The organism is Tropicibacter naphthalenivorans (assembly GCF_900176475.1).
Taxonomy (GTDB): domain Bacteria; phylum Pseudomonadota; class Alphaproteobacteria; order Rhodobacterales; family Rhodobacteraceae; genus Tropicibacter; species Tropicibacter naphthalenivorans.
In genome coordinates, this window is record NZ_FWXX01000002.1 from 541,523 (window position 1) to 767,798 (window position 226,276).

A 226,276-nucleotide genomic window follows, 5' to 3' on the forward strand; every position below is an offset into this window, starting at 1 on the left:
GACGGCACCCACGCGCAGCGCCGCCTTGACGCGCGCTCGGCCCTCACCCGCAAGGCCGCCGGCCACGTGGCCTACACCCAGCGCATCGCCGCCAATGTGGACACGCTCGGCATCGTCACCAGCTGCAACCACGATTTCAGCGTCGCGCGGGTGGAACGTTACCTGACGCTGGCCGCGCAGGCTGGCTGCCGTCCGCTCTTGATCCTCACCAAACCGGACAAGGTCGAGGATCATGAGACCGCCGAAGATTACCTCACCCAGGCGCATGCCATCGACCCCGACCTGACCGCGATCATGATCAACGCCAAGGACGCCGAACAGGTGGCGCGGCTGCACCCTTGGTGCGGGAACGGGCAGACGCTGGCTTTGCTCGGCTCCTCCGGGGTGGGCAAAACCACCCTGCGCAACGCCCTGACCGGAGAGAACGCCCCGACCCAGAAAATCCGTCAGGACGATTCAAAGGGCCGCCACACCACGACTTACCGCAGCCTCGTGCAGACCAACCTGGGCGGTTGGCTGATCGACACGCCGGGGATGCGCGAGCTGCAATTGGCGGACGCGCAGGAGGGCATCGAAGAGGTCTTTGACGATCTGGTCGAGTTGGAAACCCAGTGCAAGTTCCGCAACTGCGGCCACGGCGCCGAGCCGGGCTGCGCGATCCAGGCGGCGATTGCTTCGGGCGATCTGGATGCCGCCCGTCTTGAGCGCTGGCGCAAGCTGATCGAAGAGGACGCGCGCAACTCCGAAAGCGTCGCCCGCCAGCGCGAGCGTCAAAAGGCGTTTGGCAAGATGGTCAAAGGCGCAAAAAAGGCGAAAAAGCAGGCCAAGAAACAAGCCCGCCGCCCTATTCAGCATGGGCCGGAGGATTGAGGGGTTGGCCGGCCTAAACTGAAATTAGGTCCACTGTCCGTTTTTTGAGCCCGATCCTACCGATGCAGCAAGTATTGTGAAGGTCAGCTCCCTTCGATCCCAGAAACACAAGCATAGATTAACTCGAAGTATTGACATTCCTCACGGAGCCGAGCGCTCTAACGAGTAGGAGGCTGGATTTGTGCGCAGAATAGGACTGCTCGCGCGTGGATGCCTCTTCACCGTATCGAACCGCAGCTGAGCACTGGATATCATTTAGGAGGCGGTCCAAATCCAATCCCATGATGGAACTTGCCAACTTTTTGTGGAGCTTTTTCAGGTCATGAGTATGAGGAATGGGCGATACATCACCGATCACCTCAATCAAGCCCTTCATGAACTTCTCAGCAAGTTGGAGTGATGCCCATCTTGCCTGCCCATGGTTCGGCTTCTGGCTAGTCATGTGCATCACAGCAGTCATCCAATCGCTCTGTGCTTCTGCGAAGAAGTGGCTCGATTTCGAAAATCGGTCGAATGCGGCTCGAACGTCCATGCCTACCATGAACATACCATAGACCTCGGCGAGATCATTGTCGCTGAAGTGATTTAGTCGCGCGGCGGTTATTCCCGACAACTGCTTACAGGCGTTCAATCTAGGGGCGCCAACAACTGCGTCATGGTCATCATACAACTCTCGTTCAACTACCGGCGTGAAACGCCCATAGATGATTGGCAGCTTGAGTTCCCATAGATCACCATCAGCTTGCACCGCGACCTTTGCGTTTGCAGATGGATCGAGCTTGATACCGTCTCCATAGACTTGCCCATACCAATCCCGAATTTTTGCTGCGTACTTCCAACTGCTAATCAGATGATCAGGGACCCCAGGCTGAGGCTCCGTGAACGGCATCGACATATTGAAACGTTGTCCGAACTTGATAATCGCATTCATTGGACGACCCAACGGAGGCACGCCTGCCGCTTTTAATTCATTGTCGATTTCAAGGATGACTGGGGTGATGTCATTTGGAATGCGTGACATGATAGCCCTTCAGGTATTGCCCGGTAAATCTGGTATCCCGCGTCGGTTGGTCGACGCTCATTTCTGAGAAGTATCTATGTCTTCCGGAACTGAAAAGCAGTCATTCGAGAAGACACAGCGAAAGTCGGCTTCGTCCGCATCCCACCCCGCCAGTCCCGGCGGGGGCGCTTATTTTCCCTAACCCGTTACGCCGCAGGCATCCGGCGTTCCACGATCTCGGCCCACCACGAACAGCCCGCGGGGATCGCTTCGTCGTTGAAGTTGTATTCGGGGTTGTGCACGTCCGCCGTGTCCCCGTTCCCCACAAGGATATACGCGCCGGGGCGCTCTTCGAGCATATAGGCAAAGTCTTCGCCGCCCATGGTGATCGGCGCGTCACGCTCGCAGGCTCCGGACACGGCCTCGGCCACGTCGGCGGCAAAGGCGGTCTGCGCCTCGGAGTTCACCATCGACGGGTAGCCGGGAATCCAGCGCACCTCGGCGGTGCCGCCAAAGGCCGATGCCGTCGCGGGGGCGATGGCCTTGATGCGCTCTTCGCCAAGGGCGCGGTTTTCCTTGGACATGGTGCGCATGGTGCCGCGCAGGGTCACCCGCGCCGGGATCACGTTGAACGCCTTGGACGAGCTTTCGATCGAGGTCACCGACACCACGATCTGGTCGGCCGGGTCCGAGTTGCGCGAGGCAATGGTCTGCATCGCCTGCACCACCTGGGCGGCGATGATCACCGGGTCGATGGTCTGGTGGGGCTTGGCCCCGTGGCCGCCCTTGCCGTGGATGGTGATCTCGAACTGGTCGGTGGCGGCAAAGAAGGCACCGGGGCGGATGGCAAAGCTGCCCACAGGCTGGCCGGGCCAGTTGTGCATCCCGTAGACCTCTTGGATGTTCCAGCGGTCCATCATGCCGTCTTCGCACATCTCACGGCCACCGCCGCCGCCCTCTTCGGCGGGCTGAAAGATCACCACAACCGTGCCGTCGAAATTGCGCGTCTCGGACAGGTACTTGGCCGCGCCCAGCAGCATGGCGGTGTGGCCGTCGTGGCCGCAGGCGTGCATGGCACCCGGCGTCTTGGAGGCGTATTCCAGCCCCGTCTGTTCGTGGATCGGCAGGGCGTCCATATCGGCGCGCAGGCCGATCACCTTGCCGCTCGAGTCGGTCTTGCCCTTGATGACGCCGACAACGCCGGTGCGGCCAATGCCGGTGACGATCTCGTCGCAGCCGAACTCGGCCAGTTTGTCGGCCACCACCTGCGCGGTGCGGTGCGTTTCAAAGAGGATTTCGGGGTTTTCATGCAAGTCACGTCGCCAAGCGGTGATCTCTGGTTGCAACTCGGCAAAGCGGTTCTTGACGGGCATTTTCGGCTCCTGTTGCGCGGGTGTTAGCGCTTTTGAAGGTGAGTTTGGCGGGGGCATACGCCCACCGCGATGGGGCTAAGCCTAGACAGATACATGACAAGTGCAAGCATTCTTGCGCAGGTTTTTGACCCTTTGGTCAGGGCTTGCTTCGGGATGCCTGCGTTTGCGGCAGCCCTTAGATATTCGGTCCGGGGACCAGCCGCGACCCATCGGAAAAGCGGCTCAGGCGAAAGCGGGTCAGGTCGATACCGGGGTCTTTGCCCGAGGCCAGATCGGCCATGATCCGGCCAAAGCCCGGCCCCGCGCCGAACCCATGCCCGCACATCCCGGTGCAGACCATCAACCCCGGCAAGGCGCTGACGTGATCCACCACCGGCACCACATCGGGCAGCACGTCGATCATTCCCGCCCAGAGCGCCTGTACCGGGATCTCGCCCACCTGGGGATAGAGCTGGGCAAAGCGGCGTGTCAGATCGGCGGCCTTCTTGCGGTTTGGCTCGGGGGTCAGGATGCGCATCGCCTCGAACGGGCTGGGCGCGTCCTCGGCCCAGCGGCGCGGCGTGGTAAAGGCATCCGGGTAGCCACGCGGCGCGGCGGCGCGCAGGCGCACGTCGAACTCTCCCGAGACGGCAAGGCGCGCATAGACCGGCAGGTGGCGGATCGCGTCCGGCCCGATGAACAGCTCGGAAAAGGCAGAGGGCGCAAGGGTATAGCCCCCGTCCTCGCGCGGGCGAAAGGCGATGCGGTCATCGACGCCTGCGCTGGCCACGACCTGCGGCAAAGGCCCGGTGGCCAAAGCGGTCGAGCGCACCGACAGCTGCGGGATCGACACCCCGTGCCGCCGCAAGAACAGCGAAGACCACGCGCCCCCGGCCAGCATCACCCGCTCGGCCCTGATGCGCCCGGCCTCGGTGATGACCCCGGTGACCTTGCCCCCTTGGATGTCCAGCGCCCGCACGGCACAGCCTTCGCGGATCAACGCCCCGCTGTCGCGCGCCAGCCGCGCCAGTTCGGGAACGGCGACCCAAGGCTCGGCCTTCATGTCGCTGGGCGTGTGCAACGCCCCGACCCAGTCGGAATTCGGCGTGCCCGTGATCTGGGCCGTCTCGGCGCGCGACAGCATCTGCGCCCCCGCCCCCAGCGGATTGGCCTCGTCGCGCCACGCCTCAAAGGCGGCCAAGTCCTTGGCGGTCTTGGCCAGATAGGAAATCCCCACGGTACGCAGGCCCAAACGGCCTTGGCATTCGGCGTCCAGCCCCTGCCACAGCCGCTGCGACTCTCGCGCCACGGGGATCTCGGCCATGTCGCGCCCCTGCACCCGGATCCAGCCCCAGTTGCGGCTCGATTGCTCGGCGGCGACGCGGCCCTTTTCGAGGATCAAGACCTTCAGCCCCGCCCGCGCCGCATAAAGCGCCGTGCATATGCCAATGACCCCGCCGCCGATGACGATCAGATCAACCGCATCGGGCAAAGGCGCGCCATGTTCGGGCGTGGCGGGCAATGAAAACGGAAACGTCATGGCCTAACCCAACCGGTCCAAAAGCCGCTCCATAAAGCGCTGCCCCTCGGCCAGTTGCGCCAGAGACAGATACTCATCCGGCTGATGCGCCACGGTGATCGACCCCGGCCCGCAGACCGCCGCCTTGTAGCCCGCCGCCTGAAAGTGGCTCGCCTCGGTGCCATAGCTGACCATGTTGTCGCCATTGTCCCCGGTGATCTGCCGGACGAGGCTTTCGGCAGTGTTCTCCGCCTCGGGCGCAAAGGGCGGCAAAGCGAATTCCTCGGTGATTTCGATCCACGCCTCGGGGCGGATCGCCTGCATCTGGGCGGTCAACTCATCGACCTTCTGCTGCAGCAACGCACGCCATTGATCAAGGCTCTCCCCCGGCACCACGCGAAAGCCAAAGCCGAACTCACAGTCCTTGGCGGCGATGTTATGCGCGGTCCCGCCGCGGATCTGCCCAACATGGGCGTTGGTGTAGGGCGGGTCAAACAGCGCCGCCATGCCACTCGGCTCAGCCGCCATCAGAGAGGCGTTCAACTGGTTCGCCCAGTCGATCAACTTGGCCCCCCACATGATCGCCGACACCCCGGTGTGCAGCAGCGAGGAATGCACCTCAAAGCCATGCACATGCACCCACCAGGTGATGCCGCCCTTGTGGCCCGTCACTGCCTTCATCATGGTCGGCTCGCCAATGATGGCATCCGAAGCCCGCGGCAAATGCCCCATGGCCTCGATCAACGGCGGCGCCCCGGCACAGCCAATCTCTTCGTCATAGGACAACGCCAACTGCAAAGGCCGCCGCACCCCGCGATACCGCGCCTCAACCAAAGCCCAAATGGCCAGCGCGTCGAACCCCTTCATGTCGCAAGTGCCGCGCCCATGCAGCCGCCCGTCCCGCTCGGTCACCACAAAGGGATCGCTGGACCAATCCTGCCCCTCAACCGGCACCACGTCCGTGTGCCCAGACAACAGCACGCCCTCGGCAACCTCTGGCCCCACATGGGCAAACAACGCCGCCTTCACCTCGGGCTCCTCGGGCTTCAAAAACCGCTCAGCACCAATCCCATGAGACGCCAAATACCCCTCAACCCAGTCAATCAAAGGCAAGTTCGTCTCCCGACTGACCGTCGGAAACCCCACCAAAATCTCCAGAATCTCTCTGGGACCGAGCCGCTCAACCATGCCCACCGCCTGCCTTCCTCTCTTTTCAAATATCCTGGGGGAATTCGGCCAAAGGCCGAAGGGGGCAACGCCCCCAAAGAATTTTAGATAAAATTCTTAGCCACCCAGCCTCACCCGAAGGTCAATATCCGCTCTCGGACACCAGGACGAAATGGCCCGGGCTGACCTCGCGATACTCCGACGGGCCCGGTGCATAGCCGACAGGGTGGATCGGCGAGGGGATCGGCTTGAAGTTCAAATCCTTCTCGGACTTGCGCCGGCGCGGATCCGCGATAGGGACCGCCTTCATCAGCGCGCGGGTATAGGCGTGCTGCGGGTCTTCGAACACCGCGCGGCGCGGGCCGATCTCGACGATCCGGCCGAGGTACATCACACCCACGTTGTGGCTGACACGTTCGACCACCGCCATGTCGTGGCTGATAAACAGGTAGCCAAGACCCAGATCCGCCTGCAATTCCATCATCAGGTTCACCACCTGCGCCTGCACCGACACGTCCAGCGCGCTGACGGCCTCATCGGCGACGATCAGCTTGGGGTTCAGCGCCAAGGCCCGCGCGATGGCGATCCGCTGGCGTTGCCCCCCCGACAGCTCGTGCGGGAAGCGGCGCATGAAGCTGCGCGGCAACTCGACCCGGTCAAACAGGTTCGCCACCTTGTCCATCACCGCGCTGCCGGTCTCTGTCTTGTAGTTGTGGATCGGCTCGGCCACCTGATCGGCCAGCGGCAACTGCGGGTTCAGCGAGGCAAAGGGATCCTGAAAGATCATCTGCATCTCGCGCCGCTCTTCGCGCAGCTGCGCCGCCGACAGGGCCATCACGTCCTTGCCGTCCAGCTCAACCTTGCCCATCAGCGGCTCGACCAGCCGCAGGATCGACCGGCCCGCCGTGGATTTGCCGCAGCCCGATTCGCCCACCAAACTCAGCGTTTGGCCCTTGTTGAGGGTAAAGGACACGTCCTCGACCGCGTGGACATTGGCCACGGTGCGGCGGAAGAACCCGCCCTTGACCGGAAAGCGCGTGGTCAGCCCTTCGACCTTCAGCAGCACGTCGTCTGTGCCTTTGATCGGCTCGGGCGCGTGATCGCCCTGCCCCACCAGACGCATGGGTTCGGGCAAATCCTTGCCTGTCATCTCGCCCAGCTTCGGCACCGCCGCCAGCAACGCTTGGGTATAAGGATGCTGCGGGCGCTCAAAGATCTCTTCGACCGTGCCCTCTTCAACCTTGTTGCCGCGGAACATGACCACCACCCGGTCGGCCATCTGCGCCACCACCGCCATGTCGTGGGTGATGAACATCACCGCCGTGCCGGTTTCGCGCTTCAAACGGTCCATCAACGCGAGGATCTCGGCCTGAATGGTCACGTCCAGCGCGGTCGTCGGCTCATCCGCGATCAGCAGGCGCGGCTTGCAGGCGAGCGCCATGGCGATCACCACCCGCTGGCGCATCCCGCCCGACAGCTCGTGCGGATACTGGTGCAAGCGGCGTTCCGGCTCGGGGATGCGCACCTCTTTGAGCAGCTTCAACGCCTCGGCCATCGCCTCGGCCTTGGACATGCCGCGATGGATGCGCAGGCCTTCGGTCAGCTGGCGGCCCACGGTGAACACCGGGTTCAGGGCCGTCATCGGCTCTTGAAAGATCATCCCGATCTCGTTGCCGCGAATGGTCCGCATGAGCGACTGGTCCGCCTCGGCCAGATCAATCTCTCCGCCGTCTTTTCGATCAAAAATCAGGCGACCGCCCGCAATATCACCGCCGCCGTACTCGATCAGCCGCATCAGCGACAGCGAGGACACCGATTTGCCCGACCCTGATTCCCCCACGACACAGACGGTTTCCCCCGGCCCGATCTCAAAGGAAACATCCTCGACACCCACAACGGTGCCGTTCTTTGTCTCGAACTCGACGCGCAGATTTTCAATCTTGGCGATGGGTCCGGTGGGGGTGCTGTCCAGCATGGGCGCGCTCCGTCGTCTAAGTTTCCAACAGGCTAGGTCCAGCCCGAGCAAAGTGTAAAGGCCCCGTCTGCCTTTCCTTTAGGCAATGCTTGCAATTTGATCATTTACCGTCTTGGGTAGAGGCAGAGTCGGGAATTTATCGGTGTAACGAGGTTTATGGTTGCACATTTGTGTGGCCTCGTCAGATTAATTCCCTACCAACCGGTAAAAAACTGGGAACGGCGCGCAGAAGCCGTCCCGCAACAAGGAGAAACGCATGAAACTCAAGGCTATGATGCTGGGTGCAGTGGCGGCGGCGGCATTTGCCCCGGCGGCCTTCGCCGAGCGCGGCGCGGACGGTGAAGTCAAGATCATCTACTGGCAGGCGCCCTCGATTCTGAACCCCTTCCTGTCGGGCGGCACCAAGGACGTCGAATCGGCCTCGATGATCGTCGAGCCTCTGGCGCGCTTTAACGCGGCGGGCGAGATCGTGCCGTGGCTGGTGGACGAGATCCCCACCGTGGCCAACGGCGGCATCACCGAAGACCTCAAGCAGATCACGTGGAAGATCACCCCGGGCCTGAAATGGTCGGACGGCAGCGACTTCACCTCTGAGGACGTCAAGTTTACCTATGAATATTGCTCGCACCCCGAAGGCGGCTGCGCGCAGCTGACCAAGTTCGACCCGATTGAAAGCGTCGAAACCCCCGATGCGCTGACCGTGGTGGTCAACTTCAAGGAACCGACCCCCTATCCCTATACGGCCTTTGTTGGCGGCGAGAGCCCGATCCTGCAAAAGGCACAGTTCGAAGCCTGCGTGGGCGCTGCGGCCTCCACCTGCACCGAGCAGAACTTCAACCCCATCGGCACCGGTCCGTTTGTGGTGGATGAGTTCAAGCCCAACGACGTGATCACCATGTCCGCCAACCCCAACTACCGCGACCCGGCCAAGCCCGCCTTTGCCAAGGTCACCTTTAAGGGTGGCGGCGACGCGGCCGCGGCAGGCACCGCGGTCATGGAAACCGGCGAGTTCGACTATGCGTGGAACCTGCAGCTGGCGCCCGACGTCATCGCGGAAATGGAAGCGGGCGGCAAAGGCAAGCCGGTCGCAGGCTTTGGCCCGCTGCTGGAACGCATCGAGATCAACAACACCAACCCTGACCCGGCGCTTGGCCCGGATGAGCGGTCTGTCGTGCGCCCGCACCCCTTCCTGGGCGATCCGGCGGTCTACAAGGCGATGTCCATGGCCATCGACCGCGCGCTGCTGGTCGAAGTGGGCTATGGTCAGGCGGGCCGTGTGACCTGTTCGTGGGTCCCCGCGCCCGAGGCGTTCGCCTACAACGATGCGCCGGGCTGTGACGTTCAGGACATCGAAGGTGCCAAGAAGATGCTGGATGATGCGGGCATCGTCGACACCGACGGCGACGGCATCCGCGAAAAAGACGGCGTGCCGCTGTCGATCCTCTACCAGACCTCAACCAACGCCGTCCGTCAGGACTTCCAGGCGCTGATCAAGGATTGGTGGGAACAGATCGGCATGGAAGTCGAGCTGCGCAACATCGACGGCTCGGTCTTCTTTGGGGGCGATCCCGGCTCGCCGGACACCTTCCAGAAGTTCTACGCCGACGTGGAAATGTACGCCAACACCTTTAACGGCACCGACCCGCAGTCCTACCTGGGCAACCGCCTGTGCGACAAGGCACCGACCCCCGCCAGCCAGTGGCAGGGCGAGAACGTCAGCCGCTTCTGCGATCCGGAGTATGACGCGCTGCACGCCGAGCTGACCAAGACCTCGGACATCGCCGAGCGTCAGCGCATTGGCCGCGAGCTGTCCAAGATGGCGTTCGAGCGTGGTTCGATCATCCCGATCGTGCACCGTGGCCGCCTGTCGGCACATTCCAACACCCTTGGCGGCGTTGACCTGAACGTCTGGGATTCGGAACTGTGGAACGTCGCGGACTGGTACCGCATCAAGTAAATCCCTTTGGGGGCGCGTCCGATGCGGCGCGCCCCTGCCCTTGCCCGTGATGGGATGCAAACTCACCCCAGCGTGGTTTTTCACCCCGCCACAGGCCGCAAGGCCGACGACCCAAGAATAGAGGGGCCCGATGCTCGCATTCGCCACGCGACGGTTGATCCTGTCGATCCCGACGCTGATTTTCATCAGCTTTATCATATTCATGCTGCTGCAACTGGCGCCGGGCGATCCCATGGCGCAGGTGCCGCTGACCGTCCCGCCAGAGGTCAAGGAAAAGATGCGTCAGGCGCTTGGCCTCGGCGAGCCGCCCTTGGTGCAATACTGGAAGTGGCTGGTTCAGGTGTTCTGGATCGAACCCCAAGTTTTGATCGACCACATCTTTGGCACCTCCTTTGCCGCCGGAGACCTGCGGGTGATTTCGTGGCAGACGCGCTCGCCGGTGATGGAGATCGTGATCCAGCGTATCCCCCAGACCCTGTGGGTGGTGGGCGTGGCCTATGTGGTGGCGATCCTGATCGCCCTGCCCATCGGCGTCTATTCGGCCTATCGCCAGTATTCGGTCTTTGACCAAGCGGGCACCTTTGTGACCATGATCGGCTTTTCGATCCCGCCGTTCTTTACCGGCCCGCTGCTGATCGTGATCTTTTCGGTGCAGCTGGGGTGGTTCCCGTCGATCTATGACACCACCCACGTGGTGAACGACTGGGAAAGCTTCAAGGTCCAGCTGCAACAGATGGTCATGCCGGTGATGGTGCTGGCTTTTCAGATCACCGCGCAGCTGTCGCGTTACATGCGCGCGTCCATGCTGGACAACCTGAACCAAGACTACGTGCGCACCGCCCGCGCCAAGGGTCTGTCCGAGGCGGTGGTGGTCAATGTCCACGTGCTGCGCAACTCGATGATCCCGGTGGTCACGGTGATCGCCCTTGGCATCCCGTCGATCTTTGGCGGCGCGATCATCACCGAAAGCGTGTTCAAGGTGAACGGCATTGGCCAGCTCTTGCTGACCGCGCTTTTCGCCAACGACCTGCCGATGGTGATGACGCTGACCTTTATCTTTGCGGTGCTGATCGTGCTGTTCAACCTGATCGCAGACGTCCTGTACGGCCTGCTCGACCCGAGAATTCGCTATGACTAACAGCCCCCAAGACGACGTGATCGTGGCCTCGACCGCCACCCCGACCGCCATCGAAGCGCTTCAGGACAAGGAACCGCTGGCCCCGCCCTCCTCGCGCAGCCGCGACATCTGGGACCAGTTCCGCAAGCACAAGGGCGCGATGTTTGGCCTGTGGTTCCTGACCTTTATCACGCTGGCCGTGCTGATCGGCCCTTATATCTGGCAGGTGGACCCGCAAAAGCTGGACATCCGCAACAAGGACATGCGCCCGATCTACACCGCGCTCTGGGACAGCGGCGCCAAGGTGGGCTGGAACAAGCCCCTTGGCTCTGACCAGTTGGGCCGCGACAACCTCGCGCAGATCCTCGCCGGGGGGCGCGCGTCCATGGCCGTGGGCTGGGCGGCGATGCTGCTGTCGCTGCTGATCGGCACCGCCGTGGGTGTGGTCGCGGGCTATTTCCGCAAGCTCGACAGCCTGCTGATGCGCACCACCGACCTGTTCCTTGCGCTGCCGATCCTGCCGCTGCTGCTGCTGGCCGTGACGCTCTTCCGCCAGCCATTGAGAGTGGCTTTCGGCCCCGAAGGCGGCATGTTCGTGCTGATCGTCACCATCATCGCTATCACGTCGTGGATGCCCACGGCGCGCATCGTGCGCGGCGATGTTCTGGCCATCAAGGAACGCGAGTTCGTGCTGGCCGCGCGCTCGATCGGCACCACCAACGGCAAGATCATCCGGCGGCACCTGCTGCCCAACGTGCTGTCCCCGATCATGGTCTCGGCAGCCTTGGGTCTGGCCACGGCGATCATCACCGAAAGCGCGCTGTCTTTCCTCGGGGTCGGCTTTCCGTCGGACTTCCCCACATGGGGCAAGATGCTGGCCGATGCGGTGGTGCGGATGGAACGCTTCCCTGAACGCGTGCTGCTGCCGGGCGTTGCGATTTCGCTGACGGTGCTGTCGGTGAACTACCTCGGCGACGGCCTGCGCGACGCGCTCGACCCGCGCATTCGAGGACGGTAAAGCCGGGAAAGGCAAAAAATGGGGCGGGCCGCTGGGTCCGCCCTTTTTCGTTTCGCTCTGCCATGCGGATCAGCGGCGCGCTTTGGCGACGCGCGCGCCACCGACTCAGCCTCTGCTTTGGCCCGGCACATGCGCCCGAACCTGACGCTTTTAAGTAAAATGCCCGGTTTTTGGGCGCCCCGTGAAATAAGGACCACGCCCCACCGCCCCCTGCGCCCGTGCAACAACGGTTCCAGCGGCGCAGGCCGGATCGGAATGCCCCTCCCGCAACATGGTTAAGATTGGAACGCTGTTCCAGCCCCAACCTTGCAACACCTTATATATACCCTTGCCAGACGCAAAATCCCCGGCCATTTGGAACAACATTCCAAAACCCGGAGGCACACCATGTACGAGACATTCGGCTTCGAAGAGCTTACCGCCCCCCAAGCAGCGGTCTATTTCGCCCTCATCGTCGGCGCGCTGTTCGGCATCCTCGCCGAACGCACCAAGTTCTGCCTCCGCCGCAGCCTGATCGGCACCGACCGCCGCGCCGCCTCCGGCGTCTGGCTGACCGCGCTGGCGGTAGCCCTGCTTGGCACCCAAGCCTCGGTCTACGCGGGGTGGATCACATTTGACGAGCACCGCTTTCTGGTCTCCGACCTGCCTATCGCGGCGATCGTTATCGGCGGCCTGATGTTTGGCTCTGGCATGGTGCTGACCCGCGGCTGCGCCTCGCGCCTGACGGTGCTGGCGGCGACCGGCAACCTGCGCGCGCTGACCGTGCTGGTGATCTTTGCCATCACCGCCCACGCCCTGCTCAAAGGCGTGCTGGCCCCGGTGCGCACCACCCTCGGCAGCGTCACCGTCCAACTGGGCGAGGCCACCTCTCTGGCCGCCCTGCCCGGCGGTGCGCTGGTCTGGAGCGCGCTGATCGCCCTGCTCGCGCTTGGCCTCGCGCTGCGCTCCGGCAACCGCGTGAGCACGCTGGTCCAGGCTGCCGTGCTCGGCGCGCTGGTCCCGCTGGCATGGGTCGGCACCGGCTTCATCCTCTATGACGACTTTGACCCGATCGCGCTCCAAGGCCTCGCCTTCACCTCGACCTGGGCCGACAGCCTGTTCTGGACCATCGCCTCGACCTCGATCCCCGCAGGCTTTGGCACCGGGCTGGTGGGCGGCGTCCTGATCGGCAGCTTCCTCTCCGCCGCCGCCTCCAAGCGCCTCTCCTGGACCAGCTTCACATCCCCGCGCGAGACTGGCCGCTACATGACCGGCGCGCTGCTCATGGGCGCAGGCGGCACGCTGGCCGGCGGCTGCACCGTGGGCGCAGGGCTCGCGGGCATCCCGACCCTCGGCACCGCCGCGATCCTCGCCACAGCGGCCATCGCCACCGGCGCGCTCACCCTGAACGCCCTCCTGCAAGCAGGCCAAAGCAACGCCACCCTGCACCCGGCAGAGTAACCCTGCGCTCTTCTTCTCTTTGAAAATATCCCGGGGGGACGCCGCTCTGCGGCTGGGGGGCAGCGCCCCCCTTTTCCTTTTGTGGCGCAGCTGTTGCAAGCCGGGAATAACGCCGCAGCCGAAGCTTTACATATCCGGACCGTCATGCGCGCCCGCGTGCAGCTTGATGCGGCGGATCATCCACCACACCACCAGCACAACAGGCAAGGTCACCAGCGCCGTCAACTCGCCCTTGGAAATGCCCAGCAAACCGGTCAGCGGGTACAGCAAGTACCCCGCCAGCGACACCGCGTAATAGCTGATCGCCACCACCGACAGCCCCTCGACCGTCTCTTGCAGACGCAGCTGCAACTCGGCGCGCTTGTTCATGCTCTCCAGCAACTGCTGGTTCTGCGCAGACCGCCCCACCTCGACCCGCGTGCGCAGCAAATCCGCCGCCCGCGTGGCGCGCTGCACCATGCTTTCCAAGCGCCGCTCGGACGACTTGACCGTCCGCATCGCCGGATCATAGCGGCGGGTCATGAACTCTCGGAACGTCTGCCGCCCCTTGAACCGCTCTTCCCGCAGCACCTTGATCCGCTGCGCTACAAGCGCCTCATAAGCCCCCGTCGCCCCCAGCCGGAACGACGTCTCGGCGGACAGCTTTTCCAACTCGGCCGAGATCGCCAAAAGCGCTTTCAGCGTCGCCTCTTCGCCTCCGTCGTTCAGCGTCATCGCCTGCATGAGGCCGGTCAGCTCATTGTCGATCTCGCCCATCAAGGGGCTGACCTCGTTCATGCGGGTAAAGCCCAGCATCGACATGGCCTTGTAGGTCTCAATCTCGCACAGGCGTTGCACGATGCGGCCCACGCGGCGCTCGCCCACGCCCTGTTTGACAAAGACGCCAAAGCGTTGGTGCCCCGCCGGGTCGATCCGAAAATCCGCCGCCACCACCGCGTCGCCGTCCAGCACTTCGGACACGGCGACGCTCTCGGGGACAAGCCAATCGTCGATCTGCCGGTTGATGTCGCCATCCGCGGGCCGCTCGCAGATTCGCAGCATGGCAGAGGTCACCCGCATCCCCGGTGCCTCCTCCAGCCAATCCTCGGGGAACACTTCGAAGTCCGCCGGATCGAACGCCCGCTCGCCAAGGCCCGACAGGAACACCGTGTAGGTCACGAATTCCGTGTGCTGTTCCCATTTCAGCGTGTGCTGCCCGATCCGGCCCGAAAAATGCGTCGCGCCGGGCTGCGGGTGCTGGGTGCCGTAACGGTCGAGCAGCGCGATCAGATGCGCCATATCCTTGGACCGATCGCGCGAGGCCGCATCAAAGGGCTGTTTGATCGCCAGATAGACGGCGCGCACAGGCGCGGTCAGCGCAGGAAAAGGGCGCGCGTGCAGCTCATTGGCAAGCCGGTAGCGCAAGGGGTGGTCTTGAATCGGGGGCATGGGTCGGCTCCGGTTATTGGGCTCAAAATGCCGCGCGACCGCCCCCGTGTAAACAGGATAATCCCCGCATTTTCAAAGTGTTAGCCGGATGCAACGGTATACACTTGTGGTCAGTCGCTTACCACCCCGCTCAGGCGCGCAGGTAACGGCTTGTCATCATGTAGTTTTTTCGCGGCCCGCGCACCTGCCAGCGGCACGACCACGCGGGCCAATCGGTAAACATATATGTCACATCATATTGGTCCGGGTCACACCAATGCCCCGTCTCGCCGCCCCCAGCCGGGACCGAGTGAAAGAACCGCCCATCCTCGAAATAGACCGACAGGTCGTCCCCCCAGCGATAGCTGCGCTCGGCGGCAAAGCGCCCCTGCGGCATGATCAAAGCGCCTTTTTCCAAGTAAAGCGCCCCGCCCTCATCGGCTGTCCACGACGCCACCCCTTCGAACCGGCCCGTGGTGCCGTCGGCATGGGTGATCTCACGCAGTAGCGTCCAGTCCCCGAGGAAGTCAGTTAAGGTCAGATCTCTCATGCCCTTCTCAAACGCCAAGCGATGCTGCGCGTCAAGTCATGCCCCAAGCGTGCGCAAAAACGTCACCGGGACCCAAGCGGCGCAACGTCACCTTGAGATACGCGGCGATCAACGCTAAAGGGCGCGCAACCCTCCACAGACGTAGGACGGATGGCGATTCCGTTCCTACCGCTGAACACAAAGGACGCTGCCGATGATCCCCCGCTATTCCCGCCCCGAGATGGTCTCGATCTGGTCCCCGGAAACCAAGTTCAAGATCTGGTACGAGATCGAGGCGCACGCCTGCGACGCCATGGCTGATCTGGGTGTCATCCCGAAGGAAAACGCCGAGGCCGTCTGGAAAGCCAAGGACGTGGAATTTGACGTGGCGCGCATCGACGAAATCGAAGCGGTTACCAAGCATGACGTCATCGCCTTTTTGACCCACCTCGCAGAACACGTGGGCAGCGAAGAGGCGCGTTTTGTCCATCAGGGCATGACCTCGTCGGACGTGCTGGACACCTGTTTCAACGTGCAGCTGGTGCGCGCCGCCGACATCCTTATCAAAGACCTCGAAGACCTGCTGGTGGCGCTGAAAAAGCGCGCCTACGAGCACAAGATGACCGTCCGCATTGGCCGCAGCCACGGCATCCACGCAGAGCCCACCACCATGGGTCTGACCTTTGCCCGCTTTTACGCCGAGATGGACCGCAACCTGTCGCGGATGCGCGATGCGCGCGCCGAAATCGCCACCGGCGCGATCTCTGGCGCGGTGGGCACCTTTGCCAACATCGACCCGCGCGTCGAAGAGCACGTCTGCGATCAGCTGGGTCTGGTGCCCGAACCGATCTCCACGCAGGTCATCCCGCGTGACCGTCACGCGGCGTTCTTTGCAACCCTCGGCGTGATCGCCTCGTCGATCGAAAACGTCGCGATCGAGATTCGCCACATGCAGCGCACCGAGGTGCTGGAAGCGGCTGAATTCTTCTCCATGGGCCAGAAAGGCTCCTCGGCGATGCCGCACAAGAAGAACCCCGTGCTGACCGAGAACCTCACGGGTCTGGCGCGTCTGGTGCGCATGGCCGTGATCCCCGCGATGGAAAACGTGGCGCTCTGGCACGAGCGTGACATCTCGCACTCCTCGGTAGAGCGCAACATCGGCCCCGACACCACCATCACGCTGGACTTTGCCCTGTCGCGTCTGACCGGCGTCATCGACAAGCTGCTGGTCTATCCGCAGAACATGCTGGACAACATGAACAAATTCCCCGGTCTGGTGATGTCGCAGCGGGTGCTGCTGGCCCTGACCCAAGCGGGCGTGTCGCGCGAAGACGCCTACCGTCTGGTGCAGCGCAACGCCATGAAGGTCTGGGATCACCGCACCGACTTCCGCGAAGAGCTGCTGGCCGACGAAGAGGTCCGCGCGGCGCTGTCCGAAGAAGAGATCAACGAAAAGTTCGATCTGGGCTATCATACCAAGCACGTGGACACGATCTTTGCCCGCGTGTTCGGCGAGGACTAAGGCCCCTTCAGGCAGAGTTTTGAGATAACGGCGTTTCGTGGTAGGCTGCGCAGGCATTCCCCACGAAAGGACGACCAGAATGATCAAGACTCTGCTTGTCGCCACCGCGTTGACCGTGGCGCCCATGATGGCCTTTGCACAATGTTCGGGCCACAAGGACCAAGCGATGACCTGCGCGGCAGGCACCGTTTATGACGCGGACAGCAACAGCTGCAAAACCGTCACCGGCTAAGAGTTTCAAGCGGGCTGCCTCAGGCAAAGGGCGGCCCGTTTTTCTTGGGGCCACCCGATTGATCCACAAAATTTTCTGCGATTGCACAGGCTTCGGACAATCAAGATTAACGGGGCAGAAACCTTGAGACGCTAACCATGACTCGAAAGTTCATGGAGCGTCTGAAATGTCATCACTGCCTGCCCTTGCTGGCCTGCCCGGCCCTGCTGCCCGTCTGGGGAAGGCGCCGCTGTCGCGGAAGGCCAAAGCGGCGATCATCGTCCAGTTTCTGGTGAACGAGGGGTCTGATGTCCCCCTGTCGTCCTTGTCCGAGGACACGCAGGCCGAACTGACCCTGCTGATGGGCAACATGCGCTATGTTGACCGCGACACGCTGAACACCGTGGTGCAGGAATTCGCCGACGAGCTGGAGGCGGTGGGCCTGTCCTTTCCCGGCGATATGGCCGGGGCGCTGAACGCCCTTGATGGCAAGATCAGCGCCCGCACCGCGCAGCGCCTGCGCAAAGAGGCCGGGGTGCGCCAGACCGGCGATCCCTGGGATCGGATCAACGCGCTAGAGGTCGAGCGCATCGAAAAGCTGGTGCTTGGGGAGAGCATCGAGGTGGCCGCCGTCATGATGTCCAAGATCGACGTGGCCAAGGCGGCAACCGTGCTGTCCAAGCTGCCCGGCGACAAGGCGCGGCGCATTTCCTTTGCGGTGTCGATGACCACCGGGGTGACCCCCGACGCGGTGGACCGCATTGGCCTGAGCCTTGCGGCGCAGCTGGACGCCGAGCCGGACAAAGCCTTTGTCGCGCGGCCCGACGAGCGGCTTGGCGCGATCCTCAACTATTCCAACGCCGCCGTGCGGGACGAGCTGCTGCAACAGCTCGAAGAGGATGACGCCGAATTCGCCGAGGCCGTGCGCCGCTCGATCTTTACCTTTGCCAACATCCCCGAGCGTCTCAACGCCATCGACGTGCCCAAGATCACCCGCGACGTCGAGGCCGATGTGCTGGCCACCGCCATCGCTGCCTCCGAGAACGACGACGACAAGGCTGCGGCGGATTTCCTGCTGGCGAACATGTCGAAACGCATGTCCGAAAGCCTGCGCGAAGAGGCCGACGCCAAGGGCGCGGTCAAACCCAAGGTCGGGGAAAAGGCCATGGGCGCGGTGGTCGGCGCGATTCGCGATCTGGTCAACGTCGGCGAGATCGAGCTGCTCGACCCGAACGCCGACGAGTAACGCGGTCTTGCCGCCCTGCGCCCGCCCGCGTAAAACGGCCCCTGTTCACTGACAAAGGGCCGTTCCTTTCATGGCACAGAAAAAGCGCAAACACGGCGGCTGGCAGGATCGGCTGGTGGATTACGTGATCCGCGCCCTGATCTGGTCGGCCCTGCGCCTGCCGGTGAAACGCCGCCTGCGGGCGGTGGGCTGGCTGGTGCGCCGGGTGATTGGTCCGGCGGTCAAATGGGATGACCGGGTGCGCGCCAACCTGGATCACGTCTGGCCCGGCCTGCCCGAAGCGCGCATCCGCGAGATCACGAATCAAGTGCTCGACAACGTGGGCCGCGCCTTTATCGAGAATTACGATGTGCCGGAAATGCTGGCGCGCGGCGCGCGCTATCAGGTGTCCGGCCCCGGTCTGGCGGCGGTGGAACAGGCGCGGCGCGACGGCACCCCGGTCTTGTTCGTCTCTGGCCACTACGGCAGCGCCGAATGCGCCCGCTGTGCCATGGTCGCGCGCGGCTACCAGATCGGCGGGCTGATCCGCCCCATGTCCAACCCGTTCTTTAACGAACATTACACCAAGAACATGCACGACATCTGCGAGCCGGTCTTTGAACAGGGCCGCCGCGGCACCATGGGTCTGATCAAGCATATCAAGTCCGGCGGCATGGCGGTCTTGCTGTTCGACATCTACGACAGCAGCGGCGTTCCCATTGATTTCCTTGGACAACCCGCGCCGACGGTGACGTCTATCGCGGACATCGCGCTGAAAACCGGCGCGCTGGTGGTGCCGTTTTTCGGGGTGCGCCACCCCGACCGCTACGGCTTTGACGCGATTTTCGAAGAGCCGATTCCCCACGGCGATCCCGTCGAGATGATGCAAGAGGCGACCCGCCGCCTGGAGGCGCGCATCAACGCCGATCCCGGCCAATGGATGTGGATTCACCGCCGGTGGAAGCCCGAACGGCAGGCCCGCAATCAGCGCAAACGCGCGGCGGCAAAAATCTCGCCATAACGCTGGCCTTGCACCAACACGACCAAGGGGGCATCACCGGTTACCGGCACCGACACCTCATAGACGCCCTTCCCGTCCCACTGGTCCGCCACGTCCCACGCCTGAACGATGTTGGAGTAGCGCACCGTCTTACCGGCGTTTTCGCCGCGCTCGATCATCACCTCTTCGCCCGCGTCATACCGCACGATCTGGATATCGCACGGTTTTAGGGCAGTCAGCGCCTCTGCGCGGATGTGCAGCACGTCGCCCTCGCGGCGCAGATCAAGGTCCACACGGCGCGGTTCGGACAACTCGCGCTGGATCTGATCGACCACCTTCATCGGGCGGTTGCCCACCACGTCATGCTCGCCGTTGACGATCATCTGCGGCGTGTAAATCATTTTCCAGCCGCCCGCGCGGGCATAGCCCTTTTGCCGTTTGGTGAACCGGGGATCGGCAAAGTTATCCTTCCACCCGATGTAGTCCCAGTAATCTACGTGCAAAGCCAAGGGGATAACGTCATCGCGCCCGCCCAATTCGTCCAGCAGAGCATCCGCCGGCGGACAAGAGGAACAGCCCTGCGAGGTAAACAACTCGACCACCACGGCGGCCTGCTGGGCCTGCGCCCACCCCACCATGGTCGTGCATAAAAAGGCTGTTCCAAGCAAAAGCTTACGCATGTGATCCATCATTCCTGTGCGATACCATGCTGAGATAAAGAACCCGTTTGCAACATTCCAATCAATCATTCGCGACATGTGCGTCATTCGCGCAAATTTTCGGTATACTATTGCATACGGCGCTGACAGCCCTAACTCATTTTTAACAGGGCTTGATGCTTCAACCCCATGAGTTACTTTCTTAATCGACATTCAATCGGAGGTTTCTATGACCGTTATCGTAGGCCATGACAGCGCCAAAACGCGCAAGACGCTGAAAGCGGGCGGCGCGAGCGTCGCTTATTACTCGATCCCCGCTGCCGAGGCGGCTGGTCTGGGCGATTTCTCGCGCCTGCCTGCCGCGCTCAAGGTGGTGCTGGAAAACATGCTGCGGTTCGAGGACGGCAAGACCGTCACGCTGGACGACATCAAGGCGTTCTCCGACTGGGCCAAGAACGGCGGCAAGGGTGACCGAGAGCTGGCCTACCGCCCCGCGCGCGTGTTGATGCAGGACTTTACCGGCGTGCCGGCGGTGGTGGATCTGGCGGCGATGCGCGACGGGATCAAGGCGCTGGGGGGCGATCCGCAAAAGATCAACCCGCTCAACCCCGTGGATCTGGTCATCGACCACAGCGTGATGATCGACGAATTCGGCAACCCGCGCGCCTTCCAGATGAACGTCGACCGCGAGTATGAGCGCAATATGGAGCGTTACGAGTTCCTCAAGTGGGGCCAGACCGCGTTCCAGAACTTCCGCGTTGTGCCGCCGGGCACCGGGATTTGCCATCAGGTGAACCTTGAATATCTGGCCCAGACCGTCTGGACCGACGAGGACCAGAACGGCGAAACCGTCGCCTATCCCGATACGCTGGTGGGCACCGACTCGCACACCACGATGGTCAACGGCGCGGCGGTCCTTGGCTGGGGCGTCGGCGGGATCGAGGCAGAGGCCGCCATGCTCGGCCAGCCGATTTCCATGCTGATCCCCGAGGTTGTCGGCTTTAAACTGACCGGCGAGATGGTCGAAGGCACCACCGGCACCGACCTTGTGCTCAAGGTGGTCGAGATGCTGCGCGAACACGGCGTGGTGTCCAAATTCGTCGAATTCTACGGCGACGGGCTGGACAATCTGCCGCTGGCGCAGCGCGCCACCATCGCCAACATGGCGCCCGAATACGGCGCGACCTGCGGCTTCTTCCCCATCGACGACGAGACCCTGCGCTACCTGCGCAACACCGGCCGCGACGAAGACCGCATCGCGCTGGTCGAAGCTTACGCTAAGGAAAACGGCTTCTGGCGCGGGGCGGATTACGATCCGGTCTACTCCTCGACGCTGGAGCTGGACATGGGCACCATCGTCCCGGCGATCTCCGGCCCCAAGCGCCCGCAGGATTACATCGCCCTGACCGAGGCCGCCCCGGCCTTTGCCAAGTACATCGAAGGCGTGCGCGACGGTCAGGATGTCCCGGCCAAGGACGACATCCGCTGGGAAGGCGAAGGCGGCCAGCCCGAACCGCGCGACATCCCCGGCGACGTGGGCCGTCACAAGCGCGGCTACGTGGAAACCGCCGATGGCAACTATCAGCTGCATGACGGGTCCATCGTGATCGCCTCGATCACGTCGTGTACCAACACCTCGAACCCCTACGTGATGATCGGCGCGGGTCTGGTGGCGAAAAAGGCGCATGAGCTGGGCCTGAACCGCAAGCCGTGGGTGAAAACCTCGCTGGCGCCGGGCTCTCAGGTCGTGTCCGAATACCTCGAGGCCGCGGGCCTGCAAGAGCATCTGGACGCGGTGGGCTTTAACCTTGTGGGGTATGGCTGCACCACCTGTATCGGCAACTCGGGTCCGCTGGATGCGCCGATCTCGGCGGCGATCAACAAGTATGACCTCGTGGCGACCTCGGTGCTGTCGGGCAACCGGAACTTCGAAGGCCGGATCAGCCCGGACGTGCGCGCCAACTATCTGGCGTCGCCGCCGCTGGTGGTGGTCTACGCGCTGGTGGGCGACATGAACGTCGACATCACCAAAGACCCGCTGGGTCAGGACAAGGACGGCAATGACGTCTACCTCAAGGACATCTGGCCCTCGTCCGCCGAGATCGCCGAGCTGGTGGAAAAGACCGTCACGCGCGACGCCTTCCAGTCGAAATACGCCGATGTGTTCAAGGGCGACGAGAAATGGCAGGGCGTGCAGGTGTCCGGCGGCGAGACCTACGATTGGCCCGCCTCGTCCACCTACATCCAGAACCCGCCGTACTTTCAGGGCATGGGCAAGGAACCCGGCACCATTTCCAACATCGAAGGGGCGCGTGTGCTGGCCGTCCTTGGCGACATGGTGACCACCGACCACATCAGCCCGGCGGGCTCGTTCAAGGACACCACCCCGGCGGGCAAATACCTGCTGGAGCGGCAAGTTCCGGTGCGCGAGTTCAACTCTTACGGCTCGCGCCGGGGCAACCACGAGGTCATGATGCGCGGCACCTTTGCCAACATCCGCATCAAGAACGAGATGCTGGACGGCGTCGAGGGCGGCTATACCAAAGGCCCCGATGGCGAGCAGACTTCGATCTATGACGCGGCGATGGCCTATCAGGAACAGGGCACCCCGCTGGTGATCTTTGGCGGCGAACAGTACGGCGCGGGCTCTTCGCGCGACTGGGCGGCCAAGGGGACGAACCTCTTGGGCGTCAAGGCGGTGATCGCCGAAAACTTTGAGCGTATCCACCGCTCTAACCTTGTGGGCATGGGTGTGATCCCGTTTGAGTTCACCGGCGGCGACACCCGTTTGACGCTGGGCCTGACCGGCGATGAGACCATCGACATCAAGGGCTTGGACGACGTGAAGCCGGGGCAGATGACGCCTTGCACCATCACTTCGCCCGACGGCACGGTCAAAGAGATCGAGCTGAAATGCCGGATCGATACCGCGATCGAGGTGGAATACATCGAACATGGCGGCGTCTTGCACTACGTGCTGCGCAACCTTGCGGCGGCGTAAGCTGCGCTTTGAACGATTGGAGACCCCGGCAGAAATGTCGGGGTTTTCCTTTGCGCAAAAGCGGCTAAGCTGCTGGGATGAAAGTTTTTGCCCCGCTGATTTTGTGCCTGTTGCCCCTTGGGGCCTTTGCCAACACCGATGACATGCCCGACTGCCTCGCGCTGGATGCGCAAGACCGCCCGCAAGCGGTGGTCAGCGCCTGTGACGCCCTGCTGCCGACGGTGACGGGGGATGCCTCGCTGCACGCGGCGGGCTTGCAGGCGCGCGGGGTGGCCTATCGCGCCTTGGGGGATCTAACCGCCAGCGCCCGCGATCTAGAGGCGTCCGTGGCAGAGTTCGAGGACGCCGCCGCCCTGCGGATGCTGGGCTGGACCTACCGGCAGATGGGCCGCTATCGTGAGGCGGTGGACGTCTACACGCAATCCTTGCGGCTCGAAGATCACTGGCAGGCGTGGCTGTCGCGCTGCGTCGTGCGCCAAGACCTCGGCCACGATTGGCGCGCGCTGCGCGACTGCCGCAAGGCCTTGCAGCGCACCACAGACAACACCGACGTGCTGTATTTCACCGCCCGCGCCCTGAACGAGATGCGCCGCCCCCACGAGGCCAAGCAACTGGCGTTGGAGGCGATGCAACTGGCCCCCAGCGACCCGCGCCACGTCACCCAATACGTGCTGGCGCTGCACTTGCAGGGGGACGCGCGCAAGGCGTCGAACGTGGCGCGTCTGGGGCTGGAACGCTTTCCCGCCGAGAAAAGCTTTGAAAGTTTTATCCAAGACTAAGCCGCGCCTGCGGGTATTCCAGACCTGACGCGTGGGGGATTTCCCCCTACCCTTTCCCCATCTTTAACAGACGCGCCAAACGTATAGTGGCGTGAACCCGCGCAATCCGGCCCCCTTCGGCGGGGCTTTGCGCAAGTTTGGACAATTGATTGTAACGAATGCTTCGCGGTCCGGCGTCTTGGGTTTAATTTGAAACGAGGGGCCACAGGTATGGATAGCAAGTTTAAAAGGGCGAGAAAGATGAAAGCGGTCACCATCCTTCAGGCAGCGGCGTTGTTGGCTTTGGCCATGTTGGGCGCTTATGCCAGCGCGCATGAGCCCAAGGCAGAGCCGCCGCAACTGTGTGTGCCGGCCCTGTCGCAGACGGATTGCACGCTGTAAGAACAGCAAAAGCCGCGACTATTGCGCGGCTTTCAAAGCGTTTTCCAAGGCGGGCATAAACCGCTGTTCATAATCCGACCCGACAAGCGGGCCGACGAATTTGAACAGCACCACCCCGTCGCCATCCAGGATAAAGGTCTCGGGCGGGCCGGTGACGCCCCACTCAATCGCCGTGCGCCCCGCCGGGTCAAAGGCAACCGCCTTGAACGGGTTGCCATCCTCGGACAGGTATTTCTGCGCCTGCGCCTCTTGGTCCTTGAAGTTGACGCCGATGATGTCCAGCCCCTCGGCCTGCATTTCCAGCAGACGCGGGTGTTCAGCCCGGCACGGCGGGCACCACGACGCCCAAAAGTTCACCAAGGTCACATTGCCAGAGGCCAACATATCCGGCGTCACGGCGTCATACCCCGGCAGAGCCATATCGGTCATGGCCGGATGCGGCTTGCCCTCGAACACCGATTCCAGATCGTTTGCGCCTTCGCGCCCGAGGCCGACAAAGGCCAGGATGCCAAAGGCCGCAAAGATCAGCGGCGGCAGCACCATCAGCGGAGAGATCTTAGTCGCCACGTTTGATCCTTTCCTCGATACGTTCCAGCTCGGCGCGGACCTTGCGGGCGCGCAGGATGGACGCCCCCACCAGCACGGCAATCAGGCCGATGGACACGGCATAAGACGACAGGACAACCCCTGCATATTTCCCAAGCTCCGGCATCATGCGGCGCGCTCCCTTGCCAGCAGCGCGCGGGCGCGGCGCGCGCGGATTTCCGTTTGAGTGCGCAGGAACACCAGCGCGATGAACAGCAACACAAAGCCCGCGATGCAGACCAGCGCCGGATACCAGAACACGTCGGCGACGTTTTCCTCGGCGTCGAGCGACATGGACGCGCCCTGATGCAGGCCCTGGTTCCAGAAGTTCACGGCATAGCGCGAAAGCAACGCAAAGACCGACCCCACAAGGCACAGGATCGAGGTCAGATCCGCCGCCGTGTCGTCGTTTTCAATGGCCGACCACAGCGCCATGTAGCCGAGGTAGAACAGGAACAGGATCAGGAAGGACGTCAGGCGCGGATCCCACGCCCACCACGTCCCCCACATGGGCTGGCCCCACAGCGCGCCGGTGGCCAGTGCAATTAACGTCATCACCGCGCCCACCGGGGCGGCGGCGCGGGCGGCAAGCGCGCTGACGTGGTGGCGGCGCACGATCCAGATCAGCGAGGCCACCAGCATCATCATCCACGCATTGATCGCCATCAGCGCGGACGGCACATGGAGGTAGAAAATCTTGACGGTCGAGCCTTGGCGATAGTCGGCGGGGGTGAAAAAGAACCCCCAGACCAGACCGCCCACAAGGCAGACCACAGCCGCAATCGACACCCACGGCAGGATCTTGTCCGTGGTGCGGATGAACTTGACCGGATTGGCGTATTCCCAGATCGACATGTTTCCTCCCGGCTGTCGGTTGCAGCGGTTACACCCCAAATATCCGCGCGGTGCAATATGTAGGGGCTTCACAGTTGCGTCGAAAGGGGGACCTTTTGCCACAAGCCCCTAGCGCAGGTTCACCCGAAGCACCCCGGCGCTGGCAAAGGGCAGCAGCGCCAGCGCGCCAAAGCTGATCCCCGCGAGCATCAGCAGCGGCGTCTGGACGGTCAGCCCTTCGGCCCCTCGGCGGGCGACTTCGGCGCCAAAGATCAGCGTCGGCACGTACATCGGCAGCACCAGCAGCGACATCAGCAGGCCGCCGCGTTTCAGCCCGACGGTCAGCGCCGCGCCAAAGGTGCCGATCACCGACAGCGCGGGCGTGCCGACGGCGAGGCTGACCACCAGCCACAGGTAGCCCTCGGTCGGCAGCGACAGCAGCACCCCCAAGGCGGGCGCGGCCAGCACCAGAGGCAGGCCGGTGGTGATCCAATGGGCCAGCGCCTTGATGGTGACGATGCCTTCCATCGGCAAGGGGGCGGTGGCCAGCAGATCGAGGCTCCCGTCCTCCCAATCGAGGGCAAGGATCCGGTCGAGCGACAGCAGGCAGGCGAGCAAAGCGCCGATCCACAGGATGCCCGGCGCAATCTTGGTCAGCAGCGCGGTTTCGGGGCCAACGCCAAAGGGCACCAGCACCGTGACGATCAGGAAAAACGCCAGCCCAAGGCCAAAGCCCCCGCCCGCGCGCACCGCCAGCCGCAAATCGCGTGTGAGCAGCGCAATCATAGGAAGGCCTCGTCTTGCGCCGCGACGCCTGGTTTGGCGCGGTAGGGGGTGACGTCGAACACGTCGGCTTCGGGGATGCCAAGGTCGATGTGGGTGGCCATGAGCGCCGCGCCGCCCGCCTTCAGATGCCCGCGCACGGCGTCGGCGAACAGCGCGACCGAGGCGGCGTCGAGCGATACCGTCGGCTCGTCCAGCACCCAGACCGGGCGGCCCGTCACCATCAGCCGTGCAAGGCCAAGGCGGCGTTTTTGCCCTGCGGACAGCGTGCCTGCGAGGCGATCGGTGAGTTTGTCCAGATCAAAGGCGGTGATGGCAGAGGAAATGTCATTGGTGCCAAAGACTTGCGCCCAAAAGCTCAGGTTCTCGGTGACCGTCAGCATGGCCTTGAGCCCGTCGGCGTGGGCGGCATAGGCGATGCGTTCGCCCGCGCCTTGGATGTCGCCTGTCAAAGGTGGTTGAAGGCCGGCGATGGTGCGCAAGAGCGTGGTCTTGCCCGCGCCATTGGGGCCACGCAGCACCAGCGCGCGGCCATCTTGCAGGGAGAAGTTCACCCCGCTTAGCACCGGCACGCCGCCCCGGGCCACCGTCAGATCAGATACCGTCAGTTCCATGGCTTTGGCTTACCCCACCGCGCCTTCGCGCAAAAGCGGCAAAACGCCCTAGACGGGCAGCACGGCGATGGCGACGCGGCGGCCTTCGCTGAGCAGGACGTTGTAGGTGCGGCAGGCGGCGGGCGAGTTCATGACCTCGACGCCGAGGCCCGCGGCCTCTAGATCGGCGCGCAGGTCGGCGGGCAGATGGGCGATTTCCGCGCCCATGCCAACGAACAGCACGTCCACCTGCCCCGCCAAAGCGAGCAGCGCGTCCCGCTCATCCAGCCCGCCCCAGCGCGCTGGCTTCGCTCCGGCCATGATCATCGCACCTTCGATGGCTTCGCCCGCGACGCGAAAGAACCCCGGCCCGTAGCCGTCGACCGGCACCGCGTCAGAGAAAGAGACTTCGTTCAGGTTCATGGCGCTCTCCTGTGGTTCAAAGGATTACCAGATCGGCAGGCCCGACAGGGCCGACACCGCGATCAAGCCGTAGGCCACCCCGCGATACAGCCGTTCCTTTTCGGGGTCAAACAGCCGTCCGCCCAGCCAGTTCCCCGCAATCGCAGGCGCAGCCATGGCCAACCCCAGCGCGACCCACGCAAGTTCCAGGCGGCCAAAGACGCCCATCCAGCCAAGGATCACCACGTCAAAGACGAACAGGAACAAAAGGATGGTGGCGCGGATGACCGTCGTGGGCAAAGGGCGCGCCATGTAGAACAGGATCACCGGCGGCCCGGGCAGGCCCGCCACGCCGCCAAGGAAGCCCGCCGCGCCACCAATGCCCAGCACCGCACGCGGGCGAATGTCGCCCTGATAGCGCAGGCCCAGCGACAAGATGCCCAGCATCGCCAGCGACAGCAGGCTGATGGCGGTGCGGTAGATGTCCGGGGACACCTGCCCCAGCACCCACAGCCCCAGCGGCAGCGCCAAACCCATGGCCAGCGACAGGCGCAACAGATCGGGGCGCGCCGCCTGCCCCCACGCTCGGCGCAGCAGCGGCAGAGGCCCGAGAATATCCATGGATGTCAGACAGATGATCGCCGCGAAGGGCGGCAGGAACTGCGCGGTCACCGGCAGGAACACCAGCGCCGTGCCAAACCCCGAAAAGCCCCGCACCAGCCCGCCGACAAAGGCCGCGAGGGCGATCCAGCCCAGCCCCACGGGGGACAGGCTGGACCAGATTTCAGGCATCAATGTTGCCGTATTGGTTGCCCGTGGTGTCGGTGGGCTTGGACCAGTCGCGCTTGACGCCCAGTTTCATCAGCACCGCCGAGGCCACAAAGATCGAAGAGTACGTCCCGACCACAACACCCCAGATCATCGCAAAGACAAAGCCGCGGATCACGTCCCCGCCCAGCACGAACAGCGCGATCAGCGCCAGCAGCGTGGTGACAGAGGTCATGAAGGTCCGGGACAGGGTCTCGTTGATGGACAGGTTCAGCACCTCTTTAAGGTCCTTGGACTTGTACTTGATCAGGTTCTCGCGCACGCGGTCGAACACCACCACCGTGTCGTTCAGCGAATAGCCAACGATGGTGAGCAGCGCCGCAATGATCGACAGGTCAAACCGGATGCCCACCTCGGAGAAGACACCGATGGTCAGCACCACGTCGTGGACCAAGGCAATCACCGCGCCAAGCGCGAACTGCCATTCAAAGCGCAGCCAGATGTAGAACAGCACCGCGCCAATGGCCAAGGCCACGGCAATCGCCGCCGTCTGGATCAACTCGCCCGAGACCTTGGGGCCCACGGATTCGACCGAGACAAACTTGATGTCCGGGCTGACGGTTTGCAGCGCCGTGCGCGCCGTGTCGATCAGGTCCGAGGTGACAGCCTCTTGGCCGTCTTGTGCCTCGATCCGGACCATGGCGACGTGCTGGTCTTCGCGAAAGTTCGGGTCGAACACTTCGGAAATGACCACATCGCCCAAGTCCAGCGCGCCCAGGGCGTCGCGGTACTGCGCCACGTCGATGGCCTGCGTGCTTTCGGTCCGGATGGTGGTGCCGCCCTTGAAGTCGATGCCGTAGTTCAGGCCACGCACGCCAAAGCTGACCAAGGCCAGAACGATCATCACCGCCGAGATGCCCAGCCACAGGGTCGGACGGGAAAAGAAATCCCACGCGGTATTTTCAGGAACCAGTCGGAGTCTCATGTCACACCTCGATCTGCTTGGGGCGGCGGCGTTCGTACCACATGACGATCAGCAGCCGGGTGACGAAGATGGCGGTAAAGACCGACGTCAGGATGCCGATCCCCAGCGTCACGGCGAACCCGCGCACCGGGCCAGAGCCCATGACATAAAGGATCACAGCGGTGATAAACGTGGTGATATTGGCGTCGACAATCGCCGACAGCGCCTTTTCATAGCCCAGCTCGATGGCGCGGGCGGGCTTTTTCCCGGCTTTGAGTTCCTCACGGATCCGCTCAAAGATCAGCACGTTGGCGTCCACCGCCATACCGACGGTCAGAACGATGCCCGCAATGCCCGGCAGGGTCAGCGTCGCGCCGATCAGGCTGAGCAGGCCAAAGATCAGGCCGATGTTGATGATCAGCGCGATATTGGCGAACGCCCCGAACAGACCGTAGCTGAGCAGCATAAAGATCAGCACCGCGGCAAAGGCGACGATGGTCGCGATCTTGCCTGCGTCGATGCTGTCCTGGCCCAGTTCCGGCCCGATGGTGCGCTCTTCGAGGAACTCCATCCCGGCGGGCAAGGCCCCTGCGCGCAGCAGCACGGCCAGGTTGGTCGATTCCTCGACGGTGAAGTTGCCGGTGATGATGCCAGAGCCGCCAGAGATATGGGTTTGAATCACCGGGGCGCTGATGACCTCGTCGTCCAGCACGATGGCAAAGGGCGAGCCGATGTTCGCCGCCGTATAGTCACCGAACTTGACCGCGCCCTGCGGGTTAAAGCGGAAGTTCACCGCCGGGCGGCCGTTCTGGTCAAAAGCAGGCTGCGCGTCCACCAGCTCTTCGCCGGTGACTACGGGGGCCTGTTCGAGGATGTAGAACACGCCCTCTTGGTCGAGCGAGGGCAGCACCTCGTTGCCCACCCCCGCCGAGGCGTCGGCGCTGGCGGCGCGGCCCACAACCGGCTGAAAGGTCAGCTGGGCGGTGGTGCCGATGATGTCCTTGAGCTCCTGCGCAGAGCCAAGCCCCGGCACCTGGATCAGGATACGGTCCGCCCCCTGACGCTGGATCGTGGGTTCGCGCGTGCCCACCGCGTCGATGCGGCGGCGAATGATTTCAAGGCTTTGCTGGATGGTGCGTTCATCCGTGGCGCGCTGTTCGGCCTCGGACAGGGTGACGACCAGCACATTGCCTTCGCCGCGCACCTCCAGGTCGGTGGTCCCCGCCCCGGTCAGCGACACGACAGGCCGCGCCAGACCGCGCACCAGTTCCAGCGCGCGGGTCATGCCCGCCTCTTCGGAAATGCGCACGCGCAGTTCCCCAGCCGGGGACGGTTGCAGACGGATGGTGCCGACGGTGGCGCGCTCGGGGCGCAGGATGTCGCGCACCTCGGGCCACAGCGCTTCCATGCGCGAGGCGTAGACGTCCTGCACCTGCACTTCGGCCAGCAGATGCGCACCGCCCCGCAGGTCAAGCCCAAGGTTCACCAGCCCAGACGGCAGGTAATCGGGCCAAACGCTTGCGGCGTCCCGGTTTTCCGAGGTATCCGCCCCGGCCTCGATCAGCTTGACCGCGTCATTATGTTGCTCAACGCGCGTATAAAACCCGTTGGGCATGGCAAGCAGCAGACCGACCACCACAGTGGCCCAGATCAGTACCCGCTTCCAGAGATCGATCTGCAACATGTGTTAGCCGTTCGCCGGTTCGGTCTTGGACAGCACCTGGGCGATGGTCGACTTGATCACGCGGACCTTGACGCCCTCGGCGATTTCCACTTCGATTTCAGCACCTTCCAGAACGCGGCTCACCTTGCCGACGATGCCGCCCTGGGTGACGACCTTGTCGCCCTTGCGGACGGCTTCGACCATGGCCTGATGCTCTTTCATCTTCTTTTGCTGCGGACGGATCAGCAGGAAGTACATGATCGCGAAGATCAGGATAAGCGGAAGGAATTGGCCGATTGCTGCGGGGTCCATGGGATGCTCCTATAGAAGTTCTGCGGGGCACCCCCGCGTTATCGCGCGGAACCTATGAGTTGCGTGGACCAAGTGCAAGGCACGGGCGCGCCGGGATCGCCTGTTTGCTTGGGAAAATCGGCGGTTCGCGCGATTGCGGAGGCTTTGCTTCGCCCCTAAGGTGCATGAGCCTTCCTGTAGGAGCCTTCATGCAAGACGTCACGACCCTGCCGATTTCGCCCGACGTGTTTTGGCCCGCGTTGGGTTTGGTTCTGGTCGCGCTGGCCGTTTTGGCGGTCTTTGGCCTGCTGGCGGGCTTTGGCCGCGTGGCGCAGGACGGCCCGAGCCATCTGCAAAAGCGCATGGGCCTGACCGAGCTGCCCCCCGCCCTGTTCCGCCTTGGCGCGGTCCTGTGGGCGGGGCTGGCGACAGTTTTGGTGGCGGGGCTGTTCTACATGCTGCTGGACGTGATCCTGCACGCCTTTCCGGCGTCGGATAGCGTGATTGGCAAGCTCTGGGATCAGATCACCGGCAGCACCGCCGAGACCTGGGACTTTCGCTTTCGCTTGGCGCAACTGACGGTGCTGACGACGGTCTTGGGGGCGGTGATTGCGCTGCCGGTGACGCTCAATCGGCTGCGGCTGGCGAGTGAAACCCTCTTCAACACCAAGATTTCCGAAGCGGCAGCGGACCTTTATGCCCAACGGCAGGTGACGCGCCGCTATGCGAATGGTCTGACGCAAGACGAATACGAAGACGACATCGTCCGCCGCAACGCCGCGATCAACCGCCTTGAAGACCTCGTCCGCGAGCGCCCCGCCGAAGCGGGCCGGGTTAGTCGGCTGTTGTCGACGTATGTGAGGGAGTTGAGCAGGCAGTTTCCACCGGTCGAGCTTCCTGCAAAAATGGTCGTGGGTGACGTCGCCGAATGGGCGTCCGACTTGCGCCCAGCTCGATCAGATATGGAAAAAGCAGTGCAAACGCTGGGCCGATTGACAGAAATCCCTAGCGTCGCGCCGAAAGATCGGCCAATCGACCTGACCGGGGCTAATCTCCAAGGAATGTTCTTTCGGAAATCTCATTTTCAAAAAGCAATTTTGACAAATGCAAACCTGCAAGGCACCCGCTTTTCTTCGTGCCAACTGCAGGGCGCTAAATTTGACGGCGCTATTGCCCACGGCTCAAAATTTGAAAATTGCACAATGTTGGAGCGGGTCAATTTCCATGGTTCGAATTTCAGTGGCTCGGAATTCGCGCGAACCGATATGACAAGCGCGGAAGCTTACGAGGCGACATTTTTCTATGTAAAGTTTTACGAATCCTGCTTGAACGACGCGAGGTTCATAAAGTGCCATATGAGAGAAAGTGTGTTCATGGGCGCATCCCTGAAGGGAACCCTTCTAAAAGCCAGCGGCTTGGAATACACCCTGTTTGACGAAGTCAAGTTCTCGCACCGCACCTATTTCACTAGAGTCAATATGGATTTTTCAGCGCTGTCCGATCTGGCTGTATTTCAATCGAACGGAATATTGGAACATTTGGAAAAGGTGATTGGAAACGGTTCGGTGGCTCTCCCTGAGAGCACGGCGACACCGAGACATTGGCCAAGTAACGTATTGCCGATTTGGACATTCGAAGAAGAATGGAAAAAATGGTGCAAAGACCCCGATAACTACGAATACAAGCCCCCCGCCTGACCCCTCTTGCCCCAGCCTCAACCGCCGCCTACCTTTCTCCTGCCCCCTCAGGAAAGGCCCGTGATGCTGCGCCTCCTCGCCCTTCTCCTCCTTCCCCTCCCTGCCCTCGCTGATCCGGCGGTCGGCAGGCTGAACCTTTCGGGCTACAAACACCGCGAGATGTGTTCGGGGACGCTCATTGCGCCGGACAAAGTCCTCACCGCCGCGCATTGTGTCGCCACCGTGCAGGACGGGTATCTGAAACGCTTGGGGGATATGACCTTTGTCGCCGATTGGAACGGCGAGAGCCACAAGGGCGCGGCCAAGCTGCGCGCCGTGCAGGTGCACCCCAAGGCCTTTACCGACGGGCGCTTTGATCTGTCCCATGACATCGCCGTGGTCGAGCTGGCCCAGCCGCTACAGCCCACGCCGCACCCGCTTGGGGACAAGGGCTTGCCGGGGCCGCTGACCCTGATCGGCTATCAGCGCAGCGCGCCGCATCGGCAGGCCGAGACGGGCTATTGTTATGGCGCGCCCGAAGGCCCTCTCTGGCGCATCGCTTGCCGGGTGGAGCCGGGCCAATCGGGCGGCCCGGTTCTGAATGACGCAGGCGAAATCGTCGCCGTGATCAGCGCCGTCCAAGAGGAACAGGCGCTGGTGGTGCCGGTGGACGAATGGCTGCGCGAGCAGCTCAGGCGGTAGCCGCGTCGCCGGAATAGTCGTACAGATCCACCGTGATATACGCCCCGGCGTTGCCAAGCACCCGCACCAGCTCGACGCCGTTGGCCTGCACCGAGGCATAGTCGCCCAGGTCCACCACTTCGACCACGTCACTTCCGTCGTTCAGCAGCAAAGTCGGGTCGTAGTTGAAGACCTCGATGACCTCGCCAGTCTCATAATCAAGGATCTCGACCGGGGTTTCATCGTCGCCGAAATACTCGACCCCGAAGGCGTCATAACCCTCGCCGCCGTCCATCACGTCGCCGTCATGGCCCAGCAGGTAGTCGTTGCCATAGCCGCCGGACAGGGTGTCGGGAGTCTCGGTGCCAAAGTCGTCGACGGACACGAGGTAGTCGCCCCCGGTGCCGCCCAGCAGCACGTCAAAGCCGTCGTTCACGGCGATAAAGTCATCGCCCGCCCCGCCGTAGAAGGTGTCATTGCCCGAAGCGCTCTCGGTCGCATCGTCCTGGTCGTCGATGATGGCGTCATCACCCGCGCCGCCGCGCACGTAGTCGTCACCGTCCATGCCGTAAACAAGGTCGTCGCCGTCACCGCTGTAGACGACGTCGTCGCCGTCGCTGCCAAGGATCGTATCGTCGCCGTCGGTGCCTTGGGTCCGGGTCAGGTCGTCGTCGCCGCTGTCACCGGGGGCCAAAGCGCCGATCGCCAGCGCGCCAAAGAGCAAAAGTAAAAGACCGCCCATGTTGTTCCTTTCCATAGGGGCCGTGCGCCCCCACCGGGCCACGGGTCGTTAGAGTCAGGCCGTGACGTCGATCAGCTCGAAGGTCAGGCTGGCGTGGTCCGGGCCTTCGACGCGGGCCAGCTCGATGCCGTTGGCGTAGATCGCCGTGCTGTCGTCGTGCTCCACCGCCTCGACCACATCGGTGCCGTCATTGGCCAGCAGGCCGGACTGGTAGACATAGACGAGGATCGTGTCCGAGGCTTCATAATCAGCGATCTGCACCGGGTCGTCCGCATCGTCAAAGCGGCTCACCACGAACAGATCGTCCCCTTCGCCGCCCAGCAGCACGTCGCCGCTGTCGCCCACCAGCGTGTCATTGCCATAGCCGCCGGATACCCAGTCGGGCTGGACGTCTACATCTACGTCGATGGCCACCAGCTCGTCATTGCCCAGACCGCCATACAGGCTGTCTGCCCCGTCCAGCGCGGTCAGCGTGTCGTCACCGCTGCCGCCGTAGAATGCGTCATCGCCAGAGGCCACGCCCTCGTAAAAGTCGTCGTAGATCTCGTCGTTGCCGTCCCCGGCGCGGATCGTGTCATTGCCCGCCCCGCCGGACATGCTGTCGTCGTCATCCGTGCCGGTCAGGCGCTCGTCCGCGTCGCCGCCATCGACCTCGTAGCCGAGGGTGTCGATGTTCTCGGGATAGTTTTCGTCCTCGTCATAGACGATTTCTTCGTCGTCCAGATACTCGTCCTCGGCGTCCTCGATGCGGTCGTTGATCTCATCCTCGACCGAAGAGACGACCATCGATCCGATGGCAAGCGAGCCGAACAAAATGAGCAAAAGGGCAGTCATGGCGATTCCCGAGTGTTTTTTGGTTAACTTCTTCAACTTATACCAAAACTGTCACAATCTGTGTCAGGTCAATTTACACACTGCGTTTCCGATTTAGCATCAATCCGCCGCCCTGCCTTCTTGCGCCTCGCGCGCTTTGGCCCACTACCAGCGCGTGACGGAATGGGGCATAAGACACGCGACTCAAACGAACCCTTGGAGGATACGATGCACGACATCCGAGCGATCCGCGAAAACCCGGCAGCATTCGACGCGGCGATGGCCCGCCGCGGGGTGGAAAACGCATCCTCAGAGATCCTCAAGATCGACGAGGCGCGCCGCGCTGCGATCCACGCCGCCGAGACCGCGCAGGCCGATCAGAAAAAGGCCGCCAAAGAGGTGGGCGCCGCCAAGGCCAAGGGCGACGAGGCCGAATTCGAACGCCTGCGCGCTCTGGTCGCCGAGAAAAAGTCCGAAGTCGCCGCCATGCAGGACAAGGCCAAGGAGCTGGACAAGGCGCTGGAGGATGCCTTGATGGGCATTCCGAACCTGCCGTTTGACGATGTGCCGGACGGGGCAGATGAAGACGACAACGTCGAGGTGCGCCGCTGGGGCACGCCCGGCGAATTTTCCTTTGCGCCCAAGGAACATTACGATCTGGCCGGGGTTATCCCGGGGATGGATTTCGAAGTGGCGGCCAAGCTGTCGGGCTCTCGGTTCGTGGTGCTGCGCGGCGCTGTCGCCCGCATTCACCGCGCGCTGGCTCAGTTCATGCTGGACACCCACGTCGAGGAAAACGGTCTGACCGAGGCATGGACCCCGGTTCTGGTGAAAGAAGACATGATGTACGGCACGGGCCAACTGCCCAAATTCGGCGAGGACAGCTATCAGACCACCAATGGCTGGTGGCTGGTGCCGACCGCCGAAGTGCCGCTGACCAACTTTGTGAATGGCGAAACGGTGGACGAGGCGTCCTTGCCGCATCGCTACGCCGCGCACACGCAGTGCTTCCGCTCCGAGGCGGGCAGCGCGGGGCGTGACACCTCTGGGATGCTGCGCCAGCACCAGTTCGAGAAAGTGGAAATGGTCTCGATCACCCACCCCGACGCCTCGCGCGCGGAACTCGACCGCATGACCGACTGCGCGCAGGGCATTCTGGAAAAGCTGGGTCTGCCCTATCGCACCGTGGTGCTGTGCACCGGCGACATGGGCTTTGGCGCGCGCCGCACCCATGACATCGAGGTCTGGCTGCCGGGGCAGAACACCTACCGCGAGATTTCCTCGGTGTCGGTCTGCGGCGACTTTCAGGCCCGCCGGATGAACGCCCGTTTCAAGGCACCGGGCGGCAAGCCCGAGTTCGTGCATACTTTGAACGGCTCTGGCTTGGCCGTGGGCCGGACCTTGATCGCCGTGCTGGAGAATGGCCAGCAAGAGGACGGCAGCGTTGTGCTGCCCGAGGTGCTGCACCCCTACCTGCGCGGCAAGACCACCCTAACGGCGGAGGGCACGCTGGTATGACACGCCTCTGGGCGATCATGTGTTTCGTGGCGGCGGTGGCTTTTGCGGCCTCGCCGCTGCTGTTCCCCGGTTTCGCGGGCTATGCGCCCGAGCAATTCCCGGTGCAGATCGACGAGCCGCCGGTGCAGCCCGCGGGCTATGCCTTTGCGATCTGGGGGCTGATCTACGCGTGGCTGATCGTCGGCACCGGTTTCGGGATGCTCAAGCGCGCCGATGACCCGGATTGGGCCGAGATGCGCAAGCCGCTGTTTGTCAGTCTGCTGATTGGCTTTGCGTGGATTCCCATGGCGCAGGTGTCGCCGGTGGCGGCGACGGTGATGATCTGGGGGATGCTGGCGTCTGCCTTGGTGGCATTGTTCCGCGTGGGTGACACCGACCGCTGGCTGCAACAAGCCCCTGTGGCGATCTATGCCGGCTGGCTGTCGGCGGCGGCCTGCGTCGGCACCGGCGTGGTGATTGGCGGCTACGGCTGGCTGCCCCCCACCCCGGCGGCGCTGCTGTGCCTGTTGGTGGCGGTGGTCATCTCGGTCACGGCGCAGTACCGCCTGCACCGCGCGCCGGAATACGGCATCACGGTGATCTGGGCGCTGGTGGCGGTGATCGTGCAGAACGCCTCGCCGTTCAACGCCGCCGTCACGGGCTTGGCGGTGATCGGCATCGGCGTGATCCTGTCGCTGCGGGCCACGGACACCGAATAGAGTTTCTGTTCAGTTTCAAAGCGAAAGAGCGGGCCGCTAGGACCCGCTCTTTTTTGTTGTTCTAGAGGCGCTTACTGGCGCTCGCCGCCCTGCTTGGACTGCAAGGACCGCTTGTGCTTTTTCAGCGCCCCGGCATTTTTCTTGCGTCGCCCTTTGAACGGGTTCTGGTCGCTCTGCCCGCGCATGTGCAGCCGGATCGGCGTGCCGGGCATGTCAAAGTCCTCGCGCAAGCCATTGACAAGATACCGAGAATAGCTCTCGGGCAGCTTGTCCGGGTGGCTACACATCACCACAAAGCCCGGCGGACGGGTCTTGGCCTGCGTCATGTAGCGCAGCTTGATGCGCTTGCCCTGCGGCGCGGGGGGCGGATGGCGCGAGATCATGCCCTCGAGCCAGCGGTTCAGCTGGCCGGTCGGAATGCGGCGGTTCCACGTGGTATAGGCCTGCATGATCGCCTTTTGCAGACGGTCCATGCCGCGCCCGGTGCGGGCCGAAATGGTGACAAGGGGCGCGCCGCGCAGCTGCGGCAGAACATGCTCGAACTCATCCTTGAGCCACTTGAGCTTTTCTTGCTTTTCGTCCTCGATGTCCCACTTGTTGACGGCAACGACCACGGCGCGGCCTTCACGCTCGGCCAGGTCAGCGATCTTGAGATCCTGGGTCTCGAACGGGATGGCGGCGTCCAGCAGGACCACCACAACCTCGGCGAATTTGATCGCGCGAATACCGTCAGAGACAGAGAGTTTTTCCAGCTTTTCCTGCACCTTGGCGCGCTTGCGCATCCCGGCGGTGTCAAAGATCCGCATGGGCACGCCGTCCCAGGTCTTTTGCACGGAAATGGCGTCGCGGGTGATGCCCGCCTCGGGGCCCGTCAGCATCCGGTCTTCGCCGATGATCTGGTTCACAAGGGTGGATTTGCCCGCGTTGGGACGGCCAATGATGGCGATCTGAAGCGGCTTGGCCTCGGTGGGCATGGGCACGTCTTCGGCGAGAACCTCGTCCTCTTCGTCGTGGACAGTGACCTCGACCTCGGGGGCGTCTTGTACAGCGCGCTCTTCGAACTCCTCCGAGATCGGCAGAAGCACAGAATAAAGATCCGGCATCCCCTCGCCGTGTTCGGCAGACAGGCGCATGGGCTCGCCGATGCCCAGCTCAAAGGCCTCGAAGTACCCCGCATCGGCGGCAGCGCCCTCGGCCTTGTTGGCGGCGAGGATCACACGCTTGGCACGGCGGCGCAGAATCTCGGCAAAGACGCGGTCGTCCGGCAAAATCCCGGCGCGGGCGTCGATCATGAACAGACAGACGTCGGCCATGTCCACGGCACGCTCGGTCAAACGGCGCATCCGCGCGGGCAGAGAATCATCGGTCTCGTTTTCCAGACCGGCGGTGTCGATCACGGTAAAGCGCAGATCGCCCAGCTTGGCCTCGCCCTCGCGCAAATCGCGCGTCACGCCCGGTTGGTCATCGACCAAGGCCAGACGTTTGCCCACAAGGCGGTTGAACAGCGTCGACTTGCCCACGTTGGGACGGCCGACAATGGCGAGAGTAAAGGACATGACTCGGGGCTCCGCAGATCAAGGCGCGGGCTTAGCGCATTTTTTTGGATAACGAAAGAGGCTCGCGCGGGTCAAATTCCTTAAGCAAGGAATTTGCAAAACTCTTGATCAAGAGTTTTGGCCACCGCGCCCCTGCCCCGGACGCTGATTAACGATAGGCGTGCAGCATGCCTTTGGCCGAAACCACGTACATCACGCCGCCCGCCACGATGGGCCGGGTGGTTGCGCCGCCCGCGATCTCGAGCGAGGACACCAGCGCGCCATCCTCGGGCGCAAAGCTGCGGATCAGCCCGTCGGACCCTGCAACGATCAAGCGCCCGCCGGCCAGCACCGGACCACTGTTCACAAAGGCCGCATCGCGGCGGCGGTTGGGATTGCGCGAGGGCTCATACCCCGGCAGGTCCACCGCCCAGACCTGGCTGCCGTCTTCAGCGTTCAGGCGCACCAGCTGATTGCGGTCAGACACAAAGAACAGCGCGTTCCCGGCCACCGCCGCGGGGCCAAGCGCGCCTTGCTGCGCGGTCCATTTCCGCTCGCCGTCGTACAGCGACAGGCCGACCATTCGGCCCGAGTGGGTGCCCGCGTAAAGCATCCCGCCCGACACCACCGGATCGCCGGTGATGTCCTGCACATTGGCCAGCGCCACGCCGTTGCGGCGGCCCAGGATATCCGCGCTCCATAGGCGCAGGCCGCCTTGGCGGAACACCGTCGCCACCGAGCTGGAGCCAAACGAGAAGGTCACGAACTTGTCGCTGATCGCAGGGGCCGGTCCGCCCGCCACGTTGTTTACATCGGACGGCACGTCGAACTGCCAGCGCACCCGGCCATCGTCGTCTTCGATCGCCCAGCCGGTGGTGTCGCCGGACACCACGTAGACCACGCCGTCGCGCCAGCTGGGCTTGCCCGTGGCGGTTGCGCCCAGACGTTGCGTCCAGTTTTCAGCTCCCGTCGCCGGGTCCAGCGCGGTCAGCGTGCCAAAGCCAGAGGACACGAACAGCTGTCCGCCGCCCACGGCCAAGCCGCCGCCCTGCGCCTGATAGTTCTGGTCGCGCAGCGGGGTCAGGTCGTAGGTCCACAGCACCTCGCCGGAGGTCGCCGTCGCCTGCACCATGTTGTTGCTGTCGACGGTAAAGATGCGGCCATCCGCCATCACCGGGTCCACCACAACGCGCGCCCGGCGGCCATCGCCTGCGCCAATGCTCGTGGCCCAGATCGGAGACAAATTCGCCCCAAGCGCCGCATGGGCCACCCGCGCGTGCGGCGAGACGTAGCTTTGCGGCCACGCGCCATTGCTGGTCATAGCAGGCAAGGACACCGCCACAGAGGCATTTTCCGGCGCGGGCGCCTCTGCCTGAGAGCGCGTCTGAAGCACCTCGCGCACGTTCAGCCGCTCACCCTGCAAAGGCGCGTCCGTGTCCGTACAGCCCGCAAGGGCCAGTGCCGCCACCGTTGTCAGAAAACTCGCCTTGCGCAGCATATTCTTGCCCTCTTGTGCCTTTAGCCTTTCGCGGTCGGCCCCCGAGGTGTCCCCAGGGGCGGCCCGGCGTTTTACGCCTGATCCAGCTCTCCGCCCAGTGCCACAATCAACTGACTTGCGCGGCGGCGCAAGCCTGCCGTCACTTCGCTGTCCGCCACAAGCGCCTGAAGACGGCTCAGCGCCGCATCCACATTGCCGGTCTCGATGTCGATCAGGGCCAGTTGTTCCTCGGCCAGCAGGCGCAGCGGTTGGCCCGGAACGGCCAGCGCCTCGAAACCTGCGCGACGCGCGTCGGCGTCCAGCACCTCGGTGCCGCGGCTCAGCGCCTTGTAGCTGGCGATCTGGCGGTAAATCTGCGGCAGCTCGGCGTTGTTCGCCAAGGCTTGCAGGCGTTCGACCGCCAGAGCGTCGTCGCCCTCGCCGCCCGCGTCCGCTGCGATCAGCAGGCCCAGAATGGCGTCGGCACCGGGCTGCGACGGCTCGATCCCTTCCAGCGCGGCAATCCGTGCGGCGCTGTCCTCGGCTTGCAAGGCGCTCAGGATGCTGTCGCCAAAGGCCTGCGCCTGCGTCTCAGCTGCGGAAATCTGGTACTCGCGATAGGCGGTGCCGCCCACGATCCCCAGCACAATCACCACGCCGATCCAGCCATAGCGCTTGAGCGCCTTGAACAGACGGTCGCGTTTGACCTCTTCGGTCACCTCGTCGATGAAACTGTCGGTGTCGCTCACCTGTGCCCCCCGGGGTTAACTTTTCCCCCTCTTACCCTGCCCTTTGGCCCGTGCCAAGGGACCGGATTTGACCTTTATTCCCACCAAAAGACCGAAATTATGCCCCATGTTTGCACCAAAGCCCTAGTTTACCTTGATGCAAGGCGGGGGAGCGCCTAAAAACTGAACCAAATAGTTTAGGCGGCGGGCCTCTGGCCATCCCCCTATGCAGACGACAACGGGACGGCCCGCGCGAGGGGGCCAATGGATACGGACGGGCGCGAGACATGCGATTTGTTTCACTTATCACGGCACTGGTCGTGGCAGCGGTGCTTTTTGGGTTGGTCATGAAGCGCGAAGAGATGTTGGCCTTTGCCGGGGTGGCCGCGCAGGACGCACCCGCCCCCGAAGAGGTCGCAGAACCGCCCGCCACTGACGCTCTGCCAGAGGGCACCGTGCGCGTGATGGCCAAGCATTCGGTGGCGCAGGAAATCGACAGCGCCGTGGTGCTGCGCGGCGAGACCGAGGCGGTCCGTCAGGTCGAGGTGCGCGCTGAAACCGCGGGCAAGATCATCTCGCCGCCTTTGCGCGCGGGCCAAATGGTCGAAGCAGGCCAGCTTTTGTGCGAGATCGACCCCGGCACCCGTCAGGTGCAACTGCGCGAGGCCGAGGCGGCGCTGGCCACCGCGCGTGCAGGCCTTCCCGAATCCATCGCCCGTCTGGCCGAGGCGCGCGCGCAATTGCCCGCCGCAGAGGCCGCGATTGCCCAGGCCGAAGCCGCCATCCCCGCCGCAGAAGCGCAACTGGCGCAGGCGCGCGCCGGTCTTCCTGCTGCTGAGGCATCCTTGAAAGAGGCGCAGGCCGCCGTGCCCGCCGCAGAGGCCGCCTTGGCCGAAGCCGAATCCCGCTTGCCCGAAACCGAGGCCCGTCTGGCAGAGGCGCAATCGCGTCTGAAAGAGGCCGAAATCAACCTGACCGCCGCGCAGAAACTGGCGCAGGGGGGCTTTGCCGCCCAGACCCGTCTTGCCGGGGCCGAGGCCGATTATGAAAGCGCCAAGGCCGGGGTGCAGACCGCGCTGACCGGGCAGAAAACCGCCGCCACCGGGGTGGAAACCGCCCGCAGCCAGCTGGAAGGCGCGCATGCCCGCGTCGAAAGCGCCCGGTCCCAAGTGGAAACCGCCCGCGCCGCCGTGGAAACCGCCACCAGCGGGATCGCCAATGCCAAGGCGGGGCTCGCCTCTGCCAAGGCGCAAAAGGAAAGCGCCGCCGCCGCCGTGCAGGCTGCCATGACCGGCGAGGAAAGCGCCCGCAGCGCGATCCAATCGGCAGAGGCCGCCGTTGCCTCGGGTCAGAATGAGCTGGACCGGCTGGCGATCCACGCGCCCTTTGGCGGGCTGCTGGAAACCGATACGGCAGAGCTTGGGGCCCTGATGCAGACCGGCAGCGCCTGCGCCACGGTGATCCAGCTGGACCCGATCAAGCTGGTGGGCTTTGCCCCCGAAACCGAAATTGCCCGGGTCAAGGATGGCGCCCGCGCAGGCGCGCGCATGGTTGACGGGCGCGAGATCACCGGCACCGTCAGCTTTGTCTCACGCAGCGCCGATCCGGTGACGCGCACCTTCCGCGTGGAAATCACCCTGCCCAACGCCGACCTGTCGATCCGCGACGGCCAGACGGTGGAAATCGCCATCGAGGCCGACGGCGCGCCCGCCCATCTGCTGGCGCAATCGACCCTGACCCTGAATGACGAGGGCGAGCTGGGCGTGCGCACCATCTCTGACGCCAGCGAGGCGCTGTTCATGCCCGTCACCCTCTTGCGCGACACGCGGCAAGGCGTCTGGGTTACCGGCCTGCCGGACGCGGTCGACGTCATCACTGTCGGCCAAGAGTACGTCACCGACGGCGTGCCCGTTGCGCCCAGCTTTGAGGAGATCCTCCAGTGACCGGGATCATCGACTGGGCCGCCGCGCGCGCGCGGATGGTCATCGCCTTTATCGTGCTGTCGCTGGTGGTGGGGGGCTTTGCCTATGCCACCCTGCCCAAGGAGGGCGAGCCAGACATCGAAATCCCGGCGCTGTTCGTGTCGGTCAACTTCCCCGGCATTTCCGCCGCCGACAGCGAGACCTTGCTGATCAAGCCGATGGAAACGGAAATGGCCGATCTGGACGGGCTGAAATCCATGTCCGCCACCGCCGCCGAAGGCTATGCCGGCGTCGCGCTGGAATTCGAATTCGGCTGGGACAAGACCCAGATCATGGCCGATGTGCGCGACGGGATGAACAACGCTCAGGCCGAGTTCCCCGAGGGTGCGGATCAATACACCATCACGGAAATCAACTTTTCCGAGTTCCCGATCCTGATCGTGAACCTGTCCGGCCCGGTGCCGGAACGCACGCTGAACCAAGTGGCCAAGGATTTGCAGGACCGCGTCGAAGGGCTGGATTCCGTTTTGGAGGCCGGGATCGCAGGCAACCGCGACGAGATGCTCGAGGTGGAAATCGACCCGCTGCGGCTCGAGGCGTATAACGTCACCGCCATGGACCTGATCAACGTGGTCCAGAACAACAACCAGCTGATCGCCGCCGGTGAGGTCGAGACCGAGCAAGGCACATTTGCGGTCAAGATCCCGTCTTCGTTCGATGAATCGCAGGACGTCTACAACCTGCCGGTCAAGGTCAACGGCGACCGCGTGGTGACGCTGGGCGATCTGGCGACGATCAACCTGACCTTCGAGGACCGCAAGGGCACGGCGCGGTTCAATGGCGTCAACACCGTCGCCTTGCAGGTGGTCAAGCGCAAGGGGTTCAACATCATCGACACCGTGGCGCAGGTCCAGGAAGTGCTGGGCGTGGCGCGTCAAAGCTGGCCCGATGGGTTGCAGGCGGTGCTGGACGTGGGCACGTCGAACGACCAGTCGCGGCAGGTCGAATCGATGGTTTCGCAGCTTGAAGGGTCCGTCCTGACGGCCATCGCGCTGGTGATGATCGTGGTGCTGGCCTCGCTTGGCCTGCGGCCCGCGCTGCTGGTGGGCTTTGCGATCCCCACGTCTTTCCTGCTGTGTTTCGTGCTGCTGGCGCTAATGGGGGTGACCATTTCCAACATCGTGATGTTCGGCCTGATCCTTGCGGTGGGGATGCTGGTGGATGGCGCGATCGTGGTGGTGGAATACGCCGACAAGCGCATCGAAGAGGGCTCTGGCCCCATGCACGCCTATGTCGAGGCGGCGCACCGCATGTTCTGGCCGGTGGTGTCGTCCACCGCGACGACGCTGTGCGCGTTCCTGCCGATGCTGTTCTGGCCGGGCGTGGCGGGGCAGTTCATGGGCATGTTGCCGGTGACGTTGATCTTTGTTCTGTCCGCGTCCCTCGTGGTGGCGCTGGTCTACCTGCCAGTGATGGGCGGCGTCTCGGGGCGGTTTAGCCGCAACGTCGGCCGCGCTGGCGACGCGTTGCGCGGCAGCCTGCCTTGGGCGGTGCGCGCGCTGCTGGTCTTGGTCGGCATGTTCGGCATGTTCGTGGGCGCCATGATGGTGCTGAACCCCGGCTACCTGTCGGGCGAAGCGGTTCAGGGCGGCTTTGCCACCCGCCTGCCGGGGATCATCCTGTTCCTGATCATGGCGGCGTTTTCGGCGGTGGCCATGGCCTCGGCCGAGATCCGCCGCAAACCGAAAAAGATCGACGCCGGCTATCGCCGCTCGCTCTTTGGCGGGTTCATCCACCTTGTGGCGGGCAACCCGGTCATGCCGCTGGTGACCGTCGGGGCCATCGTCTTTTTCGTGGTCAACGTCTTTAGCTACTACGGCGAGAACAACAACGGGTTCGAATTCTTTGTCGACAGCGAGCCCGAGCAGGCCATCGTCTACGTGCGCGCCCGCGGCAACCTTTCGCTGGCGGAAAAGGACGCGCTGGTCAAACGCGCCGAAGCCATCGTGCTGGCCGATCCCGGCGTGGAAAACGCCTTTGCCTTTGCGGGCGAAGGCGGGCTGAACAACAACACCGGCGGCGCGCAGGCCCCCAAGGACACCATCGGGCAGGTCCAGATGGAAACCATCCCCTGGGAGGACCGCCCCGCCTATGCCGCCAGCCACCAAGGCGAGATCACGCTGGAGGAACTGGACGGCGATGTGATCATCGACCGGCTGACCGCGCAGCTGGAACAGATCCCCGGCATCGAGGTCGAAATCCTCGCGCAGGCGCGCGGCCCTGCCTCGGGAAAACCGGTGCACCTGCGGCTCAAGGGCGACGACTGGGACGACCTGATGGCGGCCACCGCCACCGCCCGCGCGCAATATGACGCGACCGCCGGTCTGACCCTGATCGAGGACACGCGCCCCCTGCCCGGCATCGACTGGCAGATCGACGTGGACGTGGAAAAGGCCGGGCGCTTTGGTGCGGATGTGGCCAGCGTCGGCGCGATGGTGCAGCTGCTCACGCGCGGCAACCTGCTGGACACCATGCCGGTCGACACCTCGGACGAGGAAATCGAGATCCGCGTGCGCCTGCCCGAGGAGTATCGCGTGCTGTCCACCTTGGACACGCTCAAGGTGCCAACGAACTCGGGCCTCGTGCCGCTTGCGAACTTCATCACCCGCACGCCGGTGGAAAAGCTGGCCGAGATCAACCGCATCGACCAAAAGCGCTATTTCGACATCAAGGCGGATGTGGCCGATGGTTTGGTCAAGTTCGTCTCGGGCGGCGACATTCTCGCCTATGGGCGCGCCGAACCCGCCGAGGGCCAAGAGCGGTTTGCGCTGGACGGCAAGGTGTTTGGCGTGGCCCCCGTCGATCTGGACATGCTGGAAAATGCCAACCGGCTGAACGCCGTGCCCGTCACCGCCAACGAGCGGATTGAAACCCTGACCGCATGGCTGGACACCGCCCCCCTGCCCGCCGGGATCACCTGGGAATGGACCGGCGACCAAGAGGATCAGGCCGAATCCGGTGCCTTCCTTCAGTCGGCCTTTATGGGGGCGCTGGGGCTGATGTTCATCATCCTGCTGGCGCAGTTCAACTCGTTCTATAACTCGGTGCTGGTGCTGCTGGCGGTGATCCTGTCCACGACGGGCGTGCTGATCGGGATGCTGGTGATGGATCAATACTTCAGCATCATCATGACCGGCGTCGGGATCGTGGCGCTGGCCGGGATCGTGGTGAACAACAACATTGTTCTGATCGACACCTACCAGGAATACAGCCGCTACATGCCAAGGATCGAGGCGATCACCCGCACCGCCGAGGATCGCATCCGCCCGGTGCTGCTGACCACCATCACCACCATGGCGGGGCTTGCGCCGATGATGTTCGGCCTGAGCTTGGATTTTTTCGGTGGCGGCTACAGCGTCGACAGCCCCACCGCCCTGTGGTGGAAGAACCTCGCCACGGCGGTGGTCTTTGGCCTTGGGATCGCGACGGTGCTGACGCTGGTCTTTACCCCGTCGATGCTGGCGATCCGGGTGTGGGCGACGACCTATGTGCTGTGGTTCGCCCGCCTGCTGGCGCGGCTTGGGTCCGGGCGCGGCAGCCGGGTGGCCCGCGACTGGGCCTTGATGCGCGCCGCCAAGTCCGTGCGCGCCCCAGAGATCATCTGGACCGACGAGGACAACCCCAGCCGGGACGCCCATAAATTGCGTGCGGCCGAGTGAAATCGCGCAATGATATTCATTACCTAAGGTAAGATTTACCTTATCTCGACTCGTTCCCCCCCGCCGCGTTAACATTTCGCTAATGCGCGGGGAATTGCCCCCCGCGTTCTTTTTACCAAAAGCATTTTCGCGCGCGGGCCATTCACACACTCAGCCGGACCACGCGCGCCCAAGCGACAGGAGCGCCCAAATGGCCGACGAATATATCACATCCGACATCACTGGCACCTACACCGTCGGATACGCCGATGACGTGTACCTGTTGCCGGGGGTCACGTTCTACGAAATCGGCACAGCCTTTGAAATCAACCAGACGGCGGACATTGTCATCGGGGGGACCGTTTTTGGCGGAACCATTTTCGAACAGACTGCCACGTCCAAGGGCTATTTTGGCATCAGCGTCCTTGAGTCAGGCATCGTTCACGGCGAAATGAAAGTCCTGGAGTCCTCGGCGACCAACCCGATTGCTGGCCTGTATTTTTCCAATGACGGTTCGGTCACGGCAAACTGGGAAATCATCGACGTTTATACGGACTGGTTTTACTTTACCAACACCGGAACCATGACCGCGCGCCAAAGCTCTGTCCTGACGGCCGTCTCTCTTGACGCGAATGACGACGCGCGCGTGGTCAACACGGGAACGATGACCGCAAACTACTCCGAAGTGATGCGGTTCGATGATTACGACAACGTGTACATCAACAACACCGGCACCATTCAATCCCGTGAAGCGATCAGAGCCTATGACATCGGCACCATAAACATCCACAATTCGGGCACGATCACCGGCTATCTCAGCTTTTATTCCACGAACCAAGATGTCAACGTCAACAACAGCGGCCTGATGGATGGCAGCGGGTTCGCTGCACTCGGAATGTACGTCGAGGGCGACGTTCACGTGATCAACAGCGGCACGATTGTCGGCCTCTACACCACCGAGGTGACGGACAGCTTGACGGTGTTCAACACCGGCACGATCACGCGCGTAGGCCTTGCGGACACGGCGTTCAGCCTGAACGAAAGCGCCATTTACGTGGGCGGCGCGGACGCGGTGCTGCACAACAGCGGCCTGATCTCCGGGGATGTGACCGGGGGCGACGTAATCGGGTTTGGCTACGCCGAAGGCACCTTGACCATGTACAACGGCGGCACCGTTCAGGGCAGCGTGAACGGAATGAACCAGGGGGATTTCTATCGGGCCAATGGCGCGGGCGTGGTGACGGGCGGCGTCTTTGGTCAGGAAGGCGACGACACCCTGATCGGCGGCAGCGACAGCGACCTTCTGGACGGCGGCGATGAGAACGACTTGCTGCGCGGTCAGGCTGGCAACGACGAGATGATCGGCGGCAACGGGGCTGACACGCTGGACGGCGGCGACGGCAACGACACGCTGACCGGGGGGTCGGGGCTTGACCGTCTGGTGGGCGGCAACGGCGATGACAACATGGACGGCGGCGCGGATTTCGACCGCCTGTACGGTGGCAACGGGGCCGATACGCTGAACGGCGGGACGGGCAACGACAGCCTGTGGGGCGGCAACGATGACGACCTGCTGATGGGCGGCGACGGCGATGACCGGCTGTTCGGCGGCGTCGGCGTGAACGAGTTCGACGGCGGCCTTGGGCGCGACATCTATTACGCGCAGGCGGGCGAAGACATCCTGATCTTCCGCGATGCCGCCGAAAGCGCCACCGGCGCGGCGCGCGACGTGGTCTATGGCTATGACGTGGGTCAGGACCAGATCGACCTCGCCGCCGTGGCCCCCGGCGTGCTGACCTATCTGGGCACCAGCGCCTTTAGCGGCACGGCGAACGAGGTGCGGATCATCGAATACACCTCGGGTTCCACGGTGGTGCAGGTGGACGTCAACGCCGATGGCGCATCGGACATGGAGCTGATGGTCTACCGCGTTCAGGGTCTGACCGAGGACGACTTCGTTTTGTAAATTTTTCAAAGGGTTACCGTTATGGCCTATCGTCTGATCACGAACAACCAGACCGTTCCAATTCTGCTGTATACCGACGACACGCTCGTCCAGCCGGACGGCCGCTATTATTCTTCTGGCTTCGATACCTTCAACTCCCCTGCTGCGCTGGGAGATCTGCACCTGATGCTGCTGGGGCAAAGCCTAGCACAGGACACGGTGCTGGATGTGACCTCCAGCACGGCGACCAGCATCCGCGTCGACGTGGGCACAACCGGGCAGCTGATGACCGGCAGCGCGGCCTTTTTGCTGACCTCCATGGCGGTGGATGAATTCCACCTCGATAACCAAGGCAGCATCAGCGCAGGCTCGCTCGGCGCGGTCTATTACGTCAAGGGCGACGCCTTTATCAGCAACAGCGGCGTGATCAGCGCGCAGGGGGGCACGCTGGGGGTGATCGCCCTTGGCACCCACGCCACCGGCAACACCTACAGCGAGCGCGCCTATGTGACCAACTCTGGCACCATCCGCCAGAGCGACCTCAGCAGCGGGGCCTATGCGATCACCGTGCAGGACGGGCTGATCATGCAGGTCAGTAACAGCGGCCTGATCGACGGCGGCGACACCGCCATCAGCGGCGAGACCACGCTGGCGCGGGTGCTCAACAGCGGGCAGATCGTGGGGCAAGTGCGCTTTGAGAACACATTGGACAACCAGACGCTGACGCAGCTGGCGGTGGTGGACAACAGCGGGCAGATGGACACCTTTTCGACGCAGGACGTCGAAAACATCTTTCTGCGCAACTCGGGCGAGATGGACGCCGCCACGCTTCAGACGGTGACCAACGCCAGCGTGACCAACACCGGAACCATCTCGGGCCGGGTTTATGTCTCTCCGCTGGGCGAGGACATCACCACGGGAACAGAGATCAACTTTGCCAACCACGGGCTGATCGCCACGGCCATGGACAGCGGCAAGATGGTGGACCTCAGCGCCGAGGAGATCTTTTTCATCAACAGCGGAGAGATCGGCGGCGCGGTCGACCTTGGCGTCTATAAAAGCGAGTTCAGCACAGTGGTCGCCCATAACAGTGGCACGATCATCGGCGGCCCGTCGGAAACCGCCCTCACCGTTCAGGCGGGCGACGACGCACGGGTGACCAACAGCGGGGTGATCCTTGGCGGGGTTGAATTTGCCTCGGCCTCTTTCCTGTTTGGCAGCGCGAGTTTCGTGAACAGCGGCGAGGTGACGAACGTGGGCGGCAATGCGCTGTTCATCACCGATCTGTATCAGGACGCGCGGGTGTTCAATGCGGGGCTGATCAGCGGCGAAGTCCTGATCGACGCCGACCGGGCCGAGCTGTTGAACGCCGGGATCATCGACGGCGACGTGACGCTGTCCTATTCCTCCGACAGCTATCGCGCCACGGGGGATGGCGCGGTGACGGGCACGGTCTTTGGCCGCTTTGGAGACGACACGCTGGTGGGCGGCGCGCTGGACGACCGCTTTGACGGCGGCGCGCAGAATGACCTGCTGAACATGCAGGGTGGCAACGACCTTGGCATGGGCGGCGACGGCAGCGACAGCCTTTATGGTGGGGATGGCAACGACACGCTGACGGGGGACGCAGGCCTTGATACGCTGTTCGGCGGCAATGGGGACGACAACCTTGCCGGCGGTGCGGACAGTGACCGTCTGGCGGGCAACAACGGCGCGGATGTGGTGAACGGCGGCGCGGGCAATGACAGCATCTTTGGCGGCAACGACGACGACACGCTGATGGGCGGCGACGGCGACGACCGGCTGTTCGGAGGCTCTGGCGTCAACGAGTTCGACGGCGGCCTTGGGCGCGACATTTTCTATACGCAATCGGGCGAGGACATCATCGTGTTCCGCTCAGCCGCCGACAGCGCCACGGGCGCCCAGCGCGACGTGGTCTATGGCTTTGACCTTGGGCAGGACAGCATTGATCTGGCCGCCGCCGCGCCGGGGGTGCTGACGTTCCTTGGCACCAGCGCCTTTACCGGCACCGCGCGCGAGGTGCGGCTGGTGGAATATGCCTCTGGCTCTACCGTGATGCAGGTGGACACCGACGCCAACGGCACTTCGGACCTGGAACTGATGATCTACCAAGTCCAAGGGCTGACCGAAAACGACTTTGTCCTGTGACGGACCGAGGGGCGGCTTAGGGGCCGCCTTTTTTGCATTTGAAACCAGACGTTTGAACACAAACCCGGCGTCTGCGCCCGCCGGACAGGAGATTTGATATGGCCTATATCGTCGAAAGCACCAACCAGACCGCTCAGTATGACGTCACCAACGGCGACGAAGTGTCGATCCTGCCGGGGACGATCTTTACCGCGCCTGCTGATGCCATCTTCGGCACCGGGTACACCGACATTCTGCTGATGGGTCAGGTGACAGCCTTTGACGACGGGATCGTCTATGACGAAGGCAGCCACCAGTTGACCGTCGCTCAGCAAGGCGCGATCCACACCAATGGCGATGGGGTCTATTCGCTGAACAAAGCCACCTATCTCGACATCGTGAACCTTGGGACGATCAGTGGCCATAACGACGGGATCGACGTCAGTTCGAGATACACCAACATCGCCAATGCGGGCACCATCGCAGCCTCGGACGGGCGCGGCATACGTATTGGGAACCTCAGCTACGATGAACTGGCCTACGCCGAAGTCAGCAACACCGGCACCATTGCCACAAGCGGCCGTATTTCGAACGGGGGTATCCAAGTTACCAATGTTGGCTATTTTTCGCTTCACAACAGTGGCGTGATTTCCAGCCAGAACCTGGCGTTGAATATGGCAACCGGCATAGATGTCGCGGTCACCAACTCTGGGACGATCACTGGGATGATCACGGTGGCCCCCGATCTGACGCTGGTGAACACCGGCACGATCCAGAACGCGGGCTATTGGGGCGTCGAGGTCTATGGCGCGGTGTGCACCATCACCAACTTTGGCCACATGGACGCAATCAACGCGCAGCAGGCCAGCCTCGCGCTGAACCTAGAGGTGTTCAACGGCGGCACCATTGCGGGGTACAACGGTGCGGCGATCACCTTTGCCACCACCACCAACAAGATCAACAACACCGGGACGATCACCGGCGATGTGGGCTATGCGGGGCTGAGTTCGGTGGACACGGTGCTGAACTACGGCACCATCGTTGGCGATGTGCTGCTGGACGGCGGCGACGACCGCTATCTCAGCAACGGAATGGGCGTGACCACGGGCACCGTGCTGGGCGGCGCGGGCAATGACACGCTGTTCGGCGGCGATCTGGGCGACCGTCTGGACGGCGGCGCGGCGCAGGATCGGCTGGTGGGCCAAGGCGGCAATGACGAGCTGTTTGGCGATGCAGGCGTCGACACGCTGTTCGGCGGCGACGGCAATGACACGCTGGATGGCGGCGACGACCGCGACACCCTGAATGGGGGCAACGGCGACGATGAGCTCTATGGCGGCAACGATGTGGACCGCCTGAGCGGCAACAACGGCGCGGACAACCTGTTCGGCGGCAATGGCAATGACTCGCTGTTTGGCGGCAACGACGACGACACGCTGAACGGCGGGGCGGACGACGACCGGCTGTTTGGCGGCTCTGGCGTGAACACCTTTGTCGGCGGTTCGGGGCGCGACGTGATGTATGCGCAATCGGGCGAGGACACCTTCTTGTTCTACGAGATCGGCGAGAGCGTCGTCGGCGCTTCGCGCGACGTGGTCTATGGCTATGACCTTGGGCAGGACCAGATCGACTTTGCCGCCGTGGCGCCGGGCGTGATGACCTTTATGGGCACCGACGCCTTTAGCAGCACGGCGCGCGAGGTGCGCCTGATCGAAAGCGCCACCGGCAGCACCGTGGTGCAGGTGGACGTCAACGCCGACGGCGCGGCGGACATGGAGCTGATGATCTACCGCGTTCAGGGCCTGAGCGAGGACGATTTCGTGCTCTGACCCCCTGCCCCCGTTTTTAACGATCCGGTGGGGCCATGCCCCGCCGCCTTTCACAAAGGAGTTTTCCAATGGCCACCGAATTTATCACAACCGCGATTTCCGGCCCCTATAACGTCGACGATGGCGACGAGATCCTGATGTCCGCTGGCGCATTGCTGACCTCGACGGACGACGGCTTTAAAACAACAGCCGGGACAACCGCCTCTTTTCTGATTGCCGGCGAGGTGCTGACCTATGACGACGGCATTCAGCTGTTTAATGGCTCTTACGAAATCACAATCGCTGCGCAGGGCTCTCTTCATGCCAACGGCGACGGGATCTATACCGGGGGAGCACTGGACCGGATCGGCGTCCTCAACGCTGGTGAAATCCTGTCCAACGCGACCGCTGTCGACATTCGGTCCACGCAAACCCGGTTCGAGAACTCTGGCACGATCGCGGGCCAAGAAGACTATGCCATGTATTTTCGCAACAACAGTAGCGTCACGGGCCCGGCGGAGCTTCACCTGATCAACAGCGGCACCATTTCCAGCGGGAGCACGACCAGAGATGCCGTGCGCACATACGAAGTGGACAACGTGCGGGTCTTGAACTCCGGGACGGTGTTGGCCAGCGAGGACGCCTTTTCCTTTGTGTCGGGGGACGTGGTCGCGATGTCGAACTCTGGCGACATCCAGGCCGGGATCGAAGCCACGTCCAACAGCGATTTTCGCCTGACCAACACCGGCGACATTCAAAGCGCCCACAGCTATGCGCTGGAACTGTCGCAGGGGACCGGCTTTGTCGCCAACGAGGGCACCATGGCAGGGATTCTCGTCAACTCGGGCAGCAGCTTTGCCTTTAGAAACTCTGGCACCCTGACCAGCGTGACCATTGATGCGCTGAGCAGTTATGCGCTGACCTCAGCCATCTACAACTCTGGCACCATCGCCGGGGACGTGGTGCTGGGCAACTTTACCGCAAGCGATCTGGTGGTCAACCTTGGCACGATCCTGGGCAGCGTCGAGATGGGCGAAGGTGCGGACCGCTACCAAGGCAATGGCGCGGGTGTGGCCACGGGCGGGGTCCATGGCGCGGCGGGCTCTGATACGCTGGTGGGCGGTGATCTGGCGGACGCCCTGTATGGTGGGGCAAACAACGACCGTCTGGTCGGTCAGGGCGGCAATGATCTGCTTGACGGCAGCGTCGGGGTGGACTCGCTGTATGGCGGCAATGGCAATGACACGTTGAACGGGGGCGGCGGCGAGGACGTCCTGTTTGGCGGCAATGGCGACGACGAGATGCTGGGCGGCGCCGATACAGACCGGCTGTCGGGCAACAATGGCGCGGACATCCTGAACGGCGAAGACGGCAACGATTCCCTCTTTGGTGGCAACGACGATGACACGCTGAACGGCGGGGCGGATGACGACCGGCTGTTCGGCGGCTCTGGGGTGAACACCTTTATCGGCGGCACCGGGCGCGACGTGATGTATGCGCAATCGGGCGAGGATATTTTCCTGTTCTATGACGCCAATGAAAGCGCCACCGGCACGGCCCGTGACGTGGTTTATGGCTATGACCTTGGGCAGGATCAGATTGACCTTGCCGCCGTCGCCCCCGGTGTGCTGAGCTATATGGGCACCAGCGCCTTTAGCGGTACCGCGCGTGAAGTCCGCCTGATCGAATATGCGTCAGGCAGCACCGTGGTGCAGGTGGACGTGGATGCCGACGGCTCCGCTGATATGGAATTGATGATCTACCGGGTCCAAGGGCTATCCGAGGACGATTTCATTCTCTAAGTTCACCCATAAGGTGAAAAATCTGGCGGGCCATATCCTTGGCTTGCCAGCAAGATGGAGAGTAAATTCGTGACAATTTATTTTGTGGACGGTCTTGAGACAACGACGTAAACGCTTTTGGACGGCGATGAGCTGTTTCTCGTATCCGGAGGGCGTTTCAATACCGTCTCGGATGCCATCCAGGCCAGCGGCCAGACCGATATCTTTGTCGGCGGCGAAATCGTCTCTGCCGAGAATGCCATTGAGCTGAATGGCGGCACGCATCGCATCAATATCGCCCCAACCGGGCTGCTCTATTCGGACAGCGACGGGATTTTCAGCACCTCTGCCTTGGATGCCTACGCCCTGACCAACGCGGGCACGATGATGAGCAACGGCATCACCGCCAATCTCATCGGAGATGGGACGATCAACAACTCTGGCTTGATAAGTTCCAATGAAAGCAGTGCGATAAACGCCTCTGGGCTGGGCTACAGCTCCTTTACTTACACGCATCTGACGAACAGTGGGACACTCTCGACGTCGTCTGTAACGGACGCGGTTGTTTCCGTCTCGGACGTGCGTTCCGCGTATATTGCGAACACCGGCCAAATTCTTGGCCAAAGCGAGGCCGTCGCCGTTAGAGACGCCACAACCGCGGAGATAACCAATAGCGGCACCCTCTCTGGTGGCGTTTCAGTCGACGTTGCGGCCACCTTTGCTTTGAGGAACTCTGGTGAAATCAGCACGTCAGACGGCGCTGCACTGATTTACGACGCGCAGACGGCGTATATTACCAACAGCGGTGATATGGGCGCAATCTCTGCGGGCAACGCCTCGCAGTCTCTGACGATCAACAATAGCGGGACCATTTCGACCCCAAACGGCGCTGCGATTATCGGGGCCCAGGTTCGGACAGCCATCAATAACTCGGGGGTGATCGAGGGCGATATCCGCACCGGCTCCGATTCCGGCTACGACGTTGTCTTCAACAGCGGGACGATCTTTGGCGACGTCTATCTAAGGGGAGGCTCAGATACGTATCGTGGCCTCGGTGACGGGATAGTTTCCGGGACCGTTTTCGGTCTCGGTGGCGACGATACGCTGGTCGGGGGCACCTCGGACGACCGCCTGAACGGCGGCGCAGACACGGACCGCTTGGTTGGCGCGGCGGGCGATGACGAGCTTATCGGTCAATCCGGTTCCGACAGGCTCTTTGGCGGCAGCGGCGAAGACACGCTGTACGGCGGGGATGACAATGACCAGCTGTGGGGCGGAAGCGACAACGATGAGGTCTACGGAGGCGACGGCAACGATAACGTCAACGGCAACGACGGCTCGGATTACCTGCATGGCGGCGACGGCAACGATCGTCTTTACGGCGGCAGTGGCAATGACACGCTAAATGGCGGAGATGGCAATGATCGGTTGATCGGCGGCAGCGGCCAAAACGTTTTGGTCGGGGGCGCAGGCAATGACGTTCTATACGGGCAATCCGGCGAGGATACCTTTCAGTTTCTCAGTGCCTCCGACGGCTGGGACATCATCTATGGCTTTGAGATCGGGCAGGATGTGATCGACCTTGCACGCGTCCGCTCTGGTCCGCTGACCTTTATCGGGACCGATGCGTTTTCGGGCACGGCTTCCGAGGTCCGCCTGAACCATAGCGCAAACGGCAGCACCTTTGTCCAGGTTGATGTGGACAGGGACGGCACGCTGGACATGCAGATGATGATCCATCAGGTTCAGGGGCTGACCGCGGACGACTTCGTGCTCTGAGAGCGCGCGCCCCGGCAGCGCTCCGAGCAATAGCGCACGTCGTCCCAGACCTTGGCCCATTTCTTGCGCCATGTGAACGGGCGCCCGCAGGTGGCGCAGGTCTTGGTGGGCAGGTCGGCTTTCTTGCGGTGTTTCATTGCGCGCTCATCAGGCAAAACAAAGGGCAGAGGGCCACCCAGCCCCCTGCCCTACGTTCTAGTGCCTTTGAAACACAGCGCCAGTTCAGCCACCCGGCGGCGGCGCGACGATCTCTCCGGTAGAGGTGTCCTCGATCCCGACACCGGGGATCACCTGACGCTCTGCGGTTTCGGGCTCGCCGCCTTGGAACACCGTGTAGGAAACAAACACCAGCAGCAGCAGCGCAACCAGACCCAGCGACAGCCGGATGCCGGTCAGAGCGGGCTTGTGTTCGTGTTCTTGCGTTTGCAGGTTGGTGTCGGGTGCCGACATGGAATTTCCTTTCAGCTTTGTCTGTTGCCGCCATTGCAGCGGCCTGTTCATGTGCCTAACACTTGACCCGACAAATGGTTCCAAGATGCGAGGCCCAAGATGAAAGACGCCGCCCCCGAAACGGTTTACCTGCGCGATTACACCGCCTTTGGATGGCAGGCGCAGGACGTTCACCTGACCTTTCGTCTGGCCCCCCATGCCACGCGCGTTGTGGCGCGCATCCACTTTGCGCCCAACCCCGACGCGCCCGCGCAGGACTTTTTCCTGCATGGCGAAGAGTTAAAGCTGATCCGCGCCGCCATCGACGGCACAGAGGTGACGCCAGAGCTGACGGACAAGGGCCTGACCTGCCCCGTGCCCAGCGGGCCGTTCCTGTGGGAATGCGAGGTCGAGATTGACCCGGCCAGCAACACCGCCCTCGAAGGCCTGTACATGTCGAACGGCATGTATTGCACCCAATGCGAGGCCGAGGGCTTTCGCAAGATCACCTACTACCCCGACCGGCCCGACGTCATGAGCGTCTTTACCGTGCGCATTGAGGGCGATGAGCCGGTCAAGCTGTCCAACGGCAATCCCGGCAAATCGGGCGATGGCTTTGCCGAATGGCACGATCCCTGGCCCAAGCCTGCCTATCTGTTTGCGCTGGTCGCGGGCGATCTGGTGAACCACCCCGGCAGCTTTACCACCGCGTCCGGTAAAAAGGTCGAGCTGAACATCTGGGTGCGCCCCGGCGACGAGGGCAAATGCGCCTTTGGGATGGAGGCGCTGAAGACCTCCATGAAGTGGGACGAAGAGGTCTATGGCCGCGAGTACGATCTGGATATCTTCAACATCGTCGCCGTGGACGATTTCAACATGGGCGCGATGGAGAACAAGGGGCTAAACGTCTTTAACTCCTCCTGCGTGCTGGCCTCGCCCGAGACCTCGACCGACGCGAATTTCGAACGGATCGAGGCGATCATTGCGCATGAGTATTTCCACAACTGGACGGGCAACCGCATCACCTGCCGCGACTGGTTCCAGCTGTGTTTGAAAGAGGGGTTGACCGTCTATCGCGACAGCCAGTTCACGTCGGATATGCGATCGAGCCCGGTCAAGCGGATCTCGGACGTGATCGACCTGCGCGGGCGGCAGTTCCCCGAGGATCAGGGGCCTTTGTCCCACCCGGTGCGGCCCGAAAGCTTTCAGGAAATCAACAACTTCTACACGGCGACCGTGTACGAGAAAGGCGCAGAGGTCATCGGGATGCTGCGCCGCCTTGTGGGGCCGGAGGCCTATTCCAAGGCGCTGGACCTCTATTTTGACCGCCACGACGGCGACGCCGCGACCATCGAGGATTGGCTCAAGGTGTTCGAGGATGCCACGGGCCGCGATCTGACCCAGTTCAAGCGGTGGTATTCCCAAGCGGGCACGCCGCGCGTCACGGTGTCGGAGGACTGGCAGGACGGCACCTTTACCCTGACCTTCAGCCAGATGACCCCGCCCACGCCGGGCCAGGACGACAAGCAACCTCAGGTGCTGCCCATGGCGGTCGGCCTGCTGTCCCCGAACGGCGACGAGGTGGTCCCGACGCAGGTTCTGGAGATCACGGAGGCCGAACAAAGCTTTACCTTTGAGGGGCTTGGCGCGCGACCCGTGCCGTCGATCAACCGCGAATTCTCCACCCCCATCGTGCTGGAGCGGGACAGCAGCGCCGAGGAAAAAGCCTTTCTCTTGGCGCATGACACCGACCCCTTCAACCGCTGGGAGGCGAACCGCGCGCTCGCCCGCGACTGCGCGCTGGACATGATCCTGACCGGCGCGGGGCCCAACGTGGCGTGGCTCGACGGGCTCGAAGCGGTGCTGCGCGACGACACGCTCGACCCCGCCTACCGCGCCCTGATGCTGGCCGGTCCCGGCGCGTCCGAGCTGGCGCAGGTGCTGCATGAGCGCGGCCATACCCCCGACCCCGAGGCGATCTACGACATGGGCGAGACGCTGACGCAGTTCATGGCCGAACGCTGGGTCGATCTGCTGCCGAAACTGCTGGCCGAAACCCGCGTGACCGATGCCTACCGCCCCGACGCCGAGCAATCGGGCAAGCGCGCGCTGGGGGCTGCGGCCTTGTCGCTGACCACGCGGCTGGATGGTGGGGCCGCCGCTCAAGCGCAATATGACGCCGCCGACAATATGACCCTGCAACTGACCGCGCTGATGCAGCTGGTGAAATCCGGCAACGGCGAGGCCGCCTTGCAGGCCTTTTACGACCAGTGGCAGCATGACCGGCTGGTGATCGACAAGTGGTTTGGCTTGCAAATCATGGGCTTGCCGCCGGGCCAAGCGGTCGAGCGCGCGCAGGCGCTGACCCAGCACCCGGACTTTACCATGACCAACCCCAACCGTTTCCGCGCGACCCTCGGCGCTGTGGGGGGCTATCACGCCGCTTTCCACCGCAAGGACGGGGCGGGCTATGCCTTGCTCGCGGACAAGCTGATCGCGCTCGACGACATCAACCCGCAGACCACCGCGCGCATGTGCAGCCTGTTCCAGACGTGGAAGCGCTACGACGCAGACCGCCAAGCGCTGATCCGCGCCCAGATGGAGCGCATCATGGCCAAGGACAAGCTGTCGCGCGACACCTCGGAAATGGTCGGAAGGATGCTGTCATGAGCGGGTTGCTGATCGTCACCGGGGCAAGCGCCGGGATCGGGGCTTCCACCGCGCGCATGGCGGCCTTCAACGGCTGGAGCCGGGTGATCGTCCATTACGGCAGCGACAAGGACGGCGCGGATGAGACCGCCGCCATGGTCGAGAGCATGGGCGCGCAGGCTTATGTGGTGCAGGCCGACGTGTCCAAACCCGCCGCCGTGGCCAAGATGTTCAAAAAGGTGTCAGAGCTGAAGCCGGGGCGCATTGGCCTGGTGAACAATGCCGGGATCGTGGCGCCCAAGGGGTCGTTGATGGACCTGACCCCGGACCGGGTGAAAAAGGTCTTTGAGGTCAATGTCTTTGGGGCCATCGAAGTGGCCCGGCAGAGTGTGCAGTTGATGCGCGACTGGGGCAAAGGCGGCGCGATCGTCAATATCTCTAGCGCCGCGGCGCGGCTGGGCAGCGCGGGGCAATACGTCGATTACGCCGCCTCCAAGGGCGCCATTGACACGCTGACCTATGGCTTGGCCGACGAGCTGGCCCCCGAGGGCATCCGCGTCAACGCCATCCGCCCCGGCATCATCGAAACCGCGATCCACGCCAAGGGCGGCCTGCCGGACCGCGCCGCCGAGCTTGGGCCCAGCGCGCCCTTGGGCCGGGCGGGCACCGCCGATGAATGCGCCGAGGCGATTCTGTGGCTGTTGTCAGAGAGGGCCTCTTATGTGACGCGATCCATTCTGGACGTGGCCGGGGGACGATGAGCGATCGCTTTGCCCGTTCGGGGCGGTCATGGACGGCTTTGGTCGTGCTGGCGGCGGTCTGGGCGGCGATTTTCGCGGCATGGTTAATGCTGGACGCGGCGTGGTGGATCGTCGCGGGCTTGATCGCTGTCACCCTGCCCGCCGCGTGGGAGTTCGCCACCGCGCGGCAGGCGTGGCTATGCGTCGACGCAGATGGGCTGACGTGGGCGTCGGGACGCACCAAGGGTCAGGTTTCGTTTGAGAAAATCGACCATGTGCGGCTGGAAACCCGGCTGGATTTCAGCCCCAGGGTCCGGCTGGTTTTGACCGATGGCAAGCGCCTGCCCCTCCCCCCCGATTGCACCCCGCCGCATGCCCAGCTTGAGCCGAAATTGCGGGCCCAAGGGCTGCGCTGCGAACGCCACCCCTTTGCCTTGCTCTAGCCGCGCCCCATGGAGTGGTTTACATTGCGTTAACGGCCTATCGCGCTTTTTCGAGAACCGCCCTATGTTGTCCAAAGTGCCCGCGTCGGCATGCCCCAAGACCAAAGTGATCCTACAGCCATGACCATCAAAGACCGCATCGACCCGCTGATCGCTGAACGCGCCCCTTGGCTGTTTTCGGGCCGTCCCGGCACCGGGATTGCGCGCGCGGGGCTGGACGCTCTGTTGGGGTACAAGCGCACGGTCGAGATCGGCAACCAGGTCCAGCACCTGAGCGCCGATGGCATCATGGAGCACGTGGGCAAGATGCTGGCCAACCACCTGACGGTGACGGGCCTGAGCCACATTCCCAGCCACGGGGCCGCGCTGATCGTGGCGAACCACCCCACGGGGATCGCCGATGGGGTGATGCTGCACCACCTGCTGCGCCCGATCCGCAACGACACCTATTACTTTGCCAACCACGACATCATGCGGGTGCTGCCGCAGTACTCGGAAATGATCGCCCCGGTGGAATGGCGGCAGGAAAAGCGCAGCCACGCCAAGATGCGCGAGACCATGGCCTATACCCGCAAAGCGGTGGAAGAGGGCCGCTTGGGCGTGATTTTCCCGTCGGGCCGACTGGCGAAACGGCGGGGGCTGTCGCTGCACGAGCGGCCCTGGATGGCGTCGGCGGCGATGATCGCGCGCAAGTTCGACCTGCCGGTGATCCCGGTGAACATCCAGGCGCGCAACTCGGCGCTATTCTACCTGTTCGACCTGATCCACCCGACGCTGCGCGACATCACCCTGTTCCACGAGACATTGAACAAGGCCACGCAGCCCTATCACTTTACCATTGGCGAGCCGATCTCTCCGTCGGCGTTGCCTGCGAAATCCGAAGAGAGCATCGAGATGCTGCGCAAAGCGACGCTGGCCTTGGGCGGGCCAAAAGCGCCGGTGGTGCCCTTGCTGGGCAATCGGCGGTCGGTCTAACACCCCGTTAAAAGGCGGGGTCATCCCCGCCCTTTGTGTTTTAGCGAATGGTCGACTGCGTGCCGATGATCGGCACCGCGCCGTGATCGGCGGCCATAACCGCATCGGGCAGGTCGGGGCCAAGTCCGTCAGGGCGGGCGACGGGACGCAAAGACTTGCCGATCCCTTTGCAATAGTCCTGATTGCGCACCCATTCCTTCATGTCGTTGCGCTTGCGCGCGGAATGGAACGGCCCCCAATCGGCGGCAACGCCGCGCATCTTGCGGCTGATGACCTGATCGCGCGGCACCGTGACGGCCATGATCCGCATGGCGCAGGACAGGTTATCCTCGGGGTCCTTCAGCGCTGCCCCGGTGCGCGCCTTGCATTTGTACAGCTTGGCCGTGGGCGGATAGATCTGCGTCAGACCGTACCACAGCCCGCCGCCGCCCACCGCCGTGGGCCGATGGGTGCTTTCGTGCCACGCCAAGGCAGACACAAGGCCGACCCAGAACGCCTCTCGTTCGGGGCGTGAGGCGGTGGGATAGGCCGGACAGTATTCGGCAATATCCTTGGGGACCACGTCCGGCAGGTTATTGGCATGGGTTTTAAGGCTCTTGAGGATTGCAAGGCTCCAACTCGCCTTGGTGTCCCCCCAACGGGCCTCGGGAATCGTCATCTGCCGCGCCATCGGGCGAAGCGAGACGGAAACGGCTTGCTCGGACACAGCCTGTTCAACCGCGGCAACAGGGACCTCGGCGGGGGCGGGCACGGGATTGGCCCAGGACTGCGTAGCGAGAAGCGTGGATATGGCAGCAACACGCAACATACCCGGAACATGGCGCGCAAATCGTAAAATTTCAACTTACGCCTACGGATAGGGGTTTGGCCGGATTGTCGCGCCCTTGCAAACAAAGCGTTTTTTGTTTCGCACCAAGCCCCGCAATGGTCCGCACAGCGCCCGCCAGATACCCGCATCCTGCCCCGATTTGGCCCAGAATCGCCGCCAAGTTAGACGTCATGTCGATGTCTGAATTCATCCCCAACATGCGCTCCTTGACCAAGGGACTGTCTGCCCGCCGCCCGCGTCTTGGCCCTCTGCCCGGTCAGGATGCGGCCGGCTCTGCGGTGCCGCCGTTGCGCCCGCGCGTTGAAATCCCGGTGCGCGAGCCGTCCCCCGAGGTCGAGGCCATTGACCGCCACCGCGCCCGCGGGTGCTTTTTGGCGCGGCAAGAGGCCTGGGACGACCTTGGCCAAGAGATTTGCGATGCAGACGCAGCGCGCCTGTTGTCCCCCGGCCTAACGCCCGTCGCGGCCCTTTTGGCCGAAGGCGCACGGGCCGACGTGGTGGGGGCCGCCAAGGCCGCTGTCATGCGCGGAGAGCCGCGTGCCGCCATGGCTGTGCTGGGCGCTTTGGAGGTGAACCTCGACGATATGCCGGGTTGCCCGGCGATCGCCTATGTGGTCGCCATGGCGCATGTGGATGTGGCCCACGCGTGGCGCGGCGCATCGCGGGTGCGCGATCTGGCCCCGCAGCGGCGCGACGCCTTTGACCGGCACATGCGCGCGGCGATGGATCTGGTGGACCAATTCGACCCGTTCGAGAACGACTCGCCCCTGTGGGCCAGCGTGCGCTGTGCGGTGCTGGAGGTTGACGCCCGCCCGTCCCAGCGCGTGAGCGACGACTACGAGGACCTGATCGAGCTGTCGCCGCAGGTGCCCGACTACATGACCCGTCTGGGACGTGACCTGTTGCCGGGGCGCTTTGGCACGTGGGAGCTGCTGGATTCGCAGGCCCGGCGCCTGATCAGCCTGACGCGCGATGTGTGGGGCACGGGCGCCTACGCTTGGGTTTATATCGGTGCGCTGGAGGCCGACCCGCGTGCCGTGCGCCGCCTCGACACCGAGCTGTTCGTCGAAGGGCTGCACGAGATCCTCGAGCGCCATCCGGATCAGCACATGGCCAACCGGCTGGCCTCCTTTGCGGGGCTGACGCTGGGCCGTACGCCGATGGAGGGCGAAAGCCTGCAACGGCTGGTGGATTGCTTTGGCTGGATCGTGCAGGACCACTTGCGCGAAATGCACCCGATGCTCTGGGCCAAAGCCCCCGTCCCCGGCCCCCCCGATCACGCAGAGCTCGAAGAGGCCGACCTGTCGCGCCGAGGCCGCGCGCGGGCGATCAGCACTTTGGCGGAATACTACGCCCCGGCGCTGGACGCCGGTCGCCGTCTGGTTTTCACCCCCGGTGGCCTACAAATGCTGAAGGGGGATTGAGTCACAAAAAGCCCCGGCTTTTTGTGACGGTGGGCAAGGTCATGCCTGTAAAGGCGTGACAGCCCACACCCTGTCCGCAGCGCCACCAACCGTATCCAAAAGCCCCGGCTTTTTGTGGCCGTGGGCAAGGTCATGCCTGCAAAGGCGTGACAGCCCACCCCCTTTTCCGCAGCGCCACCTGCCCCTTTCCTCCCCTCGAACCCATCCAAAATCCACCTCCCTCTCCCCCCGCACCCAAATTCCTTATCTAAGGAATTTGCCCCCAGCCGCGCGGGGGACTTGCCCCCAAAAGCGTCCCGCATTAGACCACCGCCAACCCTGCATAAGGAGCGGCCATGCTGGATCTGACGTATGAAACCCCTAAGCCCAAGGTCATCGCGGGCGCAAAGCACGACTGGGAACTGGTCATCGGGATGGAGGTGCACGCCCAGGTCGCCTCGAAATCCAAGCTCTTTTCCGGTGCCTCCACGCAATTCGGCGCCGAGCCGAACTCGAACGTCAGCTTCGTGGACGCCGCCATGCCCGGCATGTTGCCCGTCATCAACGAATTCTGCATCGAACAGGCGGTGCGCACGGGTCTTGGCCTCAAGGCACAGATCAACCTGAAATCTGCCTTCGACCGCAAGAATTACTTCTACCCGGACCTGCCGCAGGGCTACCAGATTTCGCAGCTCTACCACCCGCTCGTGGGCGAAGGCGAAATCCTCGTGGACATGGAACCCGGCATCGCGCGCATGGTCCGCGTGGAACGCATCCACGTCGAACAGGACGCGGGCAAGTCGATCCACGACATGGACCCCAACAACTCCTTCGTGGACCTCAACCGCACCGGCGTCGCGCTGATGGAAATCGTCAGCCGCCCCGACATCCGTGGCCCCGAAGAGGCCGCCGCCTATCTGGCCAAGCTGCGCCAGATCCTGCGCTACCTTGGCACCTGCGATGGCAACATGCAGAACGGCAACATGCGTGCGGACGTGAACGTGTCGGTCTGCCGCCCCGGCCAGTACGAAAAGTACCAGGAAACGCAGGATTTCTCGCATCTTGGCACGCGCTGCGAGATCAAGAACATGAACTCCATGCGCTTTATCCAGATGGCGATTGATTACGAGGCCAAGCGCCAGATCGCGATCCTCGAAGCGGGTGGCACGGTGGATCAGGAAACGCGCCTCTATGACGCCGACAAGAACGAAACCCGGTCCATGCGATCCAAGGAAGAGGCGCACGACTACCGCTACTTCCCCTGCCCGGACCTGCTGCCGCTGGAGATCGAACAGGGCTGGGTCGACGACATTGCCGCGTCGCTCCCGGAACTGCCGGATGAGAAAAAGGCGCGCTTTGTCAACGACTTCGGTCTGTCCGAATATGACGCCAACGTGCTGACCGCCGAAGTTGTGAACGCCGCTTACTTTGAGCAGGTGGTGACCGAGTCCGGCGACGGCAAGCTGTCCGCCAACTGGGTCATCAACGAGCTCTTTGGCCGCCTGAAAAAGGACGACAAGGACATCACCGACAGCCCGGTGACCCCCGCGCAACTCGCCGGGATCATCAAGCTGATCAAGTCCGACGCCATTTCCGGCAAGATCGCCAAGGACGTGTTCGAGATCGTCTACACCGAAGGCGGCGACCCCGAGCAGATCGTCGAAGCGCGCGGTCTCAAGCAGGTCACCGACACCGGCGCGATCGAGGCAGCGGTCGATGAGATCATCGCGGCCAACCCCGCTCAGGTGGAAAAAGCCAAGCAAAACCCGAAACTTGCAGGCTGGTTTGTGGGTCAGGTGATGAAAGCCACCGGCGGCAAGGCCAACCCCAAGGCGGTGAACGAGATCATCGCGCAAAAGCTGGCCGAAAGCTAAGCTGACCGCGCAGGACGGAGGGGCCCCAAGGAGCGATCCTTTGGGGCCTTTTTCTTTGCCCGCGCAGGATGTGGCGAAAAGGTTAACCTCGCCAAGAACCTGTCCCCGCCCGCTTGCCCGGCCCGATGACGCGCCTTAGCGTCCCGGCATGGCATTTGATAAATTCATTGATTGGCTTGCGCCTTGGATGGGGCTGCCCGTGGCGCTGATGGCCGCGGTCTGGTTCCTTGCCTACAGCAGCTTAAAAGAGGCTGGCGGCCATGACGGCGACCGCGCCCGGATGATGACCTTGGCGACGCGGTTGCACCGCCCTTACAAGGCCACGCTAGAGGCCGTGTTGCGGTGGCTCGAACGGATCTTGATGCCCGATACCGTGACGAACACGCCGATGCCCGACAAGGGATGGTTCGATCGCCTTATCTGGCGGATGGAGCCTTTGGCACAGGATGAGGCGGCGGCCCTTGCGCTGCGGGACAAGCCGTGGTCCTGGCCCGTGCTCAACTTCGCCCTTCGGGTCGCCCTAGCCTATCCTATTGTCATCAGCGGACACCAATGGATGCTGTCGGGCAGCGCAACTGGGCTGGGCGGGTTCGAGCTTTTCCCCGAAGGGGTCGGCTGGCTCTGGCGGGTTGCGCTGATCGGTCTGATTGACATCGGGTTTCTGGCTGGCATTTTGGCCTCAGCCTTTCCAGACGGCGCTTGGAAAAGCCGTCTGAAAGGGCTGCAAGTCGGCGCCCTCGTACTCGCATTAGCATTCTCAGTCGTATCCGCAGTCGCACTCATACTGGCAGGCGCACTCGTATTCGCAGTCGGAGGCCCACTCGCACTCGCACTCCTCCTCGCGGGCCCACTCGTACTCGCAGTCGCAGGCCCACTCGCATTCGCAGGCGCACTCGCAGTCGCAGGCGCAGTCGCAGGCGCAGTCGCCTTAGGTGTGCGAAAGGGGCACGGCACCGTCAGCTACCTGTTGTATCTGAGTTGGATTTTTGGTGTCGGTCTGGTGGCGGCATATTTTGGCCGAGACACAGGGCCGTTGATGTGGTCCATCGCCCTTGTCCTGCTGCCCTCGATCAACGCGCTCTTTGACTGGCTCAGCTATGGGTTCACCATCTGGCTGTTGCAGATGGGGCGGCGCAAGCGCGGGGTTTGGCCGTTTCTCGCCGGGATTGCCGATATCGCCATGGCGGCGCTGATCTTTGCCGCGCTGGCGACGGCGCTGGTGGTGACCTTTCAGCAGATCAACATCTGGCGCGGCGAGGTTTTGATCGACGTGCGGGAGATTCTGGATGATCCCGGCGCACATCTGTGGGTGGTGGCCATGGTCGCCTCGACCCTCTTGCCGACGATGGTGCATCTGGGGCTTGCGGCGTTCAGCGTCATCACGTGGGTGCCGGTCGGGGTGTGGCAAGGCTTGGTCGCGCGACTGAATAGTGACCGCAGCGCCGTGCTGACCCACCTGTCCGCCGCCAGCCTCGCCACGATCCTGACCGGGCTCTATGCCCTGCCCGTGGTGGGCTTTGGCGCGGTGGCGGTGTTGCTGTGGCGGCATTCTGCTTGGGTGCTGGATGGCTATCTGTGGTGGTTGCGAGAGGTGCTGATGTGGATGGGCGGCCCCGGAACCGGGCTTTGGTCATAAATCTTTTACCCTAAGGTAAGGATTCCCATACTGCCCCTACGTCACGGGGAAATGCTATCTATTGTTCACCGGCGCGGCATTGGCCGGAACGCCTCAGCATTGATCGAGGTTAGTGACCAGTATCTTGTCTGCCTATTTCCAGTCGGGGGGCTTGATCCCTTTTTCAGACCATCGGGGCGGTGCCGCAAGGCCCGCCCTTATTCGTTGCGCGAACCCCCGCCGAGCGGCATTTTGCAAGCGCAGAATTTGCCGTTAGCCACAGAAATTTTACACGCCTCCCCCTGTAAGTTCCCCGCGAAATGTCTAAACTCTGGCGTCCGAGTCGAGAAGAGGTGCCCGATGAGCAAAGCAGATCCCTTCGGTTTCGATATGTCCGTCAAATCGGCAAAGAAGAAAAACCCGCGTGGCCGCAGGAGCATGACGGGTGAACAAGAGCATTCCCAGCGGGTCTGCGAGCATGACGGCTGCCAGGAACCGGGCAAGTTCCGCGCGCCCAAGGCGCCCGACGTGCTGGATGATTTCTACTGGTTCTGCAAAGATCACGTGCGCGAATACAACGCCAAGTGGTCGTTCTTTGACGGCAAGACCGAGGCCGAGATGAACGCGCAGGCGTCCTCGGACAAGGTTTGGGAACGCAAGACCAAGGATTGGCGCGATCCCGAGGCAAAGGCCTGGGCGCGTCTGGGCATTGAGGACCCGCATCAGGTGCTGGGCAACAACGCCACGCGCAACCCTGGCCGCAACAAGCCGGGCGGCGGGCGCAAACTGCCCCCAACCGAAAAGCGCGCACTGGAGATCCTCGAGGCCGAAACCGCCGAGACCAAGGCCGATATCCGCAAGGCCTACAAGAAGCTGATCAAGGTGCTGCACCCGGATATGAACGGCGGCGACCGCTCTCAGGAAGAGCAGCTGCAAGAGGTCGTCTGGGCTTGGGATCAGATCAAGGACAGCCGCAGCTTTAAGTAAGCTCTTGCTATTGCTGAAAAATGGCGCGCCCTGAGTGTTCGAGGCGCGTTTCTTTTTGCGCAAATACGCATATGACGGTTATATTTTCTTTGAAATACACGCGTTGGTTGCTAATCTCAGTCCTATCCGCACCCATGCCACACTCACGGGTTGGACGGGCGCCCGGTTCACTCCCTCCGGGTGTCCGTCGGCACGCTGGCGCTGCTTTGCGGGCATGGCACGTTGTAGGCCGCGTCGCACTGCGCCTCCGGCCAACTGGGCACCGGAGGCGCGCGCCCGCGCCATTTTGCGTGGGGCCTGACGCGGACTCTGCACACCCCTAGGTTAGTACATGCCGAGGTTTGTGCGTGGCGCGACTATGGCTGCACGGGCGCCAAGTCGGTGTGATGCACCTCACAACCCTTGCGGCTTTTGCCGCCGGTCGGCGACCGCCCCTACCCGGCCAGACGCAGCACGGCGGGAACCGGCTTCCACGGGGCGTCGCTGCGCCGCCAGGGACCGGGGCGCAGGATCGGGCGCACCGGGGCATAGCTGCGGCCCAGCACCTTTTGCAGCACGCGGGCGCGCATCTGCGGCGGCAAGGACCGCAATGCCTGCCCGCCGGGCAAAAGGCTCTCGGCCAAGGCGCCCTCGGCGCTGAGGACCGCGTGTTCGGGCAGAAGGATATGCCAGTATTCCTGCGCGCCGCGATCCACCAGCCGCACCCCGCGCTGGTTCAACAACGCCTTGACCGCGATCAGCTTTTCCGCGCCATCGTAGTCGATCAAAACGCGGTGGTTCTGCGACAGGATCAAGGGGTGATGGTTGCCCAAAACGCCCTGCGCCACGCGCACCGGCTGAGACTTGCCGCGCCCATCGGTCTGGTGCCCGGCCGCCAGCAGCACCGGCATCGGCCCCTTGTCGCGGGTCAACACCAAATCCCCCTCGCGCAGTTTTTCCACCCGGCACGGCCCGCGCGGCGTGGCGATCCGCGTCCCCCGCGCAAAGCACACAATCAGCGAGGAAAACGCGACGGTTGGGTCGTTGTTGCCACCGGCGATGATCTCGTAGGTGACGTTGGGGGCAAGCCGCTGATCGGTAACAAAGCCGTGGCGGTCGGCGGAAATATCCAGCTCGTACAGGTTGATCTGTTCGGCGGGATCGGTCGAGCCAACGGGCCGGATGACGTAGGAATACTCTGTCTCGACCCCGGTGCCGGTGCCAAAGGACGTCCCGTTGAAGGTGATCGGATTGACCAGCTCTTGCGCGCCGTCGCCATCCTCAAAGGTGGCGTCATCGTCGAAAACATCGAACTGGGTGTAACTCGCGCCGGGGTTCAGCGTGATGGTGCTGTTGTTGGTGATCGCATCCGCGTTCTGGACATTGTCCGAGCTGAACGGATCCGGCCCGGTTGTGGTGATCTGGTCAAATCCCAGAGCAAAGAACGTATACGTCGGCATGGCAGTCCCGTGTGTATCCACCCCCAAACTGCCGCGCGTTTGCGCAAGTTTACCGCCGAAAATGCGCCCAAAACGTGGCCTTCGCCGCCAATTCTTGGCGTTTTGATCAGATCCCCGTGATAACCAATTTCAGGGACTCCGGTTTTGGCGATCCTTAGGACGCTTTCGGACTTTCGCCCCGCATCGGTTGGCCTAAGCTGCCGGTAAGACGTGGTTTTGCGCGGCAGACCACGCTGTCATTCGCAACGCCCCATAGGAAGCGCCCCCTGATGTTCCTCTCTGTCTTCGATATGTTCAAAGTGGGCGTTGGCCCGTCGTCGTCGCATACCATGGGGCCGATGGTCGCCGCCGGAAAGTTCCTGGACCGGCTGCGCGCCGCGCCCTTTACCGCGCATGGGTTGCGCGCGTCGCTGCATGGCTCGCTGGCCTTTACCGGCGTCGGCCACGCCACCGACCGCGCCACCGTGCTGGGGCTGGCGGGGTTCCTGCCCGACATCTACGATCATGAACGCGCCGAGGCGGTCTTGGCCGATATCCGCGATACGAAAATGGTCAAACCCGAGGGGCTGCCCCCCCTGGTCTTTGATCCCAAAACGGACCTCAAGTTCGATTTCGGCCCCGCCTTGGAAGGCCACGCCAACGGAATGATCCTGATGGCCACCGACGCGCAGGGCGACGTGATCCTGCAAGAGACCTACTTCAGCATCGGCGGCGGCTTTGTCCTGACCGAGGATGAGCTGGCCGCTGGGCGTGACACCGACGATGGCCCGCCCGTGCCCTTCCCCTTTAAGAGCGCGGCGGAAATGCTTGAAATGGCAGCGAATTCCGGAAAATCCATTGCTCAGATGAAGCGCGCCAACGAGATCTCGCGCAATGGCGCGGCGCATCTGGATCAGGGCATCGACCGCATCTGGCAGGTGATGGAGGATTGCATCAACCGAGGCCTCGCGAACGACGGCACCCTGCCCGGCGGTCTGAACGTGCGCCGCCGCGCGCGCGGTATCCACGACCAGCTTCAGGCCGAGCGCGGCATGAACATGAACGCTCCGCACACCATCAACGACTGGATGAGCGTCTACGCCATGGCCGTCAACGAAGAGAACGCCGCCGGGGGTCAGGTGGTCACCGCGCCCACAAATGGCGCGGCGGGCGTGGTGCCCGCGACCATCCGCTATTGGCTGGACCATTGCCCCGGCGCGTCGCGGTCTCGCATCCCCGAGTTCCTTCTGACCGCAGCGGCCATCGGCGGATTGGTGAAATACAACGCGTCGATTTCCGGCGCCGAAGCGGGCTGTCAGGCCGAGGTCGGCAGCGCATCGGCCATGGCAGCGGCGGGGCTGTGCGCCGTGATGGGCGGCACCCCGATGCAGATCGAAAACGCCGCCGAGATCGCGCTAGAGCATCACCTTGGGATGACCTGCGACCCGGTCAAGGGTCTGGTGCAGGTGCCGTGTATCGAACGCAACGGCCTTGGCGCGATCAAGGCTGTCTCTGCGGCCTCGCTGGCCTTGCGCGGCGATGGCACCCATTTCGTGCCTTTGGATGCCTGTATCGAAACCATGCGCCAAACAGGCCGCGATATGCACGAGCATTACAAGGAAACCTCGCTGGGCGGATTGGCGGTCAATATTCCCAACTGCTGACGGCTCCGCCGAGCCCCTCGCGCAAAGGCCGCTTTGGTCTTTGCGCGGATTATCGTACCAAAAGGCATCGCGGCGTGGGCGTCAGAGGCAGTTGACGGTTGCCGGTCCGGCCCTGCCTCGCCCTCGGCCTATGCCATCAGGGTAAAGAGAAAGAACTTTGCCCCCTGCCCCTTGGCCGTCATCAGCCGCATCTGGCCGTGGCGGCGAAAGCGCAGCACGTCGCCGGGGCCAAGCGCGTGGCCTTCGTGGCCCAGCTCGACCCGCATAAAGCCGGAAATCATCACGAGGTGGTATTCCAGCCCCTCGACCTGCCCCGCCTCTTCGAAGACGTCGCTGCCGGGGGACAGTTTGCATTCCTGCACCTCGCCCGCCAGCGCGCCGGTGCCCGGCGAGACGATGCGCTTGGACAGGCCGCTTTCGCCGTCGCGCCACGTCGCCTGATCGTCGCGGCGGATATGCGCGACAAAGCCGTCCTCGACCAGCGACAACAGCCGCGCGAGCGACATGCCGTGGGCGTGGGCCAGCTTGTCCAGAACATCCGCAGAGGGGCTGACCTCGGCGTTTTCAAGACGCGACAAGGCGGCGCGGCTGACCCCGCTGGCACCGGCCAGTTGATCCAGCGTCCATCCTTTGGCAGCACGCAGGCCCGCCAGCCGCTTGGCCAGCCGGACCGTAAGGTCGCTTTTCATGTTTATCCCCCCCGGGAAACAATCTCTGGATAGAGACTAGCCCGATTTTTGCGGGAATGGCAACAATGACAATGACCTAACGGCAGGGTTTCACGCCCCGCTTACGGAAAAACCCGAGGCTTTGCGCCTCGGGTCTGTGGATAACTTACTCAGCGGGGACGCGTTTGGGATCGTGGCCCAGCACCTTGGACAGCAGCCAGCGCCCGCGCATCCGCATCCCCGCCATGACCGAATGTAGCGACGGGACGAACAGCAGCGACAGCGCCGTCGACCACAAAAGGCCGCCGATCACCGCGATGGCCATGGGCGCGCGGAACTCGCCCCCCGTGCTGTGCGCCAGCGCCGAAGGCACCATCCCGGCGGTCATCGCCACGGTGGTCATGATGATCGGCCGCGCGCGCTTGTGGGCGGCGTCGATCATGGCGGTGGCGCGGTCCACGCCCTTGGCGGCGGCCTCTTCGGCGAATTCCACCAGCATGATGGCGTTCTTGGTCACGATCCCCATCAGCATGAGGAAGCCGATCACCACCGACAGGCCGATCCCCGACCCATAAAGGAACAGCGCCAAAATCGCGCCCCCGATGGCCAGCGGCAGCGACAGCATCACCGTCAGCGGCGTGACAAAGCTGTGGAACAGCAGCACCAGCACCACGTAGACCAGCAGGATGCCCGCCCCCATGGCCAGCCCGAAAGAGGTGAAGATGTCGTTCATGACTTCGACGTCGCCAGCGGCCTGGAGGGACGTGCCCTGCGGCATGTTTTGCGCCTGCGGCAGGGCGCTGATCGCCGCCGTGGCCGGGCCAAGCGAGGCGCCTTCGGCCAGATCCGCCTCGATCGCGACCATGTAGCGGCGGTCATAGCGGGTGATCGTCGCCGTCCCAGAGGACAGTTCCACATCGGCCACCACCCCCAGCGGGATCAGATCCCCCGAAGAGGTCGGCACCCGAAAGCCCGCCAGCCGGGTGACGTCGTTGCGCGCAGCCTCTTCGAGGCGGACAAGCACGGGGATACGCTCTTCTCCGGCGTTGAACTGCGGCAGGTTCGCCTCGGCGTCGCCGATGGTCGCCACGCGGATCGCCTGCGCAAGGGTTTGCGCGTTGACGCCCAGTTCTGCGGCCACTTCGGTGCGGGGGCGGATGATGATCTCAGGCCGGGACAGCGCCGCCTCGGAGGACGGGTTGCGAATGTCCGGCAGGGTTTTCATCCCCGCGAGCAGCTCGGTCGCCGCTTGCTGCGCCGAGGCGACGGTATCGCCCAGCACGTTGATGGTGATGTCGCGCGCGCCATCGTCGGCGGTCACAAAATAGCGCACATCGGCCAGCCCCGCCAAAGCCGCGTCGATATCGGCGTTGATCTGGGTAAAGTCCCGCTCCCGCTCAGATTTATCCCCGTAGTTGATTTGCAAGGACAGCGAGGTTTCCGACGAGCCATCGACAAAGACGCTCTGGACCTCGGGCACGTCGGCCACCCGGCGCGAGGCCATGGTCCCCGCCGCGATGGCGTCGTCAATCGTTGAGCCCGGCGGCAATTCCACCGTGACCATGGCGCGGCCCGTGTCGGACGGCGGGATGAACTCTTGCGGCAGCAGGGTCGCCGAATAGAGCGAGCCGAAAAAGATCCCCAGACCCGCGATCAGCGTGATCGTGCGGTTGCGCAAGGTCCAAGCCAGCACCCGCAGGTAGCCGCGCATGATCGCACCATCCTTGGCCTCGTGCACCTCTGCCTTGGAGCGCATGAAATAGGCGGCGAACATCGGCGTGATCAGACGCGCCACCACCAGCGAGAACAGCACCGCCACAGCCACCGTCAAGCCAAACTGCTTGAAGAACTGCCCGGCGATCCCGCCCATGAAGCTGACCGGCGCAAACACCGCCACGATGGTAAAGGAAATGGCGATCACGGTCATGCCGATCTCATCCGCCGCCTCCATCGCCGCGTCATAGGCGCTGGCCCCCATATGGATGTGCCGCACGATGTTCTCGATCTCGACGATGGCGTCATCCACGAGGATGCCGGTCACCAGCGTGATCCCGAGCAGGGAAATGGTGTTCAGCGAAAAGCCCAGCATATCCATGACGATAAAGGTCGGGATCACCGACAGCGGCAGCGCCACAAAGGCCACCACCGTCGCACGCCAATCGCGCAGGAACAGAAAGACGACGATGATCGCGAGGATGCCGCCTTCGTAGAGGGTGGCCATGGCGCTGTCGAAGTTCGCCTTGGTGTAGATGGTGGCGTCGTCCACCAGCGTCAGGGTGACATCGGGGTATTGCGCCATGACCTCGGCCAGCTTGGCCTGCGCATTGGTGGCGGCCAGCAGGTCGCTGGCCCCGGTGGCGCGGAAAACGCCAAAGGCCACCACCGGCGACGTGTTCAGCAGGGCAAAGGTCTCTTGATCCGAGGCGCCCATGGTCACCGTCCCCAGCTGATCAAGAGAGACGATATCCCCCGTGGGCAGGCGGATCGGCGTTGCGGCCAGCGCCTCCATCGTGTCGGCGGCCCCCAGCGCGCGGATCGCATAGGCGCTGCCCGCCAGATCGCCAGAGCCGCCCCCCATGTCGGAGTTCGCCTGCGCAAGCTGACCAGAGACGTTGGCAACCGACAGGCCCATGGCCAGCAAGCGGTCGGGATCAAGGTCAACGATCACCTGCGCTTCGGCCCCGCCCAGACGGTCCACCGAACCGACGCCGTCCGCCCCCTGCACCGCAGGGGAAATCACGTCATCGACAAAGCGCGACAGGTCCTGGATCGTCTGGCTTCTGTCCTCGACCGCATAGGTCAGGATCGGCGCGCCGGTAAAATTCAGCCTCTGCACCACCGGTTCGGAAATCGTCTCTGGCATGTCAGAGCGCGCGGCGGTGATGGCGTCCTTGACGTCGTTCAACGCGCGGTCGGTGTCGGTGCCCATTTCAAAGGCCAGCGTCAGTTGCGCCGCCCCTTCGGAAGCCGTTGCGGTGATGTGGTCAAGGCCCGCGATATCCGCCGCCTCATCCTCGACCGGCTTGATGACTTGGTTCGACATCTCCGACGGCGAAGAGCCCGGCGCGGTGATATTCACGTTGATGACGGGAATGTCGACGTTGGGCATTTCGGTCACCGGCAGGCGGCCAAAGCTGACCAAGCCGACGATCACCAGCACAAGGAAAATCGCGATCGGCGGGACCGGGTGTTTGATCGACAGCGCGGAAAAGTTCATTGCGCGTCCTCCACCGGGGTGACGCTGTCACCGTCCTGAAAGAACGCCCCGGCGCGGGCGACGACACGGTCCCCCGGCTCCAGCCCCGCTGCGATTTCGCGCAACGCGCCGCTCAGCAGGCCCGCGGTGACATTGACCCGGTGCAGCACGCCGCCGCGTTCGACCAAGACGTAATCGCCCTGCGCATCGCTCAGCACGGCGGCGGCAGGCACCCCAATGCTGTCACGCTCGGTCAGGGTGATCTGCGCCTGCGCATACATGCCGGGACGCAAATTCTCTTGTCCGTCCAAGGCGATACGCACCTCTCCAAGGCGGTTCGAGGTGTCTACGGTCGGCGCGACCAGACGCACCTGCCCCGGCATTGGCGGCAGCCCTGCGATGGACACCTGCGCCGACTGACCGACACGCAGACGCGCCAGATCGGTTTCCACCACATCGGCGCGGAACTCGACAATGCCGTCCTGGATCAAGCGGAACATCGGCTCACCGCCAACGGCGACGATCATCCCCAAGGTCGCGTTGCGTTCGGAAATGATGCCCGCCGTCGGGGCGATGATCTCGGCGTTTTCGAGGTTGAGCTGCGCCACCTCCAGCGCGGCCTGCGCCTGCGCCACGGCGGCCTCGGCGGCGCCCACCCCGCTTTGGGCGTTGTCGCGCGCGGCGCGGGCGCTCAGCTCGGCGGCCTGCGCGTCATCGAGAGCGGCTTGGGTCGCAGCGCCGCGATCCAGCAAGGATTGCGTGCGCGTCAGGGTCTTTTCGGCATTGGCCAGCGTCGCCTCGGCCGAAGAGACCTGCGTTTGCGCTTGGCGCAGACTGGCCTCGGCGCTGGCAAGGCTGGCCTCGGCCTGACGCACGTTGGCGGACAGGACGCGCACATCGACGCGGGCCAGCACCTGCCCCTTGTCCACGCGGTCCCCCACTTCGGCGTTCAGGCTGACCAGCGGATAGCCCCCGATCTGCGGCGAGACCAGCGCAATATCGCGCGCCACCAAAGACCCCGACGCCGTGGCCATCTGCCGAAAATGCGTCTGCACGGCGGGGGCCACGGTCACGGTGGCGGTGCGGCTGTTGCTGACTGGCGGCTCTGGCGCGTCTTGGGCATAGAGCGGCAAGGCACATGAAAAACCCAGCGCAACCGCTTGGAAAAAAGTGATAATCTGGTTTGCGGCGCGCGTCATGCGGTCCTCCGGCGTCTCAACTTCCCCGCATCCGGGGTTGATTGTTCAATTTCAACTGAACATATATGGGTCAGTATGCTGCACTTGCAAACACCTAAACCGTTTTTTCCAAGTTTCCGGTTAATTCCCGAAAGTAGGAGCGCTCATGCCTGACGATTTTGCCCCGGCCCGCGCCGCTTTTGTCGATCTGCTGGCGCGCAACGCCGAACGGCACGGGCTTGCGCCCATTGCCGGACGAATCGTGGCGCTGCTGTTGTTCGAAGGCGCGCCGGTGCCCTTTGGCCGTCTGGCGCAAGATCTGGGCGTCTCGCGCGGCAGCATTTCGGCGAACACCCGCACGCTGGAGGACCGCGGGATCATCGAGCGCCTTCAGCCAGAGGGCAGCCGTCAGGTGCTTTACGCGATCCACAAACGCTCGCAGCGTGAATTGCTGACCGAGATGGCGCAGCACATGCTGGACACCGCCGCCGAGGCGCGCGCCATTGTCGCCACCCTGCCCAAAGACGCAGCGGGCCCCGCCGAGCGGATCGAAGGGTTTGCAACCTATCACAGCCATGTCGCCGAAGGTCTGGGCCATGTGATCGCCCGCCTCGCCCCCGAGAACAACGCGCCACAGGGCTGACAGACACAGGGCTGACCGCCAGAGACGACAAAACCGGGCGCGATGGCCCGGTTTTCCGTCTTTCCCTTGGCAGGGAATGGTGCGGTCGAGAGGACTCGAACCTCCACGGGAGTTACCCCACAGCGACCTCAACGCTGCGCGTCTACCAATTCCGCCACGACCGCACTGTCTTGGCTTGGTGAAGCGGTCTCTAACGAAGCGCGCCGGGGTTGCCAAGAGGGAAAAACGCGAAATCGCCTCTTTCTTTCAAACAAGCGCCTCTTGCCCCCGCTGTGCGCCGTGCTGGCGCCAGATATCCCAGGCGATCACCGCCAGCCCAAGCGCGATCACGATATAGCCCGCCTCGCGCATGTCGTTGAAAAACATGCGGTTGACCACGCGCCCCGGCAGAAAGTTGAACACCGCCGCCACCAGCACCCCGCGCCAGTAGAGGCTGCGAAAGGTCATCAGGTGCCCGCGAATGTTGCCTTGGAACGCGTAAGCCATGCCACGCCACAGCGACCACAGCGCCATGACCGAGAGCAGGTGAATCGGGCTCCAGATCCAGAGCACCGCATAGGCGCGGATGCCAAAGGACGACAGCGCCGCAAAGGCCATGGCCAGCACCCAGACGTAGCCCAGCACCTTGTGCAGGCGGTCCCGGCGCTGGCGGTAGATCACCACCGGGCCAAGCCCAAGCGCGACAGTCGCGGCCAGCGCGTGGGTCTGGATGATCGGGGCGGCGTCAAGGAATGGGGTCAGGGACATAAGGGGCCTCCTAGGGCTGTGCTGAGGGCTGAGCTGAGATCAGCAGGAACAAGAACTGCCCCGGTTCTGGACAACCGCCGCGCCCCATGCCATGCGGGATGCGCGAAAATGGGGGCTGGCTACGTGAACGACAGGCGCTCGCAACTCGCGCTTCGTGAATGGCGGGCGCAGATGAGACATCCGGTGACGCTGATTGCGCTGGCCGGGACCGGGGCGGTGCTGGGCCTTGCCGGGCCGTTCGGCACGGTGGACCTGCTGCCGCTGCTGCCGCGTCTGGCCTATTGGATCGCGGTGGTGACGCTGACCTACGGGGCGGGATCGCTGGTCAATGGGCTCTTGCGCCCGGTGATCCGGGTGCGCCGCCGCACTGGGCAAGTGGTGCTGACCGGGCTGGCGGCTGGCGTGGCCATTGGCGTGGTGGTTCTGGTGCTGAATTGGCTGGTCTTTGGCTGGCTGCCCTCCGGGGATGAGGCCGCGCCCTTTGCCGGGACGCTGCTGGCGATCTCGGTGATCGTGACGGCGGCGCTGGACCTTGCCGCACAGCATCGCGCGATGCCGGAACCTGCCGCCGAGACGCCCCAAGAGGCCAAACCCACCCCGCCCCGCTACTGGACCGTTTGCCGTTGGACAAGCGTGCGCCGCTGGTGGCGCTCAGCGTCGAAGACCATTATGTGCGCATCACCACCACCAAGGGGCAGGAGCTGATCCTCATGCGTCTCTCAGATGCCGTCCGCGAGGTGGGCGACACCCCCGGCGCGCAGGTTCACCGCTCGCATTGGGTCAGCTATAGCCAAGTCACCGCCGCCCGCCGCGAGGGAGACCGCGCCATCCTGACCCTGAGCGATGGGCAAGAGCTGCCCGTGAGCCGCGCCAATGTGGCCAAGATCAAGGAGGCGGGGCTGCTGCCCCGGTAAGCCATGGAATGGAAGATCACCGACGGGCTGACCCCCTATGAGGACGCCCTGACCTTTATGGAGGCCCGCGCCGAAGCGATTGCCAATGGCGAGGCCGAAGAGTGCATCTGGCTGCTGGAGCACCCGCCGCTGTACACCGCCGGGACCTCGGCCAAGATCGAAGACCTCAAGGACCCCGACCGCTTTCCCGTCTACCCGTCCAAGCGCGGCGGGCAGTACACCTATCACGGGCCGGGCCAGCGCGTGGTCTACGTGATGCTCGACCTGAACAAGCGCGGCAAGGACGTGCGCCTGTTCGTGCAAAAGCTAGAGGCTTGGGTGATCGCCACGCTGGGCGAATTCGGCCTGACGGGTCATATCCGCGAAGGCCGCGTCGGCGTCTGGATCGAGCGCCCCGACCGCCCGCGCACCCCCTCGGGCCACACCGCCGAGGACAAGATCGCCGCCATCGGCATCCGCCTGCGCAAATGGGTCAGCTTTCACGGCATCTCGATCAATGTCGAACCAGAGCTTGAGCATTTCGGCGGCATCGTTCCCTGCGGGATCACCGAATACGGCGTCACCAGCCTTGTGGATATGGGCCTGCCCGTGGGGATGGACGATCTGGACGTGGCGCTGCGGCGGCAGTTCACAGAGGTCTTTGGCGACGCCTAAGTAAACGGCTCACCGGGACGCAGCACGTCACGCTCGTACTCTGTCAGCTCTGCCAAGGGCACGTAGCCACAGGTGCGCGCGCAGCTGATCGCCGCGGGCAGACCGTCCAGATGTTGCATGACCGATCGCACCGCGCGGGTCCTGCCGGTGATTTCCAGCGAGCCGAACGTCAAAAGCCCGGGCCAAGGCCCGTAGCTCGTCATGGAGTTGCGCGGGTAGAATTCAAAATACACGCCGCCAGACCAGTTGGGATAGGTCAGCACATAGCTGCCCTCTGCGACCCCGCGCAATTCACCAAAGTTCTGGCGCTCCGAGAGTCTGGGGACACGGCCCAGCAACCGGGCCGCAATGCCCCGCGCCATGTAGCTTTTGCTGATCCAGAGCGGCCCGCTGCGCTTGATCTGGCGGATCTGGCGCACCGCAAATTTTGGCAGGCGCGGGCTGACGATGGTCGTCGAGTAGAGGCCCGGCGCGAACTGCGGCGCAACGCGCGGGCCGTCCAGCGCAACCCCCACCACTTGCTGGGCGCGCTGCGCCTCGACCTCTTCGAGCGGCTCGGTCATGATCCGCGCGTCGGTGCCGAAGTAGGCGCATATCTCCTTGAGCAGCTGCGGCTTGGGATAGCTTTCGCCATTTAGGTAGCGGTTGAACTGGACCTTATTCACATCCAGATCGCGCGCCACAGCCGCAATCGACGGGCGCCGTTCACAGAGTTTGCGAAGGTTTTGCCCAAACAGCCTAGCTACTGTCATTCCTTCCCCAAGAGTTCGCGTTGCGGACACGGTACGACGGGGCACCGTCAAAAACAACCTCAAGGGGCATAAATGGGCATGCTACACTTTGCTTTCAAGCCGGGACGACAGCATCATCAGTTCGGCCACCAGCAAAGAGTCAACCTCGCCCGCCAGCGCACGGGCCATGTTCTGCAGATCGACAGAGGCACGTCTCAGCAGCATTTCGCGGCTCATGCCCTGATATGACGGGTCACAAGTGGCAGGACATGGTGCAACGCGTGCAGTAATAGTCACAGTCTAGTCTCCAGAAATAATAATCAACCTCTGTGAATTATTATTCCGGATCATATACCAAAGTATAGACTCAGTTCTGTTGCCGCTCACATTTTTGCAGATACAAAACTGTTACCTTTGGGGCGCTTTGGCCCGGTTGTCCCCACCTATGCGGATATATCACGCCGGTTGCGAGAACACGTAAGGCAGGATCGCGTCGCGCGTCAGGCCCATGTTAGCCAGCTCCGAATCTGTCATGGCGCGCAACTGCGCGATCCGGGTCTGCCGCGCCCGCAGGCGGCGATCAAAGGGGGTTTCCAGCAGACGGCTGAGGGTCTCGCGCAGGGTGGACAGAACGGGCGAAGCGGTGTGGTCGACATAGGCCATGGGACACTCTTTCGGTTTGGCAGCAGTTGCGTCACTATTGACCAGCCCAGCCCCCTGCCCCAGTCAGGAAAGCCCGACCTCGGCCCTGTTCGAGGGCAGGGAATTCCCGACCTTTTAGTCAAATACGTCCAAAAACGGCACCTTCATGGGGATTGACAGCCCCTGTTCCAAAGGGGTGCGACAAATTTGTTTGATCTGCGTCAAATACCTCCATTGCCGCCGGGGGTGTCACATTCTAAAACCGATAGTGATCTATGGGCGCGGGGGGATTCCCTTTGTGCCTGTTTTTTGGACACCAGCAGGAGGCACAAGATGGCAGACGCCGCCATTCACGGCCACGAGCATGAGGACAACCGGGGCTTCTTTACCCGGTGGTTCATGTCGACGAACCACAAGGACATCGGGATTCTGTACCTGATCGTTTCGGCTCTCGTCGGTCTCGTTTCGGTCATTTTCACCGTTTACATGCGCATGGAGCTTATGGAGCCCGGCGTGCAATACATGTGCGCCGAAGGGTGGCGCCTGACGGCTGCGGCCGTTGCGGACTGTACCCCCAACGGGCACCTGTGGAACGTCATGATCACCGGTCACGGGATTCTGATGATGTTCTTCGTGGTTATCCCCGCCCTGTTCGGCGGCTTTGGTAACTACCTGATGCCGCTTCAGATCGGCGCGCCGGACATGGCGTTCCCGCGCATGAACAACCTGTCCTTTTGGCTGTATGTGGCCGGCACGACCCTGGCTGTGATGTCGGTGTTCTCGCCGGGCGGCAACGGCCAGCTGGGTTCGGGCGTGGGCTGGGTTCTGTACCCGCCGCTGTCCACCAACGAAGGCGGCTATTCCATGGACCTCGCGATTTTCGCGGTTCACGTGTCGGGTGCCTCGTCCATTCTGGGCGCGATCAACATGATCACCACCTTCCTGAACATGCGCGCACCGGGCATGACCCTGTTCAAGGTTCCGCTGTTCTCGTGGTCGATCTTTGTCACCTCGTGGCTGATCCTGCTGTCCCTGCCGGTTCTGGCGGGCGCGATCACCATGCTGCTGACCGACCGTAACTTTGGCACGACGTTCTTTGATCCGTCGGGCGGTGGTGACCCGATCCTGTATCAGCACATCCTGTGGTTCTTTGGCCACCCGGAAGTGTACATCATCATTCTGCCGGGCTTTGGCATCATCAGCCACGTCATCGCGACCTTCTCGCGCAAGCCGGTCTTTGGCTACCTGCCGATGGTCTGGGCGATCATCGCGATTGGTGCTCTGGGCTTTGTCGTGTGGGCGCACCACATGTACACCGTTGGCATGTCGCTGACCCAGCAGTCCTACTTCATGCTGGCGACGATGGTCATCGCGGTCCCCACCGGGGTCAAGATCTTCTCGTGGATCGCCACCATGTGGGGCGGCTCGATCGAGTTCCGCACCCCGATGCTGTGGGCGTTCGGCTTCCTGTTCCTGTTCACCGTTGGCGGCGTGACCGGCATCGTGCTGTCTCAGGCAGGTATCGACCGCGCCTACCATGACACCTACTACGTCATCGCGCACTTCCACTACGTGATGTCGCTTGGCGCCGTGTTCGCGATCTTTGCGGGCATCTACTTCTACTTCCCCAAGTTCACCGGCAAGATGTACCCCGAGTGGGCGGGTAACCTGCACTTCTGGATGATGTTCGTCGGTGCAAACCTGACCTTCTTCCCGCAGCACTTCCTGGGTCGCCAGGGTATGCCGCGCCGCTACATCGACTACCCCGAGGCATTCGCCCAGTGGAACTATGTGTCGAGCTGGGGTGCGTTCATCTCCTTCGCGTCGTTCGTGTTCTTCTTTGGGATCATCATCTACTCGCTGCTGGCCGGCCGTGCCGAGCGCCGCGAGAACCCGTGGAACGAATACGCGGATACGCTGGAATGGACCCTGCCCTCCCCGCCGCCGGAGCACACTTTCGAGCAGCTCCCGAAGCAGGAAGACTGGGACAAGAGCCCCGCGCACTAAGCGCCGCTTGATCCAAAACGAAAGGCCCCGCCAGATGTGCGGGGCCTTTTCTTTTGGCCTGAACACTTTGTCGCAGGGCACTGAAAGGGGGGGCTAAGGAATGGGCTGTACACGTTGCCGGATCAGTACAGGAGCTTGTGACCATGCCAATGATTTCCGGCACGAATAACGCCGACACCCTCACCGCCACGACCGCCGAAGACACGATCTATGGTCAAGACGGCGATGACAGCCTGACGGCGGCGGGTGTTGCCGTTGACTATATGGCGTTCATGCCGCTCGAGCTGCACGGCGGCAACGGCAACGACACGCTCGTCGGCGGCGACAACAGCGAGAACCTGTTTGGCGACGCGGACGATGACCTGCTGTATGGCAATGGCGGGTACGACATGATCGACCTTGGCAACAACGGCAATCCCAGCGGCAATGACACCGCCTATGGCGGTGCGGGCAACGACACCTTTCTCATGGGCGATGGCAATGACGTGGTGGATGGCGGCGATGGCATCGACATCATCGAATTCGACATGACCGACGAAGCCGCCGCCAGCAGCTTTAGCCTTGATCTGTGGCGTGACACCAGCATCACACATGCCAATGGCACGCTCAGCTTTACCTCGGTCGAAAGCTTCAAACTTAGCAATGCGGCGCATTTGTCGGCGATCACCCTGCAAGGGCGCCCCGCTGCCCAGGACAAGTTTTCGGTGAGCAGCGCTATCGCCGTAAAGATGTATGGCCTTGGCGGCAACGACACCCTGTACAGTTGGACCGCCGACGATACGGTGCTGGGCGGCAATGGCAACGATGCAATCAACGGGCGGGCCGGCAATGATTACCTCGATGGCGGGGCCGACGACGATTATATCTGGGGCGACCTGGACAATGACTTTATCATTGGCGGCACCGGGGCCGACACGCTTCAGGGCGGCACCGGACGTGACGTGTATTATGGCGGCGCGCGCGGCAGCGGTGCAGACGGGGATGTGGACACCTTCAGGTTCTATTCGGGCGACATGGGCGTTGGCGCGACGCGTGATGTCATTCGCGATTTCGAAGACGGGGTGGACCTGATCGACCTTTCCGGGTTTTCCGGAACCTTCACCTTTATCGGGGCGACCCGGTTTACCGGCGCGGGCATGGAAATTCAGGCCGGCGTTCTGGGCAGCGGCAACACTCTGATCCGGATCGACACCAATGGCGACAGCAACGTCGACGAAGAATTGCTGCTGCTGGGCAGTCAAACGCTGACAGCGGACGATTTCGTCTTGTAAAATCGCCTGATGGACCGGGGCAAAAGCGTTCTGTGGCGCTTTGCCCCTGTCCTTTTTCGGCGGGCGCGATATTTTGCCAGCCATGCCCCACACCTGGACCGAAACCTCGCCCCCCGATGCCCGCATGGAACTGCGCGCCTGGCCGCATAACTCGCTGTCGGCCCAAGGGTTTGCGGTGATGATCCTTGGGTTTTTCCTGTTTGCCTCGATCCCTCTATACGGGCTGCTTGGCACCGTGCTGCTGTGGGGGCTGTTGCCCTTTATGCTGGCCGCCGTGGCGGGGCTGTATTACGCGCTGCGCCGGAATGAGCGCGACCGGCAGATCCTCGAAGTTTTGACGATCACCCATAACAGCACCCGCCTGCTGCGCACCAACCCCAAGGGCGACACCCAAGAATGGGAGGCCAACACCTATTGGGTCGAGCCGCAGCTGCACCCCTCCGGCGGGCCGGTGCCGTTTTATGTCACGCTTAAAGGCGCGGGCCGCGAGGTGGAAATCGGCGCGTTTCTGTCCGAGGATGAGCGCAAAGCTCTTTACGGCGACCTTGTAGAGCGCCTAAACCGCGCCAGAAACCAACGTGAGTTTTCTTGATGGCACAGGCCCCGGCGACCCCGAAATGGCACCGATACGCGTTGCGCGCGGCGGCGCGGTTTGGCTTGGCGGATCGGCTGCGGCCCGTTCCCAGCGAAGAGGCCGCGCTGGCCCTGCGCGCCGAACTGGCCGGGCATGTGCCGCCCTTGCGCAAGCAGGTGTCCTTTTTGATTCCGCTGGTCTCGCCCGAGGATGTGAGCGACTGGGACGCGGTCACCGACCGGCTGAACGCGACGCTGGCCTGCATGATCGCGCAGAATGATCCGCATTGGCACGCCATCATCTGCTGCCAGACGCGCCCGCCCCTGCCCGAGGATGAGCGCATCGCGTGGCTGCCGTTTCACGACGAGACCCCCGGCAATGACAAGTGGCGCAAGCTGGGGGCGTTGATCGACTGCCTTGGGCGGCTCGACCTGCCGCCGGGCTATGTCATGACCTTTGACGCCGATGATCTGCTGCGCCAAGGCGTGGTAGCCGAGATGCTGCGCCGCCAAGCCCCCGGCGGCTACGTGGTGGAATCCGGCTACGTGATGGATGACGCGGCGGGAACGATTGCTTTGGCTGATGCGCCGTCCTTGCGCACGCCCCTGCGCAAACCGTTCTGGAAGCTGTGCGGATCCTGCGCGGCGGTGGCCTATGATCCGTCGATACCACAAAGCCTTGTGTTCCTGCGTGAAATGGTGCTGCACGAGCACCGCATGTTCCCCTATCTCGCCGCCTTGGCGGGCAGTCGCCTCGCGCCCCTGTCGGAACCGGCGGTGCTGTACGTGCTGAACCACGGCGAGAACTTTGGCGCGCGGCGCGGGCGGGTTGGGTTCAAGACCCGTTTCGTGGAACGCTTTCGCATTGATGACCCGCAAGAGCTGGCGCGGATCGCCTCTGGCTTTCCCACCGACTAGGCCATCAAAACGCGAAAAGCCGGGGACATGCCTCGGCTTTTGCAATTGTTTCGTGGCAGATCAAGCCGCCAGACGGTCCTTGACCTTGGCGCCCACCGCGCCGAAATCCATCTGGCCGGTGTATTTCGCCTTGAGCACGCCCATGACGCGGCCCATGTCGCGGATCGACTCGGCGCCGACCTCGGCCACGGCGGCATCAATCGCTTGCGTGACCTCTTCGTCGCTCAGCGCCTTGGGCAGGAATTGTTCGATGATCTCGATTTCCGCCAACTCGCGTTCCGCCAGGTCCAGCCGGCCACCCTCTTCGTAGGTTTTCGCGCTTTCGCGGCGCTGCTTGACCATTTTGCCCATGATCGCAAGCACTTCGGCCTCTTCGACGCCGGTTTCATTGCCTTCGGCGCGGACGGCGATATCGCGGTCCTTGATGGCCGCATTGATCAGCCGCAGCGTCGAAAGCCGCGCTGCATCCTTGTCTTTCATCGCCTGTTTCACGGCGGCATTTACGCGTGCACGCAAGTCCATTTTCGTCTCGTCCCCAATTTCTCAAGACACAAAGGCGGACACTACCCGATCACAAGATTTGGCGCAACTCTGCCTTTCACTTGCCAACCCACTGAAAACGCTGGACTTTCATTTTCACATCTCCCCTTGACCCTTAAGGCGCTCGGTCCTATTTTCCGCGAAATTTTGCCCCAAAAACCGGAGTCGCGCCGATGTCTGCTGCCCAGACCAAGCCAACCGCCTGCCTTGCCCTCGCCGATGGGACCATTTTCTATGGTCACGGGTTCGGCGCAACCGGCCAGACCACGGCCGAGCTGTGCTTTAACACCGCCATGACCGGCTATCAGGAAATCATGACCGACCCGTCCTATGCGGGGCAGATCGTGACCTTTACCTTTCCGCATATCGGCAACACCGGCGTGACCCCCGAGGATGACGAAACCGGCGATCCGGTTGCGGCGGGCATGGTGGTCAAATGGATGCCGACGCAAAGCTCGAACTGGCGCGCGGCGCAAGAGCTGTCGGACTGGCTGCGCGCACGGGGCCGCATTGCCATCGGCGGCGTCGACACCCGCCGCCTGACCCGCGCGATCCGCCAGCAAGGCGCGCCGCATGTGGCCTTGGCGCATGACCCCGAGGGCAACTTTGACCTTGAGGCGCTGGTTGCCGCCGCACGTGGGTTCTCTGGTCTCGAAGGGTTGGATCTGGCCAAGGATGTCACCTGCGCCCAGTCCTACCAGTGGAACGAGATGCGGTGGGCCTGGCCCGAAGGCTACGCGCCCCAGACCGCGCCCAAGCACAAGGTTGTCGCCGTCGATTACGGTGCCAAGCGTAACATCCTGCGGTGCCTGGCCTCTGCGGGCTGTGACGTGACCGTCCTGCCCGCCTCGGCAACCTATGACGATGTCATGGCGCACAACCCCGACGGCGTATTCCTGTCGAATGGCCCCGGCGATCCGGCGGCGACCGGCGCCTATGCCGTGCCGATGATCCGCGATCTGCTGGACAAGACGCAGCTGCCGATCTTTGGCATTTGCCTTGGGCACCAGATGCTGGCGCTGGCGCTTGGTGCGAAAACCATCAAGATGAACCACGGCCACCACGGCGCGAACCACCCCGTTAAGGATAAAGAAACCGGTAAGGTTGAAATTACCTCGATGAACCATGGATTCGCGGTGGATACGCAGACCCTGCCAGAGGGCGTGACCGAGACTCATGTGTCGCTGTTCGATGGATCGAACTGTGGGATTCGCGTGGCAGACCGTCCGGTTTTCTCGGTTCAACACCACCCCGAGGCGAGCCCCGGGCCGCAGGACAGCTTCTACTTGTTTGAGCGCTTTGCCAAGTCCATGGATGCGGCGTAAAGCTCTGAAAAGCGGTTAACATTTTGCGATAAAAGCAATGGTTTACCACTTATTAATTATCTGAATGCGACAACGGGTCCACGTTCTGAGGGACCCGTTATGTCATCGCATCGACCGACCACCGCAAATCCCGCTCTGGCTCAGGCCAGTTCCAAACGCGGTCAGCCAATCAGCCATCTGCTGATCGAGCAAGGTATCGTTGCACCGCGCGTGATGGTCGGGGCTTTGGCCGAGGCGGCCCGCATCGCCCAACCCGTCGCCCGCGTGATCGAGGCAGAGGCGCTGGCCAGTCGCGAAGAGGTGATCCGCGCCCAATCCGAGCACTACGGCGTGATGTTCCTGCGCCGCGAGGACACCCCGCCCGACCCCGATGTGGTTGGCCTGCTACCGCCGGAATTTTGCCTTGCCCATGGCGTGCTGCCGTGGATGCGCTTGGGGCAAACGGTGGTGCTGGCGATGGCCCGGCCAGAAACGTTTGACGATGTGGTGCCGCTGTTGCCGGACGATTTTGGTTCGATGACCATGGCCTTGGCGCTAGAGGCCGATATTCACGATGAAATCGCTGATCGCCATGGCGCGGCTCTGGCGCGGATCGCCGAAACATCGCTGCCCGCCGAGGAAAGCTGTCGCGATCTGAACAGGACCACCGGCCGCACCCGCAAGATTGCCGCGCTTGGCGGCTTGGCGGGCGTCGCCCTGCTGGGGGCCGCACCGCAACTGTTTTTCGCCGGGGCGCTGATCTTGGCCCTGGCGTCCTTGCTGATCGCGCAGGGCATGAAACTGGCCGCGCTTTGGGCCTCTCGGCGGCAGGATCGGCCCGCGTCGGTGCCCTTGCCGCAGGTGCCCCCCGCCGTCTCGATCCTTGTCCCCCTTTACAAAGAGGAGAATATCGCACGCACGCTCGTGCGTCGATTATCGAGATTAAGCTATCCCAAATCCCGCCTCGAAGTGATCCTTGTGCTCGAAGCCATGGACGACACCACGCGCGAGACTCTATCGCGCACCAATTTGCCGCCGTGGATGCGCGTGGTCACCGTGCCCCCCGGCGATGTGACGACCAAACCGCGCGCGCTGAACTATGCGTTCAATTTCACACGCGGCGACATTATCGGCATTTACGACGCCGAAGATGCCCCCGCCCCGGACCAGATCGAACGGGTGGTGGCCCATTTCGAACACGCCCCGGCGCAGGTCGGCTGTGTGCAGGGCATCTTGGATTTCTACAATCCGCGGGCCAACTGGCTTTCGCGGTGTTTTTCCATCGAATACGCCAGTTGGTTTCGCATCCTGTTACCGGGCCTCGCGAAAATGGGATTTGCGGTGCCCTTGGGCGGTACAACAGTGTTTTTCCGGCGTGACGTGCTACAGCGGGTGCGCGGCTGGGACGCCCACAATGTCACAGAGGACGCCGACCTTGGCATCCGGCTGGCGCGCCACGGCTACCAGACTGAATTGGTCGCCACCGTCACCCGCGAAGAGGCCAACAACCGCATGTGGCCGTGGATCAAGCAACGCTCCCGCTGGCTCAAGGGGTATGCCATCACCTGGTGGGTGCACAGCCGCCGCCCCATCGCCTTGTTCAGGGACTTGGGCGCGCGCCGCTTTTTGGGCGTGCAGATGCTGTTTCTCACGACCCTGCTGCAATTCACCCTCGCACCGATCCTGTGGTCTTTTTGGCTGATCCTCGCCGGCTTGCCGCATCCGCTGGACAGCTATCTTGATCGCACCATGATGCTTTGGCTGACGGGGATCTTCCTCTCCGCCGAGGGGACAAGCCTGCTGATCGGCCTGTCCGCCGTGGCCCGCACCCCGCACAGTACGCTTTTTGTCTGGGTGCCGACGCTCTTTGCCTATTTCCCACTGGGCACGATGGCCATGTACAAGGCGCTGTGGGAAACCCTGACCAACCCGTTTTACTGGGACAAGACACAGCACGGCCACTCCGCGCCGGACACCCCGCACGCGGATCTGCCGCCTGATTTCAAAGGCTGATCAGCTGCCGTATTTGTCTTGCGCGTCCAGCTTGAGCCGGGTCACGAAGGCCACCGAGATATGATCGCGCAGCGCCTTGTAGGCGGCGTCCTCATCGCGGCGGCCAATGGCATCGACAATCGCCTGATGCTCGGCCAAGGCCACTTCGCCCCGCCCCTGCGCCGCCAGCGACGTGGTCGCCATCAACGCCATGGAGCGGTGGACCAGATCAAGCTGCTGCACCAGGAACCGGTTGTGCGAGGCCAGGTGGATCATCTTGTGAAACCGCCGGTTCGCGCGGGCCAGCGCCGCGGAATCGCCCAGCAACGCCTTGTCCTCGACCACCATCTCGCGCAGCACCTGCACCTCTTCCTCGGTGGCGTGACGCGCCGCAAGACGGGCCGCCAGCCCCTCCAGCTCGGTGCGCACGGCGTAAAGCTCCGCCATCTGGTTGTGATCCAGCGACGAGACGATCAGCGACCGCCCATCCCGCGACAGCAGCGACTGCGTCTCCAACCGTTGCAACGCCTCGCGAATAGGCGTGCGCGAGACGCCAAACCGCTCTGCCAGCTCACTTTCGACCAACCGGTCGCCCGGACGATAGACCCCAGAGTCGATTGCCTCCAGAATCAGGGAATAAGCGTCCGTGTTTTGCGATCGGACTTGGTTCATCGCGCGTCTCCTCGTTGGGTCGGCAAAGATTACACGGCGGGATATGTTAACCGCAAGTCAGGCCAATTGCCTCACCCCCTGAAAGGCTTTAGCAAGCAGATCATGCCAAAACGTAACTTTTCCCACGTCCGAGCCTGGGTCTTTGACCTCGACAACACGCTGTACCCGCCTGCGGCGCGACTTTTTGACCAAATCGAAACAAAGATGACCGACTATGTGATGCGCGTGGCCGGGGCAAGCCGGGCGCAGGCCGACGGGCTGCGGCGCGACTATTGGCAGCGCTACGGCACCACCTTGGCGGGCCTCATGCGCCATCATGACATCGACCCGGATGACTATCTGGTGGATGTGCACGACATCGACTTTGCCGCGCTCGACCCCGATCCGCACCTGTCCGAGCTGATCCAGGCCCTCCCCGGCCGCAAGATCGTCTACACCAACGGCAGCGCGCCCTATGCGGCCCAAGTGCTGCGCGCCCGCGGTCTAGAGGCTGCCTTTGACGCGATTTACGGCGTCGAGCACGCCGATTACATGCCAAAGCCCGACCGCGCCGCCTTTGAGCAGGTCTTTGCCATGGACGGCCTTAGCCCCGGCGAAGCCGCCATGTTCGAAGACGACCCACGCAACCTTGCCGCGCCCCACGCCATGGGAATGCGCACGGTTCTGGTGGGCCCCGACGCCCACGACGGCGACCACATCCACCACCATACGGACAATCTGAACGACTTCCTCAAACGGCTGCTGGGCTAACCCCACCTGCATAGTTTTGTCGCAGTCTCCGAGGCTTAGGGTAACCATTCCTCAAGAAAACCGGCTTTTACGATAATATACCTTAAGGATGCGACATTTCGCACCTGTCGCATTTGGCACATGCCGTTATCTCCTGCATCGACATCAAATAAGGAGTTCCGAATATGTCGATGAACGAAGCTGCCGCGCAGGGCAACACGGAAACCGCAAGCTTTCTGTCGGGCACCGCTGGCATCCTGACCTTTGTCGCGCTGTTCCTCGCGTGGGTGGCCCTTGCCACCGCAACCTGGGGTCTGCCGGGCCTTGCCATGACCGCGCTGGCCTGCGTGCCGGTGATGTACACGGTGCTGATCCTGATCACCTTCGGCAAGTAAGCCGCATGGTCTTTTCCTCCCTTGCGCCCTACATAGGCAGCAAGGAGAAAGACCATGGACCATGACATCGTCATCTCGGGCGGCGGCATCGCGGGTTTGACCGCCACCGCCGCCTTTGCTTCCGCCGGGTTTCGCGTGCTTTGCGTCGACCCAAGCCCCCCCGTCACGGACCGAGAGGCCGAGGGCGCCGACCTGCGCACCACCGCTTTTTTGCAACCGGCGCAGGCGTTTCTAGAGGAAACCGGCCTGTGGGCGCGGCTGGCCGATCATGCCATGCCGCTGGATGTGATGCGCATCGTGGACGCGGGCGGCGAAGTGCCAGAACCCCGCGTTATCAAGGACTTCCAGTCCAGCGACCTGTCCGACAAACCCTTTGGCTGGAACCTGCCCAACTGGCTGCTGCGGCGCGAAATGACCGCGCGGCTGGGCGAGTTGGCCAATGTCGACTTCCGCCCCGGCACCGCCACCACCAGCCTCTTTACCCGTCAGGCAGAGGCCCGCGTGGGCCTGTCCGACGGCACCCGCGTGCGCTGCAAGCTGGTGATCGCCGCCGACGGACGCGCCTCGCCCATGCGGCAGGCAGCAGGCATCGGCGTCAAAACCACCCGCTTCGGGCAAAAGGCGCTGGCCTTCGCCGTCACCCACCCGATCCCGCACGGCAATGTCTCAACCGAAATCCACCGCACCGGCGGGCCGTTCACGCTGGTCCCCCTGCCCGATTTCAACGGCCGCCCCTCCTCGGCCATCGTCTGGATGGAAGAAGGGCCAAAGGCCGAGGCGCTCTTCGCCCTGCCCGACGACGCCTTCCAGGACGCCATGTCAGAGCGCTCCTGCCACCTCTTCGGCCCGCTAACCCTCGCCTCGCGCCGCACCATCTGGCCGATCATCGCCCAAGAGGCAGAGCACCTGACCGCCCAGCGCCTCGCCCTCGTGGCCGAAGCGGCCCACGTCGTCCCGCCCATCGGCGCCCAAGGCCTGAACATGAGCCTGCGCGACATCACAACCCTTCTGGACCTCGCCAAGGCCAGCCCGGACACCCTCGGCGACCAAGCCATGCTGGATGCCTACCACCGCCGCCGGATCACCGACATCCGGGCGCGCGTCGCGGGCATCACCACGCTCAACAAAATCTCGATGATGTCCGCGCCAACCCTGCGCGACCTTCGGGCCAAAGGGCTTGACGCCCTCTACAGCCTCAAACCGGTGCGCACCAACCTCATGCGCCTCGGCCTCGGCGCGGGCAGCTGACGCCCGCCCCCTTCTTCTCTTTGAAAATATCCCGGGTGGGGTGTGGGGAGGGCAGCGCCCTCCCCGCTGCGCTCAGATCACCTCGTCCACAACGCGCTTGAGACGCGCCACCGTGGCGTCCACGTCATACAGCTTATCCAAGCCGAACAAGCCAATCCGGAAGGTCGAAAACCCCTCAGGCTCATCACAGGCCAAGGGCACCCCCGCCGCGATCTGCATCCCCCGCTCGGCAAAGGCCTTGCCGGTCTGCACCTCGGTCGACGGCGCATAGCTCACCACGACCCCCGGCGCGCCAAAGCCCTCTGCCGCAACGGATTTCACTCCCTTGGCAGCGAACATCTCGCGCACGGCGTTGCCCAGCTTCCACTGCGCCTCTTTCAGCCGCTCGAACCCGTAATCGCGGGTCTCGGCCATGGTATCGCGGAAGGCGCGCAGGCTGTCCGTCGGCATGGTCGCGTGATAGGCGTGACCGCCGTTCTCATAGGCCAGCATGATCTGGTGCCACTTCTTGAGGTCCACGGCAAAGCTGTCAGAGGTGGTCTCTTCCATCCGGGCCAAGGCCCGCTCGGACATCATCACCAACCCCGCGCAGGGCGTCGCGGACCACCCCTTTTGCGGCGCAGAGATCAGCACATCGACGCCGGTCGCCTTCATGTCGACCCACACGCAGCCCGAGGCGATGCAGTCCAGCACCATCAGCGCGCCCACCTCATGGGCCGCCGCCGCCATGCGGGTGATATACTCGTCCGGCAAGATCACCCCCGCCGAGGTTTCCACATGCGGCGCGAACACGATGTCTGGCTTGACCTCGGCGATCTTGGCCTCGACCTCTTCGATGGGCGCGGGCGCAAAGGGCGCGTCCGGCGCGTTCCCGGTCTGGCGCGCCTTCATCACCGTGGTCTCGTCGGCAAAGGCCCCGGCGTCGAAAATCTGCGACCAGCGGAACGAGAACCAGCCGTTACGCACCACAAGCACCTTGGCCCCATGGCCAAACTGCCGTGCCACAGCCTCCATCCCATAGGTGCCACCACCGGGCACCACCGCCACCGCATCAGCGTTATAGACGTCCTTCAGCATCCCAGAGATGTCGCGCATCACCTGCTGAAACGCCGCCGACATATGGTTCAGCGAGCGGTCCGTAAACACGACCGAGAATTCCTCGAGGCCGTTCGGGTCGATATTGTCCAAAAGTGCAGGCATGACACCCTCCTTGCTGCGTTGCCACCACAGGTAGCCGCCCCCGCGCCCAAAGGCAAAACCCATTTGGACGCATCCCCGCGTCCGGCAGCGTGGCGCTTTTGCACGCTTTCCGCGAGTTTCCGCACAGGCAACCCAAGTTAACCCTTTATCGCCGAAAACAAATTGGTAAAAATCTGGTTAAATTGCGGCATAAAGCGGGCATCAGACCTGCCGCCGCCCGAGCAGAGCAGACCAAAAGCCACATGGCCAGCACGACCCTGTTTATCAATGGGTTCAGCGTTCTCGGCGAGTCGCGTTCCAACACGAACGCGTCCAACGGCGGAGAGTTGATGATCCACGACGGCACCGCCGTCTTCGAGGATGACGATATTATCGCCATCGTCGTGGATGACGTGGACGCAAATGGCATCCTCACCGACGCCTCGGTCATCACCCAGATCATCGTCTATGACAATGCCGCCGACTACTATGCCGAGGTGCCAAAGTTCACCTATGACTACAGCGGCACGGGCACCGGCGCGGACATCCCCGACGGGCGCGCGGGCATGGGCGATGCGTATTTGCGCTTTGACGCCGCCGAGCTGACCTCGACCGACGCCTCTGCCCCAGCGCTTAGCGATCTGGTCATGGTGGCGGGCGTCGATCTGGTCGAGCTGATCGAAAGCGGCGTGAACCCGATCGAGACGCCGACCTTTCAGGACATCGACTATAACCAGAACGGCACGATTGACACGGGCGAAGTCGCAGACGGTGCCTTTTCCAGCGAAATCAATGAGATCATCCCGATCTGCTTTGCCCGCGGCACCCTGATCGAAACCCCGGACGGCCCGCGTTATATCGAAACCTTGCGTGTCGGAGACCTCGTCACCACCCTCGACAATGGCCCCCAGCCGATCCGCTGGATTGGCGCGCGCAAGTTTCCGGGCACCGGCGTGCACGCCCCCGTGCGCATCAAGGCGGGTGTGCTTGGCAATATCCGCGACCTGCGCATCTCGCAGAACCACCGGATGATGGTGCGCGGCGCGCAGGCCGAGCTGCTCTTTGGTCAGTCCGAAGTCCTCGTGGCCGCCAAGCACTTGGTCAACGACGACACGATCCGCATCGTGCCCTGCGAGACCATCGAGTATTACCACTTTCTCTTTGACACGCATGAGATCGTTTTTGCCGAATGCTGCGCGTCGGAATCGCTCTTTCCCGGCCCGCAAACCCTGCGCCACGTGGATGACACCGCCCGCGATGAGATCACCGCGATCTTCCCAGAGCTGGCCCACTACGACGATGGCGCGCCCACCTCGCGCCTGTCGCTGCGCGGCTTCGAGGCCCGCGCCCTACGCCGCGTCGCCTGACGCCTAACCCAACGGGCCGGGCCTGCGTTCCTCCGACAGCAGCACATTGGCATCCAGGTTGCCCACCCCCGGCAGCGTCATCACCCGCCGCCGCAGCACCCGCTCGAAATCCGAAATGTCCCGCGCCACCACCCGCAGGCGATAGTCATAGGCACCCAAGACATGCTCGACCGTTTGCACCTCGGGGATGGCCTGCACCGCGCGCTCGAAATCCTCGACCCCCGCGCGCCCCTTGGCCGCCAGCTTGACCCCCAGGAACACCGTCACGCCAAAGCCCAAGGCCTGCACGTCCAGTTCCACCTGCGCGCCGCGAAACACCCCCGCCTCGCGCAACCGCTTGATCCGCCGCCAGCAGGCGGGCTGCGACAGGCCCAAGGCACGCCCCAAGGCCCCCGCACTGGCGGTGGCATCCTCGGCCAGGGCCCGCACCAAGGCGCGGTCCGTCTCGTCCAGATCAATCATAGCGGCAAGGTCTCCTCTGCCTTCAGGCGTGCGACGTGCATCAAGCCTTCGATGTCGGCGATATGCGGCAAGGTCAGCAGACGCTCGCGGTAAATCCGCTGGTAATGCGGCATGTCCCGCGCAATCACGCTCAGCCGCACGTCCACCTGCCCCAGAAAGGTCTGGATCTCCAAAACCTCGGGCACCTCGCGCGCCGCCGCGATAAACTCGTCAAAGGCGCGCGGCTGCGTCTTGTCCAAGGTCACGCGCAGGGACACCTCAACCTCATAGCCCAGGGCCGGCCAATGGATCACCCCGCGCACCCCGCGCAGCACACCCGCCTCGCGCAACCGCTCCAGCCGCCGCGTCAGGGTCGACCCGGTCACCCCCGCCCGCTCTGCCAATTCGGACAACGGCACCTCCGGGTCCGCCTGATAGTGCCGTAGAATCCGCCGGTCCGTATCATCAAGCATGATTTCCCCACTTTCTCACATTTACGCGAATACTTTATCTTCTTCTCTTTATAAATATCCAAAAAACGCAAACACACTCACCCGTCCCCCGCTATGGTGCGCCGCAGAACAACAGCACCCATCGGTGCCCCAAGCGAAGGAGACCGCCATGCGCGTCTATTACGATCGCGATTGCGATGTGAACCTGATCAAAGACAAAAAAGTCGCCATCCTCGGCTACGGCTCGCAGGGCCACGCCCACGCGCTGAACCTGCGCGACAGCGGCGCGAAAAACGTGGCCGTCGCCCTGCGCGAAGGCTCCGCCTCGGCCAAGAAATGCGAAGCCGAAGGCCTTCAGGTCATGGGCATCTCCGAAGCGGCCGCATGGTGCGACGTCATCATGTTCACCATGCCCGACGAACTTCAGGCAGAGACCTACAAAAAATACGTCCACGACCACATCAAGCCGGGCTCGGCCATCGCCTTTGCCCACGGCCTGAACGTGCACTTCGGCCTGATCGAGCCGAAAGAAGGCGTCGACGTCATCATGATGGCCCCCAAAGGCCCCGGCCACACCGTGCGCGGTGAGTACACCAAAGGCGGCGGCGTGCCCTGCCTCGTGGCTGTCGACACCGACGCGACCGGCAAAGCGCTGGACATCGGCCTGTCCTACTGTGCCGCCATCGGCGGTGGCCGCTCGGGCATCATCGAAACCAACTTCCGCGAAGAGTGCGAAACCGACCTGTTCGGCGAGCAGGCTGTTCTGTGCGGCGGTCTGGTCGAACTGATCCGTTGCGGCTTTGAGACCCTGGTCGAAGCCGGTTACGCGCCCGAGATGGCCTACTTTGAGTGCCTGCACGAAGTGAAGCTGATCGTGGACCTGATCTACGAAGGCGGCATCGCCAACATGGACTACTCGATCTCGAACACCGCAGAGTACGGCCAGTACGTCACCGGCCCGCGCATCCTGCCCTACGAGCAGACCAAGAAAGCCATGAAAGAGGTCCTGACCGACATTCAGCAGGGCAAATTCGTGCGCGACTTCATGCTCGAGAACTCCGTTGGCCAGCCGACCCTCAAGGCGTCGCGCCGTGCAAACGACGAGCACATGATCGAAGAAACCGGCGCCAAGCTGCGCGGCATGATGCCGTGGATCTCTGCCGGCAAAATGGTCGACAAAGAGCGCAACTAAGCGCCCTTCAAGCGATCGCAAGATTAGGGAACGGGGGCCGCTGTGCCCCCGTTTTCTTTTGCCCAACGCCACGCGGGCACGGGCCTTGAATTAACCAAGACGCTCTCTGCAACCCAAGGCTGCGCGCGCCCCTGACAAAATGGTCAGGATTTCCTTACCCACCCCAACAAACTGTTGACCAAGGGGCAACTCCGGCAGAGAATCCGCACGTATTTTCTGGAGAAGCCCTTAATGACCGTCCTTACCGATGCCAGCCTCGTCGCTGGGTCCGTTGTCACACCCGTCGATCCCGCCACCGCCGAAACCTACGCCATCGTCGGCCAGCCGGGCAGCGTCGAGCAGATCAACCCGCTGGCCGCTGTCGCCATTCCCGATCCTTTTGGTGGCCCCGCGCTGGACCGCCTTGGCGGCGTGGTCGTGGCGATTTCCGTGGGCGGGCTAGAGGCAACCGTGACCGCGCTGACTGCGCAGTCCCCCACTGCGTCCACCACGCTCAACCTGTCGCAGCAGGCCACCTCGCTGCTGTACTCCTTTGAGCAGAGCGACGGGTCGTACCTGTCCACCCGCACCGTCTTTACCGGCGGGGAGGGGCCGACCCTGCAAGAGGTGCTGAATGGCACCTATGACTTTGGCGACATGCTGGCGGCCACCGACACCATGAACGGCGCGCCCTACACGCCGCCCGTAGATCTGTCCGGCGACAACGACCTGCTTGGCACCTTTGGCGATGACGCGCTCAGCGGCGAAGGCGGCGACGACACGATCGACGGCGGTTTCGCGGGCAATGACACGCTGGATGGCGGTCCGGGCAATGACAGCCTGACGACCTTCCTTGGCGACGACCTGCTGCTGGGCGGCGACGGCGACGACATCCTTGCGGACGCGGGCGGCACCAACAACACGCTGCGCGGCGGCGACGGCATGGACACGCTCAACAGCGCCGGTGAGCTGGACGGTGGCCGCCACGCCGACCTGATCCGCGCAGGCTATGCCGACAACATGATCTATGGCCGCGGCGGCTATGACACCATCCTTGGCGGGTCGCTGAACGACACGGTCAAGGGCGGCACGTGGAACGATCTGATCCTGGGCAATGACGGCAACGACTCGCTTATGGGCAACCGCCACAATGACACGCTCGATGGCGGTCATGGGGACGATTACCTCAATGGCGGCGGCGACAATGACGTGCTGATGGGCTTTAACGGCAACGACACGATGCACGGCGGCGACGGCGCGGACAAGTTCCTGTTCGACTTCACGCCCGCGGCCTTCACCGACATCATCGACGATTTCGCCGTCGAAGAAGACCTGCTGATCGTGTCGGGCAACCTGGCCGATGGCATGACCCGGCGCGAGATTTTTGAAACCGCGTCGGTGACCGCTGCGGGGGTCGAGCTGTCGTTCAACGGCCAGACCATCATTTTGGAAGGCTTGACCAGCACCAACGGGCTGCAATCGGCGATCCGGGTGTCGGATCAGGATTACTTTGATTTCTACCCCTATGAAATCCTGACGTAATGGCGCGGTGGGGCGCTCCTAGCCCCCGCGCATCAAAAAAGGCCCCGTCCGAGGATGGGGCCTTTTTCATTGTTAATTGTAATCTGTGCGGTCAGGAGGGCTCCGCCCGTAAAACCCACAAACTTTCCCCCGGAAAGTTTGCCGCGCCTTAGGGCTCGGTCAGGAGGGCTCCGCCCGTAAAACCCACAAACTTTCCCCCAGAAAGTTTGCCGAGCCCAAAGGGCTCGGTCAGGGTTTTACTCCCAACAACTCACCAGAACGGTCATGTCGGATGCGAGGGCCGTCAGGTCTTCGGGGTCCATCACGCCATTGGTGGCGCGCGCGACCGGCTGGATGCCGTTGTCGCGCAGCCAGTTCAGCACCATCCGCCCCGACGCGGCAAAGCTCACCTGATCGGGCAACTGACGCCCCGCCGGGTCTTGGCGCGGCAAGAGCATCCCCATGACAGAGCCGCCCGCGTCGAACACCGGGCCACCCGTATCGCCGGGCAAGGACGCCAGCGCCAGACGCGTCAGACGGTCTTCGCCGCCCAATCCCTTGACGTCTTCGAGCGTGCCAAAGGTCATGGTCGGCGCGGTCAGCACGCCGCCAAAGCTATAGCCCGCCACGGCCACCTCGGACTGGATGCGCGGCACGTCGGACAGGAACTGCGCAACCCCGCGCGGCGCGATGCGCTCTTCGGGGGTCAGCACGGCCACGCCCAGCGTCGGCTCGGTCGCCATGACGCGCGCCTCGTAAACGCCGTTCAGCGTGACGCGGTCGCATTGCGCCACCGCCTCGGCGGAGGTCAGCACCGTGCCGCGCGATTCCACAAAGAAGCCCGAGGCGTTCAGTTTCGGCGTGCGCACTTCAAGGCCGGACACCAGATCAACCGCCTGCCCCTCGTCGGTAACGGCGGCTGGGTCCAGCACGCCGTTCGTGCGCTCAAAGCTCGCCTGCATCGCGTCCAGAATACGGCTGCGGCGCTCTTCGTCGTTCGCGGGCCAGACCAGCGTAAAGCCCTTGATCTCGCCATTGCGCAAGGACACCTCTGTGTGAGAGACGATGCGGTCGTTCGCGCCGGTCAGGGTAAAGCCATCGCCGCGGCGTTCGCGCGCGCCCTCGACCGGGACGATGCGCAGGGTCTGCATGATCTCATAGAGGCCGTTCATGGTGCTGCGGTCGCCGGGCTGCGAGATCAACAAGACCTGCGCGCCCTCGACCATGCCCGTCGGGTTGAACAGCGCAAAAGGCGCCTCGTAACGGTCGAACTTGACCGCGCCCAAGGGCAGCTCCATCGAGATGCCGGACCGCGCATCAGCGACAAGCGACAGGTCCATCCCGTCCAGCACCGCGTTATACTGCGCCAACAGCTGCGCGCGCTGGCGGGTGGTCAACACGCCGGTGGCCTCATGGCCGTTCGCCTCTTGCCACGCGGCCATGGAGCGGCGGGTGCCGGGGCCAAACGCACCGTCGATGCGCGCCTGATAAAAGCCCGCCCATTTCAGCGCGATCTGCAAGGCATCGCGTTCGGCGCGGTTCAGCTGTCGCTCAGACGCGCGGGCCTCGCGGACGGTTTCCTCGGGCTCGGGCTCGGGCGCGGCCTCTACGACAGGTGCGGCCACAGGTTCGGGCTGTTCTACCACCACAGGCTCTGCGGGCACGGGCGCAGCTTCGGCCTGTTCGACCGGGGCGGCGGCGGGGCGATCAGCCTGTGCGCCAACCGGGAAGAACTGCTGCCCATAGGCCTGCGCGGGCTCAATATAGCTGTCCGCCGGGATCGCGCGATCCGCCAAAAGCTGCCCCAAGACCTCTTGCGCCCGTTCGCGCGTATAAGGACCGATGGCCACGCCATACCAGCCCCCACCCAGCGAAAAGCCGTTCACGTCCTGCACGGCTTGCGCGTAATTCTGCACGCTTTGCTGCGCGCCGGACAGGCTGGTGCGCGCCTCGACCTGAATGTAAACCAAATCCTCTTGGGCAAAGGCGCCCTGAGCGAAAAACAATGCGGTGGTAAGGGCAAATACTTTTTGTTTCATTCCTGCTTTCGACCTCTGGGGCAGAAGGTTATCCTGATCATTGAGGCATTCTTATCAGAAGATTAACGCGTTGCACGCGCAATTTGCCCGATAAACCCCTCACAATCCCGCCACAATCCGTTGACCACGCCGCCCGCAAACCCTAATCAGACGCATGATTTGACAGGGGAGCCCGCGACCATGGCCGAAGCACTGGCGAAACCGCGCAGTTTTCAGGAGATCATCCTGCGCCTTCAGACCTACTGGGCGACAAAAGGATGTGCGATCCTGCAACCTTACGACATGGAAGTCGGCGCGGGCACGTTCCACCCGGCCACGACCTTGCGCGCCTTGGGGACCAAGGCATGGGCGGCCGCCTATGTGCAGCCCTCGCGCCGTCCGACCGATGGCCGCTATGGCGAAAACCCCAACCGCTTGCAGCATTATTACCAGTATCAGGTGCTGATCAAACCCAGCCCGCCCAACCTGCAAGAGCTGTATCTTGGCTCGCTCGCAGCGATCGGCATCGACATGGAGCTGCACGACGTGCGTTTCGTCGAGGACGACTGGGAAAGCCCGACGCTGGGCGCTTGGGGGCTGGGCTGGGAAGTCTGGTGTGACGGCATGGAAGTGTCGCAGTTCACCTATTTCCAGCAGGTCGGCGGGCATGACTGCCATCCGGTGTCCGGCGAGCTGACCTATGGTCTGGAGCGTCTGGCGATGTACGTGCTGGGCGTCGATCACGTGATGGACATGCCCTTCAACGATCCCGACGCGCCCATCGCGCTGAAATACGGCGACGTCTTCAAGCAGACCGAGCAGGAATACAGCCGTTGGAACTTTGACGTGGCCAATACCGAGGTGCTGCTGCGCCACTTTGAAGAGGCAGAGGCAGAGTGCGCCGCGATCCTGTCGCAGGAGCACATCGACCCCAAGACCGGCAACCGCATCATCATGGCCCACCCGGCCTATGACCAGTGCATCAAGGCCAGCCACATGTTCAACCTACTCGACGCGCGCGGGGTGATCTCTGTCACCGAACGTCAGGCCTATATCGGCCGCGTGCGCGCGCTGGCCAAGATGTGCGCCGACGCCTTTGTGCAGACCGAAGCCGGGGGATTTGCCGCGTGAGGATGGGCAAGATCCTGATGGCCTTTACCATCATCAGCGCCTTTGCCGTGGGCTTTGGGGTCTATTACACCCAAGTCTATGCGTTTTATTCCCAGATCGAGGGCAACGGCACCACCGACGTGATGCTGACCCCGGTGGGCGGCGGCGCGCCCGAGGTGATCGCTTACAGCGATTTTCAGGCGATTGACCGCGAAAGCTCGCCCCTTGCCTATCGCGCCTGTTTCACCACGACGCAGTCGCTGGCGATGTTGACCGAAACCTTTGAGATGTACGAGCGCGCGGTGCCGCGCATTTCTCCGGCGTGGTTTGAATGCTTTGACGCGCAGGCCGCGGGCGACGCCATCGAGGCGGACAAGGCCGTGGTCTTTACCGGCCAGCGCAACATCGAGTTCGGCATCGACCGCGTGGTCGCCATCACCGAGGACGGGCGCGGCTATATCTGGCAGGAAATCAACGAATGCGGCGACAAGGCCTATGACGGCTCGCCCTTGGGCGAGGATTGCCCGGAACGTTAAGTGCTGCCCCCAAGGCTCTGGCACAGAACAATAATCGCAAAGCGCGTCCCAGACCTCGGGGCGCGCTTTTGCTTTTGCGCGCGCGCCTCAGGGAACCAAACCGCCCATTCAAACGCTGTCCTTTTAACCACGAGGAGTTCAGCCATGTCCGACAAAGCCCCCGCTTGGGTCGTCCCCGTCATGCGCGCCGGATACAGCGCGCGCGGCGTCGTTTACACCGTTGTCGGGGGGCTGGCGTTGCTTGCCGCTGTTCAGGGCAACCCGGCCCAGGGCACCACCGACGCGCTCGCGGATCTGCGCGCCATGCCTTGGGGCTTTGCTGCGCTCTGGGCCATCGCCGTCGGGCTGTGGGCCTATACCGCGTGGCGCTTGATCGACGCGTTTATGGACCTCGAGGACTACGGCCACGACGTCAAGGGGATGCTGGCCCGTGCAGGTCTGGTCATCACCGGGCTGATTCACGCGACGATCGGCCTGTCCGTCGCCACCACAGCCATAGGCGGCAGCGCCTCGGGCGGCGGCACGCAAAGCGCCACGCAAAAGCTGATGGCCCTGCCCTATGGTCCGGTCCTTGTGGGTCTGGTGGGGATCGCGACCGTCGGCGCCGGGATTTACTACGCCTACAAAGGCTACGCTGAGACGTACAAGGACCACATCCGCGTCACCCCCACCGCCCGCAAGCTGGACCCGGTGATGAAGTTCGGCTGCATCGCCGAGGGCGCGGTGGTCACCATCATCGGCACGCTCATCCTGATCGCCGCATGGCGCACCGATCCCGCGCAGGCGGGCGGCGTGGGCGAGGCCTTGGGCGAAATCCGCTCGGTCGCCTATGGGCGCATCCTTTTGGGCGTTGTGGCCCTCGGGCTGATCGGCTTTGCCGTCGAGAACTTTGTCGAGGCCGCCTACCGCATTGTGCCCCGCCGCGCGGGCCGCGATGTGATGACCCTCGCCCACCGCGCGAAACTCAAAGCGCAAGGCAAGCTGCGCCAAGCCACCGCTTGATGGGTTCATAGCCTTAATCGCTTGCCCCCCGGCCCCTGCCCCGGTAATCACCTGCAAAAGAAACCGCCCGCGCTCACCCGCGGGCGCCTGCTTTGGTGAGACGATGCCCGACCTCTTGATCGAACTATTTTCCGAAGAAATCCCGGCCCGGATGCAAGCCAAGGCCGCCGAGGACCTCAAGAAACTGGTGACCGATGGTTTGGTCGAGGCGGGCCTGACCTACGCCGGGGCCGCGGCCTTTTCCACGCCCCGCCGTCTGGCGCTGACCCTTGAGGGGCTGACCAGCAAAAGCCCGACTTTGCGCGAAGAGCGCCGCGGGCCGAAAGTCGGCGCGCCCGAAAAAGCCCTGGAGGGGTTCATGCGCGGGGCCGGTGTCACCCGCGATCAGCTCGAAGAGCGCGAGGAGAAAAAGGGCGCGTTCTACTACGCCACCGTCGTGACCCCCGGTCGCCCCGCCGCCGAGATCATCGCCGAGGTGCTGGACAAGACCGTGCGGAACTTCCCCTGGCCGAAATCCATGCGCTGGGGCGCGGGGTCGCTGCGCTGGGTGCGTCCGCTGCACTCGATCATCTGCCTTTTGACCGATGAATACGGCGCAACCGTGGTCGATCTGGACATCGACGGCATCAAGGCTGGCCAAAGCACCGAAGGCCACCGTTTCATGGGTGATGGCCGTTTCGAAGTGACCTCCTTCGAGGATTACGAGGCGCGTCTTAAAGCCGCCAAGGTCGTCCTGAACGCCTCTGAGCGGGCCGAGACGATCTGGCACGACGCCACCAACATGGCCTTTGCCCAGGGGCTGGAAGTGGTTGAAGACGCTGGCCTTTTGCGCGAAGTCGCGGGTCTGGTGGAATGGCCCGTCACGCTGATGGGCGACATTGGCGAGGATTTCCTTGGCCTGCCGCCCGAGGTGCTGCAAACCTCGATGAAAGAGCACCAGAAATTCTTTTCGGTGAAAAACCCGAAAACCGGCCGGATCGAGAAATTCATCACCGTCGCCAACCGCGAGACCGCCGATCACGGCGCGACGATCCTTGCGGGCAACCAAAAGGTGCTGGCGGCGCGTCTGTCCGACGCCAAGTTCTTCTGGGAAAACGACCTGCGCGTGGCCAAGGATGAGGGCCTGACGGCGTGGACCGAGCGTCTTGGCAACGTGACCTTCCACAACAAGCTGGGCAGCCAGCAGGCGCGCATCCAGCGCATTGCGGACCTCGCGCGCGAGATTGCCCCGGTGGTCGGCGCCGAGCCCGATCAGGCCTATCTTGCCGCGCTGGTGGCCAAGGCCGACCTCAGCTCTGAGATGGTCTATGAATTCCCCGAACTTCAAGGGCTTATGGGGCGGTATTATGCCGAGGCCGCCGGGCTTCCGGCGGACGTGGCTGCCGCGTGTCAGGAACATTACTCGCCGCTTGGCCCGTCCGATGACGTGCCGACCGCGCCTGTGTCTGTCGCCGTGGCACTGGCGGACAAGATCGACACGCTTACCGGGTTCTGGGCCATCGACGAAAAGCCCACAGGGTCCAAAGACCCCTACGCCCTGCGCCGCGCCGCGCTGGGGGTGATCCGTCTGGTGCTGGCCAACGATCTGCGGATGCACCTTGACCGCTTTGTCGACGCGCAGCTGGTGCGCCACGAAAAGCACGTCAAAGCCGATCAGGACGGCGTCGGCGTGCTGGACGACCTGCTGGACGAGATCGCCGAGCACGGCGTCTTTGGCGGCGCGGTCCGCACCCTGCTGGACAAGCTGACCGAGGAGAAACCTCAAGAGGTGCTGCGCACCGTGGGCGATCTGGTCCCCGACCTCAGCACCGATCTGCTCGCCTTCTTCCACGACCGTCTCAAGGTGCACCTGCGCGACGCGGGCATCCGCCATGACGTGATCGACGCTTGCCTGACCATGGACGGGGCCGACGACTTCCGCCTGCTGGTCAGCCGCGCCGAGGCGCTGTCGGCCTTTATGAAGACCGACGACGGGGTCAACCTGCTTCAGGGCTTCAAGCGCGCCAACAACATCCTCACGCAGGCCGAGGAAAAGGACGGGGTCGAATATTCCTACGGCGCGGATGTGAAATTCGCCGAGGAAGACGCGGAAAAGGCGCTTTTTGCCGCCCTCGACGCCGCCGAGGCACAGATCACCCCCGCCATGAAGGCCGAAGATTACGCCGCCGCAATGGAGGCGATGGCCGCCCTGCGCGCGCCGATCGACGCGTTCTTTGAGGCGGTGCAGGTCAACAGCGACAACCAGGTGGTGCGCCGCAACCGCTTGAATTTGCTCAGCCGAATCCGCCACATCTGCCTTCAGACCGCCGATCTGACCCGCGTCGAAGGCTAACTGCCCCAACGTCACGCACGGCCCCTGCCCTCACCGGCGGGGGATTTTCGCGTTTTTGGCGCCACAAAACGTTAACGCGACCTTTGCCTGCCTTGTCATATGCTGCATCGCGCGTATTCTGCGCCGACAGAGAAAAGGTGCCGCAGTGCAGAAAGCCGACCCTCAGAACCCGGATGTCACGGTCATCACGCCGACCTCTCCGATGACGCCCAGCACCCACGGCGGGCGGGCCAAGTGTTTGCAACGCTTGGTGCGTCTGGATTTGCCGGTGCCGCGCACGGTGGCTTTGTCCTTTGCCGCCGTACATGACATTGCCGCCGGGATCATGCCGGATGTGCCTGCCCTGCTGGCCAGCTTTGATGAGGGCGCACTGCTGTGTGTGCGCCCCTCCTCGCAGGATCCCGACTGGGGCGGCCCCGGTGCGATTTTGAACATCGGCATGAATGACGCGCGCTATGTGGAGCTGTCCGACGAGATGGGCGCCGATAGCGCGGCGTCCCTGTATATGCGGTTTGTGCAGTCCTACGCGATCCACGTGGCCCGGCTGGACCCGGATACCTTCGACGAGATCGAAGATACTGGCCGCGACGGGCTGTCCGCCGCGCTGCAAGCCTATGAAGAAGAGGCCGAAGAGCCTTTCCCCCAGGATCCCGTTGTCCAACTGACCGAAGTCTTGCGGTCCATGGCCCGCGCGTGGGAAGGCACCACGGCGCGGCTGCTGCGTCAGGCCCGCGGGGCGCCCGCCGATGCGGGTCTTGGCCTTGTGGTGCAGGAAATGGCGCTGGGGCTGGGGCAAGGCACGGGCGAAAACGGCTCTGGCGTCTTGCAACTGGTTGATTCTGAAACAGGTTTGCAGCAAATCACCGGGCGCTACCTGTCGCAAAGCCAAGGGCGCGAGGCGCTGGAACAGGGCACCGCGAGCCTGTACCTGACGCGCGATCCGCGTGGCCCGTCTTTGGAGGAAATCGCCCCCGAAGCCTTTGCCCAGCTGGTCGCCCATGCCGAGCTGATGCGCGTGCGGCTGCGCGCCGAGATGCAGATCGAGTTCACCATTGAGAACGGTCAGGTGCATATCCTTGACGGTGTGCGGGTGCAGCGGTCGTCCCGCGCCGCCGTGCGGATCGCCGTGCGCTTGGCCGACGATGGCATCATCCCCCGCCAAGAGGCCGTGCTGCGGGTCGAGCCGCGCGGGCTGTCGGAACTGCTCCACCGGCAGATTGCCCCAGAGGCGGTGCGCGACGTGGTGGGCTATGGCGTTGCCGCCTCTCCCGGTGCGGCCACGGGGCGGATCGTGTTTTCCGCCGCCGAGGCGCAGGCCTCCGCCGCGCGCAACGAGCCGTGTATCCTCGTGCGCCGCGAAACCTCGCCCGAGGATATTCGCGGGATGCACGCCGCCGTTGGGGTCTTGACCGAACGCGGCGGGATGACCAGCCACGCGGCGGTGATTGGCCGGGGGCTTGGTCTGCCGTGCGTGGTGGGCGCGGCGCGGATGAAGTTCGACCTCAAGCGCCGCCGCATCACCACCGAAGATCGCCGCACACTCAAAGAGGGCGACATCATCACCATCGACGGCACCAACGGTCAGGTTCTGGCCGGCGCGCCCGAGATGATCGAAGCGGTGCTGGACGACAGCTTTCAGACGCTGATGGCCTGGGCCGATGAGTTCCGCGACATCGGCATCCGCGCCAACGCCGACACTCCCGCCGATGCGGCCACCGCGCGCAACTTTGCCGCCGATGGGATCGGGCTGTGCCGCACCGAACACATGTTCTTTGACGCCGACCGCATCACCCCCATGCGCGAGATGATCTTTGCCGACGCGCCAGAGGATCGTCAGGCGGCGCTGGCGATGTTGCTACCCATGCAGCGCAAGGACTTTACCGAGCTGTTCCGCATCATGGAGGGGCTGCCGGTCTGCATTCGTCTGTTTGACCCGCCTTTGCACGAATTCCTGCCCACCGACCGCGCGGGCCTGCGCGATCTGGCCGAGGCGCTGGACTTGCCGGTGTCGGACGTAACGCGCCGGGTCGAAGCCTTGCAGGAATACAACCCCATGTTGGGGATGCGCGGTGTGCGTCTGGGCATCACGGTGCCGGAAATCTACGACATGCAGGCGCGCGCGATCTTTGAGGCGACGCTGGACGCCAGCCATGATGGCGACCCGGTGGTCCCAGAGATCATGCTGCCCCTCGTCAGCGCCAAGCGCGAGGTCGAGCTGATCCGCACGCGGATCGAAGCCGTCGCCGCCGAGGTGCGCACCCGGCGCGGCCAGGACTTTACCTATCGTCTGGGGGTGATGGTGGAAACGCCGCGCGCCTGCTTGCGCGCCGATGAAATCGCGCCGCACGCGCATTTCCTGTCCTTTGGCACCAACGACCTGACGCAGATGACCTACGGGCTGTCGCGCGACGACGCCGGGCGCTTTATGTCGGAATACGTCCAGCAGGGGCTGTTCGGCGAAGACCCTTTTCACGTTCTGGATGTCGAAGGCGTGGGCGAGCTGGTCGCCACCGGGGTGGAACGCGGCCGTAGCACCAACAACCAGGTCACCCTGTCGATCTGCGGCGAGCACGGCGGCAACCCCGAATCCATCGCTTTTTGTCGCGCCGTGGGCATGGATTACGTCAGTTGTTCGCCTTTTCGGGTGCCCGTCGCCCGCCTTGCGGCAGCACATTTGGCGATACGCAACCAAACCTTGTAGGACTCCGCGACCAAGGCCGCAAGACTCGGCGGCTGGACGAAATATAAAATTTTCTATAAACCGCCTTCCGTCGCGCGGGCCACAGGGCTGTGCGCGGCGTGTAACGGCTGATGAGAAAACCCATGTTTCGACTGCTATGCTTGGCGCTTGCGCTGTTGACCGCCCTGCCCGCGCAGGCCGATTCGATGACAAACGCCAAACGGCTGCTCGAACTGGAGCAAAACGCGCTCGCACGGGCCAGTAGTGGCTATCTCAAATCCTTGCTGACGCCGGTGGCCGCAGGCGCGATCCAAGGGGCCGGCGGGGTGATCTACACCAAGGATTGGCTCAACGCGCAGCCCAGCGCCAAGGGGGGCGCGGAATGGCGCTGTCTGGCCGAGGCGCTGTACTTTGAGGCGCGCGGCGAGACCGTCAAAGGCCAGTTTGCCGTGGCCGAAGTGATCCTGAACCGCGTCGACTCGGGCCGGTTCCCCGACAGCGTCTGCGGTGTGATCAACCAGGGCACGGGCCGCAAGTTCGCCTGCCAGTTCACCTACACCTGCGATGGCCGCCCCGAGCACATCACCGAAACCGCCAGCTGGGAACGTGTGGGCAAGGTCGCCCGCGCGGTGCTGAACGGGCGCGCGCCGCGTGTCCTGACCCAAGGCGCGACCCATTACCACACCACCGCCGTGCGCCCCAAGTGGTCCAAGAAATACACCAAAACCACCAAGATCGGCGTGCACGTCTTTTATCGGCACACCTGGAAGTCGGCCAAAGGTTAACGGGAAGCCTTTAAGGTCGCCTTTGTGGGCCTGAATGCCGCCCCCGGTCTGGGATTGCCCGGCGTTTGCCGCTATGACGCGCGCAAACGATCCAATGGAGGCCGCCCATGGCCAGCGAAATCCGTCTAGCCTTTGCCCATCCGTCCGAGCGCGCCATTGCCACCGCAGGCGACGCCCCGCGCGACCGCATCAGCGTGCGCGACCACGTGGTCGAGGTCGAGATCGGCGCCTTTCAGGCCGAGCGCGGCACCAAGCAGCGCGTGCAGTTCAACGTGGTGGTCGAGGTCATCCCGGTCACTGGCGTCTTGGACGACGATGTCGATCTGATCCTGTCCTACGACCGCGTCACCGAGGCCATCGCGCATGAGCTGGCCGCCGAGCGGCTCAACCTGCTGGAAACCCTGGCCGAACGGATCGCCGAGCGCATCCTTTTGGAGCCGCAGGCCCTGCGCGCCTTTGTGCGCATCGAAAAGCTTGATCGCGGCCCCGGTGCCTTGGGCGTGGAAATTGTCCGCACGAAACGCGACTATGGCGGCCACCTTGAGACACTCGCCGAAGAGGTCGCGCAGGAGCAGCCGCACCCGCGTGTGGTTTACCTCTCGAATGCCGCCATCGAAGACCCGCGGCTGACCGCTTGGGTCGATGAGCTGGCCAGCCGCCGCGCGCCGGTGATCCTTTGCGTGGGTCGCCCCGACCTGCCCGCGCCGCAGACCGGCCATGCCATGACCCAGCGCCGCGTCGATCTGCTGTCTCTGGAACAAAACGGCTGGGTGCTGGCCGCGCGCGACCACCGCTGCAAGGTTGTCGCCACCCGGACCGAGCTGGACTGGGCGATGAAGAACGGCCAGATCTGCGTCTGGGCCCCGTCCAAGATCGTGCTCGATGCCACCCAAGGCCCGCAGGCGCAGCCGCGCGACTCTGTCGCTTTGGCGGCATGGTTCGCTGGCGAAATGGAGGCCTGCGAGCTGGTCGTCATCGGCGAAGATTTGCCGGAAGGCGCCGCAACCCCGGCGCGCGCCGTCACACCCGATGACGCGCTGTTCTGAACGTCTTGCCAAGCGCGCGCGGATCGTTCAGTGACGAAAGCATGACTGATTACTACCGCCCGATTGTTTGCAATGCCCTGCCCATGCCGGATGGGGCTTTGCCCCTTGCGGGCGGGCCGTTGTGGTTCACCCATGCCATGCGCCATGTGCGCGGTGCGGAGCCGGTGCACGTCGCCGTGCAAGAGATCCCGCAAGACTGGCAGGATCGCCTCAGCGCGCCGCGGGCCGCGATGGCCGGGCTGACCTTTGACCGCCCGCATATCATGGGCATCCTCAACGTCACCCCCGACAGCTTTTCCGACGGCGGCTCGCACAATGGCGCGGCGCAGGCCTTGACCCATGCGCGCCAGATGGCCAGCGATGGCGCAACGATTATCGACGTGGGCGGCGAAAGCACCCGCCCCGGCGCGATCACCGTCCCCCCCGAGGCCGAGATCGCCCGGATTGAGCCTGTGATCCGCGCCATTGCCCACGAGGTGACGCTGCCGATTTCCATCGACACGCGCAAATCCTCGGTGGCCGAGGCGGCCTTTGCCGTGGGGGCGAAGATCGTGAACGACGTGTCGGGCTTTACCTATGATCCGATGCTGGGCCAGTATTGCGCCGATCAGAACCTGCCCGTCTGCGTGATGCACACGCAAGGCGAGCCAGAGACCATGCACCTTGACCCGCACTACGACGACGTGCTGCTGGACGTGTATGATTTCCTCGAAACGCAGGTCCAGAGCCTCGAGGCCATGGGGATCATGCGGTCCAAGATCATCGTTGATCCGGGCATCGGCTTTGGCAAGACGATTGACCATAACCTGACGGTTCTGCATGGCATGGCGCTGTTTCACGGGCTGGGCTGCCCGGTGCTGATCGGTGCCTCGCGCAAGGGGTTCATCGGCAAGATTTCCGGCGCCAACCCCGCCTCGGCGCGGATGCCCGGATCGGTCTCTGTGGCCCTTGCGGCGGTGGCGCAGGGCATGCAGATCGTGCGGGTGCATGACGTGGCCGAAACGGCCCAGGCAATTTCCATTTGGCAAGCAATTTCTCAAGGAGCGTATTATGACGCGTAAGCTTTTTGGCACCGACGGGGTGCGCGGGACAGCGAACACCTACCCGATGACCGCCGAGATGGCGCTGGGTCTGGGGGCGGCCGTTGGCCGCTATTTTCGCAATGAGCACAATGGTGTGCACCGTGTGGTGATCGGCAAGGACACGCGCCTGTCCGGATACATGTTCGAAAACGCGCTGACCGCGGGCCTGACCAGCACCGGCATGAACGTGCTGCTGCTGGGGCCGGTGCCGACGCCTGCGGTGGGGCTGTTGACGCCGTCCATGCGGGCCGATCTGGGCATCATGATTTCGGCCAGCCACAACCCGGCGGCGGACAACGGGATCAAGTTCTTTGGCCCCGACGGCTTTAAGCTGTCCGACGAGGTCGAGGCGGAAATCGAGGCGATGGTCGCCGCCGGGGTCCATCCCGCCCAGCCGCAGAACATCGGCCGCGCCAAGCGCATCGACGATGGCCGCTCGCGCTATCAGGAGCGGGTGAAATCGACCCTGCCGAGCGGCCTGCGTCTGGATGGCATCAAGGTGGTGATCGACTGCGCCAACGGGGCGGCCTATCGCGCAGCCCCCGAAGTCCTGTGGGAGCTGGGCGCTGACGTGGTCGCCATCGGCACAGAGCCGAACGGGCTGAACATCAACCAGGAATGCGGCTCGACCAAGCCGCAGCGCGCCGCCGACGCGGTGCTGCGCCACAGCGCGGATGTGGGCATCTGTCTGGATGGCGACGCCGACCGCATCATCCTTATCGACGAAAAGGGTCAGGTGGCCGATGGCGACCAGCTGATGGGGCTGATGGCCTCGCGCTGGGGGGCCGAAGGGCGTCTGGCCGGGGGCGCGCTTGTGGCGACGGTGATGTCGAACCTCGGGCTGGAGCGGCACATGGAGTCGCAGGGCCTGCGGCTGGAACGCACCAAGGTGGGCGACCGCTACGTGGTGGAACGGATGCGTCAGGGCGGCTTTAACCTCGGCGGCGAACAGTCGGGCCATATCGTGATGACGGATTATGCCACGACGGGCGACGGGTTGATGGCGGGCTTGCAGTTCCTTGCGGAAATGGTGCGCAGCAACCGCACGGCGTCCGAGCTGACCGACTGCTTTACCCCGGTGCCGCAGCTGCTGAAAAACGTGCGCTTCGAGGCCGGACAAACCCCGCTGGAGGCGGCGGGCGTCAAGGCGGCGATTGAACAGGCCGAAGGGCAGCTGCAAGGCAAGGGCCGCCTGTTGATCCGAAAATCGGGGACCGAACCGCTGATCCGCGTGATGGCGGAATGCGAGGACGACGGATTGCTCACGCAGGTTGTCGACGGCATCGTCGCGGAAATTCAGGCGGCGACGGTTCCGGCCTGAGGAGACAAATTCCTTTCAAGGAATTTGCAAATCTTTTGGAAAAGATTTGGCCCGCGCGAGACGACAGCGCGGGCTATTTCACGCCGCCCGGCGGCGAAACAGCAGCGACCAGCCACCCGAAAGAAACGCCCAAACCGCCGAGACCGTCAACCAGCCCCCGGCGAACCCCGTCCCGGCAAAAACCGCGCCTTCAAAGGTCACCGGCACGGCGGGCTCAAACGCCTCCCACGCGCGGGCGGCGATCTCTGGGTCTTCCATCCACGCCGCCTGTTTGGCGCGCATGAACGGGCCCGCATCTTGCAACCGCGTCAAAGCCGCTGAGAGGCGCTCATACCGCGCAATATCCGCCGCCATGTTCTGCGCTTGGGTTTGGGCCAGCGGACCTTCGGCGGCCAAGGTCTCTAGATACGCGGGCAACCCCATGCCAGCCGCCTCGGCGTCGCCTTGATAGCGCGTCACCTGCCGCGCCAGCTCGTCCACCGCGCCGCCGAGGCGCTGCTTATACTGCTGAGAATACTCGGGAAATTGCGACGAGACCCCCGCCCCGGCCAGCCCCGCCACCAATGTCAGCGCGCGTAGGATCATCGCCCCGACCCTAGCACGGCCCAAAGCCCAGCGACTTGCCGAACCGCCCCGGCAAATCGTCATAGCGCGACCGGAACTCCACCGGGTAGGTCACTTCGAAGAACGCCCGTGCGTCCTCGCCGCCGCAGGTCTGGCCATCCTCGACGCGCAGGTAGAACACCTCGCGCCCGAGGTAGCCGGACAGCACGAACCACGTCTTGCCGCCCGCCTCGTAGGTGATCTCGGCCCCTTGTTCGAGGTAGCTGGACTTGCGAAAGGCGCGCTCGTCCGCCAGGGGCTCGATCTGCCAGCTGCCCCAAACGCTCAGCCGCCCGCCCGCGCGGTCGGTAAAGCCGCGCCCGTCGTCATTGCCCGGCGGGGGCAGCATTTCGAACCCACCCGGCACGTCCAAGGTTACGCCATAGCGCCCATAGACCCCGGCCAAGGCCGCGTCCCCCAGCATCACCAACGCCAGCACAAGTTTCTTCATCGCCACTCTCCTGTTGCGCCCAATTTGCCCAGCCAAGCGCCCGTGCACAAACAAAAACGCGCGCCAGCGAGGGGCGCGCGTTTCCATGTCTTCCAAGACCAAATCAGGCCGAGGCTTTGCCGTAAATCTGTGCGATCCGCGCGATGGCCTGTTCGGGGGGCAGCTCTTCGCTCTCGCCGGTGCGGCGCGAGGTCAGCTCGACCACGCCGTTTTTCAGGCCGCGCGGCCCCACGGTGATCCGCCACGGCAGGCCGATCAGGTCCATGGTCGCGAACTTGCCACCGGCGCGTTCGTTGCGGTCGTCATACAGCGGCTCAAGGCCCAGCGCGGTGAGCGACTTGTAGATCGCCTCGCAGGCCTCATCGGCCTCGGCGTCGCCCTGCTTGAGGTTGACGATCCCGCAATGGAAAGGCGTCACGCCCTCGGGCCAGATGATGCCCTTGTCGTCGTGGCTTGCTTCGATGATCGCGCCCAGCAGACGCGACACGCCGATCCCGTGGCTGCCCATGTGCACCGGCACCTTGGCGCCATCCGGGCCTTGGACCGTGGCGCCCATGGCTTCGGAGTATTTGGTGCCGAAATAGAAGATCTGGCCAACTTCGATGCCGCGCGCGCTGCGGCGGCGTTCCTCAGGCACCTCGTTAAAGATCGCCTCGTCGTGGGTCTCATCCGTGCGGGCATAGCGCGAGGTGAACTCTTCGAGAACCGCCTGACACTGTTCAACGTTGTCGTAGTCGATCTCGCGGTCGCCGAACTTCAGATCGGTGATCTGGCTGTCATAGAACACTTCGGATTCGCCGGTTTCCGCCAGCACGAGGAATTCGTGGGTGTAGTCGCCGCCAATCGGGCCACCGTCGGCGCGCATGGGGATCGCTTGCAGGCCCATGCGTTCGTAGGTGCGCAGGTAGCTCACGAGGTGGCGGTTGTAGGCGTGCAGCGCGTCCTCTTTGGTCAGGTCAAAGTTGTACCCATCCTTCATAAAGAACTCGCGCCCGCGCATCACGCCAAAGCGCGGACGGATCTCGTCGCGGAACTTCCACTGCACCTGGTACAGGGTCAGCGGCAGGTCCTTGTAAGAGGACACGTTCGAGCGGAAGACATCGGTGATCTGCTCTTCGTTGGTGGGACCGTACAGCATGTCGCGGTCGTGGCGGTCGGTGATGCGCAGCATTTCCTGACCGTAGTCGTCGTAGCGGCCGGACTCTTTCCACAGCTCGGCGGACTGGATGGTCGGCATCAGCATGGGGATGTGACCTGCGCGGGCCTGTTCCTCGTGGACGATATTCTCGATGTTCTTGAGAACCTTAAAGCCCAGCGGCAGCCAGGTGTAGATCCCGGCGGAGGCTTGTTTGATCATCCCGGCGCGCAGCATGTAGCGGTGGCTGACGATCTGCGCTTCGGCGGGCGTTTCCTTGAGGACGGGCAGGAAGTAACGGGACAGACGCATGGCGGCTCCATAAGAGGTGGTTGCCTTGTCCTAGCCTGCTGTCTCGGGTCAGGCAATCCCCCGGTGGGTGGGCCTTGGCCTCAAGTCCAAGGGCTGCGCCTGCCTGGGCGGGCGCGAATGCGTCCGACTTTGTTGAATGCAGACCTCTGGTCTGACGGGGCAGGCAGGCGCAGCCCGGCGATGCCGGGCAAATCCGCTTTCCTTATACGTGTGCAAAGTCCAAACTGTCGCCAAACCGCACCAAGACGAGACGGGCATGACCGAGACTTTCACACTTACGTTTCCAGTATCGCCATTGGTTGGCCAAGTTCTCCTTGCTGCAATCGCTTTAGCGCTCACGACGGGCATCGCCTTTTGGGTGCTGAAAAAAGTGCGACCGACGCCGACGTCCTCCAATGCTCTGACGCTTCTTCAAGCGTTTGCTTTGATCTTCGCGCCGATCTGGACCCTAGTTTTGGGTGGCACGCTGTGGAACCTATGGCTTCTGTTTACCGAAGGAGGGTCAGTCCTGAAGGAGGCCCAAGGGCTCGGCATCGGCGCACTAATCGCCGCTCTGCTCGGCTCGCCCTTCGTGGTCTGGGGCACGATCCTGAAACAAAAGACCGTGGATTTCCAAAAAGAAGGCCACATCACCGACCGGATCAACAAGGCGGTCGAGATGCTGGGCGCGGAGAAGACGGTCAAAGAAGTGGTGCCCGGCGAAAACGGCAAGGACACGTCAGTCGAGCGCACCGTCCCCAACATCGAAGTCCGCCTCGGCGCGTTGCTGTCGCTGGAACGCATCGCCCAAGACAGCACCCGCTACGACAAAGGCCGAGACCACGTCCGCGTGATGGAAATCCTCTGCGCCTATGTGCGCGAGAATGCGCCTGCGAGTGAAGCGCAGATGAGCTTGCGCGAAAAATGGGTATTGTGGAATAAATCAACTACTCCGGAAAACCAGAATGCAAACACCGACTACTTTGTAAAAGCACACGCGCTCAAAGATGTTGAGACCCTTCACCGCGAGACAAACTATGCTTCCGTTAAAAAGTGGTCAACCAGCTTACCCAAGCCTCGTTCGGATATACAACTAGCCATAACTATTATCGGTCGCAGGTCCGCATCTCAAAAAGAAATTGAGGCGGTGTGGCTTGCGGGAGAATCGAACGAAAACCGTTGGCCATTCTCAGTAGGATTCGCTGAACAGGACGCCGCCAAAGATCACCTCGGGACATACCAAGGTTACCGGTTGGACTTGCGCCACTCAAACCTCCAAGCGATAGATTTCAAAGATTTGGATTTTGCAGCGGCTAGGTTCGATTATAGCCGTCTAGATGCGGCAAACCTTTGGCGCTGCCACTTGATTGGATGCCTATTTATCGAAACGAGTTTTGTGGGTGCCGATTTTTCACAAACCAAGTTACACTTTTCGCAGGCAGTTCTCTCCAATTTCGAAGCTTGCAGTTTCAACAACACCTACTTGGATGATTTTTCACCGATAGCATCAGAGTATGGTGGTGCTGCTTTCCGAAATTGCAGACCTGATTTTGGCTTGGGTTGGATGATTGCAGCGAGGAATACATTTGCAGACGCCAGTGTTAAACTCCTTCCTGACGTGGAACGACCGAAGCACTGGCCGGATTGGGAGCTAACCGAATTTCATGACAACTCGTTTCACACTCAATACCAAAAATGGCTCGCCAACCCTGACGCCTACACGCCGCCCCCTCCGCCCCACCATTAACCCTTGATTTCTGCACCTGCACGGCTGATCTAAGAGGGGCGCAAGACAAGGAAAGCTCATGGCTCTGCCCGTTCGGCAACAGATGAAATATTGGGGGATCGCGGCGGCGGTCTTTGCGGTTGTGCTGTGGTACCTCGGCGATGTGCTGCTCCCCTTTATCCTTGGGGCGGCGATTGCCTATTTCCTGGATCCCGTGGCGGACAGGCTTGAAAACACTGGGTTTTCCCGAGGGGCCGCGACGGGCATCATCACCGTCGTCGCGCTGGTCACCTTTATCGTGCTGGCCCTTGCCGTCGTCCCTGCGCTGGTGCAGCAGGCGGTGCAGCTGTTCGATACCGCGCCAAAGCTCTTTGAGAACCTCCAGACCTTTGTGGCCACCCATGCGCCCGATATCCTGATCCAGGACGGGGTGGTGCGCGATACGCTGAACTCCATCGGGCAGACGATCCGCGACAAGGGCGGCGAGCTGGTGCAGACCGCGCTGACCTCTGCCGCCTCGCTGATCAACATCGCGCTGCTGTTCGTGATCGTGCCGGTGGTGGCGGTCTACATGCTGCTCGACTGGGACAATATGGTCGCGCGCATCGACGAGCTGACGCCGCTGGACCACCGCCAGACGATCCGCACGCTGGCCTCTGACGTGGACCGGGTCTTGGCCGGGTTCGTGCGCGGGATGGGCACCGTGTGCCTGATCCTTGGGGTCTATTACGCCTTTGGGCTGTGGCTGGTGGGCTTGCAGTTCGGGCTGGTCGTGGGCGTCATCGCGGGGCTTTTGACCTTTATTCCCTACGTGGGTGCCATCGTCGGCGGCGTTCTGGCCATCGGCCTTGCGCTGTTCCAATACTGGGGCGCGGCCCCGGCAGGAGAGGCCGACTGGATCCGCATCATCATCGTCTGGGCGATCTTCCAGTCCGGGCAATTCATCGAAGGCAACTTCCTCACCCCCAAGCTGGTCGGCGAAAGCGTCGGTCTGCACCCGGTCTGGCTGCTGCTGGCGCTGTCGGTGTTCGGCTCGCTGTTCGGGTTCGTGGGGATGCTGGTGGCGGTGCCGCTGGCGGCGGCTTTGGGCGTGTTTGCCCGCTTTGCCACCCAACAATACCGCGACAGCCGCCTGTATCGCGGCCTGTCGGAGCAGGACACAGAATGACCCATCCAAAGCAGTTGGCCCTACCCCTGCCGTCCCGCGCGGCACTGGGGCGAGAGGACTTTTACGTCACGACCGCCAATGCGCTGGCCGTGGCGCAGATCGAAGGCTGGCAAATCTGGCCGAACCGCAAGTTCATCCTGTCGGGGCCAAAGGGCGCGGGCAAGACGCATCTCGCCCACGTCTGGGCGCAGCTGACCGGGGCGCAGATCATGCCCGCGCGTGATCTGACAAACGCCGACATCCCCGCGCTTGCGCAGGGCGCGGTCTGCGTCGAGGATGTCGAAGAGATCGCGGGCGACCGCCCCGCCGAAGAGGCGCTGTTCCACCTGCACAACCTGGTGCTGGCGCAGGGGCACGCCTTGCTGCTGACCTCGCGCAATGCCCCGGCGCAGTGGGCCTTGACCCTGCCGGACCTGAAAAGCCGGGTGATGGGCGCGCAGGCCGCCACGCTGGCCGAACCCGACGACGATCTGCTGTCCGCCCTGCTGGCCAAGCTCTTTGCCGACCGCCAGATCGTGCCCGCCCATGACGTGATCCCCTACCTGACCAAGCACATGCCGCGCAGCTATCGCGCCGCGCAGGAAATCGTCGACACGCTCGACACGCAGGCGCTGGCCCGGCCCAAGGGCGTCAGCCGCCCGCTGGCCATCAGCGTCATCGAGTCCCTTGCAGAGCTGCTTCAAGAGGATCACACTCGGGCTTCATAAAAACGTTGCATTCCGAACGGCATAAGCCCCCCATGACCCAAGCTGACTTTCTCAAATCCCCGCTTCCCGCCCCCGCCGAGCTGCCCGATCTGGACCTGACCGGCCCGCAGCGGTTCAACAACCGTGAACTGTCGTGGTTGGGCTTTAACTGGCGTGTGCTCGAAGAGGCCGAGAACCCGCGGGTGCCGCTGCTGGAGCGGCTGCGCTTTGTGTCGATTTCGGCGGCCAACCTTGACGAATTCTACACGGTGCGCGTGGCAGGCTTGCGCGAATTGGCGCAGGCCGGGAACACCACCCCCGCCGCCGACGGGCTGACCCCGGCCGAGCAGCTGGTGCTGATCGACGAGGATGCGCGCAACCTGATGGCGGCGCAGCAACGCGCGCTTGGCGAGCTGCGCACCCAGATGGAGGCCGAGGGCATCAGCATCGTCGGCCTTGACGGTCTGTCGCAGGACGACATCGACTATCTGGAAACTGCCTTTCTGGACAATGTCTTTCCTGTGCTCTCGCCGCTGGCCATCGACCCGGCGCACCCCTTTCCGTTCATCGCGAACATGGGCTACTGCCTTGCGCTGCAACTGGAACGGATGCGCGACCGCCGCGCGCTTCAGGCGCTGTTGCCGATCCCGGCGCAGATCGACCGCTTTATGAAGCTGCCCGCGCCGGACGGTCAGCACCGCTTTATCCTGCTCGAAGACGTGGTTTTGCTGCACGTCGACAGCCTCTTTCCCGGCTACCGGGTCAAGGATCACTTTGGCTTTCGGGTGCTGCGCGACAGCGATCTCGAAGTCGAGGAAGAGGCCGAAGACCTCGTGCGCGAATTCGAAGTGGCGCTGAAACGGCGGCGGCGGGGCGAGGTTGTGCGCCTGACCGTCTCCAAGGGCGCGCCAAAGGCCTTGCGCGGCATTGTCATGCGAGAGCTGCATGTGCGCGACGAAGAGGTGATCGAGCTGGATGGGATGATTGGCGTCGCCGACACCAAGGAACTGGTGCTGGACGACCGCCCCGACCTGCTGTGGCCGGTGTTCACCCCGCGTGTGCCGGAACGGGTGCAGGACCACGACGGCGACATGTTCGACGCGATCAAGCAAAAGGACATGCTGCTGCACCACCCCTATGAGACCTTCGATATGGTGGTGCGGTTCCTCAATCAGGCGGCCAGGGACCCGGACGTGGTAGCGATCAAGCAGACGCTGTATCGCACGTCCAAACGCTCGCCCATCGTCTCGGCGCTGTGCGAGGCTGCCGAGGATGGCAAGTCGGTGACCGCGCTGGTCGAGCTGAAAGCGCGCTTTGACGAGGCCGCCAACATCCGCCAGTCGCGGCGGCTGGAGCGGTCGGGCGCGCACGTGGTTTACGGCTTTCTCGACTGGAAAACCCACGCCAAGATTTCCCAAGTGGTGCGCCGCGAGGGTGACCGCCTTGTGACCTATACCCACTGGGGCACCGGCAACTACCACCCGATCACGGCCAAGATTTACACCGACCTGTCGTTCTTTACCTGCGATGCGGCACTGGGGCGCGATGCGGCCAAGATCTTTAACTACCTCAGCGGCTACGCCATGCCGGCCAAGCTGGAGAACCTGAAAATCTCTCCGCATACGCTGAAACCGTCAATGATCGAGCTGATCGAGGCCGAGATTGCCCATGCGCAGGCGGGCCGCCCCGCTGAAATCTGGCTCAAGATGAACTCTCTGATTGAACCGGACATGATCGACGCGCTGTATCGTGCCTCGCAGGCGGGGGTGCGCATCGAGTGCGTGATCCGCGGCATTTGCGGGCTGCGCCCCGGCGTCAAAGGTCTGTCCGAGAACATCCGGGTCAAGTCGATCATCGGGCGTTTTTTGGAACACAGCCGGATCATATGCTTTGGCAATGGTCACGGGCTGCCGAATGCGGGCGCGCGGGTGTTCATGTCGTCGGCGGATTGGATGGGGCGCAACCTCAACCGGCGCGTGGAAACCGGGGTCGAGATCCTCAACCCCACGGTCAAGGCGCAGATCGTCAGCCAGATCATGGCCGCCAACCTTGCCGACACCGCGCAAAGCTGGGTGATGGAACCCTCGGGGCATTTCGTGCGCCATCCCGTCCCGGAGGGCGTCAAACCGTTCAACTGCCACCGCTTTTTCATGGAGAATCCCTCTTTGTCGGGGCGCGGATCGGCGGGGGCGGCCGATGTGCCGGACCTGACACATGATGACTAGCGCGTTAACCTTGCGCTTACACAAATGAAGTGAAATCAAGAGCTTCGGGGGCGTTTCTGCCCCCGTTGACACATTTCTGCCCGATTTCGCCGCACAATTGCCTTGGAATCACCTTTGCGCTGCCGGGATTCGTTAAAGGCCGGTTAAGCACATTAAGGCAATTTAACACCTGCATCGAAATCCGATGGCGCGGCCCTGAAACACGGGGCGCAATGTCAGAATGACTTTGGTCCGATCGGCGTAGTCCGGTCATTCTGGCGTAAAAAACGCCTTAACACCGTAAAGGCGAGTGTAATGTCGAGCATCTTAACAAACCGTGGGGCAACGGTCGCCCTACAAACCCTGAGATCCATCAACGACCAATTGTCCACCGTTCAGACCGAAATCTCGACCGGGCGCAAAGTATCGCAACCGGGCGACAACTCGGCCGTTTGGGCAATCTCGAAAACCATGGAAGCGGACGTGCGCGGGTTCAAAGGCGTGTCCGACAGCCTGAACCTTGGGCAATCCACCGTGTCCGTTGCGCGCCAGGGCGCCGAGACCATCTCTGAGCTGCTGACCGAGGTCAAAGGCAAGGTCGTCGCCGCGCAGGAAAGCAACGTCGACCGCAACAAGATCCAAGCCGATATCGAGGCGCTGACCGAGCAGATCGGCTCTATCGTCAATGCCGCGTCGTTCAATGGGCAGAACCTGCTCAAGAACTCCGACACCGAAGCCGGGTCGGGCGACATCGACGTGCTGGCGTCGATCAACCGGTCCCCGACTGGCGTGACCACCTCTGACATCAACATCGACAAGATCGATCTGGGCATCAACGAGGGCAGCGTTGCAGCCACGGGGGGCACCTTTGCCGCCGCGGCCGCCACCGGCACCGTCAACGCCACGCAATCGGTGGACATCGACGTCAGCGGCCTGACCGTCGAAACCGGCACGGCGTTTTCGCTTCAGATCTTTGGCACCGACGGCGACAATTCCAGCTTTACCGCCGCCGATTACCAAAGCACCGCCGCCGCCGCGCAGACCCAGGCCGAGATGGCCGCAGGCGACATGACCTACGTGGCCCGCGACGGCGACACCATGGAAGACGTGGTCTACGCGCTTGGCAAAAAGTGGGAAGCCTACGCGCAGGGCAACGGCCTGAGCTCTGACGTTCTGGACCTTGATTTCAAGGGCAGCACCATCACCGCCTCGTCCAATGTGACCGATGGCACGGACAGCATCGCGGTCAACGTCAGCACCATTTCGGCGGACGCGGGCAACACCATTGCGGGCGGTCTGGCGGATCTAGCCTCTATGGATGTGACCTCTGACGCGGGGGCCAGCAAGGCCTTGGGTCAGGTCGAGGCGCTGCTGGGCATTGCCGTCGACGCCGCTGCCTCCTTTGGCTCGGATGAGCGCCGCCTGCAAACGCAGAACGACTTTATCTCGGGGCTGTCCGACTCTCTCAAGTCGGGGATTGGCACGCTGGTCGACACCGACATGGAAGAGGCCTCGGCCAAGCTTCAGGCGCTGCAAGTCCAGCAGCAGCTTGCGATGCAGTCGCTATCCATTGCCAACTCGCAACCGCAAAGCATGTTGGCGCTGTTCCGCTAAGTCTTTGCGCTAAAATGACATTGGTGCCGGCCCCGGTCCTTACGTGACTGGCACCATGTCCCCCTTTTCCCTGCAAAAGTTTGCCGTGCTGTGCCGGTCCGGTGATTGACCCTGCCCCGCGCTACGGGCCATAAGTTTGAAAAGACAGGGAATCCGATGCACGCGCATGATGACACTCACGGGCACTGGGACCCGTTCGGCCATCCTCTTTTCAACGATCCCAAGGCGCGCGCGCTAAGCCGGGTCGGCGTGGTGGATATCGGCTCCAACTCGGTGCGTCTGGTGGTGTTTGACGGCGCCGCCCGCAGCCCGGCCTATTTCTTTAACGAGAAAATTCTGTGCGGTCTGGGCGCCGGCATGGCCGAAACGGGCCGCCTGAACCCGCAGGGGCGTGAACGGGCCTTGCGCGCCATGAAACGGTTCAAGCTGCTGGCCGAGGGCATGGACCTGCCCGCTGTCACCGTGGTTGCCACCGCCGCCATGCGCGACGCCGAGGACGGGCCAGAGTTCCGCAAGCTGCTGGAAAAGGAAACCGGCCTCAAGGTGCACGTGATCGACGGCACCGAAGAGGCGCGCCTGTCCGCCCAAGGGGTGCTGCTGGGCTGGCCTGCCTCCTATGGCTTGGTGTGCGATATTGGCGGCTCTTCGATGGAGCTGGCCGAAATCCAGAAAGGCGAGATCGGGCGGCGCATCACCTCTCCGCTTGGGCCGCTGAAACTGCAAGGGCTGGGCGACGATCCCAAGGCGCGGGCCAAACACATCGCCAAGGAAATGCAGAAGCTGGCGGACCACATGGGCACCCAGCGCGACCGGTTGTTCCTTGTGGGCGGCTCGTGGCGCGCCATTGCCAAGATCGACATGGAGCGGCGCGATTACCCGCTGCACGTGCTGCACGAATACCGGATGGATGCGAAATCCGTCGCCGACACCATCGCCTTTATCAAGGACCAAGACCCAGAGGCGCTGCGCAAAAGCTGCGGCATTTCCTCGACCCGGATGGCGCTGGTGCCCATCGCTGCCGAGGTCCTGTCCGAGCTTTGCGCCACCTTCCAGCCCAAGGACATCGCCATTTCCAGCTATGGCATCCGCGAAGGGCTGCTGTTCGAACAGATGCCGCAAGACCTGCGCGACCGCGATCCCCTGATCGAGGCCTGCCGCTTTGCCGAGGCCAAGGATGCGCGCCTGCCGGGCTTTGGCTCGGCGCTGTATCACTTCGTCATGCCGCTGTTCCCCGACGCGCTGCCGACCATGCGCCGCCTGATCAAGGCCGCCTGCCTGCTGCATGACGTCAGCTGGCGCGCGCACCCCGATTACCGCGCCGAGACCTGTTTCGACAACGCCACCCGCGCCAACCTCGGCGGGCTCAAGCATTGGGAACGGGTGTTCCTTGGCCTTGCGCTGCTGCACCGTTATCGCAACAAACGCGAGGGCACGCGGTTTGAGCACCTGTATGACCTGCTCGACCTGATCCACCAGCAAGAGGCTGAAATCCTTGGCAAAGCCATGCGTCTGGGGGCGATGCTCTGGACGTTGGAGGCCGAAGAGGCAGAGGTGCGTCTGGAGTGGGATCGCGAGGCGTCGACGCTGCGGCTGCACCTGTCCGAGGCGACAGAGGCGCTGTTCGGCGAGGTGGCCGAGTCGCGCTTTAAATCCTTGGCGCAATCGCTCGGGGCCGAGAATTTCGAAAGCGTGACGGGCTAAAGCTCAATCGCCTCTTGCTCGACCTCTTCGGGGGTCTTGCGGCGCAGGATAATGTCCCCGTTCGGCAGGATTTCCGGCGGGTGGTACAGCGACCAATCCTCGACCTGATCCATCAGATCGCGCAGCGCCGGGCCCATCTCGGCCATAAAATCATCCAGCATCGGCCCCATGTCGCGGGCCATGCCTTCGAGGTCTTTCAGCGCCGGTTCCATCTCGTCCATGAGGCCGCGCATGAACAGGCGCGCGCCCTCTTCCATCAGGGACAGGCCTTCTTCCTCCGCCATGGCGGGGGTGGTCATCAGGGTCAGGGCTAGCACGGGCACAAAACGTTTCATAACGCCAATATAGGCCCCCTGCCCCAAATCACCAAGCGGTCAGAGGTCGATGTCCAGCGTCACCGGGAAATGGTCCGAGGCAGTCAGCAAGGCTTCGCGCAGTTCCGGCACCGCATAGCAGCGCGGGTCGTTGAACGGATGCCAGATGCGCCACTGCGGCGCCCGGGCGCGCAGGTCGGGCGAGACCATGATGTAGTCCAGCAAGGCTTCGAGGTAATGCCCCTTGTCCTTGAGGAAAAACCGCGCGGTGGTCGGCTGCGCCCCTAGCAGGCTTTGCAAGGCCAGTTCCGCGTGCGGGTCATACAGATGCGGGCCGCCATCGCCGAGGATGATCTCTACCGACGAGCGGCCAAAGAGGTCTTCGTATTCATCCAAGCCCGGACCGTCGTTGAGGTCGCCCAGCACGATCAGGCTTTGCTCGGCGGTCAGATGCGAGTCAATCCGGCGGCGCAGCCAGATCGCCTGCGCCAGTTGCTTGCGCCGGTTGGCGATGGCGAACTGCATGATCTCGTCGCGGGTGCGCGCGCCGTGGGGGGCCTTGGATTTGAGATGCGCGCCAATCATCCGCAGCTCTTGCCCCGCATTGGTCGTCACCGACAGCTCTAGCGGGGGTTTGGAAAACACCACCCGGTCCAGCGTCGCGTCCACGTCGAGGTCGATCTCGAACTGGCCATCAAAGCGCGGAGCCGCGTCCGAGGCCAAGGGATCGTGCCGCACCGTCAGCACCGCCGGGTCGTACATCAGGGCGATTTCCTGCTGGGTGTCGTTGGCAAAGCCGGTCACCACCTCGCGCGTGCGCAGATCAAAGCTCTCGGCGAAATGCGTCAGCGCCCGCACGGACGAGCGCCGCGAACTGGTGTCCGGCGCCTCAATGACCATCACCGCATCGGCGTTCATCGCGGTGAACACGATCCCAAGCGCTTCGGCCTGCTCGGCGCGGGTCACGTCATGGCGCGAGGACCAGCGGCGATCCATGTGCAGCCGGCCCTTGTTGTCAAAGAGGCTATCGAACCATTCGACGTTATAGGTGGCGATGCGCACCTCAGGCGGCATCCTGCGCGCGGATTTCCTCCCACGCGCGGTTGATGTCGGCAAGGCGGCGCTGCGAGAGGGCGACCGCCTCTTCGGGGACGCCGCGGGCGATCATCACGTCGGGGTGGCTGTCGCGGACCAGCTTGCGGTAGGCGGCGCGGATGTCGTCCAGGGACATCTCGGGCGAGACCCCCAGCACCGTGTAAGGATCGGGCACCTCATCGGGGACAAAGCGCGCCCGCAGCGCCCGAAATTGCCGTTCCTCCATGCCGAAAATCTCGGACACGCGGTGCAGAAACGCGTCCTCGGCGGGGTGATAGGTGCCGTCCGCCATGGCGATGTGAAACAGCCCCTCCATCAGGTCGCACAGCGTGCCGGTCTCGGTGTCGAACATGCGGGCGATGCGGCGGGCGTAGTCTTCGAACCCCGCAACGTCCTGCCGCGCGAGGTTGAACACCTTGGCCGCGCCGCCCTCGTCCTCGGGGGCGATCTGGAACACTTCGCGAAAGGCGGTCACCTCGTCCCGGGTCACGAGGCCATCCGCCTTGGCCATCTTGGCCGACAGGGCAATCACCGCGATGGTAAAGGCGACCTTGCGCTGCGGCGGGCTGCGCAATTGGTCGAACACGGCTGTCAGCCCTTCGCCAGAGGCAAGAGCTTGAATCGCTTGGGATATGCGGGACCAGATCGACATGGCGCGCAGTTTACGCCGAAGCGCGGGCGCTGTCAGGGCTGGAATTCATGAATTTTTTGTAGCCAGCGGATCAGCGCAAGGTCACGGAGCCATGATCGACGGCGATCTCGGCGGCCATGCCCGGGAGTCCGGTTTCAAACCGCACCAGCGGTGCGTCCAGATAGGGCTTCAGCAGGCTTGCAAGCTCATCCGCTTGCGGGTGGGTCACCGTCAGCGATTGCAACGTCAACCCAGAGGTCGGCAGCGCCTTGCCCGGCGGAACATCGGTGTGCCACTGGATCAACGCCGGGAACAGCCCGTCAAAGGGCAGCATCCCGTCCAAGGGCACCGCCATCGCCCAGCGCAGATCGCCGCGCTGCAATTCCAGCCGCCGGCCCGCCATGGGCAACAGCTGCAACGCCGCGTCCAGATCGTCCACCCGGCAGACCCATTTGTCCAGCCGCGCGGGCCCGGCAAAGGCATCCAGCCCAAACCAGCGCGGATCGTCAGGCGCGGGCGCGGAGGGGTCGATGGCGATGGCTTCGATATAAAGGTCCGGCTCCAGCTCGAGCAGTTGGTTGTGCGTGCCGAACCGGCCATGCACGCCGCCGGGGTTCAGAGGCTGACCCAGTTGCTCTTCGGTGTGGGCCGTCGCTTCGGCCAGCGTTCCGCCCAAGACGGCAATATGATCGAGTACAAGCATAACGGCGTCCTGAAACCTCATCTTACAGGAAAGATAGGTCACGTTAACCAAGCTGACCAGAGACTTTCGCCCACGCTGCGCTGCGGCATTATCGCCCCGCCCCAAAATCAGCTTTCGCCTGTGCGCCGCGTCACAGGTCACGGCGGACTTCACCTTGACGGGTGCGGGGCTGCGCGTGTTCACTTTAGACAGGAGGACGGCGCGCATCCCTTCTGACCGATGCGGCGCATCGCATAGCGTATTTACAATTTTTCACAGTGCCTCCTGCATTGAAAACCCCCGGCCGACCACCCGCCTTGGCGGACCGATCGGGATATGGAGAAACCTGTCACGTGGGGACATGGAACATGACTTTATTGACCAAAGCCAAGGCGGTCACAGCCGCTGCCGCGCTGATGCTGGGGGGCGGGCTGGCCGCGCCAGCACAGGCGCAAATAATTGACTATACTGGAAATATCATCACCGTCGCCTTTGATTTTTGCCCGCGGGGCACACTGCGCACGGACTCGCAGTTGCTTTCAATCAATTCAAACCAGTCGCTGTACGCACTGCTGGGGCTAAGCTACGGCGGCAACGGGGTTCAGACCTTTGGCCTGCCGGATCTGCGCGGGCGCGTGTCCATGGGCTGGGGCGATGGGCCGGGCCTGACGCCCAACGTGCTGGGCGCTCAGGCAGGCTTTACGACCGTAACCCTGTCGCAGAGCAACCTGCCCCCGCACAGCCATACGGTGAACGCCACCAACGAAGCGGGCACGCTGGACGATCCCACCGGCGCCTTCCTTGGCCGTTTGGCGGGGGCGTATCACGACGGTCCGGCAAGCAGCACCATGGACCCCGCCATGCTGAGCATCGCCGGGGCGACCGGCAATCCGGTGAACAACACCATGCCCTACACGACGCTGACCAACTGCATCGTGACCCAAGGGATTTTCCCGCCGCGCAACTGATCGGCGCACTGACTTTCCTCGGCACTCTGCCGACCTGACCCTTTATCGAACTGGATACATCCTATGACACTTTTCGCAAAAACCCGCTCTGTCATTGTTGCCGCCGCCGTGGCCGCCACCAGCCTGATCGCCGCCCCGCAGCAGGCCGCCGCCCAGGACTATTACATTGGCCAGATGATCAACGTCGGCTTTAACTTCTGCCCCCGCAACACGCTGCAAGCCAATGGCCAACTGCTCGCAATTGCGGATAACATGGCGCTGTTTTCCCTGCTGGCCACCAATTTCGGCGGCGACGGGCGCACCACCTTTGGCCTGCCGGACATGCGCGGGCGCGTGTCGATCCACAATGGAACCGGCCCCGGCCTGCCGAACTATCGGCTTGGGCAAAAGGCGGGCGTGGAAAGCAACACGCTGACCGTGGCGCAGATGCCCGCGCACACGCACACGGTGAATTCGGTCAACGAACAGGGCGACCGTCAGCGCCCCAGCACCGATTTTCTTGCCAAGTTTCCGGGCATTTACCACGATGGCCCCGCCAATACGACGATGGATCCGGGCATGATCGGCTCGACCGGGGACGGCCAGCCGATCACCAACATGCAGCCCTACCTTGTCACCAACTGGTGCATCGTCACGCAAGGCATCTACCCGTCGCGTCCGTGACATTTGGTGACGGGGGGCCGATGGTCCCCCGCCCTAGCCCAGCATCTGCACGCCTTCGCGCAGCACCCACAGGGCGGCCAAAACCGTGGGCGTAAAGCTGGCGACTTGGGCAAAGCGGCGCACCGCCGGGACCAGCCCGAGCAGCTGCATCGCGGCAAACGCGCCCCCAAGCGCGAGCACCGTCCCCGACCCCATGACCCAGCCGGTCAACGGCCAGATGCAGCCCGCGAGGACCAACATCGCGGCACTCTGCGCGGCCCCGGCGTCGCGCCCCATGAGGCCCACGCCGATCTGCACCATCAACGGCAGACCCGCCACGCCAAAGCCGATCATCACCGCCAGCTCCAGCGGCATGTCCTTCCAGATCGGGCCGGACCAGATCACCAGCCCCGCCCAGAGCGCCGCTGCGCCCCAGATCGCCAAGCCTTTCATTTCCCTACCCTTTCATAGCAAAACGCGCGCCGCAGATGGGCGCGCGTTCAGTGTCAAAATCCAGGGCGGTTTACGCGTTGCCCTTGGCGTCGCGGATCAGGCGCAGGATGTCCTTGGCCGCTTCGGGGATGTTGGTACCGGGGCCAAAGATCGCCTTGACGCCCGCGCCGTACAGGAATTCGTAGTCCTGCTGCGGGATCACGCCGCCACAGATGACGATGATGTCGCCCGCGCCCTGATCTTTCAGTTCCTGAACCAACTGCGGGGCCAGCGTCTTGTGCCCGGCGGCCTGCGACGAGATGCCGATCACGTGCACGTCGTTGTCGATGGCGTCCTGCGCGGCCTCGGCCGGGGTCTGGAACAGCGGGCCCACGTCCACGTCAAAGCCGATGTCCGCAAAGGCGGTGGCGATCACCTTGGCACCGCGGTCGTGACCGTCCTGGCCCATCTTGACCACCAGCATCCGCGGGCGGCGGCCTTCGTCCTCGGCGAACTGGTCGACCGCCTTCTGGATCGAGGCGAAATCCTCGTCGCCCTCATAGGCTGCGCCATAGACACCGGCGAGCGTTTTCACTTCGGCGCGGTGACGACCAAAGACCTTTTCCATTGCCATGCTGATCTCTCCTACCGAAGCGCGGGCGCGGGCGGCCTCGACCGCCGCTTCGAGCAGGTTACCGCCCTCTTGGGCGCGGCGTTCCAGCTCGGCCAGGGCCGCATCGCAGGCGGCCTGATCGCGGGTTGCGCGGATTTTCTCCAGACGGGCCACCTGGGACTCGCGCACCTTGGCGTTATCGATGTCCAGGATGTCGAGGTCTTCTTCCTTGGCCAGCTTGTACTTGTTGACGCCCACGATCACGTCGTCGCCGCGGTCGATGTCGGCCTGACGCTTGGCGGCGGTTTCCTCGATGCGCAGTTTCGGCATCCCGGAGGCCACGGCCTTGGTCATGCCGCCCATCTCGTCGACCTCTTCGATCAGCTTCCACGCGGCCTCGGCCAGATCGTGGGTCAGCTTTTCGACGTAGTACGACCCGGCCAGCGGATCGACCACCTTGGTCACGCCGGTTTCCTCTTGCAGCACCAGCTGGGTGTTGCGGGCGATGCGGGCGCTGAACTCGGTCGGCAGGGCGATCGCCTCGTCCAGAGCGTTGGTGTGCAGCGATTGTGTGCCGCCCAAAACCGCGCTCATCGCCTCATAGGCCGTTCGGATCACGTTGTTATAGGGGTCCTGTTCGGTCAGCGACACGCCCGAGGTCTGGCAGTGGGTGCGCAGCATTTTCGAACGCGGGTTCTGCGCGCCAAGGTCGGTCATGATGCGGTGCCACAGCATCCGCGCCGCGCGCAGTTTGGCCACTTCCATGAAGAAGTTCTTGCCGATGGCAAAGAAGAACGACAGACGGCCGGCGAACTTGTCGATATCCATGCCCGCTTCCATGGCGGTTTTGACGTATTCCTTGCCGTCCGCCAGCGTGTAGGCCAGTTCCTGCACCAGCGAGGCGCCCGCCTCTTGCATGTGGTAGCCCGAGATCGAGATCGAGTTGAATTTCGGCATCTCGTTCGAGGTGTATTCGATGATGTCCGAGATGATCCGCATCGACGGCTCGGGCGGGTAGATGTAGGTGTTGCGGACCATGAATTCCTTCAGAATGTCGTTCTGAATGGTCCCGGACAGGACCGAGCGGTCATGGCCCTGCTCTTCGCCCACGACGATAAAGTTCGCCAGCACCGGGATCACCGCGCCGTTCATGGTCATGGAGACGCTGACCTTGTCCAGCGGGATGCCGTCAAAGAGGATTTTCATGTCCTCGACGCTGTCGATGGCCACACCGGCCTTGCCGACATCGCCCACCACGCGGTCGTGGTCGCTGTCATAGCCGCGGTGCGTGGCAAGGTCGAAGGCGACCGAGACGCCCTGTTGGCCTGCGTCCAGCGCCTTGCGGTAAAAGGCGTTCGATTCCTCGGCGGTCGAGAAACCGGCATACTGGCGGATCGTCCAGGGACGGCCCGCGTACATGGTCGCCTTGACGCCGCGCGTGAACGGGCCAAAGCCGGGCAGCGTGCCCATATGCGGCAGATCCTTGGTGTCGGCCTCGGTGTACAGCGGCTTGACCTCGATGCCTTCGAGGGTGTTCCACGTCAGGTCGTCCACCGCGCGGCCGCGCAGTTCCTTTTCAGCGAGTTGGCGCCAATCTTCGGGCAGGTCTGTCATGTCGTTGTCCTCTTGCTTGCAGATCCTTGCCGAGGTTTGTCCCCGGTCGGTCGGAGGCTGCGGTCTCTGTCAGGGTGGCCAGACCATCGGCCCCGGCGCGTAGCCAGAACAGATCGTCCGCGTAGGCTTCGCGCAAACGCGCCGCCTGGGTGAAATCAAAGGGCTGCCAGCGGCCTTCGCCGGGCAGCTGGGCGGGGTCTTCGCCGCGCTCGGCCAGGCAGGTGCGCAAAGCGGCCAGGTCGGGGCAGCGGTTGGCCCAGAACGCGCCGGGCTGGCTTTCGGGGCCGGATTGCCCGGTGATCGCCTCGAACAGCGCCTCGGGGCGGTCGGCAAAGCGTTCGAACACGGTCACGGTGATGTCCGCGCCCGGGCAGGCGCAGGCCAGATCGGTGATCACATGCCGCCAGCTGCGGCTGGCATTTGCCAGCGCCTCCAGCTTGGCTTCGGTCGGCAGGGGCATCCCGCGCGGCACCAAAAAGGCCAGGGCCGAGGCCCACCACATGTCCAGCGACCGGATTTGCAGGTTGACCCGCGTCACCGGCGCAAAGCCCGCCGCCACCCGCGCCATACGCAGGCCAATTTCGGGGTACAGCGCCCCTGCCCGCACGCAGCGGCGCGGCGTGCCGATGAGGTTCTCGTCCGAGACGACCAGCGCCCCTAGCCCGCGTTTTTCAGCGCTGCGCAGGTTCATCTGCACGCGGCCCGCGCGGCGGCGCGCCTCTGCCGGGGTGGCGGGCGTGTCGGTCAAACCATCAAGCACCCCTTTGCGGGTGCGCCACGGCCCCCAAAACCCGATCCCCGCCCCATCCAGCGTGGCCCGGTTGGCGCGCATATAGTGCTGAAAACTGGTCGAGCCGGTGCGGTGTGCGCCGACGTGCAAGATCACATCCATCTGGCTTGCTGCCTTCTTGTGCGGGGTGCGTTCTGCGACCACGAAGCTGTTGAAGGCATAAGATGCACCCAAGCTGGTGAGCATCTTGTTAAAGCTAAAATTTTCACGGATCTGGGGCGTGCTGCCCTGTGCAGGACGGTCCGGCGGACATATATCTTGATCCATGAAGATCAAATTGTCCGTATTCACCGCAGTTTTTGTCGCGTCCCTGAGCGGGGCGAGCCTTGCGCAGGATGTCACCGTCGATCCGCCCGCCGTGGTGACGGTGGACCCGGCGCAGATGATCCGCCCCGCCGCCGAGGTTACGCTGGACGAGTTCTTGTGGATCAAACGGCCCGTGGTGGTCTTTGCCGACAATCCCGCCGATCCGCGATACGTCGAGCAGATGGATTTGCTGACCTCGCGGCTGGACCCATTGGACGAGCGCGACGTGGTGATCATCACCGACACCGACCCAAAGGCGCGGTCCGCCGTGCGCCAAGAGCTGCGCCCGCGCGGGTTTAGCCTGACGGTGCTGACCAAGGACGGGACGATCATCTTTCGCTCGCCCGCGCCGCGATCCGAACGCGAAATCAGCGCCGCCATCGACGCGGTGCCGCTGCGGCGGCAGGAAATCCGCGACCGGCTGAATACGGTGCGCGAATAGCCTAGACGTTGCCCCGCATGAACAGCAGCAGCATTTCCGGCGGATAGAGCATCAGCAGCGCGTTGGTCGCCGGATCGTAGACTGTAATGGCCTTGTCCGAGGTCATGACCGCATGAAACCCGTTGGAAATCCCCGGATCCTCGATGCAATCGAGCGCCGGCCCAACCCCGGCGGACACCAGCCCCAGCCCGGTGGGCAAATCCAGCGACATGATCCCGCGCGACACCTGATGCGGCGTCGTTCCCGGCATATCGAACCACACCGCCCGGTTGCGTTTGAGGTACAAGACCGCCTCGCGGTAGGTCGTCACCTGACGCGGGCCCGCGCTGCGCAACACCTCGGACGCCAGATCGTAGACCGCGATCGTACAGGTCGATTTCGAGACGAAATGGCGCTGCTGCGCGAGGAACACCCATTTGTTGAGGTAAGCCCGCAGCTCTTCCTCGGTGTCCATGGCAAAGCAGCCACCCAGCGTCGCCAACAGCGCCGCCATCATCGCAAGCCGCCGCAAAGGCAGCGCCGCCAAATGCCAAGCCTTCATCCACATAGGCCCAAGGCATAGAGCCAAATTCTGAACAAAGGGTTGCGAGGGCCGCCCCCGACCCGGATCGCAAACCGCGATCCGCAAGCCTATGGGCGGCCCAAGACATCATTCGAATTCCATGATCACTTCGTCGACCGCAAGGCTGTCGCCCGCAGCCGCGTTGATCTTGGACACAACGCCCTTCTTCTCGGCGCGCAGGATGTTTTCCATCTTCATCGCCTCGATGGTGCAGAGCGCCTGGCCCTCTTGGACCTCCTGCCCCTCTTCCACGTCGATCTTGACCACCAGACCCGGCATCGGGCAGAGCAGCATTTTCGAGGTATCGGGGGGCAGTTTTTCCGGCATCAGCTGGGCCAGTTCGGCCTGACGCGGGCTGCGCACGTGCACCTTGAGATCCGCGCCGCGCGAGCGAATACGGAAGCCTTGGGTGATCTTGTCGACCTTGAGCACCAGACCTTCGCCATCGACCAGCATCCGCGCGAGGCTGTCGCCCGGTGTCCAGTCGCCTTCGACGCGGGCGGAGGTGCCATCGGCGAATTTCACCGTCGAGCCCGCCGGATCGGCGTCGATGGACACGTCAAAGGACGCGCCTTGCAGGGCCACGTTCCACTCGGTGCCGACGCGGCGTTCGTGGTTGTCCAGACGGCCCGACACGCGGGTGCGGCGGATTTCCGCGACGCGGTTCATGGCCGCACAAGCCGCCGCGATCTTTTTCAGACCGTCCTCGGCCAGCGTCACGCCTTCGAACCCTTCGGGGTATTCTTCGGCGATAAAGGCGGTGGTCATCTCGCCCGAGATGAACTTGGGGTGGTCCATCACAGCCGCCACGAAGGGCAGGTTGTGGCCGATGCCTTCGACCTCAAAGCTGTCGAGCGCGTTGCGCATCACCTCGATGGCCTCGGCGCGGGTCGGTGCCCAGGTGCAGAGCTTGGCGATCATCGGGTCGTAATACATCGAGATCTCGCCGCCCTCGTAGACGCCGGTGTCGTTGCGCACCAGCCCCGCGCCCAGCTTGCCCTCTGCGGGGGGGCGGTAGCGGGTCAGACGGCCAATCGACGGCAGGAAGCCGCGATAGGGGTCTTCGGCATACAGACGGTTTTCGATGGCCCAGCCGTTGCGCTGCACGTCCTCTTGCTTGATGGTCAGCGGCTCGCCATTGGCGACGCGGATCATCTGTTCCACGAGGTCAACGCCGGTGATCAGCTCGGTGACCGGGTGTTCCACCTGAAGACGGGTGTTCATTTCGAGGAAGTAAAAGTTCCGCTCGCCATCGACGATGAATTCCACGGTGCCTGCGCTGGTATAGCCCACGGCCTTGGCCAGCGCGACGGACTGCTCGCCCATGGCTTTGCGGGTTTCTTCATCCAAGAATGGCGACGGTGCCTCTTCGACGACCTTCTGGTTGCGGCGCTGGATCGAGCATTCGCGCTCGTTCAGGTAAATGCCGTTGCCATGGGCGTCGCACAGCACCTGGATTTCGATGTGGCGCGGCTGGGTGACGAATTTCTCGATGAAAATTCGGTCATCACCAAAGGAGTTCGCCGCCTCGTTCTTGGACGACTGAAAGCCTTCGCGGCAGTCGTCGTCGTTCCACGCGATGCGCATCCCCTTGCCGCCGCCGCCAGCCGACGCCTTGATCATCACCGGGTAGCCGATCTCGTTCGAGATTTTCACGGCCTCGTCGGCGTCCTCGATCAGGCCCATGTAGCCGGGCACGGTGCTGACGCCTGCTTCCTGCGCGATCTTTTTCGAGGTGATCTTGTCACCCATCTTCTCAATGGCCCCCTTGGGCGGGCCGACAAAGGCAACGCCCGCGGCCTCGAGCGCCTCGGCGAACTTGGCGTTCTCCGACAGGAAGCCGTAACCGGGGTGCACGGCCTGCGCGCCGGTCTGCTTGATGGCGTCCATGATCTTGTCGATCACGATATAGGATTGGTTGGCCGGAGGTGGGCCGATGTGGATGGCTTCATCGGCCATTTCCACGTGCAGCGCGTTTTTATCCGCGTCTGAATAGACCGCGACGGTCTTGATACCCATGGCGCGGGCGGTCTTGATGACCCGGCAGGCGATCTCGCCCCGGTTGGCGATCAGGATCTTGTCGAACATGTCTGTCCCTTCTTTAGTGGCCCCATGGCGGGGCGTACGTCTCGGCATGACAAAGCCGCCCACGGGAGAGACCCCGGGGCGGCTGGTGATAGAATTACAGTCGGGCCAAGGCCCGTGGATTTAGCGGCAGAACTGCGGGGTGACGTCGTCGCACACAACGCCAGCTGCGCCGCCAATGGCTGCACCGGCCGCGACATTGCCGCCCGTTGCTGCTGCGCCCGCCGCGCCGATGCCCGCGCCAAGCGCGCCGCGTTCAAGGTCGGTGCCTTCGCAGGCCGCAAGACCAAGGCTGGATGCAAGGGCGAGGGAAAGGGTGAGAATGCGCATGGGACTGTCTCCGTTCGTTGCTCGGTGGCGCGCTGTTGCGGCGCGCGTTCATGACCCATTAACGAAGTCGTCCGAGCAGAAGTTCCCTGCCCTTCAGCATTTTTCTGGATGCAACGCGTGGAAAAAAGACGGAGGACACGCATTGGGGACTGCACGCGCCCTCCGTCAAGGGAAGGGTAATGCCCGGCGCTGGCCGACAATTGACCAAAGCCTGACAGGGTGCAGTTGGGGGCAAAATCGGGCGCGCGCACAAGGGGATTGCGCACCGAGCCGGTACAATCGGCGGTGGTCTGCGCAAATTCGCTGTGCACGCGCGGAATCATGCCCAATCGTCCTCTTCGAACGCCTCGGGAAAGGATGCGCGGGCGGCGGTCTCGTTGATGACCAGCAGCGCCTCATAGCTTTCGGGGTCGAAATCTTCTTCGACGGCCACGACCTCGCGGCCAAACAGCCACGACAGGCGGCCCGCGTCGAGGTTGCCGCGTTCGAACGGCTGGTCGCCGAAATGCTCCCACAGGGCTTTCATAAAGCCCGCATCGGCGCGTTTGTCCGCTGGACGGCGATCGCGATAGCGCTCCAACGGCTTGAGCGGCGTCGCGCCCTTGGGATTGGCGCGGCGCAGGGTAAATTGGAAATCGGTTCCGGGCAGACGGCCCGGAAATCCGCGATGCTTCAGCATGGGACGCCCCTTACCGCGACGGGGCGTCCGAAAGGGCGCGATGCACCCCCAGCGTCAGCCGTTCGTGTTGCGGTTCTGGTTGGTGTTGCGGTTTTGGTTGTTAAGCTGGTTCTGCGTGCCGCCGCCATTCGGGTCGACCACGTCGCCCGGATCGGTGACATCTGCCACGTCATCGATGACGCCATCGCCGTTAGTGTCCAGCGCGGCTGCGGTGTCTGCGTCGGCCACGCACAGATCACCGGACAGGACAAAGCCGGTCGGGCAGTAGGCCAGCCCCAGCTTGTCGTAGGTCGGCAGGGCCGTGACGGACGGCGCAGCACAGGCCGACAACAGGCCAGCAGCAGCAAGGACGAAAACGGTGGTGATTTTTGCAGACATGACTTGGTCCCCTTGAGATGCGCAGGCGTTTTTCCCTGCGGTTTACAAAGGTTAACGTAGTCACTTGCGGCGCGGGCACCTTGATCGGTGTCAACTGGCGCCATTTTCCCGCAGGGCGGGAACGGAGCGGACAACAAAGCCCGCCCCGATAGGTTACTTGTATTTGCCCGTGTAGACCGGTTCAACGCTGATCGGCTCGGGGTCGACCACGATGTACTCTTCTTCCGGCGCACCACCACAGGCGGCAACGCCTGCGACGAGTGCGAACATGGCAAGCAGTTTGACGCTCTTGGACATCTTCTACTCCTGTCACTTTCTATGAAACCTGCCGGGCCTGTTAGCCCAACCTGTCCCCGTTTCGAGGTTACGATTGCTTGGGTGCAATCGAGAGCAACGGTAGCGCGCGCGCGGTCAAAAAGATACGCGCATTGGGCCAGACTTGCAGGCTGTGACGCAGAAGCCTCAGAAAGTTGTCCACATGAGAGTCGCCGCGCAACATATTGTGCACCCATCAAAAAGCCTCCCAGATGCAGAGGTCGTTTTCGACGAGAAAACTCTCGAAAAACTGGGTGATCTCGGGGTTGCGCACGCCAAATTCGGTGGGCGCGGACATCAGCGAGATCACAACACGTTCGGGAGCAAGTCCCGATTCCGAGAGCTTGGGCAGCGCAAACCCGGCGCAAAGCAGCGCCAGATCGTCGGCCAGATCGACGTAGGTCATGCCCTCCTGCCCCAAGGCAGGCTGGACAAAGCGGAACCGATAGGTCGGCGCCTCGTCGATCATGTCGTGAAAGTCGAACACCTTGCCGGTGCCTAGGTCCACCGGCTCTTCGGCCGCTAGGGACGGGCCGCAGGTCAGCGACAGGGCGCTCAACGATAGGGTGATTAAAGCGGCGCAGCTCCAGCCTCGTTTCCGAGCTCCTCCTGCCAGAGCTGCGCGCACCCCGGACGCGTCCGGGGCTGGTGTTTCGGTGCGGGAAACGGCCGCTGTACTGATACGCGGGCTCATGCCGAGCCCCCCTTTGCCCAACGGGTCCAGCGCGCACGTCGCGCAGGATCGTTCAGCAAGGCGCGGATGCGATCCTCCAGACCAGCCTCGGGACGGCCCAGCAGGCGGCCCCCGGCGGTCACGGTCAAAACATCTTCCGCTGCGGCAATCTGTATCACGGGGGAAAATCCACGCAAGTGTTTTAAATCGCGCCACAGATCCTGGCGGATATGACGCGCCAGACGCGCCCGCCCCATGATTGGGAAGGACGCAGTTGCACAGACATCGAACCGAGGGGGCCACTGCCGCGCGAGGGTATAGCCCCCCGCTGCATCGCGCGCCTCTAGCCAGCCGCCCCGCAACCGATGCGGGACAGCGGCCAAAGCCGCAGCGCTATGTTGCCCCCCCTGCCCCATCGCTTAGAGCGGGATGTTGTCGTGCTTTTTCCACGGGTTCGTCAGCTGCTTGTTGCGCAGCATGGCGAACGCCTTGGACACGCGGCGGCGGGTCGATTTGGGCTGGATCACCTCGTCGATAAAGCCACGCTCGGCCGCCACAAACGGGTTGGCAAAGCGGTCTTCGTATTCCTTGGTGTGGGCCGCGATCTTGTCCGCGTCGCCCAGATCGGCGCGGTGGATGATCTCGGTCGCGCCTTTCGCGCCCATCACGGCGATCTCGGCGGTGGGCCAGGCATAGTTCACATCGCCGCGCAGGTGCTTGGAGGCCATAACGTCGTAGGCGCCGCCATAGGCTTTGCGGGTGATGACGGTGACCTTCGGGACGGTGGCTTCGCCATAGGCGAACAGCAGCTTTGCGCCGTGCTTGATGACGCCGCCGTATTCCTGAGAGGTGCCCGGCAGGAAGCCCGGAACGTCCACGAAGGTCAGGATCGGGATTTCAAAGCAATCGCAGAAGCGCACGAACCGCGCCGCCTTGCGCGACGAATCGATGTCGAGGCAACCCGCCAGCACCATCGGCTGGTTGGCGACGACGCCCACAGTCTGGCCTTCGAGGCGCATGAAACCGGTGATGATGTTGCCCGCGAAATCCGCCTGAATCTCGTAAAAGTCACCTTCGTCGGCCACTTTGTGGATCAGTTCCTTCATGTCGTAGGGCATGTTGGGGTTTTCGGGGATGATCGTATCCAGCGAGGTTTCGATCCGGTCCACATCGTCAAAGAACGGGCGGACGGGCGGCTTTTCGCGGTTGTTCAGCGGCAGGAAGTCGACCAGACGGCGCACTTCGGCCAGCGCTTCGACGTCGTTTTCAAACGCGCCATCGGCGACCGAGGATTTCTTGGTGTGGGTGGACGCGCCGCCCAGTTCTTCTGCGGTGACGACCTCGTTGGTGACGGTTTTCACAACGTCAGGGCCGGTCACGAACATGTAAGAGCTGTCTTTGACCATGAAGATAAAGTCGGTCATCGCGGGCGAATACACTGCGCCACCGGCGCACGGCCCCATGATGACAGAGATCTGCGGCACAACGCCGGAGGCCATGATGTTGCGCTGGAAAATCTCAGCATAGCCACCAAGCGCTGCAACGCCCTCTTGGATACGTGCGCCACCCGAGTCGTTCAGACCGATGACCGGCGCGCCGTTTTGCACAGCCATATCCATGATTTTGCAAATTTTCTCGGCGTGGGTTTCGGACACCGAGCCGCCCAGAACGGTGAAGTCCTGAGAGAAGACGTAAACCATACGGCCATTGATGGTGCCCCAGCCGGTCACGACGCCGTCGCCGTAGGGGCGGTTGTTCTCCATGCCGAAATCGGTGCAGCGATGCGCCTTGAAGGTGTCATACTCTTCAAAGCTGCCCTCATCGAGCAGCAGTTCGATGCGCTCACGCGCTGTCAGCTTGCCCTTGGCGTGCTGCGCGTCGATCCGCTTTTGCCCACCACCAAGCCGAGCATTTTCGCGGCGGTCGTGCAGTTCCTGGAGAATGTCTTTCATCTGGTGGCCCCTTTAACGTTTGCACGGAACATACAGTGCAGACGCAGCATCACAAGGATTTCCTCGCAAATTTGCAAACCGTGAAAACATCAAACTTTGAAAATCGCAAATCCGCAAATTAACCTTATTTTACGGAAAATTTACATGCTGGCGGCATGTATTTGTTGGACTTTGGTCTAAAATCACCCTACCGCTAAACGAATGAGTTCAGCGACCCCCGTGCGCTTTTTAGATCGCGCCACCCCGCCACATATTGTCACACTTATCCTCATGGCCGGGATGTCGGCCCTGGTGATGAACATCTTTGTGCCCAGCCTTCAGGCGATGGCCGACTGGTTTGAGGCCGATTATGGCCTGATGCAGCTGTCCGTCTCGGGCTATTTGCTGATGAACGCGGTGCTGCAAATCTTTATCGGGCCGATCAGCGACAAGATGGGCCGCAGGCCGGTGATCCTCTGGGGGACGGTGATTTTCCTGATCGCGACGCTGGGCTGCATCCTGTCCACCAACGTCACGGTGTTCCTGATTTTCCGCATGATCCAGGCGATGATCGTCACGTCGATGGTGCTCAGCCGCGCGGTGGTGCGCGACCTGTTTCCGGCGGATGAGGCCGCCAGCCGCATCGGGTACGTCACCATGGGCATGTCCATCGTGCCGATGATCGCCCCGGTGATAGGCGGCGGATTGTCCGAAGCCTTTGGCTGGCACGCGAATTTCTGGGTGATGTTCGGCCTTGGCGCGGCGCTGCTCTGGCTGGTCTGGCAAGACTTGGGCGAGACCGCCGCCAAAAGCGGGCTAACCTTGGGCCAGCAGTTCCGCGAATACCCCGAGCTGCTGCGCTCGCCGCGATTCTGGGGCTATGCCTTGGCCTGCTCTTTCTCTTCCGGCGCGTTCTTTTCCTACGTGGGCGGCGCGGCGTTTGTGGGGACCGAGGTCTTTGGCCTCTCGACCACCACGCTGGGTCTGTATTTCGGCGCGCCCGCGGTGGGCTATGCGTTCGGCAACTTTATCTCAGGCAAGTTCTCGGCCCGGATCGGCGTCAACACCATGGTGCTGGCGGGCGGCGTGATCATTACCTTTGGCATGGCGCTGTCGATGCTGGTCTTTGCGGTGGGGCTTGGCTCTGCGCTCAGCTTCTTCGGCTTTATGACCTTTGTGGGCTTTGGCAACGGCTTGACCATCCCCAACGCCACGGCGGGCGCTTTGTCGGTCCGCCCCTACCTTGCGGGCACCGCCTCGGGCCTTGCGGGGGCGATCATGCTGGGCGGCGGCGCGGCGCTGTCGTCGCTGGCGGGGGCTTTGCTGGGGCCGGGCACCGGGGCTTGGCCGCTGTTGTGGCTGATGCTGCTGTCGGCGGTGGCCTCAATCGCGGCCACCATGGTGGTGATCCAGCGCGAACGCCAGCTTGGGGGGCTGGACGCGGCGGAGTGATCTATGCAAAATCCGCGCACGTAAAGTGCAAAGGTGCAAAGACCCCAAGCCATGGCCACTCAGAAACTCTACGCTGGCGCGAAACTGCGCGACATCCGCACCCGCCTGTCCCTGACGCAAAAGGACTTTGCCAGCAAGCTGGGCATCTCGCTGCCCTATCTGAACCAGATGGAAAACAACAACCGCCCGGTGTCCACCACGGTTGTTCTGTCTCTGGCGCAGGAATTCGGCTTTGACGTGACCGAGCTGGGCCAGGGCGACGCCGAGCGGCTGGTGTCGGACATGCGCGAAGCCCTTGCCGACCCCGTTTTTGGCGAAGCCGCGCCGCAGCTGGCGGACTTGCGGCTGACCGCGTCGAACGCCCCTGCCCTTGCGCGCGCGTTTCTCGCGCTGCACCGCGCCTATCGGCAGACGCACGAGCGGCTGGCGTCCTTGGATGAGGCGCTTGGCCGCGAGGGCGCGCAGCTGCAACCCAGCCCGTGGGAAGAGGTCCGCGACTTCTTTCACTACTGCGACAACTACATCGACGCGGTGGACCGCGCGGCGGAACATTACGCCCAGTCCCTGCGCACCGACGGCGACATCCGCGCCGCCGCCATGGCCCGGTTGAACAGCAGCGGCATTCAGGTGCGCCTGTCGCAAAGCGCGCCCATGCGGGCCTTTGACGCCGAAACGCAGGTGCTGACGCTGTCCTCGCTGCTGCCTGTTGAAACGCAGACCTTTCAGCTGCTGGTCCAAGTGGCGCTGCTGCGGCAAAACCAACTGCTGGACGCGACGCTGGACCTCGCGCGGTTTCAATCCGAAGAGGCGCGATCCATCGCCAAGCTTGGCCTTGCCAACTACTTCGCGGGCGCGGCGATGATGCCGTACAAGGCCTTTCTCGCCGCCGCGCAGGAAACCCGCCACGATCTGGAACTTCTCGCCGCGCGCTTTGGGGCCAGCATCGAGCAGGTCGCGCATCGGCTGTCGACCCTGCAACGCCCCGGTGCCAAGGGGGTGCCGTTTTTCTTCGTGCGCGTCGACCAAGCCGGGACGATCACCAAACGGCACTCGGCCACGCGGTTGCAATTTGCCCGTTTCGGCGGGGCTTGCCCGCTGTGGAACGTGCACCGCGCATTCGAGACGCCGGGCCGGTTCCTGCGTCAGTTGGCGGAAACGCCGGACGGGGTGCGCTATGTCTCGCTGGCGCGGGACGTGTCAAAAACCGGTGGGCATTTCGGCGCGCCTGTGCGGCGCTACGCCATTTCCATCGGCTGCGAGGTGCGCCACGCGGCGGCGCTGGTCTATGCCGACGACATGGATGTGACCCGCGCCACCAGCTTTGAACCCATCGGGATTTCCTGCCGGATTTGCGAGCGCACGAACTGCCACCAGCGGTCGGTTCCGCCGCTGGAAAAGCGCCTGTCGATCACGCCGACGCGGCGCGACACGCTGCCCTACAAGTTGGAGTAAAGGTTACGCAGTGGCCGCAGGCGCGGGCCATTTTGCGGCCAGCTCTGCCATGAGCGACGCGTCCTCATCCGTCAAAGGCCCGTCTGCCCAAGGCCGAAACCGCATCCGAAAGGCGCGCAGGACGTCATCCTCCGCCGCATCCGGCGCATAGCCAAAGCGCACCGCGTCGCGGTAGAAGTCACCGGGCTCGGCCCTTCCTTCGGGCCACACAGCCAAACCGCGCCGCGCCAAGCGCCGCCAGTCAAAACGCCCGCCGGGGTCGATCTTGCGCCCCAGGGCGGTGTCGGAATGACCCACCACGCGTTCGGGGCGGATCGACCAACGTTGCAGAATGCCCGCCAAAAGCTGTTCCAAAACAGAAATTTGCGGCTCTGGGAAGGGGTGATAGCCGGTGTTGGCGATCTCGATCCCCACCGAGGCAGAGTTCACATCCGCGCACGCCCCCCAAGAGCCCGCCCCGGCGTGCCACGCGCGATCCGCCTCGCGCACCAGCTGCCACAGCCTGCCATCCTCGGCGAGGACGTAATGCGCCGAAACCTCGGCCTGCGGGTTGCACAGCCAGTCACGCGCGCCCTCCGCGCTGTCCATCGCGGTGTAGTGCAGCACGACCATATCCGGCGCAGACACCCCACGCCGGTCCCCAAAGTTCGTCGATGGATGCCAGATCGCCCCGGCGTGGTCGGCCTCAGCCACCGCGCGCCGCGCGGAAGGGGGCCGGGCTCCAGGTGCAGGCAAAGCCGTCGCCGTCCGGGTCCATGCCCTTGCGGTCTTTTTCCGGGCCACCGAGCGCGAGGAACTCTTCTTGGGCGAGGTCCGCCGAGGCGTAGCTGCCGCAGGCGCGGTCATACTTGGACGCGGCGTTAAAGCTGGAACGGTTGTACAGCGCGGTGCCCACCGGGTTGGTGGTGCGCAGGGCGTATTCCACGATGTTCGGGCGGTTCGAGCCGGGGCGCGTCGGCAGCGCTTCGGGCTGGATGATCTGGTATTGCGCGCGGTTCTGGGCGATCAGCGCGGCGTCCTGTTTGATGTCGCGCTCGGCCGAAACGGCGGCAAAGTCATTCTCGCCAGAGATGCCCGCCGCGTTCGACACGATCTGCGGCGCGGGGTTGCCGGGGGACGCTTCCAAAGGCGCTTGGCCAGAGTTCAGCGCAGCGGCGCGGGCGGCGGCGGCTGCCTCGGCGGCCACATCCTGCGCGTCATCGAGCGGCGTGGCCTGCACGCCTGCCGGGCCGGGGACAGTCATGGGTGAGCCGTTGATCAGCGCCTGCTCGCGGCGGCGCTGGTATTCGGCGTAATTGCCAAAGCCCACGCCCTGCCCTGTGTCGACCACACCGGCTGCGCTGTCGGGCACCGACGGACTGCACGCGCTGAGCGCCAATGCCGCCACACCACAAAGGAAATACCGCATAACTCGTGTCCTGCCTTGCTCTTGTTTTGGCGCGTTTACCATCAATCCCGAGGCTTGGCCAGAATTCCGCCCACGCGTCGGCAACAAACAGCAAAACGCCCGCTGAAAAGCGGGCGCATGGAGCGGGTCGCAGTCTGTAAGGGGATTATTCGACCACCTTGGGCACGGCAAAGAAGCCTTCGCGCGCGTCGGGCGCATTGGCGAGGATCTTGTCCTGCATATTGCCGTCGGTGACCGCGTCGGTGCGGCGCTTGAGGCGCATGGGCGAGACCGAAACCATCGGCTCGACGCCATCGACGTTCACTTCGTTCAGCGCTTCGATAAAGCCAAGAATGTCATTGAAGGAGCCGGCCAGCTCGGGCAGCTCTTCTTCGGTGACCTTGATCCGGGCCAGTTTCGCCACGCGTGCGGCGGTCTGAGTATCAATCGACATGGGGCGCGCCTTTTTTCTGCACAGATCGGTTGGGGGTTGCTTTACCCGTCCGGGGCGCGCGCTGCAAGCCTCTGGCGTCTTGGCGCGGCGGTGTTAAGCTTTGATCGATTGGTTAAGGGAGACGAGAGATGAAGATCATTTGGATGGGCCACGGCAGCTTTCGCATCGAGATCGCGGATCAGGTGTTGCTGATTGATCCGTGGGTGAATGGGAACCCGATGATGCAGGGCCAAGACGTCGAGGCGGCGATTGGCGGGGCGACGCAGATTTTAGTGACGCATGGGCATTTCGACCACACGCAAGATATTGTCGAAGTGTCGGAGCGCACCGGCGCGCCAGTCACCGCCATGTATGAGCTGGCGCAATACTTGTTTTCGCAGGGCGCGAAAGAGGGGCATGCCTTTAACAAGGGCGGGACTTTGACCTTTGGCGAGGTGCAGGTGAATATGGTTCCGGCGTCCCATAGCTCGTCGGTGGTGGTGGACGACCGGCCTGTCTATATGGGCGCCGAGATCGGTTATATAATTCGCGGCGAAGGCAAGACGATCTACTTCTCGGGCGATACCACGGTGATGGCCGATATGGGCTGGATCGCCGAGTATTATAAGCCGGAGATCGGGATTTTGTCGGCGGGCGGCTATTACACCATGGATATGGAATTGGCGGCTTTTGCGGCCAAGACGTATTTCGATTTCAAGACAGTGATCCCCTGCCATTACCGGACCTTCCCGGCGCTGGAGCAATCGGCCGAGAAACTGGCGGCGGGTTTGCCGGGGGTCGATGTGATTGAGCCCGAGGTTTTGCAGGCGATTGATCTTTGAAGGGGGGGCGTTGCCCCCGCGCCTTTGGCGCTCCCCCAGGATATTTTGAAAGAGAAGAAGCAGGGCGCGTTACGGGATGAGCGCGCCCTGGCGGTTGAAGGTGGCTTTTTCGGTGGTGAGGTCGTCGTAGATCAGCTCGACCGTGACGGTTTGGACGGAGCTCAGCGGGTAGCTGCGGTAGGGCAAGCCGTCCTCGGGGAGGATGGCGTTGGGGCTGGCCGTGTCTTCGTGGCAGGCGGGCAGCGGCCAGGGTTCGAGCGGGGCGTCGTTGACGGCGTAGTGGATGGCGACCAGACCGCAGCGCCAGGACCACAGGTGGGTGACGTAGACGAGGTCCTGGCCATCGTATTCGCGCACCGCGAGCCAGTTTGCGCGCGTCGCCTGCATGATCGGTTTGATTTCCAGCGCGGTGGTGAAGCGGCCCGTGGCGACCTGTTGTTCGGCCTCGTAGGGCAGCGGGTTGGGCGCATCGGGCTGGGGCATTTGATAGCCCGGCGGGGGCGCTTCGCCTGCGGTGGTTTGGGCGGTTTGCCCCCCACCGCCCGTGGCGATTGCGATGATAAGCAGAATGAGATCGAACATAATGGCCTCGGAAAATATGTCGGCTGGGACAGATCGGCGCTTTTGACCGGCGCGTATCCGCCCTATACTGCCGGAAAAACAAGGGCTGACGAGCAGCGATATCATGGCACGCAAGACAGGCGGTTCTCAAACTGTAAATCTTCTTATTGTTGGGCAGGCGGGGCGGCTGACCTATGAGGCGCTGCTGTTTGCGGCGTCCTTGGCGCAATCCGGGTCGGGCAAGCGGTTCAAGCTGTTCGTGGCCGAACCGCAGCCGGGGCCATTGTGGCCGCAGGATCCGTCGATCAATGATCCGGCCTGCCGGGAGTTGTTGGAGGATTTGGGCGCAATGATTGTGCCGTTTGAATCCAAGCATTTCGGCCATGCCTACCCCTACGGGAATAAAATCGAGGCCTTGTTTGCCCTGCCCAAGGGCGAGCCATTTGTGTTTTTCGATACCGACACGTTGGTGTTGGATGATCTGGGCAAGGTGCCGTTTGATTTCGACCGGCCCACGGCGTCCATGCGCCGCGAGGGGACTTGGCCCACGTTGGAGATTTACGGGCCGGGGTACACGCAAACATGGAAGTCTTTGTACGACAAGTTTGGGTTGGATTTCGAGAGCAGCCTCGATCTGTCGTGGCCGGACGAGTATTGGAAGCGGTATTTGTATTTCAATGCCGGGTTCTTTTTCTTTCGGTGCCCGCATGAATTTGGCGAAACTTTCCTGCGGTATGCTTTGGCGATCCGCGATGATGCACCGGCGGAATTGGTGTGCCAGAGCTTGAACCCATGGCTGGATCAGGTGGCTTTGCCCTTGGTCATTCACGCTTTGGGTGGGGGGCGCGATACGCTGCCCGAGGGGTTATTGGACGGGTCGGTGACCTGCCATTACCGCTTGTTGCCGCTGCTTTATGCGCGTGAGGCCGATGCGGTGGTGGAGGTCTTGGACAAAGTTTCAGAGCCGAACCGGGTCAAGAAGGTGCTCAAGCAATATGATCCGTTCAAGCGGATGATCTACCAAAAGCGCGGGCAAAAGGTGCGGGCGCTGTTTGATCGCAATGACTTGCCGCGCAAGGAGCAGGCCATTCGCAATACGATCAAGCGTGAAGGGTTCTGGATGCGGTGAGCGGCTTACGGCGCTGATTTTACGCCGAAGAGTTCCACCTATATGAATTGAGATCGAGACTTGCCGCGCAAGGTCCACTCCCCGATCAGAATAACTCTGATTGAATTGGTTTCATACCATCGACGAAAACAGATGACAGCTGAGGGTGATAGAAACCAGTCCGCCCTTTCATGTCCGCACACAAAAAAGCCGGGGTCCCTGCCCCGGCTTTTACGTCGATGTCGCTGCGCTTATTACTCGGACTCCGCTTCTTTGCGCTCCAGCAGGGAATAGGACGTGATGATCTCGCCCGTGACCTGCGCGCGGATGGCGCGGCCTTCTTCGTTGCGCTTGGAGCCGGCGTTCGCGGCCTTGCGGATCAGCCGGCCAAGCTGCTGGTTCAGCGTCTGCTGCAACCGCGCGGCCTTGCGGCCCTCTTCGCCGGTGACTGTTTTGTACAGCTCCATGAACTCTTCGTCCTCAGAGGCGGTTTTCATCACTGTCAGCACAAAATGTTCGTCGAACTTGCCGTCCTTATCCAACATCTGGGCCAGAGCGACCACGTGGTCGATGACTTCGCGCTTGGCCTTGAGACGCTGCGCCAGCAGATCGCCCTCTTCGGCGGTCTCCAGCAGGTGCAGTTCCAGAACCTTTTGCAGGTAGTGGCCCAGCGTCATGCCTTCGGCTTTGGCCAGACGGGTCAGGCGCGTGCGCACCTGCGGATCCAGCGGCAGGGCAATGTTCGCAGTCGCCGCCGCGCGGGCACGCTTTTTGGGGGCCTGTTCGGCCTCGGGAGTGGTTTCGGTTGCCATGTTTGGCGTCTCCTTGCTCAGGGAGTTTATTGTTTTGATAACCGCTACAGTGAAGGAAAACTCTACTGCTTTGTTAACCATTTGGCTGCACCCAGCATTGGCGCAAAGGTTAACTTCCGTCAAGGCTTCTCCTCATACAGTGACTCTATGTTGCTCGCCTTGGTTGCATATCGCACCTAAACGCGCAGAATTCGGGCAAATTCCCCGCGCCCCAAGGGCAACAGGGCCGTTGTTCGGACGCACACAATCGCATACCCATATCCTGACGGAGAATTTTGGGAGGATTCTATGACCGACGCACCCAGCTACGGCTTTGATACGCTACAGATTCACGCGGGCGCCCGCCCGGACCCGGCCACCGGCGCACGCCAGGTGCCGATCTATCAGACCACGGCCTATGTGTTCCGCGATGCCGAGCACGCGGCGGCATTGTTCAACCTCCAAGAGGTCGGCTACATCTATTCGCGCCTGACCAACCCCACCGTGGCGGCCTTGCAGGAACGGGTTGCCACCCTCGAGGGCGGCGCGGGCGCGGTGTGCTGCTCGTCCGGCCACGCGGCGCAGATCATGGCGCTGTTCCCGATCATGGCACCGGGGCGCAACATCGTGGTGTCGACGCGCCTGTATGGCGGCTCGATCACCCAGTTCAGCCAGACCATCAAGCGCTTTGGCTGGTCGGCCAAATTCGTGGATTTCGACGACACCGACGCGGTGGCGGCCGCGATTGACGACGACACCCGCGCGGTGTTCTGCGAGAGCATCGCCAACCCCGGTGGCTATATCACTGACCTTGACGCCATCGCGGCGGTGGCTGATCAGGCCGGCCTGCCCCTGATCGTGGACAACACCTCGGCCACGCCCTATTTGTGCCGCCCGATCGAACACGGCGCGACGCTGGTGGTACATTCCATGACCAAGTACCTGACCGGCAACGGCACGGTGACCGGCGGCGTGGTGGTGGACAGCGGCAACTTTGACTGGTCGGCCAGCGACAAGTTCCCCTCGCTCAGCGCACCCGAGCCCGCCTATCACGGGCTGAAATTCCACGAGACCTTTGGGCCGCTGGCCTTTACCTTTCACGGCATCGCCATCGGTCTGCGCGATCTGGGCATGACGCTGAACCCGCAGGCGGCGCATTACACCTTGATGGGGATTGAGACGCTGTCGCTGCGGATGCAGCGCCACACCGAGAACGCCATGCGCGTGGCCAGCTGGCTGGAAAACCACCCGGCGGTCGAGCTGGTGACCTATGCGGGGCTGCCCTCTTCGCCGTATAACGACCGGGTGGCGCGGATTTGCCCCAACGGCGCGGGCGGGCTGTTCACCGTGGCGCTCAAGGGTGGGTACGATTCCTGCGTCAAGTTCGTGGATTCGTTGCAGATTTTCAGCCATGTGGCGAACCTTGGGGACACGCGCAGCCTTGTGATCCACTCGGCCTCGACCACCCACCGCCAGCTGACCGAAGAGCAGCAGATCGCGGCGGGCGCGGCCCCCAACGTGGTCCGCATTTCCATCGGGATCGAAGACGCGGACGACCTGATCGCCGATCTCGATCAGGCGCTGAACCAAGCGTAAATCGTCAGGAGACTAATCAGGGGGGGGCAAAGCGCCCCCCCTTTTCCTTACTCGCCCAGCGAAAAGACCACTGTCACGCTATCGGACACCACCGTTTCCCCGGCTGCGACGGGCACGTCCGCCATCGCTTCGACGCTGCGCGCGGACGTATAACGAAACTCGGGCAAGCTCCCGCCCTCTTCGATCGACAGGATCGGCCCAAGCGGCATCCCCGCCGCCTCGGCGTACAACTGCGCCTTGGCCAAGGCATCCGCCACGGCGGCCCTGCGCGCCTTATCCTCGACGGGGCGCGGATCGGTTAGGCCAAAGCTGAGACCCGACAGGTCGTTTGCCCCGCTTTCCAGCACCGTTTGCAGGATCTCGCCAAGGCCGTCCAAGTCCCGCACCCGCACGCGCAGCAGGTTGCTGGCGCGATAGCCGCTGACCTCATTGTCGCCGCTGGCAGTGCGGTTCCACACCTCGCCCACCGACAGGTTCGCGGTCTGCATGTCGCGCGGCGCGATGCCCATTTCGGTCAGCTTGGCCATGATGGCGTCCACCGCCTCGGATGTCTGGTTCACCGCCAACAAGGGTTCAGCCGCCGTGTATTCGACGCCCAAAGACACGGTCGCCATATCCGGGGTCGCGGCGATCCGGCCCTGCCCCGTGACCGTCAGGGTTGCAGGGTCGGCCAAGGCGGGCAGCGCCGCCCCCAGCGCCAGACACAGGCTTAGGATTCGCGCGTGGGTTCTCATGGTTGGATGTCCTCCGTTAAAACATCATTAAAGTCGTCGCTGAACGGCCCCCAGACAAGTGGGGAAAACCCAGTCTTTCGTTGCCTCGGCAAAGACTTGCTGTAGACTGTTCATCAGACGCATAAAGACTCCCACCGGCTTGGCAGGACTGGTAAAGAGCGGCCCATGGTACCAAATTTCGCGCTTTCTCTTTCATTCGAGGGCATCGCCCTTTTGCGCCGGATGGGCGACAAATGGGCTCGGATTCAGGAAATCCCGTTGGACGGCGGCGATCTGGACGCGGCAGTGATTGCGCTGCGCGACCGAGCGGAATCGCTGGACCCAAAGGGCTCCGAAGTTGTTGTGTTGATCCCCGCCGAGCAGATCCGCTTTTTGGACTTGCCCGATCTGGGCGGCGATGACATTGCCCGCGAGGTGGCCATTCGCGCCGCGCTGGACGGGGCGACGCCCTATGCGGTCAAGGATCTGACCTTTGACTATTCGCTGGCGGGCGGGCGGATGCTGGTCGCCGCCGTGGCGAATGAGACGCTGCAAGAGGCGCTGGAGTTTTCCAAGTCGCACGGCTTTACACCCGTGTCCTACGCGGCGCAGGCCCCTGAGGGGGCGTTTGCGGGCGCGGTGCACTTTGGCAAGGCCAAGGGCTGGCGTCGCGCGGCCAAGCGCTTGCCGCAAGCCATTGATATCGTTGCCGCAGATGAGGCGGCCTTGATGCCGGTTGCGGCTGAGGTTGCGCCAGAGCCGGTAGCAGAGCCAGCGCCAGAGCCAATGCCGGAACCGGCGGTGGACACGCCCCCGGCCCCCGCCGCAGACGCAGCGCCAGAGGCCGAGCCCATCGCAGAGGCAGCGCCCGAAACACCTGCGCCCGACACGCCCGAGCCGACCGACGAAGACGCGCCGCAGCTGGCCCTTGATCTGCCTGCCCAGACGCCAGAGGCCGATCCCGCAGAAACCGAAGAGGAAGAGCGCCAGCGCCGCCGGGCCAAACGCGCCGAGCGCAAGGCCCGCAAGCAGGCCGAGGAAGAGGCGACCGCCGAGGCGGCCTTGCCCGCCGCAGACGCCGACCCTGTAGAGGACGCGCCCGTTGTTCCGCTCGCCGAGGACGAGCCCGCCTCGCTTGCGCAAACGCCCGAACCAGAGACCGGCGCGCCGCAGCAGGCCGAGGTGGAAACCGCCGCTGCCGAGGACGACGCCAAGGCCGATGCTGCGGCTCAGACCGACGCGCCCGCACCTGACGAGCCGCAAGATCCTGCGGACGAGACCGCCGAAGACGCGCCCGAGCCAGAGCCAGAGGAAACGCCCAAACCGCCCGAACCGGGACTGGTCGCCTCAATCCCCGAGCCGCCCGCCACCGCCCCGGCCTTCCCCAGCGTTGCGCCAGAACCCACTGGCACCCCGCGCGTTTCCGCGCCTTCCGTCAAAGCTGATGACGCCAAGGGCACGCCGATCTCGATCACCGCCGAGGACACCGTTTCTGCCGAAGGCGAGGCTCCGGCTTTTGCCTCGGTGCGGGCGACGCGCGGCACCGACGCGATCCCGCCCGCACCGCGCCCTCTGACGCTGGGCGATGGGGATGGCGCTGCCAAACCGCGCTTTACCCCGGTTTTGGACGGTGCGTCCCCGCAGGCCGCACCCGCGGTTGCCAAGCCAGACACCGGCGTTCCATCCAGCGATCAAGGCGATGCGGACGCTCAGGCCGACAAGGGCGCGCGCGCCTCTGTGCCCAAAGCCGCCGCCGGGGCGCTTGTTGGCGCTTTGGCCCGCGGGGGCGGCGTGCTGCGCACGCGCCTGAACCAAGCCAAGGCGGACAAAGCTGCCAAAGCCAAGGACAAACCCAAGGCGAAGGCCAAATCTCAGCCGCCTGCCGAACGCCCCACCGCTCCGGCGGTCACGCCCCCGGCAGCCCCCAAGGACGTGGCGGCTAAGGATACAGCCAAGGCACCCGCCCTTGCGGCCCGCACCGCCGAGCCGACACCCGCAGCCCCCGCCGTCAAAGGCCCAAGCACCCTGTCCAAGCTGGCCGCCCTGCGCGCGGCGGCCCCCGGCACCCCGGCCTTGGCCGCAGGCGGCGCGGCGGCTCTGGACGCCAGCGAAGCCGAACGGATGACCGTCTTTGGCGCGCGCGGCCAGCAAAAGGTCGGCGGCAAGCCGCGCTTCCTTGGTCTGATCCTGACCGCGACGCTGATCATGTTCCTGATCGCCGTGGCCGCTTGGGCGTCGGTGTTCCTTGACGATGGGCTGGCGTCTTTGTTTGGCGGGGAAGAGCCAGAGGCGGTCGCCTCTCTGCCCCAAGACGCGATTGTTGTCCCCGACGCCCTGCCCGAAGCGCCGGTGACCGTGGACAACGCCGTGGAACTGGCCGCGCTGGAGACCGGTCCCGCGCCAGACACCGCGCCGCCCGCCCTGACCGTTCCGGTCGATCCGCAGACTCTGACGCCCGAAGAGGCCGCCGCCACCTACGCCGCAACCGGCATCTGGCAGCGCACGCCCACGGCGCCGATGCTGCCGCCCACCGACGGTGTGGATGATGTTTATGTCGCCTCGATCGATCCCAAGGTGCAGGAATTGGACGCGGTCGCCCTGCCCGACCCGCTGGACATGGCCCAAGAGCCGCGCATGGACGATCCGGGCCTGCCACCCCCCGCCGGGATGGTGTTCGACTTTGACAATCGCGGCTTGGTGCGCGCCACGCCCGAAGGCGCTTTGACGCCCGATGGCCTGCGGATTTTCACCGGCCTGCCCCCGGTGATCCCGCCGCTGCGAAATCCGCCGCTGGTCCTGCCCTCGGAAGACCCTGCGCAAGAAGACGCCGCCAACCCACTGCGCAACCTGCGCCCCGAAGCGCGCCCGGACGACCTGCTGGAACAGCTGGAACGCGCCACGCTGGGCGGGATTTCCTTGCAAGAGCTGGCCAAGATCCGCCCGGTGATGCGCCCGAAAACCGCGCAGGAAACTGCGCAAGAGGCAGAGCCTGACACCCCCGCCACCGCCCAGGCCGTGGCCCAGTCGCTGAAACCCGTGCCGCGCCCGCGCAACATCGCCGCCATCGTTCAACGCGCCGAAGCGCAGCGCCCCGCCGAGCCGGTTCAGACCGCCGCCGTGGCGCCGCGCACCGTGTCCCCCTCTGGTCCGACCGCCACCACCGTGGCCCGGGCCGCCACGGATAACAACGCGATCAACCTTAATAAAATTGCGCTTATCGGGGTCTATGGCACGCCGTCCAAGCGCCGCGCGCTGGTGCGCATCCCCAGCTCTGGCAAATACCAAAAGGTCACCGTGGGCGACCGCCTCGATGGCGGCCGCGTCAAGGCGATCCAGGAAGACGCGCTGATCTACGTGAAAAGCGGCCGCTTGATCACCCTGAAGATGCCGCGCGGCTAAGCGCTATTCTGCGGCGCTCAACTCGCCGTTTGCGATCTGCTCTTGCTCGATGGATTCGAACAATGCGCGGAAGTTGCCTTCGCCAAAACCATCGTCACCCTTGCGCTGGATAAACTCGAAAAAGATCGGCCCGATCACGGTTTTCGAGAAAATCTGAAGCAGGATCTTGGTCTCTCCGCCGTCCAAAACGCCTTCGCCGTCGATCAAAATGCCGTGGCGTTTCATCCGCTCGACCGGTTCGCTGTGGCCCGACACCCGGTCAAACGACAAGTCATAGTAGCTGTCCGGCGGCCCCGGCATGAACTGCACGCCCATGTCCGCAATCGCATCGGTGGCGTCATAAATGTCGCGCGCGCCGACCGCGATGTGCTGGATGCCCTCGCCCTTGTACTTCTTGAGATAGGCCACGATCTGCCCGGTTTCGCCCCGGTCTTCGTTGATCGGGATACGAATGCGCCCACACGGCGAGGTCAGCGCACGGCTGAACAGCCCGGTGAACTTGCCCTCGATGTCAAAGAACCGAATTTCCTTGAAGTTGAACAGATCGCCGTAAAAGCGAAACCACGTGTCCATGTTGCCCTTGAACACGTTGTGGGTCAGGTGGTCGAGATAGTAAAAGCCGACGCCGCGCGGCTTGGATTGCGCGATCCAGTTAAACTCGGCGTTATAGGGCGAGGTGTCGTAATACTGGTCGGTGAAATACAGCAGCGAGCCGCCAATGCCCTTGATCGCGGGCCAATCGACGGTTTTGCCGGGGCCGTTATAAGGCTCGGCCCCCTGCGCAATGGCGTGCTGATAGGCGTGCTGGGCGTCCACCACCCGCCACGCCATAGAAGGCGCGCAGGGGCCGTGTTCTTCGGTGAACCGGGCGGCAAAACTGTCCGGGTCGGCGTTGAGAACGTAGGTGATGTCACCCTGCTGCCAAAGCTCAACCGGCTTGGTTTTATGCGTGGCGACGTGGCTGTAGCCCATGCGCGTAAAGGTCTCGCGCAGCTCCTGCGGATTGGGATGAGCGAATTCGACGAACTCAAAGCCGTCGGTGCCAGCGGGATTGTCTTGCGTAATGGTCGACTGCGGGGCGTCGTGCGGGAACGGTCCCATGATGTATCCTCCTGCGCGTTGTGCACATAGGATATCGGTGGCGACGCGCGGATGGCGCGCATAGTCGTGACATAATCGCGCCATTACGCTAAGTTGCCGCACAAATTCAGATATTGACGCGAAAACTCCGCATGATCCTCGATCCCACCGACATTGCCTTGCTTGCGGCCCTGCAACAAAATGGCCAAGCTACAGCCCAAGAGCTCGGCGCGCGCCTGAACCTCTCCGCCAGCCAAGCCGGTCGCCGCCGTCAACGGCTCGAAGAGGCGGGCGTGATCCAAGGGTACCGCGCTTGGCTCTCGCCGCAAAAGCTCGGCCTCACGGTCCAAGCCTTCATCCAAGTGCAGCTCGCCCGCCACGGCGCCGAAGAAGGCCGCAGTTTCGCCCGCCTCCTCAGCACCCGCGCCGAGATCACCTCGGCATGGACGATGACCGGCGATGCGGACTATCTCTTGCGCGTCTTTTGCGGCGACCTGACGGATCTCAACCGACTGATCCACGACGTGCTGCTCGCGCATCCACTAGTGTCCCGAGTGCACAGTCAAATCGTCATGGATCAACCAAAAGCCGACGCGCCCTTGCCAATCGGCTGACAGGGGCCTTGCCCCTCTGGCCTGCGGCCATTCACCCCAGGATATTTACCAAAGAGAAGAAACCCAAAGACCCGCGCCCTGTCTTCTTCTCTTTCAAAATATCCCGGGGGAGGCCAAAGGCCGGGGGCAGCGCCCCCAAACACCCTCAAAAAGGCACGTCGTCCGCTGCACAGATAAAGCGCGAAACAACCTTTTTGGTCCCGGCTTTTTCAAAGTCAATTTCCAGCTTGTCACCTTCGATACCGATGATTTCGCCATAGCCGAACTTGTTGTGAAAAACGCGTTCGCCGGTGGTGTAGGCCGAGACCGCTGTCAGATCGATCACCGTATTGCGGCTTTCGCGCGGTTGACTGACGGGGCGATCGGACTGGCGTTCTTGTAGGCGACGCCAGCCCGGGGAATTGTACACGTTCGCTTCGGCTACCCGGGTTTCGAGGTTCGATTTCATCCCTGTCGGCGCGGCCGCGCCATAGCCTCCGCCGTAAAGGCCCGGCGGTGTCAGGATGTCCACGTGGTCTTCGGGCAGTTCATCCACAAAACGCGAGGGCATTTGCGATTGCCACTGGCCAAACACGCGGCGGTTACCCGCAAAAGAAATCGTGCAGAGTTCCTCGGCGCGGGTGATCCCGACATAGGCCAGACGGCGCTCCTCTTCGAGGCCTTTGACGCCGCTTTCGTCCATGCTGCGCTGCGACGGGAACAGGCCGTCTTCCCAGCCGGGCAGGAAGACCACCGGGAATTCTAGCCCCTTGGCGGCGTGCAGCGTCATGATGCTGACCTTGGCCCCGCCGTCGTCGCTTTCGTTATCCATCACGAGGCTGACGTGTTCGAGGAATCCTTGAAGGTTTTCAAAGCTTTCCAGAGCCTTGACCAGTTCCTTGAGGTTTTCAAGGCGGCCCGGTGCCTCGGGGGTTTTGTCGTTTTGCCACATCTCGGTGTAGCCGGATTCGTCGAGGATAAGTTCGGCAAAACGCACATGATTTCCCTCGAGAATCTCAATGTACACTTCCAAGACTTGAATGCGAGACTTTAGCTGATCGATTTCGTACTGGATATCTTCATTCGAGCGTGTGCCGAGATTTTCGTCGTCTATGACCGCGTCTTCAGAAGCGAACTGCTCCATTAAACGCAAAATCTTTGCGCTGTGGTCAGCGCTTTCAGCTTTAAACTCATCAATCACGACTTGATTGCCGACATTCACTTGCAAAAAACGCCAAGAGCTTGCTCGCGTGGTCAGCTCGCCCAGCGCCTTGGCCCCCTTGCCCTTGATCGCGCCCTGTTCCACCGCCATCGCCGCGCCGTTGACCAAGGACACGCCGTTTTCGCGGGCGATCCGTTGGATCGTTTGTTGCGCTTTGTCGCCGAGGCCGCGTTTGGGCGTGTTGACGATGCGTTCGAAGGCCAGATCGTCGTCGGGCGAGACCACGCAGCGGAAGTAGGCCATGGCATCGCGGATCTCCATCCGCTCGTAAAAGCGCGGGCCGCCGATTACGCGGTAGGGCAGTCCGATCGTCAGAAACCGGTCTTCGAAGGCGCGCATCTGGTGCGAGGCGCGCACCAAAATCGCCATGTCATCAAGGCTATAGGGACGTCCGCCACGGGTGCCGCCCTGTTGCGCCTCGATCTCTTCGCCGATCCAGCGCGCCTCTTCTTCGCCGTCCCAATGGCCGATCAGGCGGACCTTTTCGCCATCCTCCGCCTCTGTCCACAGCTCCTTGCCAAGACGGTTGGTGTTGCCGCGAATGACCGAGGACGCCGCCGCGAGGATATGCGGCGTCGAGCGGTAGTTCTGTTCCAGACGCACCACATGCGCGCCCTCGAAATCCTTTTCAAAGCGCAGGATGTTGCCCACCTCGGCGCCGCGCCAGCCATAGATCGACTGGTCGTCATCGCCCACGCAGCAGATGTTGCGGTGCTTTTGCGCCAGCAGCCGCAGCCACATGTATTGCGCGACGTTGGTATCCTGATATTCGTCCACGAGGATGTAGCGGAACCAACGTTGGTATTGCTCCAGCACGTCCTCGTGCGTCTGAAAGATCACCACCATATGCAGCAGCAGGTCACCGAAATCGACGGCGTTCAGCTCGCGCAGGCGTTCTTGATATTGGGCGTACAGCTTGGGTCCGGCGTAGTTATAAGCCCCCGCATCCGCCGAAGGGATCTTGTCCGGGGTCAGCGCACGGTTCTTCCAGCCGTCAATGATGTTGGCCAGCTGGCGCGCGGGCCAGCGTTTGTCGTCGATCCCGGCGGCTTGGATCAGCTGTTTGAGCAGGCGGATCTGGTCGTCGGTGTCGAGGATCGTAAAGTTCGACTTCAGCCCCACCAGTTCGGCGTGGCGGCGCAGCAGCTTGACGCAGATCGAGTGAAAGGTCCCCAGCCACGGCATCCCCTCGACCGTCTGCCCAAGCATCCGCGAGATGCGATTCTTCATCTCGCGGGCGGCCTTGTTGGTGAAGGTCACCGAGAGGATTTCGTTCGGACGGGCGCGCCCGGTGTTCAGCAGGTGGACGACCCGGGCGGTCAGCGCCTTGGTCTTGCCGGTCCCTGCCCCGGCCAGCATCAGGACCGGGCCATCCAGCGCCTCGACCGCCTCGCGTTGGGCCGGGTTCAGTTCGTCCAGATAGGGCGCGGGCCGCGCGGCCATGGCGCGGGCGGACAACGAAGAGGCCTCGAAGGCGTCGAAATCATCATAGCTGCTCATGCCCACAATCTAGCGGGCCTCGCGGCAAAGGGAAAGTGCATGTTCGCAGTCTGTTCCCCCGTGCCGCGCAAATTTGTCGGCCCTCAGGCGGCCTGTGTCGCCTTGGCGCGGCTGCGGCGGGTGGACGAGAACACCGGAGCGACCGAGCGCACCGGGCGGGCGGTGGCTTGGGCCTCATCCTCGTGCACGATCTGCGGGCCGTTTTCGCCTTGAACCACGCGGGCGACCTGCACGTCTTCGGCGCGGATCATGCGGGCGGGCTGGGGCGATTGTTGTACCGGCTGCTGAACGGGGCGCGGCTGCGGCGCAGGCTGGGGCGTGGCCACCTCGTCAAACCACTGCGGCTGCGGTGCCGGGGCTGCGGCGGGCTGGGGCGCGTATTGACCGGGGCGGGTCAGCTGGATGTCGCTGTCCTGCGGCACACGCGGCACTTCGACTTCGCGCGGGGCCATGCCGCTGCCGGTCGATTCGCTGACCGACGCCATCGCCAGTTTCGCCGCCACCGACGGCGACAGATCATCGCCCAAGACGCAGTGCATCGACGGGAACGCCTGCACCATCCGGTCGGTGTCGCCCGACACATCCGGCGTCAGCGCGATGGACACCAGCTTGGGGTTGCGGCGCTCGGCCGTGCGCACGATCTCGGCAAAGCGTTTGCCCGCGGTGCGCCGATCAATCACCAGGATATCCACGTCGAATCGGTCCAAGGCGATCTCGGCCACGGCGATCGAGCCGCTGCCCGTCACCTGAAGCCCCTCTTGCAAAAAGGCGATCTGCCCCTGTTCGAGCCGCTTTGTATTGTTGTCCAAAACCAGTGCGTGCATCGTCTTTCCCCTCAGTGTGCATGGTGAATGGGATAGGAAGATTCACTTAAAAAGTGCTGAATTTACGCGGTGGTTTTTAGATGAATGCGCCGGACCCTCTGGACACAGGCGCATTCGGCGGCGCTAATCGGCCCATGGATTTGCACAGCCGATACATGACGATCAAGGACTTACGCGATGCGGCGCGGCTTCGGGTTCCGCATTTCGCATGGGCCTATCTGGATACGGCAACCGGGACCGAGGCGACGCTGCGGCGCAACCGCCGGGCCTTGGACGCGGTGCTGTTCGAGCCATCGATTCTGCACGGAGAGGTTGCGCCGAACCTGACGACAACGCTTTTGGGCCGTGACTATGCCCTGCCCTTTGGGGTTGCGCCGGTGGGACAGTCGGGCCTGCTCTGGCCGGGGGCCGAGACGCTGCTGGCCAAGGGCGCGACCAAGGCCGCCCTGCCCTACACCCTGTCCACCGTCGCCAATGCCACGCCCGAAGAGGTCGGCCCGCATCTAAATGGCCACGGCTGGTTCCAGCTGTACCCGCCGCGCGATGTGGACATGCGCCGCGATATGCTGGCGCGGGCCAGGGACAGCGGCTTTGACACGCTTGTGCTGACGGTCGACGTGCCGGTGGCCTCGCGCCGCGAGGCGCAGGTTAAAGGCGGGTTGGTGCAGCCGCCCCGGCTAACGCCGCGAATCCTTGCGCAATGCGTGCAGCGCCCGACTTGGTCCATTGCGCGCGCCCGCGCCGGGATGCCGCGCATGAAAACCCTGGACAAATACACGCAGGAAACCGTCACCCGCGACCCGACGGCGCATGTGGGCTACCTGCTGCGCACCGCGCCCGACTGGGACTATCTGCAATGGATTCGCGACGCGTGGGACGGCAAGTTGATCGTCAAAGGCGTGATGCGCGCCAGCGATGCGCCCCGCCTAGAGGCCGCCGGGGTCGATGCGATCTGGGTGTCCAACCACGCTGGCCGCCAGTTCGACGCCGCCCCCGCCGCCATTGAGGCGTTAGCGCCCATACGTGCCGCGACAACGCTGCCGCTGATCTTTGATAGCGGTATCGAAAGCGGGCTGGACATCCTGCGGGCCATCGCCTTGGGGGCCGATTTTGTCATGATGGGACGCGCGTGGCACTACGCGGTTTGCGCGCTTGGCGCCCGCGGCCCGGCCCATCTGACAGAGCTGCTGCGCCGCGACATAATCGCCAATATTGGCCAGTTGGGCGTCGCGCACCCGCGCGCGCTGCGCGGCAAACAGATCGTCGAAACCGCCTTTATGGGGCTGAAACGCGACGGTTAGCGCTATCGGTTTCAAAATTTGCAAAGTGACGCAGGGTTTTCAATTAATTTGCAAACCCTCTTGCGCCGCACCGCAGCAACCGCATTAATCCACGCCAACCAATTAGACGACCGGCGTTTTGCCGCCTTGTAGAGGACGACCCATGCCCGAGTTTCAGAAAATCCTGATCGCCAACCGGGGCGAGATCGCCATCCGCATTATGCGGGCCGCCAACGAGATGGGCAAAAAGACCGTCGCGGTCTATGCCGAAGAAGACAAGCTGGGCCTGCACCGCTTTAAAGCCGACGAAGCCTACCGCATTGGCGAGGGTCTTGGCCCAGTTCAGGCCTACCTGTCGATCGAAGAGATCATCCGTGTGGCCAAGGAATCCGGCGCAGATGCGATCCACCCCGGCTATGGCCTGCTGTCGGAGAACCCCGACTTCGTGGATGCCTGCGCCGAGAACGGCATCACCTTTATCGGCCCCAAGGCGGAAACCATGCGCGCCCTTGGTGACAAGGCCAGCGCTCGCAAGGTCGCCATCGCCGCCGGTGTGCCGGTGATCCCCGCCACCGAAGTGCTGGGCGACGATTTCGACGCCATCACCGCCGAGGCCGCCGACATCGGCTATCCGCTGATGCTCAAGGCCTCTTGGGGCGGCGGCGGCCGCGGGATGCGCCCGATCACCAAGCCCGAAGAGCTCAAGGAAAAGGTGCTCGAAGGTCGCCGCGAGGCCGAGGCCGCCTTTGGCAACGGCGAGGGCTACCTGGAAAAGATGATCACCCGCGCCCGCCACGTCGAGGTGCAGATCCTTGGCGACAAGATGGGCCAGATCTATCACCTGTACGAGCGCGACTGCTCGGTCCAGCGCCGCAACCAAAAGGTCGTGGAACGCGCCCCCGCGCCCTATCTGTCCGAAGCCCAGCGCGAGGAAATCTGTGAGCTTGGCCGCAAGATCTGCGCCCATGTGAACTATGAATGCGCGGGCACCGTCGAATTCCTGATGGATATGGAAACGGGCAAGTTCTACTTTATCGAGGTGAACCCGCGCGTTCAGGTCGAACACACCGTCACCGAAGAGGTCACGGGCATCGACATCGTGCAGGCGCAGATCCTGATCGCCGAAGGGAAATCGCTGGCCGAGGCGACGGGCCGCGCGTCGCAGTATGACGTCAAGCTCAACGGCCACGCGCTGCAAACGCGCATCACCACCGAGGACCCGACCAACAACTTTATCCCCGATTATGGCCGCATCACCGCCTATCGCAGCGCGACCGGCATGGGCATCCGTCTGGACGGCGGCACCGCCTACGCGGGCGGCGTGATCACGCGTTATTACGACTCGCTTCTGGTCAAGGTGACCGCCAAGGCCCCCACCCCGGAAAAGGCCATCGCCCGCATGGACCGCGCCCTGCGTGAGTTCCGTATTCGCGGCGTGACCACCAACATCGAGTTCGTCATCAACCTGCTCAAGCACCCGACCTTTTTGACGAACCAGTACACCACCAAGTTCATCGACACGACGCCCGAGCTGTTCGACTTCAAAAAGCGCCGTGACCGCGGCACCAAGGTGCTGACCTATATCGCGGATATCACTGTGAACGGTCACCCCGAGGTCGCAGGCCGCCCCAAGCCCGCCGCCGATCTGAAACCGGCGCGCGCCCCGCGTGTCCCGACAGAGGCCCCGACCGCGGGCACCCGCACCCTGCTGGAGGATAAAGGCCCGCAGGCGGTCGCTGATTGGATGCTGAACGAGAGCAAGCTGCTGATCACCGACACCACCATGCGTGACGGCCACCAGTCCTTGCTGGCCACCCGGATGCGCTCGGCGGATATGATCGCCGTGGCCCCGGCCTATGCGCATAAGCTGCCGGAGCTTTTCAGCGTGGAATGCTGGGGCGGCGCGACCTTTGACGTGGCTTACCGCTTCTTGCAGGAATGTCCGTGGCAGCGCCTGCGCGATCTGCGCACCCGGATGCCCAACCTGATGACGCAGATGCTGCTGCGCGGGGCGAATGGTGTGGGCTACACCAACTACCCCGACAACGTGGTGCAGTTCTTTGTCAAACAGGCGGCTGAGACCGGCGTTGACGTCTTCCGCGTGTTCGACTCGCTGAACTGGGTCGAGAACATGCGCGTCGCCATGGACGCGGTGCTGGACAACAACAAGGTGCTCGAAGGGACGATCTGCTACACCGGCGATATCCTCGACCCCGACCGCGCCAAGTATGACCTGAAATACTACGTCGCCATGGGTCAGGAACTGAAAGCCGCCGGCGCGCATATCCTTGGCCTCAAGGACATGGCCGGCCTGCTCAAGGCCCCCGCCGCCGGTCCGCTGGTCAAAGCCCTGAAAGAAGAGGTCGGCCTGCCCGTCCACTTCCATACGCATGACACCTCTGGTGCTGCGATCTCCACCATTGTGGCCGCCGCTGCCGCTGGCGTGGATGCGGTCGATTGCGCCATGGACGCGCTGTCGGGCAACACCTCTCAGCCGACGCTGGGCTCTGTGGTCGAGGCCTTCCGCCACACCGACCGCGACACCGGGCTCGACATGAGCGCGATCCGCGAGATCTCCAACTATTGGGAAGCGGTGCGCGGCCAGTACGCGGCGTTCGAATCCAGCATGCAGGCCCCGGCCTCCGAGGTGTACCTGCACGAGATGCCCGGCGGCCAGTTCACCAACCTCAAGGCGCAGGCGCGGTCCTTGGGTCTCGAAGAGCGCTGGCACGAGGTCGCCCAGACCTATGCCGACGTGAACCAGATGTTCGGCGATATCGTCAAGGTGACGCCTTCGTCGAAGGTGGTCGGTGACATGGCGCTGATGATGGTGTCGCAGGGCCTGACCCGCGATCAGGTCGAAGACCCCAAGACCGACCTCAGCTTCCCCGACTCGGTCATCGACATGATGAAGGGCAGCCTCGGCCAGCCCCCCGGCGGGTGGCCCAAGGCGATCCAGAAAAAGATCCTCAAGGACGACAAACCCTTTACCGAGCGTCCCGGCCTGCGCGCCGCCCCCGTGGACATCGAGGACAAGCGCACCGAGGTCAGCCAGATCCTCGACGGTGCGGCCATCGACGACGAAGACCTGAACGGCTACCTGATGTACCCCAAGGTTTTCACTGACTACGCCCAGCGGCACGAAACCTATGGGCCGGTGCGCGCCCTGCCGACACGGACGTTCTTTTACGGGATGGAAGCGGGCGAAGAGATCACCGCCGAGATCGACCCCGGCAAGACGCTGGAAATCCGCCTACAAGCGGTGGGCGAGACGCAGGACGACGGCGAAGTGCGCGTGTTCTTCGAGCTCAACGGCCAGCCGCGCACCATCCGCGTGCCCGACCGCAAGGCCAAGAGCTCCTCTGCCGCCCGTCCCAAGGCCGAGCTGGGCAACGCCAACCACATCGGCGCGCCGATGCCGGGTGTGGTGGCCTCTATCGCGGTCAAGGCCGGTGACACCGTCAAGACCGGCGATCTGCTGCTGACCATTGAAGCCATGAAGATGGAAACCGGGATTCACGCCGAACGCGACGCCACCATCAAGGCCGTGCATGTGCAGGCCGGTGGCCAGATCGACGCCAAGGACCTGCTGATCGAGCTGGAATAACCCCTACTCATCGCGCGATTGGGCCGCTCCCTGCCGGGGGGCGGCCTTTTTCGTTTCCGCAGTTTTCTCGTGAAAAATCCGATGCCTGCGCGGCATGTGGTGGACGCGACGCCCCCGGCTGGCTAACGTCGAGGACAATGTATCCATAGGGGGACTGATTGTTGATACGCGGCGCTGCCTTGGCCCTGTTGATCTGCTGCGGCAGCCTGCCTGCGCGCGCCGAAGTCCCCGTGATCCACGTGCAAAGCAGCGATTACGCCATGGCAAAGGCGTTCGGCCAAGCCCGCGCAACCCTGAACGACGCCCTCGGCGCGATGGAAAAGCGGCACGGGCGCTTTTCGCCGTCCTTTGCTCTGAAAGTCGCCCTGCCCGTCCCCGCCCCCGAGCGGATCGAAATGATCTGGGTCGATACCATCCGCCGCGACGGCAAAGGATTTGTCGCGCAACTGGCGGGCCACCCGGCGCATATGCCCGATAAACGCATCCGCGATCTGGTGCGCTTTTCCCACTCGCAAATCGCCGATTGGGCCGTCCAGGCGGTCGATGGCCGCTACTACGGCTATTACACCACCCGCGTGCTGCTAAATGGCGCCAAAGGCCCGCTGGCCGAGGAAATCCGCGCTCTTCTGGTGCCCAATCCTCTCCCGCCCGAGTGGCGTTTCAACCCCAGCGAGTAGCACCCCCAACAGCGCCCGTGACGCGGGGGCAGGTATTCCTGACTGGCCTCCAACCGCCCCACAGCGCACCATCGGGGCATGAAACAGGTAGACGGTACGCCGCCCATCGGCGCAGAGGCTTTTTTCCCGCAAACGCTTTGCACCTATTTGCAAGCGCTGAGCGCGGCCACCACCAGCGATGCGGTCTGGGCCGGACTGGTGACGCTGGCCAAGGCGCTGCGACTGGAGCTGGTGGATTACGTCCATTCTGCCGATGAGCACGGCGCGCATATCCGCAGCACCCTGCCCGCCCGCAGAGAGGCGCCCTTTGTCCGGCCAACCACGCTGGGCCCGCGCCTTGTGGGCACCGCCTATGGCGACAACACCGGGCTGCGACAGCTGAACGCCGGGCTGCTGATTCCGCTGACCAGCGACACGCCCGATCAAACGGCGATGATCGTCTTTGGCAGCGCCGCCCCCCGTGCCACCTTTGAACACCTGATTGAAACCCAGGCACACACCCTGCACGTGGCCGCCATGGCCGCCCACACGCGCTATGGCCAGCTGCACAACGCCGAATTCGTGACCCGCGCCGGGCTGACGCCCAAGCAAAAGGAACTGCTGCGCTACGTCGGCCTTGGCTACATGGACAAACAGATCGCCCACAGCTTGGGCATTTCCTTTTCCGCCGTGCGCCAGCGGCTGGCCATGGTACAGCAAAAAACCGGCGCGCAGAATCGTTCCGAACTGGCCGCCATGGCCACAAAGGCGGGTCTGGTGGGCAATCCGCTGGCCAAAACCCCCTGCCCCGAAGGCGACACGGACCACCCCGTCGCCGCGATCCAGACCCACGCTGCAGAGTAGCCCTAAAAACCCTTTAATTTCAGTAATTTGAAAAAAGTCGAAAAAAGGCGCAATTTTCCTCTTGCGCCCCCCGGCACTGGGCGGTAAATCCCCGCTCACCAACTGGTAAGCGGGCGTAGCTCAGGGGTAGAGCATAACCTTGCCAAGGTTAGGGTCGGGCGTTCGAATCGCCTCGCCCGCTCCAGATGGTCAGCTTCGGCGCGGCGCCTATACCCAAAGGCAAGCAACCGCTCCAAAGCAAGAAGAAAATGGTTTGCGGGCGTAGCTCAGGGGTAGAGCATAACCTTGCCAAGGTTAGGGTCGGGCGTTCGAATCGCCTCGCCCGCTCCATTTTCTCTTCTTCTCTTTTCAAATATCCAAAATCGCAGCCTTCAAACGGGCACCACGTATGTGGGCTTGAGACCCTCCCCCGCTCGCGCTTATAAGGCGCCAAGCAAATCAGGAGACAGCCCATGCGCCGCGCGTCCGTCACCCGCACCACTGCGGAAACCAAGATCGAGGTCTCGATTAACCTTGATGGCACCGGGGTTTACGACAACCAGACCGGGGTGGGCTTTTTCGACCACATGCTGGACCAGCTGTCGCGCCACTCGTTGATCGACATGACGATCCGCGCCGAGGGCGATTACCACATCGACGATCACCACACCGTCGAGGACACCGGCATCGCCATCGGGCAAGCGCTGGTCGAGGCGCTTGGCGACAAAAAGGGCATCCGGCGCTACGGCGAATGCCACCTGCCCATGGATGACACGCAGGTGCGTGCGGCGCTGGACCTGTCGGCGCGGCCTTTCCTTGTGTGGAACGTCGATTTTCCCTCGGCCAAGATCGGCACCTTCGACACCGAACTGGTGCGCGAGTTCTTTCAGGCGATCTCGACTCACGGCGGGATCACGCTGCACATCGACCGGCTGCACGGCTTCAACAGCCACCACATCGCCGAAGCGGCGTTCAAGGCGGTGGCCCGCGCGCTGCGCATGGCGGTGGAATACGACGCCCGCGTGGCGGACAAGCTGCCGTCGACCAAGGGCGCGCTCTGAGCCCTTTTCCCTGAGGTATAACAAAAGGTTGGCCCGATGCTGACGGCGATCATCGACTACGAAAGCGGCAACTTGCACTCTGCCGAAAAGGCGTTTCAGCGCATGGCCAAAGAGGTTGGCGGCGGCGACGTGGTTGTCACCGCGGACCCCGACGTGGTCGCAAAGGCGGATCATCTTCTGCTGCCCGGCGATGGCGCGTTTCCGTCCTGTGCGGCGGCCTTGCGTGCCTCGGGCTGCTTTGACGCCATGGTCGAGGCGGTGCAGGTCAAGGGCCGTCCCTTCATGGGGATTTGCGTCGGGATGCAGCTGATGGCCCGCAAGGGGCACGAGTACGAAACCGTCGAGGGTCTCGGCTGGATCGACGGCGAAGTGCGCGAGATCAAACCGGCGGACGCGTCGCTGAAGATCCCGCATATGGGCTGGAACGATCTGGTGATCGACACCGCCCACCCGGTGCTGGACGGCGTCGCAACCGGCGAGCACGCCTATTTCGTGCATAGCTACCAGATGGAAATGGGCGACGCGGCCCAACGCATCGCCCATGTGGATTACGGCGGCGATGTCACCGCGATTGTCGCCCGCGACAATATGATCGGCCTGCAGTTCCACCCCGAGAAAAGCGCCGACGCCGGTCTGCGGATGATCGGTAACTTCTTGAAATGGCGGCCTTAAGGGGCAGTTGGCAGGCCTGAGTGGCCTGCCGCCTTACCGCGCGCCTTACTTCACCCGCGTCCAGGTCTGGCCGCTGCACAGCAGGCCACCCGCCACGCAGCCCTTTAGCTTGGCGGTGTTGCCCTTCACGTCCATCTTGCCGATGTACATCTTGTTGTTGGACGGTCGCCAGACCTTGCCCTCGTATTTGCCGCCGCCCTTGGGCACCATGTCATGGACCAGCCGCTTGCCGGTGTTGCCCGTCTTGAAGACCGAGCCATCGGCGTTGAACGACTGGCTGATCGTGCCGCAAAAGCCGCTGCCGCAGGGCTTGATCGTCACATGGGCGTATTTGCCGTCATCGGGCTGGGTCTTCCACACGCCTTCGATGGGATCGGCCCACGCCGCCCCCGCCAGCAGCGTCAGCGCCGCGGCCATAGCAAGTTTCTTCATCTTCTCCTCCCTAAGATGCCTTACCCATGGTGACGCGAACGTCAGCTTTGGATCAAGCATGACGCGAGGTCGCCTTGATTGTAGCGTGGCGTCATACTAAAGGGCGTCAAGAGTTTGTAAGGACGGCGAAATATGATCCTCTATCCGGCAATCGACCTGAAAGACGGCAAAGCGGTGCGCCTGCTGCGCGGCGACATGGACAAGGCTACGGTCTTTAACGACGATCCGGCGGCGCAAGCGCTGGAATTCATGGCCAGCGGCTGCGAGTGGCTGCACCTCGTCGACCTGAACGGCGCTTTCGCCGGTGAGCCGGTCAACGCCGCCGCCGTCGAGGCGATCCTCAAGCAGACCCAGACCCCGGCGCAGCTGGGCGGCGGCATCCGCGACATGGCCACCATCGAGATGTGGCTGTCCAAGGGGCTCGCCCGCGTGATCTTGGGCACCGTTGCGGTGGAAAAGCCCGAACTGGTGCGCGAAGCGGCCAAGGCCTTTCCGGGCAAGATCGCCGTGGGCATCGACGCCAAGGACGGCAAGGTTGCCACCAAAGGCTGGGCCGAGGTGACCGACGTGGACGCGGTGGAACTGGCGAAAAGCTTTGAAAACGATGGCGTTGCGGCGATCATCTACACCGACATCAACCGCGACGGCGCAATGCAAGGCCCGAACGTGGAATACACCGCCGCCATGGCCAACGCCGTGACGATCCCGGTGATTGCCTCGGGCGGCGTGTCGTCGCTGGACGACCTCAAGGCACTGCGCGATTGCGGCGCGCCCCTGAACGGCGCGATCTCTGGCCGGGCGCTGTACGACGGCGCGCTGGACCTGAAACAGGCGCTCGACACGCTCAAGGGCTGATCCGAGACCGGCGCCACAGGCGCTTGAACGGAAAAGGCAAAGCGGACCTCCGCCTTGCCTGCCATTGCTGTACTACCTAAAAATTTCGTTGGAAAATCAAACCCATGCTGGACCCGAGCGTTTTCCTGCCGTTTCAATTCGGCCTTGATGTCGGGGCGGTCATCGCTCTGGTGCTGTCGGCCTTGGGCCTTGTCTGGAACAGCCGCGCCATGGCCCGCCGCAAACGCGCGGTGCAGCTGCGGGACGAGCTGCGCCACACGGTCGTCGAGACCCTGAGCGCCGCCCATCGCCGTATCCTCGACGTGCTCCAGCGCAACAGCGACACGCTTGAATCGCTCATCCAGCTCAACGCGCTGGAAACGCTGGGGGCAGAGCAAAAAATGCGCTCCGAGCAGATGCGGGCGCGTCACGCCGAGACAGAGGCGCTGTTTGCCGATGACGAGGAAATGCGCCTGCTGGCGGAGGACGCGCACGAGCATGACACCCGGATGGAGCGCCTGGGCCGGCGGCTCTCGCAGCTCTCTAACGATGCGCTGGACGATATCCGTGCCGCCCAGCACGACATGCGCGCCTTTGCCCCGCAGACCCAAGCCTGCTGGCGGGCGCTGCGGCTGGAGGTCACCACCTGCGCGCCCTTTATCCGGGCCATCGACGATGGCGGCGAGGGTCAGCTGTGGACCTTGCTCGACACCGAGCTCCAGGATCTGCGTCATGTCTGGGAAAACTACGAGGGCATCAACTGGTGCTTTGAAAATTTCTGCGCCGCCGCAACGGCTTGCATCGACCAGAGCGCAACCGGCGTGGACGACGTGCAAAACGCCCTGACGCGCCCCGACACCTATGTGCAAAAGGCATGCCTTGCCATCCTCGTCAGCAAGGAATGGGAAGAGCGCCTGACCAGCGACGAAGACGAGCCCGAGATCACCGACACCGACGTTGATCAAACCCTACGGCTGGCGGCGCGCCACATGGCGCAGGACCCGGTGGGCTTTCTGTGGTATGTCGTGAAGCTGCAAAAGGCCTATTCCCAAGGCGTCGCCCGCTCGCTGGAACAGATGCCGCTGGCCTTTCACGCCGCAATCGAATCCCTCTTGGACAAGAACGAGACGCCTTTGGCCAGCGAACGTCTGGCGCGGTTGAAAGCCGCCCAGTCCAAGGCCGCCTGAGCCTGTCCGCACTGTTACCCGCAAGCCACCGTCACCGGGCGCGCGCAGGCCCGAGCCGCGCTCTGCCCCTTCCCCAACGCACAGAATCGCGATACCGGGAGACCTATGCTCAAGACACGTATCATCCCCTGCCTCGATGTGGCCGACGGCCGCGTGGTCAAAGGCGTGAACTTCGTCGATCTGATCGACGCGGGCGATCCCGTGGACGCGGCGCGCGCCTATGACGCCGCAGGTGCCGACGAGATATGTTTCCTCGACATTCACGCCACGCATGAAAACCGCGGGACCATGTACGACATGGTGACCCGCACGGCGGAACAGTGCTTTATCCCCCTGACCGTGGGCGGCGGTGTCCGCACGGTGGCCGATGTGCGCGCCCTCCTGCTCGCGGGTGCGGACAAGGTCTCTTTCAACTCGGCAGCGGTGGCGAACCCCGACGTGGTGGCCGAGGCCGCCGACCAGTTCGGCAGCCAGTGCATCGTCTGCGCCATCGACGCCAAGACCGTCTCGCCCGGCAAGTGGGAGCTGTTCACCCACGGCGGGCGCAAGCCCACGGGCATCGACGCGGTGGAATTCGCCAGCATGATCGCGGAAAAGGGCGCGGGGGAAATCCTGCTGACCTCGATGGACCGCGACGGCACCAAGGCGGGCTTCAACCTGCCCATGACCCGCGCCATCGCCGATGCGGTGGACATCCCGGTGATCGCCTCTGGCGGCGTCGGCACGCTGGACCACCTCGTCGAAGGCGTCACCGAAGGGCATGCCTCCGCCGTGCTCGCGGCCTCGATCTTTCACTTTGGCACCTACACGATCCAAGAGGCCAAGGAACACATGGCCGCCGCAGGCGTCCCCGTCCGGCTGTGAGGAGCGACGGGGCAGACGTGACCGTCCAAGAGGGCGAGGTCGAACAGACGCAGTGCAACTGCTGCGGCAAGCCGACCACGGTTGTGACCGGCTACCTGACCTCGGGCGATTACTCCGCCGGGTGGTACACCGTGGGCGTGACGCTGGACGCGCCGGGGCACCTGCCCCTGCTGCGGCTTTACATCGGCGACTGGTCCGAAGGCGCCGGGCCCGATGAACGCTGGGGCTTTCGCATCGGCATCGACGGCGACGGGCCGCAGCTGGTCGACTGGAGCGCCGAAGACCGCAGCGAAGCCGCCCCCGTCTTTACCCCGCTGGACCGCGCGCAGGTGCTGGGCACCCCGATGGAACGGCAGATTTTCACGCTGGTCGAGCGTATCCTGACGCAAGACAGCCGCCTTTAAGGACCACAGGGATGACCCTCGAAGAGCTTGAACAGATCGTCGCCGCCCGCGCCTCCGCCTCGCCCGACGAAAGCTGGACCGCGAAGCTGCTGGCCAAGGGGCCGGAAAAATGCGCCGAAAAGTTCGGCGAAGAGGCGGTCGAGGCGATCATCGAAGCGGTCAAGAACGACCCGGAAAAGCTCGCCTCCGAAGCCGCCGACGTGCTGTTCCACCTGCTGGTGATGCTGCGCGCGCGCGGCGTCAGCGTGGCGCAAGTGATGGATGTGCTGGCCTCGCGCCAGTCGCAATCGGGCCTCGCCGAGAAAGCCTCTCGCCCAAAGTAACGCGCCAAATCACGGGACGGTGGGCGGGGCGCCTTTGCCGCAGGCAAACAGCGCCGTCTGCCGTCACAGCTTGGACGAAATCACACCGGTGTTGAACCCGCCCATGCGCAACTCGCCGAACAGGCGTTGATACTCGATCTTGGGGCACAGGTTCTGGATCACATCCACGCCCGCCTCATGCGCCTTGGCCGCCGCTTCGGGATGGCTCACCCCGATCTGCATCCAGATCGTTTTCAGCGCCGGAAACACCTCCAGGGCCTCATCGACGATGGGCGGTACATGCTCGGACCGGCGAAAGATATCCACCATATCCACGTCTTTGGGGCAATCGGCCAAACTGGCCCGCACCTCTTGGCCGAACAGCATCTTCCCCGCAGCGCCGGGATTGACCGGGATCACCGTGAACCCCTTGAGCGACAAATACCGCGCCACGTAATAGCTGGGGCGCACAGGGTTCAGCGACACCCCCACCACTGCCACCACCTTGGTGCGTTGCAGGATCGTTTTGATATCAGAGTCGGAATAGCGCATGGGCTGAGCCTATCCGCCTTTCCCACAAAGAAAAAGCGCCCGAGTGACACCCGGGCGCAAGTTACGGAACGAGGGACAGTGAAGGTCTCGCGGGGGTTCCGTCCCCGCGACCTGAACAAGAGATAGGCGCGAAAGACACAGTTTAAACCCCGCTCAAGGCTTCGTGAGTAAAAATTCTTGACTAGCCCTTAACAGCCACTTTCGGCGTGATCTGCCTGCGCACCGCAACGCTGTCGTGCAGCCGCTCGGACGGGTCCGCTCCGACCACACGCGGCCTGCGCAGCACAAACAGCTTGGCGATCCCGGTCCACAGCCCCACCGAGGGCGCATCCGGATCGCAGGGAAACCGCAGCCGCCATCCGTCCGGCAAGGCCACGCCGCGTTCCTCCAGCCGTTCAACCATCCAGACCAGCGGGATGTTCGACAGCGGCCGCCCGGCCTGAAACTCGCCCAACTGCCCGCCCACATCGGCGTGGGTGCCACGAAACCAGACCTGCTCGACGTGGCCTTGCCAGCCCGGCGGACAGGACCACAGCACCGGCGCATAGGCGTTGCGCGTCTCGTCCAGCGCCAGCGCGTGAAAGCCCGCCTTGATCGACGGCCCCAGCTCGTGCGAGTGAAAGCCATGCTGCGCCTCGGACAGCCGCCACAGGATCGGCAAGCGCAGGCCCAGCGCCTTGACCGTGTCCCAGACGCCGACCATCTCGATCTGCACGCCCGCGTGGCAATAGGCATCGTGGAACACCCGGTCCATGCCAGCGCCGGACTGAAACTGATACAGCCTGTACGCCTGACGAATATTGCGCTCGGTGGCGCAATCGGCGCGCAAAAGGCCCACGCGGTCAATGATCCCCGCCAAGGACCGCACCGCATACCCCCCGCGCGAGTAGCCCAGCAGGAAAATCCGGTCACCGGGCCGATAGCGCGAGGCCAAGTACCCGTAAGCCCTACGGATTTGCCGGTTAATGCCGCGCCCAGTGGCAACCCCCGGCGTGTCGCGCCAATCGCTCCACTGGACGCCGGCCTCGTAGTACAGCGACACGCGCCCGCCCTCTTTGAGCAGGCGATAGGTCAGACCCGCGTTGGTTTCCCAGCCCTCGCGGAGCGTCGACATGGTGCCATCCAGGATGATGACGTGATCCATCGGACCACGGCGCGCAGAATAGGCCGAGTGGCCCGAGGCAAAGCGCCGCCGGACCCACCCGAGAACCGTATCACTCAGCCGCGATCTTTGATCCATCCCTCAACATGTCCCACATACGCATCGGGGTGAACGGCATGTCCACCTGCCGGATGCCGCGATCCCACAGCGCGTCCTGCACCGCGTTCGACACGGCGGCCATGGCGCCCACGGTCCCCGCCTCGCCGCAGCCTTTCATCCCCATGGGGTTGGCGGTCGACGGCACCGGCTCGGTGTCAAAACCGATCATCGGCACGTCCAGCGCCCGCGGCATGGCGTAATCCATGAAGGTCGCGGTCAAAAGCTGGCCATCCTCGTCATAGACAACCCGTTCGCTCATCGCTTGACCGATGCCCTGGACAACGCCGCCGTGGACCTGCCCCTGCGCCAGCATCGGGTTGATCAGATTGCCGAAATCGTCGACCACGTTAAAGCGATCCACCCGCGCGACACCCGTGTCCGGGTCAATTTCCACCTCGGCCACGTGGCAGCCGTTGGGATAGCTGCGCCCCGGCAAGGTCGCCGTTGCCTGCCACGTCAGCAGATCCTCGCGGCCTGCCTCGCGCGCCATCTGTGCTGCTTCGATCATGGTGGGGGACAGGTTCGACCCCTCGGCGCGAAAGCGCTCGTCGTCAAAGCTGATCTCGGACGCCGCGACGCCCATTTCATCGGCGAGGAACTCGGCAAAGCCCTGCTTCATCTCGGCCACCGCTTGCAGCGTCACGTTGGTCTGCACGGTGACAGAGCGCGACCCGCCCGTTCCCCCGCCCGAGGCGATGCGGTCAGAATCGCCCTGCACCACCTCGATCAGCTCGGCGGGAATGCCGGTCTGGTCGGACAGGAACTGGCGGAACACGGTTTCGTGCCCTTGGCCGTTCGACTGGGTGCCCACGTAGATCAGCGCGCCGCCTCCTTCGGTGAATTCGACCTTAACGTCTTCGTTCGGTGCGCCGAGGATAGACTCGATATAATAACAAATGCCCAAGCCGCGCAGTTTTCCCGCCGCCTCGGACGCCGCTTTGCGCGCGGCAAAGCCCGTCATATCGGCCAAATCCGCGCCATGGGCCATCACCCGGGGGAAATCGCCCACGTCATAGGTCTCTCCCACCACGGTCTTATACGGAAAATCTTTGATAAAGTTGATGCGCCGCAGCTCTAGCGGGTCAACGCCCAGCTCGCGCGCGGCGCGGTCCATGATCCGTTCCAGCACATAGATCGCCTCGGGGCGGCCTGCCCCGCGATAAGCGTCGGTCTGGCAGGTGTTGGTGTAGAACCCTTCGGTGCGCAGATAGGCCGTCTGGATGTCATAGGTCCCGGTCAGCACCCGCGCGAACAGGTTCGACTGGATCGGCTGGCCGAACTGCGAGTTATACGCCCCAAGGTTACAGCGGTTGTGCACCCGGTAGGCGGTGATCTTGTTGCTCTCGTCAAAGGCCAGCTCGGCAGTCGTGGTCAGATCGCGCCCGCCGTTGTCGGTCAGCATCGCTTCGGTGCGGTCGGACATCCAAGCCACCGGGCGGCCCAGCTTTTTCGCCGCATAGGGGACAAAGAAATACTCGGGGTAGATCATCCCCTTCATCCCAAAGCCGCCGCCCACGTCGGGGTTGACCGTGTGGATCGCCTCTGGCGGCAGACCAAAGGCGCGGGACAGTTCGCGTTTCATCACCCAGACGCCCTGCCCGCCAAAGGTCAGGTGCAGGCGGTCGTCCTTATACTCGGCAAAGCAGCCGCGCGGCTCCATCGAGTTGGCGATGATGCGGTTGTCATCCACTTGCAGGGTGACGGTCTTGGCCGCGGTTTTGAACGCCGCTTCGGTCGCCGCCTCGTCGCCGAGGCCGAAATCAAAGGCGCGGTTGCCGGGGGCTTCGGGGTGGATGGTGGTCTCGCCCATTTCCAGCGCAAGGCTGACGGGCAGCTCTTCGTAGTCAAAGTCGATCAGCTCGGCGGCGTCGCGCGCCTGTTGCAGTGTCTCGGCGACGATCACGGCGATGGCCTCACCGACGAAACGCACCACGCCTTCGGCGAGGACCGGGCGCTTGGGGGCCGCGCCCTTGGTGCCGTCGCGGTTGTCCACGGTCACCGCCCACATGTCGGTCTTGATCCCGTCGTCCAGCATGTCCTGCGCGGTGAAAATGCCGTGCACGCCATCGGCGGCGCGGGCGTCCTCCAGCCCGAGGCTGATGATCCGCGCATGGGCGACGGGCGAGCGAAAGACATAGGCCCGCAGCGCATCCTGGGGAAAGATGTCCTCCATATAGCGGCCCTGCCCGGTCAGAAACCGCTGATCTTCAACTCGTGTGACCGACTGGCTCTTGCCGAAATTGTCCATGGGGTGTCTCCTCGCGCATGTCTTGAGGCGGACTGTAGCGGGCAAAGCGCCCGTGTCCACCCCGGCGCCGGAGCTATCGCGCCAAAGTCACCACCCGCCGCGCGCCATAGCCGTTAAAGCGGGTCGAAAGCGCGGTGGAATAAGCCCCGCAGGCTTCGAACAGCAGGTAGTCGTCGTCGCGCAGATCGCCGGGTAAGGCGACGCGCTCGGACAGGCGGTCAAGGCTGTCGCAGGTGGGGCCAAAGACGGTGAATTCACGCGCGGGGCCAAGGCGCGGCTGCCCCTGCGGGGTCAGCACCCGGATGCGCCCGCCGGGGCCAAGGTCGCGCCATTCGCTCAGCCCGCCGTAGATCCCATCGTTGAGGAAGACCGCCCCGCCGGTGACCGCCTTGGCACGCAGCGCCAGCTGATAGCTCTCGGCGACCATGGCGCGCCCCGGCTCGCAGACCAGAGGAGGCGGGGCGTCAAAAGCCACCGTCGCAGCGGCCCGGATGGCGGTGAAAATCCGTTCCAGATCCGGGGCCTCGCCGCCCCGATGCGCCGGAAAGCCGCCGCCCACGTTCAGCCGATGCAAGGCGATGTGGTGGTCGCGGGTCAGGTCTCCGATGGCGGTGATGTAGCTGACCCAGGCCAGCGGGTCGTCGCATTGCGTGCCGGGATGAAAGGTCACCGAGGGCAAGCCGCCGCGCGCGATCACTGCCCGCAGCAGCGCCGCCGTCTCGTCCAGCCCCGCGCCGAACTTGGAGCCAAAGTCATAAACTGCGCCCTTGACCGGCAGTTTCAGCCGCACCGCGATGTCGAGGCCATGCAGATCGCCCAGCTTGTCCAGCTCTGACATCCGGTCCACCGACCAACTGGCGCAGCCGTAATCGCGGGCCTGCGCGATCTCGGCCCTTGAACGCACCGGGTTGTGGTAGTGCAAAACCGCGTCCGGCGCGATGTCGCGCACCAGCGCCATTTCCTCGATTGAGGCGACGTCAAAGGCGGTCATCCCCGCGCTCACCAGCGTCTCGATCACGCCGCGATCCGGGTTGGCTTTGACCGCGTATGTCGTCAGGCCGGGAAAGCCTTTGTGAAAGGTGTCCGCCGTTTGCCGCAGCCGCGCCGGGTCAAAAAAGAACACCGGGTCGTCCGGCTGCATCTTTGCCAGCCAAATGCCGGGATCGGTTTGAAATGCCTGTTGAAGTCCCATCGCGCGCGCCTTTTCGGTTGATCTGGCTTTAGCTTTGCAAAGGAAACGCTCGATTTCACGTGGCAGACATGGCAAGCTGCCTGGAATTTCACGACAAATCGCAGGGCAAATGATGCAGATCGACGAAACGGACCAAGCCTTGATCGCCGCCCTAACCGAAAACGCGCGCCTGCCGGTGGCCGATCTGGCGCGGCGGCTGGGGGTCGCGCGGACCACGGTTCAGGCGCGGATTGACCGGCTGGTGGATCGCGGGTTGATCACCGGCTTTACCCTGCGCAAAGGCCCGGGACTGCGCCCCCCTTTGCGCGCCACGGTGTTGATCAGCGTTGAACCGCGCGCCACCCCCGCCGTGCTGGACCGGCTCAAAGCCTTGCCGCAGGTGGATTGCGTGCACACCACGTCGGGGCGCTTTGACCTGATCGCGCAGTTGGCCGCACAGGACACCGAAACGCTGGACCGCTGCCTTGACAGCATCGGCGAGGCGAAGGGGGTGAAAAGCTCGGAGAGCCTTATTCACCTGTCCACGCGCATCGACAGGACGTGATTACTCCGCAGGCTCGTCGCTTTCCTCGAGGGCGTATTCCTTGAACAGCTTGCCCTGAAAGATGAAGAACAGGAAAATCGCCGCCGTCAGCCCGAAGGTCTTGAAATAGACCCAAGTCTCGGTGGTCTGCGTGCGCCAGATGATCTCGTTCAGCGCCGCCAGACCAAAGAAGAACAGCATGATCCGCTTGGTCAGCAGCATCCAGCCTTCGTGGCGCAGGGGCATCATGCCCTCCATCACCTTTTCCAGCCAGCTTTCGCCGCGCATAATGCCAACCGCCAGCGCGCCGCCAAACAGCAGGTAGATCAGCGTCGGCTTCATCTTGAAAAAGCGTTCATCGTTCAACCAGACCGACAGCCCGCCAAAGACCACGATCAAGACCGCCGTAACGATCTGCATCAGGCTTAGGTGGCGCGTCAGTATCCACTGCGCCGCCATCGACAGCAAGAACACCGGGATGAAGCAGGCGGTGACGACGATAAAGCCCTGATACTCGGTCCCGGCGATCTCGAAGACGCGGTCCTTGAGCCACATGTAGGCGGCAAAGAACCCGATGATCGGGCCGTACTCGAGGGCGGCTTTGACACCGGGGCTGATCTGTTTCGTCATCACGAGGCTCCTTAGCGTGGGGCAGACATAAGCGCGCTAGCCGCCAAGCTCAACAATCACCGCGCCGATTGCGATAAGCGCCATCAGCGCGATGCGGCGCGGGCCGACCTTTTCGCCCAGCACCAGCCAGCCGATCAGCGCTGCAAACACGGTCGAGGTTTCGCGCAGGACGGCGGCTTCGCCCACGTTGTCCAGACGCGTCGCCAGCATGATCGAGCCAAAGCTGAAGTAGGCTACAAACGCCCCTATGATGCCGCGCGCGACCAGCGGTTTCAGCGGCGGCACATGCCCCGCGCGGCGCAGACGCACCCCCGCGATCACCGGCATCAGCCAGCCGTCGATGAAAAAGAACCACGCGAGAAAGGTGAACGGATCGGCGGTCGCCCGGATGCCATAGGCGTCGTAGGTGGTATACAGCGCCACGAAGAGGCCCGTCGCCACCGCCAGCGCCAGCGCCTTGGGCAGCTTGTCGCGGTCGTCGGTGATGGTGCGCAGGTTATAGACCGCAAGGCCGTAGATCCCCGCCAGCAGCACCGCCACCCCCAGCCACTGCACCGGGCCGAAATGCTCGCCAAAGATCAGCGACGCGCCGATCACCGCGAACAGCGGCCCCGTGCCACGCACCACCGGGTAGACCACGGTATAGGCGCCTTGGGTGTAGGTCATGGCTTGGAGCAGCTTGTAGGCACCGTGGATCACGAAAGCGCCGGCAAAGATCGGCCACATATGCGGCTCTGGCCACGGCACCACGAACAGCGCGAAAGGCGCGGCCATGATCCCATAGCTAAGGTCCATGGCCCCGCGCGACAGCCACGGGTCGTGCTTGCCCTTTTGCAGCGCGCCAAACAGCGCGTGCAGGAACGCCGCAAGGACCGCGAGGGCCAGCGCGAGGTTATGCCCGGCGGCGGTGCCTTCGAGAGAAATCAACCAGTCGCTCATGCGGAAAATCCTGTTAAAGTGGCGAAACCGCTCTGAAATATCCCAAGAGGCACGGCATGTGGCAGCAGATCGTCAACGAATTCACCGGCAACTTTTCCGTGGTGCCCGCGCCCGTGGCCTTTGCCCGGCTGCTGATCGCCATCGGCTTGGCCGCCGTGATCGGGCTGGAGCGCGAGATGCGCCGCGAACCGGCGGGGCTGCGCACCCATATCCTTGTGTCCGTGGCGGCGTGTTTGTTCGTGATGATCGGGCAGGAGCTCAGCGCCATCGACTTTGGCGGCGCAGGCGAGCAGCGCCAAGACCCCCTGCGCATGATCGAAGCGGTCACAGCGGGGGTCGCGTTTTTGTCGGCGGGGGGCATCTTTGCCAGCGGCGGGCACCATCGCGGGCTGACCACCGGCGCGTCGCTGTGGATGTGCGGGGCGATTGGTCTGGGCTGCGGGGCGGGCAACACGGTGCTGGCCGCCATGGCGACCGCAATCGTGCTGACCGTTTTGCTGTTGTTGCGTCAGATCGAGCGGCGCATGGGCACCCACGATTAAGCCTCTAGCCCCGTCAGCGCGGCGGCGAATTCCTCGGGATCAAAGGGCGCGAGATCGTCGATCTGCTCGCCCACCCCGATCGCATGGATCGGCAGGCCGAACTTGTCCGCCAGCGCCACCAACACGCCGCCCTTGGCGGTGCCGTCCAGCTTGGTCATCACCAGCCCCGACACATCCGCCAGCTTTTGAAAGGTCTCGGTCTGGCTGATGGCGTTTTGCCCGGTGGTCGCGTCCAGCACCAGCAGCGTGTTATGCGGCGCGTCGGGGTCTTTCTTGCGGATCACCCGCACGATCTTGGCCAGCTCCTCCATGAGATCCTGACGGTTTTGCAGCCGGCCCGCGGTGTCGATCATCAGCAGATCCGCCCCTTCGGCCTGCGCGCGGGTCATGGCGTCAAAGGCAAGGCTGGCAGGGTCGGACCCTTCGGGCGCGGTCAGGACCGGCACCCCGGCGCGGTCGCCCCAGACTTGCAGTTGTTCAACGGCGGCGGCGCGGAAGGTATCCCCGGCAGCGATCACAACATGCTTGCCCGCCGCCTTGAACTGGCTGGCGAGCTTGCCGATGGTCGTCGTCTTGCCAGAGCCGTTGACGCCCACGACCAGCACCACCTGCGGCGTCTTGGGGTACAGCGGCAAGGGGCGCGCCACGGGTTCCATGATGCGGGCGATTTCCTGCGCGAGCAGTTCCTTGATCTCTTGGACGGACACCTTCTTGCCATAGCGCCCCTCGGCGATGTTGGCGGTCACGCGCAGCGCGGTGTCGACCCCCATGTCAGAGGCGATCAGCAGCTCTTCGAGCTGTTCGAGCATGTCGTCGTCCAGCTCGCGGCGCACCACGGGGGCGGCGCTGTTGCGGCCCAACAGACGGTTGAGGAAGCCTTTGGGCGCTTCGGGCGCAGGCGCAGGAATGTCCAGAGGTGTCAGATCGGGGGCCGGATCGCTGGGCTGCGGCGCCTCGACCGGCGTTTGCACCGGGGTCGGATCGACGGGCTGCGGCATGTCCGGGGCGGTGTCGGGTAGATCCGCGGGCAGCTCTTGCGGCACGTCCGGCGCAGGCGTGTCCGCAGGCTTGGGCGCTTCGACAGGGGCCGCAGGGGCCGGGACGGGCTCTGGCTGAGGCGCTTCAACCGGCGGCTCAGGCGCTTCTTCGACGCCGCCATCCTGGACAATCGCGTCCAACCCTTCATCCAGTTTCGACGACGATTTAAAGAGCTTGTTCTTGAGTTTGCCAAAAAGGGACATGAAAACGCCTGTGTTCCGGTGGTCCCCCTCACCTAATATGCCTGACGCTTTAATAAAAGTCTCAGTTGCCCCCCGTGGCCGCTGCACCCCGGTTCAAAGCGTGGTTTTGCGCCGTGGCGTGGGGTTTGGCCGGAGATTGCGGGGGATTTGCCCCGGATTGCCTGATGTGGCGCGCGTTAACGCTCCTGCCCTCGAATCAGGCCGACATCACAGGCGGCGCGGCTGCGAGGCCGAAAACCCACAAGTGGAGATAGCACAAAACCAACCTTTCCTGCCAGCTAAGGCAAATACAAGCTCTCTAGATTTCATAAAGGCCATCTTTTTCACGAAAAAGGCGCCCCGCAGGGCGCCCTATCGTTTCGACCCCTCAAGGGCGGTTAAATCTCGTCGGGGAAGTGCCGCATCACCAGCCGGATCGGGTTCGGCGCCGCCTGCCCCAGACCGCAGATCGACGCGTCGCCCATGGCCTGACACAGCTCTTCGAGCAGGGGCTTGTCCCAGTGATCGGCGCTCATCAGCTTGACGGCTTTTTCACAACCCACGCGGCAGGGCGTGCACTGGCCACAGCTTTCATCCTCGAAGAAACGCAGCATGTTCAGCGCGGCATCCTTGGCGCTGTCCTTGTCGGACAAAACCACCACGGCGGCAGAGCCGATAAAGGTGTCGTGGTCCTGCAAGACGTCGAAATCCAAGGGAATATCGGCCATGGACGCAGGCAGCAGCCCCGAGGACGGACCACCCGGCTGGTACGCTTTAAAGGTGTGCCCGTCGAGCATTCCGCCCGCCGCCGCGATCACATCGGTGATGGTCGAGCCCGCAGGCAGCAGGTGCACGCCAGGCTTGTTCACGCGCCCCGAGACCGAATAGTTGCGCAGCCCCTTGCGGCCGTTGTGTTCGGTATCGGCAAAGACCTGCGGGCCTTCGCGGCAAATCTTGCCCACCCAGTACAGCGTCTCGACGTTGTGCACGAGCGTCGGCTGGCCGAACAGACCCACCTGCGCCACAAAGGGCGGACGGTGACGCGGGATGCCGCGCTTGCCTTCGATGCTTTCAATCATCGCGGATTCTTCGCCGCAGATGTAGGCCCCGGCGCCCCGGCGGACCTCGATATATCCCGGCTCGGCAAGGCCCGCGGCCTCGAGCGCGGCAATCTCGCGGCGCAGGATTTCCAGCACGGCAGGGTATTCGTCGCGCATGTAGATATAGCAACGCTCCGCCTCGATCGCCCAACCCGCGATCAGCATTCCTTCAAGAAAAACATGGGGTTCGCGTTCGAGGTGAAAGCGATCCTTGAAGGTGCCCGGCTCGCCCTCGTCACCGTTGACGGCCACGTAGCGGGGGCCGGGATTGGCGCGCACAAAGCCCCATTTTTTACCCGACGGAAAGCCCGCCCCGCCCAGACCGCGCAGACCGGCGTTCAGCACTTTGTCCTGCACTTCTTCCCAGTCGCCGTTCTCGCGCAGCGCCTTGAGTTCGGCATAGCCGCCGTCCGCCTCATAGGCCGCCAGCGTCTGGTAGTCGGGCAGATGCGCGTGGAAGTCCTTGGCCGCAATCGCCGCCTCCACCTTTTCCGGGGTCGCGTGGTCGATGTGGTTGTGGCCGATTTCCAGCACCGGCGCGGTGTCGCAACGGCCCATACAAGGCGCACGCAGCACGCGCACCTCGGCGGGGTCCATGCCGCTTTCCAGCGCCGCGCGCAGCTGTTCCGCCCCGGCCAGTTCACAGGACAGGGAATCGCAGACCCGGATCGTCAGCGCAGGCGGCGGCGTCTCGCCCTCTTTGACCACGTCAAAATGCGCATAAAAGGTTGCGACCTCGTAAATCTCGGCCATGGACAGGCGCATCTCTTCGGCCAGCGCGCGCAGATGCGCGGCGGACAGATGGCCATAATGGTCCTGAATCAGGTGCAAATGCTCGATCAGCAGATCCCGCGCACGCGCGCGATCGCCCAGCAGGTCGCGCACCTCGGCCCAGGCCTGATCCTCGACCTGTCGACCCTTGGGGGTGTGCCGCCCCTTGCCCTTACCAGATTTCCAGACGCCTTTGCGTTCGTCGAGTGCCATGCGTGTCTCCTTGCGTTGCGGGCAATTTACCGTCCAAAACGCCGCAGGCGCAGACGGAAAACGACGCAAAAGACGCAGGCAGCGCCCAGAAACGCACCCGATTTCGCCCGATGGGTGACGGAATGTTCCGATAGCGGTACACGGGGACGCATCAAGAGGGGCTGCAATGGCACGGTTCGCACTCGTCACGCTGGGCATGGTGGCGCTGCTTTTCATGGGGCTGGCGTGGGGCGGGCCGTGGGCTTTGGCGGCGCTGCTGTATATCACGGTGTTCACCTTTTTCATGGACAAGGTCACGGCGCTGGCTCAGGTGGACCATCCGGGGGCCGAGTTCCCGTCGGGCAACGGGTTGTCGGTGGTGCTGGCGCTGGTGCATTTCCCGCTGCTGTTCGGCGGGGTTTGGCGGCTGGGTGGCGACGCATTAACAACGCTAGATAAAGTATTGATGTTCCTTGCTTTATCTCTGTTCTTTGGGCAGGTGAGCAACTCCAACGCGCATGAGCTGATCCACCGCAGCGCGCGCGGGCTGCGGCGGCTTGGGGTGGCTGTGTATGCCTCGGTTCTGTTTGGGCATCACGCCTCGGCGCATGTGCGGGTGCATCACGTTCATGCCGCCACCGATGCGGACCCGAATTCGGCGCGGCTGGGCGAGAGCTTTTATGCGTTCGCGTGGCGCGCGTGGCGGGGGGCGTTGCGCGAAGGCTACCGCGCCGAATCGCGTCTGCGCGCCGGTCGCGGCGTGCATCCTTATGTCTGGTACGGGCTGGGCGCGCTGGCGTCGCTGGGGTTGGCCTATGCGCTTGGCCAAGGCAAAGCCGTGCTTTGGCTGCTTGGCCTGTCAGCCTACGCACAGGTACAGCTGTTTCTGTCGGATTACGTGCAGCATTACGGGCTGCGCCGCCTCCTCACGCCGCAGGGCAAGCCCGAGCCCGTCGGCCCGCAGCACAGTTGGAACGCGCCGCATGGGTTTTCCTCGGCCCTGATGCTGAACGCGCCGCGCCATTCGGATCACCACGCGCGCCCGGCCCGGCCTTATCCGGGGCTGGAAATTGACCGCCACGCCATGCCGATCCTGCCGCAATCGCTGCCGGTGATGGCGGTGCTGGCGCTGGTCCCGCCGGTCTGGCGGCGGGTGATGGACAAACGCGCGGCTCGCTGGGCGGAGCCTCGCCCAAGTTAACCAAGCATTAAAACCTGACTATGCGGCGGAAATGGTTTCTGGCACCTTAAAGACCATGACACACCGCATGACACACGCCCTGATCAAAACCCCGCTGCTGGGGCTGGCCTTTGCCGCGCTCAGCCTGCCCGCCCTTGCTGCCGAGGCGCTCTCGGCCAGCGAATTCGAAGCCTACACCTCTGGCAAGACGCTGTATTTCGGGCTTTCGGGCCAATCCTACGGCGTCGAAGAGTACCTGCCGAACCGCAAGGTGCGCTGGTCGTTCCTGGACGGCAAATGCAAGGACGGCTTTTGGTACGAAGAGGCCGGCCAGATCTGTTTCGTCTACGAAGACACCCCCGACCCGCAGTGCTGGTCATTCTTTCAGGACGGCGACAAGCTGCGCGCAGTGTTCGAAAACGACCCCAGCGCAACCGTTCTGTACGAGGCTGGCCAGAACGATCAGCCGATGAGCTGCATGGGCCCCGACGTGGGCGTCTGAGCGCCCTTCGCCTGTTGCAGCTTGCCAAACCCTTGGCGCAGGTAATCGGCGATGGCGTGCACCGCCGGGTGACGCGCCGAGCCGAGATACAGGTTGATCTTTTGCATCCCAAGCTCGGGCAGCGCGGCGATGTCTACATGCACCAGATTGCCCGAGGCGTGCCCTTCGAGCGAGGCGGTCACCGCCAGATCGGCCGAGACGCTGGCGTCGATGGCTTGGTCGTTGTCGGAATGCACCGCCATTTCCCACGGCACATCGGCGCGGTCCAGCGCGCTGGTCGCCGGGTCGCGGAACGCGCAGAACGAGCAGAACGCCAACCGCAGCGGGCGCTGCTTAAAGGCGATGCCATCGGGCGCACTGACCCAGCGCAGGGGGACCTCGGCCAGTGTCTCGCCGCCATTGCCCACATCCGCTTCGGTGGTCAGGATCACATCGACCTCGCCGCGGGCAAATTGCGCCTTGAGCCGGTTGCTTGAACTGCTGATCAATTCGACCTGCACGCGCGGATGACTGCGGCCCATCCGCTTGAGCACTTCGGGAATCACCGGATAGACGATGTCGTGGGGCACCCCCAGCACGACCTGCCCTTCCCAGCTTTGATCGGTCAATTTGGTATAAATCTCGTCGTTCAGCTCGATCATGCGCTGCGCGTAGCCCAGCAGTTGCACCCCGGCAGGCGTCAGCACCACGCCCCGGCCAGAGCGCTCCAGGACCTTTTGCCCCAGCAATTCCTCGAGCCGTTTCAACTGCATAGAGACAGCCGATTGGGTGAGGTTCAAGAACCCGGCAGCGCGGGTAACCCCGCCGGATTCGGCCACGGCCACAAAGGATCTCAGGGCGGTCAGGTCGAGATTTCGCATTCATCACCCCTTGTGATGTGTGGGTTCAAAAACATTCGTTTCACTAATGGCAGTCGTCGCAGCATATTCATCAACATCGAATATGGAAACACAAACAGTCATCACAAGTTTTGAAGGATACCATCATGATCCGTGTTGCCCGCCGCCTGTCCGCCCCCTTTGCCCTGCCCCGCCTGAGCCTGCGCAAACTGTTTGCGCTGCACCAAAGCCGCCAGGCGCTGCGCGCCCTTGACGCCGACCAATTGCGCGACGTCGGCCTGACCAAGGCGCAGGCCCAAGCCGAAGCGAACCGCCCCGTTTGGGACGCGCCCGATTACTGGTCGCGCTGAAACAGCACGTTTCGCCGGAATTTAAAGGTTTATTCCTGCCATATCTTGAAAACGCGCCCCCGTCTGCCAATATCCGTACCTGAACACCTCGGACAGAGGTCCGGGGTTCAGAGGGATTAAAACGGAGGCTGCTATGGCAGAATTTGACACAATCCGGACGGCGGGCATCTCTGGCGCCCGCGCCGCCCAGATTGATGAGGGGCTGCGCGCCCATATGAACAAGGTCTACGGGACGATGTCCGTGGGCATGTTCATCACCTTCCTCGCCGCTTGGGCGATTGCAGGTCTGGCGGTGACGTCCGATCCGACCGGCGCAACGGCGATGATCCGCGAAGGGCAGTACCTGACCGGTCTGGGTCAAGCGATCTACATGTCGCCGCTGAAATGGGTGATCATGTTCGCGCCGCTGGCCTTTGTCTTTTTCGGCTTTGGCGCCGCCATGAACCGCCTGAACGCCGCTGGCGTGCAGCTGACCTTTTACGTCTTTGCGGCGCTGATGGGTCTGTCGCTCAGCTCGATCTTCTTGGTCTACACCGGGTTCTCGATCATTCAGGTGTTCCTGATCACCGCGATTTCCTTCGCCGGTCTGTCCCTCTGGGGCTACACCACGAAAAAGGACATCTCGGGCTGGGGGGCGTTCCTGATCATGGGTGTGATCGGCCTGCTGGTGGCATCGGTGATCAACATCTTCCTTGGCTCGGGCGTCATGCAACTGGCGATCTCGGTGCTGGGTGTGCTGATCTTTGCCGGCCTCACCGCCTATGACACGCAGAACATCAAGAACACCTACGTGGCACACGCCGCGCATGGCGATCAGGAGTGGCTGGGCAAGGCCGCCATCATGGGCGCGCTGAACCTGTACCTAGACTTTATCAACATGTTCATGTTCCTGCTGCAACTGCTGGGCAACCGCGAATAAGCGGCTGACATTCGAACGCACTAAGGGGGCTGACCTGCGGGTCGGCCCCTTTTTCTTTGGGCCTAGTTTCTTTGGGCCGAGGCTTTTGTCAGCCCGAACCGCCTGAGCAAATAGAATCAGCGCATAGAAAAAGGGCCGCGCGATTGTCTCGCACGACCCTTTTTACAATCCGTAAGGATCAGCCAAGATTACTTGATCTTGCCTTCCTTGTATTCGACATGCTTGCGCACGACCGGGTCGTACTTGCGCACGGTCATTTTCTCGGTCATGGTCCGTGCGTTTTTCTTGGTCACATAGAAGTGGCCCGTGCCTGCGGTCGAGTTCAGGCGGATCTTGATGGTGGTCGGCTTCGCCATGGTTCGTCTCCTGCAACGAGGGCGAGCGCCCTTCGTGAAATCTCTATGAAGCCCGCCTTTTACTGGTCCGCGCGCCCGAGTCAACAGGCTTTGAGCAGGTTTCTTGCGTGGAAGACCTATAAGCCGGATTTTGTTCCCCCCGTTGCCGGGGTTCGACGACCATTCATCTAGGCGGCGCGTTGCCACGCCGCTCTTGCTGCCAACCCGGACCTCTCGGGCCAAAGCCGCCCTGTGCCGATATCCCGTGCAGGATCAGCGCACGCGAGGTCCCTATTTGGCATTGCTCCCGGTGGGGCTTGCCATGCGGGCGCTGTTGCCAGCCCCCCGGTGGGCTCTTACCCCACCGTTTCACCCTTACCTTTTGGCGAACCAAAAGGCGGTCTGTTTTCTGTGGCGCTATCCGTCAGGTTGCCCTGCCCGGGCGTTACCCGGCACCAATGCTTTGTCGAGTCCGGACTTTCCTCTCCCCGTTACCGGGCAGCGGCCGTCCAGTCTTCCACGCGAGGGGCAGATAGGCGCGAGCACAGGGCGCGGTCAAGGGGCTTTGGCTCTTGCCCTTGGCCCAGCCACGCGCAAGATGCGCGCCAAAGCCCGGAGACAGCCATGAAACAAGTCCTACTGGTCCGCCGCGATCTGAACATGCGGCGTGGCAAGGAAATCGCCCAGGGCGCGCACGCCTCCCTGTCCGCCACGCTGCAAAACCTAGACGACGAGCGCGTGCACACATGGCTGCAACAGGGCATGGCCAAGATCGCGCTGGTCGTCGACAGCGAAGAGGACCTCTTGAAACTGACCACCAAGGCCAGCGAGGCCGGCCTGATCACCGCTGTGATTACCGATGCGGGCAAGACGGAATTCGGCGGTGTTCCGACACGCACCGTTGCGGCCATAGGGCCGGACGAGCGGATGAAGATCGACTTGATTACAGGTCATCTCAAACTCAGATAACCGCCCCGCGCTTGACCCTTCCTGCGTCCTCCTAGATACCCCTACATCAAAGGAGCCGCCCATGATTACCGACAGCCATTGTCACCTCGACTTTCCCGATTTCAACGAGGAACGCCCCGAGATCATCGCGCGGGCGGTCGAGGCCGGTGTGCACCGCATGGTCACCATCTGCACCCGCCTGCGCAACGAACCCCAAGTGCGCGCCATCGCCGAGGCCCACGCCCCGGTGTTCTACGCCGCGGGCACCCACCCCATGAGCGCCGCCGAAGAGCCTCTGGCCACGGTGGATGAGCTGGTCGCCCTGTCGCAGCACCCGAAATTCGTGGGCATCGGCGAGACGGGTCTGGACTACCACTACACCGCCGAAAGCGCCGAGATTCAGAAAGACTCGCTGAAAATCCACATCACGGCGGCGCAGGAAACCGGCCTGCCGCTGATCATCCACGCACGCGCCGCCGACGAGGACATGGCGCAGATCCTGACCGAGGCGCACCGCGCCCGCCCCTACACCTGCGTGATGCACTGCTTCTCTTCGTCGCCGGAACTGGCCCGCGCCGCGCTGGACCTTGGGTTCTACCTGTCCATGTCCGGCATCGCCACCTTCCCCAAAAGCCAGGAGGTCCGCGACATCTTTGCCGCCGCGCCCACCGACCGCATTCTGGTGGAAACCGACAGCCCTTACCTTGCGCCGCCGCCTTTCCGTGGCAAACGCAACGAGCCGGCCTATGTGGTGAACACAGCCAAGGTTGGGGCAGAGCTATATGGCCTGTCCTACGACGATTTCGCTGTCCAGACCGAGGCGAACTTTGACCGCCTGTTTTCCAAGGTATCCGCATGGGAGCCGACCCCCGCATGAGCGCAGAGCTTGTCTTTACCATTCTTGGCTGTGGCTCTTCGGGGGGCGTGCCGCGCATTGGCGGCCATTGGGGCGCGTGCGATCCCGCGAACCCCAAGAACATCCGCCGCCGCTGTTCCATGCTGGTGCAGCGCGTCACCGACGCAGGCACAACCACCGTTCTGATCGACACCGGCCCCGACATGCGCGACCAGCTGGTCAGCGCCGGGGTGGGCCGTCTGGATGGCGTCGCCTGGACGCACTCCCACGCCGACCATGTGCACGGGCTGGACGACCTGCGCCAAGTGGTCTTCAACACCCGTGAGAGGCTGAACGTCTGGGCCGATGGCGATACGCAAAACGACCTACTCTCGCGCTTTGGCTATGCCTTTGTGCAACCCGAAGGCTCGCCCTATCCGCCGATCCTGAACCTGCACACCATCCCCGATGGCCCGTTCAGCATCAGCGGCGCGGGCGGCGACATCACCCTGACCCCGTTCAAGGTGAACCACGGTGCGATCGACGCCCTCGGCTTTCGCATTGGTGATCTGGCCTATCTGCCGGACGTGGCCAAGATGAACGACGCGGCGTGGCCGCTGCTACAGGGGCTCGATTGCTGGATCGTCGATGCGCTGCGCCGCGACCCGCACCCGACCCACGCCCATCTGGCGCTGGCGCTGGAATGGATCGAGCGCGCCCGGCCCAAGCGCGCCGTGCTGACCAATATGCACATCGACCTTGATTACGCGGCGGTCGAGGCCGAAACCCCCGCGCATGTCACCCCCGCCTTTGACGGGATGGTGCTGCGCTACCCCGACTGACCGCCGCCAACAAAGGGGCACCCGCCCGTGCAAGCGCTCTTAGACGTCATCCTGCCGGTCTTTATCGTCATCGGCGCGGGCTATCTGGCCAGTTGGCGCGGGTGGTTCCCCGAAAGCGCCGTTGATGGCCTGATGGTCTTTACCCAGACCTTCGCGGTGCCTGCTCTGCTGTTCCGGGCGATTTCCACGCTGCATCTGGAATCGCAGTTCGACCCTTGGATTCTCGTCAGCTTTTACACCGGCTCGGTGACCTGCTTTATCGTCGGGCTGCTGGCCGCGCGGCATGTGTTCAAACGCGACTGGCAGGACAGCGTCGCCATCGGGTTCGTCTGCCTCTTTGCCAACTCGCTGCTGATCGGCCTTGCCATCACCGAGCGCGCCTATGGCCCGGACGCGCTGCAAGCCAACTACCTGATCGTCGCCCTGCACTCGCCCATTTGCTACGCCATCGGCATCACCGCGATGGAGATCGCCCGCGCCGAGGGCGCCCCGGCTAGAGAGCTGCCCGGCAAGGTCGCGCGGGCCATGTTCCGCAACGCTCTGGTGATCGGCATCGCGCTGGGGGCCGTGGTGAACATCAGCGGCCTGCCCTTGCCCGGCCCGTTCACCGACGCGCTCGACATGCTGGTGCGCACCGCCCTGCCCGCGGCGCTCTTCGCCATGGGCGGCGTGCTGTTCCGCTATCGCCCCCAAGGCGACACCCGCATCATCCTGTTTGTCTGCGCCGTCTCGCTGGTGCTGCATCCGACGATCACTTGGAGCTTGGGCAAGGCGACGGGGATTTCCACCTCTGCCTTCCGCTCTGCCGTTGTGACCGCGTCCATGGCGCCGGGCATCAACGCCTATGTCTTTGCCAATATGTACGGGCGGGCACGGCGGGTGGCGGCCTCCAGCGTGCTGATCGCCACGGGGTTTTCCATCGTGACCGCTTGGGTCTGGCTAACGCTGTTGCCATAGGGCGGCGTCCTGCCTAACGATAGCGCAAACAGTCGGAAAGCGCGGCTCATGTCTCAGTCTAAAACCACCCTCGGCATTCTGTTCATGCTGGCCTTTTGCGTGCTGGCCCCGATCATGGACGCCTTTGCCAAGGCGACACCCGCCGAGATTCCCGTCACGCAGATCTTGGCCGCGCGCTTTGCCGTGCAAGTGATCGTGCTGTTGCCTCTGGCGCTGACCATGGGGCTGTCGCTACGAATGCCTTTGCGCGATGCGGGGCTGCATCTGGCGCGGGCGGCGGCCTTGGTGCTGGCCACGGCGCTGTTCTTTACCGCCCTGCGCGCCATGCCCATCGCCGACGCCATTTCAATCTTTTTCGTCGAGCCGTTCATCCTGACGCTGATGGGCGCGCTGTTCCTGCGCGAACCCGTGGGCTGGCGGCGTCTGACCGCTTGCGCCGTGGGCTTTGGCGGCGCGCTGCTGGTGATCCGGCCCAGCTTTGGCGATCTGGGGCTGGTGGCGATGCTGCCCTTGGGGACGGCGCTGATGTTCTCGATCTACATGCTGATGACCCGGTCCATGTCGCAGCGGATGGAGCCGATCGTGCTCCAAGGTCATACGGCGCTGGCCGCCTGCGTGCTGGTGTTTCCGCCGCTGATCGTGATGGATGGCTCGGGCGCTGCGCTGTGGGATCCGGTCTGGCCCACGGGCTTTGCGCGCTGGTCGCTGCTGGGGGTCGGGATCGTGGCGACGGTCTCTCACCTGTTCTTGACGTTTGCGCTGCGCTTTGCGCCGGCGGGCACCATCGCCCCGCTGCAATACCTGGAAATCGTCGGCGCGACGGTGATCGGCTATCTGGCGTTTGACGATTTCCCCACGCCGCTGACCTTTGTCGGCATCGCGATCATTGTCGGCGCGGGCCTGTACGTGTTCGAGCGTGAGCGCCGACTGGAGCAACAGCAAGACACCCCGCCACCGCTGCCTTAATCCGTGGCTTCCGGCCAGCGCGAGGGAGAGGCGGCAAGCCCCGACAGCAAGGCCGGCAGCGCCTCAATCGGCAAAATCACCAGCATTTGCGGACGGTCCATGGCCAGCCGCACCGGGCCGCTCACCTCGTTCGAGGTGCCAATCCGCGCATTCGGGGCAAAGTCGATGTGGTCGATGGGCCATTTCAGCCCCTGTGAGCGCCCCCGCACCGGCCCCATAGGAAACAGCGACAGCCGCATCCCCACCGGCAAGGCCAGCGTCAACGACGGCGGCACCACGCAAGCGACATCCTCGTCCCCGATCAGCAGACACAAGCGATCCGCCCGCCGCACCAGCACGGTCAGCGCCGCCAGTTGGTGATCCAACCGCGCCCCAAGGAAACCATAGCCCAGCACCAGAGGCGACTGGATATTGCGAAGACATTTATCGAAATCGGTACTGTCTTGTTCATCTATCTGGTGCACGATGCCCGCTGGCAAACCCAAACGAACCTCAGCAGACAACGAATCCATATCGCCAATGATCACATCCGGCATCCGCCCCGCGTCAATACACCGCTGCGCCCCGCCATCGGCGGCCACAACCACCTCTGTCGCGTTTAGCGCATCAATCAGCACGGCTGGGTCGCATTGCCCGCCGCCGACCAGAACCACTGGCTTTGATGTATGAACAATTTTAGATTTCATGGCGAATTAATGTCAAATTGGGAAACAGACCACAATCAAGTCACGAAATGATACGCTCTCGGGCACAGATTCGGTCACGTTTGGTCTCGGTCGTCGTGGTAAACACACTGTTGCAGAACGTATGAAAGTGAGCAGGAACATGGTGAGTTCGAGCAAGATATTGACGGTTTCGTATGGAACCTTCTCGTGTACGGCCGAAGGCTTTGACGATCCGCTCGCCGTGGTCAAGGAAACCACCCATTTTTTCCGTGGCGTTGTGGGCGAGGATCGATTCTTTGGGGCCGAGCCGCCGCAGTTCGACCCGGAACTGGCCTCTGAGATGATGCGCAACCAGCTGTCCGCCGAGATGGGCCAGGGCAAGCTGAGCATTGGCAATGCGGTTGGCGCTGCGTCCTCTGGGGCGTTGGCGGCGGCCTTGTCGGCAGGTCCGGCGCGGGCAGCAGCCCCCGTGGCCCCCGCAACCCAAGACGCGCCGCAGCCGGTCTATGAGGATAGCCTGCCCGACGACGACACGATCGAGGCGACCGCCGTTCTGACCGAACGCCCCCTGCCCGGCTCGGACCCCGAGGACTTAACCGAAGAGCCGCAAGACGACGCCCCGGCGCAGCCCGTGCTGGAAACGCCGGACATCGACCTTGGTGACTTTATGGCCGCGCAGTCCATGCCGGACCTGTCTGACGAGGCATCCGAGCCCGAGATCGACATCGTCGAGCCCGCCGCCCGCCTGACCCCGTCCAGCGACGTGGCGGCCAAGCTGGACCGCATCCGCGCCGTGGTCGCCGAAGCGCCCGAGGCCTATGATGACACCTCCGAGGCAGAGACCGCCTATGATGCCAGCTACGACGATGAGGACGACGGCGAAGAGGTCGACGACGACGCGCTGACCGCTCTGCTGGGCGAATTCAACGCCGATGACGACGAAGAAGAGCTGTCCGATGTCGCTCTGGCTGAGGCCGCCGAAGAGCTGTCCGATGACGACGCAGAGGATAACCTCTTTGCCGATACGCTCGCGGGCCTGATGCAGAATCAGGACTTCGACGACGAAGACGCCGCGTTGGACACCGCCCCGACGGCTGCGGGCGATGCGTTCTCGGCCTGGGACGATGACGCCGAGGATGAGTTCCTCGACACCGCCGAGGACCCTGCGGACGACACGCCGAAGGCCGCTGAACTGGACGAGACCGACGCCTTCGATGACTTCGAAGACGAAGACGACGCCCTCCCCGAGGCACAGGCGGCTCCTGAACCCGCTCCCACGCCGGCCCCCGCGCCGAAACAGCCGATCCGCGCCCGCGTGGTCAAGGTCAAGCGCGCCGTCTTTGAAGAGGCGGTGAAATCCGGCCAATTCGAAGAAGTCGACGAGACCCCCGCCGCGCCGCAGTCCGAGGAAAGCTCGCTCTCGCCCGAGGAAGAAGACGACCTGGCCCGCGAACTGGCCGCCGTCAAAGCGGAACTGAACGGCGATTGGGATGACGACGACGAGGACGACGATTTCCTCGACGACGCGCCCGCCCCCGCCGCGAAAACCGACGACTGGGGCTGGGACGACGAGGACGACGCAGAGGATCTCGCTCCGGCCGCAGCAGCGCCCGCGCCCGTGTCCGATTGGGATGACGACGACGAGGACGAAGACGACATGGCCGCCCCCGCGCCGCTGCGTCTGGACAACCCCGTCTCGACCCCGAAACGCCCGTGGGACACCGACCTCGACGCGCTGGACGCCCGCGCCTCGGCCGCCCTTGGCGACGACGAGGACGACATCGACGCACTGGTCCGCGACAGCGCCCGCAAGGCCGTCAAGATGGCCAGCCCGGCCCGCGCCATGCTGACCGAAAACACCGTCGAGGATGACGACGCCTCGCGCATCCTGAACGAGACGAACAAGGAACTGGACGAACCCGAAGGCAACCGCCGCCGCACCGCGATTGCGCACCTGCGCGCCGCCGTGGCCGCGACCAAAGCCGACCGCCTGCTGGGCCGCAAAGCCGACAAGGAAGAAGAGATCGAGCCCTACCGCGAAGATCTCGCCAACGTTGTCCGCCCGCGCCGCCCGCAATCCGGTGCCCCCCGCACCGAACGCCCCGCAGAGGTGCCCGCCCGTCCGGCCCCGCTCAAGCTGGTGGCCGAACAGCGCGTGCCCTCCGACGAGGCGCCGCAACAGCAGGTGACCCCGGTCCGCCCGCGCCGCATCCAACGCAGCGCCGCCACCACCCCGCGCGAGGTACCTGCCCCGCAAGCGCCTGAAATGGATGGCGGTTTTGCCGACTACGCCGCATCCGTCGGCGCGGTCGACCTGCCCGAATTGCTCGAAGCTGCGGCGGCCTACATGTCCTACGTCGAGGGCCGCGAACAATTCTCGCGCCCCCAGCTGATGACCACCGTGCGCCAAGCCGAACAACAGGAATCGAGCCGCGAAGATCGCCTCCGCTCCTTCGGCCAACTCCTGCGCGAGGGCAAAATCGAAAAGACCTCCGGCGGGCGTTTCACCGCCTCGGACCGGATCAGCTTCAAACCGGATCGCGCCGCAGGCTGATCCTGACCACCAAACAAGAAAAGGCCCGCCAAATCCGGCGGGCCTTTTTTGTTGCAATTCGACAGGGTCGGCGGGTGGGCGCCTTTGGCCACAGGCCAAACAGACCAATCGACGACCTAGTCCTGATCGCGGCCTTGATCCGGATCCGCCTGCCCAACGCCGCGAAACACGAACTTGAACGGCATGGCCCATAGGAACCCAAGACCGACATAAACAAGCAATTCCAAAAGGATAGAGGGACGGTCCAGCAGATTCACCACCGTCACCGCCGCAACGATATAAAGCGGCAAGCCGACCAGCAAAATCACCAGCGACCACCGCCGCCGCGCTTTGTAACTCAAGGCCATCTCGTCCCCCTCCGCTCAATCCTCAAAGGGATCGGTCACCAGAATCGTATCGTCCCGCTCGGGCGAGGTCGACAACAGCGCCACCGGGCAGCCGATCAACTCTTCGACACGGCGCACATATTTCACCGCAGCCCCCGGCAGATCGGCCCAAGAGCGCGCGCCTTCGGTCGATTCGGACCAGCCTTCCATCTCTTCGTAAACCGGCACACAGCGCGCCTGCTCTTCGGCGGCAAAAGGCAGATAGTCCAGCGTCTTGCCGTCCAACTCATAGCCCACGCAGATCTTCAGCGTCTCAAAGCCGTCCAGAACGTCCAGCTTGGTCAGCGAAATGCCGTTCACACCAGAGGTCGCGCACGTCTGGCGCACCAGAACCGCATCGAACCACCCGCAACGACGCTTGCGCCCGGTGGTGGTGCCAAACTCATGGCCCCGCTCGCCAAGGCGCTGGCCGTCCGCGTCTTCCAGCTCGGTCGGGAACGGGCCCTCGCCCACGCGCGTGGTATACGCCTTGACGATCCCCAGCACAAAATCGATGGAACCCGGCCCGATGCCGGTGCCCGTCGCCGCCTGCCCCGCGATCACGTTGGACGAGGTCACAAAGGGATAGGTGCCAAAGTCGATGTCCAGCAGCGCGCCCTGCGCCCCTTCGAACAAGATGCGATCCCCGGCGCGGCGTTTTTCATTCAGCACCTTCCAGACCGGACCGGCATACTCCAGAATTTTCGGAGCGATTTCCTTGAGTTGCGCCATCAGCGCCTCGCGGTCCACCGGCTCGATCCCCAGACCCTTGCGCAGCGGATCGTGGTGCTGCAACGCCCGGTCCACACGCGCCTCCAGCGTCGCCTCATCAGCCAGATCGGCCACGCGGATCGCACGGCGCCCTACCTTGTCCTCATAACAAGGCCCAATGCCGCGCCCGGTGGTGCCAATCTTGGTCCCCTTGCTGGCGGCCTCTTCGCGCGCCCGGTCCAACTCGCCGTGGATCGGCAGAATCAGCGGCGTGTTCTCGGCGATCATCAGCGTCTGCGGCGAAATATCGACGCCCTGCGCCCGCACCGTCTCGATCTCATTGATCAAGTGCCACGGGTCCAGCACCACACCGTTGCCGATCACCGACAGCTTGCCCTTGCGCACCACGCCAGAGGGCAGCGCGTGCAGCTTGTACACCTTGCCATCCACAACCAGCGTGTGCCCGGCATTATGCCCGCCCTGAAAGCGGCAAATCACATCGGCCCGGCTGCTCAGCCAGTCCACGATCTTGCCTTTGCCTTCGTCGCCCCACTGGGCGCCTACGACGACCACATTTGCCATAATCCAGGTCCTTTCGGTGATCTCAAACCCGCGCCCGTATAATGCGCCTCCCTTGCGCGCGAAACCACTAAATCGCCGCAACGGGCTGGACAGCGGCCGGAACTGCCGCCACCAAAGGGAAAAACCAGACGAAAGAGACGATATGAGCTTCCTTCTCCGCTGGCTCTTTGCCTTTTTGTTGCTCAGCGCGACATACAACCCGACGCCGTTCAATTTTGTGCGCCTGTCCATGGCCAACTGGGAATCATCCAAATCGGTGATCGTACTGATGGGGCTGATCCTGCTTGTGGGCTACATTATCTACCTACGCGCGACGCTGCGCTCGATCGGGGCGTTCGGCATGATCCTTGTGCTGGCCGTCTTCGCCGCCCTCCTATGGGTCGCCGCCGATTTCGGCCTGATTGACCTGACCGATCCCGGCCTTGCCACGTGGATTGCGCTCTTTGCCGGCAGCGTTGTCCTTGGCATTGGCCTAAGCTGGTCGATCATCCGCAAGCGCCTGTCGGGCCAGCTCGACGTGGACGAAGTCGAAGACTAAGGCCCCCGGGTCGGTGGGTGGGCGCCTTTGGCCGCAGGCCAAACAGAGCCATCCTCCGACCTACCCGCTTGCGCCGCCGCGCCCGATCCCCTACATACCCGCAAAACCGCAAACTCGTGCAGGTCTCATGCAAAACGTCATCCTCATTATTCACCTTCTCCTTGCCCTTGGCCTGATTGGCGTCGTGCTCCTGCAACGCTCCGAAGGCGGCGGCCTCGGTATGGGTGGCGGTGGTGGCGGTGCCATGAGCGCCCGCGGCGCGGCGACCGCTCTGGGCAAAGTCACCTGGATCCTTGCGATTGCCTTTATCATCACGTCGATCACGCTGACCGTTTTTGCGGCCCGTAACGCCGAAGGCACCTCGGTCCTGGACCGCATCACCGATGCCCCCGCCGCAGCGCCCGCGACCGACACGCCGGAACTCGACACCGACGCCCTGCTGCCCCCGCCCTCTGCGGATGGCGCAGCCGACGCACCGCTGGTTCCGCGCGCGGACTGATCCGTTAACGATCTACTAGGGGTGGCCCCTGCCACCCTCACCGCAACAGTATCTTGCGGATGACTGGACATTTCCAGACGAATCTACTATGGCTCAAATCCCGTGATACTGCCGTGCGACAGCCCGGCGGGAGAGCACTTTATTGGCCGTTCCACTGCTCGGGAACGCGCTGGAAACGCAGGCAAAATCACGGGGTAGCCCAACATGGCGCGCTTTATTTTCATCACCGGCGGTGTTGTTTCTTCGCTTGGCAAAGGTCTGGCCTCGGCGGCGCTTGGCGCTTTGCTTCAGGCGCGTGGCTACTCGGTCCGCCTGCGCAAGCTTGACCCCTATCTGAACGTCGACCCCGGCACCATGTCGCCTTTCGAACATGGCGAAGTCTTCGTCACCGATGACGGCGCAGAGACCGACCTCGACCTTGGCCACTACGAGCGTTTCACCGGTGTGCCCGCGCGCAAGACCGATTCCATCTCGTCTGGCCGCGTCTACACCAACGTGCTGGAAAAAGAGCGTCGCGGCGATTACCTTGGCAAGACGATCCAGGTGATCCCCCACGTCACCAACGAAATCAAAGACTTCATCTCGATTGGCGAGGATGAGGTCGACTTTATGCTCTGCGAGATCGGCGGCACCGTCGGCGACATCGAGGGCCTGCCCTTCTTTGAGGCGATCCGCCAGTTTTCCCAGGACAAGCCGCGCGGCCAGTGCATCTTTATGCACCTGACGCTGCTGCCCTACATCAAGGCCTCGGGCGAGCTGAAAACCAAGCCGACTCAGCACTCGGTCAAGGAGCTGCGCTCGATTGGTCTGGCCCCCGACATCCTCGTCTGCCGCTCCGAAGGGCCGATTCCCCAGAAGGAACGCGAAAAGCTCGCCCTGTTCTGCAACGTGCGCCCCGATAGCGTGATCGCCGCGCAGGATCTCAAATCCATCTACGAGGCGCCCATCGCCTACCACCGCGAGGGCATGGACCAAGCCGTGCTCGACGCCTTTGGCATCAACCCCGCGCCGAAACCGAACCTGTCCAAGTGGGACGACGTCACCGACCGCGTCCACAACCCCGAAGGCGAAGTCACCGTCGCCATCGTTGGCAAATACACCCAGCTCGAAGACGCTTATAAATCCATAGCCGAGGCGCTGACCCACGGCGGCATGGCCAACCGCGTCAAGGTCAAGATCGAGTGGGTCGACGCCGAGCTGTTCGACCGCGAAGACCCCGCGCCGCATCTGGAAAAATTTGACGCGATCCTCGTGCCCGGCGGCTTTGGCGAGCGCGGCACCGAGGGCAAGATCAAGGCGGCGCAATACGCCCGCGAGAATGGCGTGCCCTATCTCGGGATTTGCCTTGGGATGCAGATGGCCGTGATCGAGGCCGCCCGCAACGTCGCCGGTCTGACCAAGGCCGGCTCCGAAGAGTTCGACCACGAAGCCGGCGAGCGCCGTTTCGAGCCGGTGGTTTACCACCTCAAGGAATGGGTGCAGGGCAATGAAAAGGTCAACCGTTCTGTGGCCGACGACAAGGGCGGCACCATGCGTCTGGGTGCCTATGACGCCGTGCTGACCGAAGGCTCTCGCGTCGCGCAGATTTACGGCAAAACCGCCATCGACGAACGCCACCGTCACCGCTACGAGGTCGATACCTCGTATAAGGACACGCTCGAAGAGGTCGGCCTGAAGTTCTCCGGCATGTCCCCTGACGGCAAGCTGCCCGAGATCGTGGAATGGCCGGACCACCCGTGGTTCATTGGCGTGCAATTCCACCCCGAGCTGAAATCCAAACCCTTCGCACCGCACCCGCTGTTCCGCGACTTTGTCCGCGCGGCGAAAGAGGTGTCGCGGTTGGTCTAAGCCACCGCGAATAGGTTAGAACGGGGCCCCCAAGCGGCCCCGTTTTTCGTTCAGGCCTTCCAAACACCGCCCGTCAGGGTGTCGATGATATAGGTCGCGCCTTGGCTGCATTTGACCTTGTACATCTCGTCGGCCTCCGTCGGGGCGACGCGCAGCACCTCGGGGCAATCAAACCCGCTATAGTTGATCACATGTGCCGACAGCTGGTACAGCTCATTGCGGTCCATCGAGGCCACCGCCCCCGCCGTAAACCCCAGAACCAGCGTCGAATAGAACCCGATCTCAAAGATTTTTTTGAACATTGCTCGCGTATCCTTTGCTTTGTTGCCCAATAGGTGACAGCCGATCTGGGCGAAAAAGCGGCAAATCTCCCCCTTGGGTTGCAAGCGTGTGATTGCATTTTTGCGCGTAGCGCCCCTCGCCCATGGTCGCGATCTACGATAGGAAGGCGCGCAAAGCCGTTTGGAGCCGCGCCCATGCTGTCCTATCAACACGCCTACCACGCCGGGAATCTGGCCGACGTGCAAAAGCACGCGCTGCTGGCCCGCGCGCTGGACTACTTAACGCGCAAGGACAAACCGCTGTCCTATATCGAAACGCATTCGGGGCGCGGGCTGTACGATCTGGCCGGGGCCGAGGCGCTCAAGACCGGCGAGGCCGCGCAGGGCATTACGCTGGCCGAGGCATGGCTGCCCGCCGATCACCCTTATTTAACCGCACTTAACAAAGTCCGCGCGGCGCATGGCAAAACCGCCTACCCCGGCTCGCCTCTGATCGCGCAGAACCTGCTGCGCGACATGGACAAACTGCATCTCGCAGAGCTGCACCCGCAGGAATACACCGCCCTACGCGGGGCGGTGCGCGCGCCGAACACCAAGACCTACCAGCAAGACGGGTTCGCACTGGCGCAAAGCCTTTGCCCGCCCGATCCGCGCCGCGGTCTGCTGCTGATCGACCCCAGCTGGGAGGTCAAGTCCGACTACCAGACGATTCCTAAAGCCATGACAACGCTAGCGAAAAAGTGGAACGTCGGCATCTTGATGCTGTGGTATCCGATCCTGACGGACGGCCCGCACAAACCGATGCTGAAGGCCTTGCAAGCCAGCTTCCCCGAGGCGCTGCGCCACGAGGTCCGCTTTCCCCCCGCGCGCAAAGGCCACCGCATGGTTGGCAGCGGCATGTTTGTCGTCAACCCGCCCTGGGGGCTGGAGGATGAAGCCAAACGCCTGACCGCCGCCTTTGGCAAGGTCGCCAAACAGGGTTAATTTTCCCCGTAGCGAGGGCCAACAGACGTGTTAGGGTGTGATTAACCTTAACGCTGGAAAGATCCCATGCTCGAACGCCTCACGCAGTTCTTCAAACGCAAAACCCCGCCGGAACAGCCGCTGCCGCCCTTGGATGCGCGCTATGCCATGGGAACCCTGTTGGTCCGAGTTGCTCAGGCCGATGACGCCTATCTGTTTGAAGAGATTGAGACAATCGACAAAATCCTCGCCAAGGCCTATGATCTCAAACCGCTGGAGGCGGCCAAGATGCGTGCGGTCTGTGAAAAGCTGGCGCATGGCATCGAGGACGACGAGCATATGGCCGCGCTGATCCGCGACGGCGTTGACTATGATCACCGCATGGAAAAGGTGCAGGCCCTGTGGGACGTGGCGCATTCCGACGGCTTCGTCGACGATAACGAGGCGGCTTTGGTGGCTTTTGTCGAAAAATCGCTTGGCGTGGATCGCAGCGATTCCGAGGCCGCTCGCGCCGCCGCTGTCATTCCTTAACGCCCCATTGCCCTGAGGCAGACCGCCCCCTATATCCTTCATATGTTTGCTGATTTTCTCAGACGCCTGACGGCGCCCGCCCCTGATCCGCTGAACGATGGCGATGCGCGTCTTGCTTTGACCGCGCTCTTGGTGCGTGTCGCCCGCGCCGATGAACAGTACGATGAGGGCGAACAACAGCGCATCGACAAGATCGTCACCGCCCGCTACGGCCTGTCGCCTTTCGAGGCCACCAAGCTGCGCCGCGACGCCGAACAGCTCGAATCCGAAGCGCCCGACACGGTGCGATTCACCCGCGCCATCAAGGACGCCGTGCCGCATGACGATCGCCTCGGCGTGATCGAAGCACTGTGGCAGGTTGTGCTCGCCGATGGCGTTCGCGAAGCCGAAGAAGACGCGCTGCTCCGGCTGGTGTCGAACCTGCTTGGCCTGTCTGACATGGACAGCGCAATGGCCCGAAAACGCGTGGAAGCGGCGCAGTAACCGCCCCACTCGCCTTAAAAACAAGCTGACCTGTCGTCAAATCGTGGGTGAATGCCCAGAATCTTGGCCTTTGCCCATTGCATCAGCGCCAATTCGAGTCATTCTGACCGGCAAGTCAAAAACCCGGTCAGGTGGGACGTGAGCGCAAACAATCCCGTTATCGAAATCCGCAATCTTCACAAAGCCTATGGTGAGCTTGAGGTCATCAAGGGCGTCAGCATCGCCGCGCATAAGGGGGATGTGCTGTCGCTCATCGGGTCTTCGGGATCGGGGAAATCGACGATTTTGCGCTGTTGCAACCTGTTGGAAGACAGCCAGCAAGGCGACATCCTGTTCAAAGGCGAGCCGGTGAAATGGAAGGGCACGGGACACGCCCGTCGCCCCGCTGATGCGGCGCAAGTCTTGCGCATTCGCACCAATCTTTCGATGGTTTTTCAGCAGTTTAACCTTTGGGCGCATATGACGATCCTGCAAAACGTCATGGAAGCGCCGGTGACGGTGCTGGGCCGCGACCGTGCCGAGGTCGAATCTGCCGCCCGCGCTTATCTGGACAAGGTCGGGATTGGCGACAAATGCGACGCTTATCCGGCGCAATTGTCGGGCGGCCAGCAGCAACGCGCCGCCATTGCGCGTGGGCTGTGCATGGAACCCGAGGCGCTGTTGTTCGACGAGCCGACAAGCGCGCTCGACCCCGAGCTGGAACAGGAAGTCATCAAGGTTATCAAGGATTTGGCCGCCGAAGGGCGCACCATGATGATCGTCACCCACGATATGAAGATGGCCGCCGATGTCAGCGATCACGTGGTGTTCCTGCATCAGGGCTTGATCGAAGAAGAAGGCGCGCCAGATGCCCTATTCGGCGCGCCCAAATCCGAACGACTGCGGGGGTTCTTGCAGTCCACCTCGCACACCTAAGGCCACGCGCCGACACATTTAAATTCCGTGAAACACTCAGGGAAAATCAGGGAGCAAAATGATGAAAAACCTTCTGATCGGAACCGCCGCTCTGGCGATGATGGCCGGCGCTGCGCTGGCAGAAAGCCATTCGGTTGTGCGTATGGGCACCGAGGGCGCTTACCCTCCGTATAACTTCATTAACGACGCGGGCGAGGTTGACGGCTTTGAACGCGAGCTGGGCGATGAGCTGTGCGCCCGCGCCGAGCTGACCTGCGAGTGGGTCACCAACGAGTGGGATTCGATCATCCCGAACCTCGTTTCCGGCAACTATGACACGATCATCGCGGGCATGAGCATTACCGATGAGCGTAAAGAGCAGATCGACTTTACCCAGAACTACACCCAGCCTGACCCCTCCGCCTATGTGGCGCTGGCCGGGGCCGAAGTGGATCTGGCGGGCGGTGTGATCGCAGCGCAAACCGGCACGATCCAGGCGTCCTACGTGGCCGAACACGGCGCGACGCTGGTCGAATTTTCCTCGCCGGATGAAACCGTCGCCGCCGTGCGCAATGGCGAGGCCGATGCAGTGCTGGCGGACAAAGCCTACCTCGACCCGATCGTGGCCGAATCCTCGGACGTGGCCTTCACCGGCGAAGACGTGCTGATCGGCGGCGGCATCGGTCTGGGCATCCGCAAGTCGGACACCGAACTGAAGGCGAAATTCGACGCCGCGATCCAGTCGATGAAGGACGACGGCTCGCTTAACGCTTTGATTGAAAAGTGGGAAATCGGCGAAACCTTCTGATCCTGAAAGGGGGGCGGGCCTTGGTCCGCCCTTTGGCCCTGCGCGATGTTCAGCTACTGCACCGACCCCGCTACGCTCGACGGCCTGACTTGGCTGTCGTGTTATTTGACCACCGGCAAGCACCTGTCGATTTACTGGTCGGTGGGCACGGTTTTGCTGTTGCTGGCGATCACCGCGCCGGTCGCCCTGATGTTCGGCTTTGGCGGCGCGGCGGCTGCACGGTCGCGATTTGCGCCCCTCAGCTGGCTGGGCAAAGCCTATATCGCCGTGGTGCGCGGCGTCCCGGACATCGCGTTTTTCTTGTTTTTTGTCATAGCCTTGGATCAAGGGTTCGAGTGGCTACGGCATCAGGTCAAATGCCCCGATTGGGATCAGCCAATCCGGCAGGGCAACGATTTCGTGGTCTGCGCCGAGGCCAAGCTGCCGCTGGGCAATGCCGCGCAATGGGTGCATGAAACCTACGGCTTTATGCTCGCGGTTCTGACCTTCTCCATCGTTTTTGGGGCCTTTGCGGCGAACGTTTTGTTCGGGGCCATGCGGGCCGTGCCGCGCGCCCAGTTGGAGACCGCCGAAGCCTACGGCATGACCCCGCGCCAAACGTTTTGGCGCATTCTGGTGCCGCAGATGTGGGTCTTTGCCCTGCCCGGTTTGTCCAACCTTTGGATGGTTTTGATCAAAGCCACTCCGCTGCTGTTCCTGCTGGGCGTCGAGGACATCGTCTATTGGGCGCGCGAGCTGGGCGGCGCGAAAACCGCGCGGTTTACCGACTATCCGCATCCCGATTGGCGCATGTGGTACTTCTTTGCGCTGCTGGTCTTTTATCTGGCGTTCACGCGCGTGTCGGAAATCGTTCTGGACCGCATTATGAAACGTCTGACCCACGGCCAAGCCACCACGGGCGGCGAAGCCCAGCGAAAGGCAGCCTAATGTTCTGTCAATTGCGCCCCCTGCCCCGAACCATGGAGTCGCCGCTGTGAGCTGCTGGGAAACCATCGCCGATTACGGCCTGCGCTCCATTGGAATAGGCGAACGCCTTTTGCCGCGCGAAGATTTCACGCTGTGCCAGCAGGTCACGCTGATTGGCTCTGGCATGATCTGGAATATCTATTTCGGCTTCATGGCGCTGTTTTCTGGCTTTTTCCTTGCGACCACGGTGGCCATGGGCAAGGCCGCGCAAAACCCGTGGCTGCGCAAACCCAGCGAGTGGTTTATCTTTGTCTTTCGCGGCAGCCCCTTGTTTATTCAGTTCTTTTTCGCCTACTTCTTGTTCCTGAGCCTCAAGAGTGTATCGGGCTTTTTCGACGTTTTCACGTCCGCTTGGCTCGGTGCTTTGGTGGTCTTGTTCCTCAATACCGCCGCCTATTCCGGCGAAATCTTTTATGGCGCGCTTTTGTCGATCCCCAAGGGGGATATGGAAGCTGCCGACGCCTACGGCTTTTCCGGCTGGGCGCGATTTCGCAAGATCACATGGCCCACGATGCTGCGTCTGGCGTGGCCCGCTTATACCAACGAAGCGATCTTTTTGTTTCATGCCACGACACTGGTTTATTTCTCGGGGTTCCCGGCGTGGAAGCAAAAGGGCGATGCGCTCTATTACGCCAACTATTTCGCGGACAAGACGTTTAACCCCTTTGTTCCCTACCCGATCCTTGCGGGCTATTTCATCTTGCTGACCCTGATCATCATCGGCGGTTTCGGCCTGATCAACCGGCGTCTCAACCGTCATTTGCCGCAGAACACCCGCTCGAAGATCCGCCTGCGCCCCACGCTCATGCGCTGATAATTTAAGCGGCAGATCGCGCGGGCCAGCGCCTGTCCGAATGCCCCCTTGCCAAGGCCCCCTCGCCCTCGCTACCATAATTTGATCAAAAAATCTCAAGAGGCCCCATGTCCACCTCCCCCGAGCTTTGGCTCCGCGAGCATCCGCAGGTCCGCACCATTCGCGCGGCGGCCTGTGACCTCAACGGCGTGGCGCGCGGCAAGCGAATGCCCATCGCGTCGGCGCTGAAAACCCTGTCGGACGGGACCAAGTTCCCCATGTCCGTGCTGTCGCTCGACATCTGGGGCGAAGACATCGAGGACAGCCCGCTGGTGTTCGAAACCGGCGACCGCGACGGCCTTCTGTTCCCCACCGAACGCGGGTTCGTGCCCATGCCCTGGCTCGAAGCGCCGACCGCGCTGCTGCCGATCTGGATGTTCCACGAGGACGGGCGCGCCTATGACGGCGACCCGCGTCATGCGCTGGCCCGTGTGTCGGAACGCTATACTGCCAAAGGATTAACCCCCGTTGTCGCGGTCGAGCTGGAGTTTTTCCTGATCGACGATTCGGGGCGGCATTTGCAGGTGCCGGTCAGCCCCAGATCCGGCAAACGGCGCAAGGCCGCAGAAATCCTGTCGATCCGGGCGCTGGACGCCTTTGATACTTTCTTTACTGATCTTTATGAATATTGCGAGATCATGGACATCCCCGCCGACACCGCCATTTCCGAGGCGGGTCTGGGGCAGTTCGAGATTAACCTTGTTCATCAGGCTGATCCGCTCAAGGCCGCCGATGATGCTTGGCTGTTCAAACAGCTGGTCAAGGGGCTGGCGCGGAGGCACGGGTTTGCGGCGTCTTTTATGGCCAAACCCTACGAGGATTACGCCGGCAGCGGGATGCACGCGCATTTCTCGGTGCTGGATCGCACGGGCAAGAACATCTTTGACGACGGGACAGAGCGGGGGACCGACGCGCTGCGCCACGCCATTCGCGGCTGCATGGATGCCATGCACGGCAGCGCGCTGATCTTTGCGCCGCACCTGACGTCTTATGACCGCCTCGTTCCCGACGCCCACGCCCCGACCGAGATTTGTTGGGCCTATGAGAACCGCACCGCCGCCATTCGTGTGCCCAGCGGCCCGCCCCCCTCGCGGCGGATCGAACATCGCGTATCGGGCGGTGACGTGAACCCCTACCTGGCGCTCGCAGCCATTCTGGGCGCGGCTTTGAACGGCCTTGAAGACAAAAAAATGCCACCCGAGCCGATCACCGGAAGCGCCTACGCACAGGACCTGCCCAGCATGCCGACCGACTGGGCCAGCGCCATCGAAGCCTTTGATAAGTCAGAACAGGTTAAGCGAGTCTTTCCCCAGCAATTGATCGACAACTTTCTGTTGACCAAGCGTCAAGAGCTGCGCGACATGGACGAGCTGACCCGGCAGGAGCAGGTGGAAATTTATCTCGATACGGTGTGACCTTGAAGGTCGCCCCGGCCCACCCTAGCTTTGCCCGAAACAGACAGGTGTCTTATGAAAATCGGCATTTTGCAGACCGGGTTGGTGCCGCCCGATCTTGTTCCTCAAAGCGGTGAATACCCGGATATGTTCCAGCGGTTGCTGGCCGATCAGGGCTTTGAGTTTCAGACCTTTAGCGTGGTGAACGGTGACTTTCCCGCCAGTGTGGACGACGCCGATGGCTGGCTGATCACTGGCTCGCGCCACGGGGTCTATGAGGAACATCCGTGGATGGCGCCGCTCGAACAGCTTATTCGTGACATCTATGCCGCCGATAAGCCGTTGATCGGCGTGTGTTTTGGCCATCAAATCATTGCCCAGGCGCTTGGCGGCAAGGTGGAAAAATTCGATGGCGGCTGGTCGGTCGGCCCCAAAGATTACCAGTTCGCGGATGGCGTTAAGACTTTGCACGCCTTTCATCAGGACCAAGTGATCACGCCGCCCGAGGGCGCGCAAACCGTCGCGCATAACGATTTTTGTGCCCACGCAGCGCTGCTTTATCCGGGCAAAGCCTATACGGTGCAGCCACACCCCGAGTTCCAGGACGGCTTTATGCGCGACCTGCTTGAACTGCGCGGCAAGGGCGTGGTGCCCGACGACCGCCTACAGGCTGCGACGACGCGCACCGGCACCCCGCTGGACAGTGCCGAGATCGCTCAACAATTCGCGCGGTTCTTCCGCGAAAGGAGCATCTAAATGACCACCGACTGGACCGAAAGCCTGCCCGAAAGCGCGCAAGCGTTCCTGGAGGGGCGCAAGCTGGATGAGGTCGAGTGCATCATTTCCGACCTGCCCGGCATTGCCCGCGGCAAGGCGGTGCCGGCGACGAAATTCGCCCGGCAAAAGAACTTTCACCTGCCGGATTCGATCTTTTTCCAAACGATTACAGGGGATTGGTCGGATGCGAACGACTCGGACGGATTTATCGAAAAGGATATGATCCTGACCCCGGATATGAGCACGGCGACCGCCGCGCCCTGGACCGGGGACTGGACCTTGCAGGTGATTCACGACGCCTGCGACCGTCATGGCAAGCCGGTCCCCTATAGCCCGCGCAACGTGCTGAAACGCGTGGTCGATTTGTATCACGCCCAAGGATGGGAGCCCGTTGTCGCCCCTGAGATGGAGTTCTATCTGGTGGCGCGCAACATTGATCCGGCCAAGGACATCAAGCCAATGATGGGGCGTTCCGGGCGCCCCGCGGCGGCGCGGCAGGCCTATTCGATGACGGCGGTGGATGAATTCGGCCCGGTGATCGACGACATTTACGATTTCGCCGAAGCGCAAGGTTTCGAGATTGACGGCATCACCCAAGAAGGCGGCGCGGGCCAGCTGGAGATCAACCTGCGGCACGGAGATCCGGTCAAGCTTGCGGATGAAGTCTTTTATTTCAAGCGGTTGATCCGCGAAGCGGCGTTGCGGCACGATTGCTTTGCGACCTTTATGGCCAAGCCCATCGCCGACGAGCCGGGCAGCGCGATGCACATCCACCACTCGATTTTGGATCGCGAGACAGGCAAGAACCTGTTTTCCGGCCCGCAGGGCGGTGAGACGGACGCGTTTTTCCAATTCATTGGCGGTTTGCAAGCCTATATGCCTGCGGCGATTGCCGTACAGGCGCCTTATGTGAACAGCTACCGGCGGTATGTTAAGGATCACGCCGCGCCCATTAACCTTGAATGGGGGCGGGACAACCGCACCACCGGCATCCGAATTCCGCTGTCCGGGCCGGAGGCGCGGCGGGTGGAAAACCGTTTGGCGGGCATGGATTGCAACCCCTACCTGGGCATCGCCGCGTCGCTGGCCTGTGGGTATTTAGGCCTGATGGAAGAGCGCTGGCCGTCGAAGCAGTTCAAGGGCGATGCCTATGAGGGCGAAGGCGATATCCCTCGCACGTTGGGCGAGGCTTTGGATACCTTCGAAGAGGCGACCGCTTTGCACGAGGTTTTGGGCCCCGAGTTCGCGCGGGTCTACGGGATCGTGAAACGCACGGAATATAATGAGTTCCTTCAGGTGATTTCGCCTTGGGAACGCGAGCACTTGCTGCTGAACGTCTAAGCGGAGCGCTGCGCGCACCGGTTTAGCGCTGCGCGCCAGTGGGGAGGGCGCTGCCCCCCCCAAACCCCACCCGGGATATTTTGAAAGAGAAGAAGCCAGGAAGGGCCGCATGAACCTTTTGTTTTCCAACGATAAACGTGGGGACTATCCGCAGAGCTGGTATGCGGCGAGTGCCGACCTGCTGGCGCCGTTTGCGCCGTTGGGTGGGGTTCAGCGGGCGGATGTTTGCGTGGTTGGCGGGGGCTATACCGGGCTGTCGGCGGCGCTGCATTTGGCAGAAGCGGGTTTGGATGTGGTTCTGCTGGAGGCGCATCGGGTAGGCTTTGGCGCGTCTGGGCGCAATGGTGGGCAGCTTGGGTCCGGTCAACGGTTGGATCAGCTGAAGCTGGAGAAGATGCTGGGGGCCGAGGATGCCCGGCGGATGTGGGAGTTTGGCGAAGAGGCCAAGGCGCTGGTTCGCGGGTTGGTTGAGCGCCACGGGATCGATTGTCATTTACGCGATGGTGTGGGCTGGGCGGGCAGTTCGGCTGGATCCGTCGCAGAGTTGCACGACTATGCGGCGCATATGGATGCGCGCTATGGCTATGGCTTGGAGGTTTTGGACCGGGAGGCGTTTGCGGCGCTGTGCCGCTCGCCCGATTTTCAGGGCGGCGTTTTGGACATGGGGGCGGCGCATTTGCATCCGTTGCGCTTGGCTTTGGGGCTGGCGGAGGCTTGTGTTCGGGCGGGCGTGCGCATTTACGAGCGCAGCCATGTGCACCATATCCAGCATGGGTCCAAGGTCGTGGTGCAGACCGATGCCGGGCGCGTTGAGGCGGATCATCTGATCCTTGGGTGCAACGGGTATTTGGGTGGCCTGGATCGCAAGGTGGCCGCCCGCGTTATGCCGATCAACAATTTTATCGTTGCGACAGAACCGCTTGGGGACAGGGCTGCAGAGGTTTTAACCCGCGATGTGGCCCTGTGTGACGACCGTTTCGTGGTGAATTACTGGAAGCTTTCGGACGACAAACGGCTGCTGTTCGGCGGCGGCGAGAGCTATGGCTATCGTTTTCCCAGCGATATTCGCGCGGTGGTGCGCAAGCCTTTGGCGCAGATTTACCCGCATCTGGCGGATGTGAAGCTGGAGTACGCCTGGGGCGGCACTTTGGCGATCACGATGAAACGCTTGCCCCATCTGGCGCGGGTTGCGCCGAACGTGCTCAGCGCCTCGGGCTACTCCGGGCATGGGGTGGGCAACGCCGTGCAGGCGGGCAAGCTGATGGCCGAGGCGGTGCGTGGGCAGGCCTCGGGCTTTGACGCTTTTGCCGCTTTGCCGACGCCAGCCTTTCCGGGGGGCGCGGGGCTGCGCACGCCATTGTTGGCGCTGGCCATGAGCTGGTTTGCGCTGCGCGACAAGCTGGGACTGTAACCGTGACATTTTAATGAATGGTCAACTTCGCATAGACGCGCGCGCGCCTTTGTTTTACGTTTCTGAAAACCGATATTTCAGGAATGTAAAACATGCTCCCGAATATGCACCATGCCGAGCCGATCCCCGAGGAAGCCCGCGCCGAGATTGACCGGCTTTTGCAGTCGGGCGATTTGTTCCGCTACACCGCCCCCGAGAATGCCCCGGTCAGCCTGCTTGAGGCGGAATTCGCGGCCCATATGGGCACGAAATACGCGCTGGCGGTCAGCAGCTGTTCGGCGGCGCTGTTCCTGTCTCTCAAGGCTTTGGGCCTGCCGCGCGACTCGCGCGTGTTGATCCCCGGCTTCACTTTTGCCGCCGTGCCGTCGAGCATCGTGCACGCCGACTGCATCCCGGTTCTGTGCGAGGTGGGCGAGAATTATCGCATTGATCTGAAGGACTTCGAGGCCAAGCTGGACAATATCAGCGCGGTGATCGTCAGCCACATGCGCGGGCATACCTCGGACATGGATGCGATCATGGCGCTGTGCCAGGCGCGCGACATTCCGGTGATCGAGGACGCGGCGCACAGCCTTGGGACCACGTGGCACGGGCGCAAGATCGGCACGTTGGGGCGCGTTGGCTGTTTCAGTTTCCAGAGCTACAAGCTGCTGAATGCGGGCGAAGGCGGCATCCTTGTGACCGACGATGCCGACATCGTGGCGCGCGCGGTGATCCTGTCTGGCGCCTATGAGCATAACTGGCGCAAGCACATGGATCGCAAGGATAATTCCGCCGAGCTGGAGCAGGCGTTCGCGCGCTGGCAGAACAAGCTGCCGCTCTATAACCTGCGCATGTCGAACTTGTCGGCGGCGGTGATCCGGCCTCAGATTCCGCAGATTGACCGGCGGGTGACGGATGGGCGGCGCAACCACGATCGGGTGGCTGGTTTAATTGAACAGAGCCCCTTTATCACCGTCCCGGACAAGCTGCCGCCCGAGGAGCGCGCGCCGGATTCGCTGCAATTCAACCTGACGGGGATGCGGGATGAGGACGTGCGCGCCTTTGTCAGCGCGGCCGAGGCGCGCGGCGTCAAGGTGCAGGTCTTTGGCCTGACCACCGACAATGCGCGCGCCTATTGGAACTGGGAATTCCTGCCCGAGATGCCGGACCTGCCCGCGACCCGCGCCATGCTAATGCGCGCCTGCGACACCCGCTTGCCCGCGCGTCTGACTGCCGAAGAATGCGACGCCGTGGCGGCCATTCTGGTCGAGGCCGCCGACACGGTTATGGCGCAGACCCGCGCCTACGGCACCTGACACAGGCATAGAAAAAGCGCGCGAGCCTCCCCTCTCGCGCGCTTTGTCATTTCACTTGTCAGACAATTAAATGTCAGACGTTTACTTTCCCATCTTGGACAGCTGCTGCTGAAGCGCGGCGAGCTGTTTCTTGATGGCGTCCAGATCCTCGGCGGGTTCCGGTTCCGGCGCGGGGCCAGTGCTGCCCGCGGTCCCGCCGGTCATCGCCTTGAGAAACGCCTCTTGCTGCGCTTGCATCGCCTCAAAGCCCTTGGCCATCGGGTTGTTGGCCAGCATCGGGTTCTGCCCCATGTTCTCGACCCACTTGGACTGGCTCTCGCGGAACATGTCAAAGCTGGCGGCAAGGAACTGCGGCACGGCGCTGGTGGCGGTGGTCGTGTAGGACCGCACGAGGTCGGTCAGAACGTTAATCGGCAGGACGCTTTCGCCCTTGCTCTCGTGCTCTGCGACGATCTGCAACAGGTACTGGCGCGTCAGGTCATCGCCCGATTTCAGGTCGACGATTTGCACGTCGCGCCCGTCCCGGATGAACCCGGCAATATCTTCGAGCGTCACATAATCCGAAGTCTCTGTGTTATACAGTCTCCGGCTTGCGTAGCGCTTGATCAGCAGCGGTTTTTCCTTGGTGGCCACAGGCTCCCCTCCTCCGGCAAAATGCTTCATTGCAGAAAAGCTTATGCGAGCGCAGCACAAAAAGAAAGCCTGTGGTTTCACACAGGCTTAACTGCTTTTTCGTAATCCTACGGTTTCAGAAAAGGCTGCCCTGTTCGGGGGGCTTGGGCTTGGCGGTCTTTTTCGCAGGCTTGCCGCCCAGTTTAAAGGTGCCGTCGGCGAATTCGATCTCAAGCCCCGTGGCCGCTTCGGCGCCCGCTTTGGTTGTGACGACATGGCCATCGCCGCGCACCACCGCATAGCCGCGCGCCAGCGTCGCCTTATAGGACAGCGTGTCGCTGAGGCGGGCGAGCGCGTCGAGCTTGCGCTTTTGTTCAAGGATGCGGGCCGCTTGCGCCTCTTGCAGGCGGCGGGTCAGGCTGTCCAGCTTGTCCCGTCCGGCGACAATCTCGCGCTGGATGGGCCGGGGGGACAGGCGGTCGGCACGGCGGGCCAGCGCCTCGCGCCGTTGCACCACCAGCCGGTCAAGCGCCGGGGCCAGCCGCGCGGCACGGTCCGTCAGCTTGGCCTTTTCCACGGTGATCGCACGGGTCAGGACGACGGGGCGCAGGCTGCCCGCGCTTTCCGACAGGCGCAGCCGCTGGCGATCCACCAGCCGCCGCAGCGCGTGGGGCAAGCGTTCGCCCACCACGTCCAGCCGCTGCCGAGGGCCATCGAGCAGCTCTTGCGGACGCGGCAACGCGCGCGACACATCGCGCAGCCGCTGCCCACGCACGTCGATGCGCTGCCCCATGGCCCGCGTCATCCGCGCGCCGTAGTCTCCAACCAGCCCCAGCAGTTCCATCCGCACTGGCACCGCCAGCTCCGCCGCCGCCGTGGGCGTGGGCGCGCGCATGTCCGAGACAAAGTCGATCAGCGTGGTGTCCGTCTCGTGCCCCACCGCCGAGATCAGCGGGATCTCCGAGGCCGCCGCCGCCCGTGCGACGCTTTCTTCGTTAAAGCCCCAGAGGTCCTCGACCGAGCCACCGCCGCGCGCCACGATCAAGAGATCGGGCCGAGGCAAAGCGCCCCCCGGCGTCAACCGGTTGAACCCCTGGATGGCGCGCACCACCTCGGGCGCGCAGTTCTGCCCCTGCACGGCGACCGGCCAGATCAAGACCTTGCGCGGGAAACGGTCGCGCAGCCGGTGCAGAATATCGCGGATCACCGCCCCGCTGGGAGAGGTCACAACCCCAATGATTTCAGGTAGATAGGGCAGACGTTTCTTGCGCCCGGCATCAAACAAACCTTCGGCCTGCAACATCGCCTTGCGCTTTTCCAGCATCGCCATCAAGGCCCCGGCCCCGGCGGGGCGCAGGTCTTCGATCACGATCTGATAGCGCGACTGGCCGGGGAAAGTGGTCATCTTGCCGGTGGCGATGACCTCCATCCCTTCCTCAGGCTGGTTTTGCAGACGGGCGGCGACGCCCTTCCACAGGATGCCGTTGATGACGGCCTTGTCGTCCTTGAGATCAAGGTAAACATGCCCCGATTTGGGCCGCGTCACCCGCCCGACCTCGCCGCGCACGCGCACATAGCCGAAATTGCCCTCGATGGTGCGTTTGACCGCCCCCGCCAGTTCGGACACCGAGAATTCCGGGGCGTTGCCCGGCGCGTCATCTTCGAACATATCCATGTGCAACCCTCTTGCCTTGCGGCCAATCTAGCCAATCGCAGCGCCGGACAAAACCGCCCGCGACACGATTTGAGGTTAAAATCGGCCCGGTGGGGCAAAGGCTTTCCAACGGGCGCAACCTCGCTTAAAAGCGCCGCCAACAGCTAGATCAGGAGCACTCCCATGAACATCCTCATCCTCGGCAGCGGCGGGCGCGAACACGCTTTGGCATGGGCCACGCTTCAGAACCCCAAATGCGACAAGCTGATCGTTGCGCCGGGCAACGCGGGCATCGCGCAAATTGCCGAATGCGCCTCGATCAACACCGAGGACGGCGGCGCGGTCAGCGAATTTGCCAGCGAAAACAACATTGATCTGATCATCATCGGCCCCGAGGCACCCTTGGCCGCCGGTGTGGCGGATACCCTGCGCGAGGCAGGTTTCGCGGTCTTTGGCCCGTCTGCGGCCGCTGCGCGCCTTGAGGCGTCCAAATCCTTTACCAAGGAAATCTGCGACGCGGCCAACGCGCCGACCGCCTCTTACGGCCATTTCACCGACGCCGAAGCGGCCAAGGCGCATGTCCGGGAACAGGGCGCGCCGATTGTGGTTAAGGCCGACGGGCTCGCGGCGGGCAAAGGCGTGATCATCGCCGAAACCGTCGCGCAAGCCGAGGAGGCCATCGACGACATGTTCGGCGGCGGCTTTGGCGCGGCGGGCGCAGAGGTGGTGATCGAAGAGTTCATGACCGGCGAAGAGGCGTCGTTCTTTGTGCTGGTCGACGGCGAGGTCTGCCTGCCGGTCGGCACCGCCCAAGACCACAAGCGCGTGGGAGACGGCGACACCGGGCCGAACACAGGCGGCATGGGCGCGTACTCGCCTGCGCCGATCATGACCGATGAGGTGACGCAAAAGGCTTTGGACGAAATCGTCCGCCCGACCATGGCCGAGATGGTCCGCCGCGGCACCCCCTATCAGGGCGTGCTGTATGTCGGTCTGATGATCGAGAACGGCCAGCCGCGCTTGGTCGAATACAACGTGCGTTTTGGCGACCCGGAGTGTCAGGTTCTGATGCTGCGTCTGGGCGGTCAGGCGCTGGACCTGATGCAGGCCTGCGCCGAAGGACGTCTGGCCGATGCGCAGGTCACCTGGGCCGACGATCACGCCATGACGGTGGTTCTGGCCGCGCAAGGCTATCCGGGCGCTTACGAAAAAGGCTCTGAAATCAAGGGGCTGGACAAGCTGCCCGAGGACAGCGCCCACATGACCTTCCACGCCGGGACGACGGCGGTGGATGGCAAGATCACCGCCACCGGGGGCCGCGTGTTGAACGCCACCGCGCGCGGCGCGACGCTGGCCGAGGCGCAAGAGCGCGCCTATGCGCTGGTGGACGCCATCGACTGGCCGCAGGGCTTCTGCCGCCGTGACATCGGCTGGCGCGCGCTCTAAGTGGCACTGACCGAGCACCGCTTTGCCCGCGTGCCGGGGGCCGCGCAGGACGTCTGGACCTTGTCCAATTCTGTGCTCTCTGGACGTGGCATCGCTGCGCTCGACCTGCCCCACGTGCGTGCGGTGACCTTGCGGATCAGCCGCGCGGACAAGACCCTGCGCCGCGATCTGTTGCTGGATCATCCCGGCGGGCGGGCGCAGATCGACTGCACCACCGCCAAGGATATGGGCTGCGCGGGCTTTGACGCTTTGCTGAGCGCAATCACCGCCGCCCTGCCCCCGTCCACGCCTGCGAACCTTGAACAAGGCCGCCTGCCCGACTGGCCCAAGCACCTGCTGGGCTGGTTCGCGCTGGTGGTGTCGGCGGCGCTTGGCTGGCGTGCGGCGCAGATCGGGCTGACCGGCGACCGCATGGCCACCGTCGCCGCGCCGATGCTGATCCTTGGCGCGATCGGCGTGATCTTGATCCTCGCCTACCGCCCGCGTCCGCGCCTGTCGATGCCGCTGCCCGTCACGCATCTGCCCGCCGCGCTGGCCGCGCTGTAAAGGTCGCAAGCCGCGCCTACAGGGTCGCCCACGGCGCGCGCCGCAGCGCAGCATTGCGCCAAGCTACAGGCGTTCCAGCCAGAAAGGCCCACCATGATCGTCGGCAAACGCAAAAGCACCCTCGCCTTGCTCTTTTCCATGCGCGGATCGGTTCTGCCTCATATTTTGCCGCGTATTCTGGCGGTTATGGCGGTGTCCATCGTGGTCGTGGTGGTCGATGCGCATATCTATCCACTGCAACACGCGGGCAGCAGCGCCTTTGCGGTTTTCGGGATCGCGCTGTCGCTGTTCCTAGGGTTTCGCAACAACGCCGCCTATGAACGCTGGTGGGAGGGGCGCAAGCTGTGGGGGCAGTTGGTCGCGGACACCCGCGCGCTGGCGCGCGAGGCCGAGCTGTTTCTCGACGCCCCCGAGGCGCGCGAAAGGCTGGTTCGGCTGACCTTGGGCTTCCTGCATCTGCACCGGCTGAACCTGCGCCGTCTGCCCCCGGACGAGGCCGCCCGGCAATGGGCGGACGAGGCGCATTTCAAGGCTCCGCATCCCCCCTGCGCCGCGCTGAACGCCATGGCGAAACTCTTGCGCGAGGAACGTCAGGCCGGGCGGCTGGACGGATTTGGCGCCAAAGCGTTGGACGAGCGGTTAACCTCGATTGGGCTGGCGCAGGCGGGATGTGAACGGATCGCTACGACGCCCCTGCCCTTTGTCTATTCGCTGCTCGTGTACCGGACGTCGATCCTTTATTGCCTGCTGGTGCCGCTGGGCCTGATCGAGGCGTCGGGGTGGCTGACGCCGCTGTTCGTCGCGGTGATCGCCTATGTGTTCTTTGGCCTCGCCGAAGTCACCGAAGAGCTGGAAAACCCCTTTGGCACCACCGTGAACGGGCTGGCGCTGGACGCCATGTGCCGCACCGTGGAAATCAGCCTGCTGCCGCACATTGGGCTGCCCGCCCCGGCCCCGCGCCAGCCGGTGGACAGCTATCTAAGCTAGGGTTTGCCCGGTCTAAGCAGGTGTAATCACTTCGTTTTCGGTGATGATCATGTCCAGCGGCTGGTCCGTGGGTTCCAGCGGGAGGTCGTCCATTTCCTGCGCCGCAAAGGCAAAGCCGATGGCCATGGTGGGCCGTTTCGCGCGCAGCAGTTCCAGCGTTCGGTCGTAGAAACCGCCGCCGTAGCCGAGCCGCCCGCCCGCGCGCGAAAACGCCACCAAGGGCACGATCAGCAGCTCGGGTTCAAAGAACTCTGGGTTTGCGGGGATCATCGCCTTGAACGCCCCTTCGACCATCTCGCAGCCCGGCTCCCACCGGGCGAATTTCAGCGGTTGTCCCGCGGCGGTGATCACCGGCACACCGACGGGGCCATAGGCCGACGCCTCTTCCATGGTGGGCAAAGGGTTAATTTCCGTGCGGATCGGCATGTAGCCCGACACCGGCACGCCGCGATGGCCCGCGAGGATTTCCGACAGCTTGCCCGCGCTGCCGGGACCGCGCGTATCAAACGCCTGTTTGCGCGCGGCAAAGGCCGCCTTACGGGCGGCGGCTTTGCGGTCTTCCAAAGTCATAGCAATACCACCACAGCAAGGCCCAAAAAGGCGAAGAATCCAACGACATCCGTGACGGTTGTCACAAAGGCACCAGAGGCCAGCGCCGGGTCCACCCCGACTTTTTCCAGCACCACGGGGATGACGATCCCGGCAAGGCCCGCCACCAAAAGGTTAATGATCATCGCCGTGGCGATCACCCCGCCCAAGGCAAAGGAGCCGAACCAGACGACGCCGACGATGGCCATGATCACCGCGAAGGCGAGGCCATTGATCAAGCCTACAAGGGCTTCGCGGCGGATCACGCGCCAGATGTTCGCGCCGGTCAAGTCCTTGGTCGCCAAGGCGCGCACCGCCACCGTCAGGCTTTGCGTACCGGCGTTTCCGCCCATCGACGCGACGATCGGCATCAAGACCGCCAAGGCGACGACCTGCGCGATCGCCGCCTCGAACTGGGCGATCACCATGGACGCCAGCACGGCGGTGACAAGGTTAACGGCCAGCCACGGAAAGCGGCGTTTGGTGGTGTCAAAGACGCGGTCGGACAGGCTCGATTCCCCGTCCACACCGGCGAGGCGCAGAATGTCCTCTTCGTTTTCCTCATCCAGCACGGCCATGGCGTCGTCGATGGTGATCACACCCACCAGCCGTTCGTTTTCATCGACCACCGGCGCAGAAATCAGGTGATACTGGTTAAAGGCATAGGCCACATCCGCCTCTGGCCGGGTCACCGGAATGCTGTGAAAGGTCTCTTCGGCGATGGATTTCAGCAAGACCTCGCGGCGCGAGGACATCAGCTTGCCCAAGGTCACATTGCCCACCGGGCGCAGTTTCGGATCGACCAGCACAATGTGGTAAAACTGCTCGGGCAGATGGTCGGTATTGCGAAGGTAATCAATGGCTTCGCCGACGTTCCAATACTCCGGCGCCATGACGACTTCGCGCTGCATCAGGCGGCCCGCCGAGAATTCCGGATAGGTCAGCGATTGCTGAACGGCGGCCCGGTCGCTGTCTTCGAGAACCTCGAGGATCGCCTCTTTTTGCGGGTCGTCAAGATCTTCGAGCAGGTCGACCACATCGTCCGAATCCAGCTCGCGCACCGCGTCGGCCAGAACCTCGGGGTGCAGAATGCCGATGACCTCTTCGCGGATCGTCTCGTCGAGTTCGGACAGGATCTCGCCGTCGAATTCCTTGTCGTACAGCTTGATCAGCCGCATCCGGTCAAAGGCGTTGATCTGCTCCAAAAGGTCGGCGATGTCGGCCTGGTGCAGCGGGTCCATCAGGGCGATCAGCCCCTCGCGGTCCTCGGTGTCGACCGCGAACATGATCTGCGCCAGCGCTTTGCGGTCCAGCGTATAGCTGTCCTCGCGCTCGGCGTCGGCTGCGAGTTCTTGAATGTCGTCCGCCATGCGCTGCCCCCGTGATATGTCCGGCCTGTTCGCGGTCAACCTAGGCCAAGCCGTGCCCGAGAAACAGGGGGGCAGAGCGATTTACCTTTCCAAATTCTGTCCCTAGGGTCGCAGGCAAAAGGAGCCCCCATGACCCAGACCCTGCACCTTGGCCAGACGTTGGAATTTACCTCCAATCCGTTCGAAACGGGGCCGGATGCGGCGCGCCATCGCGCGCGAGGTGCGGTGCTGGTCGATGCCGGGCGGATCATCGCGGTGGATGAGGCAGAGGCGCTGCGCGCCGCCCATCCGGGCGCGAAAATCGAGGATCACGGCACACATCTGATCCTGCCCGGTTTTGTCGACGCGCACACCCACTACCCCCAGACCGCGATGATCGCCAGTTGGGGCAAGCGGCTGATCGACTGGCTGAACAGCTATACCTTCCCCGAGGAAATGCGCTTTGCCGATCCGGCCTATGCCTCTGATATTGCAGGGCGTTACCTGGATCTTTTGCTGGCCAATGGCACCACGAGCGTGTGCAGCTATTGCACCATTCACCCCGCCTCGGTCGATGCGTTTTTCAAAGCCGCCGAGGCGCGCGGGATGCGGGTGTTCGCCGGCAAGACCTGCATGGATCGCAACGCCCCCGAGGGTCTGCGCGACACGCCCCAGTCGGCCTATGACGACAGCCTTGCGCTGCTGCAACGCTGGCACGGGCGCGGGCGCGCGTCCTATGTGATCACACCGCGGTTTTCGCCGACCTCAACGCCTGAACAGCTGAGCGCTTTGGGGGCGTTGTGGGCCGAACATCCAGACTGCCTGATGCAGACGCATCTGTCTGAACAGACGGACGAAATCGCTTGGGTCAAAGGGCTTTTCCCGCAGGCGCGCGACTATCTGGACACCTACGAGGCGCATGGTTTGCTGGGGGCAAATGGCCTTTATGGGCACGCGATCCATCTGGAACCGCGCGAGCGTGATCGCCTGCGCGAGGTGGACGCGGCGCTGATCCACTGCCCCACGTCGAACACCTTTATCGGCTCTGGGCTGTTCGACATGGACGGCCTGACACGCGCAGGCCATCGCGTTGGCTTGGCCACCGATACCGGCGGCGGCTCGTCCTTTTCGATGCTGCGGACCATGGCGGCGAGCTATGAAATCGGGCAGCTGCGGGGGCGGCCTTTGCACCCGTCAGAGCTGATCTGGCTGGCAACGGTTGGCTCGGCCCGTGCGTTGCGGGTAGACGACCGCATTGGGCAGTTGGCGGCGGGGTTCGAAGCAGATTTAACGATTGTGGACCTCTGCTCAACACCGGCGATTGCCCAGCGCAGCGCCCGCGCGGCGGACATTTGGGAAGCGCTCTTTCCGACGATCATGATGGGCGACGACCGCGCCATCGTGCAGACCTATGTGGCGGGGCGCGCGGCCAAAGCCTAGCAGCCGCCCTGCCCCAACACCAAAACCCAGATGTCGCCTTCGGCCCGGACGAGACCGTAATCGGTGATGCTGTCCAACAGGATATTGGCCCGGTGGCCGGGGGAATTCACCCAATCCCCAAGGACTTGGCGCAGATCGGTCTGGCCTTGAGCGATGTTCTCGGCGATCACGCAGGGGCCGTAGCCAGCGGTTTTGGCGCGCGCCATCACGTCCGATCCGTCAGAGCCTCGGTGATCGAAAAAGCCGTTCTCGGACATGTCCAAGGCGTGTGCCATGGCGGCCGCCTCTAGCATGGGGGAGGCCTGAACGGGGCCAAGCCCCTCTTCGGCGCGCACGCCATTCAGCATCTGCGCCACCTGCTGTGCCTGCGCCGCAGCGCCCAGCGCCATTACCCCCAGTGCCACCAGCATTATACGCATCTTAACCCTCAACCGATTAAACCCGTTCAATCAAACGTTGCGCCAAACGGGTCTGTTTGGCAATCGCTGCCGTTAGATCAAAGCTAACGATCTGGCCGTCGCGCACGATTTGCCGCCCTTCGATCAGCAAATGACGCACGCGCGTCGGCCCCGCCAGCAGCAGCGCCGCGACGTCCCAGCTGCCCGCGCTTTCGATGCCGGAAATGTCCCACAGGGCGATGTCGGCGCGCTTGCCCACGGCGATCTGGCCACAATCGTGACGGCCCAGAACTTCGGCCCCGCCACGGGTGGCAATGCGCAGCGCCTCACGCGCGCTCATGGCATCGGCCCCAAGGCTGACGCGCTGCAACAGCATGGTCTGGCGCGCCTCGCCGATCAGGCTGCCGGCGTCGTTCGAGGCAGAGCCATCGACCCCAAGGCCCACCGGAACGCCCGCATCTCGCATGGCGCGCACCGGGGCAATCCCCGACCCAAGGCGGCAGTTCGAACAGGGGCAATGGGCGACACCGGTCTTGGATTTCGCAAAGAGATCAATCTCTTGCCCGTCGAGTTTCACGCAATGCGCATGCCAGACATCATCGCCGGTCCAGCCCAGTTCCTCGGCGTATTGACCGGGGCGGCAGCCGAATTGCGCCTCAGAATAGGCGATGTCTTCGTCGTTTTCAGCAAGGTGGGTGTGCAGCATGACGCCCTTGTCGCGGGCCAAAAGCGCCGCGTCGCGCATCAGCTCACGGCTCACGGAAAAGGGCGAACAGGGCGCGACGCCAACGCGGACCATCGACCCTTCGGACGGATCGTGGAAAGCGTCGATGACGCGAATGCAATCCTCTAGGATCGCGCTTTCGCGTTCGACCAGCGCATCGGGCGGCAGACCGCCGTCGCTTTCACCGATGCTCATGGCGCCGCGCGTGGGGTGAAACCGCAGACCAACCTCGGCGGCGGCGTGAATCGTATCCTCGAGCCGCGCGCCGTTCGGGTACAGATACAGGTGGTCCGAAGACAGGGTGCAGCCAGACAGGGCCAGTTCCGCAAGGCCGATCTGCGCCGAAGTGAACATCTCGTCGGGGCCAAAGCGCGCCCAGATCGGGTAGAGCGTTTGCAGCCAGCCGAACAGCAGCGCGTCCTGCCCGCCGGGGACCGCGCGGGTCAGGGTCTGGTACAGGTGGTGATGCGTGTTCACGAGGCCCGGAGTGACTACGCAAGTGGCGGCGTCGATCACCTCGCCCGTCGTGTGCAGCCCGGTGCCGATCTGCGCGATCACCCCGTCCCGCAGCAGGATGTCCGCGCCCGTCAGCTCGGCGCCGCCGTCGTCCATCGTGAGGATCGTATGGGCGTTGCGGATCAGCGTTTCGGTCATGACTTACCCTTGGGGTTGGTCGGACAATAGCGCCATGGCGGCGGCATGGATATCCGAATTGGCGGCCGCGATGACCTGACCGCCATTGTGCGCGGGGCCGCCCTGCCAGTTGGTGACGATGCCGCCTGCGGCCTCGATCACAGCCAAAGGGCCTTGGATATCATAGGCTTGCAGGCCCGCCTCGATCACAAGGTCAATCTGCCCCGTCGCCAGCAGCACGTAGGCATAGCAGTCCATCCCGTAGCGCACCAGCTTGGCCCGCGCGGCAACACGGTCAAAGGCGGCGCGTTCATCGGGGGTGCCGACCTCGGGGAAAGTGGTGAAAAGGATCGCGTCGGACAGCGCCCGCGTGTCGCGCACGTGCAAGGCTCCGCCGCCATGGGGGCCGGTCCATTCCGCGGTGCCGAGACCGCCGATAAATCGCTCGCCCGTGTAGGCTTGGTCAACCACGCCCAGCGCCGGGCCGTCGTCATCGCCCACCGCGATCAGCGTGCCCCAGGTCGGCGTGCCGGACAGGAAACCACGCGTGCCGTCGATCGGGTCCAGCACCCAGGTCAGCCCGCTGGTGCCGCCTTGCGCGCCGTATTCCTCGCCCAAAATCGCATCATCGGGGCGGCGCTGCGCCAGCACCTCGCGCATGGCCTGTTCGGCGTTGCGGTCGGCGATGGTCACGGGATCGAAGTCTTCAGACAGCTTGTTGTCCGCCGACAGCCCCTTGGAACGAAAGAAAGGCAGAATCGCCTGCCCCGCCGCGTCTGCCATGGCATGTGCGGTCGAGATAAGCTCTTCTGCCAAATCTTGTGAAATCTGTGCCATGTCCCCTCCGAAGCGTTGCTACAGAGGGGCTATCGCAGGATCACGCGCGGCTCAAGCCACGTCGGACAGCACGCGGGCCAGTTCGAACAGGCGGCGGCGCTGGTTTTCCGGAATTGCGTAGTAAGAGCGCACCAGATCGAGCGCTTCTTTGTCGCCGAGGATGTCGGCGGGGACGCTTTCTGCGGCCTCTGCGGCTTCGCCGTTTTCTGCTTCGATGCCTTCGAAGAAGAAGCTGACCGGCACGTCAAGCGCGTCGGCAATGTCCCAAAGACGGGAGGCGCTGACACGGTTGGCACCGGTTTCGTATTTCTGGATCTGCTGGAACTTGATACCAACGCGTTCCGCCAGCTGCTGCTGAGTCATGCCGACCAGCCAACGGCGGTGGCGAATGCGTTTACCGACGTGAACATCAACGGGATGCGCCATCTAAGTCTTCCTATTCTTTAAGGGCCGCGTCATGTGGATAGAGCGACGTCTGCTCGCTTCACCTTGGACGTGTCATATTCTGATTTTCTACTACAAGATATAGATGCAAATCAAGAAATTCCAGACCTCAAAGATGGTAAATAGTCCAGCAAAACAACACAAAGTTGAAATAACTGCGGTATTATACATGCGTTAAGAAATGACGTCGCGGCAACTCTGGATGGGCGTCACAAAAACTTTGCGCTATTAAGCTTAAAATTATCGGAGTTTGCCATGCGCGCCTATCAGCTGACGTCACACGATTCTCTTCCCGCCTTTGCCGATCTGCCGATCCCCGACCCCGCCCCCGGCGAGCTGCGGGTGCGGATTGCCGCCTGCGGTTTGAACTTTGCAGATCTGCTGATGCTGAAAGGCACCTATCAGGACACGCCCGCCCTGCCCTTTGTCATGGGGCTAGAGGTGGCGGGTGTCGTCGATGCGGTGGGCGATGGCGTCAGCGATTTTGCCCCCGGTGATCGGGTGGCGGTTTATGGCGGTCAGGGCGGTCTGGCCGAGTACGGCTGTTTCCCCGCCGAGCGCGCGGTCAAGCTGCCGGATGGCATGTCCTGGACCGATGCCGCCGCCTTTCAGATCGCTTACGGCACCTCGCATCTGGCGCTGGATCACCGGGCGCGGTTGCAGCCGGGCGAGACGCTCTTGGTGCTGGGCGCGGCGGGCGGTGTGGGCCTGACGGCGGTGGAAATTGGCAAGCTGATGGGCGCGACGGTTGTGGCCTGTGCGCGTGGCGCCGACAAGCTGGAGGCCGCCAAGGCCGCCGGGGCCGATCACCTGATCGACGCCAAGACCCAGGACATTCGCGAAGAGATGAAGGCGCTTGGCGGCGCGGACGTGGTCTATGACCCCGTGGGCGGCGATCAATTCACCGCCGCATTCCGCTCGTGCAAGCCCGAGGCGCGTATCCTGACCATTGGCTTCGCCTCTGGTGACGTGCCGCAGATCAAGGCTAACCATTTGCTTGTCAAGAATATTTCCGTTCTGGGCCTGTATTGGGGCGGCTATCTGACCTTCAAACCGCAGGTGCTGACCGGCTCGCTGGCACAGCTGCTGGACTGGCACGCGCAGGACCGTCTGCACCCCCACGTCAGCCACGCGTTGCCGCTGGATCAGGTGGCCGAAGGGATGGAGCTGCTGCGCACGCGCAAGTCCACCGGCAAGGTGGTCATCACCATTCAGGACCTGTGAAAAAGGGGGCCTCGGCCCCCTTCTGTTTTAGCGCGCAGCGTCCTTGGCCCACACCATGTCGATCATCTCTTGGGTGCCGCGGCTGAACTCCAGCGGGCACGGATACGCCGCGCCGTCCAGCACCGAGGCGTTGAAGGCTTCGACCTGATGGACGTAGTGATTGTCGCCGGGAAAGCGCCAGCGCGTCACCTGCAAGTCGGCGGTTTGCAGCTCGACCGAAGCCTCGCCGTAAACGCCCGCGTTGAAGGGCGCGGTCAGGCGCAACACGCCGCCTTCGCCGTGGAACACCACCTCTTGCCACGGTGCCATGCGCATGGACACAACGCCGGTGTAGTGGAATGACGGAAAGCGCGCGGTGATGTGCGACCAGACGTCGACGCCGTTTTCCCGTTCGATCTGGGTCGAGAGGATGTCCTGCGGCTCTTCGCCGGTCACGAACCGGGTCGCGCCGTAGATGTAGACGCCGATGTCGGGGATCGCGCCGCCGCCGGTGTCGGGGCGGTTGCGGATGTTGCCGCCGTCGCTGCGGTTGTCATAGGAAAAGGCCGCAGACACACGTATCAACTTGCCGATTGCGCCGCTGCCCACCAGCGCCTTGGCCTTTTTCCACTGCGGGTGGTGAACGATCATATAGGCTTCGGCGGCCAGCTTGCCGGACGCCTCGCGCGCCGCGATCACCGGGGCGAAATCCTCCGCCGTCATCGCCAGAGGCTTTTCCACCAAGACGTGTTTGCCCGCCTCCAGGGCTTTGACGGCCCACTCGACGTGCAGGTGGTTGGGCAGCGGGACGTAGACCGCGTCAATCTCTGGGTCGGCCAAGAGCGCCTCATAGCTATCGTGCACCTTCAGCCCCGGCGCAAAGGCGGCGAACCCACCGGCCTTATCTGCAGATGAAGTCGCCAAGGCGGTCAAAGCGCCCCGGCGCGCGGCGTGGATCGCCGGCCCCATGTGTTCGCGCGCGAATTTGGCCGCGCCAAGAATGCCCCAACGGACGTGATCTGCCATGGTTCTCTCCTCTGTGTATGCGGGGGACCTTAGCGCTAACAGCCCGCACCGCAAGGCACGAAAAACCCCCGCCCTGACAGTCAGGACGGGGGCAACGCGGTGCCTTTGAACAATTGAGGGAAGTCTTGGGCGCCGGTTTTCCGTGCGTTACGCGTTACGCGCTGGTCAGCATCCCTTGCTCTTTGGCCAGCTCGCGCATCCGCGCTTGCAGCTTTTCAAAGGCGCGGACCTCGATCTGGCGGATACGCTCGCGCGAGACGTCGTATTGGCTGGACAACTCTTCCAGCGTGACGGCCTTTTCGGCCAGACGGCGCTGGGTCAGGATGTCCTTCTCGCGGTCGTTCAGCACGTCCATGGCATCGGCCAGCAGGGCGCGGCGCGCCTCGAGCTCGTCACGTTCGGCGTAATCCCCGGCCTGATCGGCGTCTTCGTCCTCGAGCCAGTCCTGCCACTGCATGGTACCTTCGCCCTCGGAGCCGACGGTGGCGTTCAGCGACGCATCCCCGCCCGACAGACGGCGGTTCATCGAGATCACCTCGGCCTCGGTCACGCCCAGATCGTTGGCGATCTTTTCCACGTGTTCCGGGCGCAAATCACCGTCTTCCAGCGCGCCAATGCGGCTTTTGGCCTTGCGCAGGTTAAAGAACAGCTTCTTTTGCCCGCTGGTGGTGCCCATCTTGACTAGGGACCACGACCGCAGGATGTATTCCTGGATCGAGGCGCGGATCCACCACATGGCGTAGGTCGCCAGACGGAACCCCTTTTCCGGGTCAAAGCGTTTGACCGCCTGCATCAGGCCGACGTTCGCCTCGGAGATGACTTCGGCCTGCGGCAGACCATAGCCACGATAGCCCATGGCGATCTTGGCGGCCAAACGCAGGTGGCTGGTGACCATCTTATGCGCCGCTTCGGTGTCTTCGTTTTCGACCCAGCGCTTGGCCAGCATGTATTCTTCTTCGGGCTCCAGCAGGGGGAACTTGCGGATTTCCTGCAAGTACCGGCTGAGGCCAGCCTCCGGCGAGGGTGCCGGCAGGTTTGCATAGGTGCTTACGTTGCTCATGTCCCTGTGCCTTTCTCATGTTATGCGGCTTAACATCAACGATATGGGAACGCTGCCGCACGATTACAAGACTGTTCGGTTCAGTTTCCGTTTCAGCACCTAACCTAGAGGAAACGGCAGATTTGACGAGGGGGGACGCGGTGCGCTCACGCACATGGGACATCTTGTAACACGCGAGGTCGGGTATTCCCGCCCTTTGCCACAAAGCCCTTTGAGCACGCCTGCCTTCGCGTTACCGTTTGGGCATTTCCAAGCTTAGACACTCTCAAACCAAGGACTTTCCCCATGGCTTTTACCGTCACAGGCGCTGACCTTACCTCCCAAGTCGTCGTTGCCGACACCGACATGTACGTTTTGCAACAGCCCGGATCGATCGTCACAACCACCTCCGGCATGAACCTTCAGGGCAGCGCGGATGTGCGGATCGAAGGCGACATCTTTGCCCGGGGCGCAGCAATCAACGACAGTGGGTCCACCATCGAAGGCGACATCTTTATCTCGACCGGGGTGAACGCGACCCTCTGGAGCACGGGGGACACCGTCTCTTTGCAGACCGACGTGGCGCTGTTCCAATTGATGAACCAAGGCACGATCCAGTCCATGGACTCGGGCGTTTTCGTCAAAGCCAAAGCGGCCGAGGTGATCAACACAGGCTATATTGGCGGCCACGGCGACACCTATACCAACGCCATCTGGCTCAAGGGCTTCGACACCGCAACCTCTGATCTTTACGTCAGCAACAGCGGGACCCTCGCGGCGCTGCAAACCAACACCGCAAGCGGGGTGTCGACCGTGTTTTTCGACGACGCGGATTTGGTGCGGTTCAGCAACTCGGGCGAGGTGCTGTCCGACGGGCGGTCGCTGCGCATTTACGACACGGTCCGCGCTTATGTGGACAACAGCGGGCTGCTGGATGGCCGCGTCTATGTGCACTACGACACGGATGAGGTGAACTTCACCAATTCGGGCACCATCGGGTTCAACACCGCGAACGAGTCGCTGTTGCTGTACGCGGATATCGTGCGGCTCAACAACTCGGGCTTCGTGGGGGGCGACATGGACGTCTATTACTCCTCGGTGGCCACCGTGACCAACACCGGGTATTTCGCGGGCGACATCACGTTTGACAACCAGAATGACACCTATCGCGGGCTGGGCGACGGGCTTGTGGCGGGCACGGTCTATGGCGACGCTGGTGCCGACACCCTCAGCGGCGGCGAGCTGGGTGACCGTCTGGACGGCGGTAATGATAACGACCGCGTGCTGGGCGGCGGCGGCAACGACATTCTGGCGGGCGGCGACGGCGCGGACCGGGTGTTCGGCGACAACGGCGATGACGTGGTCGATGGCGGCACCGGCGACGACTTTATCTTTGGCGGCAACGGCGACGACCTGATGACTGGCGGGGGCGGCGCTGACTTTGGCCGCGGCGGCTATGGCAACGACGAGATGAACGGCGGCATCGGCAACGACACCTTCTACGGCGGTGTGGGCGACGACACGCTGAACGGCAACG

General features: G+C 63.3%; 210 protein-coding genes, 3 tRNA genes and 1 other RNA gene (2 of these 214 cut by a window edge). 119 read left to right on the forward strand and 95 right to left on the reverse strand.

Annotation, left to right across the window (positions count from 1 at the left end; translation table 11 throughout):
• Positions 1-870 carry the 3' portion of a ribosome small subunit-dependent GTPase A gene (rsgA, locus tag B9A11_RS06900; RefSeq protein WP_058246635.1) on the forward strand. The gene continues 201 nt to the left of window position 1, outside the view, so only the last 870 of its 1,071 coding nucleotides appear in the window; its start codon lies beyond the left edge, outside the window; it ends in the stop codon at positions 868-870.
• A 118-nt stretch (positions 871-988) separates the two neighbouring features.
• Here rsgA and B9A11_RS06905 read toward each other — a convergent pair whose 3' ends face one another.
• From B9A11_RS06905 to B9A11_RS06925, 5 genes are all read right to left on the reverse strand, one after another.
• Positions 989-1,891: a HEPN domain-containing protein gene (locus B9A11_RS06905; RefSeq protein ID WP_058246634.1), complete on the reverse strand. Its 903-nt coding sequence runs from the start codon at positions 1,889-1,891 to the stop codon at positions 989-991.
• Between the two features lie 185 nt (positions 1,892-2,076).
• Positions 2,077-3,243, reverse strand: coding sequence for a M20 aminoacylase family protein (locus B9A11_RS06910; protein ID WP_058246633.1), 1,167 nt, complete (start codon positions 3,241-3,243; stop codon positions 2,077-2,079).
• Positions 3,244-3,418: 175 nt separating this feature from the next.
• Entirely contained in the window at positions 3,419-4,762 is a 1,344-nt protein-coding gene (locus B9A11_RS06915; RefSeq protein ID WP_058246632.1) for an NAD(P)/FAD-dependent oxidoreductase, read from the reverse strand.
• A gap of 3 nt (positions 4,763-4,765) precedes the next feature.
• Positions 4,766-5,929: an acetylornithine deacetylase gene (gene argE, locus B9A11_RS06920; protein WP_058246631.1), complete on the reverse strand. Its 1,164-nt coding sequence runs from the start codon at positions 5,927-5,929 to the stop codon at positions 4,766-4,768.
• A gap of 121 nt (positions 5,930-6,050) precedes the next feature.
• Positions 6,051-7,883 carry an ABC transporter ATP-binding protein gene (locus B9A11_RS06925; protein ID WP_058246630.1) on the reverse strand — a complete coding sequence of 611 codons (1,833 nt, stop codon included), beginning with the start codon at positions 7,881-7,883 and terminating at the stop codon, positions 6,051-6,053.
• Between the two features lie 256 nt (positions 7,884-8,139).
• On the opposite strand from B9A11_RS06925, the gene B9A11_RS06930 reads away from it, so the two are divergent.
• The 4 genes from B9A11_RS06930 to B9A11_RS06945 all read left to right on the forward strand — a co-directional run bounded on the left by B9A11_RS06930 (position 8,140) and on the right by B9A11_RS06945 (position 13,415).
• Positions 8,140-9,840, forward strand: a complete 1,701-nt coding sequence (locus B9A11_RS06930) for a peptide ABC transporter substrate-binding protein (RefSeq protein WP_058246629.1) — start codon at positions 8,140-8,142, stop codon at positions 9,838-9,840.
• A 130-nt stretch (positions 9,841-9,970) separates the two neighbouring features.
• Positions 9,971-10,978 carry an ABC transporter permease gene (locus B9A11_RS06935; protein ID WP_058246628.1) on the forward strand — a complete coding sequence of 336 codons (1,008 nt, stop codon included), beginning with the start codon at positions 9,971-9,973 and terminating at the stop codon, positions 10,976-10,978.
• Positions 10,971-11,975, forward strand: coding sequence for an ABC transporter permease (locus B9A11_RS06940; protein ID WP_058246627.1), 1,005 nt, complete (start codon positions 10,971-10,973; stop codon positions 11,973-11,975). The genes B9A11_RS06935 and B9A11_RS06940 overlap by 8 nt, the downstream gene beginning before the upstream one ends.
• A gap of 387 nt (positions 11,976-12,362) precedes the next feature.
• On the forward strand, positions 12,363-13,415 hold the full coding sequence (locus B9A11_RS06945) for a YeeE/YedE family protein (protein WP_058246626.1): 1,053 nt from the start codon (positions 12,363-12,365) through the stop codon (positions 13,413-13,415).
• Positions 13,416-13,541: 126 nt separating this feature from the next.
• On the opposite strand, the gene B9A11_RS06950 is transcribed toward B9A11_RS06945, so the two are convergent.
• Both B9A11_RS06950 and B9A11_RS06955 read right to left on the reverse strand, forming a co-directional pair.
• Positions 13,542-14,843 (reverse strand): DUF3422 family protein, encoded by a 1,302-nt coding sequence (locus B9A11_RS06950; RefSeq protein WP_058246625.1) that lies wholly within the window; start codon positions 14,841-14,843, stop codon positions 13,542-13,544.
• A gap of 130 nt (positions 14,844-14,973) precedes the next feature.
• A complete protein-coding gene (locus tag B9A11_RS06955; protein WP_058246624.1) occupies positions 14,974-15,372 on the reverse strand; it encodes a DUF6314 family protein in 399 nt (132 codons plus the stop codon).
• Between the two features lie 193 nt (positions 15,373-15,565).
• Here B9A11_RS06955 and purB point away from each other — a divergent pair, with 193 nt between their 5' ends.
• The 4 genes from purB to B9A11_RS06975 all read left to right on the forward strand — a co-directional run bounded on the left by purB (position 15,566) and on the right by B9A11_RS06975 (position 19,330).
• A complete protein-coding gene (purB, locus tag B9A11_RS06960; RefSeq protein ID WP_058246623.1) occupies positions 15,566-16,873 on the forward strand; it encodes an adenylosuccinate lyase in 1,308 nt (435 codons plus the stop codon).
• Between the two features lie 79 nt (positions 16,874-16,952).
• Positions 16,953-17,105: a carbohydrate-binding module family 14 protein gene (locus tag B9A11_RS06965; RefSeq protein ID WP_058246622.1), complete on the forward strand. Its 153-nt coding sequence runs from the start codon at positions 16,953-16,955 to the stop codon at positions 17,103-17,105.
• Positions 17,106-17,271: 166 nt separating this feature from the next.
• Positions 17,272-18,330 (forward strand): flagellar motor switch protein FliG, encoded by a 1,059-nt coding sequence (locus B9A11_RS06970; protein WP_058246621.1) that lies wholly within the window; start codon positions 17,272-17,274, stop codon positions 18,328-18,330.
• A 70-nt stretch (positions 18,331-18,400) separates the two neighbouring features.
• The gene (locus tag B9A11_RS06975) at positions 18,401-19,330 is read left to right on the forward strand and encodes a lysophospholipid acyltransferase family protein (RefSeq protein ID WP_058246620.1); all 930 of its coding nucleotides are present in this window, start codon (positions 18,401-18,403) and stop codon (positions 19,328-19,330) included.
• Here the strand turns inward: B9A11_RS06975 and B9A11_RS06980 are convergent.
• Positions 19,294-19,989, reverse strand: a complete 696-nt coding sequence (locus B9A11_RS06980; RefSeq protein WP_058247108.1) for a DUF1223 domain-containing protein — start codon at positions 19,987-19,989, stop codon at positions 19,294-19,296. The genes B9A11_RS06975 and B9A11_RS06980 overlap by 37 nt on opposite strands.
• A 208-nt stretch (positions 19,990-20,197) precedes the next feature.
• On the opposite strand from B9A11_RS06980, the gene acnA reads away from it, so the two are divergent.
• The 3 genes from acnA (at position 20,198) to B9A11_RS21370 (ending at position 24,129) form a co-directional block, all read left to right on the forward strand.
• Positions 20,198-22,969, forward strand: coding sequence for an aconitate hydratase AcnA (gene acnA, locus B9A11_RS06985; RefSeq protein ID WP_058246619.1), 2,772 nt, complete (start codon positions 20,198-20,200; stop codon positions 22,967-22,969).
• A 77-nt stretch (positions 22,970-23,046) separates the two neighbouring features.
• Positions 23,047-23,748, forward strand: a complete 702-nt coding sequence (locus B9A11_RS06990; RefSeq protein WP_058246618.1) for a tetratricopeptide repeat protein — start codon at positions 23,047-23,049, stop codon at positions 23,746-23,748.
• Positions 23,749-23,988: 240 nt separating this feature from the next.
• On the forward strand, positions 23,989-24,129 hold the full coding sequence (locus B9A11_RS21370; protein ID WP_159452481.1) for a hypothetical protein: 141 nt from the start codon (positions 23,989-23,991) through the stop codon (positions 24,127-24,129).
• Positions 24,130-24,147: 18 nt separating this feature from the next.
• Here the strand turns inward: B9A11_RS21370 and B9A11_RS06995 are convergent, their stop codons facing one another.
• The 10 genes from B9A11_RS06995 to yajC all read right to left on the reverse strand — a co-directional run bounded on the left by B9A11_RS06995 (position 24,148) and on the right by yajC (position 31,033).
• Positions 24,148-24,672 carry a DsbE family thiol:disulfide interchange protein gene (locus tag B9A11_RS06995; protein WP_058246617.1) on the reverse strand — a complete coding sequence of 175 codons (525 nt, stop codon included), beginning with the start codon at positions 24,670-24,672 and terminating at the stop codon, positions 24,148-24,150.
• A 13-nt stretch (positions 24,673-24,685) separates the two neighbouring features.
• Positions 24,686-24,844: a heme exporter protein CcmD gene (gene ccmD / locus B9A11_RS07000; RefSeq protein WP_058246616.1), complete on the reverse strand. Its 159-nt coding sequence runs from the start codon at positions 24,842-24,844 to the stop codon at positions 24,686-24,688.
• Entirely contained in the window at positions 24,841-25,569 is a 729-nt protein-coding gene (locus B9A11_RS07005; RefSeq protein WP_058246615.1) for a heme ABC transporter permease, read from the reverse strand. Before B9A11_RS07005 ends, ccmD begins: the two co-directional genes overlap by 4 nt.
• A gap of 108 nt (positions 25,570-25,677) precedes the next feature.
• Positions 25,678-26,334 carry a heme exporter protein CcmB gene (ccmB, locus tag B9A11_RS07010; RefSeq protein WP_058246614.1) on the reverse strand — a complete coding sequence of 219 codons (657 nt, stop codon included), beginning with the start codon at positions 26,332-26,334 and terminating at the stop codon, positions 25,678-25,680.
• Positions 26,331-26,945, reverse strand: a complete 615-nt coding sequence (gene ccmA / locus B9A11_RS07015; RefSeq protein ID WP_058246613.1) for a heme ABC exporter ATP-binding protein CcmA — start codon at positions 26,943-26,945, stop codon at positions 26,331-26,333. The genes ccmB and ccmA overlap by 4 nt, the downstream gene beginning before the upstream one ends.
• A 48-nt stretch (positions 26,946-26,993) precedes the next feature.
• The gene (locus B9A11_RS07020; RefSeq protein ID WP_058246612.1) at positions 26,994-27,347 is read right to left on the reverse strand and encodes an Mth938-like domain-containing protein; all 354 of its coding nucleotides are present in this window, start codon (positions 27,345-27,347) and stop codon (positions 26,994-26,996) included.
• 24 nt (positions 27,348-27,371) lie between these two features.
• Positions 27,372-28,118, reverse strand: coding sequence for a sulfite exporter TauE/SafE family protein (locus B9A11_RS07025; RefSeq protein WP_058246611.1), 747 nt, complete (start codon positions 28,116-28,118; stop codon positions 27,372-27,374).
• Positions 28,111-29,079: a protein translocase subunit SecF gene (secF, locus tag B9A11_RS07030; RefSeq protein WP_058246610.1), complete on the reverse strand. Its 969-nt coding sequence runs from the start codon at positions 29,077-29,079 to the stop codon at positions 28,111-28,113. Before secF ends, B9A11_RS07025 begins: the two co-directional genes overlap by 8 nt.
• A 1-nt stretch (position 29,080) precedes the next feature.
• Positions 29,081-30,742 (reverse strand): protein translocase subunit SecD, encoded by a 1,662-nt coding sequence (gene secD, locus B9A11_RS07035; RefSeq protein WP_058246609.1) that lies wholly within the window; start codon positions 30,740-30,742, stop codon positions 29,081-29,083.
• A gap of 3 nt (positions 30,743-30,745) precedes the next feature.
• Positions 30,746-31,033 (reverse strand): preprotein translocase subunit YajC, encoded by a 288-nt coding sequence (gene yajC / locus B9A11_RS07040; protein WP_058246608.1) that lies wholly within the window; start codon positions 31,031-31,033, stop codon positions 30,746-30,748.
• Between the two features lie 188 nt (positions 31,034-31,221).
• On the opposite strand from yajC, the gene B9A11_RS07045 reads away from it, so the two are divergent.
• The gene (locus B9A11_RS07045) at positions 31,222-32,709 is read left to right on the forward strand and encodes a pentapeptide repeat-containing protein (protein ID WP_058246607.1); all 1,488 of its coding nucleotides are present in this window, start codon (positions 31,222-31,224) and stop codon (positions 32,707-32,709) included.
• 63 nt (positions 32,710-32,772) lie between these two features.
• Entirely contained in the window at positions 32,773-33,390 is a 618-nt protein-coding gene (locus B9A11_RS07050; RefSeq protein WP_058246606.1) for a trypsin-like serine peptidase, read from the forward strand.
• Here B9A11_RS07050 and B9A11_RS07055 read toward each other — a convergent pair.
• Together B9A11_RS07055 and B9A11_RS07060 are read right to left on the reverse strand one after the other, a co-directional pair.
• Positions 33,380-34,111 carry a calcium-binding protein gene (locus B9A11_RS07055; protein ID WP_058246605.1) on the reverse strand — a complete coding sequence of 244 codons (732 nt, stop codon included), beginning with the start codon at positions 34,109-34,111 and terminating at the stop codon, positions 33,380-33,382. The two genes, B9A11_RS07050 and B9A11_RS07055, sit on opposite strands and share 11 nt — an antisense overlap.
• Positions 34,112-34,165: 54 nt before the next feature.
• Positions 34,166-34,945: a calcium-binding protein gene (locus B9A11_RS07060; protein ID WP_058246604.1), complete on the reverse strand. Its 780-nt coding sequence runs from the start codon at positions 34,943-34,945 to the stop codon at positions 34,166-34,168.
• Between the two features lie 207 nt (positions 34,946-35,152).
• Between B9A11_RS07060 and serS the strand changes: the two genes are divergently transcribed.
• Both serS and B9A11_RS07070 read left to right on the forward strand, forming a co-directional pair.
• A complete protein-coding gene (gene serS / locus B9A11_RS07065; RefSeq protein WP_058246603.1) occupies positions 35,153-36,442 on the forward strand; it encodes a serine--tRNA ligase in 1,290 nt (429 codons plus the stop codon).
• Positions 36,439-37,140 carry a hypothetical protein gene (locus B9A11_RS07070; protein WP_058246602.1) on the forward strand — a complete coding sequence of 234 codons (702 nt, stop codon included), beginning with the start codon at positions 36,439-36,441 and terminating at the stop codon, positions 37,138-37,140. Before serS ends, B9A11_RS07070 begins: the two co-directional genes overlap by 4 nt.
• A gap of 71 nt (positions 37,141-37,211) precedes the next feature.
• Here the strand turns inward: B9A11_RS07070 and der are convergent, their stop codons facing one another.
• From der to B9A11_RS07085, 3 genes are all read right to left on the reverse strand, one after another.
• Positions 37,212-38,696 carry a ribosome biogenesis GTPase Der gene (der, locus tag B9A11_RS07075; protein ID WP_058246601.1) on the reverse strand — a complete coding sequence of 495 codons (1,485 nt, stop codon included), beginning with the start codon at positions 38,694-38,696 and terminating at the stop codon, positions 37,212-37,214.
• Between the two features lie 148 nt (positions 38,697-38,844).
• On the reverse strand, positions 38,845-40,173 hold the full coding sequence (locus B9A11_RS07080; protein WP_058246600.1) for an outer membrane protein assembly factor BamB family protein: 1,329 nt from the start codon (positions 40,171-40,173) through the stop codon (positions 38,845-38,847).
• A 71-nt stretch (positions 40,174-40,244) separates the two neighbouring features.
• The gene (locus B9A11_RS07085; RefSeq protein ID WP_058246599.1) at positions 40,245-40,901 is read right to left on the reverse strand and encodes a hypothetical protein; all 657 of its coding nucleotides are present in this window, start codon (positions 40,899-40,901) and stop codon (positions 40,245-40,247) included.
• Positions 40,902-41,167: 266 nt separating this feature from the next.
• Between B9A11_RS07085 and B9A11_RS07090 the strand changes: the two genes are divergently transcribed.
• The 7 genes from B9A11_RS07090 (at position 41,168) to B9A11_RS07120 (ending at position 55,961) form a co-directional block, all read left to right on the forward strand.
• Positions 41,168-42,823, forward strand: coding sequence for an efflux RND transporter periplasmic adaptor subunit (locus B9A11_RS07090; RefSeq protein ID WP_058246598.1), 1,656 nt, complete (start codon positions 41,168-41,170; stop codon positions 42,821-42,823).
• A complete protein-coding gene (locus B9A11_RS07095; protein ID WP_058246597.1) occupies positions 42,820-46,521 on the forward strand; it encodes an efflux RND transporter permease subunit in 3,702 nt (1,233 codons plus the stop codon). The genes B9A11_RS07090 and B9A11_RS07095 overlap by 4 nt, the downstream gene beginning before the upstream one ends.
• 190 nt (positions 46,522-46,711) lie before the next feature.
• Complete coding sequence (locus B9A11_RS21090; RefSeq protein ID WP_058246596.1) at positions 46,712-48,466, forward strand: calcium-binding protein; 1,755 nt, start codon at positions 46,712-46,714, stop codon at positions 48,464-48,466.
• Positions 48,467-48,487: 21 nt separating this feature from the next.
• A complete protein-coding gene (locus B9A11_RS07105; protein ID WP_058246595.1) occupies positions 48,488-50,614 on the forward strand; it encodes a calcium-binding protein in 2,127 nt (708 codons plus the stop codon).
• 98 nt (positions 50,615-50,712) lie between these two features.
• Positions 50,713-52,422, forward strand: a complete 1,710-nt coding sequence (locus B9A11_RS07110; protein WP_058246594.1) for a calcium-binding protein — start codon at positions 50,713-50,715, stop codon at positions 52,420-52,422.
• Positions 52,423-52,490: 68 nt separating this feature from the next.
• Complete coding sequence (locus tag B9A11_RS22430; RefSeq protein WP_058246593.1) at positions 52,491-54,203, forward strand: calcium-binding protein; 1,713 nt, start codon at positions 52,491-52,493, stop codon at positions 54,201-54,203.
• 117 nt (positions 54,204-54,320) lie between these two features.
• The gene (locus tag B9A11_RS07120; protein ID WP_058246592.1) at positions 54,321-55,961 is read left to right on the forward strand and encodes a calcium-binding protein; all 1,641 of its coding nucleotides are present in this window, start codon (positions 54,321-54,323) and stop codon (positions 55,959-55,961) included.
• On the opposite strand, the gene B9A11_RS07125 is transcribed toward B9A11_RS07120, so the two are convergent.
• Complete coding sequence (locus B9A11_RS07125; RefSeq protein WP_083499774.1) at positions 55,928-56,098, reverse strand: DUF2256 domain-containing protein; 171 nt, start codon at positions 56,096-56,098, stop codon at positions 55,928-55,930. The genes B9A11_RS07120 and B9A11_RS07125 overlap by 34 nt on opposite strands.
• An 85-nt stretch (positions 56,099-56,183) precedes the next feature.
• Positions 56,184-56,411 carry a hypothetical protein gene (locus tag B9A11_RS07130; protein ID WP_058246591.1) on the reverse strand — a complete coding sequence of 76 codons (228 nt, stop codon included), beginning with the start codon at positions 56,409-56,411 and terminating at the stop codon, positions 56,184-56,186.
• 99 nt (positions 56,412-56,510) lie between these two features.
• On the opposite strand from B9A11_RS07130, the gene pepN reads away from it, so the two are divergent.
• From pepN to B9A11_RS07150, 4 genes are all read left to right on the forward strand, one after another.
• Entirely contained in the window at positions 56,511-59,060 is a 2,550-nt protein-coding gene (pepN, locus tag B9A11_RS07135; RefSeq protein ID WP_058246590.1) for an aminopeptidase N, read from the forward strand.
• Positions 59,057-59,800, forward strand: a complete 744-nt coding sequence (locus B9A11_RS07140) for an SDR family oxidoreductase (protein ID WP_058246589.1) — start codon at positions 59,057-59,059, stop codon at positions 59,798-59,800. The genes pepN and B9A11_RS07140 overlap by 4 nt, the downstream gene beginning before the upstream one ends.
• Complete coding sequence (locus B9A11_RS07145; RefSeq protein WP_058246588.1) at positions 59,797-60,222, forward strand: hypothetical protein; 426 nt, start codon at positions 59,797-59,799, stop codon at positions 60,220-60,222. The genes B9A11_RS07140 and B9A11_RS07145 overlap by 4 nt, the downstream gene beginning before the upstream one ends.
• Before the next feature lie 120 nt (positions 60,223-60,342).
• A complete protein-coding gene (locus tag B9A11_RS07150; protein ID WP_234988753.1) occupies positions 60,343-61,197 on the forward strand; it encodes a 1-acyl-sn-glycerol-3-phosphate acyltransferase in 855 nt (284 codons plus the stop codon).
• Between the two features lie 40 nt (positions 61,198-61,237).
• Here B9A11_RS07150 and B9A11_RS07155 read toward each other — a convergent pair whose 3' ends face one another.
• Entirely contained in the window at positions 61,238-61,855 is a 618-nt protein-coding gene (locus B9A11_RS07155) for a transglycosylase SLT domain-containing protein (RefSeq protein ID WP_143595817.1), read from the reverse strand.
• 341 nt (positions 61,856-62,196) lie between these two features.
• Here B9A11_RS07155 and B9A11_RS07160 point away from each other — a divergent pair, with 341 nt between their 5' ends.
• The 4 genes from B9A11_RS07160 to B9A11_RS07175 all read left to right on the forward strand — a co-directional run bounded on the left by B9A11_RS07160 (position 62,197) and on the right by B9A11_RS07175 (position 67,905).
• Complete coding sequence (locus tag B9A11_RS07160; protein ID WP_058246586.1) at positions 62,197-63,450, forward strand: hypothetical protein; 1,254 nt, start codon at positions 62,197-62,199, stop codon at positions 63,448-63,450.
• A gap of 335 nt (positions 63,451-63,785) precedes the next feature.
• Positions 63,786-65,303: an Asp-tRNA(Asn)/Glu-tRNA(Gln) amidotransferase subunit GatB gene (gene gatB / locus B9A11_RS07165; RefSeq protein ID WP_058246585.1), complete on the forward strand. Its 1,518-nt coding sequence runs from the start codon at positions 63,786-63,788 to the stop codon at positions 65,301-65,303.
• A gap of 148 nt (positions 65,304-65,451) precedes the next feature.
• On the forward strand, positions 65,452-66,939 hold the full coding sequence (locus B9A11_RS07170; RefSeq protein ID WP_058246584.1) for a hypothetical protein: 1,488 nt from the start codon (positions 65,452-65,454) through the stop codon (positions 66,937-66,939).
• A 339-nt stretch (positions 66,940-67,278) separates the two neighbouring features.
• Entirely contained in the window at positions 67,279-67,905 is a 627-nt protein-coding gene (locus B9A11_RS07175) for a DnaJ domain-containing protein (protein ID WP_058246583.1), read from the forward strand.
• A 434-nt stretch (positions 67,906-68,339) separates the two neighbouring features.
• Here the strand turns inward: B9A11_RS07175 and B9A11_RS07180 are convergent, their stop codons facing one another.
• A complete protein-coding gene (locus tag B9A11_RS07180; protein WP_058246582.1) occupies positions 68,340-69,344 on the reverse strand; it encodes a Hint domain-containing protein in 1,005 nt (334 codons plus the stop codon).
• Between the two features lie 269 nt (positions 69,345-69,613).
• Here B9A11_RS07180 and B9A11_RS07185 point away from each other — a divergent pair, with 269 nt between their 5' ends.
• Positions 69,614-70,987 (forward strand): L-serine ammonia-lyase, encoded by a 1,374-nt coding sequence (locus tag B9A11_RS07185; RefSeq protein ID WP_058246581.1) that lies wholly within the window; start codon positions 69,614-69,616, stop codon positions 70,985-70,987.
• A gap of 128 nt (positions 70,988-71,115) precedes the next feature.
• Here B9A11_RS07185 and B9A11_RS07190 read toward each other — a convergent pair whose 3' ends face one another.
• The 3 genes from B9A11_RS07190 to B9A11_RS07200 all read right to left on the reverse strand — a co-directional run bounded on the left by B9A11_RS07190 (position 71,116) and on the right by B9A11_RS07200 (position 76,050).
• Positions 71,116-71,676, reverse strand: coding sequence for a helix-turn-helix domain-containing protein (locus B9A11_RS07190; RefSeq protein ID WP_058246580.1), 561 nt, complete (start codon positions 71,674-71,676; stop codon positions 71,116-71,118).
• A gap of 145 nt (positions 71,677-71,821) precedes the next feature.
• Positions 71,822-74,872, reverse strand: a complete 3,051-nt coding sequence (locus tag B9A11_RS07195; RefSeq protein WP_058246579.1) for an efflux RND transporter permease subunit — start codon at positions 74,870-74,872, stop codon at positions 71,822-71,824.
• A complete protein-coding gene (locus B9A11_RS07200; protein WP_058246578.1) occupies positions 74,869-76,050 on the reverse strand; it encodes an efflux RND transporter periplasmic adaptor subunit in 1,182 nt (393 codons plus the stop codon). The genes B9A11_RS07195 and B9A11_RS07200 overlap by 4 nt, the downstream gene beginning before the upstream one ends.
• 145 nt (positions 76,051-76,195) lie before the next feature.
• Between B9A11_RS07200 and B9A11_RS07205 the strand changes: the two genes are divergently transcribed.
• Positions 76,196-76,672, forward strand: coding sequence for a GbsR/MarR family transcriptional regulator (locus B9A11_RS07205; protein ID WP_058246577.1), 477 nt, complete (start codon positions 76,196-76,198; stop codon positions 76,670-76,672).
• Positions 76,673-76,749: 77 nt separating this feature from the next.
• On the opposite strand, the gene B9A11_RS07210 is transcribed toward B9A11_RS07205, so the two are convergent.
• Positions 76,750-76,836: transfer RNA gene (locus B9A11_RS07210), tRNA-Leu, on the reverse strand.
• A gap of 82 nt (positions 76,837-76,918) precedes the next feature.
• Positions 76,919-77,419, reverse strand: a complete 501-nt coding sequence (locus B9A11_RS07215) for a DUF2306 domain-containing protein (protein WP_058246576.1) — start codon at positions 77,417-77,419, stop codon at positions 76,919-76,921.
• 171 nt (positions 77,420-77,590) lie between these two features.
• Here B9A11_RS07215 and B9A11_RS07220 point away from each other — a divergent pair, with 171 nt between their 5' ends.
• Genes B9A11_RS07220 through lipB form a run of 3 tightly spaced genes read left to right on the forward strand, consistent with a single transcriptional unit; the run spans position 77,591 to position 78,987 of the window.
• Entirely contained in the window at positions 77,591-78,124 is a 534-nt protein-coding gene (locus B9A11_RS07220) for a hypothetical protein (RefSeq protein ID WP_143595818.1), read from the forward strand.
• Entirely contained in the window at positions 78,091-78,333 is a 243-nt protein-coding gene (locus B9A11_RS07225) for a LytTR family DNA-binding domain-containing protein (protein ID WP_058246574.1), read from the forward strand. Before B9A11_RS07220 ends, B9A11_RS07225 begins: the two co-directional genes overlap by 34 nt.
• A gap of 3 nt (positions 78,334-78,336) precedes the next feature.
• Positions 78,337-78,987 carry a lipoyl(octanoyl) transferase LipB gene (gene lipB, locus B9A11_RS07230; RefSeq protein ID WP_058246573.1) on the forward strand — a complete coding sequence of 217 codons (651 nt, stop codon included), beginning with the start codon at positions 78,337-78,339 and terminating at the stop codon, positions 78,985-78,987.
• Here the strand turns inward: lipB and B9A11_RS07235 are convergent.
• From B9A11_RS07235 to B9A11_RS07240, 3 genes are all read right to left on the reverse strand, one after another.
• The gene (locus B9A11_RS07235) at positions 78,984-79,739 is read right to left on the reverse strand and encodes a helix-turn-helix domain-containing protein (protein WP_143595819.1); all 756 of its coding nucleotides are present in this window, start codon (positions 79,737-79,739) and stop codon (positions 78,984-78,986) included. The genes lipB and B9A11_RS07235 overlap by 4 nt on opposite strands.
• 81 nt (positions 79,740-79,820) lie before the next feature.
• Positions 79,821-79,943 (reverse strand): hypothetical protein, encoded by a 123-nt coding sequence (locus B9A11_RS22435; protein ID WP_268811233.1) that lies wholly within the window; start codon positions 79,941-79,943, stop codon positions 79,821-79,823.
• 231 nt (positions 79,944-80,174) lie between these two features.
• Complete coding sequence (locus tag B9A11_RS07240; RefSeq protein WP_058246571.1) at positions 80,175-80,381, reverse strand: DUF1127 domain-containing protein; 207 nt, start codon at positions 80,379-80,381, stop codon at positions 80,175-80,177.
• A 312-nt stretch (positions 80,382-80,693) separates the two neighbouring features.
• On the opposite strand from B9A11_RS07240, the gene ctaD reads away from it, so the two are divergent.
• The 4 genes from ctaD (at position 80,694) to B9A11_RS07260 (ending at position 85,129) form a co-directional block, all read left to right on the forward strand.
• A complete protein-coding gene (gene ctaD, locus B9A11_RS07245; protein ID WP_058246570.1) occupies positions 80,694-82,367 on the forward strand; it encodes a cytochrome c oxidase subunit I in 1,674 nt (557 codons plus the stop codon).
• A 143-nt stretch (positions 82,368-82,510) separates the two neighbouring features.
• Positions 82,511-83,638 (forward strand): calcium-binding protein, encoded by a 1,128-nt coding sequence (locus B9A11_RS07250; RefSeq protein ID WP_083499770.1) that lies wholly within the window; start codon positions 82,511-82,513, stop codon positions 83,636-83,638.
• A gap of 82 nt (positions 83,639-83,720) precedes the next feature.
• Entirely contained in the window at positions 83,721-84,230 is a 510-nt protein-coding gene (locus tag B9A11_RS07255; RefSeq protein ID WP_058247107.1) for a DUF2244 domain-containing protein, read from the forward strand.
• Positions 84,230-85,129: a hypothetical protein gene (locus B9A11_RS07260; RefSeq protein WP_058246568.1), complete on the forward strand. Its 900-nt coding sequence runs from the start codon at positions 84,230-84,232 to the stop codon at positions 85,127-85,129. Before B9A11_RS07255 ends, B9A11_RS07260 begins: the two co-directional genes overlap by 1 nt.
• 60 nt (positions 85,130-85,189) lie before the next feature.
• On the opposite strand, the gene B9A11_RS07265 is transcribed toward B9A11_RS07260, so the two are convergent.
• Positions 85,190-85,651, reverse strand: a complete 462-nt coding sequence (locus B9A11_RS07265; protein WP_058246567.1) for a GatB/YqeY domain-containing protein — start codon at positions 85,649-85,651, stop codon at positions 85,190-85,192.
• Positions 85,652-85,842: 191 nt separating this feature from the next.
• Between B9A11_RS07265 and carA the strand changes: the two genes are divergently transcribed.
• Positions 85,843-86,994, forward strand: a complete 1,152-nt coding sequence (carA, locus tag B9A11_RS07270) for a glutamine-hydrolyzing carbamoyl-phosphate synthase small subunit (protein ID WP_058246566.1) — start codon at positions 85,843-85,845, stop codon at positions 86,992-86,994.
• A 99-nt stretch (positions 86,995-87,093) separates the two neighbouring features.
• On the forward strand, positions 87,094-88,986 hold the full coding sequence (locus tag B9A11_RS07275; RefSeq protein WP_234988754.1) for a glycosyltransferase: 1,893 nt from the start codon (positions 87,094-87,096) through the stop codon (positions 88,984-88,986).
• On the opposite strand, the gene B9A11_RS07280 is transcribed toward B9A11_RS07275, so the two are convergent.
• Positions 88,987-89,637 carry a GntR family transcriptional regulator gene (locus B9A11_RS07280; protein WP_058246565.1) on the reverse strand — a complete coding sequence of 217 codons (651 nt, stop codon included), beginning with the start codon at positions 89,635-89,637 and terminating at the stop codon, positions 88,987-88,989. It abuts the gene before it with no gap.
• Positions 89,638-89,739: 102 nt separating this feature from the next.
• Here B9A11_RS07280 and B9A11_RS07285 point away from each other — a divergent pair, with 102 nt between their 5' ends.
• The 3 genes from B9A11_RS07285 to B9A11_RS07295 all read left to right on the forward strand — a co-directional run bounded on the left by B9A11_RS07285 (position 89,740) and on the right by B9A11_RS07295 (position 92,009).
• Positions 89,740-90,387, forward strand: coding sequence for a pyrimidine 5'-nucleotidase (locus tag B9A11_RS07285; RefSeq protein ID WP_058246564.1), 648 nt, complete (start codon positions 89,740-89,742; stop codon positions 90,385-90,387).
• Positions 90,388-90,551: 164 nt separating this feature from the next.
• Positions 90,552-90,761: a hypothetical protein gene (locus B9A11_RS07290; protein WP_058246563.1), complete on the forward strand. Its 210-nt coding sequence runs from the start codon at positions 90,552-90,554 to the stop codon at positions 90,759-90,761.
• Between the two features lie 54 nt (positions 90,762-90,815).
• The gene (locus B9A11_RS07295; protein ID WP_058246562.1) at positions 90,816-92,009 is read left to right on the forward strand and encodes a UbiH/UbiF family hydroxylase; all 1,194 of its coding nucleotides are present in this window, start codon (positions 90,816-90,818) and stop codon (positions 92,007-92,009) included.
• A gap of 72 nt (positions 92,010-92,081) precedes the next feature.
• On the opposite strand, the gene B9A11_RS07300 is transcribed toward B9A11_RS07295, so the two are convergent.
• Positions 92,082-93,209 (reverse strand): aminotransferase class V-fold PLP-dependent enzyme, encoded by a 1,128-nt coding sequence (locus tag B9A11_RS07300; RefSeq protein WP_058247105.1) that lies wholly within the window; start codon positions 93,207-93,209, stop codon positions 92,082-92,084.
• A gap of 242 nt (positions 93,210-93,451) precedes the next feature.
• Here B9A11_RS07300 and B9A11_RS07305 point away from each other — a divergent pair, with 242 nt between their 5' ends.
• Positions 93,452-94,555 carry a Hint domain-containing protein gene (locus B9A11_RS07305; RefSeq protein ID WP_058246561.1) on the forward strand — a complete coding sequence of 368 codons (1,104 nt, stop codon included), beginning with the start codon at positions 93,452-93,454 and terminating at the stop codon, positions 94,553-94,555.
• 3 nt (positions 94,556-94,558) lie between these two features.
• Here the strand turns inward: B9A11_RS07305 and B9A11_RS07310 are convergent, their stop codons facing one another.
• Together B9A11_RS07310 and B9A11_RS07315 are read right to left on the reverse strand one after the other, a co-directional pair.
• Positions 94,559-95,017, reverse strand: a complete 459-nt coding sequence (locus tag B9A11_RS07310; RefSeq protein WP_058246560.1) for an Lrp/AsnC family transcriptional regulator — start codon at positions 95,015-95,017, stop codon at positions 94,559-94,561.
• The gene (locus B9A11_RS07315; protein WP_058246559.1) at positions 95,014-95,469 is read right to left on the reverse strand and encodes an Lrp/AsnC family transcriptional regulator; all 456 of its coding nucleotides are present in this window, start codon (positions 95,467-95,469) and stop codon (positions 95,014-95,016) included. The genes B9A11_RS07310 and B9A11_RS07315 overlap by 4 nt, the downstream gene beginning before the upstream one ends.
• 148 nt (positions 95,470-95,617) lie before the next feature.
• On the opposite strand from B9A11_RS07315, the gene ilvC reads away from it, so the two are divergent.
• Both ilvC and B9A11_RS07325 read left to right on the forward strand, forming a co-directional pair.
• On the forward strand, positions 95,618-96,640 hold the full coding sequence (gene ilvC / locus B9A11_RS07320) for a ketol-acid reductoisomerase (protein WP_058246558.1): 1,023 nt from the start codon (positions 95,618-95,620) through the stop codon (positions 96,638-96,640).
• A 231-nt stretch (positions 96,641-96,871) separates the two neighbouring features.
• On the forward strand, positions 96,872-98,161 hold the full coding sequence (locus B9A11_RS07325; protein WP_058246557.1) for a calcium-binding protein: 1,290 nt from the start codon (positions 96,872-96,874) through the stop codon (positions 98,159-98,161).
• A gap of 236 nt (positions 98,162-98,397) precedes the next feature.
• Here B9A11_RS07325 and B9A11_RS07330 read toward each other — a convergent pair whose 3' ends face one another.
• On the reverse strand, positions 98,398-100,179 hold the full coding sequence (locus B9A11_RS07330) for a trypsin-like peptidase domain-containing protein (protein ID WP_058246556.1): 1,782 nt from the start codon (positions 100,177-100,179) through the stop codon (positions 98,398-98,400).
• A gap of 180 nt (positions 100,180-100,359) precedes the next feature.
• Here B9A11_RS07330 and B9A11_RS07335 point away from each other — a divergent pair, with 180 nt between their 5' ends.
• The 9 genes from B9A11_RS07335 to glmM all read left to right on the forward strand — a co-directional run bounded on the left by B9A11_RS07335 (position 100,360) and on the right by glmM (position 112,052).
• The gene (locus tag B9A11_RS07335; protein ID WP_058246555.1) at positions 100,360-101,289 is read left to right on the forward strand and encodes a glycine--tRNA ligase subunit alpha; all 930 of its coding nucleotides are present in this window, start codon (positions 100,360-100,362) and stop codon (positions 101,287-101,289) included.
• A gap of 2 nt (positions 101,290-101,291) precedes the next feature.
• Positions 101,292-101,804 (forward strand): DUF6446 family protein, encoded by a 513-nt coding sequence (locus tag B9A11_RS07340; protein ID WP_058246554.1) that lies wholly within the window; start codon positions 101,292-101,294, stop codon positions 101,802-101,804.
• A 144-nt stretch (positions 101,805-101,948) separates the two neighbouring features.
• Positions 101,949-102,806: a DUF1206 domain-containing protein gene (locus tag B9A11_RS07345; protein WP_058246553.1), complete on the forward strand. Its 858-nt coding sequence runs from the start codon at positions 101,949-101,951 to the stop codon at positions 102,804-102,806.
• A 103-nt stretch (positions 102,807-102,909) separates the two neighbouring features.
• Complete coding sequence (glyS, locus tag B9A11_RS07350) at positions 102,910-105,138, forward strand: glycine--tRNA ligase subunit beta (protein ID WP_058246552.1); 2,229 nt, start codon at positions 102,910-102,912, stop codon at positions 105,136-105,138.
• 202 nt (positions 105,139-105,340) lie between these two features.
• A complete protein-coding gene (locus B9A11_RS07355; RefSeq protein WP_083499803.1) occupies positions 105,341-107,839 on the forward strand; it encodes a putative PEP-binding protein in 2,499 nt (832 codons plus the stop codon).
• Between the two features lie 122 nt (positions 107,840-107,961).
• Positions 107,962-108,603 carry a cell wall hydrolase gene (locus tag B9A11_RS07360; protein ID WP_083499769.1) on the forward strand — a complete coding sequence of 214 codons (642 nt, stop codon included), beginning with the start codon at positions 107,962-107,964 and terminating at the stop codon, positions 108,601-108,603.
• Between the two features lie 107 nt (positions 108,604-108,710).
• Positions 108,711-109,649 carry a dihydroneopterin aldolase gene (locus B9A11_RS07365; RefSeq protein WP_058246549.1) on the forward strand — a complete coding sequence of 313 codons (939 nt, stop codon included), beginning with the start codon at positions 108,711-108,713 and terminating at the stop codon, positions 109,647-109,649.
• 41 nt (positions 109,650-109,690) lie between these two features.
• Positions 109,691-110,710 (forward strand): dihydropteroate synthase, encoded by a 1,020-nt coding sequence (gene folP, locus B9A11_RS07370; RefSeq protein WP_058246548.1) that lies wholly within the window; start codon positions 109,691-109,693, stop codon positions 110,708-110,710.
• Positions 110,700-112,052: a phosphoglucosamine mutase gene (glmM, locus tag B9A11_RS07375; protein ID WP_058246547.1), complete on the forward strand. Its 1,353-nt coding sequence runs from the start codon at positions 110,700-110,702 to the stop codon at positions 112,050-112,052. Before folP ends, glmM begins: the two co-directional genes overlap by 11 nt.
• A gap of 78 nt (positions 112,053-112,130) precedes the next feature.
• Here the strand turns inward: glmM and B9A11_RS07380 are convergent, their stop codons facing one another.
• The 3 genes from B9A11_RS07380 to proS form a co-directional block, all read right to left on the reverse strand.
• Positions 112,131-112,637 (reverse strand): DUF2937 family protein, encoded by a 507-nt coding sequence (locus tag B9A11_RS07380; protein ID WP_058246546.1) that lies wholly within the window; start codon positions 112,635-112,637, stop codon positions 112,131-112,133.
• Between the two features lie 10 nt (positions 112,638-112,647).
• Positions 112,648-113,106 carry a hypothetical protein gene (locus B9A11_RS07385; RefSeq protein WP_058246545.1) on the reverse strand — a complete coding sequence of 153 codons (459 nt, stop codon included), beginning with the start codon at positions 113,104-113,106 and terminating at the stop codon, positions 112,648-112,650.
• Between the two features lie 103 nt (positions 113,107-113,209).
• Positions 113,210-114,553 carry a proline--tRNA ligase gene (gene proS, locus B9A11_RS07390; RefSeq protein WP_058246544.1) on the reverse strand — a complete coding sequence of 448 codons (1,344 nt, stop codon included), beginning with the start codon at positions 114,551-114,553 and terminating at the stop codon, positions 113,210-113,212.
• A gap of 256 nt (positions 114,554-114,809) precedes the next feature.
• On the opposite strand from proS, the gene B9A11_RS07395 reads away from it, so the two are divergent.
• From B9A11_RS07395 to B9A11_RS07420, 6 genes are all read left to right on the forward strand, one after another.
• The gene (locus B9A11_RS07395) at positions 114,810-116,279 is read left to right on the forward strand and encodes a pentapeptide repeat-containing protein (protein WP_058246543.1); all 1,470 of its coding nucleotides are present in this window, start codon (positions 114,810-114,812) and stop codon (positions 116,277-116,279) included.
• 58 nt (positions 116,280-116,337) lie between these two features.
• The gene (locus B9A11_RS07400; protein ID WP_058246542.1) at positions 116,338-117,426 is read left to right on the forward strand and encodes an AI-2E family transporter; all 1,089 of its coding nucleotides are present in this window, start codon (positions 116,338-116,340) and stop codon (positions 117,424-117,426) included.
• Complete coding sequence (locus tag B9A11_RS07405) at positions 117,423-118,133, forward strand: P-loop NTPase family protein (RefSeq protein ID WP_058246541.1); 711 nt, start codon at positions 117,423-117,425, stop codon at positions 118,131-118,133. The genes B9A11_RS07400 and B9A11_RS07405 overlap by 4 nt, the downstream gene beginning before the upstream one ends.
• A gap of 32 nt (positions 118,134-118,165) precedes the next feature.
• Positions 118,166-120,337, forward strand: a complete 2,172-nt coding sequence (locus B9A11_RS07410) for an RNA degradosome polyphosphate kinase (RefSeq protein ID WP_058246540.1) — start codon at positions 118,166-118,168, stop codon at positions 120,335-120,337.
• 294 nt (positions 120,338-120,631) lie between these two features.
• Positions 120,632-121,930 (forward strand): flagellin, encoded by a 1,299-nt coding sequence (locus B9A11_RS07415; RefSeq protein WP_058246539.1) that lies wholly within the window; start codon positions 120,632-120,634, stop codon positions 121,928-121,930.
• A gap of 156 nt (positions 121,931-122,086) precedes the next feature.
• Positions 122,087-123,631, forward strand: coding sequence for a Ppx/GppA family phosphatase (locus B9A11_RS07420; RefSeq protein ID WP_058246538.1), 1,545 nt, complete (start codon positions 122,087-122,089; stop codon positions 123,629-123,631).
• Here the strand turns inward: B9A11_RS07420 and B9A11_RS07425 are convergent.
• The 4 genes from B9A11_RS07425 to B9A11_RS07440 form a co-directional block, all read right to left on the reverse strand.
• Entirely contained in the window at positions 123,628-123,966 is a 339-nt protein-coding gene (locus B9A11_RS07425) for a hypothetical protein (protein ID WP_058246537.1), read from the reverse strand. The two genes, B9A11_RS07420 and B9A11_RS07425, sit on opposite strands and share 4 nt — an antisense overlap.
• Before the next feature lie 39 nt (positions 123,967-124,005).
• Complete coding sequence (locus tag B9A11_RS07430; RefSeq protein WP_058247104.1) at positions 124,006-125,007, reverse strand: endonuclease/exonuclease/phosphatase family protein; 1,002 nt, start codon at positions 125,005-125,007, stop codon at positions 124,006-124,008.
• A gap of 1 nt (position 125,008) precedes the next feature.
• On the reverse strand, positions 125,009-125,692 hold the full coding sequence (locus B9A11_RS07435; protein ID WP_058246536.1) for a molecular chaperone DjiA: 684 nt from the start codon (positions 125,690-125,692) through the stop codon (positions 125,009-125,011).
• 70 nt (positions 125,693-125,762) lie between these two features.
• Positions 125,763-126,374 (reverse strand): VOC family protein, encoded by a 612-nt coding sequence (locus tag B9A11_RS07440; RefSeq protein ID WP_058246535.1) that lies wholly within the window; start codon positions 126,372-126,374, stop codon positions 125,763-125,765.
• Between the two features lie 347 nt (positions 126,375-126,721).
• Here B9A11_RS07440 and B9A11_RS07445 point away from each other — a divergent pair, with 347 nt between their 5' ends.
• Both B9A11_RS07445 and B9A11_RS07450 read left to right on the forward strand, forming a co-directional pair.
• Complete coding sequence (locus tag B9A11_RS07445; protein ID WP_083499767.1) at positions 126,722-127,321, forward strand: phage tail protein; 600 nt, start codon at positions 126,722-126,724, stop codon at positions 127,319-127,321.
• Positions 127,322-127,384: 63 nt separating this feature from the next.
• Entirely contained in the window at positions 127,385-127,984 is a 600-nt protein-coding gene (locus B9A11_RS07450; protein ID WP_058246533.1) for a phage tail protein, read from the forward strand.
• Positions 127,985-128,017: 33 nt separating this feature from the next.
• Here B9A11_RS07450 and B9A11_RS07455 read toward each other — a convergent pair whose 3' ends face one another.
• The 3 genes from B9A11_RS07455 to B9A11_RS07465 form a co-directional block, all read right to left on the reverse strand.
• Positions 128,018-128,416 (reverse strand): hypothetical protein, encoded by a 399-nt coding sequence (locus tag B9A11_RS07455; RefSeq protein WP_058246532.1) that lies wholly within the window; start codon positions 128,414-128,416, stop codon positions 128,018-128,020.
• A 70-nt stretch (positions 128,417-128,486) separates the two neighbouring features.
• On the reverse strand, positions 128,487-130,622 hold the full coding sequence (gene scpA / locus B9A11_RS07460; RefSeq protein WP_058246531.1) for a methylmalonyl-CoA mutase: 2,136 nt from the start codon (positions 130,620-130,622) through the stop codon (positions 128,487-128,489).
• A complete protein-coding gene (locus B9A11_RS07465; RefSeq protein WP_234988756.1) occupies positions 130,585-131,679 on the reverse strand; it encodes a hypothetical protein in 1,095 nt (364 codons plus the stop codon). Before B9A11_RS07465 ends, scpA begins: the two co-directional genes overlap by 38 nt.
• Between B9A11_RS07465 and B9A11_RS07470 the strand changes: the two genes are divergently transcribed.
• On the forward strand, positions 131,678-132,160 hold the full coding sequence (locus B9A11_RS07470) for a DUF4174 domain-containing protein (protein ID WP_058246530.1): 483 nt from the start codon (positions 131,678-131,680) through the stop codon (positions 132,158-132,160). The genes B9A11_RS07465 and B9A11_RS07470 overlap by 2 nt on opposite strands.
• 1 nt (position 132,161) lies before the next feature.
• On the opposite strand, the gene B9A11_RS07475 is transcribed toward B9A11_RS07470, so the two are convergent.
• The 9 genes from B9A11_RS07475 to B9A11_RS07510 all read right to left on the reverse strand — a co-directional run bounded on the left by B9A11_RS07475 (position 132,162) and on the right by B9A11_RS07510 (position 139,134).
• Positions 132,162-132,701, reverse strand: a complete 540-nt coding sequence (locus B9A11_RS07475) for a hypothetical protein (RefSeq protein WP_143595820.1) — start codon at positions 132,699-132,701, stop codon at positions 132,162-132,164.
• 108 nt (positions 132,702-132,809) lie between these two features.
• Complete coding sequence (locus B9A11_RS07480) at positions 132,810-134,810, reverse strand: acetyl-CoA carboxylase biotin carboxylase subunit (RefSeq protein ID WP_058246528.1); 2,001 nt, start codon at positions 134,808-134,810, stop codon at positions 132,810-132,812.
• Positions 134,811-134,930: 120 nt separating this feature from the next.
• Complete coding sequence (locus B9A11_RS07485) at positions 134,931-135,137, reverse strand: hypothetical protein (protein WP_058246527.1); 207 nt, start codon at positions 135,135-135,137, stop codon at positions 134,931-134,933.
• Between the two features lie 319 nt (positions 135,138-135,456).
• Positions 135,457-135,816, reverse strand: a complete 360-nt coding sequence (locus B9A11_RS07490) for a hypothetical protein (RefSeq protein WP_058246526.1) — start codon at positions 135,814-135,816, stop codon at positions 135,457-135,459.
• Positions 135,817-135,870: 54 nt separating this feature from the next.
• On the reverse strand, positions 135,871-136,194 hold the full coding sequence (locus B9A11_RS07495) for a hypothetical protein (protein WP_058246525.1): 324 nt from the start codon (positions 136,192-136,194) through the stop codon (positions 135,871-135,873).
• A gap of 153 nt (positions 136,195-136,347) precedes the next feature.
• A complete protein-coding gene (locus B9A11_RS21600) occupies positions 136,348-136,491 on the reverse strand; it encodes a hypothetical protein (RefSeq protein ID WP_186009178.1) in 144 nt (47 codons plus the stop codon).
• A gap of 214 nt (positions 136,492-136,705) precedes the next feature.
• Positions 136,706-137,068, reverse strand: a complete 363-nt coding sequence (locus B9A11_RS07500; protein ID WP_058246524.1) for a DUF6497 family protein — start codon at positions 137,066-137,068, stop codon at positions 136,706-136,708.
• A gap of 131 nt (positions 137,069-137,199) precedes the next feature.
• Positions 137,200-137,361 (reverse strand): hypothetical protein, encoded by a 162-nt coding sequence (locus tag B9A11_RS22065; RefSeq protein ID WP_234988758.1) that lies wholly within the window; start codon positions 137,359-137,361, stop codon positions 137,200-137,202.
• Between the two features lie 240 nt (positions 137,362-137,601).
• Entirely contained in the window at positions 137,602-139,134 is a 1,533-nt protein-coding gene (locus B9A11_RS07510; RefSeq protein ID WP_058246523.1) for an acyl-CoA carboxylase subunit beta, read from the reverse strand.
• A gap of 201 nt (positions 139,135-139,335) precedes the next feature.
• Between B9A11_RS07510 and B9A11_RS07515 the strand changes: the two genes are divergently transcribed.
• Together B9A11_RS07515 and B9A11_RS07520 are read left to right on the forward strand one after the other, a co-directional pair.
• The gene (locus tag B9A11_RS07515) at positions 139,336-140,565 is read left to right on the forward strand and encodes a multidrug effflux MFS transporter (protein ID WP_058246522.1); all 1,230 of its coding nucleotides are present in this window, start codon (positions 139,336-139,338) and stop codon (positions 140,563-140,565) included.
• A 51-nt stretch (positions 140,566-140,616) separates the two neighbouring features.
• A complete protein-coding gene (locus B9A11_RS07520) occupies positions 140,617-142,017 on the forward strand; it encodes a helix-turn-helix domain-containing protein (protein ID WP_058246521.1) in 1,401 nt (466 codons plus the stop codon).
• A gap of 3 nt (positions 142,018-142,020) precedes the next feature.
• Here B9A11_RS07520 and B9A11_RS07525 read toward each other — a convergent pair whose 3' ends face one another.
• From B9A11_RS07525 to gatC, 3 genes are all read right to left on the reverse strand, one after another.
• Positions 142,021-142,629 (reverse strand): N-acetylmuramoyl-L-alanine amidase, encoded by a 609-nt coding sequence (locus tag B9A11_RS07525; protein WP_058246520.1) that lies wholly within the window; start codon positions 142,627-142,629, stop codon positions 142,021-142,023.
• A gap of 73 nt (positions 142,630-142,702) precedes the next feature.
• Positions 142,703-143,425 carry a hypothetical protein gene (locus B9A11_RS07530; RefSeq protein WP_058246519.1) on the reverse strand — a complete coding sequence of 241 codons (723 nt, stop codon included), beginning with the start codon at positions 143,423-143,425 and terminating at the stop codon, positions 142,703-142,705.
• A 145-nt stretch (positions 143,426-143,570) separates the two neighbouring features.
• Positions 143,571-143,858, reverse strand: a complete 288-nt coding sequence (gatC, locus tag B9A11_RS07535; protein ID WP_058246518.1) for an Asp-tRNA(Asn)/Glu-tRNA(Gln) amidotransferase subunit GatC — start codon at positions 143,856-143,858, stop codon at positions 143,571-143,573.
• 128 nt (positions 143,859-143,986) lie between these two features.
• On the opposite strand from gatC, the gene B9A11_RS07540 reads away from it, so the two are divergent.
• Positions 143,987-144,679, forward strand: coding sequence for a metal-dependent hydrolase (locus B9A11_RS07540; protein WP_058246517.1), 693 nt, complete (start codon positions 143,987-143,989; stop codon positions 144,677-144,679).
• A gap of 69 nt (positions 144,680-144,748) precedes the next feature.
• On the opposite strand, the gene B9A11_RS07545 is transcribed toward B9A11_RS07540, so the two are convergent.
• Positions 144,749-145,261 carry a hypothetical protein gene (locus B9A11_RS07545; RefSeq protein ID WP_058246516.1) on the reverse strand — a complete coding sequence of 171 codons (513 nt, stop codon included), beginning with the start codon at positions 145,259-145,261 and terminating at the stop codon, positions 144,749-144,751.
• Positions 145,262-145,364: 103 nt separating this feature from the next.
• Between B9A11_RS07545 and B9A11_RS07550 the strand changes: the two genes are divergently transcribed.
• Positions 145,365-146,369 carry a hypothetical protein gene (locus tag B9A11_RS07550; RefSeq protein WP_058246515.1) on the forward strand — a complete coding sequence of 335 codons (1,005 nt, stop codon included), beginning with the start codon at positions 145,365-145,367 and terminating at the stop codon, positions 146,367-146,369.
• 233 nt (positions 146,370-146,602) lie between these two features.
• On the opposite strand, the gene B9A11_RS07555 is transcribed toward B9A11_RS07550, so the two are convergent.
• Entirely contained in the window at positions 146,603-147,160 is a 558-nt protein-coding gene (locus B9A11_RS07555; protein ID WP_058246514.1) for a hypothetical protein, read from the reverse strand.
• 288 nt (positions 147,161-147,448) lie between these two features.
• On the opposite strand from B9A11_RS07555, the gene B9A11_RS07560 reads away from it, so the two are divergent.
• A complete protein-coding gene (locus tag B9A11_RS07560; protein WP_058246513.1) occupies positions 147,449-148,735 on the forward strand; it encodes an O-acetylhomoserine aminocarboxypropyltransferase/cysteine synthase family protein in 1,287 nt (428 codons plus the stop codon).
• 47 nt (positions 148,736-148,782) lie between these two features.
• Here the strand turns inward: B9A11_RS07560 and B9A11_RS07565 are convergent, their stop codons facing one another.
• On the reverse strand, positions 148,783-149,469 hold the full coding sequence (locus B9A11_RS07565) for an SIMPL domain-containing protein (protein ID WP_058246512.1): 687 nt from the start codon (positions 149,467-149,469) through the stop codon (positions 148,783-148,785).
• 165 nt (positions 149,470-149,634) lie between these two features.
• Here B9A11_RS07565 and B9A11_RS07570 point away from each other — a divergent pair, with 165 nt between their 5' ends.
• On the forward strand, positions 149,635-152,847 hold the full coding sequence (locus tag B9A11_RS07570) for a hypothetical protein (RefSeq protein WP_058246511.1): 3,213 nt from the start codon (positions 149,635-149,637) through the stop codon (positions 152,845-152,847).
• A 3-nt stretch (positions 152,848-152,850) separates the two neighbouring features.
• Here B9A11_RS07570 and hppD read toward each other — a convergent pair whose 3' ends face one another.
• Positions 152,851-153,948 (reverse strand): 4-hydroxyphenylpyruvate dioxygenase, encoded by a 1,098-nt coding sequence (gene hppD / locus B9A11_RS07575; protein ID WP_058246510.1) that lies wholly within the window; start codon positions 153,946-153,948, stop codon positions 152,851-152,853.
• A 131-nt stretch (positions 153,949-154,079) separates the two neighbouring features.
• On the opposite strand from hppD, the gene B9A11_RS07580 reads away from it, so the two are divergent.
• Positions 154,080-154,541 (forward strand): Lrp/AsnC family transcriptional regulator, encoded by a 462-nt coding sequence (locus B9A11_RS07580; RefSeq protein WP_186009177.1) that lies wholly within the window; start codon positions 154,080-154,082, stop codon positions 154,539-154,541.
• A gap of 145 nt (positions 154,542-154,686) precedes the next feature.
• Here B9A11_RS07580 and B9A11_RS07585 read toward each other — a convergent pair whose 3' ends face one another.
• Positions 154,687-157,242, reverse strand: coding sequence for an ATP-dependent helicase (locus B9A11_RS07585; RefSeq protein WP_058246509.1), 2,556 nt, complete (start codon positions 157,240-157,242; stop codon positions 154,687-154,689).
• A gap of 83 nt (positions 157,243-157,325) precedes the next feature.
• On the reverse strand, positions 157,326-158,066 hold the full coding sequence (locus B9A11_RS07590; RefSeq protein WP_058246508.1) for a hypothetical protein: 741 nt from the start codon (positions 158,064-158,066) through the stop codon (positions 157,326-157,328).
• Positions 158,067-158,200: 134 nt separating this feature from the next.
• On the opposite strand from B9A11_RS07590, the gene B9A11_RS07595 reads away from it, so the two are divergent.
• The 8 genes from B9A11_RS07595 (at position 158,201) to hisH (ending at position 166,185) form a co-directional block, all read left to right on the forward strand.
• Positions 158,201-159,367: an alpha-hydroxy acid oxidase gene (locus B9A11_RS07595; protein WP_083499766.1), complete on the forward strand. Its 1,167-nt coding sequence runs from the start codon at positions 158,201-158,203 to the stop codon at positions 159,365-159,367.
• A gap of 142 nt (positions 159,368-159,509) precedes the next feature.
• On the forward strand, positions 159,510-162,953 hold the full coding sequence (locus B9A11_RS07600) for a pyruvate carboxylase (protein WP_058246506.1): 3,444 nt from the start codon (positions 159,510-159,512) through the stop codon (positions 162,951-162,953).
• A 158-nt stretch (positions 162,954-163,111) separates the two neighbouring features.
• Positions 163,112-163,630 (forward strand): DUF2314 domain-containing protein, encoded by a 519-nt coding sequence (locus B9A11_RS07605; protein WP_058246505.1) that lies wholly within the window; start codon positions 163,112-163,114, stop codon positions 163,628-163,630.
• Positions 163,631-163,708: 78 nt separating this feature from the next.
• Entirely contained in the window at positions 163,709-164,473 is a 765-nt protein-coding gene (locus tag B9A11_RS07610; RefSeq protein WP_058246504.1) for a helix-turn-helix transcriptional regulator, read from the forward strand.
• A gap of 109 nt (positions 164,474-164,582) precedes the next feature.
• Positions 164,583-164,657, forward strand: a tRNA-Gly gene (locus tag B9A11_RS07615).
• A gap of 71 nt (positions 164,658-164,728) precedes the next feature.
• A tRNA-Gly gene (locus B9A11_RS07620) sits at positions 164,729-164,803 on the forward strand.
• Positions 164,804-164,925: 122 nt separating this feature from the next.
• Positions 164,926-165,513 carry an imidazoleglycerol-phosphate dehydratase HisB gene (gene hisB / locus B9A11_RS07625; RefSeq protein ID WP_058246503.1) on the forward strand — a complete coding sequence of 196 codons (588 nt, stop codon included), beginning with the start codon at positions 164,926-164,928 and terminating at the stop codon, positions 165,511-165,513.
• A gap of 36 nt (positions 165,514-165,549) precedes the next feature.
• On the forward strand, positions 165,550-166,185 hold the full coding sequence (gene hisH, locus B9A11_RS07630) for an imidazole glycerol phosphate synthase subunit HisH (RefSeq protein WP_058246502.1): 636 nt from the start codon (positions 165,550-165,552) through the stop codon (positions 166,183-166,185).
• A gap of 45 nt (positions 166,186-166,230) precedes the next feature.
• Here hisH and B9A11_RS07635 read toward each other — a convergent pair whose 3' ends face one another.
• Positions 166,231-166,617, reverse strand: a complete 387-nt coding sequence (locus B9A11_RS07635) for a DUF2147 domain-containing protein (protein WP_058246501.1) — start codon at positions 166,615-166,617, stop codon at positions 166,231-166,233.
• A gap of 132 nt (positions 166,618-166,749) precedes the next feature.
• Between B9A11_RS07635 and hisA the strand changes: the two genes are divergently transcribed.
• The 5 genes from hisA (at position 166,750) to B9A11_RS07660 (ending at position 170,229) form a co-directional block, all read left to right on the forward strand.
• Positions 166,750-167,472: a 1-(5-phosphoribosyl)-5-[(5-phosphoribosylamino)methylideneamino]imidazole-4-carboxamide isomerase gene (hisA, locus tag B9A11_RS07640; RefSeq protein ID WP_058246500.1), complete on the forward strand. Its 723-nt coding sequence runs from the start codon at positions 166,750-166,752 to the stop codon at positions 167,470-167,472.
• 104 nt (positions 167,473-167,576) lie between these two features.
• Positions 167,577-168,638, forward strand: coding sequence for a hypothetical protein (locus tag B9A11_RS07645; protein WP_058246499.1), 1,062 nt, complete (start codon positions 167,577-167,579; stop codon positions 168,636-168,638).
• 105 nt (positions 168,639-168,743) lie between these two features.
• Complete coding sequence (gene hisF / locus B9A11_RS07650; protein WP_058246498.1) at positions 168,744-169,502, forward strand: imidazole glycerol phosphate synthase subunit HisF; 759 nt, start codon at positions 168,744-168,746, stop codon at positions 169,500-169,502.
• A gap of 17 nt (positions 169,503-169,519) precedes the next feature.
• On the forward strand, positions 169,520-169,906 hold the full coding sequence (locus B9A11_RS07655) for a hypothetical protein (protein ID WP_058246497.1): 387 nt from the start codon (positions 169,520-169,522) through the stop codon (positions 169,904-169,906).
• A gap of 11 nt (positions 169,907-169,917) precedes the next feature.
• Positions 169,918-170,229, forward strand: coding sequence for a phosphoribosyl-ATP diphosphatase (locus tag B9A11_RS07660; RefSeq protein WP_058246496.1), 312 nt, complete (start codon positions 169,918-169,920; stop codon positions 170,227-170,229).
• A gap of 63 nt (positions 170,230-170,292) precedes the next feature.
• Here the strand turns inward: B9A11_RS07660 and B9A11_RS07665 are convergent, their stop codons facing one another.
• The 4 genes from B9A11_RS07665 to B9A11_RS07680 all read right to left on the reverse strand — a co-directional run bounded on the left by B9A11_RS07665 (position 170,293) and on the right by B9A11_RS07680 (position 175,461).
• Positions 170,293-170,760: a CoA-binding protein gene (locus B9A11_RS07665; RefSeq protein WP_058246495.1), complete on the reverse strand. Its 468-nt coding sequence runs from the start codon at positions 170,758-170,760 to the stop codon at positions 170,293-170,295.
• A gap of 181 nt (positions 170,761-170,941) precedes the next feature.
• Positions 170,942-172,000, reverse strand: coding sequence for a DUF2235 domain-containing protein (locus tag B9A11_RS07670; RefSeq protein WP_058247100.1), 1,059 nt, complete (start codon positions 171,998-172,000; stop codon positions 170,942-170,944).
• Positions 171,975-174,269 carry a xanthine dehydrogenase family protein molybdopterin-binding subunit gene (locus B9A11_RS07675; protein ID WP_058246494.1) on the reverse strand — a complete coding sequence of 765 codons (2,295 nt, stop codon included), beginning with the start codon at positions 174,267-174,269 and terminating at the stop codon, positions 171,975-171,977. Before B9A11_RS07675 ends, B9A11_RS07670 begins: the two co-directional genes overlap by 26 nt.
• A gap of 73 nt (positions 174,270-174,342) precedes the next feature.
• Positions 174,343-175,461 (reverse strand): type III PLP-dependent enzyme, encoded by a 1,119-nt coding sequence (locus B9A11_RS07680; protein ID WP_058246493.1) that lies wholly within the window; start codon positions 175,459-175,461, stop codon positions 174,343-174,345.
• A gap of 112 nt (positions 175,462-175,573) precedes the next feature.
• On the opposite strand from B9A11_RS07680, the gene B9A11_RS07685 reads away from it, so the two are divergent.
• A complete protein-coding gene (locus B9A11_RS07685) occupies positions 175,574-176,005 on the forward strand; it encodes an Lrp/AsnC family transcriptional regulator (RefSeq protein ID WP_058246492.1) in 432 nt (143 codons plus the stop codon).
• Here B9A11_RS07685 and B9A11_RS07690 read toward each other — a convergent pair whose 3' ends face one another.
• Positions 176,006-176,614, reverse strand: a complete 609-nt coding sequence (locus B9A11_RS07690) for an inner membrane-spanning protein YciB (RefSeq protein WP_058246491.1) — start codon at positions 176,612-176,614, stop codon at positions 176,006-176,008.
• A gap of 36 nt (positions 176,615-176,650) precedes the next feature.
• Positions 176,651-177,553 (reverse strand): EamA family transporter, encoded by a 903-nt coding sequence (locus B9A11_RS07695; protein WP_058246490.1) that lies wholly within the window; start codon positions 177,551-177,553, stop codon positions 176,651-176,653.
• 56 nt (positions 177,554-177,609) lie between these two features.
• On the opposite strand from B9A11_RS07695, the gene B9A11_RS07700 reads away from it, so the two are divergent.
• Complete coding sequence (locus B9A11_RS07700) at positions 177,610-178,095, forward strand: MgtC/SapB family protein (RefSeq protein ID WP_058246489.1); 486 nt, start codon at positions 177,610-177,612, stop codon at positions 178,093-178,095.
• Here B9A11_RS07700 and ftsY read toward each other — a convergent pair.
• Both ftsY and B9A11_RS07710 read right to left on the reverse strand, forming a co-directional pair.
• Positions 178,092-179,336, reverse strand: coding sequence for a signal recognition particle-docking protein FtsY (gene ftsY, locus B9A11_RS07705; RefSeq protein ID WP_058246488.1), 1,245 nt, complete (start codon positions 179,334-179,336; stop codon positions 178,092-178,094). The genes B9A11_RS07700 and ftsY overlap by 4 nt on opposite strands.
• A gap of 377 nt (positions 179,337-179,713) precedes the next feature.
• Complete coding sequence (locus B9A11_RS07710; RefSeq protein WP_058246487.1) at positions 179,714-181,399, reverse strand: NAD(P)H-dependent oxidoreductase subunit E; 1,686 nt, start codon at positions 181,397-181,399, stop codon at positions 179,714-179,716.
• 166 nt (positions 181,400-181,565) lie between these two features.
• On the opposite strand from B9A11_RS07710, the gene B9A11_RS07715 reads away from it, so the two are divergent.
• Positions 181,566-182,579, forward strand: a complete 1,014-nt coding sequence (locus tag B9A11_RS07715; RefSeq protein ID WP_058246486.1) for an alkane 1-monooxygenase — start codon at positions 181,566-181,568, stop codon at positions 182,577-182,579.
• A gap of 67 nt (positions 182,580-182,646) precedes the next feature.
• Positions 182,647-183,060 carry a hypothetical protein gene (locus B9A11_RS07720; RefSeq protein ID WP_058246485.1) on the forward strand — a complete coding sequence of 138 codons (414 nt, stop codon included), beginning with the start codon at positions 182,647-182,649 and terminating at the stop codon, positions 183,058-183,060.
• Here B9A11_RS07720 and B9A11_RS07725 read toward each other — a convergent pair.
• A complete protein-coding gene (locus tag B9A11_RS07725) occupies positions 183,021-183,920 on the reverse strand; it encodes a LysR family transcriptional regulator (protein ID WP_058246484.1) in 900 nt (299 codons plus the stop codon). The genes B9A11_RS07720 and B9A11_RS07725 overlap by 40 nt on opposite strands.
• Positions 183,921-184,045: 125 nt before the next feature.
• Between B9A11_RS07725 and B9A11_RS07730 the strand changes: the two genes are divergently transcribed.
• Complete coding sequence (locus tag B9A11_RS07730) at positions 184,046-184,249, forward strand: DUF1127 domain-containing protein (RefSeq protein ID WP_058246483.1); 204 nt, start codon at positions 184,046-184,048, stop codon at positions 184,247-184,249.
• Between the two features lie 133 nt (positions 184,250-184,382).
• The gene (locus B9A11_RS07735) at positions 184,383-185,168 is read left to right on the forward strand and encodes a Bax inhibitor-1/YccA family protein (RefSeq protein ID WP_058246482.1); all 786 of its coding nucleotides are present in this window, start codon (positions 184,383-184,385) and stop codon (positions 185,166-185,168) included.
• A 188-nt stretch (positions 185,169-185,356) separates the two neighbouring features.
• Here B9A11_RS07735 and rpmG read toward each other — a convergent pair whose 3' ends face one another.
• Together rpmG and rnpB are read right to left on the reverse strand one after the other, a co-directional pair.
• Complete coding sequence (gene rpmG / locus B9A11_RS07740) at positions 185,357-185,524, reverse strand: 50S ribosomal protein L33 (protein ID WP_007799108.1); 168 nt, start codon at positions 185,522-185,524, stop codon at positions 185,357-185,359.
• Between the two features lie 103 nt (positions 185,525-185,627).
• Positions 185,628-186,024, reverse strand: an RNA gene (gene rnpB, locus B9A11_RS07745) — RNase P RNA component class A.
• A gap of 103 nt (positions 186,025-186,127) precedes the next feature.
• Here rnpB and pth2 point away from each other — a divergent pair.
• From pth2 to B9A11_RS07770, 5 genes are all read left to right on the forward strand, one after another.
• Complete coding sequence (gene pth2 / locus B9A11_RS07750; protein ID WP_058246481.1) at positions 186,128-186,472, forward strand: aminoacyl-tRNA hydrolase; 345 nt, start codon at positions 186,128-186,130, stop codon at positions 186,470-186,472.
• A 61-nt stretch (positions 186,473-186,533) separates the two neighbouring features.
• Positions 186,534-187,328 carry a TatD family hydrolase gene (locus B9A11_RS07755; protein ID WP_058246480.1) on the forward strand — a complete coding sequence of 265 codons (795 nt, stop codon included), beginning with the start codon at positions 186,534-186,536 and terminating at the stop codon, positions 187,326-187,328.
• Positions 187,325-188,128 carry an MBL fold metallo-hydrolase gene (locus B9A11_RS07760; protein WP_058247099.1) on the forward strand — a complete coding sequence of 268 codons (804 nt, stop codon included), beginning with the start codon at positions 187,325-187,327 and terminating at the stop codon, positions 188,126-188,128. The genes B9A11_RS07755 and B9A11_RS07760 overlap by 4 nt, the downstream gene beginning before the upstream one ends.
• Before the next feature lie 27 nt (positions 188,129-188,155).
• The gene (locus B9A11_RS07765) at positions 188,156-189,085 is read left to right on the forward strand and encodes an AEC family transporter (RefSeq protein ID WP_058246479.1); all 930 of its coding nucleotides are present in this window, start codon (positions 188,156-188,158) and stop codon (positions 189,083-189,085) included.
• Positions 189,086-189,133: 48 nt separating this feature from the next.
• Positions 189,134-190,051, forward strand: a complete 918-nt coding sequence (locus tag B9A11_RS07770; RefSeq protein WP_058246478.1) for a DMT family transporter — start codon at positions 189,134-189,136, stop codon at positions 190,049-190,051.
• On the opposite strand, the gene B9A11_RS07775 is transcribed toward B9A11_RS07770, so the two are convergent.
• Entirely contained in the window at positions 190,048-190,737 is a 690-nt protein-coding gene (locus B9A11_RS07775; protein WP_058246477.1) for a thiamine diphosphokinase, read from the reverse strand. The genes B9A11_RS07770 and B9A11_RS07775 overlap by 4 nt on opposite strands.
• 160 nt (positions 190,738-190,897) lie before the next feature.
• Here B9A11_RS07775 and B9A11_RS07780 point away from each other — a divergent pair, with 160 nt between their 5' ends.
• A complete protein-coding gene (locus B9A11_RS07780) occupies positions 190,898-193,270 on the forward strand; it encodes a hypothetical protein (protein ID WP_058246476.1) in 2,373 nt (790 codons plus the stop codon).
• A 116-nt stretch (positions 193,271-193,386) separates the two neighbouring features.
• Here B9A11_RS07780 and B9A11_RS07785 read toward each other — a convergent pair whose 3' ends face one another.
• A complete protein-coding gene (locus B9A11_RS07785; RefSeq protein WP_058246475.1) occupies positions 193,387-193,617 on the reverse strand; it encodes a DUF2842 domain-containing protein in 231 nt (76 codons plus the stop codon).
• A 15-nt stretch (positions 193,618-193,632) separates the two neighbouring features.
• The gene (locus tag B9A11_RS07790; protein WP_058246474.1) at positions 193,633-194,928 is read right to left on the reverse strand and encodes an adenylosuccinate synthase; all 1,296 of its coding nucleotides are present in this window, start codon (positions 194,926-194,928) and stop codon (positions 193,633-193,635) included.
• 142 nt (positions 194,929-195,070) lie between these two features.
• Between B9A11_RS07790 and B9A11_RS07795 the strand changes: the two genes are divergently transcribed.
• From B9A11_RS07795 to B9A11_RS07805, 3 genes are all read left to right on the forward strand, one after another.
• The gene (locus B9A11_RS07795) at positions 195,071-195,466 is read left to right on the forward strand and encodes a DUF6524 family protein (RefSeq protein ID WP_058246473.1); all 396 of its coding nucleotides are present in this window, start codon (positions 195,071-195,073) and stop codon (positions 195,464-195,466) included.
• A 127-nt stretch (positions 195,467-195,593) separates the two neighbouring features.
• Positions 195,594-195,965 (forward strand): preprotein translocase subunit SecG, encoded by a 372-nt coding sequence (gene secG, locus B9A11_RS07800; protein ID WP_058246472.1) that lies wholly within the window; start codon positions 195,594-195,596, stop codon positions 195,963-195,965.
• A gap of 204 nt (positions 195,966-196,169) precedes the next feature.
• Positions 196,170-197,813, forward strand: a complete 1,644-nt coding sequence (locus tag B9A11_RS07805; protein ID WP_058246471.1) for a CTP synthase — start codon at positions 196,170-196,172, stop codon at positions 197,811-197,813.
• A 50-nt stretch (positions 197,814-197,863) separates the two neighbouring features.
• Here B9A11_RS07805 and B9A11_RS07810 read toward each other — a convergent pair whose 3' ends face one another.
• A complete protein-coding gene (locus tag B9A11_RS07810; RefSeq protein WP_058246470.1) occupies positions 197,864-198,115 on the reverse strand; it encodes a hypothetical protein in 252 nt (83 codons plus the stop codon).
• Between the two features lie 174 nt (positions 198,116-198,289).
• Here B9A11_RS07810 and B9A11_RS07815 point away from each other — a divergent pair, with 174 nt between their 5' ends.
• The 12 genes from B9A11_RS07815 to B9A11_RS07870 all read left to right on the forward strand — a co-directional run bounded on the left by B9A11_RS07815 (position 198,290) and on the right by B9A11_RS07870 (position 209,813).
• Positions 198,290-199,078, forward strand: coding sequence for a 23S rRNA (adenine(2030)-N(6))-methyltransferase RlmJ (locus B9A11_RS07815; protein WP_058246469.1), 789 nt, complete (start codon positions 198,290-198,292; stop codon positions 199,076-199,078).
• Positions 199,079-199,144: 66 nt separating this feature from the next.
• Complete coding sequence (locus tag B9A11_RS07820; protein WP_058246468.1) at positions 199,145-199,588, forward strand: tellurite resistance TerB family protein; 444 nt, start codon at positions 199,145-199,147, stop codon at positions 199,586-199,588.
• A gap of 42 nt (positions 199,589-199,630) precedes the next feature.
• Positions 199,631-200,071, forward strand: coding sequence for a tellurite resistance TerB family protein (locus B9A11_RS07825; protein WP_058246467.1), 441 nt, complete (start codon positions 199,631-199,633; stop codon positions 200,069-200,071).
• 138 nt (positions 200,072-200,209) lie between these two features.
• Positions 200,210-200,986 carry an ABC transporter ATP-binding protein gene (locus tag B9A11_RS07830; RefSeq protein ID WP_058247098.1) on the forward strand — a complete coding sequence of 259 codons (777 nt, stop codon included), beginning with the start codon at positions 200,210-200,212 and terminating at the stop codon, positions 200,984-200,986.
• A gap of 61 nt (positions 200,987-201,047) precedes the next feature.
• Positions 201,048-201,773 (forward strand): transporter substrate-binding domain-containing protein, encoded by a 726-nt coding sequence (locus B9A11_RS07835; RefSeq protein WP_058247097.1) that lies wholly within the window; start codon positions 201,048-201,050, stop codon positions 201,771-201,773.
• A 45-nt stretch (positions 201,774-201,818) separates the two neighbouring features.
• Positions 201,819-202,700, forward strand: a complete 882-nt coding sequence (locus tag B9A11_RS07840) for an ABC transporter permease (protein ID WP_058246466.1) — start codon at positions 201,819-201,821, stop codon at positions 202,698-202,700.
• A 46-nt stretch (positions 202,701-202,746) separates the two neighbouring features.
• Positions 202,747-203,553 (forward strand): ABC transporter permease, encoded by an 807-nt coding sequence (locus tag B9A11_RS07845; protein WP_058246465.1) that lies wholly within the window; start codon positions 202,747-202,749, stop codon positions 203,551-203,553.
• A gap of 107 nt (positions 203,554-203,660) precedes the next feature.
• Complete coding sequence (locus B9A11_RS07850) at positions 203,661-205,007, forward strand: glutamine synthetase family protein (protein ID WP_058246464.1); 1,347 nt, start codon at positions 203,661-203,663, stop codon at positions 205,005-205,007.
• Positions 205,008-205,061: 54 nt separating this feature from the next.
• On the forward strand, positions 205,062-205,742 hold the full coding sequence (locus tag B9A11_RS07855; protein WP_058246463.1) for a type 1 glutamine amidotransferase: 681 nt from the start codon (positions 205,062-205,064) through the stop codon (positions 205,740-205,742).
• Complete coding sequence (locus B9A11_RS07860) at positions 205,743-207,104, forward strand: glutamine synthetase family protein (protein ID WP_058246462.1); 1,362 nt, start codon at positions 205,743-205,745, stop codon at positions 207,102-207,104.
• Between the two features lie 109 nt (positions 207,105-207,213).
• A complete protein-coding gene (locus tag B9A11_RS07865) occupies positions 207,214-208,515 on the forward strand; it encodes an NAD(P)/FAD-dependent oxidoreductase (RefSeq protein WP_058246461.1) in 1,302 nt (433 codons plus the stop codon).
• A 92-nt stretch (positions 208,516-208,607) separates the two neighbouring features.
• Positions 208,608-209,813, forward strand: coding sequence for a DegT/DnrJ/EryC1/StrS family aminotransferase (locus B9A11_RS07870; protein ID WP_058246460.1), 1,206 nt, complete (start codon positions 208,608-208,610; stop codon positions 209,811-209,813).
• An 81-nt stretch (positions 209,814-209,894) separates the two neighbouring features.
• Here the strand turns inward: B9A11_RS07870 and phaR are convergent, their stop codons facing one another.
• Together phaR and xseA are read right to left on the reverse strand one after the other, a co-directional pair.
• Positions 209,895-210,446: a polyhydroxyalkanoate synthesis repressor PhaR gene (phaR, locus tag B9A11_RS07875; protein ID WP_058246459.1), complete on the reverse strand. Its 552-nt coding sequence runs from the start codon at positions 210,444-210,446 to the stop codon at positions 209,895-209,897.
• A 115-nt stretch (positions 210,447-210,561) separates the two neighbouring features.
• Positions 210,562-212,100 (reverse strand): exodeoxyribonuclease VII large subunit, encoded by a 1,539-nt coding sequence (xseA, locus tag B9A11_RS07880; RefSeq protein ID WP_058246458.1) that lies wholly within the window; start codon positions 212,098-212,100, stop codon positions 210,562-210,564.
• A 162-nt stretch (positions 212,101-212,262) separates the two neighbouring features.
• On the opposite strand from xseA, the gene purD reads away from it, so the two are divergent.
• From purD to B9A11_RS07895, 3 genes are all read left to right on the forward strand, one after another.
• On the forward strand, positions 212,263-213,525 hold the full coding sequence (purD, locus tag B9A11_RS07885; RefSeq protein ID WP_058246457.1) for a phosphoribosylamine--glycine ligase: 1,263 nt from the start codon (positions 212,263-212,265) through the stop codon (positions 213,523-213,525).
• On the forward strand, positions 213,526-214,071 hold the full coding sequence (locus B9A11_RS07890) for a hypothetical protein (protein WP_058246456.1): 546 nt from the start codon (positions 213,526-213,528) through the stop codon (positions 214,069-214,071).
• 93 nt (positions 214,072-214,164) lie between these two features.
• A complete protein-coding gene (locus B9A11_RS07895; RefSeq protein ID WP_058246455.1) occupies positions 214,165-215,058 on the forward strand; it encodes a bestrophin family protein in 894 nt (297 codons plus the stop codon).
• Positions 215,059-215,070: 12 nt separating this feature from the next.
• Here B9A11_RS07895 and B9A11_RS07900 read toward each other — a convergent pair whose 3' ends face one another.
• Together B9A11_RS07900 and mgtE are read right to left on the reverse strand one after the other, a co-directional pair.
• On the reverse strand, positions 215,071-215,628 hold the full coding sequence (locus B9A11_RS07900) for a 5-formyltetrahydrofolate cyclo-ligase (RefSeq protein ID WP_058246454.1): 558 nt from the start codon (positions 215,626-215,628) through the stop codon (positions 215,071-215,073).
• The gene (gene mgtE / locus B9A11_RS07905) at positions 215,625-217,016 is read right to left on the reverse strand and encodes a magnesium transporter (protein WP_058246453.1); all 1,392 of its coding nucleotides are present in this window, start codon (positions 217,014-217,016) and stop codon (positions 215,625-215,627) included. The genes B9A11_RS07900 and mgtE overlap by 4 nt, the downstream gene beginning before the upstream one ends.
• Positions 217,017-217,145: 129 nt before the next feature.
• Between mgtE and guaD the strand changes: the two genes are divergently transcribed.
• Positions 217,146-218,435: a guanine deaminase gene (gene guaD / locus B9A11_RS07910; RefSeq protein WP_058246452.1), complete on the forward strand. Its 1,290-nt coding sequence runs from the start codon at positions 217,146-217,148 to the stop codon at positions 218,433-218,435.
• Here guaD and B9A11_RS07915 read toward each other — a convergent pair.
• From B9A11_RS07915 to B9A11_RS07930, 4 genes are read right to left on the reverse strand one after another with little or no spacing between them, the layout of a single operon-like run.
• A complete protein-coding gene (locus tag B9A11_RS07915) occupies positions 218,432-218,845 on the reverse strand; it encodes a CAP domain-containing protein (RefSeq protein WP_234988762.1) in 414 nt (137 codons plus the stop codon). The genes guaD and B9A11_RS07915 overlap by 4 nt on opposite strands.
• Positions 218,846-218,870: 25 nt before the next feature.
• Positions 218,871-220,211: an 8-oxoguanine deaminase gene (locus B9A11_RS07920; protein ID WP_058246451.1), complete on the reverse strand. Its 1,341-nt coding sequence runs from the start codon at positions 220,209-220,211 to the stop codon at positions 218,871-218,873.
• Positions 220,212-220,214: 3 nt separating this feature from the next.
• The gene (hisN, locus tag B9A11_RS07925; RefSeq protein ID WP_083499763.1) at positions 220,215-221,027 is read right to left on the reverse strand and encodes a histidinol-phosphatase; all 813 of its coding nucleotides are present in this window, start codon (positions 221,025-221,027) and stop codon (positions 220,215-220,217) included.
• A gap of 51 nt (positions 221,028-221,078) precedes the next feature.
• Complete coding sequence (locus B9A11_RS07930; RefSeq protein WP_058246449.1) at positions 221,079-221,453, reverse strand: helix-turn-helix domain-containing protein; 375 nt, start codon at positions 221,451-221,453, stop codon at positions 221,079-221,081.
• A gap of 273 nt (positions 221,454-221,726) precedes the next feature.
• Between B9A11_RS07930 and B9A11_RS07935 the strand changes: the two genes are divergently transcribed.
• Entirely contained in the window at positions 221,727-222,695 is a 969-nt protein-coding gene (locus B9A11_RS07935; protein ID WP_058246448.1) for an NADPH:quinone oxidoreductase family protein, read from the forward strand.
• Between the two features lie 27 nt (positions 222,696-222,722).
• On the opposite strand, the gene B9A11_RS07940 is transcribed toward B9A11_RS07935, so the two are convergent.
• Together B9A11_RS07940 and rpoH are read right to left on the reverse strand one after the other, a co-directional pair.
• Positions 222,723-223,700, reverse strand: a complete 978-nt coding sequence (locus B9A11_RS07940) for a Gfo/Idh/MocA family protein (protein ID WP_058246447.1) — start codon at positions 223,698-223,700, stop codon at positions 222,723-222,725.
• A 154-nt stretch (positions 223,701-223,854) separates the two neighbouring features.
• Positions 223,855-224,760, reverse strand: coding sequence for an RNA polymerase sigma factor RpoH (gene rpoH / locus B9A11_RS07945; RefSeq protein ID WP_058246446.1), 906 nt, complete (start codon positions 224,758-224,760; stop codon positions 223,855-223,857).
• A 285-nt stretch (positions 224,761-225,045) separates the two neighbouring features.
• Here rpoH and B9A11_RS22440 point away from each other — a divergent pair, with 285 nt between their 5' ends.
• A protein-coding gene (locus B9A11_RS22440; RefSeq protein ID WP_058246445.1) for a calcium-binding protein crosses the window boundary here: on the forward strand, positions 225,046-226,276 show its 5' portion. It continues 377 nt past the right edge of the window; only the first 1,231 of its 1,608 coding nucleotides appear in the window; it begins with the start codon at positions 225,046-225,048; its stop codon lies beyond the right edge, outside the window.

What these genes read in the sequence shown, in the direction of transcription:
- B9A11_RS06905 (WP_058246634.1), bottom strand. Translation starts at nt 1,891, where the DNA reads ATGTCACGCATTCCAAATGACATCACCCCAGTCATCCTTGAAATCGAC.
- B9A11_RS06910 (WP_058246633.1), bottom strand. Translation starts at nt 3,243, where the DNA reads ATGCCCGTCAAGAACCGCTTTGCCGAGTTGCAACCAGAGATCACCGCT.
- B9A11_RS06915 (WP_058246632.1), bottom strand. Translation starts at nt 4,762, where the DNA reads ATGACGTTTCCGTTTTCATTGCCCGCCACGCCCGAACATGGCGCGCCT.
- argE (WP_058246631.1), bottom strand. Translation starts at nt 5,929, where the DNA reads ATGGTTGAGCGGCTCGGTCCCAGAGAGATTCTGGAGATTTTGGTGGGG.
- B9A11_RS06925 (WP_058246630.1), bottom strand. Translation starts at nt 7,883, where the DNA reads ATGCTGGACAGCACCCCCACCGGACCCATCGCCAAGATTGAAAATCTG.
- B9A11_RS06930 (WP_058246629.1), top strand. Translation starts at nt 8,140, where the DNA reads ATGAAACTCAAGGCTATGATGCTGGGTGCAGTGGCGGCGGCGGCATTT.
- B9A11_RS06935 (WP_058246628.1), top strand. Translation starts at nt 9,971, where the DNA reads ATGCTCGCATTCGCCACGCGACGGTTGATCCTGTCGATCCCGACGCTG.
- B9A11_RS06940 (WP_058246627.1), top strand. Translation starts at nt 10,971, where the DNA reads ATGACTAACAGCCCCCAAGACGACGTGATCGTGGCCTCGACCGCCACC.
- B9A11_RS06945 (WP_058246626.1), top strand. Translation starts at nt 12,363, where the DNA reads ATGTACGAGACATTCGGCTTCGAAGAGCTTACCGCCCCCCAAGCAGCG.
- B9A11_RS06950 (WP_058246625.1), bottom strand. Translation starts at nt 14,843, where the DNA reads ATGCCCCCGATTCAAGACCACCCCTTGCGCTACCGGCTTGCCAATGAG.
- B9A11_RS06955 (WP_058246624.1), bottom strand. Translation starts at nt 15,372, where the DNA reads ATGAGAGATCTGACCTTAACTGACTTCCTCGGGGACTGGACGCTACTG.
- purB (WP_058246623.1), top strand. Translation starts at nt 15,566, where the DNA reads ATGATCCCCCGCTATTCCCGCCCCGAGATGGTCTCGATCTGGTCCCCG.
- B9A11_RS06965 (WP_058246622.1), top strand. Translation starts at nt 16,953, where the DNA reads ATGATCAAGACTCTGCTTGTCGCCACCGCGTTGACCGTGGCGCCCATG.
- B9A11_RS06970 (WP_058246621.1), top strand. Translation starts at nt 17,272, where the DNA reads ATGTCATCACTGCCTGCCCTTGCTGGCCTGCCCGGCCCTGCTGCCCGT.
- B9A11_RS06975 (WP_058246620.1), top strand. Translation starts at nt 18,401, where the DNA reads ATGGCACAGAAAAAGCGCAAACACGGCGGCTGGCAGGATCGGCTGGTG.
- B9A11_RS06980 (WP_058247108.1), bottom strand. Translation starts at nt 19,989, where the DNA reads ATGCGTAAGCTTTTGCTTGGAACAGCCTTTTTATGCACGACCATGGTG.
- acnA (WP_058246619.1), top strand. Translation starts at nt 20,198, where the DNA reads ATGACCGTTATCGTAGGCCATGACAGCGCCAAAACGCGCAAGACGCTG.
- B9A11_RS06990 (WP_058246618.1), top strand. Translation starts at nt 23,047, where the DNA reads ATGAAAGTTTTTGCCCCGCTGATTTTGTGCCTGTTGCCCCTTGGGGCC.
- B9A11_RS21370 (WP_159452481.1), top strand. Translation starts at nt 23,989, where the DNA reads ATGAAAGCGGTCACCATCCTTCAGGCAGCGGCGTTGTTGGCTTTGGCC.
- B9A11_RS06995 (WP_058246617.1), bottom strand. Translation starts at nt 24,672, where the DNA reads ATGGTGCTGCCGCCGCTGATCTTTGCGGCCTTTGGCATCCTGGCCTTT.
- ccmD (WP_058246616.1), bottom strand. Translation starts at nt 24,844, where the DNA reads ATGATGCCGGAGCTTGGGAAATATGCAGGGGTTGTCCTGTCGTCTTAT.
- B9A11_RS07005 (WP_058246615.1), bottom strand. Translation starts at nt 25,569, where the DNA reads ATGTCGATCTGGGAATACGCCAATCCGGTCAAGTTCATCCGCACCACG.
- ccmB (WP_058246614.1), bottom strand. Translation starts at nt 26,334, where the DNA reads ATGATTGCGCTGCTCACACGCGATTTGCGGCTGGCGGTGCGCGCGGGC.
- ccmA (WP_058246613.1), bottom strand. Translation starts at nt 26,945, where the DNA reads ATGGAACTGACGGTATCTGATCTGACGGTGGCCCGGGGCGGCGTGCCG.
- B9A11_RS07020 (WP_058246612.1), bottom strand. Translation starts at nt 27,347, where the DNA reads ATGAACCTGAACGAAGTCTCTTTCTCTGACGCGGTGCCGGTCGACGGC.
- B9A11_RS07025 (WP_058246611.1), bottom strand. Translation starts at nt 28,118, where the DNA reads ATGCCTGAAATCTGGTCCAGCCTGTCCCCCGTGGGGCTGGGCTGGATC.
- secF (WP_058246610.1), bottom strand. Translation starts at nt 29,079, where the DNA reads ATGAGACTCCGACTGGTTCCTGAAAATACCGCGTGGGATTTCTTTTCC.
- secD (WP_058246609.1), bottom strand. Translation starts at nt 30,742, where the DNA reads ATGTTGCAGATCGATCTCTGGAAGCGGGTACTGATCTGGGCCACTGTG.
- yajC (WP_058246608.1), bottom strand. Translation starts at nt 31,033, where the DNA reads ATGGACCCCGCAGCAATCGGCCAATTCCTTCCGCTTATCCTGATCTTC.
- B9A11_RS07045 (WP_058246607.1), top strand. Translation starts at nt 31,222, where the DNA reads ATGCAAGACGTCACGACCCTGCCGATTTCGCCCGACGTGTTTTGGCCC.
- B9A11_RS07050 (WP_058246606.1), top strand. Translation starts at nt 32,773, where the DNA reads ATGCTGCGCCTCCTCGCCCTTCTCCTCCTTCCCCTCCCTGCCCTCGCT.
- B9A11_RS07055 (WP_058246605.1), bottom strand. Translation starts at nt 34,111, where the DNA reads ATGGGCGGTCTTTTACTTTTGCTCTTTGGCGCGCTGGCGATCGGCGCT.
- B9A11_RS07060 (WP_058246604.1), bottom strand. Translation starts at nt 34,945, where the DNA reads ATGACTGCCCTTTTGCTCATTTTGTTCGGCTCGCTTGCCATCGGATCG.
- serS (WP_058246603.1), top strand. Translation starts at nt 35,153, where the DNA reads ATGCACGACATCCGAGCGATCCGCGAAAACCCGGCAGCATTCGACGCG.
- B9A11_RS07070 (WP_058246602.1), top strand. Translation starts at nt 36,439, where the DNA reads ATGACACGCCTCTGGGCGATCATGTGTTTCGTGGCGGCGGTGGCTTTT.
- der (WP_058246601.1), bottom strand. Translation starts at nt 38,696, where the DNA reads ATGTCCTTTACTCTCGCCATTGTCGGCCGTCCCAACGTGGGCAAGTCG.
- B9A11_RS07080 (WP_058246600.1), bottom strand. Translation starts at nt 40,173, where the DNA reads ATGCTGCGCAAGGCGAGTTTTCTGACAACGGTGGCGGCACTGGCCCTT.
- B9A11_RS07090 (WP_058246598.1), top strand. Translation starts at nt 41,168, where the DNA reads ATGCGATTTGTTTCACTTATCACGGCACTGGTCGTGGCAGCGGTGCTT.
- B9A11_RS21090 (WP_058246596.1), top strand. Translation starts at nt 46,712, where the DNA reads ATGGCCGACGAATATATCACATCCGACATCACTGGCACCTACACCGTC.
- B9A11_RS07105 (WP_058246595.1), top strand. Translation starts at nt 48,488, where the DNA reads ATGGCCTATCGTCTGATCACGAACAACCAGACCGTTCCAATTCTGCTG.
- B9A11_RS07110 (WP_058246594.1), top strand. Translation starts at nt 50,713, where the DNA reads ATGGCCTATATCGTCGAAAGCACCAACCAGACCGCTCAGTATGACGTC.
- B9A11_RS22430 (WP_058246593.1), top strand. Translation starts at nt 52,491, where the DNA reads ATGGCCACCGAATTTATCACAACCGCGATTTCCGGCCCCTATAACGTC.
- B9A11_RS07125 (WP_083499774.1), bottom strand. Translation starts at nt 56,098, where the DNA reads ATGAAACACCGCAAGAAAGCCGACCTGCCCACCAAGACCTGCGCCACC.
- B9A11_RS07130 (WP_058246591.1), bottom strand. Translation starts at nt 56,411, where the DNA reads ATGTCGGCACCCGACACCAACCTGCAAACGCAAGAACACGAACACAAG.
- pepN (WP_058246590.1), top strand. Translation starts at nt 56,511, where the DNA reads ATGAAAGACGCCGCCCCCGAAACGGTTTACCTGCGCGATTACACCGCC.
- B9A11_RS07140 (WP_058246589.1), top strand. Translation starts at nt 59,057, where the DNA reads ATGAGCGGGTTGCTGATCGTCACCGGGGCAAGCGCCGGGATCGGGGCT.
- B9A11_RS07145 (WP_058246588.1), top strand. Translation starts at nt 59,797, where the DNA reads ATGAGCGATCGCTTTGCCCGTTCGGGGCGGTCATGGACGGCTTTGGTC.
- B9A11_RS07150 (WP_234988753.1), top strand. Translation starts at nt 60,343, where the DNA reads ATGACCATCAAAGACCGCATCGACCCGCTGATCGCTGAACGCGCCCCT.
- B9A11_RS07155 (WP_143595817.1), bottom strand. Translation starts at nt 61,855, where the DNA reads ATGACGATTCCCGAGGCCCGTTGGGGGGACACCAAGGCGAGTTGGAGC.
- B9A11_RS07160 (WP_058246586.1), top strand. Translation starts at nt 62,197, where the DNA reads ATGTCGATGTCTGAATTCATCCCCAACATGCGCTCCTTGACCAAGGGA.
- gatB (WP_058246585.1), top strand. Translation starts at nt 63,786, where the DNA reads ATGCTGGATCTGACGTATGAAACCCCTAAGCCCAAGGTCATCGCGGGC.
- B9A11_RS07170 (WP_058246584.1), top strand. Translation starts at nt 65,452, where the DNA reads ATGGCATTTGATAAATTCATTGATTGGCTTGCGCCTTGGATGGGGCTG.
- B9A11_RS07175 (WP_058246583.1), top strand. Translation starts at nt 67,279, where the DNA reads ATGAGCAAAGCAGATCCCTTCGGTTTCGATATGTCCGTCAAATCGGCA.
- B9A11_RS07180 (WP_058246582.1), bottom strand. Translation starts at nt 69,344, where the DNA reads ATGCCGACGTATACGTTCTTTGCTCTGGGATTTGACCAGATCACCACA.
- B9A11_RS07185 (WP_058246581.1), top strand. Translation starts at nt 69,614, where the DNA reads ATGTTCCTCTCTGTCTTCGATATGTTCAAAGTGGGCGTTGGCCCGTCG.
- B9A11_RS07190 (WP_058246580.1), bottom strand. Translation starts at nt 71,676, where the DNA reads ATGAAAAGCGACCTTACGGTCCGGCTGGCCAAGCGGCTGGCGGGCCTG.
- B9A11_RS07195 (WP_058246579.1), bottom strand. Translation starts at nt 74,872, where the DNA reads ATGAACTTTTCCGCGCTGTCGATCAAACACCCGGTCCCGCCGATCGCG.
- B9A11_RS07200 (WP_058246578.1), bottom strand. Translation starts at nt 76,050, where the DNA reads ATGACGCGCGCCGCAAACCAGATTATCACTTTTTTCCAAGCGGTTGCG.
- B9A11_RS07205 (WP_058246577.1), top strand. Translation starts at nt 76,196, where the DNA reads ATGCCTGACGATTTTGCCCCGGCCCGCGCCGCTTTTGTCGATCTGCTG.
- B9A11_RS07215 (WP_058246576.1), bottom strand. Translation starts at nt 77,419, where the DNA reads ATGTCCCTGACCCCATTCCTTGACGCCGCCCCGATCATCCAGACCCAC.
- B9A11_RS07220 (WP_143595818.1), top strand. Translation starts at nt 77,591, where the DNA reads ATGAGACATCCGGTGACGCTGATTGCGCTGGCCGGGACCGGGGCGGTG.
- lipB (WP_058246573.1), top strand. Translation starts at nt 78,337, where the DNA reads ATGGAATGGAAGATCACCGACGGGCTGACCCCCTATGAGGACGCCCTG.
- B9A11_RS07235 (WP_143595819.1), bottom strand. Translation starts at nt 79,739, where the DNA reads ATGACAGTAGCTAGGCTGTTTGGGCAAAACCTTCGCAAACTCTGTGAA.
- B9A11_RS22435 (WP_268811233.1), bottom strand. Translation starts at nt 79,943, where the DNA reads ATGCTGCTGAGACGTGCCTCTGTCGATCTGCAGAACATGGCCCGTGCG.
- B9A11_RS07240 (WP_058246571.1), bottom strand. Translation starts at nt 80,381, where the DNA reads ATGGCCTATGTCGACCACACCGCTTCGCCCGTTCTGTCCACCCTGCGC.
- ctaD (WP_058246570.1), top strand. Translation starts at nt 80,694, where the DNA reads ATGGCAGACGCCGCCATTCACGGCCACGAGCATGAGGACAACCGGGGC.
- B9A11_RS07250 (WP_083499770.1), top strand. Translation starts at nt 82,511, where the DNA reads ATGCCAATGATTTCCGGCACGAATAACGCCGACACCCTCACCGCCACG.
- B9A11_RS07255 (WP_058247107.1), top strand. Translation starts at nt 83,721, where the DNA reads ATGCCCCACACCTGGACCGAAACCTCGCCCCCCGATGCCCGCATGGAA.
- B9A11_RS07260 (WP_058246568.1), top strand. Translation starts at nt 84,230, where the DNA reads ATGGCACAGGCCCCGGCGACCCCGAAATGGCACCGATACGCGTTGCGC.
- B9A11_RS07265 (WP_058246567.1), bottom strand. Translation starts at nt 85,651, where the DNA reads ATGGACTTGCGTGCACGCGTAAATGCCGCCGTGAAACAGGCGATGAAA.
- carA (WP_058246566.1), top strand. Translation starts at nt 85,843, where the DNA reads ATGTCTGCTGCCCAGACCAAGCCAACCGCCTGCCTTGCCCTCGCCGAT.
- B9A11_RS07275 (WP_234988754.1), top strand. Translation starts at nt 87,094, where the DNA reads ATGTCATCGCATCGACCGACCACCGCAAATCCCGCTCTGGCTCAGGCC.
- B9A11_RS07280 (WP_058246565.1), bottom strand. Translation starts at nt 89,637, where the DNA reads ATGAACCAAGTCCGATCGCAAAACACGGACGCTTATTCCCTGATTCTG.
- B9A11_RS07285 (WP_058246564.1), top strand. Translation starts at nt 89,740, where the DNA reads ATGCCAAAACGTAACTTTTCCCACGTCCGAGCCTGGGTCTTTGACCTC.
- B9A11_RS07290 (WP_058246563.1), top strand. Translation starts at nt 90,552, where the DNA reads ATGTCGATGAACGAAGCTGCCGCGCAGGGCAACACGGAAACCGCAAGC.
- B9A11_RS07295 (WP_058246562.1), top strand. Translation starts at nt 90,816, where the DNA reads ATGGACCATGACATCGTCATCTCGGGCGGCGGCATCGCGGGTTTGACC.
- B9A11_RS07300 (WP_058247105.1), bottom strand. Translation starts at nt 93,209, where the DNA reads ATGCCTGCACTTTTGGACAATATCGACCCGAACGGCCTCGAGGAATTC.
- B9A11_RS07305 (WP_058246561.1), top strand. Translation starts at nt 93,452, where the DNA reads ATGGCCAGCACGACCCTGTTTATCAATGGGTTCAGCGTTCTCGGCGAG.
- B9A11_RS07310 (WP_058246560.1), bottom strand. Translation starts at nt 95,017, where the DNA reads ATGATTGATCTGGACGAGACGGACCGCGCCTTGGTGCGGGCCCTGGCC.
- B9A11_RS07315 (WP_058246559.1), bottom strand. Translation starts at nt 95,469, where the DNA reads ATGCTTGATGATACGGACCGGCGGATTCTACGGCACTATCAGGCGGAC.
- ilvC (WP_058246558.1), top strand. Translation starts at nt 95,618, where the DNA reads ATGCGCGTCTATTACGATCGCGATTGCGATGTGAACCTGATCAAAGAC.
- B9A11_RS07325 (WP_058246557.1), top strand. Translation starts at nt 96,872, where the DNA reads ATGACCGTCCTTACCGATGCCAGCCTCGTCGCTGGGTCCGTTGTCACA.
- B9A11_RS07330 (WP_058246556.1), bottom strand. Translation starts at nt 100,179, where the DNA reads ATGAAACAAAAAGTATTTGCCCTTACCACCGCATTGTTTTTCGCTCAG.
- B9A11_RS07335 (WP_058246555.1), top strand. Translation starts at nt 100,360, where the DNA reads ATGGCCGAAGCACTGGCGAAACCGCGCAGTTTTCAGGAGATCATCCTG.
- B9A11_RS07340 (WP_058246554.1), top strand. Translation starts at nt 101,292, where the DNA reads ATGGGCAAGATCCTGATGGCCTTTACCATCATCAGCGCCTTTGCCGTG.
- B9A11_RS07345 (WP_058246553.1), top strand. Translation starts at nt 101,949, where the DNA reads ATGTCCGACAAAGCCCCCGCTTGGGTCGTCCCCGTCATGCGCGCCGGA.
- glyS (WP_058246552.1), top strand. Translation starts at nt 102,910, where the DNA reads ATGCCCGACCTCTTGATCGAACTATTTTCCGAAGAAATCCCGGCCCGG.
- B9A11_RS07355 (WP_083499803.1), top strand. Translation starts at nt 105,341, where the DNA reads ATGACGCCCAGCACCCACGGCGGGCGGGCCAAGTGTTTGCAACGCTTG.
- B9A11_RS07360 (WP_083499769.1), top strand. Translation starts at nt 107,962, where the DNA reads ATGTTTCGACTGCTATGCTTGGCGCTTGCGCTGTTGACCGCCCTGCCC.
- B9A11_RS07365 (WP_058246549.1), top strand. Translation starts at nt 108,711, where the DNA reads ATGGCCAGCGAAATCCGTCTAGCCTTTGCCCATCCGTCCGAGCGCGCC.
- folP (WP_058246548.1), top strand. Translation starts at nt 109,691, where the DNA reads ATGACTGATTACTACCGCCCGATTGTTTGCAATGCCCTGCCCATGCCG.
- glmM (WP_058246547.1), top strand. Translation starts at nt 110,700, where the DNA reads ATGACGCGTAAGCTTTTTGGCACCGACGGGGTGCGCGGGACAGCGAAC.
- B9A11_RS07380 (WP_058246546.1), bottom strand. Translation starts at nt 112,637, where the DNA reads ATGATCCTACGCGCGCTGACATTGGTGGCGGGGCTGGCCGGGGCGGGG.
- B9A11_RS07385 (WP_058246545.1), bottom strand. Translation starts at nt 113,106, where the DNA reads ATGAAGAAACTTGTGCTGGCGTTGGTGATGCTGGGGGACGCGGCCTTG.
- proS (WP_058246544.1), bottom strand. Translation starts at nt 114,553, where the DNA reads ATGCGTCTGTCCCGTTACTTCCTGCCCGTCCTCAAGGAAACGCCCGCC.
- B9A11_RS07395 (WP_058246543.1), top strand. Translation starts at nt 114,810, where the DNA reads ATGACCGAGACTTTCACACTTACGTTTCCAGTATCGCCATTGGTTGGC.
- B9A11_RS07400 (WP_058246542.1), top strand. Translation starts at nt 116,338, where the DNA reads ATGGCTCTGCCCGTTCGGCAACAGATGAAATATTGGGGGATCGCGGCG.
- B9A11_RS07405 (WP_058246541.1), top strand. Translation starts at nt 117,423, where the DNA reads ATGACCCATCCAAAGCAGTTGGCCCTACCCCTGCCGTCCCGCGCGGCA.
- B9A11_RS07410 (WP_058246540.1), top strand. Translation starts at nt 118,166, where the DNA reads ATGACCCAAGCTGACTTTCTCAAATCCCCGCTTCCCGCCCCCGCCGAG.
- B9A11_RS07415 (WP_058246539.1), top strand. Translation starts at nt 120,632, where the DNA reads ATGTCGAGCATCTTAACAAACCGTGGGGCAACGGTCGCCCTACAAACC.
- B9A11_RS07420 (WP_058246538.1), top strand. Translation starts at nt 122,087, where the DNA reads ATGCACGCGCATGATGACACTCACGGGCACTGGGACCCGTTCGGCCAT.
- B9A11_RS07425 (WP_058246537.1), bottom strand. Translation starts at nt 123,966, where the DNA reads ATGAAACGTTTTGTGCCCGTGCTAGCCCTGACCCTGATGACCACCCCC.
- B9A11_RS07435 (WP_058246536.1), bottom strand. Translation starts at nt 125,692, where the DNA reads ATGTCGATCTGGTCCCGCATATCCCAAGCGATTCAAGCTCTTGCCTCT.
- B9A11_RS07440 (WP_058246535.1), bottom strand. Translation starts at nt 126,374, where the DNA reads ATGCTTGTACTCGATCATATTGCCGTCTTGGGCGGAACGCTGGCCGAA.
- B9A11_RS07445 (WP_083499767.1), top strand. Translation starts at nt 126,722, where the DNA reads ATGACTTTATTGACCAAAGCCAAGGCGGTCACAGCCGCTGCCGCGCTG.
- B9A11_RS07450 (WP_058246533.1), top strand. Translation starts at nt 127,385, where the DNA reads ATGACACTTTTCGCAAAAACCCGCTCTGTCATTGTTGCCGCCGCCGTG.
- B9A11_RS07455 (WP_058246532.1), bottom strand. Translation starts at nt 128,416, where the DNA reads ATGAAAGGCTTGGCGATCTGGGGCGCAGCGGCGCTCTGGGCGGGGCTG.
- scpA (WP_058246531.1), bottom strand. Translation starts at nt 130,622, where the DNA reads ATGACAGACCTGCCCGAAGATTGGCGCCAACTCGCTGAAAAGGAACTG.
- B9A11_RS07470 (WP_058246530.1), top strand. Translation starts at nt 131,678, where the DNA reads ATGAAGATCAAATTGTCCGTATTCACCGCAGTTTTTGTCGCGTCCCTG.
- B9A11_RS07465 (WP_234988756.1), bottom strand. Translation starts at nt 131,679, where the DNA reads ATGGATCAAGATATATGTCCGCCGGACCGTCCTGCACAGGGCAGCACG.
- B9A11_RS07475 (WP_143595820.1), bottom strand. Translation starts at nt 132,701, where the DNA reads ATGAAGGCTTGGCATTTGGCGGCGCTGCCTTTGCGGCGGCTTGCGATG.
- B9A11_RS07480 (WP_058246528.1), bottom strand. Translation starts at nt 134,810, where the DNA reads ATGTTCGACAAGATCCTGATCGCCAACCGGGGCGAGATCGCCTGCCGG.
- B9A11_RS07485 (WP_058246527.1), bottom strand. Translation starts at nt 135,137, where the DNA reads ATGCGCATTCTCACCCTTTCCCTCGCCCTTGCATCCAGCCTTGGTCTT.
- B9A11_RS07490 (WP_058246526.1), bottom strand. Translation starts at nt 135,816, where the DNA reads ATGCTGAAGCATCGCGGATTTCCGGGCCGTCTGCCCGGAACCGATTTC.
- B9A11_RS07495 (WP_058246525.1), bottom strand. Translation starts at nt 136,194, where the DNA reads ATGTCTGCAAAAATCACCACCGTTTTCGTCCTTGCTGCTGCTGGCCTG.
- B9A11_RS21600 (WP_186009178.1), bottom strand. Translation starts at nt 136,491, where the DNA reads ATGTCCAAGAGCGTCAAACTGCTTGCCATGTTCGCACTCGTCGCAGGC.
- B9A11_RS07510 (WP_058246523.1), bottom strand. Translation starts at nt 139,134, where the DNA reads ATGAAAGACATTCTCCAGGAACTGCACGACCGCCGCGAAAATGCTCGG.
- B9A11_RS07515 (WP_058246522.1), top strand. Translation starts at nt 139,336, where the DNA reads ATGAGTTCAGCGACCCCCGTGCGCTTTTTAGATCGCGCCACCCCGCCA.
- B9A11_RS07520 (WP_058246521.1), top strand. Translation starts at nt 140,617, where the DNA reads ATGGCCACTCAGAAACTCTACGCTGGCGCGAAACTGCGCGACATCCGC.
- B9A11_RS07525 (WP_058246520.1), bottom strand. Translation starts at nt 142,629, where the DNA reads ATGGTCGTGCTGCACTACACCGCGATGGACAGCGCGGAGGGCGCGCGT.
- B9A11_RS07530 (WP_058246519.1), bottom strand. Translation starts at nt 143,425, where the DNA reads ATGCGGTATTTCCTTTGTGGTGTGGCGGCATTGGCGCTCAGCGCGTGC.
- gatC (WP_058246518.1), bottom strand. Translation starts at nt 143,858, where the DNA reads ATGTCGATTGATACTCAGACCGCCGCACGCGTGGCGAAACTGGCCCGG.
- B9A11_RS07540 (WP_058246517.1), top strand. Translation starts at nt 143,987, where the DNA reads ATGAAGATCATTTGGATGGGCCACGGCAGCTTTCGCATCGAGATCGCG.
- B9A11_RS07545 (WP_058246516.1), bottom strand. Translation starts at nt 145,261, where the DNA reads ATGTTCGATCTCATTCTGCTTATCATCGCAATCGCCACGGGCGGTGGG.
- B9A11_RS07550 (WP_058246515.1), top strand. Translation starts at nt 145,365, where the DNA reads ATGGCACGCAAGACAGGCGGTTCTCAAACTGTAAATCTTCTTATTGTT.
- B9A11_RS07555 (WP_058246514.1), bottom strand. Translation starts at nt 147,160, where the DNA reads ATGGCAACCGAAACCACTCCCGAGGCCGAACAGGCCCCCAAAAAGCGT.
- B9A11_RS07560 (WP_058246513.1), top strand. Translation starts at nt 147,449, where the DNA reads ATGACCGACGCACCCAGCTACGGCTTTGATACGCTACAGATTCACGCG.
- B9A11_RS07565 (WP_058246512.1), bottom strand. Translation starts at nt 149,469, where the DNA reads ATGAGAACCCACGCGCGAATCCTAAGCCTGTGTCTGGCGCTGGGGGCG.
- B9A11_RS07570 (WP_058246511.1), top strand. Translation starts at nt 149,635, where the DNA reads ATGGTACCAAATTTCGCGCTTTCTCTTTCATTCGAGGGCATCGCCCTT.
- hppD (WP_058246510.1), bottom strand. Translation starts at nt 153,948, where the DNA reads ATGGGACCGTTCCCGCACGACGCCCCGCAGTCGACCATTACGCAAGAC.
- B9A11_RS07580 (WP_186009177.1), top strand. Translation starts at nt 154,080, where the DNA reads ATGATCCTCGATCCCACCGACATTGCCTTGCTTGCGGCCCTGCAACAA.
- B9A11_RS07585 (WP_058246509.1), bottom strand. Translation starts at nt 157,242, where the DNA reads ATGAGCAGCTATGATGATTTCGACGCCTTCGAGGCCTCTTCGTTGTCC.
- B9A11_RS07590 (WP_058246508.1), bottom strand. Translation starts at nt 158,066, where the DNA reads ATGCACGCACTGGTTTTGGACAACAATACAAAGCGGCTCGAACAGGGG.
- B9A11_RS07595 (WP_083499766.1), top strand. Translation starts at nt 158,201, where the DNA reads ATGGATTTGCACAGCCGATACATGACGATCAAGGACTTACGCGATGCG.
- B9A11_RS07600 (WP_058246506.1), top strand. Translation starts at nt 159,510, where the DNA reads ATGCCCGAGTTTCAGAAAATCCTGATCGCCAACCGGGGCGAGATCGCC.
- B9A11_RS07610 (WP_058246504.1), top strand. Translation starts at nt 163,709, where the DNA reads ATGAAACAGGTAGACGGTACGCCGCCCATCGGCGCAGAGGCTTTTTTC.
- hisB (WP_058246503.1), top strand. Translation starts at nt 164,926, where the DNA reads ATGCGCCGCGCGTCCGTCACCCGCACCACTGCGGAAACCAAGATCGAG.
- hisH (WP_058246502.1), top strand. Translation starts at nt 165,550, where the DNA reads ATGCTGACGGCGATCATCGACTACGAAAGCGGCAACTTGCACTCTGCC.
- B9A11_RS07635 (WP_058246501.1), bottom strand. Translation starts at nt 166,617, where the DNA reads ATGAAGAAACTTGCTATGGCCGCGGCGCTGACGCTGCTGGCGGGGGCG.
- hisA (WP_058246500.1), top strand. Translation starts at nt 166,750, where the DNA reads ATGATCCTCTATCCGGCAATCGACCTGAAAGACGGCAAAGCGGTGCGC.
- B9A11_RS07645 (WP_058246499.1), top strand. Translation starts at nt 167,577, where the DNA reads ATGCTGGACCCGAGCGTTTTCCTGCCGTTTCAATTCGGCCTTGATGTC.
- hisF (WP_058246498.1), top strand. Translation starts at nt 168,744, where the DNA reads ATGCTCAAGACACGTATCATCCCCTGCCTCGATGTGGCCGACGGCCGC.
- B9A11_RS07660 (WP_058246496.1), top strand. Translation starts at nt 169,918, where the DNA reads ATGACCCTCGAAGAGCTTGAACAGATCGTCGCCGCCCGCGCCTCCGCC.
- B9A11_RS07665 (WP_058246495.1), bottom strand. Translation starts at nt 170,760, where the DNA reads ATGCGCTATTCCGACTCTGATATCAAAACGATCCTGCAACGCACCAAG.
- B9A11_RS07670 (WP_058247100.1), bottom strand. Translation starts at nt 172,000, where the DNA reads ATGGATCAAAGATCGCGGCTGAGTGATACGGTTCTCGGGTGGGTCCGG.
- B9A11_RS07675 (WP_058246494.1), bottom strand. Translation starts at nt 174,269, where the DNA reads ATGGACAATTTCGGCAAGAGCCAGTCGGTCACACGAGTTGAAGATCAG.
- B9A11_RS07680 (WP_058246493.1), bottom strand. Translation starts at nt 175,461, where the DNA reads ATGGGACTTCAACAGGCATTTCAAACCGATCCCGGCATTTGGCTGGCA.
- B9A11_RS07685 (WP_058246492.1), top strand. Translation starts at nt 175,574, where the DNA reads ATGCAGATCGACGAAACGGACCAAGCCTTGATCGCCGCCCTAACCGAA.
- B9A11_RS07690 (WP_058246491.1), bottom strand. Translation starts at nt 176,614, where the DNA reads ATGACGAAACAGATCAGCCCCGGTGTCAAAGCCGCCCTCGAGTACGGC.
- B9A11_RS07695 (WP_058246490.1), bottom strand. Translation starts at nt 177,553, where the DNA reads ATGAGCGACTGGTTGATTTCTCTCGAAGGCACCGCCGCCGGGCATAAC.
- B9A11_RS07700 (WP_058246489.1), top strand. Translation starts at nt 177,610, where the DNA reads ATGTGGCAGCAGATCGTCAACGAATTCACCGGCAACTTTTCCGTGGTG.
- ftsY (WP_058246488.1), bottom strand. Translation starts at nt 179,336, where the DNA reads ATGTCCCTTTTTGGCAAACTCAAGAACAAGCTCTTTAAATCGTCGTCG.
- B9A11_RS07710 (WP_058246487.1), bottom strand. Translation starts at nt 181,399, where the DNA reads ATGGCACTCGACGAACGCAAAGGCGTCTGGAAATCTGGTAAGGGCAAG.
- B9A11_RS07715 (WP_058246486.1), top strand. Translation starts at nt 181,566, where the DNA reads ATGGCACGGTTCGCACTCGTCACGCTGGGCATGGTGGCGCTGCTTTTC.
- B9A11_RS07720 (WP_058246485.1), top strand. Translation starts at nt 182,647, where the DNA reads ATGACACACGCCCTGATCAAAACCCCGCTGCTGGGGCTGGCCTTTGCC.
- B9A11_RS07725 (WP_058246484.1), bottom strand. Translation starts at nt 183,920, where the DNA reads ATGCGAAATCTCGACCTGACCGCCCTGAGATCCTTTGTGGCCGTGGCC.
- B9A11_RS07730 (WP_058246483.1), top strand. Translation starts at nt 184,046, where the DNA reads ATGATCCGTGTTGCCCGCCGCCTGTCCGCCCCCTTTGCCCTGCCCCGC.
- B9A11_RS07735 (WP_058246482.1), top strand. Translation starts at nt 184,383, where the DNA reads ATGGCAGAATTTGACACAATCCGGACGGCGGGCATCTCTGGCGCCCGC.
- rpmG (WP_007799108.1), bottom strand. Translation starts at nt 185,524, where the DNA reads ATGGCGAAGCCGACCACCATCAAGATCCGCCTGAACTCGACCGCAGGC.
- pth2 (WP_058246481.1), top strand. Translation starts at nt 186,128, where the DNA reads ATGAAACAAGTCCTACTGGTCCGCCGCGATCTGAACATGCGGCGTGGC.
- B9A11_RS07755 (WP_058246480.1), top strand. Translation starts at nt 186,534, where the DNA reads ATGATTACCGACAGCCATTGTCACCTCGACTTTCCCGATTTCAACGAG.
- B9A11_RS07760 (WP_058247099.1), top strand. Translation starts at nt 187,325, where the DNA reads ATGAGCGCAGAGCTTGTCTTTACCATTCTTGGCTGTGGCTCTTCGGGG.
- B9A11_RS07770 (WP_058246478.1), top strand. Translation starts at nt 189,134, where the DNA reads ATGTCTCAGTCTAAAACCACCCTCGGCATTCTGTTCATGCTGGCCTTT.
- B9A11_RS07775 (WP_058246477.1), bottom strand. Translation starts at nt 190,737, where the DNA reads ATGAAATCTAAAATTGTTCATACATCAAAGCCAGTGGTTCTGGTCGGC.
- B9A11_RS07785 (WP_058246475.1), bottom strand. Translation starts at nt 193,617, where the DNA reads ATGGCCTTGAGTTACAAAGCGCGGCGGCGGTGGTCGCTGGTGATTTTG.
- B9A11_RS07790 (WP_058246474.1), bottom strand. Translation starts at nt 194,928, where the DNA reads ATGGCAAATGTGGTCGTCGTAGGCGCCCAGTGGGGCGACGAAGGCAAA.
- B9A11_RS07795 (WP_058246473.1), top strand. Translation starts at nt 195,071, where the DNA reads ATGAGCTTCCTTCTCCGCTGGCTCTTTGCCTTTTTGTTGCTCAGCGCG.
- secG (WP_058246472.1), top strand. Translation starts at nt 195,594, where the DNA reads ATGCAAAACGTCATCCTCATTATTCACCTTCTCCTTGCCCTTGGCCTG.
- B9A11_RS07805 (WP_058246471.1), top strand. Translation starts at nt 196,170, where the DNA reads ATGGCGCGCTTTATTTTCATCACCGGCGGTGTTGTTTCTTCGCTTGGC.
- B9A11_RS07810 (WP_058246470.1), bottom strand. Translation starts at nt 198,115, where the DNA reads ATGTTCAAAAAAATCTTTGAGATCGGGTTCTATTCGACGCTGGTTCTG.
- B9A11_RS07815 (WP_058246469.1), top strand. Translation starts at nt 198,290, where the DNA reads ATGCTGTCCTATCAACACGCCTACCACGCCGGGAATCTGGCCGACGTG.
- B9A11_RS07820 (WP_058246468.1), top strand. Translation starts at nt 199,145, where the DNA reads ATGCTCGAACGCCTCACGCAGTTCTTCAAACGCAAAACCCCGCCGGAA.
- B9A11_RS07825 (WP_058246467.1), top strand. Translation starts at nt 199,631, where the DNA reads ATGTTTGCTGATTTTCTCAGACGCCTGACGGCGCCCGCCCCTGATCCG.
- B9A11_RS07835 (WP_058247097.1), top strand. Translation starts at nt 201,048, where the DNA reads ATGAAAAACCTTCTGATCGGAACCGCCGCTCTGGCGATGATGGCCGGC.
- B9A11_RS07840 (WP_058246466.1), top strand. Translation starts at nt 201,819, where the DNA reads ATGTTCAGCTACTGCACCGACCCCGCTACGCTCGACGGCCTGACTTGG.
- B9A11_RS07850 (WP_058246464.1), top strand. Translation starts at nt 203,661, where the DNA reads ATGTCCACCTCCCCCGAGCTTTGGCTCCGCGAGCATCCGCAGGTCCGC.
- B9A11_RS07855 (WP_058246463.1), top strand. Translation starts at nt 205,062, where the DNA reads ATGAAAATCGGCATTTTGCAGACCGGGTTGGTGCCGCCCGATCTTGTT.
- B9A11_RS07860 (WP_058246462.1), top strand. Translation starts at nt 205,743, where the DNA reads ATGACCACCGACTGGACCGAAAGCCTGCCCGAAAGCGCGCAAGCGTTC.
- B9A11_RS07865 (WP_058246461.1), top strand. Translation starts at nt 207,214, where the DNA reads ATGAACCTTTTGTTTTCCAACGATAAACGTGGGGACTATCCGCAGAGC.
- B9A11_RS07870 (WP_058246460.1), top strand. Translation starts at nt 208,608, where the DNA reads ATGCTCCCGAATATGCACCATGCCGAGCCGATCCCCGAGGAAGCCCGC.
- xseA (WP_058246458.1), bottom strand. Translation starts at nt 212,100, where the DNA reads ATGGATATGTTCGAAGATGACGCGCCGGGCAACGCCCCGGAATTCTCG.
- purD (WP_058246457.1), top strand. Translation starts at nt 212,263, where the DNA reads ATGAACATCCTCATCCTCGGCAGCGGCGGGCGCGAACACGCTTTGGCA.
- B9A11_RS07895 (WP_058246455.1), top strand. Translation starts at nt 214,165, where the DNA reads ATGATCGTCGGCAAACGCAAAAGCACCCTCGCCTTGCTCTTTTCCATG.
- B9A11_RS07900 (WP_058246454.1), bottom strand. Translation starts at nt 215,628, where the DNA reads ATGACTTTGGAAGACCGCAAAGCCGCCGCCCGTAAGGCGGCCTTTGCC.
- mgtE (WP_058246453.1), bottom strand. Translation starts at nt 217,016, where the DNA reads ATGGCGGACGACATTCAAGAACTCGCAGCCGACGCCGAGCGCGAGGAC.
- guaD (WP_058246452.1), top strand. Translation starts at nt 217,146, where the DNA reads ATGACCCAGACCCTGCACCTTGGCCAGACGTTGGAATTTACCTCCAAT.
- B9A11_RS07915 (WP_234988762.1), bottom strand. Translation starts at nt 218,845, where the DNA reads ATGCTGGTGGCACTGGGGGTAATGGCGCTGGGCGCTGCGGCGCAGGCA.
- B9A11_RS07920 (WP_058246451.1), bottom strand. Translation starts at nt 220,211, where the DNA reads ATGACCGAAACGCTGATCCGCAACGCCCATACGATCCTCACGATGGAC.
- hisN (WP_083499763.1), bottom strand. Translation starts at nt 221,027, where the DNA reads ATGGCACAGATTTCACAAGATTTGGCAGAAGAGCTTATCTCGACCGCA.
- B9A11_RS07930 (WP_058246449.1), bottom strand. Translation starts at nt 221,453, where the DNA reads ATGGCGCATCCCGTTGATGTTCACGTCGGTAAACGCATTCGCCACCGC.
- B9A11_RS07935 (WP_058246448.1), top strand. Translation starts at nt 221,727, where the DNA reads ATGCGCGCCTATCAGCTGACGTCACACGATTCTCTTCCCGCCTTTGCC.
- B9A11_RS07940 (WP_058246447.1), bottom strand. Translation starts at nt 223,700, where the DNA reads ATGGCAGATCACGTCCGTTGGGGCATTCTTGGCGCGGCCAAATTCGCG.
- rpoH (WP_058246446.1), bottom strand. Translation starts at nt 224,760, where the DNA reads ATGAGCAACGTAAGCACCTATGCAAACCTGCCGGCACCCTCGCCGGAG.